This window comes from Paenibacillus sp. WG02 (assembly GCF_055396115.1).
This window is the reverse complement of record NZ_AP036016.1, coordinates 2,969,633-3,200,318: the sequence shown is the minus strand read 5'-3', so window position 1 is coordinate 3,200,318 and position 230,686 is coordinate 2,969,633. Positions and strand designations below refer to the sequence as shown.

Annotated in this window: 180 protein-coding genes, 8 pseudogenes and 1 riboswitch (1 of these 189 only partly in view); of the genes and pseudogenes, 29 read left to right on the top strand and 159 right to left on the bottom strand. The window is 44.5% G+C overall.

Annotated elements, in window-relative coordinates; all coding sequences use genetic code 11:
• From rbsK to ACBP55_RS14040, 21 genes are all read right to left on the bottom strand, one after another.
• Positions 1-157 carry the beginning of a ribokinase gene (gene rbsK / locus ACBP55_RS14140; RefSeq protein WP_464652428.1) on the bottom strand. Its footprint begins 770 nt before the window's first position, so 157 of the gene's 927 nt are visible here — the first part of the coding sequence; it begins with the start codon at positions 155-157; its stop codon lies off the left edge, out of view.
• Entirely contained in the window at positions 147-1,154 is a 1,008-nt protein-coding gene (locus ACBP55_RS14135; RefSeq protein WP_464652426.1) for a LacI family DNA-binding transcriptional regulator, read from the bottom strand. Before ACBP55_RS14135 ends, rbsK begins: the two co-directional genes overlap by 11 nt.
• A gap of 710 nt (positions 1,155-1,864) precedes the next feature.
• Positions 1,865-2,962, bottom strand: coding sequence for an SGNH/GDSL hydrolase family protein (locus ACBP55_RS14130; RefSeq protein ID WP_464652424.1), 1,098 nt, complete (start codon positions 2,960-2,962; stop codon positions 1,865-1,867).
• Positions 2,963-3,262: 300 nt separating this feature from the next.
• Complete coding sequence (locus ACBP55_RS14125; protein WP_464652422.1) at positions 3,263-4,093, bottom strand: amidohydrolase family protein; 831 nt, start codon at positions 4,091-4,093, stop codon at positions 3,263-3,265.
• A 3-nt stretch (positions 4,094-4,096) separates the two neighbouring features.
• Complete coding sequence (locus ACBP55_RS14120; protein WP_464652420.1) at positions 4,097-5,971, bottom strand: ADP-ribosylglycohydrolase family protein; 1,875 nt, start codon at positions 5,969-5,971, stop codon at positions 4,097-4,099.
• Positions 5,972-6,595: 624 nt separating this feature from the next.
• A complete protein-coding gene (locus tag ACBP55_RS14115) occupies positions 6,596-6,745 on the bottom strand; it encodes a hypothetical protein (protein ID WP_464652418.1) in 150 nt (49 codons plus the stop codon).
• A gap of 55 nt (positions 6,746-6,800) precedes the next feature.
• Positions 6,801-8,681: a hypothetical protein gene (locus ACBP55_RS14110; protein WP_464652417.1), complete on the bottom strand. Its 1,881-nt coding sequence runs from the start codon at positions 8,679-8,681 to the stop codon at positions 6,801-6,803.
• A complete protein-coding gene (locus tag ACBP55_RS14105) occupies positions 8,576-8,977 on the bottom strand; it encodes a hypothetical protein (protein WP_464652415.1) in 402 nt (133 codons plus the stop codon). Before ACBP55_RS14105 ends, ACBP55_RS14110 begins: the two co-directional genes overlap by 106 nt.
• Positions 8,978-9,073: 96 nt before the next feature.
• Positions 9,074-10,198 (bottom strand): extracellular solute-binding protein, encoded by a 1,125-nt coding sequence (locus ACBP55_RS14100; protein WP_464652413.1) that lies wholly within the window; start codon positions 10,196-10,198, stop codon positions 9,074-9,076.
• Positions 10,167-10,757: an extracellular solute-binding protein gene (locus ACBP55_RS14095; RefSeq protein ID WP_464652411.1), complete on the bottom strand. Its 591-nt coding sequence runs from the start codon at positions 10,755-10,757 to the stop codon at positions 10,167-10,169. The genes ACBP55_RS14100 and ACBP55_RS14095 overlap by 32 nt, the downstream gene beginning before the upstream one ends.
• Positions 10,758-10,926: 169 nt before the next feature.
• Complete coding sequence (locus ACBP55_RS14090; RefSeq protein WP_464652409.1) at positions 10,927-11,700, bottom strand: carbohydrate ABC transporter permease; 774 nt, start codon at positions 11,698-11,700, stop codon at positions 10,927-10,929.
• 40 nt (positions 11,701-11,740) lie between these two features.
• Positions 11,741-12,703, bottom strand: coding sequence for an ABC transporter permease (locus ACBP55_RS14085; RefSeq protein ID WP_464652407.1), 963 nt, complete (start codon positions 12,701-12,703; stop codon positions 11,741-11,743).
• A 162-nt stretch (positions 12,704-12,865) separates the two neighbouring features.
• Positions 12,866-14,488, bottom strand: coding sequence for a response regulator (locus ACBP55_RS14080; protein WP_464652405.1), 1,623 nt, complete (start codon positions 14,486-14,488; stop codon positions 12,866-12,868).
• A complete protein-coding gene (locus tag ACBP55_RS14075; RefSeq protein WP_464652403.1) occupies positions 14,481-16,214 on the bottom strand; it encodes a sensor histidine kinase in 1,734 nt (577 codons plus the stop codon). The genes ACBP55_RS14080 and ACBP55_RS14075 overlap by 8 nt, the downstream gene beginning before the upstream one ends.
• 391 nt (positions 16,215-16,605) lie before the next feature.
• Entirely contained in the window at positions 16,606-18,318 is a 1,713-nt protein-coding gene (locus ACBP55_RS14070; protein ID WP_464652401.1) for an adenine deaminase C-terminal domain-containing protein, read from the bottom strand.
• Positions 18,319-18,339: 21 nt separating this feature from the next.
• On the bottom strand, positions 18,340-19,401 hold the full coding sequence (locus ACBP55_RS14065; RefSeq protein WP_464652399.1) for an ABC transporter ATP-binding protein: 1,062 nt from the start codon (positions 19,399-19,401) through the stop codon (positions 18,340-18,342).
• 15 nt (positions 19,402-19,416) lie between these two features.
• On the bottom strand, positions 19,417-20,205 hold the full coding sequence (locus ACBP55_RS14060) for an ABC transporter permease (protein ID WP_464652398.1): 789 nt from the start codon (positions 20,203-20,205) through the stop codon (positions 19,417-19,419).
• A 4-nt stretch (positions 20,206-20,209) separates the two neighbouring features.
• Positions 20,210-21,031 carry an ABC transporter permease gene (locus ACBP55_RS14055; RefSeq protein ID WP_029193778.1) on the bottom strand — a complete coding sequence of 274 codons (822 nt, stop codon included), beginning with the start codon at positions 21,029-21,031 and terminating at the stop codon, positions 20,210-20,212.
• Between the two features lie 27 nt (positions 21,032-21,058).
• The gene (locus ACBP55_RS14050; RefSeq protein WP_464652396.1) at positions 21,059-21,991 is read right to left on the bottom strand and encodes a nucleoside hydrolase; all 933 of its coding nucleotides are present in this window, start codon (positions 21,989-21,991) and stop codon (positions 21,059-21,061) included.
• A gap of 69 nt (positions 21,992-22,060) precedes the next feature.
• Positions 22,061-23,170: an ABC transporter substrate-binding protein gene (locus tag ACBP55_RS14045; RefSeq protein ID WP_464652394.1), complete on the bottom strand. Its 1,110-nt coding sequence runs from the start codon at positions 23,168-23,170 to the stop codon at positions 22,061-22,063.
• A gap of 260 nt (positions 23,171-23,430) precedes the next feature.
• Positions 23,431-23,778 carry a DUF2294 domain-containing protein gene (locus tag ACBP55_RS14040; protein WP_173186261.1) on the bottom strand — a complete coding sequence of 116 codons (348 nt, stop codon included), beginning with the start codon at positions 23,776-23,778 and terminating at the stop codon, positions 23,431-23,433.
• Positions 23,779-24,109: 331 nt separating this feature from the next.
• Positions 24,110-24,198, top strand: a riboswitch (cyclic di-GMP riboswitch).
• A 129-nt stretch (positions 24,199-24,327) separates the two neighbouring features.
• Between ACBP55_RS14040 and ACBP55_RS14035 the strand changes: the two genes are divergently transcribed.
• The gene (locus tag ACBP55_RS14035) at positions 24,328-24,690 is read left to right on the top strand and encodes a response regulator (protein WP_464652393.1); all 363 of its coding nucleotides are present in this window, start codon (positions 24,328-24,330) and stop codon (positions 24,688-24,690) included.
• 150 nt (positions 24,691-24,840) lie between these two features.
• Here ACBP55_RS14035 and ACBP55_RS14030 read toward each other — a convergent pair.
• The 25 genes and pseudogenes from ACBP55_RS14030 to galA form a co-directional block, all read right to left on the bottom strand.
• A pseudogene (locus tag ACBP55_RS14030) lies at positions 24,841-25,193 on the bottom strand (winged helix-turn-helix transcriptional regulator).
• A 162-nt stretch (positions 25,194-25,355) separates the two neighbouring features.
• The gene (locus ACBP55_RS14025) at positions 25,356-29,000 is read right to left on the bottom strand and encodes an S-layer homology domain-containing protein (protein ID WP_464652391.1); all 3,645 of its coding nucleotides are present in this window, start codon (positions 28,998-29,000) and stop codon (positions 25,356-25,358) included.
• Between the two features lie 230 nt (positions 29,001-29,230).
• On the bottom strand, positions 29,231-30,307 hold the full coding sequence (bglB, locus tag ACBP55_RS14020) for a beta-galactosidase BglB (RefSeq protein WP_464652389.1): 1,077 nt from the start codon (positions 30,305-30,307) through the stop codon (positions 29,231-29,233).
• Positions 30,308-30,353: 46 nt separating this feature from the next.
• Positions 30,354-32,978: a discoidin domain-containing protein gene (locus tag ACBP55_RS14015; RefSeq protein ID WP_464652387.1), complete on the bottom strand. Its 2,625-nt coding sequence runs from the start codon at positions 32,976-32,978 to the stop codon at positions 30,354-30,356.
• A gap of 50 nt (positions 32,979-33,028) precedes the next feature.
• Positions 33,029-34,819, bottom strand: coding sequence for an alpha-L-fucosidase (locus ACBP55_RS14010; RefSeq protein ID WP_464652385.1), 1,791 nt, complete (start codon positions 34,817-34,819; stop codon positions 33,029-33,031).
• 24 nt (positions 34,820-34,843) lie between these two features.
• Positions 34,844-35,794, bottom strand: coding sequence for an aldo/keto reductase family protein (locus ACBP55_RS14005; RefSeq protein ID WP_464652383.1), 951 nt, complete (start codon positions 35,792-35,794; stop codon positions 34,844-34,846).
• A gap of 165 nt (positions 35,795-35,959) precedes the next feature.
• Complete coding sequence (locus tag ACBP55_RS14000) at positions 35,960-39,367, bottom strand: OmpL47-type beta-barrel domain-containing protein (protein WP_464652381.1); 3,408 nt, start codon at positions 39,365-39,367, stop codon at positions 35,960-35,962.
• A gap of 181 nt (positions 39,368-39,548) precedes the next feature.
• A complete protein-coding gene (locus ACBP55_RS13995) occupies positions 39,549-41,198 on the bottom strand; it encodes a fibronectin type III domain-containing protein (protein WP_464653315.1) in 1,650 nt (549 codons plus the stop codon).
• Positions 41,196-42,365 (bottom strand): annotated as a pseudogene (locus ACBP55_RS13990) (glycosyl hydrolase family 8); the annotation flags it as partial. The pseudogene ACBP55_RS13990 and the gene ACBP55_RS13995, both read right to left, overlap by 3 nt.
• 392 nt (positions 42,366-42,757) lie before the next feature.
• On the bottom strand, positions 42,758-46,315 hold the full coding sequence (locus tag ACBP55_RS13985) for a discoidin domain-containing protein (protein ID WP_464652379.1): 3,558 nt from the start codon (positions 46,313-46,315) through the stop codon (positions 42,758-42,760).
• Between the two features lie 178 nt (positions 46,316-46,493).
• A complete protein-coding gene (locus ACBP55_RS13980) occupies positions 46,494-47,357 on the bottom strand; it encodes an AraC family transcriptional regulator (protein ID WP_464652377.1) in 864 nt (287 codons plus the stop codon).
• Positions 47,358-47,474: 117 nt separating this feature from the next.
• On the bottom strand, positions 47,475-49,121 hold the full coding sequence (locus ACBP55_RS13975; protein ID WP_464652376.1) for an ABC transporter substrate-binding protein: 1,647 nt from the start codon (positions 49,119-49,121) through the stop codon (positions 47,475-47,477).
• A 30-nt stretch (positions 49,122-49,151) separates the two neighbouring features.
• Positions 49,152-50,048 carry a carbohydrate ABC transporter permease gene (locus ACBP55_RS13970; protein ID WP_464652374.1) on the bottom strand — a complete coding sequence of 299 codons (897 nt, stop codon included), beginning with the start codon at positions 50,046-50,048 and terminating at the stop codon, positions 49,152-49,154.
• Positions 50,049-50,066: 18 nt separating this feature from the next.
• Positions 50,067-51,032 (bottom strand): ABC transporter permease, encoded by a 966-nt coding sequence (locus tag ACBP55_RS13965; protein ID WP_464652372.1) that lies wholly within the window; start codon positions 51,030-51,032, stop codon positions 50,067-50,069.
• 169 nt (positions 51,033-51,201) lie between these two features.
• Positions 51,202-53,025 (bottom strand): cache domain-containing sensor histidine kinase, encoded by a 1,824-nt coding sequence (locus ACBP55_RS13960; protein WP_464652370.1) that lies wholly within the window; start codon positions 53,023-53,025, stop codon positions 51,202-51,204.
• Positions 53,025-54,050, bottom strand: a complete 1,026-nt coding sequence (locus ACBP55_RS13955; RefSeq protein WP_464652368.1) for a response regulator transcription factor — start codon at positions 54,048-54,050, stop codon at positions 53,025-53,027. The genes ACBP55_RS13960 and ACBP55_RS13955 overlap by 1 nt, the downstream gene beginning before the upstream one ends.
• A 163-nt stretch (positions 54,051-54,213) precedes the next feature.
• Entirely contained in the window at positions 54,214-55,041 is an 828-nt protein-coding gene (locus ACBP55_RS13950; RefSeq protein WP_464653314.1) for a carbohydrate ABC transporter permease, read from the bottom strand.
• Positions 55,042-55,108: 67 nt separating this feature from the next.
• Positions 55,109-56,066, bottom strand: a pseudogene (locus ACBP55_RS13945) (ABC transporter permease).
• Positions 56,067-56,639: 573 nt separating this feature from the next.
• Positions 56,640-56,951 (bottom strand): sensor histidine kinase, encoded by a 312-nt coding sequence (locus tag ACBP55_RS13940; RefSeq protein WP_464652366.1) that lies wholly within the window; start codon positions 56,949-56,951, stop codon positions 56,640-56,642.
• Positions 56,872-58,455 (bottom strand): cache domain-containing sensor histidine kinase, encoded by a 1,584-nt coding sequence (locus ACBP55_RS13935; protein WP_464652365.1) that lies wholly within the window; start codon positions 58,453-58,455, stop codon positions 56,872-56,874. Before ACBP55_RS13935 ends, ACBP55_RS13940 begins: the two co-directional genes overlap by 80 nt.
• The gene (locus tag ACBP55_RS13930; protein WP_464652363.1) at positions 58,452-59,468 is read right to left on the bottom strand and encodes a response regulator; all 1,017 of its coding nucleotides are present in this window, start codon (positions 59,466-59,468) and stop codon (positions 58,452-58,454) included. The genes ACBP55_RS13935 and ACBP55_RS13930 overlap by 4 nt, the downstream gene beginning before the upstream one ends.
• Before the next feature lie 39 nt (positions 59,469-59,507).
• A complete protein-coding gene (locus ACBP55_RS13925) occupies positions 59,508-61,874 on the bottom strand; it encodes a glycosyl hydrolase family 95 catalytic domain-containing protein (protein ID WP_464652362.1) in 2,367 nt (788 codons plus the stop codon).
• A gap of 144 nt (positions 61,875-62,018) precedes the next feature.
• Positions 62,019-63,578, bottom strand: coding sequence for a type 2 periplasmic-binding domain-containing protein (locus ACBP55_RS13920; protein WP_464652360.1), 1,560 nt, complete (start codon positions 63,576-63,578; stop codon positions 62,019-62,021).
• A 147-nt stretch (positions 63,579-63,725) separates the two neighbouring features.
• Positions 63,726-64,907, bottom strand: a complete 1,182-nt coding sequence (locus tag ACBP55_RS13915) for an alpha/beta hydrolase family protein (protein WP_464652358.1) — start codon at positions 64,905-64,907, stop codon at positions 63,726-63,728.
• A 31-nt stretch (positions 64,908-64,938) separates the two neighbouring features.
• A complete protein-coding gene (gene galA / locus ACBP55_RS13910) occupies positions 64,939-67,311 on the bottom strand; it encodes a beta-galactosidase GalA (RefSeq protein ID WP_464652356.1) in 2,373 nt (790 codons plus the stop codon).
• Positions 67,312-67,451: 140 nt separating this feature from the next.
• Here galA and ACBP55_RS13905 point away from each other — a divergent pair, with 140 nt between their 5' ends.
• Entirely contained in the window at positions 67,452-68,285 is an 834-nt protein-coding gene (locus tag ACBP55_RS13905) for an AraC family transcriptional regulator (RefSeq protein ID WP_464652355.1), read from the top strand.
• A 121-nt stretch (positions 68,286-68,406) separates the two neighbouring features.
• Here ACBP55_RS13905 and ACBP55_RS13900 read toward each other — a convergent pair whose 3' ends face one another.
• From ACBP55_RS13900 to ACBP55_RS13855, 10 genes are all read right to left on the bottom strand, one after another.
• On the bottom strand, positions 68,407-69,546 hold the full coding sequence (locus ACBP55_RS13900; protein ID WP_464652353.1) for an exo-beta-N-acetylmuramidase NamZ family protein: 1,140 nt from the start codon (positions 69,544-69,546) through the stop codon (positions 68,407-68,409).
• A gap of 632 nt (positions 69,547-70,178) precedes the next feature.
• Positions 70,179-70,886: a PIG-L deacetylase family protein gene (locus tag ACBP55_RS13895; RefSeq protein WP_029193765.1), complete on the bottom strand. Its 708-nt coding sequence runs from the start codon at positions 70,884-70,886 to the stop codon at positions 70,179-70,181.
• Positions 70,887-71,855 carry a GNAT family N-acetyltransferase gene (locus ACBP55_RS13890; protein ID WP_464652351.1) on the bottom strand — a complete coding sequence of 323 codons (969 nt, stop codon included), beginning with the start codon at positions 71,853-71,855 and terminating at the stop codon, positions 70,887-70,889. It lies immediately after the preceding gene.
• A gap of 34 nt (positions 71,856-71,889) precedes the next feature.
• Positions 71,890-72,750 (bottom strand): carbohydrate ABC transporter permease, encoded by an 861-nt coding sequence (locus ACBP55_RS13885; RefSeq protein WP_029193763.1) that lies wholly within the window; start codon positions 72,748-72,750, stop codon positions 71,890-71,892.
• 54 nt (positions 72,751-72,804) lie between these two features.
• Positions 72,805-73,710 (bottom strand): carbohydrate ABC transporter permease, encoded by a 906-nt coding sequence (locus ACBP55_RS13880; RefSeq protein WP_029193762.1) that lies wholly within the window; start codon positions 73,708-73,710, stop codon positions 72,805-72,807.
• 90 nt (positions 73,711-73,800) lie between these two features.
• Positions 73,801-75,246: an ABC transporter substrate-binding protein gene (locus ACBP55_RS13875; RefSeq protein WP_464652349.1), complete on the bottom strand. Its 1,446-nt coding sequence runs from the start codon at positions 75,244-75,246 to the stop codon at positions 73,801-73,803.
• Positions 75,247-75,387: 141 nt separating this feature from the next.
• Entirely contained in the window at positions 75,388-76,302 is a 915-nt protein-coding gene (gene murQ / locus ACBP55_RS13870) for an N-acetylmuramic acid 6-phosphate etherase (protein ID WP_464652347.1), read from the bottom strand.
• A gap of 177 nt (positions 76,303-76,479) precedes the next feature.
• Positions 76,480-77,346: a MurR/RpiR family transcriptional regulator gene (locus ACBP55_RS13865; RefSeq protein ID WP_029193759.1), complete on the bottom strand. Its 867-nt coding sequence runs from the start codon at positions 77,344-77,346 to the stop codon at positions 76,480-76,482.
• Positions 77,347-77,868: 522 nt separating this feature from the next.
• On the bottom strand, positions 77,869-79,074 hold the full coding sequence (locus tag ACBP55_RS13860) for an ATP-binding protein (RefSeq protein ID WP_464652345.1): 1,206 nt from the start codon (positions 79,072-79,074) through the stop codon (positions 77,869-77,871).
• Between the two features lie 325 nt (positions 79,075-79,399).
• Complete coding sequence (locus ACBP55_RS13855; RefSeq protein WP_464652343.1) at positions 79,400-79,540, bottom strand: hypothetical protein; 141 nt, start codon at positions 79,538-79,540, stop codon at positions 79,400-79,402.
• A 408-nt stretch (positions 79,541-79,948) separates the two neighbouring features.
• Here ACBP55_RS13855 and glpX point away from each other — a divergent pair, with 408 nt between their 5' ends.
• The 3 genes from glpX (at position 79,949) to ACBP55_RS13840 (ending at position 83,352) form a co-directional block, all read left to right on the top strand.
• On the top strand, positions 79,949-80,914 hold the full coding sequence (gene glpX / locus ACBP55_RS13850) for a class II fructose-bisphosphatase (protein WP_464652341.1): 966 nt from the start codon (positions 79,949-79,951) through the stop codon (positions 80,912-80,914).
• Between the two features lie 285 nt (positions 80,915-81,199).
• Positions 81,200-82,411, top strand: coding sequence for an MFS transporter (locus tag ACBP55_RS13845; RefSeq protein WP_464652339.1), 1,212 nt, complete (start codon positions 81,200-81,202; stop codon positions 82,409-82,411).
• Between the two features lie 101 nt (positions 82,412-82,512).
• On the top strand, positions 82,513-83,352 hold the full coding sequence (locus tag ACBP55_RS13840) for an aldo/keto reductase (protein WP_464652337.1): 840 nt from the start codon (positions 82,513-82,515) through the stop codon (positions 83,350-83,352).
• A gap of 61 nt (positions 83,353-83,413) precedes the next feature.
• Here the strand turns inward: ACBP55_RS13840 and ACBP55_RS13835 are convergent, their stop codons facing one another.
• Positions 83,414-84,070 (bottom strand): YheC/YheD family protein, encoded by a 657-nt coding sequence (locus ACBP55_RS13835; RefSeq protein ID WP_464652335.1) that lies wholly within the window; start codon positions 84,068-84,070, stop codon positions 83,414-83,416.
• A 91-nt stretch (positions 84,071-84,161) separates the two neighbouring features.
• Complete coding sequence (locus tag ACBP55_RS13830; protein ID WP_464652333.1) at positions 84,162-84,719, bottom strand: Hcp family type VI secretion system effector; 558 nt, start codon at positions 84,717-84,719, stop codon at positions 84,162-84,164.
• Positions 84,720-84,850: 131 nt separating this feature from the next.
• On the opposite strand from ACBP55_RS13830, the gene ACBP55_RS13825 reads away from it, so the two are divergent.
• Positions 84,851-86,302 (top strand): MFS transporter, encoded by a 1,452-nt coding sequence (locus tag ACBP55_RS13825; protein ID WP_464652331.1) that lies wholly within the window; start codon positions 84,851-84,853, stop codon positions 86,300-86,302.
• A 460-nt stretch (positions 86,303-86,762) separates the two neighbouring features.
• On the opposite strand, the gene ACBP55_RS13820 is transcribed toward ACBP55_RS13825, so the two are convergent.
• The 6 genes from ACBP55_RS13820 to ACBP55_RS13795 all read right to left on the bottom strand — a co-directional run bounded on the left by ACBP55_RS13820 (position 86,763) and on the right by ACBP55_RS13795 (position 94,336).
• Positions 86,763-87,647, bottom strand: coding sequence for a carbohydrate ABC transporter permease (locus ACBP55_RS13820; protein WP_047671821.1), 885 nt, complete (start codon positions 87,645-87,647; stop codon positions 86,763-86,765).
• A 17-nt stretch (positions 87,648-87,664) separates the two neighbouring features.
• Entirely contained in the window at positions 87,665-88,555 is an 891-nt protein-coding gene (locus tag ACBP55_RS13815) for an ABC transporter permease (protein WP_464652329.1), read from the bottom strand.
• Between the two features lie 70 nt (positions 88,556-88,625).
• A complete protein-coding gene (locus ACBP55_RS13810) occupies positions 88,626-90,344 on the bottom strand; it encodes an extracellular solute-binding protein (protein WP_464652327.1) in 1,719 nt (572 codons plus the stop codon).
• Between the two features lie 160 nt (positions 90,345-90,504).
• Positions 90,505-91,629 carry a response regulator transcription factor gene (locus ACBP55_RS13805; protein ID WP_464652325.1) on the bottom strand — a complete coding sequence of 375 codons (1,125 nt, stop codon included), beginning with the start codon at positions 91,627-91,629 and terminating at the stop codon, positions 90,505-90,507.
• Complete coding sequence (locus ACBP55_RS13800) at positions 91,622-93,382, bottom strand: sensor histidine kinase (RefSeq protein ID WP_464652323.1); 1,761 nt, start codon at positions 93,380-93,382, stop codon at positions 91,622-91,624. The genes ACBP55_RS13805 and ACBP55_RS13800 overlap by 8 nt, the downstream gene beginning before the upstream one ends.
• A 30-nt stretch (positions 93,383-93,412) precedes the next feature.
• Positions 93,413-94,336 (bottom strand): helix-turn-helix transcriptional regulator, encoded by a 924-nt coding sequence (locus ACBP55_RS13795; protein ID WP_464652321.1) that lies wholly within the window; start codon positions 94,334-94,336, stop codon positions 93,413-93,415.
• A gap of 128 nt (positions 94,337-94,464) precedes the next feature.
• Between ACBP55_RS13795 and yicI the strand changes: the two are divergent.
• Positions 94,465-96,787: pseudogene (gene yicI / locus ACBP55_RS13790) on the top strand (alpha-xylosidase).
• Positions 96,788-97,202: 415 nt separating this feature from the next.
• Here the strand turns inward: yicI and ACBP55_RS13785 are convergent.
• The 5 genes from ACBP55_RS13785 to ACBP55_RS13765 form a co-directional block, all read right to left on the bottom strand.
• Positions 97,203-98,771 carry a response regulator gene (locus tag ACBP55_RS13785; RefSeq protein ID WP_464652319.1) on the bottom strand — a complete coding sequence of 523 codons (1,569 nt, stop codon included), beginning with the start codon at positions 98,769-98,771 and terminating at the stop codon, positions 97,203-97,205.
• Positions 98,749-100,704, bottom strand: coding sequence for a histidine kinase (locus tag ACBP55_RS13780; RefSeq protein WP_464652317.1), 1,956 nt, complete (start codon positions 100,702-100,704; stop codon positions 98,749-98,751). Before ACBP55_RS13780 ends, ACBP55_RS13785 begins: the two co-directional genes overlap by 23 nt.
• Before the next feature lie 86 nt (positions 100,705-100,790).
• Positions 100,791-102,479: a type 2 periplasmic-binding domain-containing protein gene (locus tag ACBP55_RS13775; protein ID WP_464652315.1), complete on the bottom strand. Its 1,689-nt coding sequence runs from the start codon at positions 102,477-102,479 to the stop codon at positions 100,791-100,793.
• Between the two features lie 75 nt (positions 102,480-102,554).
• A complete protein-coding gene (locus ACBP55_RS13770; RefSeq protein ID WP_464652313.1) occupies positions 102,555-103,442 on the bottom strand; it encodes a carbohydrate ABC transporter permease in 888 nt (295 codons plus the stop codon).
• Between the two features lie 59 nt (positions 103,443-103,501).
• Complete coding sequence (locus ACBP55_RS13765) at positions 103,502-104,470, bottom strand: ABC transporter permease (protein WP_464652311.1); 969 nt, start codon at positions 104,468-104,470, stop codon at positions 103,502-103,504.
• 194 nt (positions 104,471-104,664) lie between these two features.
• Here ACBP55_RS13765 and ACBP55_RS13760 point away from each other — a divergent pair, with 194 nt between their 5' ends.
• Positions 104,665-105,033, top strand: coding sequence for a hypothetical protein (locus ACBP55_RS13760; RefSeq protein ID WP_464652309.1), 369 nt, complete (start codon positions 104,665-104,667; stop codon positions 105,031-105,033).
• A gap of 82 nt (positions 105,034-105,115) precedes the next feature.
• Positions 105,116-105,706: a S26 family signal peptidase gene (locus tag ACBP55_RS13755; protein ID WP_464652307.1), complete on the top strand. Its 591-nt coding sequence runs from the start codon at positions 105,116-105,118 to the stop codon at positions 105,704-105,706.
• A gap of 351 nt (positions 105,707-106,057) precedes the next feature.
• Here the strand turns inward: ACBP55_RS13755 and ACBP55_RS13750 are convergent, their stop codons facing one another.
• Positions 106,058-106,357: a hypothetical protein gene (locus ACBP55_RS13750; RefSeq protein ID WP_464652305.1), complete on the bottom strand. Its 300-nt coding sequence runs from the start codon at positions 106,355-106,357 to the stop codon at positions 106,058-106,060.
• A 188-nt stretch (positions 106,358-106,545) separates the two neighbouring features.
• Here ACBP55_RS13750 and ACBP55_RS13745 point away from each other — a divergent pair, with 188 nt between their 5' ends.
• Positions 106,546-106,668: a hypothetical protein gene (locus tag ACBP55_RS13745; RefSeq protein ID WP_464650487.1), complete on the top strand. Its 123-nt coding sequence runs from the start codon at positions 106,546-106,548 to the stop codon at positions 106,666-106,668.
• Positions 106,669-106,744: 76 nt separating this feature from the next.
• On the opposite strand, the gene ACBP55_RS13740 is transcribed toward ACBP55_RS13745, so the two are convergent.
• Positions 106,745-107,980, bottom strand: coding sequence for an RNA polymerase sigma factor (locus tag ACBP55_RS13740; protein ID WP_464652303.1), 1,236 nt, complete (start codon positions 107,978-107,980; stop codon positions 106,745-106,747).
• Positions 107,977-108,327: a YciI family protein gene (locus ACBP55_RS13735; RefSeq protein ID WP_171642403.1), complete on the bottom strand. Its 351-nt coding sequence runs from the start codon at positions 108,325-108,327 to the stop codon at positions 107,977-107,979. Before ACBP55_RS13735 ends, ACBP55_RS13740 begins: the two co-directional genes overlap by 4 nt.
• 524 nt (positions 108,328-108,851) lie before the next feature.
• Here ACBP55_RS13735 and ACBP55_RS13730 point away from each other — a divergent pair.
• Entirely contained in the window at positions 108,852-109,715 is an 864-nt protein-coding gene (locus ACBP55_RS13730; protein WP_464652302.1) for an IS110 family transposase, read from the top strand.
• A gap of 368 nt (positions 109,716-110,083) precedes the next feature.
• Here the strand turns inward: ACBP55_RS13730 and poxB are convergent, their stop codons facing one another.
• Positions 110,084-111,805: a ubiquinone-dependent pyruvate dehydrogenase gene (poxB, locus tag ACBP55_RS13725; RefSeq protein WP_464652301.1), complete on the bottom strand. Its 1,722-nt coding sequence runs from the start codon at positions 111,803-111,805 to the stop codon at positions 110,084-110,086.
• A 537-nt stretch (positions 111,806-112,342) separates the two neighbouring features.
• On the opposite strand from poxB, the gene ACBP55_RS13720 reads away from it, so the two are divergent.
• Positions 112,343-112,756: a hypothetical protein gene (locus ACBP55_RS13720; RefSeq protein WP_464652300.1), complete on the top strand. Its 414-nt coding sequence runs from the start codon at positions 112,343-112,345 to the stop codon at positions 112,754-112,756.
• Positions 112,757-112,984: 228 nt separating this feature from the next.
• Here the strand turns inward: ACBP55_RS13720 and ACBP55_RS13715 are convergent, their stop codons facing one another.
• From ACBP55_RS13715 to ACBP55_RS13685, 7 genes are all read right to left on the bottom strand, one after another.
• Positions 112,985-113,251 carry a hypothetical protein gene (locus ACBP55_RS13715; RefSeq protein ID WP_464652297.1) on the bottom strand — a complete coding sequence of 89 codons (267 nt, stop codon included), beginning with the start codon at positions 113,249-113,251 and terminating at the stop codon, positions 112,985-112,987.
• 221 nt (positions 113,252-113,472) lie between these two features.
• Entirely contained in the window at positions 113,473-113,658 is a 186-nt protein-coding gene (locus ACBP55_RS13710; protein WP_464652295.1) for a hypothetical protein, read from the bottom strand.
• A gap of 463 nt (positions 113,659-114,121) precedes the next feature.
• Positions 114,122-114,844, bottom strand: a complete 723-nt coding sequence (locus tag ACBP55_RS13705; RefSeq protein ID WP_464652293.1) for an amino acid ABC transporter ATP-binding protein — start codon at positions 114,842-114,844, stop codon at positions 114,122-114,124.
• A complete protein-coding gene (locus ACBP55_RS13700; RefSeq protein ID WP_464652291.1) occupies positions 114,837-116,336 on the bottom strand; it encodes an ABC transporter substrate-binding protein/permease in 1,500 nt (499 codons plus the stop codon). Before ACBP55_RS13700 ends, ACBP55_RS13705 begins: the two co-directional genes overlap by 8 nt.
• 309 nt (positions 116,337-116,645) lie before the next feature.
• Entirely contained in the window at positions 116,646-117,077 is a 432-nt protein-coding gene (locus tag ACBP55_RS13695; RefSeq protein WP_464652289.1) for a hypothetical protein, read from the bottom strand.
• A 53-nt stretch (positions 117,078-117,130) separates the two neighbouring features.
• Positions 117,131-117,325 (bottom strand): hypothetical protein, encoded by a 195-nt coding sequence (locus ACBP55_RS13690; RefSeq protein WP_464652287.1) that lies wholly within the window; start codon positions 117,323-117,325, stop codon positions 117,131-117,133.
• A complete protein-coding gene (locus ACBP55_RS13685; RefSeq protein WP_464653313.1) occupies positions 117,322-117,741 on the bottom strand; it encodes a DinB family protein in 420 nt (139 codons plus the stop codon). Before ACBP55_RS13685 ends, ACBP55_RS13690 begins: the two co-directional genes overlap by 4 nt.
• A 370-nt stretch (positions 117,742-118,111) precedes the next feature.
• Here ACBP55_RS13685 and ACBP55_RS13680 point away from each other — a divergent pair, with 370 nt between their 5' ends.
• Positions 118,112-119,377, top strand: a complete 1,266-nt coding sequence (locus ACBP55_RS13680) for an IS110 family RNA-guided transposase (protein ID WP_464652285.1) — start codon at positions 118,112-118,114, stop codon at positions 119,375-119,377.
• Between the two features lie 486 nt (positions 119,378-119,863).
• Here ACBP55_RS13680 and ACBP55_RS13675 read toward each other — a convergent pair whose 3' ends face one another.
• Positions 119,864-120,268 carry a hypothetical protein gene (locus tag ACBP55_RS13675; protein WP_464652283.1) on the bottom strand — a complete coding sequence of 135 codons (405 nt, stop codon included), beginning with the start codon at positions 120,266-120,268 and terminating at the stop codon, positions 119,864-119,866.
• A 362-nt stretch (positions 120,269-120,630) separates the two neighbouring features.
• Complete coding sequence (gene pdxR / locus ACBP55_RS13670; protein WP_464652281.1) at positions 120,631-121,908, bottom strand: MocR-like pyridoxine biosynthesis transcription factor PdxR; 1,278 nt, start codon at positions 121,906-121,908, stop codon at positions 120,631-120,633.
• 119 nt (positions 121,909-122,027) lie between these two features.
• On the opposite strand from pdxR, the gene ACBP55_RS13665 reads away from it, so the two are divergent.
• Positions 122,028-122,576: a pyridoxamine 5'-phosphate oxidase family protein gene (locus tag ACBP55_RS13665; protein ID WP_464652280.1), complete on the top strand. Its 549-nt coding sequence runs from the start codon at positions 122,028-122,030 to the stop codon at positions 122,574-122,576.
• Between the two features lie 547 nt (positions 122,577-123,123).
• Here the strand turns inward: ACBP55_RS13665 and ACBP55_RS13660 are convergent.
• Positions 123,124-124,095: a Gfo/Idh/MocA family protein gene (locus ACBP55_RS13660; RefSeq protein WP_464652278.1), complete on the bottom strand. Its 972-nt coding sequence runs from the start codon at positions 124,093-124,095 to the stop codon at positions 123,124-123,126.
• Between the two features lie 220 nt (positions 124,096-124,315).
• Entirely contained in the window at positions 124,316-125,326 is a 1,011-nt protein-coding gene (locus ACBP55_RS13655; RefSeq protein WP_464652276.1) for a LacI family DNA-binding transcriptional regulator, read from the bottom strand.
• A gap of 261 nt (positions 125,327-125,587) precedes the next feature.
• On the opposite strand from ACBP55_RS13655, the gene ACBP55_RS13650 reads away from it, so the two are divergent.
• A complete protein-coding gene (locus ACBP55_RS13650) occupies positions 125,588-127,432 on the top strand; it encodes a carbohydrate-binding protein (protein WP_464652274.1) in 1,845 nt (614 codons plus the stop codon).
• A gap of 480 nt (positions 127,433-127,912) precedes the next feature.
• Here ACBP55_RS13650 and ACBP55_RS13645 read toward each other — a convergent pair whose 3' ends face one another.
• From ACBP55_RS13645 to ACBP55_RS13575, 15 genes are all read right to left on the bottom strand, one after another.
• Complete coding sequence (locus tag ACBP55_RS13645; protein WP_464652273.1) at positions 127,913-129,217, bottom strand: 6-phospho-beta-glucosidase; 1,305 nt, start codon at positions 129,215-129,217, stop codon at positions 127,913-127,915.
• A gap of 29 nt (positions 129,218-129,246) precedes the next feature.
• Positions 129,247-130,197 carry an N-acetylglucosamine kinase gene (locus ACBP55_RS13640; protein ID WP_464652271.1) on the bottom strand — a complete coding sequence of 317 codons (951 nt, stop codon included), beginning with the start codon at positions 130,195-130,197 and terminating at the stop codon, positions 129,247-129,249.
• 29 nt (positions 130,198-130,226) lie between these two features.
• Positions 130,227-131,234 (bottom strand): LacI family DNA-binding transcriptional regulator, encoded by a 1,008-nt coding sequence (locus ACBP55_RS13635; RefSeq protein WP_464652270.1) that lies wholly within the window; start codon positions 131,232-131,234, stop codon positions 130,227-130,229.
• A 4-nt stretch (positions 131,235-131,238) separates the two neighbouring features.
• Positions 131,239-132,618: an ABC transporter substrate-binding protein gene (locus tag ACBP55_RS13630; protein ID WP_464652269.1), complete on the bottom strand. Its 1,380-nt coding sequence runs from the start codon at positions 132,616-132,618 to the stop codon at positions 131,239-131,241.
• A gap of 35 nt (positions 132,619-132,653) precedes the next feature.
• On the bottom strand, positions 132,654-133,502 hold the full coding sequence (locus tag ACBP55_RS13625) for a carbohydrate ABC transporter permease (protein WP_464652267.1): 849 nt from the start codon (positions 133,500-133,502) through the stop codon (positions 132,654-132,656).
• Positions 133,499-134,392 (bottom strand): carbohydrate ABC transporter permease, encoded by an 894-nt coding sequence (locus ACBP55_RS13620; RefSeq protein WP_464652265.1) that lies wholly within the window; start codon positions 134,390-134,392, stop codon positions 133,499-133,501. Before ACBP55_RS13620 ends, ACBP55_RS13625 begins: the two co-directional genes overlap by 4 nt.
• A 288-nt stretch (positions 134,393-134,680) precedes the next feature.
• A complete protein-coding gene (locus ACBP55_RS13615; RefSeq protein ID WP_464652263.1) occupies positions 134,681-137,428 on the bottom strand; it encodes an Ig-like domain-containing protein in 2,748 nt (915 codons plus the stop codon).
• A gap of 17 nt (positions 137,429-137,445) precedes the next feature.
• Positions 137,446-140,655 carry a hypothetical protein gene (locus tag ACBP55_RS13610; RefSeq protein WP_464652262.1) on the bottom strand — a complete coding sequence of 1,070 codons (3,210 nt, stop codon included), beginning with the start codon at positions 140,653-140,655 and terminating at the stop codon, positions 137,446-137,448.
• Complete coding sequence (locus ACBP55_RS13605) at positions 140,582-141,016, bottom strand: hypothetical protein (protein ID WP_464652260.1); 435 nt, start codon at positions 141,014-141,016, stop codon at positions 140,582-140,584. The genes ACBP55_RS13610 and ACBP55_RS13605 overlap by 74 nt, the downstream gene beginning before the upstream one ends.
• A 99-nt stretch (positions 141,017-141,115) precedes the next feature.
• Positions 141,116-142,915 carry a hypothetical protein gene (locus ACBP55_RS13600; RefSeq protein WP_464652259.1) on the bottom strand — a complete coding sequence of 600 codons (1,800 nt, stop codon included), beginning with the start codon at positions 142,913-142,915 and terminating at the stop codon, positions 141,116-141,118.
• Positions 142,916-142,947: 32 nt separating this feature from the next.
• A complete protein-coding gene (locus ACBP55_RS13595) occupies positions 142,948-144,549 on the bottom strand; it encodes an extracellular solute-binding protein (RefSeq protein WP_464652257.1) in 1,602 nt (533 codons plus the stop codon).
• A gap of 49 nt (positions 144,550-144,598) precedes the next feature.
• Positions 144,599-145,291: a carbohydrate ABC transporter permease gene (locus ACBP55_RS13590; protein WP_464652255.1), complete on the bottom strand. Its 693-nt coding sequence runs from the start codon at positions 145,289-145,291 to the stop codon at positions 144,599-144,601.
• Between the two features lie 10 nt (positions 145,292-145,301).
• A complete protein-coding gene (locus tag ACBP55_RS13585) occupies positions 145,302-145,490 on the bottom strand; it encodes a hypothetical protein (RefSeq protein ID WP_464652253.1) in 189 nt (62 codons plus the stop codon).
• Between the two features lie 13 nt (positions 145,491-145,503).
• A complete protein-coding gene (locus ACBP55_RS13580; protein WP_464652251.1) occupies positions 145,504-146,448 on the bottom strand; it encodes an ABC transporter permease in 945 nt (314 codons plus the stop codon).
• Positions 146,449-146,450: 2 nt separating this feature from the next.
• A complete protein-coding gene (locus ACBP55_RS13575) occupies positions 146,451-147,503 on the bottom strand; it encodes a glycoside hydrolase family 88/105 protein (RefSeq protein ID WP_464652249.1) in 1,053 nt (350 codons plus the stop codon).
• 169 nt (positions 147,504-147,672) lie between these two features.
• Here ACBP55_RS13575 and ACBP55_RS13570 point away from each other — a divergent pair, with 169 nt between their 5' ends.
• Positions 147,673-148,539 (top strand): AraC family transcriptional regulator, encoded by an 867-nt coding sequence (locus ACBP55_RS13570; RefSeq protein ID WP_464652248.1) that lies wholly within the window; start codon positions 147,673-147,675, stop codon positions 148,537-148,539.
• Between the two features lie 717 nt (positions 148,540-149,256).
• Here the strand turns inward: ACBP55_RS13570 and ACBP55_RS13565 are convergent.
• From ACBP55_RS13565 to ACBP55_RS13465, 21 genes are all read right to left on the bottom strand, one after another.
• Positions 149,257-151,521, bottom strand: a complete 2,265-nt coding sequence (locus ACBP55_RS13565) for an alpha-mannosidase (RefSeq protein WP_464652246.1) — start codon at positions 151,519-151,521, stop codon at positions 149,257-149,259.
• Between the two features lie 4 nt (positions 151,522-151,525).
• Positions 151,526-152,401, bottom strand: coding sequence for a glycoside hydrolase family 38 N-terminal domain-containing protein (locus tag ACBP55_RS13560; RefSeq protein WP_464652244.1), 876 nt, complete (start codon positions 152,399-152,401; stop codon positions 151,526-151,528).
• Positions 152,402-152,589: 188 nt separating this feature from the next.
• Positions 152,590-154,251, bottom strand: coding sequence for a response regulator transcription factor (locus ACBP55_RS13555; RefSeq protein WP_464652242.1), 1,662 nt, complete (start codon positions 154,249-154,251; stop codon positions 152,590-152,592).
• Positions 154,229-155,755 carry a sensor histidine kinase gene (locus ACBP55_RS13550; RefSeq protein WP_464652240.1) on the bottom strand — a complete coding sequence of 509 codons (1,527 nt, stop codon included), beginning with the start codon at positions 155,753-155,755 and terminating at the stop codon, positions 154,229-154,231. The genes ACBP55_RS13555 and ACBP55_RS13550 overlap by 23 nt, the downstream gene beginning before the upstream one ends.
• A gap of 365 nt (positions 155,756-156,120) precedes the next feature.
• Positions 156,121-156,465, bottom strand: a complete 345-nt coding sequence (locus ACBP55_RS13545; protein ID WP_464652238.1) for an FAD-dependent oxidoreductase — start codon at positions 156,463-156,465, stop codon at positions 156,121-156,123.
• Positions 156,380-157,405, bottom strand: coding sequence for an FAD-dependent oxidoreductase (locus tag ACBP55_RS13540; RefSeq protein WP_464652237.1), 1,026 nt, complete (start codon positions 157,403-157,405; stop codon positions 156,380-156,382). Before ACBP55_RS13540 ends, ACBP55_RS13545 begins: the two co-directional genes overlap by 86 nt.
• Before the next feature lie 23 nt (positions 157,406-157,428).
• The gene (locus ACBP55_RS13535) at positions 157,429-158,208 is read right to left on the bottom strand and encodes a sugar phosphate isomerase/epimerase family protein (RefSeq protein ID WP_464652235.1); all 780 of its coding nucleotides are present in this window, start codon (positions 158,206-158,208) and stop codon (positions 157,429-157,431) included.
• 40 nt (positions 158,209-158,248) lie between these two features.
• Positions 158,249-159,265 carry a Gfo/Idh/MocA family protein gene (locus ACBP55_RS13530; RefSeq protein ID WP_464652234.1) on the bottom strand — a complete coding sequence of 339 codons (1,017 nt, stop codon included), beginning with the start codon at positions 159,263-159,265 and terminating at the stop codon, positions 158,249-158,251.
• A gap of 24 nt (positions 159,266-159,289) precedes the next feature.
• Positions 159,290-160,171, bottom strand: a complete 882-nt coding sequence (locus ACBP55_RS13525) for a carbohydrate ABC transporter permease (protein WP_464652232.1) — start codon at positions 160,169-160,171, stop codon at positions 159,290-159,292.
• 18 nt (positions 160,172-160,189) lie between these two features.
• Positions 160,190-161,086, bottom strand: coding sequence for an ABC transporter permease (locus ACBP55_RS13520; RefSeq protein WP_464652231.1), 897 nt, complete (start codon positions 161,084-161,086; stop codon positions 160,190-160,192).
• 100 nt (positions 161,087-161,186) lie between these two features.
• Positions 161,187-162,872 carry an extracellular solute-binding protein gene (locus ACBP55_RS13515; protein ID WP_464652230.1) on the bottom strand — a complete coding sequence of 562 codons (1,686 nt, stop codon included), beginning with the start codon at positions 162,870-162,872 and terminating at the stop codon, positions 161,187-161,189.
• Positions 162,873-163,082: 210 nt separating this feature from the next.
• Positions 163,083-166,247, bottom strand: a complete 3,165-nt coding sequence (locus ACBP55_RS13510) for an OmpL47-type beta-barrel domain-containing protein (RefSeq protein WP_464652229.1) — start codon at positions 166,245-166,247, stop codon at positions 163,083-163,085.
• Positions 166,248-166,514: 267 nt separating this feature from the next.
• Positions 166,515-166,721, bottom strand: coding sequence for a hypothetical protein (locus tag ACBP55_RS13505; protein ID WP_464652227.1), 207 nt, complete (start codon positions 166,719-166,721; stop codon positions 166,515-166,517).
• Positions 166,672-167,247, bottom strand: a complete 576-nt coding sequence (locus ACBP55_RS13500; RefSeq protein WP_464652225.1) for a GNAT family N-acetyltransferase — start codon at positions 167,245-167,247, stop codon at positions 166,672-166,674. The genes ACBP55_RS13505 and ACBP55_RS13500 overlap by 50 nt, the downstream gene beginning before the upstream one ends.
• 17 nt (positions 167,248-167,264) lie before the next feature.
• Complete coding sequence (locus ACBP55_RS13495; RefSeq protein WP_464652223.1) at positions 167,265-168,617, bottom strand: FAD-dependent oxidoreductase; 1,353 nt, start codon at positions 168,615-168,617, stop codon at positions 167,265-167,267.
• 57 nt (positions 168,618-168,674) lie between these two features.
• A complete protein-coding gene (locus ACBP55_RS13490) occupies positions 168,675-169,496 on the bottom strand; it encodes a carbohydrate ABC transporter permease (protein ID WP_464652221.1) in 822 nt (273 codons plus the stop codon).
• An 18-nt stretch (positions 169,497-169,514) separates the two neighbouring features.
• On the bottom strand, positions 169,515-170,414 hold the full coding sequence (locus tag ACBP55_RS13485) for a carbohydrate ABC transporter permease (protein ID WP_464652219.1): 900 nt from the start codon (positions 170,412-170,414) through the stop codon (positions 169,515-169,517).
• A gap of 179 nt (positions 170,415-170,593) precedes the next feature.
• Entirely contained in the window at positions 170,594-171,943 is a 1,350-nt protein-coding gene (locus ACBP55_RS13480) for an ABC transporter substrate-binding protein (protein ID WP_464652217.1), read from the bottom strand.
• A 118-nt stretch (positions 171,944-172,061) separates the two neighbouring features.
• The gene (locus ACBP55_RS13475; protein WP_464652215.1) at positions 172,062-173,657 is read right to left on the bottom strand and encodes a response regulator; all 1,596 of its coding nucleotides are present in this window, start codon (positions 173,655-173,657) and stop codon (positions 172,062-172,064) included.
• A complete protein-coding gene (locus ACBP55_RS13470) occupies positions 173,654-175,369 on the bottom strand; it encodes a histidine kinase (RefSeq protein ID WP_464652213.1) in 1,716 nt (571 codons plus the stop codon). The genes ACBP55_RS13475 and ACBP55_RS13470 overlap by 4 nt, the downstream gene beginning before the upstream one ends.
• A gap of 209 nt (positions 175,370-175,578) precedes the next feature.
• A complete protein-coding gene (locus tag ACBP55_RS13465) occupies positions 175,579-175,764 on the bottom strand; it encodes a hypothetical protein (RefSeq protein ID WP_464652211.1) in 186 nt (61 codons plus the stop codon).
• A 171-nt stretch (positions 175,765-175,935) separates the two neighbouring features.
• On the opposite strand from ACBP55_RS13465, the gene ACBP55_RS13460 reads away from it, so the two are divergent.
• Positions 175,936-176,451, top strand: coding sequence for a hypothetical protein (locus ACBP55_RS13460; protein ID WP_464652210.1), 516 nt, complete (start codon positions 175,936-175,938; stop codon positions 176,449-176,451).
• Positions 176,452-176,492: 41 nt separating this feature from the next.
• On the opposite strand, the gene ACBP55_RS13455 is transcribed toward ACBP55_RS13460, so the two are convergent.
• The 4 genes from ACBP55_RS13455 to ACBP55_RS13440 form a co-directional block, all read right to left on the bottom strand.
• Entirely contained in the window at positions 176,493-177,263 is a 771-nt protein-coding gene (locus tag ACBP55_RS13455; RefSeq protein WP_171645901.1) for a formate/nitrite transporter family protein, read from the bottom strand.
• A 253-nt stretch (positions 177,264-177,516) separates the two neighbouring features.
• Complete coding sequence (locus ACBP55_RS13450; protein WP_464652208.1) at positions 177,517-177,948, bottom strand: universal stress protein; 432 nt, start codon at positions 177,946-177,948, stop codon at positions 177,517-177,519.
• 126 nt (positions 177,949-178,074) lie between these two features.
• Positions 178,075-178,323 (bottom strand): hypothetical protein, encoded by a 249-nt coding sequence (locus ACBP55_RS13445; protein WP_464652207.1) that lies wholly within the window; start codon positions 178,321-178,323, stop codon positions 178,075-178,077.
• A gap of 142 nt (positions 178,324-178,465) precedes the next feature.
• The gene (locus tag ACBP55_RS13440; protein ID WP_464652205.1) at positions 178,466-178,993 is read right to left on the bottom strand and encodes a hemerythrin domain-containing protein; all 528 of its coding nucleotides are present in this window, start codon (positions 178,991-178,993) and stop codon (positions 178,466-178,468) included.
• A 172-nt stretch (positions 178,994-179,165) separates the two neighbouring features.
• Here ACBP55_RS13440 and ACBP55_RS13435 point away from each other — a divergent pair, with 172 nt between their 5' ends.
• The gene (locus ACBP55_RS13435; RefSeq protein ID WP_464652203.1) at positions 179,166-180,182 is read left to right on the top strand and encodes an acyltransferase family protein; all 1,017 of its coding nucleotides are present in this window, start codon (positions 179,166-179,168) and stop codon (positions 180,180-180,182) included.
• 543 nt (positions 180,183-180,725) lie between these two features.
• Here the strand turns inward: ACBP55_RS13435 and hpf are convergent.
• The 4 genes and pseudogenes from hpf to ACBP55_RS13415 all read right to left on the bottom strand — a co-directional run bounded on the left by hpf (position 180,726) and on the right by ACBP55_RS13415 (position 184,483).
• Positions 180,726-181,268, bottom strand: coding sequence for a ribosome hibernation-promoting factor, HPF/YfiA family (gene hpf, locus ACBP55_RS13430; RefSeq protein WP_464652201.1), 543 nt, complete (start codon positions 181,266-181,268; stop codon positions 180,726-180,728).
• 12 nt (positions 181,269-181,280) lie between these two features.
• Positions 181,281-181,823, bottom strand: a complete 543-nt coding sequence (locus tag ACBP55_RS13425; RefSeq protein ID WP_464652199.1) for a hemerythrin domain-containing protein — start codon at positions 181,821-181,823, stop codon at positions 181,281-181,283.
• A gap of 330 nt (positions 181,824-182,153) precedes the next feature.
• Positions 182,154-183,633: pseudogene (locus ACBP55_RS13420) on the bottom strand (SulP family inorganic anion transporter); the annotation flags it as partial.
• Between the two features lie 523 nt (positions 183,634-184,156).
• Positions 184,157-184,483 carry an ArsR/SmtB family transcription factor gene (locus ACBP55_RS13415; RefSeq protein ID WP_057305576.1) on the bottom strand — a complete coding sequence of 109 codons (327 nt, stop codon included), beginning with the start codon at positions 184,481-184,483 and terminating at the stop codon, positions 184,157-184,159.
• A 187-nt stretch (positions 184,484-184,670) separates the two neighbouring features.
• Between ACBP55_RS13415 and ACBP55_RS13410 the strand changes: the two genes are divergently transcribed.
• A complete protein-coding gene (locus ACBP55_RS13410) occupies positions 184,671-184,874 on the top strand; it encodes a hypothetical protein (protein WP_464652196.1) in 204 nt (67 codons plus the stop codon).
• 99 nt (positions 184,875-184,973) lie between these two features.
• Here ACBP55_RS13410 and pflA read toward each other — a convergent pair whose 3' ends face one another.
• The 4 genes and pseudogenes from pflA to ACBP55_RS13390 all read right to left on the bottom strand — a co-directional run bounded on the left by pflA (position 184,974) and on the right by ACBP55_RS13390 (position 192,053).
• The gene (gene pflA, locus ACBP55_RS13405; protein ID WP_464652195.1) at positions 184,974-185,720 is read right to left on the bottom strand and encodes a pyruvate formate-lyase-activating protein; all 747 of its coding nucleotides are present in this window, start codon (positions 185,718-185,720) and stop codon (positions 184,974-184,976) included.
• Between the two features lie 22 nt (positions 185,721-185,742).
• Positions 185,743-188,000 (bottom strand): annotated as a pseudogene (pflB, locus tag ACBP55_RS13400) (formate C-acetyltransferase).
• A gap of 25 nt (positions 188,001-188,025) precedes the next feature.
• Complete coding sequence (gene adhE / locus ACBP55_RS13395) at positions 188,026-190,632, bottom strand: bifunctional acetaldehyde-CoA/alcohol dehydrogenase (protein ID WP_464652193.1); 2,607 nt, start codon at positions 190,630-190,632, stop codon at positions 188,026-188,028.
• A 272-nt stretch (positions 190,633-190,904) separates the two neighbouring features.
• Positions 190,905-192,053 (bottom strand): MFS transporter, encoded by a 1,149-nt coding sequence (locus ACBP55_RS13390; RefSeq protein ID WP_464652191.1) that lies wholly within the window; start codon positions 192,051-192,053, stop codon positions 190,905-190,907.
• A 286-nt stretch (positions 192,054-192,339) separates the two neighbouring features.
• Between ACBP55_RS13390 and ACBP55_RS13385 the strand changes: the two genes are divergently transcribed.
• Both ACBP55_RS13385 and ACBP55_RS13380 read left to right on the top strand, forming a co-directional pair.
• Positions 192,340-195,057 (top strand): bifunctional diguanylate cyclase/phosphodiesterase, encoded by a 2,718-nt coding sequence (locus tag ACBP55_RS13385; protein WP_464652189.1) that lies wholly within the window; start codon positions 192,340-192,342, stop codon positions 195,055-195,057.
• Positions 195,058-195,158: 101 nt separating this feature from the next.
• Positions 195,159-197,576 (top strand): beta-propeller domain-containing protein, encoded by a 2,418-nt coding sequence (locus ACBP55_RS13380; RefSeq protein ID WP_464652188.1) that lies wholly within the window; start codon positions 195,159-195,161, stop codon positions 197,574-197,576.
• An 80-nt stretch (positions 197,577-197,656) separates the two neighbouring features.
• On the opposite strand, the gene ACBP55_RS13375 is transcribed toward ACBP55_RS13380, so the two are convergent.
• Positions 197,657-198,877: an MFS transporter gene (locus ACBP55_RS13375; RefSeq protein WP_464652186.1), complete on the bottom strand. Its 1,221-nt coding sequence runs from the start codon at positions 198,875-198,877 to the stop codon at positions 197,657-197,659.
• Between the two features lie 416 nt (positions 198,878-199,293).
• Here ACBP55_RS13375 and ACBP55_RS13370 point away from each other — a divergent pair, with 416 nt between their 5' ends.
• The 3 genes from ACBP55_RS13370 to ACBP55_RS13360 all read left to right on the top strand — a co-directional run bounded on the left by ACBP55_RS13370 (position 199,294) and on the right by ACBP55_RS13360 (position 203,032).
• Positions 199,294-200,244, top strand: a complete 951-nt coding sequence (locus ACBP55_RS13370; protein WP_464652185.1) for an ABC transporter permease — start codon at positions 199,294-199,296, stop codon at positions 200,242-200,244.
• Positions 200,245-200,323: 79 nt separating this feature from the next.
• The gene (locus ACBP55_RS13365) at positions 200,324-202,045 is read left to right on the top strand and encodes an extracellular solute-binding protein (protein WP_464652183.1); all 1,722 of its coding nucleotides are present in this window, start codon (positions 200,324-200,326) and stop codon (positions 202,043-202,045) included.
• Between the two features lie 78 nt (positions 202,046-202,123).
• The gene (locus tag ACBP55_RS13360) at positions 202,124-203,032 is read left to right on the top strand and encodes a carbohydrate ABC transporter permease (RefSeq protein ID WP_464652181.1); all 909 of its coding nucleotides are present in this window, start codon (positions 202,124-202,126) and stop codon (positions 203,030-203,032) included.
• A 42-nt stretch (positions 203,033-203,074) separates the two neighbouring features.
• Here ACBP55_RS13360 and ACBP55_RS13355 read toward each other — a convergent pair whose 3' ends face one another.
• From ACBP55_RS13355 to ACBP55_RS13335, 5 genes and pseudogenes are all read right to left on the bottom strand, one after another.
• Positions 203,075-203,242, bottom strand: coding sequence for a hypothetical protein (locus tag ACBP55_RS13355; RefSeq protein WP_464652179.1), 168 nt, complete (start codon positions 203,240-203,242; stop codon positions 203,075-203,077).
• A 29-nt stretch (positions 203,243-203,271) separates the two neighbouring features.
• Positions 203,272-203,475: a hypothetical protein gene (locus tag ACBP55_RS13350; RefSeq protein ID WP_029193721.1), complete on the bottom strand. Its 204-nt coding sequence runs from the start codon at positions 203,473-203,475 to the stop codon at positions 203,272-203,274.
• A 238-nt stretch (positions 203,476-203,713) separates the two neighbouring features.
• Positions 203,714-205,135: an NAD-dependent malic enzyme gene (locus tag ACBP55_RS13345; protein ID WP_464652177.1), complete on the bottom strand. Its 1,422-nt coding sequence runs from the start codon at positions 205,133-205,135 to the stop codon at positions 203,714-203,716.
• A gap of 51 nt (positions 205,136-205,186) precedes the next feature.
• The gene (aspA, locus tag ACBP55_RS13340) at positions 205,187-206,611 is read right to left on the bottom strand and encodes an aspartate ammonia-lyase (RefSeq protein WP_464652175.1); all 1,425 of its coding nucleotides are present in this window, start codon (positions 206,609-206,611) and stop codon (positions 205,187-205,189) included.
• 24 nt (positions 206,612-206,635) lie between these two features.
• Positions 206,636-207,902 (bottom strand): annotated as a pseudogene (locus ACBP55_RS13335) (cation:dicarboxylate symporter family transporter).
• A gap of 265 nt (positions 207,903-208,167) precedes the next feature.
• Between ACBP55_RS13335 and ACBP55_RS13330 the strand changes: the two are divergent.
• Together ACBP55_RS13330 and ACBP55_RS13325 are read left to right on the top strand one after the other, a co-directional pair.
• Entirely contained in the window at positions 208,168-209,439 is a 1,272-nt protein-coding gene (locus ACBP55_RS13330; RefSeq protein ID WP_464652173.1) for an ATP-binding protein, read from the top strand.
• Between the two features lie 4 nt (positions 209,440-209,443).
• Positions 209,444-210,373: a response regulator gene (locus ACBP55_RS13325; RefSeq protein WP_464652171.1), complete on the top strand. Its 930-nt coding sequence runs from the start codon at positions 209,444-209,446 to the stop codon at positions 210,371-210,373.
• Between the two features lie 508 nt (positions 210,374-210,881).
• Here the strand turns inward: ACBP55_RS13325 and ACBP55_RS13320 are convergent.
• From ACBP55_RS13320 to ACBP55_RS13275, 10 genes and pseudogenes are all read right to left on the bottom strand, one after another.
• Positions 210,882-211,832, bottom strand: coding sequence for an aldo/keto reductase (locus ACBP55_RS13320; RefSeq protein ID WP_464652169.1), 951 nt, complete (start codon positions 211,830-211,832; stop codon positions 210,882-210,884).
• Positions 211,833-211,870: 38 nt separating this feature from the next.
• A complete protein-coding gene (locus ACBP55_RS13315; protein ID WP_464652167.1) occupies positions 211,871-212,188 on the bottom strand; it encodes an NIPSNAP family protein in 318 nt (105 codons plus the stop codon).
• Between the two features lie 289 nt (positions 212,189-212,477).
• On the bottom strand, positions 212,478-213,731 hold the full coding sequence (locus ACBP55_RS13310) for an MFS transporter (protein ID WP_464652166.1): 1,254 nt from the start codon (positions 213,729-213,731) through the stop codon (positions 212,478-212,480).
• 124 nt (positions 213,732-213,855) lie between these two features.
• Positions 213,856-214,242, bottom strand: a complete 387-nt coding sequence (locus ACBP55_RS13305) for a hypothetical protein (RefSeq protein ID WP_464652165.1) — start codon at positions 214,240-214,242, stop codon at positions 213,856-213,858.
• 230 nt (positions 214,243-214,472) lie between these two features.
• The gene (locus ACBP55_RS13300; protein ID WP_464652163.1) at positions 214,473-214,745 is read right to left on the bottom strand and encodes a hypothetical protein; all 273 of its coding nucleotides are present in this window, start codon (positions 214,743-214,745) and stop codon (positions 214,473-214,475) included.
• A 326-nt stretch (positions 214,746-215,071) separates the two neighbouring features.
• Positions 215,072-215,980: an SDR family oxidoreductase gene (locus tag ACBP55_RS13295; RefSeq protein ID WP_464652161.1), complete on the bottom strand. Its 909-nt coding sequence runs from the start codon at positions 215,978-215,980 to the stop codon at positions 215,072-215,074.
• A 700-nt stretch (positions 215,981-216,680) separates the two neighbouring features.
• Complete coding sequence (locus ACBP55_RS13290; RefSeq protein ID WP_464653214.1) at positions 216,681-217,541, bottom strand: IS3 family transposase; 861 nt, start codon at positions 217,539-217,541, stop codon at positions 216,681-216,683.
• An 11-nt stretch (positions 217,542-217,552) separates the two neighbouring features.
• A complete protein-coding gene (locus tag ACBP55_RS13285; RefSeq protein WP_464644440.1) occupies positions 217,553-217,870 on the bottom strand; it encodes a transposase in 318 nt (105 codons plus the stop codon).
• A gap of 353 nt (positions 217,871-218,223) precedes the next feature.
• Complete coding sequence (locus ACBP55_RS13280) at positions 218,224-218,391, bottom strand: hypothetical protein (RefSeq protein ID WP_464653589.1); 168 nt, start codon at positions 218,389-218,391, stop codon at positions 218,224-218,226.
• 62 nt (positions 218,392-218,453) lie between these two features.
• A pseudogene (locus ACBP55_RS13275) lies at positions 218,454-218,615 on the bottom strand (S-layer homology domain-containing protein); the annotation flags it as partial.
• 289 nt (positions 218,616-218,904) lie between these two features.
• Between ACBP55_RS13275 and ACBP55_RS13270 the strand changes: the two are divergent.
• Positions 218,905-219,363 carry a C40 family peptidase gene (locus ACBP55_RS13270; protein WP_464652159.1) on the top strand — a complete coding sequence of 153 codons (459 nt, stop codon included), beginning with the start codon at positions 218,905-218,907 and terminating at the stop codon, positions 219,361-219,363.
• Positions 219,364-219,414: 51 nt separating this feature from the next.
• Here the strand turns inward: ACBP55_RS13270 and ACBP55_RS13265 are convergent, their stop codons facing one another.
• The 9 genes from ACBP55_RS13265 to rpmF form a co-directional block, all read right to left on the bottom strand.
• Entirely contained in the window at positions 219,415-220,467 is a 1,053-nt protein-coding gene (locus ACBP55_RS13265) for a Ger(x)C family spore germination protein (RefSeq protein WP_464652157.1), read from the bottom strand.
• Positions 220,454-221,536: a GerAB/ArcD/ProY family transporter gene (locus ACBP55_RS13260; protein WP_464652155.1), complete on the bottom strand. Its 1,083-nt coding sequence runs from the start codon at positions 221,534-221,536 to the stop codon at positions 220,454-220,456. Before ACBP55_RS13260 ends, ACBP55_RS13265 begins: the two co-directional genes overlap by 14 nt.
• Complete coding sequence (locus ACBP55_RS13255; protein WP_464652153.1) at positions 221,533-222,849, bottom strand: spore germination protein; 1,317 nt, start codon at positions 222,847-222,849, stop codon at positions 221,533-221,535. The genes ACBP55_RS13260 and ACBP55_RS13255 overlap by 4 nt, the downstream gene beginning before the upstream one ends.
• A 541-nt stretch (positions 222,850-223,390) precedes the next feature.
• Entirely contained in the window at positions 223,391-224,608 is a 1,218-nt protein-coding gene (locus ACBP55_RS13250) for a M24 family metallopeptidase (RefSeq protein ID WP_464652151.1), read from the bottom strand.
• Positions 224,609-224,649: 41 nt separating this feature from the next.
• Positions 224,650-225,402 (bottom strand): amino acid ABC transporter ATP-binding protein, encoded by a 753-nt coding sequence (locus ACBP55_RS13245; protein ID WP_464652149.1) that lies wholly within the window; start codon positions 225,400-225,402, stop codon positions 224,650-224,652.
• Between the two features lie 14 nt (positions 225,403-225,416).
• Positions 225,417-226,061, bottom strand: a complete 645-nt coding sequence (locus tag ACBP55_RS13240) for an amino acid ABC transporter permease (RefSeq protein ID WP_464652147.1) — start codon at positions 226,059-226,061, stop codon at positions 225,417-225,419.
• Between the two features lie 49 nt (positions 226,062-226,110).
• Positions 226,111-226,980: a transporter substrate-binding domain-containing protein gene (locus ACBP55_RS13235; protein WP_464652146.1), complete on the bottom strand. Its 870-nt coding sequence runs from the start codon at positions 226,978-226,980 to the stop codon at positions 226,111-226,113.
• A gap of 32 nt (positions 226,981-227,012) precedes the next feature.
• The gene (locus ACBP55_RS13230; RefSeq protein WP_464653312.1) at positions 227,013-227,594 is read right to left on the bottom strand and encodes a TetR/AcrR family transcriptional regulator; all 582 of its coding nucleotides are present in this window, start codon (positions 227,592-227,594) and stop codon (positions 227,013-227,015) included.
• Between the two features lie 286 nt (positions 227,595-227,880).
• Positions 227,881-228,057 carry a 50S ribosomal protein L32 gene (rpmF, locus tag ACBP55_RS13225; RefSeq protein ID WP_029193705.1) on the bottom strand — a complete coding sequence of 59 codons (177 nt, stop codon included), beginning with the start codon at positions 228,055-228,057 and terminating at the stop codon, positions 227,881-227,883.
• 588 nt (positions 228,058-228,645) lie between these two features.
• Here rpmF and ACBP55_RS13220 point away from each other — a divergent pair.
• Entirely contained in the window at positions 228,646-228,873 is a 228-nt protein-coding gene (locus ACBP55_RS13220; protein ID WP_464652144.1) for a hypothetical protein, read from the top strand.
• A gap of 99 nt (positions 228,874-228,972) precedes the next feature.
• On the opposite strand, the gene ACBP55_RS13215 is transcribed toward ACBP55_RS13220, so the two are convergent.
• A complete protein-coding gene (locus ACBP55_RS13215) occupies positions 228,973-229,068 on the bottom strand; it encodes a sporulation protein YjcZ (protein ID WP_464652142.1) in 96 nt (31 codons plus the stop codon).
• A gap of 275 nt (positions 229,069-229,343) precedes the next feature.
• Between ACBP55_RS13215 and ACBP55_RS13210 the strand changes: the two genes are divergently transcribed.
• Entirely contained in the window at positions 229,344-229,562 is a 219-nt protein-coding gene (locus ACBP55_RS13210; protein WP_464652140.1) for a hypothetical protein, read from the top strand.
• 531 nt (positions 229,563-230,093) lie between these two features.
• On the opposite strand, the gene yjcZ is transcribed toward ACBP55_RS13210, so the two are convergent.
• The gene (gene yjcZ / locus ACBP55_RS13205; protein ID WP_464652139.1) at positions 230,094-230,213 is read right to left on the bottom strand and encodes a sporulation protein YjcZ; all 120 of its coding nucleotides are present in this window, start codon (positions 230,211-230,213) and stop codon (positions 230,094-230,096) included.
• Positions 230,214-230,686: the final 473 nt, after the last annotated feature.

Below are 230,686 nucleotides of genomic sequence, written 5' to 3'. Positions count from 1 at the left end.
TCGCAGCAGCTACGGCCTGATTCGCGCCTTTACCGCCTGGTATAAAGTGGACATGCTCGCCTGTCAGTGTTTCTCCAACACGCGGAAATCGAGATGTTTCCACTACAATGTCCATATTCAAGCTCCCGATGACCACAATACGGGGTTTATTCATCATTTCTTTTCCTTTCTGTAGAACCTCTAGTTATGAGCGTCACATCAAACAGATGTGTCTGCTCTTCTTGGATGTCGCCTTCGATCTTTTTGATCAGTAGTCTTGTAGATAGCATGCCCATATCGTAAATAGGTTGGGCAACCGTTGTAATTTCCGGTTCGACGATGAGTGTTAAATCGATGCCGTCAAACCCGACCAACGCTACTTGATCCGGTACGCGCAGCCCCAAACGTTGAAGCTTCTTCAGCGCCCCGACAGCCATTGTGTCGTTGCCGGCGAAAATACCGTCGATATCCGGATGACGCTGCATCAAATTCTCTACGGCGGCCATCCCGCCATCTACGCGGAAGTAGCCGGGCTCTACCAGACTCGGCGAGTACCAAGGAAGATGCTTCACGGATTGTTCGTATCCCATGAACCGTTCTCTTCCCGTCACCGTCTCTTGCGGACCATAAATGTGGGCAATCTTCTTGCAGCCCACATCCATCAGATGCTGCACAGCCATCTGAGCTCCTTCCAAATGCTTCGAGCTCACGATGGAGCAGGAAGCATCTCGCGGCGCTCTGTCGAGCATGACAAGCGGAATCTTTTCACTTTTTAGCGCTTCTACATCATCAGAGCGAAGGTTGTAAGAGGCGAACAAAATGCCATCCACATAACGCTGCTTCAGTACCTTAATGTACGTTTGCTCCTTGTCCGCCTGATTATCCGAGTTACACAAGATAACCGTGTACCCATACATCCTTGCCACATCTTCAACAGCTCTGGCCAGTTCAGCAAAGAATGGATTCGTAATATCGGGAAAGATAAGAGCGATCGTCCCTGTTTTCCTTCCCGCCAGCCCTCTCGCTATCGCGTTAGGCTCATACTGCAGCGTCTTAATCGCTTGCTCCACTCTTAGCTTGGTATCTTCGTTAACATACCCATTTTTGTTGAGAAAACGGGAAATAGTTGCTACCGAAACCCCAGCCAATTTCGCGACATCTCTAATCGTTGCCACTTGTTACATCCCACTCCTAATGATGCGAGCAACCTAATTCGCAAACCAATTTAAACCAAGTAGGGAAACGGTTACACATATCCGATATTTTCCTATTTCTCTATTATTATCAGTAATTGCTTAGAAAATTATCACCGGAACTCTTGATGTATGAAACAATGTGTAACCGGTTACATGTTTTCTGTTTTTATTATATCTTCATTTTTAAAAAAGTGTCAAGAAAAAAATAGCTTGGATGGAATATCCCTTAGAGTTGCAAAGCAAACTAGGCATAAGACGTATATGTTAAACATTCACTTGCTAGTTTGTGTAATGTTGTATTTTTTACAACTTTTGGCAAGCTAAATTTAGTTTTCTCGGCATATGTTGCAAAAAATACAACAATTTCAGCCAAAAGTAGCTCTGCAGCAGAGATAGAGCCTAAATTGTTGTACAGCTTACAACAATCCGAGCTTTTCAAGAAGAAATCAAGAAAATTGTTGCACGTTGTACTACATTCTCTCCTAATTCCACATCCCAAAGAGCTGAAATCAATTCAAAGAAATATAAAGTCACTTACTAAAACATTAAGCTACTATCCAAAATCCCACCCAGTCAGCAATATCCATAGATACTAGTTAAATAAGGGTAAGCTTCGTGTTATCCCTAACACCCAAGAATTGCAAGCAATATAAAAAAAAGAACCTCGCGAGTAACATCGCAAGGCTTTATTACTTCAATATCCCGATCAGTCCCAAGTGAAAATTCGTCCCCTTGCATTCCGGGCGGTTTCCATGAACAACCTCCAATTCGATATGGTGAGTTCCCTCCATCAGCTCGTCAGCAATCCAGTAGATTTGAAACCATCCTCCATCTCCGCACCAATCCGGCCTTTCCCGGCAGGTAATGACGGCGTCCGCTCCATCCAGCCGATAGCTGAACTCCGCAGACTTCTTACCGAAATCGAATGCTAATGCTAGCCCCTTTCCTACAAATGAGAAAGAGAGCTTTGCCCCAATGGCCGATGTACTCAGTATCCGATCCACCCTAGGCATAACAGCAGTCGATCGTCTTATCGTCCAAGGTCCTTCCAACTGTACATCTTCATAAGGCAGCAGTTGTACGTTCTCCCAGTGACTTGAATTGAGCGGAGCCTGAAGTGGCTTCTCCTTATCTACTCTTTCTAGGCTTGGTACCGTTATCCGTTCTTCTTCCAAAAAGGAGATCACACTCTGACCGTAGCTTAAGCTGCCTCGGTTGGAAGGATGAAGGCCGTCCGGCAACCATTCGTCCCAGGTCATCCGCCCTTTCTTTACTTCGTTCCATGCATGCAGTCCCATCCAAACCGAACTGATTCCGTAATGTTCTGCCAATTGTTCAAATTCTAGGATCGAAGCAGGTACCTCGCTGCGGGTCATCGCATCGTACATGTCTTGGCAATACGTGTAAACGATCACGAGATTGCTTCGTCCCTCCGCCAAGAGCTTGCGGATCAACCCTTCTCTCGCCCGCATTCTCCTCTCAGAAGGAGTCCCATTGTCATTCACCGCAAATTCGATAAAAACCAGATCACACGCACGATCAATCAAATCGCGGTCTGCCCGGAACACAGCAAGGTCGCTTCCCGTTGCGCCGATAGCTGCATTTTCTACCGCTATGCGAGCATGCGGGAACGATTCAACGAACCAACGCGTGACGGGTTCGGGCCAATTGTGCGCAGCTCTCCCATCCTCCGTAATGGACCCTCCGATAAAACCTATCGTCAATTTCCCTTGCTCGAGTTTATTCCATACCTTTGACAAGCAGTTTCGATGTTGGTTAATGTCCATTCCTCTCACCTTTCTCTCTCTCAATATCGTCAAATCGCCCCTTCCCTTTGCTCTTGGAAATAAGTCGTTTTTTACATACATTCCTTCGTAGATAAAGTTTAATGAACCATCTGGTTTGAAACAATGAACCTTGCTACATTTATTTGAAAAATTCTACGATTTTTTTGAATCTAAACTTTGATTTATGTCGAATAAAACTACTAATTAACGCCTTTTTATGCGATATCTGTATGTGGCGGATTCAATAAATGTAAAAGAGCACCTGCGGTCATTGAAGACCACAAGAGCTCTATATAATGCCTACAATAATTGATAAAATCGCGCTGCATTACCTCCGAAGATAGCTGAATGATCCTCCCTAGACAGGTTGGAGGGCAGCGCGTTCAGCAAAGCCAAATAGACCTCATCATAGCTGCAAGTAGTTAGACATACTGGCCAATCGCTGCCAAACATCACCCGATCTATGCCAAACACTTCGATGACATGATGCACATAAGGAGCCAGATCCATCCAGTTCCAAGCTTGCTGATCGGCTTCTGTTACTAGCCCTGACAGCTTACACATGACATTAGGGAATGCAGCCAGTTCAGCCATTTCCGACTTCCAGGGTTCCAAGATGCGACCAGCAATAAAAGGCTTTGCCGCATGATCGACCACTGCCCGAAGCGTCGGAAGGCTTCGAAGCGCCTCCAATATATAAGGATGATGCCGTGGTCTAAGCTGCAAATCAAGCGGAAAATCATCCTTGACCAGTTGCTCCATATTTTGCATGACTTGCGGTCGAAGAATCCATGAATCCGGCAGATCCTGAAGCATTGGACGAAAGCCAACAAACCCTTTATACCCTCGAAACTTAGCATATTGCTCGCTAAATTGCGGTGAATCCAGATCTAGCCAACCGACCACTCCAGCTATACTTTCATACTCATCATATAAAGAGAGCAAGAATTGCGTTTCCTCCAGCGTCGGCGCGGCTTGCACGACAATCGTGCGTTCGAATTGATATCGACGAAGTGAATCCTGCAGCTGCTCCGGCATATAATCCGCATATAAAATACCCTGCTCAGGAGTCAACCAGCCATAGTCTCCGCGTTCCGTCTTCCAATAATGCTGATGCGCGTCAATTCTCATAGGTCACCCAAACAAAATATCGGTAAAATAATAGTACGGACCAGGTATTGTTGTGTTAAGAAGTGCCACTGGTAAGACATAAACTTCTAGAGGACAACCATTTCTTATAGCCTCTACTTCAATGTCATAGCTTCCTGCAGCTAGTGTTATTTCAATCCTTTGTTCTTCCGGAGCCCGATGATAAGCTGGCATGAATTCCAACGAATCTTTACATTCAATGACGATTTGACCGTTTAGTTTCAATACGATAGGTCCTCTTGCGGCCGCAATAAGACGAATCTTTCGCTCTATCGGGTTGAAGAGCTTCGTTTGAGCGCGGTATAATCCATCGTCATCGCTACCGAGTTCCTTCTTCCAATCCAATTGATTGCCTGAGAAATATACTTCCTTCCCTTCGCTGCTGTTCGGTCCCCAAATCATCCACTTTGAAGCGTTAACCAACGAAAAAGGAACCTTCTGAGCAGCCCATACGGATTGGTCGTGAAATCTCGTCCAAACGAATGCAAGATCATAACTAGACTTAGCGATCGTGGAAGCTCGGATTTCTGTATGCCATTCGATCGATTCATTAGGTTGTAGGCTCACTTCAAGTGAATTCGGCATCTCCCAGTCCTCGGGCAATTCTAACGCAATATTGCCAACAATTGATGTTAACGAACGGTTGGTGAACGTGATATGCAGCTTCTTCTTCTGATTCACTCCGATGGCTGGACCTTCCTGACCAAAATCGATCTCAAGCTCAGCATCCGGACTGTTATGAGTTCCTTGCGGCAGCAAGTAGTGATTAGCCGTTACCTTCCTCGTCCAAAGCTCCATTATTTTCTCTTCCGTTTCGTTCGTTTCTACGGGTTGGTTCAAGGTTGTCGGAAGGTCAGGATGCACCAGTATGTCCGTATCCCAAGCTGCAAGAATTTGTTTGCCCATGCGAATGGTACGTCGTGTTAATTCATCCAAATCCTTGGGTGCTGGAAATCCTTTAATTGGCGGACTAACGACAACCCGATCGCCGACAGGCTTCACCCATTTATCCGGCAAACCTTCTGGACCGAGCAGCATGCCTAATATAGCGCCCAGTGTAGCAGCTGTACAATCGGTATCATAACCGCAATTGACCGCTTTTAAAATCGCATCCTCGAAATCCTCGCCATATAACCAGCCAAGGATCGTAAAAGCAATATTTTGCGGGGCATCCGTAAAGTTATCGTTGCCATGATGCTCCAGAATGAGCGAACGCGCTTCGAGCCAATCCTTCCCTTCCTTATGCCAGTGGAGCAGATCTTTCAATGCATTGGCGGTGCGGCAATTTTCAGGTATATAGGTCATGCCGATCTGAATCAAGCGATCCCGATCCTTTTCATAGAAAATAGCGCTCTCTAGGGCGGCAAAAAACATTTCTCCGTACACCCCTTCTCCGCCGGCATGATCCACAATAGCGTCCTGATATGCATAATGTGCTGCTGTACTAGGCGATCCAGGAGTCACCATGGCCCAGATTTCGGAACGAATGGGTGAACCCATACACTCTTTGAACGGATTGTTGAATGATCCAGCAACGGGTGCAAGAAGACCTCTTCTCAAATTCGTAAGCGCGTAACCATACTCATCAAATGGGAAAAAGATATGCTCCAACCACTCCTGCCCAAGCTCTCGCGCAGTCAATCCCGGACCGTATTGCTCCAAAGCATGCAGCCACACCAATTGTAAGTCCAAATCATCGTTCTCCAAAGGACCGTCCGGCAGCTCCGGATAAAAGGTCAACTCTAGCAGCTCCTTAACGCCCTCTACCGGTGCACCAAGTGTCCCCCCTATATTTTTCCCAAGCCATCCCCCATATACGATGCGATAGTAATCTTGTTCATTCAGAATTCGGATACTCATGATGAAACCTCCCGTAAGTTGTTATTGTGTTCATAACTTCATCATAAGACCGGTTTCTTAAAGGAGCCATGTCCATCGTTATGTTTTCAAAAGAATAAATATTAGCGGATGTCATGGAACGTCGATCAGCTATTTGGACAAAAAACCCCCGGAATCATGCGGGAGTAACTATAATGAAAGCCTCCTCAAGCATGAGAAGCTTTTTTTCATAATAATTTCTATGCTGGGCTAGGGGATAATTGCAGCACATATAAGCAAACAGCAGCTGAGAGCTCCTTTTCAGACGTCTCGCGCCACTTCCGCTCCATTCGAGCCTCCGAGACAGCCTTTTCTGCTTTCTCAGGACGCAAACACGCTAACACCCCTTCTCTCAGCAGCTGAGAGATCCTTTTCAGACGTCTCGCGCCACTTCAAATCCATTCAAGCCTCCGAGACAGCCTTTTCTGCTTTCTCAGGACGCAAACACGCTAACTCGCCTTCTCTCAGCAGCTGAGAGGTCCTTTTCAGACGTCTCGCGCCAAACTCAAAACAAATAAATTCTATCGTGCAAAAAAAGGCACTTCGCTAATAAGCGAAATGCCTTCTGTTACATGCAATACTGCCGAAACACCAAGCTGCTGGGTTTCAAACGTCTTTCTTATCAACGTCCATCTCTCCATTAAGCTGCTTGGCATAATCGCGCATCAAATCAAAATCCGGATTGCAGATTTCCTCCTGCATGCAGGCTTCATCTACATCCTGCGTATTCAAAAGATTCCTATTCTCGTTGTCCATCCTACTCTCTCCTTCCTTCTTGAGAGTAGGTTTTCCATTCTTATACAATTTATCCCTATTCGAAAATGACCGTAACGAGGGTCCCCTCCGGCACGCCGGGATAGCGGATCAGAAGCGTTCGAGTTCCGGGTTCCCAGCTTCGATCTATAACTTCAAGACCATCCGCGATGATAAGATCGGGTTCCTCTGTTAGTTGGAGCCTAGTACTAACGGTTACGCCAGCAGGCGCCTCGGAGACGAACTGGAGCTTCCCATTTACGACGGTTTCCTCGTCGCGGATTCGCGATGAACTGACGATGACGGCTGAAGTCAGATCAGAAGCTGCCTCAAAGTCAAATAGCAGGCTGCCCTTGCCAGGTTCAACAACCGGATTGCTCACAATAGCAAGTCTGGCATCGAAAAGGTCGATATAGCTGCCATGAACAGTGACAGCCTCATCCGTAAGCGACTCCGTCATGACGCGTGTCGCGACATAGGGGCCTCGGCGGATTTGAAGGTAATGCTTTTCACGCAATGGCTCCTCTTCTCCGAGCATGGCTAGTGCACGCTTTACACTTTCGCGGACCCAATTCGCGCCTTCTTCGGTTTCGACCAGTCGGGCTGGATGTACGCGGTGGACAATAACACCGCCTTGACCTACCCGGTACTCCCCATCCTCAGGGCGGCGTCCGATCCCAATCGCCTCGAAGAGGTGATCATCTGGCCGCTCGTAGGCTTTGGCACCTCGGTTCCACCATTCCTTGACACTGTGGTACGGGTCACTGCCATCTCCTACGTAGATCAAGCAGCCTCCATCTCGTATCCACTGCGACAGCACTTGATGAAGACCGGCATGTTCCGGCTTCATAAATTCATAACTAAGCAGCAGCACCCGATAATCATCCAAATACCCCGGGAAATGAAGCAAATTATCCAGCTGCACCGGGCGAAGCGGTATGCCATGTTTAACAAGCGGCAGCGCCAGCCCATAGAAGGCTGACCAATTCAGCATCTCTTCGTGATGCTCGGAAGGGAGAATTAGCGAACTGATGGTGCCGTCGTAACGAAAGTCAGCCTCATCTGACTGCAACTCAATGTCTCCCCGTTGGAACATCGCTGAGTTGGCTAGTAGGAGACCTATGCCATCCGTTTGTTCATCGGAAATAATTTCCTCATGGCGGTGCATATCACGAAGTACATGCATGACGGTCATCAGCTCGGTCGCGTAATCGGGCGGGATCATTTCTTTTCCCTTGCCGTCTTCCTTCGGGTAGGCAACCTCGAACACTCTTCGCGGCCAAGGGCATATCTCGTAATTGTTTACATAAGGATGAAGCAGAGAAGCCACGACTGTATCTTCATAATTGACTTTATAGTCCGACCACGTGTAATTCGGATTATCTTCAATTGGATCATGCAGAAACCACATATCACGGCCTGTACCGCGAACGAGCTCTTGCATGACGCCGTATTCAAGGAATGCCGTTTCGAACGTTCGCTCCTCACGGATGCCTTTGTACACATTGCGCGTACGCGCAGTCCCCGTCCATACTTGAGCAATAAACCCATCGCAAGCTGGCATGTTAACGAGCAGCGCTTCCGGACTCACAATCCGCCACTGCGTGTAATTGATCAAACTATGCGTCGGCACATAAAACCGGATCGCACGCCCATAATGGACTTCCGCATATTCCTTCATCTGCGCACATAAGCGATCTAGCGTACGATAGTACAAATACGCCTTTAACTTGGACGCTCGGTATTGCGCGTCTGGCGACTCATGAGGCGGTATCCACGGCTCCTGATAGAAGATGCGCCATTCCCGCTTGAAGGCTTCCGAATATCCGCCGGCTACCCAAAACTCCGGCTCTTCCAGATGAATGGCTTCGGCCCCACTATCAATTGCCCGCTTAATACCGGCAGCAAGGTACTCGCTGAAGGAAATCGTCGGGACCATATAAGGCACGTCTTTGCCGTGCAGCAGCCGGTCACCGGCGCGATTGGTCTGACTTCGTCCCAATGATCACGGCCATCATACTTTCCGTACAAATAGATTTGGTATTCTCCCCATGACACTCCTGTCATCAAGTGGATGATATAGCCCCGTTCTTTCCACCCCGCGATTCGTTCCTCCAAGTCGTCCGAGATGCCATAAACCATGACAAAGTCGCTGCGCAAATCGTACTTTGCCCCATACGGCCGCGATTCTTGGAAACCCGTCCATTCCTTCCTATCCGATACCGGTCTTGACAAAGGTAATCCCTCCTCTAGGCGTCGCATCTCGGCTGAACGAGAACGGGAGAGTCATGTAGCCTCTCCCGTCGTTCGCCGCCTGTGCGACTTTATGTTTTAGTTAGGCATTTGAAATTTCACAACGTCTTTGCCTTTTAGATTATCATTCGTGAATTTGATCGCTTCGCGATAGCCTGTTTTCACCATCTGCCCACGTAAATCATTAATGATTTTAAGTGCTGCCTCATCAGACTTAGCAAATATCGCTTCTTTCCAGGCATCAGTGGCTTTATCCATGGATGGCTTGAGCGATTCCCATTGAGGGGCTTTCGTAATGACATCCCAAGGATTATAGGCTGTAATGACTTTAATGCCGTTCGGTCGTAAAATTTTCCGCGCTTTCTCTAGAGAGGCCACGCGATTCTGATCGGCCCAGATGTCCCCGTTACCTTTGGAATTCGTGCGGTCTAGACCTGTCAAACTTTCGTAACCGACGCCAATCCCTTCGTTCTTTTTCAGCTTCCCGGTTTTGTCATTCACAAACTTATCAAACCATTCCTTTTTCGCTGTCGGTTTGCCGTTTTGCATATCCCAATGAACGCCTTGAACACCATAGCGAGTAAGCATGAAGCCTTCATCAGAAGCTAGGAAATCCAGCAGGCGCAGGGCCGCATCTACATCCTTTGCTTGCTTCGTAATGACAGTCACATTGTTGCCTTGCACGCCTAGATCAGCCGGACGGTTGGCTTCAGCGCCTGCTCTTTCAAGTGGACCTACTGGCACATAATCGCTGCCCGGGTGAGACTGGACGTAGTCCTTGGAGGCATCAAGAATAGCCGGGTAGTGAACTGCGAGGACGGCAACGCGCCCTTGCTTTACTTTCTCATTCGCGATTGGATCCGTCTGTGTGAACGCTTCGGGATCGAGCAACCCTTGAGAAATCAGCTTCCGATAATATAACGTGTAGTCTTCGTATTGTTTAGTAAAGAAATTATTCTCTAGAGAGCCGTCCCCTTTATCGAGGAAGCCGGAACCCATAAACATCTGATCGCCGATATTAACAGCCCAACCGTTGTGAAAGCCGCCGAGTGGAATGACCGGTTGACCGCTTTCTTTGAGACCCGCATCTTTGATTTTCTTCAAGAAATTGTATAAGTCGTCCTTTGTTTTGACGGACTGCGGGTCGACGCCTACTTTATCTGCAATGTCCTTACGAACATAGAAGCCGTACAGCCAGTCCATGGCATCCTTGTCCGTTGCCAGGGTGATTTTGATATAGCAAATATTTTTTGCCGCTATAGGCGTCAATCGCTTTTTCGTAAAGAGCAGGCGGTACGTTCTCTTTGGCGATTTCTTTGGCTAGGTTGGGATAATTGGCCAACTTGCCGGAGAGATCAACCAATTGACCCTCTTTGGCAGCTTTGACGATGCCATCCAGCTCACCGCCCCATGCCGGTCCCGTATATATATCAGGCAGGTCTTGCGTTGCGAAGATCGTGTTGACTTTCTCCACTTCGCTGCCTTTCGTGTATTCCATTTGAATCGTTACCCCGGTTTTCTCCTTAATCACTTTGGCGACGGCATTCATATCGCTCTCAGAACCACTGGAACCATTCCAGTTGTGCAAAACTTTAAGTGTGACCTCTTTCTTGGTATCCGTTTTGGCTGTAGTACTTGGACTTGTGCTTGAATTTGCGCTTGGGCTTGGAGACGTTTCTTCCTTTTGAGTACAACCTACTAAACCACCAGCAAGCGTTAATGCTAATACAACGGAAGCACCTCTAGACCATTTCTTTTTCATGAGAACCCTCCTTCATTCATATATGATAAGCCCCCCAAAATCGAGGACAGCTAACCCTTAACGGAGCCTAGCAAGACGCCCTTGACAAAGTACTTTTGCAAGAATGGGTATATGCATAAAATCGGGAAGACCGTGATAACCAAGAGTGCCATCCGTAACGATTCCGGCGTTAACCGGCTGGATTCATACTAATCGTTTGTCCTCCTTGCTGCGCTGCCCGCTGCATCGAATTCGAGAGTGCTTCCGCTTCCGTCAGCATTTGCTGCAGCAGTGTTTGAACAGGAACTAGGTTTTTGTTGGATACGTAGTAAGCCCCAGCAAACCAATCATTCCAATGTGCGACACCTATGAACAAACTTATTGTTGCAAGCACTGGACCTGATAAAGGCAGGATAATTTTCAAAAAAATTGTGAAATCGCCGTATCCGTCAATGCGTGCCGATTCGTCCAGCTCTTCCGGTATCCCCTGCAGGAACGTCCGGATGATGACGATATGCATGAAGTTGAATAACATCGGAATGATATACACCCAGAAAGTGTTGATCAGATGCAGCTTTTGCAGTGTGATGAAGTAAGGAATGAATCCCGCGCTGAAGATCGTTGGCAAGAAGATATAGAAGGTGAAAAACGTTCTCCCCGGCAGTGTTTTCTTCGACAATGCGTAAGCCATAAGGGTACACAAAAGCACGTGTAGAAATGTGCCGAGAATCGTGCGCAGAAGTGTAATTTTATAAGCTTGCCAGATGCGAGGGTTATGGAACACTTGCGCATAGTTATCTAAGGTAAACTGCCGAGGCCAGAAATACAGCGCACCCTGCATGGAGTCATTTCCATCGTTTAACGAGTACACAAGAATGTAAATAAACGGGTAGATCATCGAGAAACCGATCAGTGCCAGGATGATATAATTTAGTGTGCTGAATAAGGATATATCGCGCTTCATCTCATCACTTCCTTAGCGTCTTCGTGAGTAAATACATGCTTTAAAAAAGGGACACGTCGCTGTATTTCTTAGCGATTCGGTTGACGACCAGAATCATCACCAGACCGATAATGCTTTGGAACAAACCAACGGCTGCCGCATAACTGAGTCGACCTCCACTAATACCGGAAGTGATGACATGCACATCGAGGACACTCCCGATTCGGGCTGTTGCCGGCCCATTCAAGAGTAGCAATTGTTCGTATCCGGCGCTCATCAAGCCGCCGACGGAGAGAATAAAGAGAATCACGGCAATGTTGCGAATACCCGGGAGCGTGACATGCCACATTTGCCGAAAACGGTTCGCGCCGTCAATCTTTGCCGCTTCGTACAATTGCTGATCAATCCCGGCTATGGCCGCCATATAGATGATGGAATTCCATCCTATGTTTTTCCATACATCAGACCCCAATATCATGGGATAAAACCATGTTGTGTTGTAAAGGAATTGAATGCGTTCCATGCCTAGTGAGGCAAGCAGGTCATTCAACGGTCCGCCGTAAGGAGTTAGGAGGCGCTGCATCAATGTCACGACTACGACCCAAGAAACGAAGTAAGGTAAGTAGGAAAGGGTCTGGACAACCTTTTTGAATTTCACTCTGCGAACTTCATTCAGAAGAATCGCGAGAATAATTGGCATGGGGAAACCGATAAGAAGCTTTGACAAACTGATCACAATGGTGTTCCGGATAAGCTCTGTAGCTTGATAGTAATCGAAGAATTGGCGAAAGTATTTCAAGCCGGCCCAAGGACTTCCTGAGAAGCCGCCGGTGAACGTAAAATTACGAAACGCCACTTGAATTCCGTAGAGGGGAACGTAAGAAAAGATGAAGAACCAAATGATGCCTGGCAGCATGAATAAGTAAAATACTTTATGCTGCCAGATGCGTTTCCACAGCAAACGCTTGAATGACATCGATTTTCGGGTTTGAACTTCGGTCATAGAATTTGTCAATGATTCCATTGTAAGCGTTTTACCTCCTTATTGGACTTATTCATAGGTTCCATTTGATATATTTATTATATCAGCTATGAATTCCCGCTCGGTAGTCCAAATATTTATGATCAGGTATCACTTTCTTTTGAATTTGTCATGTTTTTTGGATTCACACTTCAACTTGAATTTTCACTTCATCTTGAGCCGTTCCCTGAACTGCGTCGGCGTCATCTTGTAGTAATCTTTGAATACCTTTGTAAAATAGCGGTAACTTTGGTATCCGACCTCATCCCCAACTTGAGCGACGGTTAATGCCGTTCCTTCAAGAAGTTCCAAGCTCTTCTCCATGCGAAGCCGAACGAGAGAATCCACGAAGTTATAACCCTTCTCTTGCTTAAATAAGGTGCTGAAATAAGAAGCACTGATCCCCACATATTCAGCGACTTCATGAAGGGAAATATCCCGAGACAGCTTGATCTTCATGTATTCAATGCCTTTAGAGACCGGCGACAGAGAAAGGGCTTCGATAGCGATCGATTGCAGCATAAACTGAATCAATTCTTTCGCCTTCTCGGCAAGCTCAGCATACGTTTCCTGACAACGGATTTCCTCAATAAACATTTCCATGACTTCACTCGTCACAGGAAGTGATTTAACTTCCCTCAGCTGACGAAACAGATTAACGAGCATCTCGCCCACGATGAAGCGTATGGCATCCTCCGATTCCCCGCTGCTGCACAAGCTACGCAGAAATTCAGTAAAGAGTCCATAACCCCCTTGCTCGTCACCATGCTTGAAGGCGATTATGAGTTTTTTTTCAAGCTCAGACGGGTAGAAGCCTTCGCTTTGTCCTTGCGGTGATGGATGATATAGATTGACAGACCCTTTACCCGTGAAAAATTTACGCCTAAGCGCCTTAAACGCTTGTTCATAGGCCTCAGGAACATTGGAAATACCCTCGAACCGTTGACTGCATCCCACTGAAAGCTGAACGCTAAATAACCGCAAATAATTGTTTAAGCCCTCTTGGAAAGCTTGGCCTGCTAGAAGCCCTTTGTTATCGATCTCACTTTCTGGTCCTGCTTCAAGGAGAAAAACGTAACGGTTCGGCGGCAACAGCACAGAATCCACCGCTCCGTACTTGTGAGAAATTTCATCCAAGATATTATGAACGATGAAACGGCATAGTTTCTGATCTTCATCGTTATAATGATCGGTGAACTTAGCGTAATCATCGAATTCCGCGACAAGCATAAGAAATGAGACATTCACGATGTCTAAATGAGCGTCAAATGGATTGAACCACCGCTCTGGAGTGATTACGTTGTCTTTACGTGTCAGCCAGCGCTCATACATTTGCGCTTTTTGGAGTAATGCCTTCTCCTTCTGCATTTGATTCGCATATTGGATTTTCGTCGATTGCAAATGCCGCTCATCCAGTCTTCGCGCAATGACCTCGAATACTTCTGTTAACTGCTCTTTGGTCACGGGCTTCAGTAAATAATCACGCACGTCAAGCTTAATGGCCTGCTGTGCATAATCGAATTCCCCAAAACCGCTAAGAATGACAATTTCCACAGGCTCACCCGGGAGCGATCTGATGCGCTCTGTTAGTTCCAAACCATCCATATAGGGCATCCGGATATCGGTCATCACCACATCCACTTCAGGACGATCCTTCATGATTTCCCATGCTTGCTGTCCATCTTCCACAATCGCAATGACTTCAAAACCATTTTTCTCCCAATTAATAACTTTAGTGAACCACTTGCGTGTTGATAATTCGTCCTCCACAATAAGCAGCTTATACATGTTCAACCTCCTCAAGCACTGGCAGCGTTAATACAACATCCGTCCCTTTCCCCAGCTCCGACTTAATTGACAAGCCATACTCACTGCCGAAATACATCCGAATTCGACTGTTCACATTGTACAATCCGATGCCCTTGCTGGGTGAATGATCACTTAGCAGCGTTTCTGCTTGTGCCTTCGTCATCCCCACACCATTGTCACGAACGGTCACGATGACAGCTTGCTCCGTCAGCTCGCCTATCACGGTCACAGAACCTCTTGCCATCCCCTTCAACCCATGCTGGATCGCATTTTCCAGGAGAGGCTGAAGGATAATTTTCAAGGTATAAAGACTTGGTATCCGCGAATCTATTTGCCATTCGATCGTATGTCGAGCACCGAAACGGATTTCTAGAATCTTTAAATAACAATTGGCGTGATCAATTTCTTGTTCGAAAAGGATGGTGTTACTTCCCTTGGATACCGAAATTCGAAAAAGGTCTGCTAGTGCGACGACCATGCCAATGGCTGTCTGCTTCTCGTCCATATCAATCTCATTCTTGATTGCATCCAATGTATTGTATAGGAAATGAGGATTAATCTGAGCTTGTAAAAAATTGAGCTCCATTTCCCTTCTTTCCAGCTTTTCCACATAGTTTTGGTGAATGAGGTCTCGCAAATTATCGAGCATGTTATCAAAATTTCGATCAAGTTCATCAATCTCATCGCCTTTAACACGGACTCTGCGGCTCGTAGAGAGCACCCCTCTGCCTACCCGGGATACTTTGGCGTGGAGACGTCGGATCCCGCGGGTCAGCTGACGGGTGATAAGCAAGGTTAGAAAAGAGAAAATAATCATGCAAATGATGCTGACTGTCAAAATCGTTTGGCGAATTTCATTCACTTTGGATTGAATCGACGCTTTGGGTACAAGTAGATACATCGTCCAGTCCACATTCTGGAGCTTGCGGTACCACATGACATAGTCGGTTCCTTGCATATGTAGGTTCAGCTCGGACTCTGAGCTTCGATCCGCACTCGTCCGTTCGACGATTTCCTGTGGAAGCGGCTTGCCAAGTTGATCGGTGTCAGGGTTAAACATGATGGTTCCATTACTATCTGCAATGATTAGGCTTCCACTTGCGTCTACTGCTTTGCTGCCCATCGTTTCCTGTACATACGTCACGGAAGGGATCTGGATCGTTAGCTTTATGTAACCAATTTTCTTAAACTCCCCGATGCTGTAAATCGGACGCACCAACGCATAATAATATTTGCCGTCATACTGTTCAAGTATCCAAAACTTCGAGTCCGGTATTTCATTCAAGCCGAGAACCCTTCGAAGCCTATCTACTGGAAAAAGGTATACGCCATCGGACATAACATCCGGTGATGTGGAGAAAAATTCGATGCTCTCGACATCGGTCGCCTGATAGGCTTGGATAAACCGGACGGCACGAGAGATTTCCCGGTTCATGATAATGACGCCTTTTTCCCGGTATACTTCGGGTTCTGAAAGTACGTTTTGAACGGACTCTGACACCGTTAAATTGTCAAGAATGCTTTCATAGAAGCGGATATTGTAGTAAATGCCGTTGTTGGATTGGACTAGGATCTTTTGATAAGAATCAGATACGTACCGGATAATGAGGTCTGACATTTGATTAAGGAAGTAATTCGTTAACCCTACGATTGGAAGTAAAATAGTAACCAAATATACGATCATTAATTTTTTGTGCAGCTTCATGCATGTCTGTCCCCCTTAAGCCTAAGTAAGCGTATCAATCACTTCATTTCCCTAAGGGGACAGATATTTCCTTTATGGTAATAATTAACAAATGGGTTTATTGTGGAATAAGCACCGAAACATTATCGATCTGCACAGTCGCATTATCGTCGTACCATGACTAGATTGACTTGGTATTTGAATTATACATTATATTCACAATATATTATACATGTCATTTAGATCATTTGAACCATCCATAATCGCTTCATTTCGGTCATGGTTCGACATAATAAACTCCTAAACAGAATGGAAGGCTGGGCCTCAGATCCTATGTGATCGATTGTTATCCATGAACGAAAAAAAAGCCAAGCCACAATGGTAATAACCATCCATGACTTAGCTTTCTCAATTAATTGTGTATGATTAAAGGCACAACTTTCCCTTCATTTACATCAATTAAACCAAAATCCGTTATTTTCAATGCTGGACTAACCGGTAAAGAATGCGTACTGATCGACATGATCGGATTATAATGACGGTAGCCTAATGATTCCATAGCCTTGCGCAGCTGCTCAACTTCCTTGGCGACTTGCTCCAAAGGGACTTCGGTCAAAATACCGCCGACAGGCAGCTCAAGACTAGCGATCACCTCGCCATTCTCAACTACGCTAAAGCCCCCTTGATTCTTGATGACCTCATTCACAGCGATCATCATATCGACGGGATTGTGTCCGACAACAAGCATGTTATGGTTATCGTGAGAATAAGTCGTTGCTACGGCTCCTCGTTTGATCGTATCACCGCCGATTAAACCATAAGCGCGATTCCCGTTTTTTCCGTAGCGTTCAAACGTAGCAATGAGTCCATAGCCGCTATCCTGCCAGTTAAGCTTCCCTTGACGAACCTCTACATCGACCTGCTGCTCCTCTGTAAACGTGGATCCATCTTTCACCATCATTGCTCTGCAAGCATACCAGCCATCCGCTATTTCTGTGCTCACTGAGAAATCCGCATCAGTTAACGGCGACATATGAACGCTTTGATAATAGTGGTCGGGAAAAGCGGGTGAATGGACGGTTGGCTCGTAGGGTTCGTTCACATCATAGACCTTGCGGCCATGCTTGTACACTTGGTCGATCGTCAGCTGCTCCAGATCGGATATCAGTTGAAAATCGCCAATTTTACCTGGCGCAATAACGCCGCGATCATACATCCGCATTCTTTTGGCTGGAGAAAGTGTGCTGGCATAAATGGCCTGCTCAGGCTTCATGCCCATGCCGATCGCTTTACGAACAAGGTGATTCAAGTGCCCCCGACGCTCGAAGGAGTCAGCCATCACATCATCGGTAACAAAGCAATAGTGCTCGGATACCTCATGCTCCATCAAATACGCCATCACTTCAGGCGTCATCGATTTTTCTTGAATTTCAATAAACATCCCCGCAGCGATTCGAGCTTCCATCCCCTCGATCGATTGATGTGTATGATCGGAATCTACCCCGCTAAAGATCATTCGATGCAAGTCCAGATCCAATAGTTTCGGGACATGCCCTTCAATAATCAGATGAGGATAATGAGTACGGATATGATGTAAAATGTGGTTCGTTTTGCAATCGGGATCCGTTATCACATCTACGTAGTTCATGATTTCGCCTAAACAAATGATGCGTTCTGAACGAAGCAGCTCGTCCAAATCCTCGATTTCAATCGAGCCTCCGGTCGTTTCCATCGATGTGGCAGGAACTGAGCTCGGGATGGCGTAAAACATGTCCGCCACACAGTGCTGGCTAGCTTTAATGAATTCCTTCACCCCGTCAAGTCCGAAGACGTTGGCGATCTCATGAGGTTCTGGAACAATGGTTGTAACACCGTTGCGAATGAGTCCGTAAGAGAACGTCTCCGGCGTAACCATCGTGCTTTCGATATGCAGATGGATATCAATGAGGCCGGGAATCATATAACGTCCTTGTCCGTCCAAATGCTCGGCCGCCTCGAAGCTATCGGCAGCCCGTTCCCCGATATATAGAAATCTTCCATCCAAGATCGCTGCATTGCCTAGGATGAATGTTTTAAAATAACTATTATAAATTCGTACATTCTCAATCAGTAAATCTACACGCATCTGTCTTCGCCTCCAAGTACATTACTCAACTAGAACTAATTTCTCGCTAGGAAAAAGAAGCCGGACCACTTGACCATTCTGGTATGGAAGCTCCATTTCTTTATTCACTGTGAAATTCCCCAGCTCCGTCTCGACAACGTATTGATAGCTTCTTCCAAGGAAGGTGCTGACCTTGACACGACCAGCCAATCGATTCGCTCCTGCCTCGATTTCATCAGCCTTTCCAATCACGACATCATCCGGGCGAATTGCGCCTTGCTTGCCCAGCTGTTCTCCTTTACTTGCATGCTTCGTAACGGCGAACATATAGTCTTTCACCTTCAACGCAATCTCATCGTTTCCATCGAACCTTGAATCGAAGCTTATAAAATTCGTAAAACCAATAAACCGAGCCACAAACTCCGTTTTTGGATATTTAAATATCGCCGCTGGAGCACCCAGCTGTTCAATGATGCCTTTATTCATAATCGCAACTTGATCGGAGATGGAGAAGCACTCTTCCTGATCATGCGATACATAGACTGTAGTAATTCCAAGCTCCTGCTGAATACGGCGGATTTCCACCCGCATGTTAATGCGCAGATTCGCGTCCAAATTGCTAAGCGGCTCATCGAAGAGCAGCAGTTCCGGCTCGATTACAAGCGCCCTGGCAATAGCAACCCGTTGTCTTTGGCCGCCAGAGAGCTCCTTCGGAAACCGCTTTTCGAAGCCGGACAAGCTTACGATATCCAGGATATTCCGAACCCGCCGATCGATCTCTGCCCCGCTCACTTTCCGAAGACGCAGACCGAAAGCTACATTATCATAAATGGATAAGTGCGGAAACAAAGCATAGCTCTGAAACACGAATCCGAAGTTCCGTTTGTTGACGGGAACGTGCGTATAATCTTTTCCGTTTAGCGAAAATTTGCCCGCCTTTGCCTCTATGAATCCTGCGATTAGCCGCAAAGTCGTCGTTTTCCCGCATCCACTTGGACCAAGCAGCGAGATCAGACTTCCTTTTTCAACGCTGAGGTTGAAGTCCTGCAGAATATATTGCTGGTCATAGGCAACCGATATATTTTCCAGTGATAGCAATGCCATGGGTGAAAGCCTCCGTTATCGTTTGGTGAAATAGGATAAACCCATCAACCGTTCAATGATGAACATAAGTACAGCAGTGAAGAGCATGAGTATGACAGATATCGCGGCAATTGTAGGGTCAAAATGATTCTCCACATACGTCAGCATCTGTATTGGCAGCGTACTGACTCCGGGACCCGTCATAAAGACCGAGATGTCGACATTATTAAATGATTCTAAAAATGCAATAAGAATGGCTGCGATAATACCGGACTTGATGTTCGGCAGGACGACTTTGAAAAAGGTTTTAAGCTGACCGGCGCCAAGACTTAATGCAGCTTCCTCAATCGCAAAATCAAAATTCGATAAGCTAGATGCAATAACGCGGATGATAAAAGGAAGCATAATCACGGTATGTCCAATCAGCAGTGCTGCATAGATCGGCAAGTGATAAGTGACGATAAGGTACTTAAGCATCGTAAACCCAAGCACGATACCTGGAATAAGCACCGGGGAAATAAAAATCGCATTCAGCGCTCCTTTTCCCTTAAACTCAAAACGGCTTAATGCATAAGCCGCTGGGATACCAAGCAGCAGTGCAAACAAATTACCGATCATCGATACGATAACAGAGGTACCCGCGGTCTTCATGAACATCTTGACTTCCAAAATGTTGCGGTACCATTTCAATGAGAATCCTGTCGGCGGGAATTTCAAAACACTCCCTGGCTCAAATGAAGCAAATGCAATAATGACGAGCGGCCCGAGCAAGAACATATAAACAAGAAGCGTAAATAAGGCCAGTCCTCGATTCTTCTCCCGCATACTTCTACCCCTTCGGATTTAATTTAGTAGCCAGTTTGTTCATAAGCGCGATAACCACGAAGGTGATCACGATCATAATCACGGCAATGACGGAGGCGAGATACCAATCGTTCAGAGTAATCGCATTCTGATAGAGGAATGTGGAAATGACCCGCTGCTTGCCTCCGAGCAAAGCCGGTGTCGTATAAGCTGTCAGGCTTCCGACAAAAACAAGGATACTGCCTATAATTAATCCGGGTACGCTAAGCGGCACGATGACCTTGACGAAAGCCGTAAATCGGTTGGCTCCAAGGCTCTCCGCCGCTTTGATCAGATCCGGATCTATATTCTCAAGAACACCGACCAACGTAATAATGATGAGCGGAAGAAACAAATGGAGAAGCCCAATCATCATCGCTGCAGGCGTGTACAAAATATCAAGCGGCTCTTGGATGAGACCAATGGCCATCAAGGCATTATTGAGCAGCCCTTTTTTACCTAAAATAATCATCCAGCTAAACGATCTGACAACCGAGCTTGTAAGCAGCGGAAAAATTGCTAATGCAAGTAAAATCGCCTTTTGTCTCGGACTTTGTTTGGAGATGAAGTAAGCTACTGGAAATCCAAGCAATATACAAAATAATGTGGTTACCAAGCTGACACGCAGCGTTGTCCATACGATTTTGAGAAAATAAGGGTCTTTAAAGAAATTCAAGTACCCTCCAAGCGTAAATGTCCCTTTATCGAAAAAGGTTGAACCTATTGTCAGTAGGATCGGTACCACCATGAAAATCGTCAGGAAAAGCAGTCCCGGTAGCAATAATAAAAATAAGAACTTTTTTTTCATGTAGCTTTACTCCTGTTCCTGGGTTCGCTAAGCACGCAGCGCGTTTATAAAAAGCTGGAGAAATTCGTCAGCCGATACATCCGTACACACATGAACATTCGCCTCTTTGGACAAGCGGTTCTGGAAGTCGCATACGGTTTGTCCGTCGCACAGCTCACTGCGGGTTTCGACATCTACGTAATAATGGCGCGTCGTGACCAGCTGTTTATTCAGAGCCACTCCGACTGCAAGTGGATCATGAAGCGCACAAGCCCGAACCCCATTACGTTCATAGTAACGTTTCATATAATTTGCGGTGCTTTCCTGAACATAACGGGCTATTGGAGAATCACCGAGCTCGCGGATATGATCATCGGTCAGCAGCGCTTTGCGCGTCACATCCAACCCTACAAGGGTTAAGGATGGAAAACCTGCCTGGAGAACAATCTTCGCAGCTTCCGGATCGACATACATGTTGTACTCCGCCGTGGGCGTTACATTGCCGAAGCCTTGAACGACGCCGCCCATCACAATCACTTCCTTGACCTGATGAATCAGATCAGGATGCTTCATAACCGCCAAAGCCAGATTCGTTAGCGGAACTGTCATAACTAAAGTGACTTCTCCGACATGCTCCCGCACTTGGTTTACGATAAAATCGGATGCGTGTCCAGCAGTCGTCTGCATATGAACCGGCAAATCGCTTAAAGCGCCGCCAAGCCCATCATTTCCGTGGACATGATGCTCAAAGTGAGAAGCTCGCATCAATGGCTTATCTGCCCCTTTAACCACAGGAATCTTCTCTTCCATCCCAAGCAGTTGGAGGATCTTGCATGTATTCTTGGTCGCTTGGTCCAGAGAAACGTTGCCATTCACGGTTGTAATTCCGAGCACACCCATATTTCCGCTGCGAACGGCCAACAGAATACCTAACGCATCATCCACACCCGTGTCTACATCTAGGATGACCTTCTTTTTCATGACTAAGCCCCCTTAAGTCCTATTGAAGAAATCAAGGGTATATTGGCACATACCCTTGATTGGTTTTATTTATTGAGCAACTTCCTTGTTAAAACGGGCAATCCATCCCTTTAGATTCTGATTAACGAATTTCATATCCAATTTACGAAGTTTACTCACAACGTCTGCGCCATAGGTAATCCCCGTAGCTTCTTCAGGCGAAAGCTGAAGTGTCGTGTTTACAGGTGAATCTACTTTCGCTTTCGCTGATTTCTCCTGCACTTCCTTGCTCAAATGCCAGTTGATGAAATCCTCAGCCAGCTGCTTATTTTTACTACCTTTAATCACGTTGACCGTGTTCATAACGGCATAAGCTCCTTCTTGCGGGGAGACGAACTTCGTTTCTGGCACAGCCGCTTTCAAATCCTTCACATACATTTCCATGATAGGACCCGCTGCAATTTCCCCTTGCGAGAACATGTTAACGAATTCGGAGGTTTGGCCGTAGTATTTAACGACTCCTTTGTTCAGTTCCTTAACTTTAGCAAAAGCTTGATCTTCGTTAAAAGTCGTGTTGCCCGCAACCACAGATGCTGCATCCAAGACCATTGGGCCTGTTGTAGCCGTGATGTTAGGAAGAGTCAGCTTCTTGGAAAGCTCAGGACTCCAGAGGTCGCTCCATGACTTGATCTCTTTGGTAGTTGCTTTCGGATTGTAGGCAATACCGAGTCGACCTACTGTGTAGGCAGGACCGTAATCTTCACCCAGTGGCGCCTTGGCCAAATCATAGATGTCTTTCAAATTCGGAATGCGGCTGCGATCGATTTTATCGAAAAGTCCCGCTTCAATTCCTTGTTGTGCGTAATAGTCAGATAAATAAATGAGATCCACGCTCGAGCTGCCTTGTTTCACTTTGTTCAAACGTTCTGCGTTATTGCCTATTTCCAGAACAATCTTTGCGTTATGCTCTTTCTCAAACGGCGCGTACACTTCTTTCTTGAAGAAGTCATCCGAAAACCCCCAGGTGGAAATGACTAAAGTTGTAGGTTCCCCTTTGGATGCCGCTGTGGCAGCTGCTGTGGGTGCTGTTGTAGCTCCACTTGTATTGCTCTGGTCTTTCGCAGGCGCTGTGCCGCAACCTGTCAAGGCTAGTCCTACTACAGATAAAGAAATTAAACCACGAACCATTTTTTGTTTCATTATTCATCGTCCTCCCAGTTTTATCATGTATGATTTTAATGCGTGAATCCCCTGTTAAATTTTTACTAGTATTCTTCAAGACCCTATATCTATGCGCGTCTCGATCTAAATGCAATATGAAAAAAAAAAGAAAAGTACCCTTGTTAGAAAGAAGCTTCTAATCAAGAGCACTCTTCATTGTAAACAATGCAAAGTGACATCTATTGGTATACATGTGGTTTCCTCTTAAGATAAATCAAAAGAGAACACCGTCGATCAAACTATTCGGTTTGTTTAAGAATAATATTCGTTATTGCCCATTGCGTCGGCGGATCATAGTCCCTTAATACGGCATCCATGGATAAGCCAAGTTCTTGCTCCAGCCTTTCCCGGATTCTCTTCTTATATATGGAGGACATATAAAAATCGACTTCGTGTTTGAGCGTTGGCGCCTCGCCTTCTAATGCGGTTGAACGCGGTGAGCGGCGATGCTTGGCATGAAAAGTAATAATGTTTTGTTCAATTGAAACCTTCAGCAGTGTTGTCCCAAACCCGAACAGCTCTTTGGATATTTCGTTATAGAGGTGACACAGCTTCTTCTTGTATTCATTAGAATCTAGTTGTGGCATGGAATCACCTTCAAGATTAATTATCAACCCTTATGCATGTAAAATCTATCTTAATAATACATAGGATTTCAGAATTAATCAAGAGAATCGTTCGTCTTTCTCACTAAAAAAGGGCATTATTTAACTACAACTCATCTAAATGATCCAATTTCCCGAATGTCTTACAAATTTTGATGCAAATGTTGGATCTTGCTTACAGGTACTTCATGCTTATCATGCATTTTTCCCTTAGAATGTGTATATTATTCAGGAATGATCACTTCCTTTACCACTAGTACTTTATTACTAGTAACTAGAGTGGTATACTTAAAAAAATAGCAATTCTTCTGTTATACGATAAGAGCAAAGCTAATGAAAATTAGTGACGCAAAGCTACAGGAGCTAAGGCGAATTACTTCGCTATGCTTGCCAGTTACCGAAGGAAGGGATATATCCACGACTCCCCTTATTCTTCTAATATGGGGAGTTTTTCTTATGTAACGAATTATTGTAGCCATCTATAACAGTAAACAGCTAGGTAGAAAGTCCCCCTGAAAGGTGATAATTATAATGGCGAGACTAATGGTTGTAGATGATTCTATGTTTATGCGATTGATGATTAAGAACATCCTCTTAGAACTTGGGCATGAAATTGTAGCGGAAGCATCGAATGGACTTGAGGCAATCTCTCTTTTCTTACAGCATTCTCCTGACATCATTACGTTGGATATTACAATGCCCGAGATGGATGGTATTACTGCTTTAAAGGAAATAAAGAATTACAATAGCGATTCAAAGATCATTATGGTGTCCGCAATGGGGCAACAATCATTTGTTATTGAGGCCATCACCCTTGGCGCTAAAGATTTTATTGTGAAGCCTTTTGATAAAGACAGAGTAGCTGAAGCTGTAAAAAAGGTACTGAATATATAGCTAGTTGGAAGTCGGGTGACTATCCCTTACAATCGATTGAAAACATAAAAAACAAAAAAAATGAGAAAGCAAGAATTCCTTGCCACCTCATTTTTTTGTTTTATGTGCCCCTGTGTGATTTTTTTCTTTGAACGGTTTTTTAGATATCTTTTACAAACTTATTCCAAATCTCTTTAATTCAACAAAAATGCTTTCCAATCTCTTTCCTTTTTCCGTTAACGTATATTCAACGCGAGGAGGTACTTCGGGAAATACTTTCCGTTCCACTACTCTATGTTCTTCTAGCACCTTAAGACGGAGCGAGAGCGTTTTGGGACTAATGCCATCCATAGATTTCAGTAGTTCGCTGAATCGCAGCGTACCTTCGATAAGAAGGTCCCGAATAATTAAAAAGGTCCATTTCGTCCCAATCACATCAAGTGTTTTGCAATGGGACAAGGCACGCCTGGTGTTCCTTTGGTTAATTCGATAGGTTCAACAACGCTCATAGAAAAATCCTCCATTAAAAAACAATCGATTTAGCCAATCATATCACAAAAGTAACTTTTCTTAAGTCCCTTTAGTAAAATACGAGAAAGCCGCTGCTTCTCTTGGATAAACAGAAAAAAGGCAGATTGCTTGACGCAACCTCCCTTTTTATTGCAAATACTTGTATTACCTAGTAATTACTTTGTTGGATCCGGGTATACATCAACCGAGATTGATTTGCCGCTCGCTGTAATCATGGTTACCGTAAATGAAGAAACTTCTACAGGTGATCCATCAATAGCGGATTTAGCTGGTACGTAGACGTATTTGGCGTCTCCGCGAGTAAGTCTGATTCTATCATTTACTGTAGAGAATACCCAGTCGGTAGGGTCTACATCTTTACCAATTAATGCACCGATATCTTTATCATCTTTAGGAAAACGGTATCCTGTTGTTGCGTCTCCATCTAGTGAATATGGAGCATTTGATTTCCCGTTTACGTTGTTTACGCCGGTAGCGTTGTACTCAACATTGATATACCCTGAATTCGGTACAATATTATCATTTGCCCACTTGACATTGCTTATGAAAAATTGAATACCGAATACAGGAGCAACACGGAACACGGAACTATTTTTAAAGCCGTTGTTACCGTACTGATCCAGTAACGTAATGTTGCTGAACGTTTGTTTTTGGTTCAGTTTACCGCTGTCATTAGCCGACCAAACGGTAATTCCCAAAGTAGATTGGGGATTAGTAGGTATGGCTTTCAGTGCCGACAACCATATGATTTTTGCCTTGCCGTTATAAGTAGCTGTCAACGAGCTAACTGTTAACGGATCATCTTTAATGGCAATGTTATCCATGAATGCAACCTTACTTCCGACGTAATTGGATGGTTTAAACACAACAGAAATACTTGTTGTCCCCACATCTTTTCCGCGAATACCGTAACCGTCGGATAAAGTTCCATTTTGTCCATCTTGCTTCGGTTTAATCACAATGGATGAAGCTCGCGTATTGGAAGTAGTCATGGAATTAAGCGTTTGAATCGTATTATTAGGCAGTTGGACAATGTTCCCGCTAGCATCCTTAGCAGTTAGTGTGATTTTGCCGGAGAAATAGTTTTCTAAAGAAACACCTTCTGTAGAATATACGCTAGAGGTTACGGTAGAGCTTGTCGTAGTGATGGTATTAGCTTCCGCACCTTTCAACGTATCCTTAATCTTATCAACTGCATAGATACCATTGGTAAATGGAGTGAGCGTATAAACTAAATTATTTGCCTCTCTGGCTTTAATAAGCTGAGTAGAGCCAACGGCTGTTGACATTAAGGAAGCCGTTCCAGCTGCAACAGCTGCTTCATCCCCTTTGAACAATTGGGCTGTAACCTGATAGGTTCCTTCATTGTTATCACCAGCTCTCGAAATGAAGAAAATATCTCTATCGCGGAAGTAGCCAAAATCTCCAGGACTTTTACCTGAGTCATATCCTTCTACCGTACCATCTACACCTTTGACAATGAAAGATGTTTTGACCGCATCCAAAGTATATTTTGAATCCCTGTAAACGTATACAGCGTCCGTCACTGTGCCGGATGTTCTGTTAAGGGACAATTTCATCGAATAGCCCCGATAATCACGGTCAAAATCATCATTGTATTGGTCTTTGAACTTCAATCTGAAGGCATTCTCAGTTCTTCCATTCACCATCTCAAGCGAAGGAAGCATTTTAGGCTTCGGTACAACCGAAAGATAAACGGTCTTCGGATAGCGTTTAGTAACAATATTCGTGGTGTTGGAAGCCGTTTTTCCGCTTATACCAACCGATGCTTTGACTGTTAATGGCCCTTTATTTTGATCAGTTAACGTTTTTAAATTGGAAACACGAATTGTACCTTTATATGCACCACTCTTCTCGATACCGCCAATTAGTTTGCCAGATGCATCCTTGGCACCAATGGCGACGCTGCCGTTAGCAAAACCATAAACACTGATTTGGTCGGCATTATCTACTACATCATCTGTACTCAGTATGTTCCCGCCTTGGTCTTTGACAACGATTGGAAGATAAAAATCTTCGTCACCGACTGCAACGGTATTCGGGAAGTTGCCTATGCTGATATCATAAGGTGCTTTGGAAACTCCTACTTTCAAGACCTTGGAAGCGGAAACTGATTGTCCTGCTCCAAAACCTGTTAAGGAAAGTGTGACATCCTGTACGCTAAACTGACTAAAAGTAGAGGCAGCTTTTACTTTTAGCTCGGGAACTCCGTCCCCGTTTTCATCAGCAATAAAACCAAATCCTTGAGGAGGAGCAGTTGATGTCGTATCAAGGACTCCCGCACCTGAAGAGAATGCACTGGTGTTTTTCGTCAAAATATCAAGATCCGTAACTTGGAAGCCGTATTGGTCATAGGCTTTGTAAGGAACCGTTACCGAATCTCCGGCTTCCAATTTCGTCTTCCCATTCATATACACAATGTCGCCTAATTCAACTTTGCTAACCGTTTGCGGATCACCGACCGTAAAGACCCTGCTTGTTTGTACGGAATAATCCGGCGCAACGATGTTAACAGTCAATTGCGAATCTCTGCGCAATTTGTTGGTGTAAACAGCATGTGTGACATCAACTGTCAAAGACTGCGAATCACCAGCTGGAACAATGTCTCCATCCGGGCTTGTATAGATGCTGAATATGGCCGCACTAAGGTCTGATACTTCTTTGTACTGATTCGTTGCTTTAAAGGTCAATTTGATTTTACCTTGCGCGATGGTATCAGATGGTGTAGTGAACTCAATTGCAGTGATTTTTTCATTGGTTACAGATACCTCTGCCGTACCTTTATCAATGGTTAATCCACCATCTTTTACCGCTTCAAGCTTAACTGTGTAAATACCTTCCGTCATCTTCGTATCCAGCGTAATGATTACTTCATTCTTGTTCGCATTCCATTTTTGGGCGCCTGTTACAACAGACCCAGTAATGCTGCCACGAAGAATTGAAACGGTTAGCTTGCTGGTGTCAGCAATAACACCGTTTAATTTGACCGAGAGTGTTTTGGCCCCTGTTACTTTAAAATCAGCAACAGATACTTTGGTAACAGCCGGTCCTCCTGCTTGAATTAATTGATAGGCGGCGTAGGCGGCGTTTACAAGCAGCTCGCGCTTAGCTGTCTTCGTGTAATCCGTTGTGCTGGCAATGAGACCAGCCGTAATCGCAGCAGCAACATTCCCTTTTGCCCAGCTGGATACAGTTCCAGTTACTTTGGCTGTTTCGGCTTCATCGGCTTGTAGTTTGAACACGCGTGCAAGTACAGAGGCAACTTGTTCAATGGTTACGATACCCTCCGGATCAAATTGATCCTTTGCAATACCCTCCATATAGCCTGCTTTTGTCGCTGCGCCGATAAATCCAGCCGCCCAATCTGCCGCAGCTAAGTCTTTGTAAATGGAACTTGAAGGCTTATCTTCCTTTAGACCGTTCATCAAGACGATTGTTTTGGCTAATTGTGCACGTGTCACGTCTTTGTCGAGACCTGCTGAACCTGTTGCGTCTGATCCTTCAAAAATTCCTTTTTCTTTTAAAGCGTTAAATTTAGCTTGCGTGTCCAAAGGTGGTGCTGGTGTTGTTGGTGGTGCGGTTGTGGCTTTAGGTGTTGCTGCTGGTGTTGCTGCCGGTGTGACTGTTGGTGTAGCTGCTGGTGTTGCAGTCGGTGTAGTCGTCGCTGCCGGTGTTGTTGTGGTTGTTGGTGCAGTTGCGTCTGCATACGCAAAATCGACGGAAGCAAACATAGAGAAAACCATTGCAGATACTAAGAGTAATGATAGCTTTTTTTTCATAACCATTGGTCTCATTCTTCCTCCATCAATCATTAGATTCGAAAAACAAGTAAAAATGCTAGCTTCCTATCAACCCACTTCAAATGCAAACGCTTACTAAAAAGCTACCCCCTCCTTCCAAACCCTTTGCTAAATCATAGTTTATGGGAGAGTTGTTAACATACTATTTATTTAAGTTCCTATTGAACAAACTTAAGGTCACATAGATATTTTGAAAAAATAGGCAGCTTTTAACTGCCCTCTTGTAATTTGCACGCTTCGACCATTAGCAATAGAGCCATCGATTGACCATAGGGCATCGGGCATTGTTTGATATTTCGGTAATAATCCAGATTATCTTTTAAGCCAGTGCCATACGAAACTCCGCGAACGATACCGTCCTCATCAATTTTGTGCAGTACGCCTTCCAATGCTTTCAATCCAACAGCACGATAGCTTTCATCCAAAAAGCCTCTCCGAACTGCTTTTAAAATTCCGTATGCAAAGGCAGACGAGGCTGAAGTTTCCAAATAGGAATCCGGTTTATCCAATAAGGTATGCCACAGTCCGCTTTCATGTTGAAGTGAAGCAAGAGTCCTAACCTGTCTTTCTAATGATGTGAGTAGATACTCGCTAACTCCCGAAGGTAATGGGGCAATGTCCAAGTAATCGACGAGTCCCGCTGTATACCAAGAATTCCCCCGAGCCCATAAGGCTTGCGCATAATGATGGTGGCCAATAAACGTCCAACCGTGGAAAAACAATCCCGTCTTCACATCGGTTAAATATTTAAGATGTACTAAAAACTGTCGAATGCTTTCCTGAAAGTACTTATCTTCATGCAAAAGGACTCCCATTCTAGCCACGAATAGGACCGTCATATAGAGCGTATCATCCCAAAGCTGGCCTTCATTAAGGTTTCTGGTGACTACGTGCTGAAGGCCACCCTCATCCGTCCTTGGCATTTCGTCCATGACATAAGTAACCCATTCTTTACAAAGCACCACATATCTCGGATTCCCTGTTTCTTCAGCCAAATAGCTTAAAGTCAGCATGGGACACATTGTATTTACGTTTTTGTCAGGCAGCCCTTCCTCTATTCTCTTGTCAAACCACTGGATAAGCTCGTCTCTAATCTCCAACTTGCCTGTTTCTTTGTAATAAGAATATAAAGCAAATAGCCCTACACCTTGCGGCCACTCCCAATTGTCCATAGAAACAATGCCAATAGCGACACTCTCCTGAAAGGCCGGCTTTAAATTTTTCATCTGTCGAATTAGCTTTGTAATAATCGCTTCATACTTTTCACTTGCCGCTGTTTGTATCATAAATGTGTTCACTCCTTCGTTGGATGAATGCTGCTTCTAAATCATACTAGTTCCGGCTCAAGGTGGGGTCCGCCTGAATGTTACGGACTGCTTCGGAACCAAGACGATCCTGCAGTTGCTGAATATACAGACTGCGAGGGCTTACATGTGTTCCAAAGCTTTCCCAATAAGCCTCTTTTCGTTGCCGCCGATCATATGCGCTTGGAAGCAGCGATTTCCCTTGTACACCTACATGTCCGATGGCATAGTTTTGGGCGGTTGGGGGCTGTTGGGAAACAAGTTCATTTCTCGTATTCCAAGTTACATAGTTAGCCCCTGACCATCCATGTCCACTGCCCAGCCAACCACGGTCCTGAATATGGATTCGTCCATTCACATTGTCGTACAAACAGCCCACGGACCACCTATGATGTGGTTCACTGGTGTTATAATCCTTATTCGATTCACTGTCGAGGAACACATTAGGCCCTGCTACTCGCGCGTCAACCGCAAATGCATGTCTCGCCGTTTCGGTATATGTTCGCTGAACCAACGTCAATTCTCCCGTTAGATGAAATGGGTATCGGCGGCCTCCCGTAATCACACTGATAAATTCGTATACCGCACAATCCTGAATCGTTATCCATTTGGTGTCGCGTCCAACTTGCACAAGGGCGTGCTGTAGATGATAGCCGACAATATTCCGTACCCAAGCATTTTTAACATGATCCATATAGATAAAGTTAATGGCATGATTTTCATCGGCCAAATAAGTGAGACTTCCCTCATTGCCGTCAATTCTAGAATCTGTGATACTCTGATCAAATTCAACGTCTATCCTCAAATTCTCCACACCGATCTGTTCGATCCGTTCGGAATCTTCATATTTAACAATGGCTCCCGATCCCCATTGCCTTTCAATCGCATTCGCGATAGGAGCGTCCAAAGTAATATGATTCCCTTCGATTCGAGTGATCACTCTGTCAAACTCCAAATGAAAAGGCGGCCATTGAATCGTTCCCCCTGCGACTGGCCTTGATCGGATTGCGTCCATGCCAATCGCATGAATCCATCGTTCATTCCCGTAACGAAGAACCTTCACCTTGTCGCCGGTCTGAAAGCTCGAAGCATCTTCGACATGGATGCTCCTGGCTCCCGAAGGCACATAGAGATCCGTAACGGACGTTAACGACTCAGGAGATAGGCGGGGACCTGATGCTCCCAGAATATCTATGACATTTCGCTTCTTCGCGCCTGTCGCGTAAATCAAAGTTCCATCTTTGCCTGTTCCTTCGCCACGTAGAACGATTCCGCTTTCACGAATCTGCAGCGATCCATTGATCTTGTAGACTCCCCGCTTCAACAAAACGGTCCCACGAAAGCCTTCGGCAGATTGCGGCAGAGCAGATACCCTATTAATAGCTTCCTGAATATGCTCCGTATTGTCACCGTCTAAAGGTTCTACTAAAATGACTGGCTGTACCTCGGGTATTTTCACGCCGCCTCCGCCATAACCACTGTTGGAGAAATCAAGTATCTGATTTCCTTTGTAATCAGGCACGTATTCCAGCTTCCCTGCCTTGCCGAAATAAACGATTTGGCTTTGGCCTTCCATCGGAAGCTGCGGATTAAGAACTGTAAAATAAAAAGCATCAAAAAAGGCAGGTTTTCCAGCTATTCGTAATTCCACTCGTATTTTGTATAACCCCGATTGCGTCGCATGACCAAGAAATGGATACCTATATTCCGTTTGCGTTTCGATTTCCCGTTCAGGGAGGTTCATGATGACTTCCCCTGTCGATTCATTCACCAATATGGCCTTCACGGACATACGAAGGGCAGGAATAACATGCAAGACCGGATACTTACTGCCTGCTGCCAACAAAGCGGGTTGACCGACTTCCATGACCAGGGATGGATGCGCCAACCGTACTTCCGCCAGCACGTCAGCTGGATCGTAAACGTCGATAAAGCAACTGGTTTCTCTTGTTATGCCATTCAGAGTAACAACACCTTTGATTTGTACGATGCCGCTTTTGTGAGCGGTAAGATCTCCCTGTTCATCTATGGCAACCACATCGGAATGGGTACTTGCCAACGAGGCAATTGCATTCGCCAACTCCGCCTCCGAGCCATCCGTCATGATTCCTTTTAACATGAAGTTAGCCCTGCTGCTCACTTGTAACGAAACGGTATCATCCTGATCATACGCACGAGCGCACGAATCAGAGATAAATACGCGCTCCAACAAAGGCCCATCAGAAATCGACGGCAGGTCATAAATGCCAAAATCAATCAATTGAAAATCACGGTCCGGATCGAATAAATCCACTTCCAGCTTTACATATCTTCCCGTAACTCTTGGAAATAATGCGATATCTGTCGTACCTATTCCACCTCTGGCTGTTTCCCGCCTAAATGCTGTTTCCCAAGTTAAACTGTCCGAGGAATGAAGAATGGTATAACCGCTTATGAAGCCTGATGCTAATTTCAAAACAACCTGATTGAACGAAAAAAGGTCACCCAGATCAACACTCATCCACACGAGGCCGTCTTCCTTCCTATCCGAACCTAGTGGCTGCCAAAACGTGTTCATATCGCCATCTACAGCATACCAGCTGGGTGCATTGGCACTTTCAGAACTACTTGTTACCGATCGATTCAGGGCACGGTTGACTTCCATAACAGCCATTAGAATTAACCTCCAAATTCATTGATCGTGAAGCGATTTTTCAACACCTTTTAAAGACTAACCATCGTAACCTCTTTTAAGTTCATCAGAACGGAACCCTTAATCGTGCACGGCTTCACTGTCAGCTTATATTCACCTTCAACCTTAAAATCAATTTGACCGATCTCATAGGTATCAAAACTATACTCACCGCCTGTAAAATTCACCGTTGCCGCCAGCTTCTCGGGGCCTACTAAGATTTCATAGGAACCTCCGGCAGATTGCTCATTTGCTCCATATACAGCAGTTACCCGGTATGCACCTGATCTCGCCACACGAAATTTCCAACACAAATAATCTTGGGCAGATTTCCATTCCCTAACATTATCCCTACCCTTTTTCCCAGTATCAAATCTCAAGAATTCCCCATGAAGCTCACCGTCGAAAACACCGAAAACGTTAGACACACCTCCGGGAAATAAAACTTGGCGAGGATTGGCGTCTATATCACCCTTGAACTCAACCGCTACCACTGTGCAAATGGGATCAAGCGCTTCTGCCGGCAGTTGGATGATGATATCTCCAGAAGTATTCAATGGCTTATGACCCATGTCCGTTTTCTCCGAATCCGCCAATAAATAAGCACTCTGTATAGCATTGTGAAAGCCAGGAACAATCAATTCCCCGTGAGCAGGCCAATCCCAAACATGTAAATATAACGTTTGTCCTTTGATTGTACAGCGGCCCCATGGCATTTTGCCGATCGGGCTGCCTTGGGTGCCGTAAATACTTTCACCGTTCTGTTTCAACCAACGACCGATTACTTGAAGCAGTTCTAGTGATTTCGGGTCGAATTCTCCTTCACCAGTAGGCCCTACGTTGATGACGTAATTCCCGCCCATGCTGACAACATTAATCATGTCGTGCAGGATGTCTTTTGAACTTCTCCAACTATGATCCGTTTTGTTGTAGCCCCAGGAATGATTTAACGTAGCGATCGACTCCCAGTCCCTTCTCTGTGTCCGAACATGAAGCTGGTTATCTCCCGTATTTTCATAATCTCCGAATCCCTCCCGTCGAACTCGGCGATTCACCAAACAGCCTGGTTGTATACCGTGGACCAAATCCACGAATGTCTTGCCCTGTTCGTCCGTAACTTTATGTCCGCAATCAAACCAGAGGATGCCAACAGGCCCATACTGAGCGAGCAGCTCCTCAATTTGAGGATATGCCTTTTCTTGCAAATACCTCTCATAGCGAGTTGATTTGTCCGGATTATTCACCCATGATTCGAGTGGATCATAGGCGCCAATATTACCCGGGAAATCCAACGTGTTTCCTTGGGAATCAGGGTGATGCCAATCCATGGCATGTGAGTAGTATAAGCAAAAGACAATGTCTTCCTTCTGGCATGCAGAGGCCAATTCCGCAATAGGATCTTGTCCGAAAGGAGAAGCCCGCACAATGTTATAATCACTTATCTTCGAATCATACATAGCAAATCCATCATGATGTTTAGCTGTGAAGATCATATATTTCAAACCAGCGTCCTTCACGGCCTGAACCCACTTTATCGCGTCGAAATGAACCGGGTTGAACTCATCGGCAATTTGCTCATATTCTTTGACAGGAATCTGGGCTCTTAATTGTAGGTGCTCCGCATAAGCAGCGTTCACAGTTTCGCCTTTCCAGACGCCCCCCGGCAGCGAGTATAACCCCCAGTGTATAAACAAACCAACTTTGGCTTCACGCCACCAAGCAATCCGTTTTTCACGGTCCTCATCGATCCGTTCATTTTTCAAACGAATTCTTTGTCCGCTTTCCGCTTCTGCATTGTCCATAAGATGATCCATTGTCGACATTCGCCCCTTCCTCTCTTCATTTGATTAGTCATTTAAAATGTCTTCGATCTCCTTTAGATCTGAATCAGAAAGCCTCACACCCGAAGACTTTACATTTTCTTCCACCTGTTCGGGACGTGAAGCTCCAATAATGCAGCTTGAGACATTGTCCAAGCGCAAAATCCATGCCAATGCCAACTGAGACATACTTAATTCATTGCGCACTGCAATGTGTCCGAGCTTTTCTACCTTGATCAATAGCTCATCTTTCATAAAATTAGCAATCGCGCCATTCTGCGCGGGATCTGCTGCTCGTGAATCCGTCGGTAAAGGCATACCTGGTTTATATTTACCAGTCAGAATGCCTTGAGCCAGAGGCGAAAACACGATTTGACCGATGCCTTCCCTTTCACTTAATGGAACAATCTCCTTTTCTATGCCGCGTCTGAACATATGATATTGGGGTTGATTGGATATGATTGGATTTAAATTCAACGCTTTAGCCAACTGAATGCTGTCTAGAAGCTGATCGGCCTTCCACATGCTAACACCTGTATATAATACTTTTCCCTGTTTAATCAGATCATCCAAAGCACGAAGCGTTTCATCAAGCGGTGTCTCGTCATCGTATCGGTGGCATTGGTACAAATCGATGTAGTCGACGCCGAGCCTTCTTAAGCTTGCATCACATTGCTCTTTAATATGCTTGCGTGACAAACCGCGGTCATTGGGTCCAACTCCCATAGGGATACAAACCTTGGTTGCCAGAACGTAGGATTCCCTAGGATATTTGGACAGTGCCTTGCCGACTACTTGTTCCGCTTCACCATGGTGATAAACGTTGGCCGTGTCAAATAGGTTGATCCCAAGCTCGTAAGCTTTATCGATGATCATCTCGGATTGCTTCGCATCAACGGCACCACCGTAGGTAAGCCAACTGCCCAAGCTTAATTCACTAACTTTCAAACCACTTCCGCCTACACGTCTATATTGCATCTCAAAATCCTCCAAAATCATGATTATATTCCGATGTTACTATCACGGAACCAGCTATTCATTATCCGCACTTATACATCTATGTCTTTTTTTAAGTTTGAAAAGAGAAATAACCGTCCAGTTATTATCTTAATAACCGGACGGCCTATTGCCATTTTTATCGCTTTATTTTGTCTTCAAAGCTGTAATCCATTCGAGCAGCTTCTTCGAAGTCGTTTCGTCGATGAATTTGCCACTTTGCGCTTGAACTAGATTTTCAAGAGCATTTAATGCATGGTTGACGTCTTTGCTCGGTGCCTTCTGGACTAAGTTAACCAATGCCATTAATGCTTTATATATTCCTTCGTTCTTAATCCAGCCTTTTTGCTTGGCAATCGTTAGAGCTTCATCCAAATGGTTGATGTCCATTTTCACTTGAAGTACGAAGGACTGCTCGCTCTTATTGCCCACATTGTCCGTAGCTGTTACGACAACAACGTGGTCGCCGATGGATAGTGTCAATGGTTCAATCGCATATGGTGAAGCAAACGGTAGACCGTCCAGCTTAATCGTTGTATCTTTGACGCCGCTTAAAGGATCTGTTGTCAGGAAGTTCAATTGAAACGTATCCGTCACATAGACAGCCATGGATACAGTCGGCGTGATGACAGGTCCGGTTTTATCCATTTGAATAGTGACTGTTTTCTGAGTTTCTTGATTGCCTGCAGCATCGATGCTGTAGTATTTGAGCTCATTCAAGCCCTCACTATCAATTTGAACTGTATTTCCTTCTGCAAACGGACTGCTGTTTAGACTGTAAAAGGTTTTCGCAACTCCGCTAGCTTCATCCGTTGCCGATAAATGGATTGTTTGTGCTTCTTTATGCCAACCGCTCTGCCCATCATCCGTCGTTACAGGAGGAGTTATATCCAAAATGCGAACCGTTATTGTGGAGACATCTGAATTCTCATATCCATCGTTTACGATGAACGTAAATGTATCTGTGCCGAACGCACCAGGGTTTGGCGTATACGTAAAAGCTCCTGTGGACGGATTCGTAACGACTGCCGTTCCTAATATGCCATTGCTCACGATGCTGTAAATCAGTGGATCACCGTTTGCATCACTCGCAGACAATGTCCCGCTCACAGCGCTATTTTGCGGAGTTGTCAACTCTTTGCTTTCGCTTACTGGCTTCACATTGACGATCTGACCGCCAATATATATTTCATTAATATTATTCCATGTGTCCTTGGAATTGCCTTTACCGTTATACTTCACATATCTGGCATTCTCCAGCGCGAATGGAAAGATCTCTAAACCAGCCGTTTTGCCACTGCTTTTTCCACTGAATACATTCTTCCATGTGATCCCGTCTTCCGATACTTGCAGATCGAACGTGTATCGATCCACGTCCCCCTTCAGGAAGGAGATTACGGCGGAACGGATTGGCTTGATCTCGCCAAGGTCGAATTGGATCCAGTGCGTAATGCCCTTAGCTGCATAACGGGTATTTAGGTCACCATCTATCGCGTTTGCCGGTGGGAAGCTGGCATGGTAACCTGCGCTGGCCGTTACTCCCCTAATAGGGAAAGTGATGAATCGGTCCGGCACATCGCCGTAAATCGGATACCCCGTCATTTGCACCTCGTACTTGGACTGCAAGTACGGGTCCTGCCGGTCCTTCACTGTGATGATCGCAGTTCCGAAAACTTGCTGAGGCTGCGTAATCTCAACAATATGTGTGCTTGTTGCGCTGACAGTGGGAATCACTTTGGTACCTAGTGGCACTGCTGCCGTATACGTATATGTTGATGGAGCAAAATTGGCGATAGATACGCCATTTACCTTGATATCCGTCAGCTTCGGCAAGAGTGCCTCGATCGGCGGTGTGGCACTTTTGGACAGCACCATTTTATCAAGACGAGCACCATCTCCCTGTGACTTAATCGTTAATTGATGAAGGCCGTCTGGGAGAGAGAAGACATTTGCGGCAGATGTCCATCCCCAGTCTGATGGCGCTGTTTGAAGGTCAACTTCTGGTCCTGAATCCAACGATACTTTCAAGCTGCTTTGGCCAGCTCCATTTCGGGATCCGAGCATGTGCAAATACACATTCCCCCCATGGGTAACGTTCAAGCTATAAGTTAACAAGGATGCTGAATCATCAGGGGATTGCATGTAAGCTCCTTTGGAGCAGACATCGCAGACCTCTCTTGTAAAATGTCCCGATCTGCTGGAATAGCTTTCCGCTTCCCACGCTGGTGACAGATCTGCATCAACATTACGTGTCCAGCTCGTGTGGTCCTTCGCCCACATGATACGGGCAAAATAGATCGGACTTGTGAGTACCGTACTCATATAATAGGGATTGGTCAGCAAACGGTAAACAGCCGGATCCGGGTCATACGGCGAGATGTGCAGATACTCGCTCCAAAGATTGGTCAGCGTACAGCTCGTTGGGAGTCCGTCCACTTTACAATAAAAATTTCCGTTTCCTGTAGAAATCACATAACGAATCGTATTCGATAACTTGATCAGTGTATCCTTTGAAACTCCGTATTTCCCTCGGTCATAAGCACGAGTCATGCCCATGATGTCATTGGCTGCGTGAACGCCATCCGCATCTTCCACTTTGCCGAAATAGTCAGCGACATACCACCATTTATACACATCGTGTCCAGCCACTTGATAGGCCTCAAGTTTACTCGTGAACCAATCTATCGAAGCTTTAACAATGCTGTCGTACAGTGCTACCCTTGGCTGATCGTCAGCAAGCAGTTCATGGCTTTCCGCCAAACGCATGAAGCCATTATTGATCATCATTTGCTGGTTCCAAGGAATCGCTGATCCAGGAGCTGCACTACCCGTTGTGCTCCACCGAGGGTCTTCTGGCCAGTATTGACGCAAGGTATCCGGCTTGACAAAATTAGGAATCATGTACGTATCCATCGACTTATCAAGCTCGGCGATGTATTTCTTTGCTCTTTGCAAATAGGTTTCCCCGTACTGTGCAGCATCACCGAATGGAACCGTCTTGTTCCACAAAGACTTGTTTTGTAATATCAGCTTCGCGCTGTAAGCGATGTGCCCAATCACATCACCGTTCTCACTTCCTGAATAGCCTTCTATCAGCAATCCGTCGCTATTCACTTCGCCAACTCTCTTATTTGGCCAAGCCAGCTCCCTCTTTCCATTCCATAGCACTCGGCCCGTATCTGGGTTATTCCGAGCGGACAGCATGATCTCAGAGAATTTAATCATCTGGTCCAAAATGGCCATATCTCCGCTAATTTCATACATATAACCCATAGCCTCAACGTTCTGCCCGCTTGGACCATACACGAAATCATTGCCAATATTACTCACGGGCAGACCGACAGATGAAGACAAGATATATTGCTTAAACGAATTAATCTCTTCTCGTGTGACAGGACCTTCCAGGCTATTAACGACCATAGGAGAACCGGCGGCAGCCGATGCTTTTGGCGTTAAAGGAGCCAAAATACCCGAGCAGATAAGCGTGAGCGCTACGCCCGAGATAAACAGTTTGCGCCATCCCTTTGTCATGTTTGCAGGAATTGCAGCTAACATTATGAACCCTCCTTATTTCCGCGTTTATATTGTAATCGTTTTCATAACTCATCATAATTTTTGTAGAGTAGGCAAGCATACTAGTATTTTAAGCACCTATTCAACAAAATTATGATGCTTAAATGGATTCACTAAAAAAACGACCACATAACCAATTGCGGCTATATGGTCGTTCATCATTTTATTGGTTATACACTTCAATCTCGTTGATTGTCGGTACAGCGCTTGCCGTGTTGACATACAGTCTCAAATATCTGGAAGTAACCGATGAAAAGCTTATCGTTTTGCTCGCGCCAATCGACGTTCCTGAGGTGCCGGCAATATCCGTATAGGTTGTGCCGTCGCTTGAGGACTGGAGCTTATACGACGTTACTCTCTGGTATGTGATTTCCTTGATTACTACCTGATCGTACGTGATGGCAGAGCCAAAATCTACGCTGATCCATTGATTATTCAAGGAACCATTCGAAGCGGACCAGCGGGAGAGATTGGATGGGTCTCCATCAAACGCATACGCTGCAGGATAAGATGCACTCCATGTCGTTGAAGCATTGTATGTTTTACTCAGTGCGAGATTGCCACCTGCCGCCAGAGTCGTTGCACTTGCTGTGTTACTAGCTGCAGATACGTTAGCTGCTGCATCCTTCGCTTTGACCGTATAGCTGTAAGCTGTCGAAGCCGTAAGTCCTGTATCGCTGTAGGAAGTAGTTGTCGAAGATCCAACAAGTGCTGCATCGCGATAAACATCATAGCCCGTTACGCCCACATTGTCTGTGGACGCCGTCCAGCTCAGATTGATTTGGCTGCTTGAAGTTGCCGTTGCAGCCAGATTCGTCGGCGCTGTCGGTGCCGTGGTATCTTGAGCAGCCGACGTCGTTGCGCTGGCTGTATTGCTTGCCGAAGATACGTTACCTGCCGCGTCCTTCGCTTTTACCGTATAGCTGTATGCGGTCGAAGCCGTAAGTCCTGTATCGCTGTAGGAAGTTGTTGTCGAAGATCCAACAAGTGCAGCATCGCGATAAACATCATAGCCCGTTACTCCTACATTGTCTGTGGACGCCGTCCAGCTCAGATTGATTTGGCTGCTTGAAGTTGCCGTTGCAGCCAGATTCGTCGGCGCTGTCGGCGCTGTTGTATCTGCTGCGCTAGATCCGTATACTTCCATCTCGTCGATGTTCGGTATATTGCTAGCTGTGTTTATATACAACCGCAAATATCTAGCATTCACACTTGCAAAGTTAATTGCTTTATTGGCGCCGATTGTCGTTCCTGTTGTTCCGGCAATATCCGTATAGGTTGTGCCGTCACTTGAAGATTGCAGCTTATAGGAAGTCACCCTTGGGAACGAAATCTCTTTAATCACTACCTGATTGTAATTGGTGGCAGCGCCGAAATCGACACTTATCCATTGATTGTTAAAAGAACCGCTCGATGCGGACCAGCGAGTAGTTACACTTCCATCAAACGCATTATCGGCTGTGTAAGATGCGTTCCAAATCGTTGAAGCATTGTAGGTTTTGCCCAATGCGAGATTCGTGGGGGAAGCCGGCGTTGTCGCACTCGCTGTGTTGCTTGCAGCAGATGCGTTGCCTGCCGCATCTTTTGCTTTTACGGTGTAGCTATAAGCCGTTGATGCACTGAGTCCCGTATCGCTGTAGGAAGTTGTCGTAGAAGATCCCACGAGTGTAGCGCCACGATAGACATCATAGCCCGTTACGCCTACATTGTCTGTCGAAGCCGTCCAGCTTAGATCGATTTGGCTGCCCGATACTGCCGATGCCGTCAAATTCGTTGGTGCCGTTGGCGCTTGTGTATCCGGTGTACCAACCACTGGCTTCCACCAGTTGCCTGAAATGAACAGCATGTTTAACAACGTAAAGCTATCGTCGTAATAGCCTGTTTTATGGCTTTTCATAAAGTCCCAACCGCTATTGATCCATGCTTGATTGCTGCTGTTCGATACGGCTGCTGAAATGAAGGGGGAGACGAAAACACCAGCAGGTCCGGTAGCTGAACCCGTCACGGTACCATCCAATTTATATCCATCTTTCACATTGTTAGGATTGCCGCCTGTTTTACCTTTAATCCAGGTAGCTATTTTGTCTACGATTGTTTTACCTCTTGTATCTCCATAGAGCGCGTAATCCATAACTATTCGGAGCGGAACACGAGCCGCATTGTAATTGTACTCGTTCGTTTCAGGAAACTCGCCCAAATAATTTTGGGGAGCTGGCTGGGGAGGATTGCCTACGACAAAGTCGGAAATCAGCCCCGTACTCGGCGAATAGGTAGCGCTGAAACTGCTATAAACACTATACAGATTATTAATGACATTCAGCCAAGTTTGATCACCCGTAACGTCATAAAAGGCTCTTAAATGTGAGAGCATCCAATCCGATGGTCTCGTATTCAAAACGGTTTTACCATCCCAATCGCCAAGGTTCAATCGGTTATTGGTTGTCACGTTACTAGCTTTTAGACCATTCGTAATCATATTTTGAGCTTCTGCCAAGTAATTGATCGTGCCCGCTGACCCCCATTGATAATGGGCAAGAATCAGGGAGTACGCAATATCTATATCCCCATCGGTCGCTGAATCAAAATGTCCTTGCGCGCCGGCAGCATCCGCTACCACCCAACCCATCAGGTTGGCATTTTGTACACTTTTGAAAGCTCTGGCTGTCTTAAAAAGACCGTCATAAATGGTTTTTGCATTCGTATCATAACCTGCCATTAATGCCGTTATCACCATGCCGTAGCCTTGACCTTCGGAGGAGCCTAAGGGAACATACCCGTCTGCACTTCCGGTTATTTCTCCTTTCACATAGTAACCGCCAGGCAAGGAGGACAAGTTGTTTTTCAGATAGCTTGATTTCCATGAGTTATAGTAAGCTGCGACATCTGCATTCATTTGAGTCTGCGTGACATGATCAGGTTTTGTAATCCCAGGATAGTTGACTTGCTGTGGAAAAGGCTTTTGCTCACCTGCCGCATGGGCACTTTGCTCAAGAGCCGGCGAAAGAAAAGGAGCTGTAAAAAGGGTAACGCAAAGCATAGCAATTGACCACTTTTTCAACTTCGTTTTGACCGGTTTTACTTTGATCGCATCCATTCATTTACCTCCTAATTGAATGTTTCCCATCTCCATCAATCTGGAATCTAATCCTAGAATTGAAGCTTACTCATCCAAGCTAAGTCACTGTCCCCTCCTTTTTTTGCATTCATAAATATAAACGTTTTAACTTTTAAAATAAAAGTTTCGTCCGCTCATCCTCATTGTACAATGGTCCGAACATGTTCAAAATTGGTGAAAATAACAATAATTTGCACGAAATTAACTTTATAAAGACCGCATTGCACATAAGGGCAACGCGGTCACTTGAGCGCTGATCACTGGTTATAAACTTCCATTTCATTGATCGTAGGAACGGCACTGGTTGTGCTAATGTACAGCCTCAAATATCTGGCTGTAATCGGAGAGAAGCTGACCGTTTTGCTCGCTCCAATCGTTGTCCCCGATGTTCCGGCAATATCCGTAAAGTTTGTGCCGTCGCTTGAGGACTGAAGCTTATAAGCTGTTACTCTCTGGAACGTGACTTCTTTAATTACGACTTGATTGTACGTGATAGCAGAGCCAAAATCGACGCTTATCCATTGATTATTCAAGGAACCGCTCGAAGCGGACCAGCGCGAGGTAGAGGAAATGTCTCCATCAAACGCATTTGCGGCGGGATAAGATGTACTCCATGTCGTTGAAGCATTGTAGGTTTTGCTTAAAGCAAGATTCCCTGCCGCCAACGTCGTTGCGTTAGCCGTGTTGCTGGCTGCAGATACATTAGCCGCTGCATCCTTCGCTTTGACCGTATAACTGTATGCGGTTGAAGCAGTGAGCCCCGTGTCGCTGTAAGATGTCGTCGTAGACGATCCAACCAACGTTGCGCCACGATAGACATCATATCCCGTTACACCTACATTATCTGTTGAAGCGGTCCAACTCAAATTAATTTGACTGCTGGATGCAGCAGTTGCCGTTAAACTCGTCGGCGCTGTCGGTGCCGTTGTATCTCCACTGGTGCTGTACACTTCAATCTCATCGATTGTTGGTACGGCGCTAGCTGTCGTTACGTAAAGCCGCAAATATCTGGCGTTCACACCGGTAAAGTTAATTGTTTTACTTGCGCCGATCGTTGTTCCAGACGTACCGGCAATATCCGTATAGGTTGTGCCATCGCTCGAGGACTGGAGCTTGTAAGACGTCACCCTTTGGAACGTGATTTCTTTGATCACTACTTGATTGAACGTGGTGGCCGCACCAAAATCGACGCTTACCCATTGGTTATTCAGGGAACCGTTCGATGCCGACCAGCGGGTAGCTGAGCTGCCATCAAACGCATTCGCGGCAGGATAAGAGGTACTCCATGTCGTAGATGCGTTGTATGTTCTACCCAAAGCGAGATTTCCGCCGCCCGCTTGAGTCGTTGCGCTAGCTGTGCTGCTTGCTGCTGACAAGTTAGCTGCAGCATCCACTGCTTTTACCGTATAGCTGTATGCGGTTGAAGCACTGAGTCCCGTATCGCTATACGATGGCGACGTTGAAGATCCAACTAATGTGCCGTCACGGTATACATTATATTCCGTTACAGCCACATTATCTGTGGAAGCGGTCCAACTCAAATCAATTTGACTGTTGGATACTGCCGTTGCGGTCAAGCTCGTCGGCGCTGTAGGCGCTTGGGTATCTGCAGGCGCTTGAGTCGTTGCGCTAGCTGTGTTGCTGGCAGCCGATACGTTAGCTGCAGCATCCTTCGCTTTTACCGTATAGCTGTATGCGGTCGAAGCTGTGAGTCCTGTATCACTGTAAGATGTCGTCGTCGAAGATCCGACCAGCGTGGCGCCACGATAGACATCATAGCCCGTTACGCCCACATCGTCTGTCGAAGCGGTCCAGCTCAAATTAATTTGACTGCTGGATGCCGCAGCTGCGGTTAAATTCGTTGGTGCTGTCGGCGCTGTTGTATCTGCTGCGCTAGTGCCGTATACTTCCATCTCGTCGATGTTCGGTATGTTGCTAGCTGTAGTAATATAAAGCCGTAAATATCTGGAGCTCACATTAGAAAAGTTGATCGTTTTATTAGAACCGATCGTCGTACCTGTCGTGCTGGCAATATCCGTATAGGTGGTTCCGTCCGTCGATGACTGGAGCTTGTAGGACGTCACCCTTGGGAACGAGATTTCTTTGATCACTACCTGATTGTACGTCGTGGCAGTACCGAAATCGACACTAATCCATTGATCGTTAAAAGAACCGCTTGATGCAGACCAGCGAGTCGCAACATCGCCATCGAACGCTTTATCAGCTAAGTAAGTTGTATTCCATATCGTAGAAGCATTGTACGTTTTGAATAAAGCAAGATTGCCTGATGGAGCCATGGTTGTAGCACTAGCTGTGTTGCTAGCTGCAGATAAATTTGCTGCTGCATCCTTCGCTTTTACCGTATAGCTGTAAGCAGTCGAAGCGCTGAGTCCCGTATCCGTGTACGATGTCGTCGTCGAAGATCCGACTAATGTGGCGCCACGATATACGTTATAGCCAGTTACGCCTACATTGTCCGTTGAAGCCGTCCAGCTCAAATTAATTTGACTGCTTGAGGAAGCTGTTGCCGTCAAATTCGTTGGTGTTGTCGGCGCTTGGGTATCACTGCCTGAGTTCCTTTGGTTTTTTACATACATAAGACGGGCGAATGAAGCCATGGTTGTGCTCGTCATATTTGGCATAGTCGCATTGGCCAACGTATAGTAAATATCCGGGCGGAGAGCAGCTAATTGGAGATTTCCGTTTCGAGGATACGTTGTCGGCGCACCATGCCCCGTTCCATCCGTTCCATCGACTCGCCCAGCGTAATCACTCGGCCCTCTCATCATCACGTCGGCATACATGTTGGCAAATGGCGTCATCATTGACGCTGTGATGCCATAACGACCGCTCAGAAACGCTCGATAAAAGCCTGCTACATCCAAACTGCCGTGATTGGAATCTTCGCCTCCCAGCAATGTCGGATTATAACCCCAGTTGTATGCCGTGTTGCCTTTGCTGTCCGTATAGGTTTGCTTGGCTGAATTATCGCTGAAAAACCAATTAAGATTTGTCTGAACAATCCCATCGTATTGTGAAACGAGAGAAGGATTATCACCTTTGATCGCATGGGCTGCTGCCAGATTTTGCAGGCCGTAGGTGATCATCATCTGCTGATTCCATGGGAAAACGCCTCCTGGCATGTAAGGCGATTGCGTCGAGAAGTAGAGTTTATTCCCTCTCGAAAGATCTAGCAGCTTTGGAAAAAGGAATTGGTTGACCACATAATCGGCCTCTGTAATGAAGGTATTTGCCCGTTGTAAATAGGTACCTCCGTGTCCATAGGCATCGCCGATGGGAACTGTTGTATTCCAAATTGCCGGGGTCTGAAGGATAAGTTTGCCGCAATAGGCAAGATGGCCAATAGGGTCGCCGTTCGCAGAGTCAGCAGACGCGGTACCAGTGTTATTTCCCGGCCATATGGGGGCAATCGTATTGGTCCAAGCTGTGCGTTGTCCGTAAGGAGCAGGAAGAATATCGTTACGCTGGGAAAGAAGCACGTCGCAGAAATAGATCATTCGGTCGAGGATCGCCGTGTCATTCGTCAGCTCATACATGAGCCCCATCGCCTTGATGTTCTCTCCGCTTTTTCCTTGTGCATACTCACCTTGCATGGAACCGGTGTTGGGCCAAACGACAGGTTCCACGGTCTGAATATAGGATTTGAAGGAATTAATCTCGTTTTGTGTGATTGGGCCATCGAAGCTGTCAACCACCATAGACCCAGCGGCCAAGGCTCGGGTTCCCGGGAACAATCCAATGACGAAAGCGAAAATAAGTCCAACTAAAAGGAGTTGTTTTTTTAACATTGGCATTATACTACCCTCTTTGCACATCCCCATCGGCTGGAGTATTTGCTGCCATACCTGCACAGAAGTCATCGCAATATCGTTGTTTCGGAGATTTCACACCTCCTTTCATTCAACTCATCCTTATTTTAAAGCGTTTTCATTTCATTGGGAATTCACGCTACTAACTACTTTTTTTGTTAAACTAACTTTGCGATTGCATATGTGAGCTTAGATGGTCGTTTCCTATATATAGGTGACGGAACTCTGAGGGTGACACGCCAACATGCTTTTTAAAGGATGTCGAGAAATGGGAGGCATCGTTAAAGCCGGTCATTTCAGCAACTTCATGAATGGATAGAGACAAGCAAAGAAGCAATTCTTTGGCCTTCTCCAGTCTTCGGTCGTAGATATACCGCATTGGCGGTACTCCGAGGTGTGTTTTAAAAAAGCGGATAAAATAGTTCGGATGAAAATGTGCGGTTTGCGATAACTCATAGATCGTCATCTCTTTGTCCAAGTTCTCATCAATGTATTTGATCGTGTCAACCAATCTGTTGATGGACGAGAACCTGACATCATCATGCGTTTCAATAATGGCATTGTCGATATAGAAGGCAATCATATCAAGCAAGGCTGACTGGACCTTGAGCGAAGTCGTCAGTCCATGAGGACTTCGATTGTCGATCAACTGCCGAAAGCAATTCAGCAGACGAGAGTTATCTTCAACTGTGATGATATTCGGAATCCCCATCGATCTGAAAAGATGATTAAGCCCGATATTGGAAGCGAAATGGCACCAGTACATCGTAAACGGTGGGCCTTTTGTTACGGAGAAGGACTGTAAAACAGTTGCCGGAGCGAAGAACAATTGCCCGGATTGCGGCTGATACAGCTTACCATCTAGTTTGATCCATCCGTCACCTTCGCAAATATAATAAAATTTATTGTATTCAGGAATAAAATTGAACTGCTTCCAGTCGTGGGAACAAACGGAATGCTTAGCGTATATCAATTTCACCCTTAAATCAGATAGCTTATGATACAACAAATGATTGTTTATTTGCATGGCCTTCACTTCCTTTATCGAATAAGATACGCTCCCTTATCATTGTAATTGAGAAAAGCCCCACCTGCCACATGGCAGGCGGAGCGTAATACCCTTCAATTTCCTCAAAGGTTTCTCTTATTTCTTCCTTGCATCGAATGCTTGTTGGTAGATTTGCAAGTATCTCGGCAGCTTCATATTATCCATATTTTTTAAGTACTCATCCCATTTTTTGTCAATATCCATGTCACCGATAATCATTCTCGCCGTTGACTCTTTCCGGTAGTCATCAATTGTTTTGCTGATATTGGCGATTTCATCCGTCTGCTCGTTTGTGAAGCTTAAGCTCGGAATCATTTTTTTAGGATCTGGTTTATAGGGTTCGTACTTGGTCATCGATTCTTTATACAGGATGTCTTCCAGCGGATTTTTCGGATCGGCCGTCTGACCCAAACGCCAATCGTTCGTACGCAGGGAAGGACCCACTTGTCCCCAAGTTGCATTCTTCGCTCCAGGAGAGTTATTGCCTAATAACGTATATTTGGCAGGCTTGCCATTGATGCCAATTTCGTTAGGGGCAGCCACTTTCCATTCCATGTCCGGTCTGCCAAGTATAGCGCGATTGGTGGCTTCCTCTGAATATAGGAAATCAGCTAACCGCATTGCAATCTCCGGATTTTTGGCTTTGTTCGTAATGACATAGGATCCATACGTGATCCCTTGTGGAATGTATTTAGATGCTTGGACTCCATTAGGACCTTTTAACGGAGGTACAGCCACATAATCCTTCCAACGCGTTCCTTCCAGTGTGTTGAAGACTGTCGGATTTTGCGCCGCTACTACCCCCAAGATAACACCATCCGGATTTTCACCCAATTTCCTCAATTGATTCCGATCCTGAGTAATGGATTGCGGATCAACCAAACCTTCTTTAAACAGCTTGTTGATATACTTAAGACCTTCCTTATATTCCGGCTGTGTAAAGGCCGCGTTAATTTTGCCATCTTTCAGGAACTGCAAATTGCGGTCGCTGTCAATAAACGCTTGCAAAAGGAAAGTATCAATGTAAGAGTTGGCAATGTTGGCACCTATAAACGGGATTTCATCTGCCTTTTTATTGCCGTTCGGGTCTTTTTCCTTAAACGCTTTCAGTACTTGATAAAACTCATCTGTCGTTGTTGGCATCTTCATACCAACAGCATCAAGCCACTTCTGATTAATCCACAATTTGGTAGCGTGCGTACAGTGAAAGCACTCGTTGACAGACGGTAGACCATAAATGTTCCCATCGGGTGACGTAGAAAGTTCTTTTGTATACGGGAGTGAAGTAAACATTTTTTTAGATTCAACGCCATATTTGTCGATTAGCTTGTTTAGTGGAATAAACACACCGTCTTTGCCATAAAGCGTCAGCTGAATTTGATCGATATTGAATCCTAGATAAACATCCGGATAGTCGCCGCTAGCCAGAGAGATATTTAGTTTCTGCTTTGGATCGCTAGCGACTTCCCACTCGATGTGAATGTTCGTTTTCTCTTCCAACCATTTGGTAAACTCGTTAGTTGCAAAATTCTCTACTGCCGGATTCGTTCGCGTCAACACTTTGAGTGTTGTTTTCTCTTTGGTGATTGGAAGCACGCCCGGCGGGTTTACCACTTCGTTCTTTGTCGCTTCCGGTTGCTTGGTAGCCTCAGAAGCACTTTTCGTCGTGGTACAACCGCTTAAGACAACGGTTGCACTTAAGAATAAGCATAAAGCGGAGCCCCACAATTTCGTTCTTCGCATTTGTAATTCCTCCCTTTTTAATATGAATGGTTAACCTTTTAAGGAGCCGATCATCATGCCTTTTACAAAATGTCGCTGGATAAAAGGGTAAACAACTAAAACCGGAATTGTAGAAATGACGATCAATGAGTACTTCAGTAGTTCTCTCATTCCTTCTCGTTGAGCCGCACCGACGACATCCGTTATGACTTCCTCATCGAACGTGTTTTTAACTAACACATCACGCAAAATGATTTGGAGCGGAAACAAATCCGGTGATTTCAAATAGAGTAAAGCGGCAAAATACGTATTCCAATGCCCTACCGCGTAGAATAACGAAAGTACAGCAATGATAGGTCCTGATAACGGAGCAACGATTTTTAACAAAAATTTATAATCACTGCACCCGTCCAGATGCGCTGCTTCTAACAGTTCCTCAGGAATCGTCGTTTGAAAATACGTCCTTGCGATAATAACACTCATGACGCTCATGACACCTGGGATAATTAACGCCCAACGGGTATCGATCATGCCTAACTCCTTAATCAGGAGGTAGTTAGGAATTAATCCCCCGCCAAACATCATGGTGAATACGAATAGCGCCATCACCGTATTTCGGATATAAAAGTCTTTACGTGACAACGGGTAAGCCGCAATAAGCGTCATGATCACATTGATCATCGTTCCAACTACAGCATAGTACAACGAATTGGCAAACCCTACCCAGATCCGTTTGTCTTTGAAAACCGCTTCATAACCTTGAAATGAGATATCGACAGGCCATAACCATACTTTCCCAGAAATGACGGCTGATGATGAACTAAAGGAAGCACTGACCACATAGATTAGCGGGTATAAGACTGAAAGTGTAAAGAGGCAAAGCATCGTATAATTCACGATATTAAATACTTGATCGCCTCTAGATTCTTGAATTCGGGTCGACTTCATCTCTCTCTTTGCACCTCTCTACCACAGGCTCGTTTGCCCTAATTTTTTGGCGGCCTTGTTCACCGTGAATAATAGAATCAAATTGACGACAGATGTGAACAATCCAATGGCCGAAGCATAAGAATACTTAATCCCCGTCGAGAGAAGTCCAACCTTATATACATAGGTATCGATAACTTCGGAAGTGCTTAAGTTGAGCGGGTTTTGCATCAATAATACCTTTTCAAACCCAGCATCCATCATATGTCCTACACTCATTATCAATAATATAGTTGCAACCGGTAAAATTCCGGGAATATCCACATGCCACATTCTTTGGAGTTTGCTCGCCCCATCCATCACAGCTGCCTCATGCAGCGAAGGATCAATCGCAGCCAATGCGGCTAAATAAATGATACATCCGTAGCCTACATTTTGCCAAACGCCCGACCACACATAAAGTGACTTAAAGTTATCAGGATTCCCAAAAAAATCTACCTTCTCGAATCCGAGCTGTGCAAGCATCATATTAACAATGCCTGTTTTTGGATCTAGCAGTTGCATGATAATACCGATCATTACGACCATGGAAATGAAGTGGGGCGCGTATGTGATCATCTGCACAGACTTTTTAACGGAAGAACGACCTACATAGTTTAAACAAAGCGCCAGAAAGATAGGAAACGGGAACCCGGCTAGAAGGCCGTAAAAACTAATACCAAGCGTGTTCTTGATAACCTTCCAGAATTCATAGGAGTTAAAAAACGTTTTAAAATGCTTCAGCCCTACCCAATCGCTCCCCCAAAATCCTTTATGAGGCACATAATCCTGAAAGGCAATCACTGCACCGTACATCGGAATGTATTTAAATATTAGAATGTACAGAATTGGCAGCACAGACAACAAGTACAGTTGAGGTACTTTTTTCATGTTGCGGAAAAGCTTACTAGCGATATAAGTTCGCGCTTTCCTGCGTACTTTTGGAATTTCCCTGGCGATCTCCAATCCAAACCTCCTCCTCTCTTTTGTTATCTTTATGATAGTTTCTTGAGAAAGAGCGAGCATACTAGTTTTTTAAGCACCTATTCAACTAAATTATGGTACAAGCCTTCTTTTACACAAAAAAAGAGAAATAAAGATAACGCTGCAGCCCTGCAGCCGTACCATTATTTCTCTAAATCGCAGCAGAATTGGATAACAAGTCCATCTCGCCGTTCTTGCTCGGCATTCGCAGTGTGAGCTTCGCGCCAGGCATAGACTCATTGCCCGAGATGGAGAGCCCGTATTTATCGCCAAATACGATTTGAATACGGCTGTGTACGTTCAACAGGCCGATACCTCCCTCCCGCCCTTCGCGTTCTGGCAAGTGGGTATGCAGCTGCTGAACATTCAGCTTCGCTTGAAGATCCATAAGTCTCTCAGGCGTAATACCAGCGCCATTATCGGTTACCGTCACTACGAAATCATCGTTGTCGATGAATGCATCGATGCTAATCTGATGGTGACTTTCAATCCCCTCGGGGAAAGCATGCTTAAACACATTCTCAACCAACGGCTGCAAAGTAAGCCGCACCATTTTTTTCAATAATAGCTCTGGAGGGATCAGCACCTCAATTTCGAATGTGTAACCTAATCGATAATTCATAATGTTCATAAAGTGCAGCACATGCTTCAATTCATTGGCTACAGTAATTTCCTCCAAGTCGGCTCTTACCGAATAACGCAGCATGTAAGAAAGAGAACGGACAATCTCCTTGATCTCCTGGGAATCCTGGACGACAGCATAACATACAATCGTTTCCAACGTGTTGTACAAAAAGTGTGGATTGATTTGCAGCTGCAAGGCTTGGAATTCGGCTGCTTGCCTTCTAAGCAAATATTCTTTATTCTTCAACTCCTCAGCATAGACTTGCTCCATCAGCTCTTGTAATCTGGTAACCATCATATTGTAGCTAACAAACAGGCGGTCCATCTCGTCTGTCCTTCCACTGAGAGCTACACGTGTCCAATCACCCTTTTCCGTTCGGCGCATCCCGCTTTCCAGTATTTTGATTGGCCGTATGATAGATTGCCCGAACCGGTAGGCAAGAATCAAGGCGATCATTAAGGCAATAGCACAGGTGATTAGGGTCGTTTTTCTAATATTCATGACCGGTGCTCTAAGCTCGTCCAGCGGCAGGGAAGCCACCAGCGTCCAACCCGAATACTCGGATCTACGGTTAAAATGTACACGTTCTATTTCGTCCTTATAATTAAAAATGCGATTTTGATTTTCCTTTAACTTTGACAACAACTTAGTATCCAACTGCGTACCGATCATCTCGGCTTTAGGGTGGTAAACAATTTTGCCGTTGTCGTTAACAATGTAAAAATAGCCGGTCTCTCCTAGGCGGATACCCTTCCATAGCGATGTAAGCTCTTCGATGTTTAACTCAATGCCAAGGATTCCCTTGAATACCTTCGATGTCTGGCGATCGGATATTTTGCGAGTTAAGGCAAGCTTCCCGTCCAAGAAACTCCAGTCCATAATGGTCAATTTTCCGTCGTTTTTCGTAATCTCCTTTAATGATTCCAGGTTGTCCAGTAACAGGGAATGGTTGAAATCGGTTTCTGAGTTATGGTCATAAATGCTCAGTCCATTATATCCAAGCAAATAAACCATGCTAATTTCAGGATTATTGATAAAAAGGGGTTGGATCACCTTTTCTTTAATAGGTCTGATCGACAAAAAGTACGAGACAAAGTTATTGTTGTCCAGGTTCAAAAAATCCTTCACACTCGTCGAAGTCAATATGGACAACGTGGCTCGATCGTACTTCTTCAAATACATATCCGTATGGTTCATTGCGTTATCGACGATTTGCGTCAAAAGCTCGTTGGTTTGCTTATCCACCTCTTTCGAAGACTGCACGTAGAGTACGAAGCCGACAATGGATGAGGAAATGACGATGACAATAACGAAATAAGCGAACATTCTAGCCGCCATGCTGGATCTCATTATTTGATCCCCAGCATACTGCGATATTCAGTGGGCGAGCAGCCCGTCATCTTTTTGAAAATTTTCGTGAAATACGGATAGTTTTGATATCCGATGGTCACACCGACGTCAACAACCTTATAATGAGGGATTTCAAGGAGCCTTTTGGCCATCTCAATCCGTTTTTTCATGCGATATTGAACGAATGTCTCATTCGTCATTTTTTTGAAAATGTAACTGAAATACGTCGGTGCAAGCCCCATCTTCTCAGCTACTTCCTCCAGACTGAGTTCTTCCGAAATGTGATTGTCAATGTAGGCTTTCGCTTCCTCGAACAAACTTTTCTGATTGCCGCCTCGCCAGTGAAATAACTGATTATATAATCCGCCTAATTCCGTTTGCAAATAAGCAATCGCACCTTCTATCGTATTCAGTTGTGCAGGTGAAGGATTGGTCATAAAGGTAACCATACCGTGAGCGTTAAGTTTTTTAACTAAGATTTTCAACCCGTCCGCAATAATCTGCTCTAACTGCTGGGCTTGGATACCTTTGGTCATATCCCCATGCTTCCAGTCCTCTATGAGACTGTTAAGCGCATCCAAATCCGCAGACCAGATCGTCGCTTCGACGCGTTCCAACCACTCTTCCACCTTGAGAAAAGAGATGGGGACAGTCTGATCCTGCTGCAGCAGAAGTTTATTTAGGACAGGGTATAATTCATGTTCTGTAAGCGGTTTCAACAAGTACTCTTTGACTCCATAGGTCAGACACTTTTGTGCGTAGGCAAAATCATCGTAACCCGATATAACCACAATGGGGACATTCACGTTCATGTCCTGAACCTGTTTGCACAATTCAAGTCCATCCATCTTCGGCATCTGTATATCGGTCAGCAGCATATCTGGACGCTGCTTATTGATTTGCGCGAGAGCCTCTACCCCATTCGCCACGACGATAGTGCGAAATAATGGGTTACACTGCCTGACTAACTGGGCCAGACCCATCCGAACCATCGGTTCGTCATCTACAATGAGGATTTGTTTCATCCGAGTGCACTCCCTTTTAAGCTGGGTTTATAAGAATCTTTGAAAACATTTTACCACAGTCCGAATTCATAGGTAATCTTATTTTAGAGTATACGCCTAATCGCCAAACTGTCATTATGTTTAATTACGCTCCTATTTGTTATTTTACACTTCATCCAGTTGTCTACGATTTAATAGATCCAACCATCATTCCTTTGATGAAATGCTTTTGCAAGAACGGATATACCAACAAGATGGGTAACGTTGCAACGACGATAACAGCCATCTTCAGCCCCTCGGGAGAGACCATGAGCTGCAGCTCCGATGTTACATCAGCAGATCCCAGATTGTCTGTAATGACAATTTCGCGTAACCGGACTTGGAGCGTAATTAGCGAACGTTTGTCAATATAATAAAGGGCTTGTGAATACATATTCCAGTTCGAAACGGCATACATAATCCCCATCGTTGCCATAACCGGCTTGGATAGCGGCAGGACGACATTCCAAATCATTCGAAACTCACCACATCCGTCGATACGGGCAGAATCCAGCAATTCACCCGGAAGATGGATAAAAAAAGAGCGCATAACGAACAGATTAAAGGCGCTAATCGCTGAAGGAATCATCAGCACCCAAAGTGTATTAAGCATATGCAGATTTTTCAAAAGCAGGTAATTCGGAATCAGTGGGGCATGAAAAATCATCGTAATCAGCACAAAAAACAGTGCAGGTTTCCGATACAAATATTCTGGACGGGATAGCGGATAGGCTAAGCTTGCCGTAGCGGCCAGATTGATCAGCGTACCGAGTACGGTAATCGTCACACTGTTTCGCAGTGCCATCCAAATGGTTGAATCCTTCAGGATCATATGGTAATTCTCAAGGGTGAATCCGACTGGCCAAATACTGACGGTTCTGCTATTGATAGCCACGGCGTTACTGAAGGATTGAGCGATGACGTGAAGAAGCGGAAGAACCATGGTAAGACTAATCACAAACAGCAAGATCATGTTAAATATCTGAAAAGCCCGCTGACTCGGTGTTGTAATCACACATCTCACCTCCATTTTTTAATTGTTAGTACAGACTCTCGCCCGACGCTTTTTTACTCACGGTATTGCCTATCATGATGAGAACCAAACCAACAAGCGATTTAAAAAGCCCGATGGCCGTGGTGAAGCTGTATTGACGATCGACCAAGCCTGCTCTGTACACATAGGTATCTAGAATTTCTCCATTTTCACTGTTAAGCGGGTTCAAAAACAAGTAGACGCGTTCAAAGCCGAATTCCATAAAATGACCGATGTGCAGCAGCAAAAGTATGGTGATTGTCGGAAGTATCGATGGCAAGGTAATCGAAATGACCTGACGGAACCGCCCCGCTCCATCGATCTCAGACCGCTTCATACAAATCCGGATTGATACCTGCAATCGCAGCCAGATAAATAATCGTTCCCCAACCACTGTCTTTCCATATGCCAGAACCAATCAGAATCGAGCGGATGTAACTGTTCTCGCCCATAAAGTAAATAGACTCTATATGAAACCAGCCTAGCACTTGATTTACCATCCCTGTTGTTGGGGAGAGCAAACCAATCACAATTCCTCCGACAATGACCCACGACAAGAAATGAGGCATATAAATGACGGTTTGCAACAACCGCTTGTACCCATTGAACCGAATTTCATTTAGCAATAAAGCCAGAATGATGGGTACAGGAAAGGCAAAGATAAGGTCATACAGCCCGAGATACAGCGTGTTTTTCAAAATAACCATAAACTCTGGATACGTAAATAAACGTTTGAAATGGATCAAACCTACCCAAGGGCTGCCTGATATCCCCTTAAATATATTGTAATTTTGAAAAGCAATCGAAGAACCGAACAAGGGGATATACTTGAAAATGGCAAAATACAAGAGCCCGGGAATCGAAATCAGATACAAGGGCCAATACTTCTGGATAAATGCCCGCTGAGACCGAGCATTCGCAAACTGGTACTGTGTTTCTCCGGAAATATCCGTTTTCGAAGCCATGTTGTTATTACTCCTTTCCGTTAATCACGTTGATAGGATATGGTCCAATCTTACTATGGCCCGCTGCACGTAAACATGTGATTACTTTGACGCTTCCTGTGTTTTCTTTGGATGAATTTAATTCCAATAGACGAAAAAAGCAGCCTTAATGGCTGCTCCGATTATATAAGACTAGAAATAGCCTTTTACGTCGTAGTTTCCTAGTGCTTATGGGATTTAGTGATGTTTTTCATCGCTAATGAAGTACAATTCCGCCTCGCGTCTACTTTAGTGATGAAAAACATCGTTACCGAACGGGAAACGGACTATTTCGGCTGCACCCCTTCTTGTAAGCATGTTTTTCATCGCTATGGAGACACTTTTCCGCCTTTCGCCTACTTTAGTGATGAAAAACATCGTTACCGAGCGGGAGACGAACTTTTTTGGCTAATCTACTCGGCTTTAGTCTAGGAACGAGTGCGAGACAGCCATTTCTGCCTTCTCAGGACACAAAATACTACTCTCTGCTTCTCACTGCGCTTTAGCACCATTGGCGGCCCATTACATAAGGGGGTAAGCTTCTTTCGTCCCTGTTCAATTTCTCGGCATCCGCATGATCAGCTTCGTTCCATGGCCGATCTCGCTCTCAATCTGTAAACCATACTGCTCACCGAACACCATCTGAATCCGGCGGTGCACGTTAATGATACCGATGCCGCCGATCCCTTTCGTTGAGCCGCTTCCCCCGCTTTCATGATCAGCAAGCCGGTTTTCGCTAAGCTTCTCACGGAGCTCACGCAACCTTGATTCGCTAATCCCCGCTCCATTATCCTCTACACTGATCCAGAACGTCGTAGGGTCTTCGCCAGCTTGAATTCGAATAATAATGCCTGTCCTCCAGACCATCCGGGAAAGCATGCTGCAGCGTATTTTCCACCAAAGGCTGAAGAGTCAGACGAACCATATTGCGAAGCAAATACGCGGGGTCAATGTCCACTTCGATATCGAACTCTCGGCCGATCCGGTGCTTCATCACAACTAGATAATGCATGACATGCTTGAGCTCATTTGCGACTGTGATTTCTTCCAAATGGGTCTGCACCGAATACCGAAGCATATAGGCCAGCGCCTTCACAATCTCAGTGATTTCATGACTATCCTTAATAACTGCGTAACAGACTATCGTTTCTAGCGTGTTATATAAAAAGTGCGGATTAATTTGAAGCTGCAGCGATTGGAACTCGGCTTTCTGGCGTTCGATCCGACTCTCCTGATCCCTTAACTCGGCCTGATACACTTCATCGACGAGCTCCGAAAGTCGGCTGACCATCAGATTATATCGACTGATCAGCTCTACAATCTCATCCCGGTGATTAGGCAGCGGCAGGATGACCCAGTTTCCTTTCTCCGTTTCACGCATCGCACTTTTCAATTTGCGAATCGGACCTGTTATCGACTTGCCGAACCTAATGGCTAACCACAAGGCAAGAATAAGCGTAAAACTACCAACGATAATGGTTGTAGTTCGAATCGTATCCGTAGGTTTGCGCAATTCATCAACAGACATAGACACGACAAGCCGCCAATTACCATAATTGGAATGACGGCTCATAAACATCCGCGATTTCCCTTCAACTTTGGACGTAAATGCATGGGGGCCCGCATCGAGCACTTGCTGCCCTATCGCTTCCGGTATCGCTTCGCCGATCTGTCCTGGATCTGGATGATACACATAGTTGCCATCCCCATCCGTAATGAAGAAATAACCGTCGCTCTCCAAATCGATGCCCTTCCATAGCTCGGAAAGCTCGGATGCCCTCAGTTCAATGGCGAGTAATCCCTTAAGTTCCGTTGAAGAAAGCCCACGAATGCGACGAACGAGCGTCAGTGTCTGATTTTTTAGATCCGGTAAAATACTATGATTCAGAACGCTTAAACTTCCATTCGCCGTCGTATTATTTTTGAAGAAGGCTAACTGCTTCTGGATTTCATCCTTCGTAAACGATCCCGCATTAATCCCATTGTAAACATACATGGCATTCCCGTTGAAGCTAATTAAGAAAATGTCGGCAATTTCTGGATTTCTTATAAAAATAGGCTCGATACCTACTTCTTTGACAAGTTTACGAAGCTCGTAATACGGATATCCAATCTCTCCTTCTGGCAGATCAATAAACCGTTTGACATCGTTATTGCTTAGAAGAGACACCATCGAGCGCTCATAAGCGCGAATATACAGGTCTGTATGATACACTGCATTGCCTACGACTTGTGTCAACTGCTTTTCAACTAACTGTTCCAACTCTCGCGAAGAGGCTCTGTACGAAAAGTACCCCACACTCGTCAAGGAAATCAAGATGACAACCAGATAGGATAGGTACAGCTTTTGGTATAAATTGAAGTTTTTCATTTAATCCCCATGGAGCTGCGGTACTCTGACGGGGACATCCCGTAAATTTTTTTGAACGTTTTTGTAAAATGAGGATAGTCGTCATAACCTACTTCGGATGCGATATCAAATGTTCGCTTATGAGGAATGGACAGCAAATCCCTCGCTTTCTCCATTCTTTTATGCATCCGGTAGCTCACGAACGTTTCGCCCGTCATCTTTCTAAATAGCGTACTGAAATAAGACGGAGTGATGCCGACCAAGTCCGCAACCTCAGATAAGGTAACTTCTACAGACAATCGCGTATCGATGAACACCTTGGCTTCTTCCATAGGATCTTTGTAATTTCCTTGTCTTGAATGTAAAAGTTCCTTCATTAAGGTTCTCATGCGGCACTCAAATGCCAAGAACAGATCCTCTTGCGTAAGTGCACGCAGCGGCTCTTGTAAACCTGACATGATAAATTGCTTCTTCGTTTGAAAATAGGTGTCCAGCAGTAACAGCACTTCATCCAGTAGATGCTTCAACTGATTAACCGTGAAGTGGCAGCAGTGCTTTCTCCACTCCGCCAGGAGCCCGTTTATTTCGTCTGTCTGAAGTGACCAGATACTCCCTTTCATCCGTTCAATCCACTCTACATACCCAGAAACCGATATAAAACCTTGCGATTGCAGCTTAAGAATCTGGTCGAACATGTCGTGTAAATCAGGCGGTGTGACAGGTTTCAATAAATAGTGCTTAACCCCGTAAGACAGATACTTTTGCGCATACTCAAAATCGTTATATCCGGAAATGACTACCTTAAGTAGATGAGGATGACTATCGTGCAGCTTCCGACAAAGCTCTAAGCCGTCCATTTTCGGCATGCGTATATCCGTGATGAGCAGATCAGGTTCCAAAAGTCCGATTCGGTCGATAGCCTCAAGTCCGTTAACCGCCGTTTCTATCGTTTGGAAGGAATGTGCATATTGTTGTGCCATCTTCAACAGGCCGCTGCGAATGATCGGTTCATCATCTACAATCAATAATCTCATGCTTCAAGCCTCCACCTTTCAAACAGCGTGAATTACTCGTCAAGGCCTCAAAATTACAGATAAATGAAGGGGATCCTCCGAAATCAATACATGCCTCAGCTTCGAATGGAACATCAAGGAACTATCTTTAAGACCAACGGCTGCTTCTGGAAAAATAAGATCCGTCTGTTTATTGCCACGCGTAGAGCGCAGCATAATATCAAGCCGGCCCTCAGAGACATCCCATTCCAAGGTACACTCAACACCGCCTCGTGATAATAGCGGACCCGCTTTTCCTTTTTTCCAACGAGTAGGCAGCGCAGGCAATATATGAAGCTCGCCGGGAATTGAAAAGAGCAGCATCTCCTGGATGGCTGACGTCCATCCCATATTCGCATCAATCTGCACGGGTGCCCAATCCATGTCGACACCAATTCCCATACCGCGCCAGTCATTATGCAGCGTGATCAGATTGTTCATGACACAAGAGCGGCTCAATGTCTCTAGACATTCGAGCGCTGAATCGCCTTGGCCCATTCGAGCATAATTATTCGCCATATGCGCTAGCGACCAGCCTGACTGTTCTTTAAGCCCAAGACCCAATCGTTTCTCAATGGATTTGACGAAAGCTTTGAACAGAACAGGATCACTCTCCCGCGTCACCTCGGTTCCTGGAAACACAGGATACACATGTGATTCATGGCGGTGATGATCGTTATCCTCATAGAAAGGATGCATCCATTCTCTAACGGCTCCGTCTTCGGTGATCTGATAGGGTGGAATGCGATCAAGCATATTCTGCCATGTCGGAATATCTTGCGTATACATCCCAGCTGCGTGTGCCCCTTCGATAAGATGAGTCAACAATTCCTTGGCAGTGGCAAAGTCAATCGTCGCATTCATCGTCGTGCCCATCGACATGCCAGGGCCTTTCCAATAATTCCCTGGCGTATTCTCCGGTGAATTAGACGGGGAACTCATCCAATTTCCGTCATCACCCATCGTAAAAAAGTCCTCATAGAACAAAGCAGCTTCACGCATGAATGGCAGCGCCCGATTTCGCAGGAATTCCAAATCTCCGGTATGCAGATAGTAGTCATAATAATGTTGGCTGACCCAGCCCGCTCCCCCGGTCCAATGTATAATGTGCGGTGAGGTATGCTTCAAGAGACCTGAACCCGGCACGCTTGGAGCAGGAATAAAGATGCCTCGACAGCCATACAGCTGTCTGGCATTGACCCGGAAATCCGCCATTTGCTCATCCATGTAATTAAAGACGGCAAGCAGCAGTTCAGTCATGTTGCCCGACAAGGCCTGCCAATAGATCATTTGTAGATTTTCATTCACCATGTGAAACGCCCAAACAGCGTCATAATCACCGCACCACAAGCCGTATAAGTGGCAGGGCTGCCCATCTGCGCGCGAACTGGAGATCAGCAGATATCGCCCATAAGCCCACATTTTCTCCATGAGTGCATCCGGTGTTTCTCCTTGATAGGCTTGCAGCAGCAGCTCTTCGTTGGATAGCTCCCGTCCTTCCGCAGCTAAGTCAAATACCATCCCCCGAAACAAGCGGCTATGCTCAAGTACGTGATCTGAAAGCAGCGTTTCATAGCATGATGAGACTCCTTTTAGCTCCTCATCCAATCTGCGCCATTCATTTGAACGGTCTCCATGGCTAAATAGCTTGATAATAACCAGAATAGAATCCGCAGTTTTCACGGTCAAGCCATCCTGTCCAGCCTCAGTCTGTCCACCCTGGCATATGACGCGGGCCACACCACCGAAATCGCTCCCCTCCGGATGTCGTGCCGCATAAAAGATCCTATCTCCCGTACATGTCATTTCTTCGCTATCGGGAAACACAATTCCTGGCTTCCGATAGTCTCGTTTATCATGAAGCTGCAACCGCAGCCGCGCATCTATGGATTGCGGCCCCCATTTACGGATTTCAACTACGACTGCATCCTCTGTTCGGGATACAAACAACCTCCGTTCGTACCGGGTATCCCCATCTGTCCAGCCTACCGACACTTCGCCAGTCTCCATTTGAAGCGTTCGCTTATAGGAACGAAATGCTTGGCGCAGGGGCATGAAGATCTTCAGATCTCCTAATGGCAGCGGGGAAGCTAGCTTTGGACGATACCCCTGCTCTTTTAGCGCATCTGGCAGCACTTTGTCAGCTTCAGGGGCTTGACCTTCATTCAGCAAACGGCGCACCTCTGGCAATCGATCGCTAACATCCGGCAGCTGCAAGGTTTCTCCGCCCCACCACAAGTCTTCGTGGTTCAGCAGAACCGTCTCTTCGTGAACCCCTCCGTAGACAGCCGCACCAATCTTTCCGTTACCAGAAGGCAGTGCTTCCCGCCATAAAGAACGCCACCAGGAAGCCGGATAGTTCATGGAGATGAGATGTTTCGTGTTCATAGATTCGTAACCTCCTTGTTTTATGTGTACTGGGCTGTCCAAAAAATGAGCGAATAAAGCCTTTTCGTTCCGCCAAGATCAACTCTTGCCCAAAAGGACCTCCCCCTATTGGCGGAAGTCCTTATAGATACGTGTATGAGCAGCTCAACCTCGATTGCTCGAAACAATCACGCCTGAGCCTTTTTTATAACGCTCCGACGCTTCCTTCAGAATTTCATTTCCGCCTTTGCTCTTATATTCTTCAATGACTTTCGGCCAGTCTGATATCGGCTCTTTGCCGTAGATCATTTTGACCATATGGTCGATGACCTGTTTAGGTCCAACGTCATCTCCGAGCGGCGCCAAATCCGGATATCGGGAGAAGGATTCAAGATTGGGTACAAAGCGTACCGATCCAAGACCCTCTTTGGAAACGACAGTATCCAAATACTGCATCATATCGCGGCCTTCTGGTGTCAACTCTTCTCTAGCTTTGTTGTACTTGGCATCATGGACGAACCAGAACATGCCTCGGAATCCATCCTCATCAATCTCCTCTGGCTTGGTTGGCGGCGTAAACTTAACCTTGCCATTCTCCATGGAGTACGTATCACCCTCGATGCCGAAAGAGAAATATTTCTCTGCTTCCGGTGTCGTCATCCATTCAAAGAATTGAATGATTTTAATGGCCTTGTCCTTCGATAACTTGCTATTCAAGTAGTAGGAAGTATTAATGCTGGAATACAGTAAGTGACCTCCTCGATTCTCAGGTCCGCGCGGAGATGGAATAATGTCGATTTTCGCTGCGGGTACGGCCGATTTAACTTTATTACGGTAATTGGACAATCCCGCTGCGTTGGCCGACCACATCCCGACCTTGCCGGCATCGATGTTCTTGCCGTAGTCCGTAGAGGAAATGGAAGCAAAATCCTTCGGAATTAAACCTTCATCGAACATGGTTTTGTACGCTTGAAGTGCTTTTGACATATTCTCTACATCAAAAAATTTCGGTACCACTTGATCTCCCTGCACTTCGAATTGGGACGGAAGAACATCATACGCTCCTAATAGGGTATCCGCATATTTGAAGTTCTCACGCAATTGATAGGGGTTTTCGACACCAAGTTTCTTAAAAGCTCTCATCACATTTAAGAAATCATCAACCGTTTTTGGTGCTGGCAGACCCGTTTGAGCGAGCAGATCAGCTCGAATGAAAGTCGCACGTCTTGATGGATTTGACAACCAAGAAGGAATCCCATAGATTTTTCCGTTGAAGCTCGTTTCTTGCCAAGCCTCTTTCGGTACCGCTTTCATAATATTCGGGGCATATTGTTTGAGCAGGTCATCGAGCGGCATGAACACACCGGCTTCTACGGAGCCAGACATGCCTTTTGTGGTAGCGCCTCCAACATTTTGCACGACATCAGGAATATCGTTGGAGGAAAACATCAAAGACATTTTGGCATCGAAATCTTTGAGTGGAATCATCCGGATGTCTAGATCCGCTTTGGTTAGCTCCTCGAGCTTGTTAACCCACTTTTCTTTATTGACATCCGCTGATTTCTCAGCATATTTATTCCCTGACGTCGTGATCGACATTGAAAATTTTAACGGTTCGTTGACCTTTGCTGTCTCACCTTTCTTTTGTGCAACTTCACTACTGCATCCTGAAATTACGCTGATCGCCAAGACACCGAGCCATACTTTACCCCATATTTGCTTCACGCGCCCACCTCTTTTTCAAAAATTTTACAAGTTTCACTTGGTTATTCCTATCATAATCTTCCCAATAACCAATAGGCATGTATTTTTTTACACTGCTCTTGTGTTTCTTTTGGAAAAGGATAGATTGTGATTTCCCTTCAGCTTTCCTTAGGAAGCAACAAAATAAACAGGCGTACTAACGATACATCCTCGCTCATCTGTGATTTGAATGAAATAAGCCGTCGTATCTTCCGCAAGAATCGCATGAATTTCATTTGTGGAATGGTTGATATCTGCTTCCTTGCTGAACCATTCCACCTCGAACCAATTCGAGGTATTAGAGGCATAGCGTAATTCAGCCTTTACTACGGGAATTTCCGAAGTAAACATGACCTTCACCTTAAGCCCGCTAATTTCTTGCTGCGAAATCTGAGTGAGTGCTGGCCCCCCAAGTGTTATATGATCTGCGAACGTATAAATTTCTTGAGGCTTCCATCCGGCAGCATGGGAATGTCTTAAACCAAATTGAATGCTAAGGCTCGATGGGTTCACACCACGCTGTGAGGCTTGATAAGATTTGCTGAACAAATGAAGCGGAAAATGAGGATCATGGCTCCAGTTCACCCACAGCATCGGGATCGAAATGCGATCGAAATAAGCTGACGGGTCCCACGTTTGCTTCATCTTTTCGGCGACGTCTGTAGGCATCTTAGCAAAACCTTGACCATACTGATTGCTCGCCTCGTATAAATATCCACATCCATACACAGGAATAGCAAAGGAAAAGCGTTCGTCTACTCCGGCCACGAGACTGGTGACGATTCCACCCCAAGAAATCCCGTGAACACCGATCTTAGTCCTGTCAACCGTATCCAAGTAACGCAGGATAGAGTGGGCTAGAATGACATCGGCAACTGCATGATACATCCATTGATCTTCTATAGGAAGCTCATAATCTGCGAATTCTCCTTGTCGGGACGGTCCACTCCAATCGTGTCCAGGCCGCAGACCATCGCTGTTCTTATCGGCATCTATGTGCCCTTCTAGATCCATAGCGATGGCGGCATATCCCCGATCCACCCATATCCGTACCCATTCTTTGAATGCGGTCCCCCCTCCACCGTGCACCAGAACCACACCCGGGACTTTGGCATCCAAGGTTGATTCGGGTACGGCATAATAAGCAAAAACGCGGGTGGGCTTTCCTTGATAAGGGAGCCCTTCATAAAATATCGCCTTGATATCTCCTTCGTCCCTATCAGGAACAGGAAACACGCGCGCTGCTTGATCGAGCGCTTCAAGATTCCATGGCAGAGAATGGTTACTGGCGTGCTGCTTATCGTGATTCATTCGATTTATCTCCTTTACTCCTGCCCAATGATTAACGAGCTTTCAAGGAAAGCTTAGCAGATTGCAGGCCAACCGATGTGCCCGTTAGAACAATGTCTCCAGACATTTCGTTGGCTTGTATCAATACTAGACAATACCCGTTAAAGACCCGTCGACGATTCGCCTTATCCGGTTCATGACTGCTAGGATTCCCATTTCCAACGCCCAAAATGGTTCCAGCCCCCTCCAATGCAAAAACCACTTCATTGTCAGCAATTGGAACAACACGGCCCTGCTCGTCTCGAATCGATACTTTGACTAGGGAGACGTCCATTCCATCTGCATGAATCTCCGTCCGATCCGGCTCCATATGAATGAGGTAAGGCACATCAACGGTTTGAACTTTTTTCACAGCGAATTGAACGCCTTGCTTGTAGGCAATAGCAACGAGTTCACCGGGTTCATAAGGGACTTTCCACTCCAAATGTCCTGCTTTGACCATAGGTTTATTGCCAAGGCTTTGTCCATTCAATGAAAGCTCTACGTGATCACCATTGGTATATACCCATACTTCAATCAACTCGCCGACTTTTCCTCCCCAATTCCAATGCGGCATCAGATGAATCATAGGCTCATCCGTCCAAACGGATTTGAGATAATAATAAACATCCTTCGGGAATCCACACGTGTCCATGATACCAAAATGAGAATTAATACAGGGCCATCTGTACGGAGATGGTTCTCCCCTGTAATCGAAACCTGTCCAAAGGAAAATGCCTGTCAAGAATGGATTCTCCAGAAGGTCGTTCCACGCCTTTTCCACCGTGCAAGACCATGAAGGCATGAACACTCCCTCATAAGCAGGACAATACCCTCTCTCCGTATCAATCTCATAGATTCCACGGGTCGTTGTACTGCTTGCACTCTCACTTCCGATCATGATCCGTGATGTGTAGGCATAGTGATCCGTTACATCTTGATTATTTCTCTGACCATAATTATATCCTACAATTTCCACTTGATCGCTGTAGCCCTCATCATTCCACCCATGATTCATGGCCGCAAGTGTTGGTCGGGTCGAATCTAGTTTGTGAGTCACATTAACAAGTGAACGAAGAATTCGGGCTCCTGTGACCTTCCCTTCCAATATCTCTTCATTCTCCATACACCATATAATAATCGAAGGATGATTGCGATCCCTCACGATCATGCTCTTGAGATCGGCTATTCCATCAGATGAGCTATCCAGCTTGCGGTTCTCATCGATGACCATCAGACCTAGCCGGTCGCAAATATCGAGTAATTCTGGAGTCGGCGGATGATGAGCGCTTCTGTAAGCATTGCAGCCCATTTCTTTCAACAATTGAAGCTTATATTCATTAACTCGGTCTGGTAAAGCAACCCCGACACCTGCGAAGTCTTGATGGTTGCATGTTCCTTTGATGAGAGTCGGCTCCCCATTTAAAATAAAACCGTTTCTCGTAAACTCGATAGTGCGTATTCCGAAGGTCGTTTCATACGTATCGACGAGTTGGTCTCTTGTCCTCACTTCCGTTATCAATTTATATAGGTACGGATGATCCGGTGACCAAAGCTGCGGGTTGGCTACAGATAGCGATTGTTTGATTTCACTTTGATCAAGCCGCGAAACAATTATGTTATCGGAAACAGAAGCGACGATGCCACCCTCAGCATTCACAATTGTCGATTTGAGTTCGCACAACCGATCATTCTCGTACTCGTTGTGCAAGACAGTGCTTATGACAACATCTGCTGCCTGCTCCGTAACTTGAGGTGTCGTCACGTAAGTTCCACAATGCACAACGTGCAGTTTGTTGGTTTTCTGTAACCATATATGTCGGTAAATACCGCCGCCTTCATACCACCAGCCTTCGTACCGTGTGGCGTCCACCTTAACCACAATCACGTTATTTCCTTCATCACCGTAGCGTACAATATCCGAAATATCGTAATGAACTCCGGTATACCCGCTATTGTGTGTACCGATCAGATGTCCATTGAGCCAGACGGTGCTTACGCCCATTACGCCATCGAAATGTATACTAATTTTTCTCCCATAGTCTTGGGAAGGAATCGCGAACATTTTCCGGTAAAAGCCGATCCCAGTAGGCAAATAGCCATGGCTGCCTGGCCGGCTTCCTAAGTTCGGGTCATTCACCACATTCCCTTCCACGACCCAATCATGAGGAATATTGACCCTACTCCAGTCCTTAGGGATGGGGATCTCTCCTGAATCCTTGTCAACGTAGGCGATTTCAAGCCATTCCCCGTCTTCCCGCTTCCCGTTGTCTGTGATACCTCCCGTCTTCCCTGCTTTTACGGCATATTTCATCGCAATGTCACCCTTGTGGAAAAACCAATCCCGATCGAAATTTTCTCTAACTCTTGACGGTTGAAATTCCATGTAGACGCCTCTTTCCGAATTATTATCATTCAGTTATATAATTTTATTGATAATTATAAAACGATAAAATTCGATCAACAATAGTAGGATATTTATGATAATATAACAATATTAATATTCTCAATGAGTGAGTGATCGAGATGAAACATTTTTACTGGAACGTATTAACCGATATCGACTTTAATTTGCCCCTCTATCTCGTCTCAACCGGATACTGGGTTAATCAGCCTCAAGTCATAAGAAAAGCAGGATATAAGGGATATCAATGGATTCAATGTTTTGACGGACAAGGGATGCTTGAGATCGAAGGAAAATCAACCACACTCTCCAAAGGTCAAGGCATGCTGCTCTACCCGGGGGTCCCTCACCGTTATTATCCTATTATTGAGCCTTGGACGGTTCAATGGGTCGAATTTAACGGGAATTTCGCCGAATCTCTCCTTCGCTCTTTTCATTTCCATGAATCCATCGTTCTTTATATTTCTAAACCTGAGATTTTACAGGCAAGAATCAATGAAATTAATCATCTATATAGCATTCGGAAATATTTATCGAGCTACGATGGCTCCCAGCTGCTATACGGCCTATTACTGGAATTATTTCGATACACATCCATATCGGACAACCGTTCCAATCATGATCAATATGAACATTTGAAGCCGGTTATCGACTATATTGCCAATCACTTTGATAAACCCATCACCCTTCAGAATCTGGCAAACCAATTAACAGTAACGCCTCATTATACGTGTGTTTTATTTCAAAATACGTTAGGCACAAGGCCCTTCGAGTACATCAATCGTTTTCGGATCCAAAAAGCCAAAGAGTTTCTTCAGCAATTTCCTGACTTAGAGGTGAAATGCATTTCCGAGAAGGTTGGTTTTGAGAGTCCGAGTTATTTCATTAAACTTTTTAAAAAAAGCGAGGGAATTACGCCAAACACCTTTAGAAAAACGCACACAATCCAGTCTTAGACAAACACATTAAACAGCAAAAAAAGCGTATACTGCCTCATCACGGCACTCTACGCTTTTTGCTGTTTTTCTATTTGATTCCAGACATTTTAAAGTAACTCATTAGTCGCTCTTAAACGCCTTAATACAAATGATACTGCTGTTTCATGTTTGCAAATTCCCGACTTTCGTCCCGAAATTGCTCCAACAGCACCGAAACATCTAATGGATCTTCACGATACACCTTATCCCCGCACAATAAATCAATAAAAGGCCTGGATCCCTCTTTCAGCGGTGGAAGGAACGAAAATTGTTCATAGTTACGCTTAATGGTATACATCAATGTGATCGCTGTCTCCAAAGGACGAATCGTTCGGGTATCCAGCACATGAAGCTGCACACCACTGCAAGACTCCCCCTGAAATTTGGAAAAGGTCGGTTTAAAATAAACCGGACGGAAAACGACCCCAGGCAGTTTCTTGCCGTTCATGTCGTCCGCCAGTTGTTGAGCGTTGATAAACGGAGTTCCTACAATTTCAAAAGGAACTGTTGTCCCTCTTCCTTCAGACAGGTTGGTGCCTTCAAATATACAGGTACCTGGATACAACAATGCTGTTTCAAACCGAGGAATCCCCAAAGAAGGCATCACCCAGTGTTGACCCGTATCAACGAACTGCATCTGCCGCTCCCAGCCCTCAGCACGTATTACATGCAGATCACATTGCCAGTTCATCTGATCGTTAGCCATGGTGGCTACCTCACCGGCAGTCAGACCATAACGCACACAAAGCGGGTAATTGCCAACAAAAGATTGATAGTCCTGCTTTAAAATGTTACCTTCTACCGTCACTCCATCCAGCGGGTTGATCCGGTCCAAAATGACAAACGGCTTGCCTGCTTTCGCACAATCTTCCAGAGCATATAGCATCGTATATATAAATGTGTAGTATCGTGTGCCTACGTCCTGAATATCATAGACGACCATATCAACCTCATCAAGCATTTCCTGGCTCAGGCGCTTAGAATCCTTACGGTACAAGCTATGCACCGGCACCTGTGTGATCGGGTCCAGATACGTTTCTACCAGGGCACCTGCTGCTTGATCTCCACGCACACCGTGTTCCGGTGAAAACAAGGCTGTGAGATTGAAATTCTCATGCAAAATTTGAATGGTGGATACGAAGTCATTGTTTAAGCCGGTAGGGGCCGTGATTAGTCCCAATCGTTTCCCTTTGAATAGATGAGTGTACTGCCCAATGCAATCGATACCGTTTCTGATCATAGCTGCCTCCCACATTTTGTTTGGTTAAAATAAACGGATTACGCGCCCTTGGCAAGTCTGTTTGTCAAAGTTGATGCCTAGCACGTTTCAGCCAAGGTATCACGCTAATCCGTGAAATGTTGTATTTTGTACAACAAAAAGCAAGAAAATCCACATAATTCATGCGATTGTTGCAAAAAATACAACAATTCTAGCCAAAAGTGACTAATTAGCATGAAATACGGCTAAATTGTTGCATACGATACAACATCTTCAGCTTTTCCTTAAGAAACTGAGGAAATTGTTGTACTAAGTACAACTTGCCTTCTACTAGCCCTCCTATTTACTACTTCCTATTCTTACTACTTCTACTTCTACTTACTACTTACTACTTACTACTTATTACTTCCATCACTAACTGCAAATAACTAACTCCTAACTCCAAATTCCTAACTCCCACTTCCCCCACAAACCGGGAAACAAAAAAATAATCATTACCTAAACGAGAGATTATCCATCTAAATCTCCCTTGTGCATGGCAGCAAACTGCAAATCGAAGGTCATACTCGCTTCTACCCAAACGTAATGTTGAGAAAACCTCTAACGAGGCCATTCATGAATGAATAGCCGCATGTAGAGGTTGGTTTTATTTGTTATAATTCAGTTTTGAGCACACGCATATTTTCTTCTGGAATCATGAAGGTTTGTGCATACTCTTTTCTGGCTTCAAGGCCGCGGACTCTCATCAAATGCTTGTAGTATTCCAAATACTTGAACGACTTGCTGCCGGTTACGAACCAGTGCGTGGAGACGGCCTTCACCCATAGATCAAAGGCTTCCTGATCATAGTCGACATAAACATACGGTCGGTAATCTACCGCATCCTCCCAGTTCTCTGCATAATACAATCTCTGTGCAAAATGGGCAGGAAGCTCCCGCTCAAACGTCGGCAAGGCGGCAAAAAAGCGGGCGTCATTGACGATGCGATGCGTTGTCATATGGTCCTTGTGCATGCTGTTCTTCCAATGCGTAATAATGACGTTCGGACGAACTTGACGAATGACGTCAGCTACTCGAAAACGCATTTCTTGGTTATCCTGCAGCTCGCCATCAGGAATGTCGTCGAATACGAACGCTTCCCCGCCAAGCATCTCGGCAAAGGTTTTCGCTTCGTTCACTTTCTGCACGCGATATTCGGCCATATCTTGACCTGCCGGAACGCCGCGTTCGCCTGCTGTCAGCGCCAGGGTCGCAATGCGGTCCCCCTTTAAAAAGTGACTTGCCAATACGCCTCCTGCGGTTAATTCGGCATCACCCACATGGCCACCAATGGCCAGAATCGATAACTTTTGCTCGCTCACTCACACAAACTCCCTTCTCATAACAGAAAATTGTTTGACGGTTGTAAAGCCTGCCTTCTCGTAGATGCGGATAGCCGGATTCGTACTGCCCGTATAGAGCGACATGTAGTCGGTTCCAATCGAGCGAAAAGCCTCACACAGCTTAAAGAATAAAATGCTGCCCAACCCGTGTCCCTCATGATCAGGAAGCACGCCGATTCCGGCGAAATAGCCCCGGCCGTTATCCTGACGAATCACGGGTCCTGCAAATCCGATGACCTTGCCTTTATATGCAGCAATCACTACAGGCACACCATCTGCCGTGCTTTGCCCGATTTCCTTTTGCCATAAAAGATTATTAAATCCTTGGAGCATTTCATCTACGCCGCTATGCTTTTCCGAATTAAACAATTCCACCGTGTAACCCTCAGCGGCTGCTTTATTTTCTTTGGCCTTTACATCCTCCGGGATGGTGAAGCCATCCAGCTTCAAATACATGGCGCACTCTTTGGCACGCTCCACATACCCTGCTCGCAGCAAAAATCTATACAATTTACTCTCAATCGGCACACCTGGCGCATTGTTATGCTCATGCTTTGGAGTCCCCGGTATATACCATGGCAATAGCATCGGGTTAAAAAATAAAACGTCGCCTTGCTTTTTCCCCTGCTGCTGAAAGCGATGCTCCAAAGCGTCTAACATGCCTTGATAAATCTCATCGGTTTTGAAGTCTTCAGCTAGAACGATGCAAGTGATGTACCCAGCCACTTCTCCAAGCGGCAGATCATCACCCGTACACCCGCAGGCAAAGCCTTTAACTTCATTTTGTTCCAATAAAATAAACATATTTTGACTATCGAAATAAGGGTTTTCCGTGAAAATACGCTCAAAACTTTGTTCGTTAAGCTCCTTGTAGCCTTCTTTCACAGCTTCTTCATTCCATAAGTCGATTATCGCCTGACGATATTGTTGATCCCAGGACACTATCATGCTGAAGTGATACCTCCCCAACGCGCGGCTTGAATTAGCCCTTCACCGCACCAACCGTTACACCTTCTAAGAAGTACTTTTGCAAGCTGAAGAAAAGAATAAACATCGGCAGTGCTGAAATGGTAGCACCCGCCATCATCGGCGCAATAAACGTCGTATTGGCGAAGCGGAAGTTTTTCAAACCAACTTGGATCGTCTGCATATCCATCGTATTGGTGACAAGCAGCGGCCAGAAGAACGTATTCCAGCTATCCATAAACGTTAGAATCGCCATTACGGCGAGCACCGTTTTAGACAAAGGCAGAATGATTCTCCAATAAATGGTGAATTGGCTGCACCCTTCGATTTTGGCGCTTTCCATAATCTCGTTCGGGATACTGCTCATAAACTGTTTAGCCAGAAAAATATTATATACAGTAACGATACCCGGCATAATTAATGCGCTGTACGTATTTTGCAATTCAAACACGTTAACAACTAGAATATACAAAGGAACTTGCGTAACTTGGTAAGGAATCATCATGGAGACAAGCAGTACCGCGAACAGCACGCCTCTCCCTTTAAAACGAAGTTTAGAAAATGCATAACCAGCCATGCTGGCAAAAATGACGTTGGACACCATCACGGTAGTCGCCACTATCAACGAGTTCAAAATCCAACGATACGAATACTCGCTGTAATCAAAGAAATATTTGAAGGAAGCGAATGTAAACTTGCTTGGTAAAATAGAGTAGCTCACCGCTCCGGCCTCAACCGGATCAGCAAAGGATGAAATGACCATGAAATAGATCGGAAATATCGTCGCCAAAGCAAAAAGTAGAAGGGCGATAAAAATGATTGAATTACGAATAGTTTTTACTTTAGGTTTTCCTGCATGATTGCTGTATAAAGCCATTTTTTATCCTCCCAACATAGGGATCTTTGAGCGGAGCTCAAAGTCTCTCCGCCCTTAATACTCGACGTCTTTTCCTGCATATTTAAACTGAATAACCGAAATTCCCGCGATAATAAGTGCTAGAATCAATGATTGCGCCGCGGCTTTACCGAATTCAAAATAAGTAAAGGCATTATTGAAAATTAGTAGACCCACCATCGTAGTCGCATTGTTCGGACCGCCTCCGGTCATGAGGTACGCGTTCTGAAACACTTGGAAAGAACCGATAACACCCGTTACCAAAAGAAATAACGTCGCTGGTTTCAAAGAAGGAACCACGATATGCCACAGCTTTTGGAAAAAGTTCGCTCCATCCATTTCCGCTGCCTCGTAATACGTATCATCAATGCCAAGAAGACCTGCCAGATAGATGATGATGCTCGTGCCATGACTGGAGAGCCAGGACATTAGAACTAAAGAAAACATCGCTGTTTTGCTTGATCCGAGCCAGTTCTGATTGGTGAAGCCAAAGAAATGAATCAACTGATTTAAAATTCCGCCTTCCATCGGATCGAAGATCCAAAGCCATACGACGGATAAAGCAACGCCTGAAGCAACTACAGGCAAGTAATAGACACCTTTGAAAAACCCCTGCGTTTTTTTCCTGAGCGGCAGAATCAAAATAGCGATCACCATGGACAAGATCAAGTTAACAGGTACAGTCAGAAGTGTATAGACGACGGTATTGCGCATGGCTTGCCAAAACAAACCGTCTTTCACCGTCGAAACATAATTGTCGAATCCAACATAGGTGGAACCAAGAGGTTTATATTCTTGGAGACTGATGATAAACGCGCTTACGACCGGATATGCGGTGAACATTGCAAAGACGACCAAAGCAACGGCAATAAATGCATATCCCCATGCTCCTTCTCCTCTGATTCTCCTTCTTTTCATCGGTTTAGCGATATGAGTAGCCATTTGTCAAACCCCGTTTCAGAAAACTCGGTTAAAATAGTTCGGATAGCCGTGTAATATGCTTCACGACTATCCGAGGTTTACAACGTATGATTAATCTTTCACAACGCCATCGGCGCCAAATGCAGCAATCGCAGCGGTTTTCACAGCTTCATACATCGCTTCAGGTGTAATTTCACCTGCGATTAGACCTTGGAACTTAGGTACGATAACTTCTGTTTCCAATTTGATCGCTTTAGCACCCAGTTCTGTCGGGATATCCGAACGAGCAGGTGTTGCATTTTTCAACATGTAGTCAACCGCAGCCACGTTCTCGGGGCTTCTGTCAATTTTCATGCTTTCAGCTGCTTTTTTACCGCTTTGCGTAATGTGAGCAGAGAACAGATCACTGTTTGTTGCTGCAGCATTTTTACCGCTAGCTAAGAAGTAAGCCGCTTTTACAACGTTTGCTTTGTGCTCAGCCGTAGGTTCCTTTTTACCGCGGAACGTCATGTAACCGTCAACGACTGTAGCGAATGATGGTTTTGCACCTTGGAAAGTTGGAGCCGGCAAGACAACATAATCAACTGGGATCGAGTCTTTTACAGCGCTTGCATCAGCTGCTTTCAGCTTCGCATTGTTCGTTTTAGCTGAATTTTCAAACACGGCAAGACCTTTACCTGTGATCATCGTTTGACCTGTTAGGAACATGTTCCAACGCTTACCAGCATCAACAGAGCTAAGCTCTTTCGGCATGGAGCCGTCATCAATCAATTGACGAAGATCTTTGAGCAATCCTAGGTAGTTTTTGCTAGTGTACGCATATTTCAAATCTTTATTAAACGCATGAGGCATACCGGCATTTTTCGCCATGATACCCAAGTAGTCAACGGCTGCAACGCCTTTCACAGCGAACACGAAGCCGTAGCGCGTTTTTCCGTTTTCAGTTACGACGCCTTTTTTGACCGCTTGACGGAATTCATCGTACGTCCAACCGCTTGTTTGTACTTTCTTCCAATCGATACCGGCCTTTTCCAAGAACGCTTTATTTCCGCCTAGTGCGTGAACTTCCATATAAGCCGGGAAGCCGTAAAGTCCTTTGCCGTTCTTCATGTATTCAAGCGGAGCTTTCTCATAGTCGTTAATCATCTCAGGAGTTGCCGCATCCGTAATGTCCATGAGCAATCCTTGCTGCAAATACTTAGGGATACCGTCAGAGCCTCCGAATGCAATATCCGGAGGGCTGCCTGCATTCACTTGCGTATCCAATTTCTGTTTCATATCTTCCCAGCTTGCTGGTTCAATTTTGAGCGTCAGGTTCGGATACTGAGCAGTAAAGTCCTTGGACATTTGTTCGAACTGTTTTTGGTAGTTCGGTGAAACTGGCGGCAGCAAAGCCGTGATGGTATCTTTCGCTGTTGAAGCGCCGGCTGTAGCCGCTGGAGTCGTTGTTGTACCTGCTGGTGTACTTGTTGCTTTCGTGCCGGAAGTACCACCGCAAGCTGTTAAAGCCATGGTTAAAGCGACGACGGATGCTAATACGGGCATTTTTCTTTTCATGAGAATTGACCTCCATTTATAGGGATCTTTGAGCGTAGCTCAAAGTCTCTCCGCTTTGGGATCTTTGAGCACATCTCAAAGTCTCTCCGCTTTGGGATCTTTGAGCGTTGCTCAAAGTCTCTCCTTTTGATATTGAGTTAATTACACAACTTTGCTAAAAGTACGTATGGCTGTTTTCAAACGGCCGTCGCATTGCTTCAATGCTTGTTCTGCCTCCACTGCATTCAATCCGGTTTTTATCATCATAATGGCTAGCTTACAATTCATGGAAGCGCTTTCCAAATGGGTAATAGCGCACTCTTCATCTACCCCTGTTGCTGCCCTAATGATACGAACCGAGCGATCATACAATTTGATATTACTTGCTTTCATGTCTACCATGAGGTTGTTATAAGTCTTTCCTAGCTTCACCATCGTACAGGTCGTCAGCATGTTAAGAACCAGCTTCTGTGCTGTCCCCGCTTTCAATCGGGTAGATCCCATAATCGCTTCCGGCCCAACCACTGGCGCAATACACACATCACAGACAGGCTCTAATTTCGAATTTTTGTTATTCACTACGCCGATCGTTGCTGCACCAATGTCCTTTGCTTTTTGCAAACTGGCAATGACGAATTGTGCACTTCCACTGGCCGTAATTCCAATAACAGCATCCTTGTCAGTCACACCGCACCGTTCAATGAGTGCGATCCCCTCCTCCGCGTTATCTTCAAAACCTTCAACTGCCGTTCTTAGTGCCCCATCGCCACCGGCGATATGACCTTGCACCAGCATGGGGTCAATACCAAAAGTAGGAGGACATTCAGAAGCGTCGAGTACACCGAGTCTGCCAGAAGATCCAGCTCCTACGTAGAACATTCTGCCGCCGTTTTTCAGAACATGATGCAAAATATCAACCGCTTTCATAATTTGCGGTATTTCTGCTCCCACTGCAGCGGGAACTTCAGCATCCTGCTCATTCATTAACCGCAGCATTTGTTCCGTTGTACATTCATCCATCATCTGTGTTTTCTCGTTAATCTCTTCCGTAGTCAATCCCGAGAGATACTCATCCATAGCCATCCTCCTATCCTTTTTTATTTAAATTTCTATTTTCATACTAGCGAAAAATTTCATGATGGTCAATAGTTTTTGAAATTTTATTTCTTTTCACAATAAACATTTGATTTTTTATTTTATTTAACAACAAAAAAAGACAACGGCTTAATCTGGCTAAGGCGTTGTCTTTATCTTTTATTTGCGATGCTTGCTGCTGGCTATAATATCGTGCGTTTTAGCTAAATATTTCTTCACTTTCTTGTATTCCGCACTAGCTACGCCAGCAAAAAGAATATCAATGACCGTCAGCATAGCAATTCTCGATCCCATGGCACCGCTTCTGATAGTTACCTCTGGTGTCGAGATGCTCAGGACGATGTTCGCCTGATCTGCTAACTCGCTTTTATTATATTTGGTAATGGCAATAATGCACGCGCCATTCTTCTTGGCTATTTCTAGTGCATCGAGAATTTCTATCGTACTACCTGAATTTGAAATAAAGATGGCTACATCACTTTTATCTAGCATTGTAGCTGCCGTAAGCTGACTGTGCCCGTCCGTGTAGGTATGGCACATCTTGTTGATCCGCGAAAATTTCTGCTCCGCATCGATACCGACCAGACCGGAAGCACCAATTCCGAAAAAAGCAATGCGGTTGCTTTCTCGCAGAACCTTTACAGCACGGGCTATTTCATTTTTATCGATGACACTAAGGGTATCTTCTATAGATTTACTATTATTGCGAGAAATATTAGAGATAATGACGGATAGATCATCCCCTGGTTGTATATCAGTGTACTGGTTCTTCTCATCATCATCCATAGATCCAATTGAGGCTGAAATACTTACAATAAAGTTCCGGTATCCTTTATACCCCATCGTTTTACAGAAACGAAGCACGGATGCGTCACTGGTCTTCGTCAGCCCGGCAAGACTCTTAATCGAAAGATGCGGGATTTCTTCTAAATTCTCCAAAATGTAATCAGCCACCAACTTCTCAACAGGAGTTAGGCTGTCTTTCATATCACGAATCTTTATCAAAATATTATCATTAATTGACATATATATTCCCTGTTCACCCTATTTTCTCTGAGCTAAAATTTTAATCTCATCATACGTTATAATTGCTCAAAAAAACAAGATTAATATCTAAAATTGTATACAATTTTGAATATTAAGTTAAAAATTTATTTTCAAAAATAAAAACTAAAGATAAAATTAAATTTCAATTATTATTGCAGCGTTTCGGAATGCGATGCTATAATAGCAGCGAGATTGTGCTGGATAGGAAGGCTGAATCCATGGATGAATAAAAAATTGAAAATAGCGATTATTGGATCAGGATGAAGCAGGTGTCTTCGGGTTAGCCGGTGCGGACATTCCATCCCAGAAGGAAAGGGCTTCGGCATTTGCTCCATTAATGGCTCAGGCTCTTCTACGGGCGGAATTTTTCCAAGTGGAAAGCGCCTTCAAGTAGGCGGTGTTGGCAGTGAGCTTTCTGGTGATGAGGCTGGGGGGTTCTTTCTAGCCAGAAGAGTACTTCGGTCTGTCTATGACTAATCTACGTTCCGCGCCCATCGTATCTCATAAAGCCTCCAACAAACGTTGCCGCTCATTCGCTCCCATCGCTAAGTGAATAAGGTGAGCCACCAATTTTTTCTGTTCTGGATTTAATCGGGCAAACACTCTTGGCTCTAGTTGACACATTTCCCTGATGACAGATTCCAGCTCTTCTTTTCTGGTAGTGTCCTCAGGATCGTCTTTAAAAATGGGAAATGCCTTGGATTCCGCAAACTCTTCAATCACATGATCCGCGAATAAACCTAAATAAGGCTTCCTTTTTTGCTTTATAAACATGTTGATTTCTTCAATTAAGAATTGAAATGCTTCGCTTCTTCTGCTTGCTCCAAAAGATAACTCCAATTGTCCGCCATTGTCTTCACTATCAAAGTCAAAATGATCAAATCCCTTACTTTGAATATAAACACTATGATAGAATGAATCACCTTTGTTATTAAAAGTTGTCGGCTGCTTATGCTTCTCATCTAAATGTGAATCGAGAAAGTAAAGTTTGGAATATTCATGATTGATTCGATCTTTCCAACGAACATATTTGATTGCAAACTCCGTTTGTGTAGGCTCATGAACGATTTTAAAACCTTCTTTTTCGGCTATCACACTCGAGTAGTCTAAGGAAACGCCATCTATTTTAACATCGAAATGTTTCTCAGCATGAAGTTCCAGGAACCACCCAAATTCCTTACATAAAAAAGTCAACAAATCCTCATAGACAAAGTCTTTCATGATATTATGAAAAGTTACCGTCGTTCCTGCTTCTTCATCTGTTAGGATGTTATTCGTTACCTCATAAGTGTCCAAATTTTTCGAATGAATACGAATGGTATACGTATTTTTAAGAAGGCCGTCCACATAGGTCGTTGTCCATGCTGCATCGGAAGCAAAGTGATGGAAGGTTAATCGACCGATTCCATTTTTTCCATGCATAGCCGAAGTCGTTCTGGCTCGCTTTTGAGGATCAATTTGCTTCTCAGACTCGAAAAATGGCGTAAACTTCCGTTCTAACTCTTTCCTATTTATGCCATACCCATTATCCGCAATGACAATTTGATCTATGCCGCCTAGCACATTTTTATGCAGCTTTATATCTACAACAGTAGCTTTTGCATCAAATCCATTCCAAATATATTCAGAAATGGCTTGCAAATAATCAAACTTACGAAGAGTTTTTTCGATACCTTTTGAGGATATTTCTATTTTGCTTTTGCCCAAAACGATCAACCCCTTCAATGAGTAATTACGCCAATACCTACAAATCTATCATATTCCAAATCTATCATTCCGTATGTCGATTCATGCTTGCTTGATGTATATGTTTTTCGACAAAAAATGAAAATATCGGTCCGATCTTGATTTCCTTTTTGTTACCAATCAAAAAAAGACCTGTAAATTCCAAGTCTTGGGGTACTCTATAAAATTAATAAGGGGGCTGTCCCAAAAAGGACCTCCCCCTATTGGCGGAAGTCCTCATGGATACGTTAAGCAGCGATCTTATCGAAGCAATCCCAATTTCGCGCATTGCCAAGCCCTTAGCTCGCTAATGACCAAGATACGCTTTTTTGACGTTATCCTGCGTTCGCAAATTGTGTGCGGTATCGTGAAACCTAATTTCCCCATGCTCCATCACATACCCGCGATCAGCCACAGATAAAGCCATGGAGGCATTTTGCTCGATCAATAGCGTCGTTAATCCTTGCTACTTGATGATGCGAATCGTCTCGAAAATATCCTTGACCACGATCGGTGCCAAACCCATGGATGGCTCGTCCAAAATAAGCAGCTTAGGCTTCGCCATTTTATTACCCCCTATTTGATTTATGAGTTTATCTTACTGTAAAAGCGCTTTCATGATTCTAGTCAAACTTGCGGAACACTAGCACAATTTTGCTGCGCGGTTAAATGCCTGTAAAATACCGGGCTGCAACAGCCCGGTATTTGTTTATTTTGAAAACATCATGCATAGAAATAATAGTAAGCAAAGACGAAATTGGAGATTAAGCTAAATCTTTTCATCATAAGGATATAGAATGTCCTTCTTTAATATGGGAAAACTAGTGAAATCTAACTAAGGATAGGGAGAGAAACTATGGAACGGGAACTTGCATTGGAGATTGTTCGAGTAACGGAGTTGGCTGCGTTAGCATCAGCTCCTTGGATGGGCAGAGGTGATAAAAATAGTGCGGATGGCGCTGCAACTTCAGCCATGCGTGCTATGTTCGACTCTGTATCGATCAGAGGGACCGTCGTTATTGGAGAAGGTGAAATGGATGAGGCCCCTATGCTCTATATAGGTGAACAAGTTGGAAGTATGAATGGGCCGGAGGTAGACATAGCCGTTGATCCCCTCGAAGGAACCGATATTGTGGCTAAAGGCTTGAATAACGCGCTTTCCGTCATAGCTGTAGCAGGAAAAGGGAATTTGCTGCATGCGCCTGATATGTATATGGAGAAGTTAGCTGTTGGCCCTGCACTAGTTGGTATACTAAGCCTAGACGATCCTATGGAAATAACACTCGCGAAAGCAGCGGAGGTACTGAATAAACAAGTTTGTGATCTTACGGTTATGATTCTAGACCGAGAACGTCATGAATCGCTTGTTAAAACTTTGCGAAAAGTTGGAGTGAGGATTAAATTTCTTTCGGATGGTGACGTCGCTGGCGCGATGGCTCCGGCTTTTCCTGAGGCGGGGATCGATCTTTATGTCGGTTCTGGTGGGGCCCCAGAAGGCGTACTTGCTGCAGCAGCGTTAAAATGTCTAGGTGGAGAGCTGCAAGGTCGCTTGATGCCTGCCGACAGCAGCGAATACGACCGTTGTATTGAAATGGGTATTGAGGATCCTAACAAAATCTTGACGATGGATGATATGGTTGGGACTGAAGATGTTATTTTCGCTGCAACAGGTGTAACACCTGGCGAGTTCTTGGAAGGCGTGCGTTATTTACCGGATCAGCGCGCTGAAACGCATTCCATTGTCATGCGAGCAAAAACCAAAACAATACGCAACATCCGTACTTTACACTATTTGCCGAATAAACCATTGCTGAAGAAATGATCCTCCTTCAAATATAGAGACTGAAACGTGAATGAATAAGACTAGTCCAAACGCTAATCCTTCGATATTGAAGGGCATGGCGTTTTTTTGTTGAGCTGAGTGAGATTGCGGATGTGACTTAGCCGCTTCGAAGGGTACTTTTTAGTACCTATATACCTTAAAAGTCCCTATAGCACTTGAAAGTACGTACTTACCAAAAACACCTCAATGGTTTTATAATAGCACTTGTGACGGCGAAAGCAAAGCTAACAGCCGTTCATAATACATGTAAGTAGGAGGCAAAATATGAATCATTCCATCATACAATCTGCATCACAACATAAAGTGAAGCAAAATTCAGGAACATGGGCGCTTCTTGCCCTTGCCATTAGCGCATTTGGAATCGGAACAACGGAGTTTGTTCCAGTAGGCCTGCTCGCGTCCATCGCAAGTGACTTAAACATTGGCATTACGCTTGCTGGCCTTCTTATTTCTGGTTATGCGATTGGCGTCGCGGTCGGAGCTCCAATTCTCACCGCGCTCACCAATCGGGTGAGCCGGAAATCCTTGCTCATGTCGCTGATGGTTGTTTTCGTCATCGGCAATGCTGTCGCTGCACTTTCACCATCATTTGAAATATTGCTTATTGCACGTTTCATTACCGCATTTTCCCATGGTGTCTTTTTCTCCATTGGAGCGACCATTGCTGTTCAGCTAGTATCACCAGAGAAAAAGGGCAGTGCTATTGCTCTCATGTTCACTGGTCTTACTATCGCCATTGTTACCGGTGTTCCATTGGGGACATTTATCGGGCAAGCCTTCGGCTGGAGAGCAACTTTCTGGGGCGTAGCCTTACTGGGTGTAATTGCGTTCATTTCCAGTGCCGCGCTCATTCCTAAAAATCTCAAGCAATCTCCACCTGCTAAATTTTCAGATATGTTTCGTCTGCTCACCAATGGCCGTTTGGTCCTGGGCTTTCTTATTACGGCATTCGGTTATGGAGGGACATTTGTTGCTTTCACCTATTTAACTCCACTCCTGCACGATGTGACAGGCATAAGTTCAGGCATGATTAACATTATCTTGATCATTTATGGTGTTGCTGTTGCATTCGGTAACTCTGTGGGCGGCAAATTAGCCAATAAGAATCCTTTACGCGCACTATTTTGGATGTTTATTGTTCAAGCAGCCGTTCTAATTCTTTTAACATTCCTTGCTCCATTTAAAGTGGTTGGCGTGATTGGTGTTATTTTAATGGGCTTGCTTGCTTTCATGAATGTGCCTGGCCTTCAATTATATGTCGTCCAGCTAGCTGAAAAGTATGTACCTTCAGCGGTCGATGTTGCATCAGCGATCAATATTGCAGCGTTCAACGTCGGTATTGCTATTGGTTCAATCGTCGGTGGGATTATTATCGACTCTATTGGGCTGATTCATACCCCATGGGTTGGCGCTTTAATGGTTCTCGTTGCCATCCTACTCACAGGTATATCTGCAAAGCTGGAACGTAAATCATAATGGTCATATCGAGCAAACCGTCTTTGAAATCATAATTCAAATCAAATAAACAGAAACCCCGGTGGACATTACTTTTCACCCAATATTAGGAGGATACTCAAATGAAAAACTTACAAGATACAATTCAATTAAACCATGGTAAAGCTTTTCCTTGGCTAGGTCTAGGCGTCTTTCAGGTCGAGGATGGCGATACCGTCATCTCAGCCGTTGAAGAAGCCATTGTCGTTGGCTATCGACATATTGATACAGCAGCTATTTATCAGAACGAAGAAGGTGTTGGAGAAGGGATTCGTCGTGGCTTGAAACGTACAGGCCTTCATCGTGAAGACTTGTTCATCACCTCGAAATTATGGAATGCTGACCAAGGCTACGATAGCGCAATAGTAGCTTATGAGGAAAGCATTAAGAAACTAGGAGTAGAAAAGCTTGATTTATACCTTATCCACTGGCCTGTTGAAAATAAATATCTAGAAAGCTGGAAAGCGCTGGAGTTTCTGTATCACGAAGGCCGTGTCGGGGGTATTGGCGTTAGCAACTTTCACATTCACCACCTTGAAAATCTGCTTAAAGAAGCAACTGTGAAACCGGCTATTAATCAAGTTGAGCGTCATCCGCGACTTGTCCAAAATGAACTTAAATCTTTTTTGGATAACAACGGGATTCAAGCAGTCGCTTGGGCACCTCTGATGCAGGGAGAGATTTTGCATGAGCCCGTCATCCAAGCTATTGCAGATCGCTTGGGAAAATCAGTCGCTCAAATCGTCCTGCGTTGGCAGCTGCAAAGCGGCTGGGCCACGATTCCGAAATCCATTCAAGCAAAACGCATTCAGTCGAATGCAGAAATTTTTGATTTCTCATTAACTGATGCCGATATGGCTGCTATTTCTGCCCTTGACCAGCATCGCCGTGTGGGTCCAGACCCTGATCATTTTGATTTTTAAGTTTAAATGAAATAAGTCAAAAACAACCTGAGACCAATGAAATTGGCTCAGGTTGTTGTCTCTAATGAGGCTTTGTATTCACTTCAAAAATCCATACATTCCCCTTTTTGTCGATGCCGAAATCGTAACCGAGCATGCCAATGCCTGGATAGCGAGATTCGAGCAGCTTTGTGCAGGTTCGGGCCACTCCGCACATCGTGTCAAATTTGGATTTGACCAGCGAAGCAGGGAAAGTCCGCCGCAGCGCATGAGTACCTTTAAGCAACGTGCCGCCTTGGCAAAGGTTTGTGACGAACAGACCTGGGCGCGCCAATCGGCCGACAACGGCGCGGATGTTCCAAGATCGACCCATTTTTTTCAATTTGACGCGATAATCTAGGGGTCTACCGTCAATTGTAGCTAAGTCAATGCCTTGCTGCAGCATAAACGGGCGGTTTTTGCGGATCTGGTTTAACGTGGAAAAGAGCTCTTTCCATGAACGATATATTCTTTTTGTCCCGCTGTTGTGCAGCAAATAACGGTTACCCGTTTTTTTGATTTTTACTACACTGCTTCCCCCGGTTCCAATGATCGGCTTTGCCACGACAAATGCATATTGTCGCAGCATGACTTTCAGGTTCGAAGCGCTAAAGCGGCGCATGTTAGGAATATGCTTGGCAGCTCCGGCATGCCCCAACAAAACGGAGAACTTCGACCATTTATTAGCAACCAGACGCATAAGGGATTCCTCCTTCCGTACAAGGCTTCCTCTATGCTAGAGTATTCCTCTTCCGTCAGAAGGGAAAGGGACAATCAAATAAGTGAATTACTTATTTTTTCACATTCTTCATGAAATCCCAGCCGCCCGTATTCGTATTTGCAGGCTTCCCATCTGGTCCTAAGGCTGTGTATTTAAAGGTAATCGCTCCATAATTCAACTCAATGTTTTCATCTAAATTATTTAAGTTATATTTACTAACGCTAATTCTTTCTAAATCGATGGTTACGATCGGTAACCTTTGTTCGCCATTCTTAACGAATACAAGCTGGCCTTTCTCAATGGTTTTTCCCATGACCATATCCATAAACAAAGGTACGGAAGAAAGATCAAAATTTTTACTGAAAGCTATCGGTTTCCGAACCGCTTTACTTGCACCAGATCCGCTGGTTGAACTGCTGTTTAATGTAGAGCTATTTTCGAATTCGAATGAAACATCTTGAAGCTGAATCCACTTTTCATATCCTTTCGCAACGGATTCACCTGTAATTCCATCTAATTTCAAAAAAACAGTGAAATTACTACTTTCCGCAGCTGCGGGAACAACGCCGAAAGCTAGCACAAACAAGCAAATGGTAAAGAAAACGATCGAATTTCTGATCCGTCTCAAGTCTATCACTCCCCTTCGTTTTTGATACAATATGTATCAATTGACATAAATATATCCGATAATTTTCCTTTTGTAAATGAGGCTAGTCAACCTTTGGGCAACTTAGAAAGTAAGGGATTGAGGACAACTTCATGCATCAATCCAAGACCGATTTTATCGAGCAGATCAGTTTAAATAGGATTATAATGATTAAAAAAGAGAGAAAAGAGAGAAATGATATGTTTAATAAGAACAAGCAGCTTTGGCTAATCACAGCCGTAGGCCTTGGAGTGCTCTTAAATCCGCTGAATACTTCGATGATTTCAGTTGCATTCTCGCGGCTGCAGACCGAGTTTCATGTCACTTATAGTGCCATCTCTTGGCTGATCGCGACTTATTATGTGGCCAGCGCTATTGCTCAACCCATTATGGGTAAAATAAGCGATATCTACGGTCGCAAGCGAATCTTCTTAGTTGGACTTGCTCTCGTTACGGTATCATCCATGCTAGCTCCGCTGTCACCGAGCATAGGCTGGCTTATTGGCTTTCGTGTTATTCAAGCGATAGGAACATCTTCGCTGTACCCAGCGGGAATGGGGATAATTCGCAGCAGCATCACAGATAATCAAGCAAGGGCACTTAGCGTGATGTCGATTTTCTCTTCCACGTCGGCAGCCCTCGGTCCATCGATTGGCGGGTTTTTGATCCAGTATGGGGATTGGCCAGCTATTTTCATAGTTAACTTTCCAGTTATCCTCATTGCTTTTCTGCTTTCTATCAAAATTCTTCCGAAAGACGGCCCGCGCAAGTCGCTCGCCAAAAGCGGACTGGACTTGTGGGGAATTGCCTTTTTTGCAGCACTTATCCTAAGTTGGCTATTTTTCTTTCTTTCCTTCGAAAAGAGGGTCAACTTCTGGTATCTTTTTACAAGCTTGGTGCTGAGTTATTTATTCTTTAAATTTGAATTAAAGCGCACCCAGCCGTTTATTGATGTGATCTTTTTGAAAAAAAATCTCAACGTTTGTTTGGTCTATGTCCAGTTTATTTGTGTCAACATCGTGTTCTACTCAATCATGTTCAGCATTCCTTCTTATTTACAGCAAGTCCGGCAATTCGATGCGCAGCAGGTTGGCATGATGATGCTGGCCTTGTCAGGATTAGGAATTTTCACTACGCCGCTGGTTGGCAGATGGATTGACCATTCCGGCTCCAAAACACCGCTAATCACAGGTTCACTTATCGTTATGGCGGGTTCACTACTCATTTTGTTTATTCATGAAAATTTAGCTTCCTTAGCTATATTTGCAGTCCTATCCGTATTCGGCTTGAGCAGCGGGTTCCAAAATCTCGGATTGCAGACGTCTTTGTATTCCTATGTATCTGCAGCTGAGACAGGGATAGCTTCGGGTTTGTTTATGACCTCCAGATTTATGGGGACGATCCTGTCCTCCAGTTTACTAGGAGCCATTTTTAGCCATGAAATCACCACACAGCGGTTGCACGCTATGGCCATCGTATGCGCAGTAATCAGCTTGGCAACACTCACATTATCGATATTAATGCCAAGAAATTCTATCCGTACCAAAGCAGTTCAAAGCAGATGAGCATCTGATCTAAAATGCCCCACACAAACACAAACACAAATGGCTGTCCCAAAAGTAGATACATCTACTTGAGGACAGCCTTCTTTTTCTGAAAATTGAAAAGACAGCTGAGCTGCAAGGTGATACCTGCCCAACTGTCCTTGTTTTTGTATTCTGCTGCCTTCTTTTGCGGACTTTGGGCAAAGGAATGCCACCTTAACGCTAGTTCGCGGAACGTAGATACGTTATTTCGGGAAATCTGCTCTAGAAATCGAATTAAGGGAACGTGAGGACGCTATTTGAGCGAAATTGAACGTTCCCGTGGCAAAAAACGCAAAATAACGCCTCTACGTTCCGCTTCGCCACGATTTTGCGTGTTTTCGCTCAAATAGCGCCTCCTCGTTCCGCTTCCCCACGATTTCGGGTGTTTCTTCGCTCCTCGTTCCGCTTCCCCAGATTCCGGGTGTTTTCCGCCGTTCCTTTACTCTTTAACAGACCCTAACGTAATCCCATGGATGAAAAATCGTTGGAGAAACGGATAAATGATGAGAACCGGAATCATAGCAATAAAGATTTTAGCCGCGTTCAAGGTCTGATTAGAAAGCTCACTCATCTTCTGAATTTGTTCCGCGGTCATGGTATTGGCATCCACAATAACGACCAATTGCTGAATGTAAGTTTGCAGCGGGTAATGATCCGCATTCGACATCAACACAAGACCATTAAAAAACTCATTCCAATGATAGACGATGCTGAACAAGGTTACGGTTGCCAACACTGGAACCGCCAGCGGAATGAAAATTTTAACAAGCATATACCAAGGCCCCGCACCGTCAACAAGTGCCGCCTCTTCCAATTCCTTAGGCAGATTACGGAAATAGTTAATGACCAGAATCACACTAAAAATCGGGACACTGTTCCCTAGGACAAGCGCCCAAATGTTATTGATCAAGCCTAACGATTTAACCGTTTGATACCAAGGGATTAATCCTCCGTTAAATAACATGGTAAACACCAAAATCCACATCAGCACATTTCTAAACGGTAAGTCCTTCGCATTTTTGGATAAGGGGTAACCCATCAGAATGATGATCACAAAGTTAAGACTCGATCCCAACACGACTCGCTGTATCGAAATCCAAAATGAATTGAAAAATTTACTGTCACCCATGATCTCATGATATGAGTTAAAATTAAACCCCACCGGCCATAAGCCAACTTGCCCCGAGGATGCTGCTGCATTATCACTTAACGAGACAGCAAGGGTATACCATAAAGGAAGAACACATAAAAGAGCGATGCCAACCAGCAGCACGATAAGAAAAAGATCAAATGCTCTGGAGCCTATTGTTGTTTCTTTGACCATATTCATGCTCCTTTATATTAAAAAATACGATAATTTGCAAACTTAGCAGCTAGGAAATAGGAAGTTGTAATTAGAAGAAAACTGATGACTGATTTTAATAGTCCCATTGCCGTTGCCAATCCATACTGGAGATTCAATAAACCTGTCCGATAGACCCATGTGTCAATAATATCTCCGCTTGAATAGACAAGAGGATTATAGAGGTTGAAAATTTGGTCAAATCCAGCATTTAAGACATTGCCCAGGCTGAGCACTGAAAGTAAGATAACCGTTGTTATAATGCCAGGAAGTGTGACATGAACTAATCGCTGCCAGCGAGTGGCACCGTCAATCGCAGCAGCTTCGTATAGCGCAGGATTGATCCCCGTTAAAGCCGCCAAAAAAATAATCGTGTTAAATCCAAATTCCTTCCACACGTCACTTCCCACGATAATAAAAGGAAACCATTCCGCCTTGGCAAAAAACAGAGTCGGGCTTATACCGAATATGCCCAAGATGCTGTTAACAGGTCCTTTATAAGACAATACGTCCAACAAGATACCCGAAAGAATGACCCACGATAGAAAATGCGGTAAATAAACAATCGTTTGTACCCATCTTTTTAAGAACGCAATGCGCAATTCATTCAGTAATAAAGCGAATATAAGCGGTACAATCATATTCGCAATAATCTTCATGACGGCGATAAATAACGTATTAAAAAACACCGTTTTACTATCATTAAGCGTGAACATATACTTGAAATTTTCCAAGCCGACCCATTCGGAATGAAACATGCCTAAACCCGGATTAAAATCTTGAAAAGCAATGACAATCCCGAACATAGGAACGATACTAAACAGCGTCAACCAGATAAATCCAGGAAGAAGCATGAGATAGTAATGTTTGGCAAACCCTTTCGTAACCATCCTACCGATCACTTCCATTCTCTCTATTGTAAGGGAAAGGCGCCAGAGTTCTCTGACGCCTCCATGCTTCTTACTGTTTGATACTCTCATCGATTTCAGCCAGAATTTGATCTCCGCCCTGCTTTTTCCAATCTTGTACGAACTTATCAAAAGAATCCAACGGCGCAGCGCCCATGATAATTTTGAGGAATGTTTCCTTCTCTAATTTATCCAGTGAAGCCCATTTGCTTTCCATGGTTTTCGTCTGTGAGTAGGTCACGCTATAGGTTTTCTTAAACGGCTGCTGCAACGGAGATATCCCTACGAATGTGGAATACATACGCTTCCATGTCCCTAAATCCGCGTTAGGGTCCCAGTACTGAATATCATTCTTGTCATAAGGCTCGAGTTTTACTTTTTTCACTTTTTCAGCATCGGCTTTTAATAATTTATATCCTGGGATATCGAGATCCTCCGGCTTTTTGGTGCCTGCAAGAACCTCTTTCATCATCTTGTAAGTGACATCCATCTCATCCATTGGAGCAAAAACGATACGCAGCGGATAGTTTCCAATTGCCACTTTGACATCGAATTTGGATTCATCACGCAGCAAAAGATTTTCCATTTGAATGGCGGCTTCCGGATGCTCATAACCTTTCCGAACAACCAGATATTGATTGGACGGGTTCCCCATGTGCGGTGTAAATTCACCATTCACATCCAAAGGTGCCGTATACGCTTGCCAATTGGCCTTCGGATTATTCTTAATCGCATCGGCTAATGGACCATATCCGCCAGCCCACCATAGTCCAAAATAAATGCCTGAAGTTCCATTCTTGATCAGTTCCTGCGCATCCTTTCGAATGGTCATTTCCTTATCTATCAAGCCTTTGGCATAGAGATCACGCAGCTTCGAGAGAGCTTGCTTCGTTTCTGGCTGAAGGGAGCCATAGGTTGTTTTACCATCTGCACCTTTTAGCCAAAATCCTGGATAAGAATGATACGAAGAAAAGATAGGGTCGAAACCATAGTTATTATTATTGGGATTGATAAAATCAGCATTCAGTAAACCGCCTAATTGCGGGCCTGTTATGCCAATAGTATCGGCTTTTCCATTCCCGTCTGGATCTTGTTCGACAAAAGCTTTGGCTACTTTTTCTAATTCGTCGATGGTTTTAGGCGGTTGAAGGCCTAATTTGTCCAACCAATCCTTGCGAATCCACATCATATGAACCATATCTGATTCTGTCGTGACGTTAGGAAGTGCATACATCTTCCCATCTACAGTAACCGCTTTAAGTGCAAGCCCTTGCGTCGTTTCAATGATATGTTTGATCGCTGGCGAGGCGTATTTATTATAAACTTCGGTTAGATCCGCGAGTTGACCGCTCTTCACCATCTGTCTGAATTGTGTATCTTTCACAACCAATGCATCCGGCAAATCGTTACTGGCTATGGATAAATTAACTTTCTGGTCGTAATCCTTACCGCTGGCAGCCTGCCAAACAATTTTGGTATCGATATTCAAGTTGTCTTTTATATAACGGGTATACGGGTTGTTTTCAGGGGAGTCTCCCGCAGGCAAACTCTTATCGGATGCATCTACATCTTTACCAATTTTAATCGTAATCGGTTTGGTCGATTTGGCGAATGGACCCGCTTCACTTGGCACGGCTGCTGATTGTGTTGCACCCGTTTGCGCAGGCGTAGCCTCCGCTTTGGGTGATTGCTTCGCAGTCTCTGAACATGCCGATAATACGACTAGCATCCCAGCAAGTAACAGCAGCATACTTTGTTTAGATCTTCTCATATAAAGCCCCTTCTTTCGCTTTTAGAATTTATCTACATCCTAAAAGTATCACGAAACATCACGCTGCTAGGATGGAAAACGGTTACAGATGTAGAGAGGTAAATGACCGAGAATTCGCATGTAATCCCCTTTTTCTCATGAATTCACAGCATTTGACCCACTAATTTTCGGACATTTCTCTACCCATTGCACTTTTCAGCCGATACTCGCTTGGCAACAGGCCTGTTTGCTCTCGAAAGGTGCGGCTAAAATACTTTTCATCCATGTATCCCACGTTCTCAGCAATCCAGAGAATGGTCTTGTTCGTATAAAGCAGATACTCCTTTGCTTTCTCTATGCGTTTGTGGCGTAAATGCTCACTAAAATTAATGCCTACAATTTCTTTAAAGCACTGGCTGAAGTAGCTTCTACTCATGTTAACCCGCTTCGCAATGCTCGAGGCCGTAATCTGCTCTTTCATCTCATCATTTGCGATGTAAACAGCTTTCATTACACATTCTACAACCTCTTGTGAAAAAGAGGGTTTATCAATCGCCTTGCGAATCTTTTCACGAGTAACCATCAACCAATCCTCAACCTCATGCCAACTTTCGAATGCATCAGGCAATTGGATTTCCGCCAAATCAATCGGATGAAATAAAAGATTCCACTTGTCGATTAACGCATATAGCAACCCGATCAGCTTCGTTTGAGGCAAACGCAGCTGCTTCAAATCAAGGACATGAGTCGTAAAGAGGTTATCCTGATAGACCCATTCGTGACCTGACCATTGCTCCTTCACTAGGTTTAAATCTTTTCGAGCTGCCTCCAGTTGGTGATTGTCCCCTTCATAAGCTGCAGAGCCAACGCCATTTGAGGACTCACTATCATAGAAGATATCATGTGGATTTGGTGCATGCTTCTGCTCTTCCTTAATCCGCTTGTGAATCCGCTCCAACACTTCCTCAAAACGCTCCTTTTCAAGCTGAACCTTGGCAATATAATCAATAGCCCCTAGTCTCAGTGCTTCTTGGATATATTCAAAATCCTGATGGAAGGTTAGCACGACGGTATAAATGCTTGGATATTGCTTTCTCACGATTTTCAGTAATTCGATCCCCGACATAACAGGCATCGCCAAATCAGTCAGCAATAAATCTATCGCGTTCGCTGCTATAAATTCCAAGGCTTTCTCGCCGTTACTTGCTTCCCCAACAACTTCCATGTCAAAATCGTGCCAAGGCATGGCTGATATAAGACCTTTGCGAACCAATTTATCATCATCGACAATCATCACTTTAATCATGACGGGTTTTCACCTCCATAATAGGTAAGGAAACAAGTATGGTTGTCCCTTTTCCGATAACACTCTTAATACTCAGGTCCGCCCGATCGCCATATTGGGATTCGAGCATTCGCTTGACATAATTTAACCCAATCCCCATACCGACTTTTTTGTTTTCCGTTTCCGCATTATGCAATAGGTTATGAATCGTTTCTTCCGACATGCCTGAACCGTTATCATGAATCGAGATCTGAATCGCATTCGTTAAACTGACATCTACCTTGATGTACCCATCATCACTTAACCCATGATAAAGTGAATTTTCGACAAGCGGTTGGAGGATAAAACGAGGAACCGGCATGTTCCATACCTCTTCATCGACATTCATCTGGACATCAAACTTAAAATCATAGCGGATTTGCTGTAAAATCAGATATTGCTTTAAGGCTTCTATCTCTTCATGAATGGTTGAGGCCTGTCCCAGCTTGCCTAAATTATAATGCAGCAGCTTATTTAATGAGGATACAAGACGATCGATTTCGCTCTGACCATTCATGACGGCTAACCAATGCACCGTATCCAACGTATTCATCAAAAAATGAGGATTAATTTGATAGAGCAGCTTTTCTACCTCAAGATCCACTCTTCGCTTCTCTTTTATTTCGACTTCGGCAAATAAATTCCAAATTTGTTCTCTCATTTGCCTAAATTGATGCAGTAGAAAATCAAACTCTGGTATTTTTGTTCGTACGGTAACAGTCTGGACTCGGTTTTGTGCCATCAGCTTGATTTCTCTATTAAACCCATTCAAAGGGAGATATACCATCTTCCATAAGAGCCAAGCCATGAGAACACTCATCCCTAGAAAAAGGAGTGAAAACAGCAAGATTTGAACAAACCACTGATTCATTTCTTTGTTGTAATCCGCTTTCGGAATGACCGACACGATACTCCAGCCTTGATTGCTTGCCTGCCTAAACCAATAAAATTCATTATATGTACCAAAGGTTTTTTCTTTAGAAAAGTTGGGGAAGATCGTATCTTTCACAAAGGAATTGGGAAGCTCACTAAACGCAATTCTGCCGTTATTATCTAGGAAAACATGAGAGTTCGTTCCTCCAAATTGATCATTATTCAAAATGTTTTGCGTGAGATGAAACCCCGTTTCAATGTAGACATAGACATCGTCACGTTGAGGTAAATCCACTTTCCTTCGTGCAGATAAAACAAAATTATTATCAAACCGATTGTTGCTTAGATGAGGTCCGTAATACGAAATTCCCGAGTATTCAGCAAGGAGTGGCAGCTTTTCTGGGAAAAAGTTCTCCTTTACGCCCGAATTTTCGAGATCATACGTATGGTCATTTTGAAAATAGTATAAGGTTAAACCAATATTGGGGTTGGTAAAGGTGACTAAGCTTAATTCATCTTTTAATTCACTTATCATTTGCGAGCGTTCGAAAGATTGACTTGCTGGAAGCGATAACATTTGATCCAACTTCTTACCGACACTTCCTGCAAAAGCAAGCTGTTGGGATACATGATTCAAATTGCTTATCGTACTTTCTAAGGAAAGCTCTACTTGCTTTAAATTGCTTTGAATACCGCTCTGAATTTTATTTGTAAGAATGGAATAAATCGCGTAATACGAGATAAGAACGATACTAATAAATGGAATCAATGTACTACATAAGAAAATGATAAAAATCCTCTTTTTCAATGTTAAGTAATCGTATAGAAATGACTTCACATTCTCCAACATCTTAACAAACATCTGCAATCACTCCCCCCGATCAGGCTAGATTCAACTAGAAACAATGATTCGTGAATATCCCCCCGTTCCCTCGCTTGTCCTTAATCTTTTGCGATATTCAGAAGGTGTATGACCAAAATGCGTTTTAAACACGCCGATAAAATAACTCAAGGTATTGAAGCCCACATCAAGCGAAATCTCAGTAATCTTCTTGTTGGTATCCTTTAGAAGGAAAGCCGCTCGCTGCGCCCGCACCTGGTTTAAGTATTCCAGTGGACTTTTTCCTGTAAAACCCTTGAAATATCGGCAGAAATAAGACTCGCTGAAAGAAACGATCGCCGCGAGGTCCTCCAATCGAATCGGACTGCTATAGTTTATTTGCATATATTCAATAATCAGCTTCAATCGATCTATGTGCGTAGGATTGACAGAAGGCGGAAGCTCACGAAAAGCAGGACCTCCCAGCAAAATTAGCTTTGAAATAACCAATTGCAGCAATGCTTTTGTAGAGAGCTCATATAACGGCCTTTCATTAATATTCAAATCGAACACTTGCAACAACAATGCTAAGAGCTCTCTCTCCCCAGCAGTATGATGGGTGATGTGGGCAGGAGTGACAAATTTCTGCTGGATTAGCGGGTTAATATATTTCTCACGGACAAGGTCAAACCGCTCGCCTCCCAATATGTCCGAATGAAACACCACGGCAGTGAAGAAACATTCTTCGTTTACGGATATACGACCAGAATGAAGCTGACCGGAATTCACGAAAATCGCTTCCCCAGCTTCCAATTCATAGTCATCCATAGAAACACGGAATACCGCCTTACCCTTGGTAAGCATGAGAAACTCCAACTCATCATGCCAATGGAGTTCAAGCAATTCTTCCCCTGGCTGGCAGCAGATTTCATACACTCGGATTGGATAAAGCGGATCACCGTGAATGCGGTCCTCTTTTAAATTGGCTTGCTGCATGGTCGTTCCCCCTTTTAAGAATTTCAAATCGTATGTCAAAATACTGATATTAATTAACAATATAACGAAAGGAATGGCGATTTTAAATCAATATAATTATATTACAACACTTTGGAGGGATGATGGCAATGAAATTTTCTAACGGATATTGGATGGCAAAAGAAGGCTACACCGTCCTTAATCCTGTCGATGTCCGCGATGTACATCAAGAAGATAGCAGTCTGACTGTATATGCTGCCGCACGGAAGATTCAGCGAAAAGGGGATACCTTAAATGGCGCGATGCTAACTTGTGAATTGAGCTCGCCCCTTCCCGATATCATCCGTGTACGATGGACACATCATGCAGGCAAGCGTTCACAAGGACCCGCCTTTGAATTGTTCGATAATCCGCAAACTCCTGTTTCTATCGATGACAGCAACGATCATGTGACCATGAAATCCGGCGGATTAAGCGTAAAAGCCAGCAAACATAGTACATGGGGAGCTGAATTCTTCTACGAAGGCCGTCGTTTAACCGGTACCAACAGCAAAGGTGCGGGGCATATTACCACAGCAGACAAAGAGATTTACTTTCGCGAGCAGCTCGAGCTTGGCATTGGTGAGCATATTTACGGATTAGGAGAACGGTTTACAAATGTAGTGAAGAACGGGCAGACCGTAGATATTTGGAACGAAGATGGCGGCACGAGCAGTGAACAAGCCTACAAAAATATACCCTTTTACTTATCCAGTAAAGGATACGGTGTTTTCGTCAATCATCCCGAGCACGTTTCGTTCGAAGTCGGCTCTGAGGTTGTGTCCAAAGTCCAGTTCAGCGTACCTGGCGAAAGTGTGGAGTATTTCATTATTGGCGGCAAAACGCTAAAAGATGTTCTGAATAATTACACGAAGCTTACCGGTAAACCCGCTTTGCCGCCGGCATGGTCGTTCGGTCTGTGGTTAACAACCTCTTTCACAACGGATTATGATGAAGCTACCGTGAACAGTTTCATTGACGGCATGTTTGAACGAGATCTTCCGCTTCATGTGTTCCATTTTGATTGCTTTTGGATGAAGGAATATCAATGGACCAACTTTGAGTGGGATGCCGATATGTTCCCCGATCCGGTAGGTATGTTGGGACGGCTTAAGGACAAGGGACTCAAAATATGTGTCTGGATCAACTCGTACATTGGCCAGAAATCGCCGCTTTTTCAAGAAGGCATGGACAAGGGATATTTGGTCAAAACTTTGGATGATCACGTTTGGCAATGGGATCTCTGGCAGGCCGGCATGGGGCTTGTCGATTTCACCAATCCGGAAGCCACGGAGTGGTACAAAGGTCATTTAAGACGGCTGATCGATATGGGCGTGGATTGCTTCAAAACGGATTTCGGCGAGCGCATCCCGACCGATGTCAAATACCACGACGGTTCGGATCCATTGAAAATGCATAACTACTATACATTCCTATACAACAAGGCCGTATTTGAAGTGCTGGAAGAAAAACTCGGCAAGAACGAGGCCATGTTATTTGCCCGCTCCGCAACGGCCGGAGGGCAGCAATTCCCCGTACACTGGGGCGGCGACTGCTCGGCTAACTACGACTCCATGGCGGAGTCGCTTCGCGGAGGCCTTTCACTCGGTTTATCCGGTTTCGGATTTTGGAGCCATGACATCAGCGGCTTTGAAAAAACAGCACCACCCGATATATATAAGCGCTGGGTAGCTTTTGGCTTGCTGTCTTCCCACAGCCGTCTGCACGGAAATGAATCTTACCGTGTTCCATGGCTGTTTGACGAAGAGGCGGTCGATGTACTCCGACATTTTACAAAGCTAAAAAGCACGCTGATGCCCTATCTGTTTGCAAGTGCTATCCAATCCACGGAAATGGGGATTCCGATGATGCGCGCTATGGTGCTGGATTTTGCATCTGATCCGTCCACTCATCATCTGGATATGCAGTACATGCTAGGTGACAACCTGCTCGTAGCCCCAATCTTTAATGATCAAGGTACGGTGATGTACTATGTTCCCGAAGGTCGCTGGACCGATTTCTTCAGCGGACAAGTTGTTGAAGGCGGTAAATGGCAGAAAGAAACGCATGGCTATATGACGCTGCCATTGCTTGCTAAACCTAATACACTGCTTGCCATAGGGGCAAATGAGCAGAAGCCTGATTATGATTATGCGGATGGCGTATCTCTTCATTTGTTTGAATTGGAGGATGGGTCTGTCGCGGAAACGTCGATTTATGACACGCAAGCTAATCTGCAATTAACCGTAAAAGCAGTCCGAATGAATGAACTGATCGACATCTCTGTTCAAGGCGGAACGAAACCTTTCACCCTTATACTGAGAGGCTTCAATCAAATCTCATCCGTAGAAGGCGCAACTTGGACAAGATCAGACCATCGGCATCGTGCTAACTCCCGACTCCGGCATATCGAATATAGCTGTGAGATTGTAATCATTAGGGGAACAAAAACAAAAAATGAGTTGGCAAGGTTCTTGCCTTCTCATTTTTTGTTTCCTGTCGATTGCATCTGAAAGTCAACCGACCCAATTTTGAGGAACGTCGATTCGTTATTTTGGAAATTCTGCGCATGAAATCGAATTAAGAGGAACGTGAGGATGCTATTTGAGCGAAATTGAACGTTTCGGGGGCAAAAACCGCGAAATAACGCCTCTACGTTCCACTTCGCCACGATTTTGCGTGTTTTTGCTCAAATAACGCCTCCTCGTTCCGCTTCCCTACGATTTCCGGTGTTTCCGTCAAAATAACGCTGTTGCGTTCCCCTTCCTTATGATTTCAGGTTTTTCGTCCAAATTAAATAGGGCTTCAACGTTCCATCAGCAATTTGAAAAGTTCTAGCGTCTTTCAGTCACCCATGCCTCATCACATGCCGTTGATCCCGATACTCCTGTGGACTTACGCCTTCCAACTCTTTGAACACACGGCTAAAATGCTTCGTATTCTCAAAACCTGCCATTTCGCTGATCTCATAAATCTTGTAATCGGTGGATGCGAGCAGTTCCCGCGCTTTATCAATACGCAGCTTTTTCAAATAATGGACAAAGCTTTCGCCAGTAAATTCCTTAAAGGCCTGACTGAAGTAAGAATAATTCAAGGATACATGATTGGAAACCATGGTCATGTTCAAATCCTTCTGATAGTTGTCCTGCATATATTGAACAGCCTTTTTCATTTCTTTATGATCAATGTGAAATGTCTTCATGCTTCGCACATAGTCATTTAGCCGATGCAGCAGACCTTCGACACTATGGAAATAATCGTGGAAATAGTTGAAATTGGAGATGTCCCCGACTTTCTTAAATAGCCGCAGTATTTCAACGGACTCGCCTCCGTAGACGTGGAATACTTTATCAAAAACCTGATCGTTGAAAGATTTGCTAATGCCTTCAAGATACGCCAGATCGAACCGAGCAACTGTCTTCATATCGAGCACTTCGAGCAGAAGCGCCGTCATTTCTTTATTACGATCGGTTCCAAGCATGTTGCCGATCTTTTGTATCGTATCTGCAGGCACGGTGAAATCCCTGCTTTTTTGACGGACAGATTCAAATCGGGCTACACCGGGAGCAGACTGCAGGAACGTATATTTCAGCGCTTGTTGCGCCTCCTCATAAGCTTTATGCAGATTCGTTATTCCGCAAGTAAACTCACTGAGTCCCATACTATAGGAGAAATAACCGGAACCGATAATACGCTCCGACAAATACTGAAACAGCTCCGCATGCTCGGCAACGAGAACGAGCTGGTTCTTCTTATCGAACACATATCCACGCCGCTCGCGGACGTGTTCAGGAGCATTACTTATCTCCGCTTGAATGCGAGCCAAAAACTCAGCATGCCCCATCCCCTCGATTGTCCCCCTATACTGGAGAACACCGAACTGGAAACCATCTTCGATCCAATCCATTTCAATAGTTTGCAATTTACTGCGTAAGTCATCTTCAGCCAAATGGGGTTGCCTGAGCAAATAGCTTAGCTGACTTTCTTTATAAGCTTCCCGCTGATGACTGGAGTTGGTCAACTGTACTGTCATTTGCTCCTTTTGCTTGAGCTCCTTCTCCAGTCGGAGCATGGTGCGGGATAACTCATCACGGACAATCGGCTTCAAGAGGTACTCCTTCACATCGCAGCGAATCGCTTCTTTTGCGTAGTGAAAATCATCATGACCACTAAGGATAACAAGGGTAGGCTTCGATTCTAGCTCTTGTATGCGATTAATCAGCATAATCCCATCCATCACAGGCATACGTATATCCGTAATAACAATGTCGATGGGCTTACTCACTATCACCTCTAAGGCTTCTGCACCATCGCCGGCGAACTCGAACTCATAAGTGTCTGGAAATTCGCGAACGATCATGGCTTTCAAACCAAGACGGATATTTTTCTCATCATCAACGATAAGTACTTTTCTCATCAGCAGACATTCCTCCGGATAAAATTAGATAAGGCAGCGTCATCATCACACGCGTGAATTCACCCTCTAGACTCTGGATCTCAATACCGCACTCATTCCCGTAGTACATCTTAATTCGCTGCGTCACATTGCGTAGTCCAATCCCATTCCCCTCATTTTCCCTCGAGGCTTGAGTGCTGTACTTCATATGGAAGTGAGCATCTTCCATGACGATCTTTTCATGAAGCTCCCCAAGCTTCTGTTCGGACATGCCCGCTCCGTTATCTGTAATCTCAATGATCATCCAGTCTTCCTTTTTGCAGGCTCGAATCATAATGACGACTCCCTGACGTCTTGCCTTGTCTACATTCATCCCGTGCTTGACGGCATTTTCTATAAGAGGCTGAAGAGACATCTTCAGCACTTCCTGCTCCAAATAGCCCTCCGGAATATCGAGTTTCAGTTCCAGCTTGCCGTCATAGCGGATATTCATAATCCCAATATAATTCTGAATATGCTGGATTTCGTCGAGTAAGCGCACATGATCATTCGACCATTTCAGACTGTACCTCATCATAGCGCCAAGAGAAGTTAGCGCATCGGAAATGGTATACTGAGCCTCGACTTCCGCCATCATTTTCAAATTTTCCAACGTATTGTATAGGAAGTGAGCATCGATCTGATTTTTGAGCGAGTTCAGCTCGGCTTCCTTTGTGGCAGCTTGCTTGTTCACGGCTTCTACAAGCAGCTCATTCATCTTCTTAAGCATTTGTCGAAAATGATGGGCAAGCTCGCCAACTTCCCCTCCTGCATCCATATCAATTTGCACATTGAGATCACCTCTGCGGACCTTTTTCATCGAGTCGCGCAGAATGTGCAGTTTTTTCAAAATAAGGGACTGCAAGAAATAGGTGATAACCGACAAGAGCGCAATTAGCACTACAGCAGCTGCGATAAATAAATTACGGGTTTGCTTAATTTGCGTAACTGGGTTTTTCAGTGACACTACATTCAGCAAATGAGCCTCCAATTGATCAATTGGCGTCGACAAGCAGAGATACGGCGTATCACCAACTTTAAACGTAAAGCTGGATTCCTCCTGATGAGGATGGGCTTCCCAATCGTTACGGAGCTGCTCCAAATTCATGCCTTTGAAAAAGTCGCTCCCGGTATCCGTGAAAATCCGTCCCGATCGGTCCACGACAAGCATATGAGACTGTCCGTCCTGAATCGGACTGAACGTTTTCTGAAAAAATTTATCGATGAGCATATCGACTTCAAGAATTCCGACATGCGTATCATTCGGATAATAGATTTCCCTAAGCAGTGAAACATAAGTCGAAGCCGCCTCATTATCGGAGGTCTCACGGGTCATAACGTCCTTCTCATTCTGTAAAATCTCCCACCAAACCGTGCCTTTCTTCGCTAAAACGCTCTTATACCAGGCTCTTCCTGCTATTCGGCTTTCTTTAAAAATAACGGGCCAAATTTCCCTCGTTTTCGGATTATCCGTGAATAAACGCACATTGGTGATATTCGGATTGTTAAACATGAGTCTTTGCAAGTTAGAAAACGTATTCATATTAAAATCAACCAACTCATTAACCTCGAGCTCACGGGCATTATGCAAGTAATCAATCACTTCTCGATCTGCAATGGAGAGCTGCGCTGTACGTCCCACAATTTCAATGTTATTAAGAATGTTGGCCTTCTCGCTCTCTAAGATAAACAGGTTTTTCTTCAGCGTGTCTTGAATGGTATTCTGATAAAAACCATTAAACAAATACCACGAAAACACAATAATAGGAATTAATATGATGACAATATAAGCAACAATTAATTTAACTTGTATGGAAATACGGTTCGTCAGCTGTGTAAACCGAATCTTACCTTTTCGCAGCACGTCTCCCATGGCATTCACATCCAGTTCTTCAAGCACTAGTTCTTTTATCATAATACAAAATGTACCGGAAGAGGGGAATATTTGCAGTGAAAAACCCGAAAACCTGATGATTCTGGTTTTCGGGTTTCATTTCTGGATTACTTTGAGAATTCGGCAATCTTCTTGATGTTGGATTCAAATTCTTTCTGTTGGTAGGTCTGAACCTTATCCAACCCAGCTGCTTTCCGATCCTTCTGATATTTATCAAAAAGCTGATCAAATTCGGCATCTGATTTGGCAAGCAGCAGCTTCGGCAATGTCTTGCCCCAAGTCTGAGAGATTTTACTATTGGCGATACCTTCTTCGGATGTCCCCGTTGGGGTAATGTTATCGTATTGTGAGAAGCTCTTTGTCTTGCCTTTTGTCCAATCCTCAGGCTGTTTGGCTGGTTCAACACTTGGCGGAGCCCATTTTAAATTCATGTTTGTATCCATCAGCATCCAGAATGTATAGGAAGATCCATACTTTTTATCAAATGCAGCTCGATCTTTGTTTAGTAAATCAACAACTTCCGGCTTGAATTGGTCTTTGCCGCCGATTGTATCATAGCTGACACCTTTTTCACCGAGGAATAAGTCTTTGTTACCCTCCTCACTGATCAGATAGCTCAAGAATTTGATGGCTCTTGCTTTATCTTTCACATCCTTAGAGATCAACGTTACTGTCCAACCGGAGATGCCTGGACCTGCTAAGGTTGGTGCATCTTTTTTCGAATTTGCTGGTCCATCGACGGCAATATATGCGGTGTTCGGATCTTTTTGATACAAGGAAATGTTTTGCTTCGCCATATCTGAACGTTGATAAAGCATGGCAAAATAGCGGCCTTGTGCAATTTTCTCTTCCATCTGCGGACGTTTGTCAATGAAGATATCTTTGGCCAATAAGCCTGTTTCATTGGCTTTACGGAATGTTTTGAGCCAGCTTACGTATTCTGGATCGGTCGAACGATCGTATAGCTTGCCATCTTTTTCATAAGGAACAGCAAGGAAGTTCTGTATGTACCCCTCTAGGGAGTAATTTCCAGTATCCGTGAATTCATGCAGCCCAAGCGGAATAAGCGGCTGCCCATTTACATCTGGGAACTTTTCCTTCGCTGCTTTGAGCGCATTCAAGAAACCTTCTTGCGTTCTCATATCTGGCTTGCCGAGTGCCTCGTACATATCTTTGCGAACCAAAAATGTCTGGTTGGATACGAAGTTTTCCCCATACTTCTTGTAGTCCTGCGATGAGGACGAAGCATTCGGATATCCGTAGAACTTCCCGTCTTTTTGCGTGTACCATGAGGTTTTGGCAGGATCCGCTACCTTGAAAAAATAAGGATCGTATTGCTTCGCAAGGTCACCGAGTGGAAGCACCATGTTGCCTTCGATCATTTTCTTCACGGCATCTTCATACCATCCGAGGGTAATGAAGTCAGGTAGTTTGCCAGATGCAATCATCGTGTTAAGCTTCTCGTTCTCATTGCCGGCCGGTACGATGAAGTTCACATTGACGCCTGTTTTCTTCGTGATATATTGAGAGGTTGCATCAACACCCCATTTGTTCGGGAACCAAGAGAAGTTCAAATACCAATCAAACGTAATGGGCTTCGTATCTGATTTCCACCCTGGTTCATCAGCATTGGCGGCTGCTGGAGCAGCGCTTTGTTGCACTGCATCGGCTGCCTTCGTTGGCTGAGGGCTGTTTGAGCTGCTTGAACCCTTATCCGTGGAACATGCGGTAATAGACACAGCTGTAAACAGAGCAAGCAGCGTATTCAATGTTTTTCGAGATTTACTGATCGTCATATACGTTTCCCCTTTTCTGCATCATAATGATATGTTAAATCTCTGTCAAAGAACAGAGTATTCACAAAAATGGTATCAACCTTTAATAGAACCAATCATGAAACCCTTTACAAAATACTTTTGCAAGAACGGGTAAACGATAACGATCGGCAACGTAGTCACGACCATGGTCGCGAGCTTGATGGATTGAGAAGATACGGTTTTGGCAATACTGCCCGTTGTCGCAGCGGCCATTTGGTTCGAGCTCGATTGCGCTACAACGCGATACAGATAGGTTTGAATCGGCTGTAGATCGCTTTGGTTAATATAGATCATCCCAGTGAAGTAGTCATTCCACTGATATACACCATGAAACAATGCAATCGTTGCAACAACAGGCATGGAGACCGGAAGAATGATTTGATAAAAGATTTTGAAATCATTTGCGCCGTCAATCTTTGCCGCTTCCTCCAGCGCATCGGGAATTTCCCGGAAGAATGATAAGAATATGATGAGATCAAAGAAGCTGAACATGGCTGGGATGATGTATACCCAGAAGCTGTCGAGCATGCCTAGATCGCGGATCAGCAAGTAGTAAGGAATTAGCCCTCCACTGAAAAATAAGGTAATGGTACCAATGACCATATAAACGGAACGGCCAATGAGCTCTCTTCGTGAGAACGCGTACGCCACCATCGCTGTGAAGAGTACATGGACAACAGTGCCCACGAGTGTTTTAGCTACGGTGACACCCATGGCTAACATGATACCATCGTTGGCGAATACAGCTTTGTAGCTGTCTAAGCTGAACATCCGCGGCCACCAATAAATTCCCCCTCGCATGGCGTCATTGCCGTCATTCAAGGAATTAACGAGCACGTACCATATGGGATAGAGGGTTGCGAAGCATATAGCGAGCATTAGCAGATTATTAAACTGATCGAACGCGGCCTCTTTGAAGGTTCTGCGTTTCAATGAGAGCATAGCTATAGTACCTCCTTAGAGCTTTTTCGCCTAGAAAAACTGGCATCCGATGTAATTGTTTAAAATAAAGAGGTATTGTTTAAACGTTTGGTAATGAAGTTTGCCGAGAGAAGCAGAACGAGCGAAATCAGTGATTTAATTAACCCGACCGCAGTTGCATAGGAAAACCGGCTTTGCTGAAGACCGACTTGGTACACATATACATCAATTACGTTGCTGGCACTTTCGTTAAGCTGGTTCTTGAGCACCAGAATTTGATCGAAATTCGAGTTGAGAATACCGCTGACGGCGAGAATGAATAAGATGGTGATCGTTCCCTTAATGGACGGCAGCGTAACATAAAACATTTTCTGAAAACGTCCTGCGCCATCGATCGTCGCCGCTTCATACATCTCAGGGGATACGCCTGACATCGCCGCCAGGTATATAATCGCGGACCATCCCAGCTCCTTCCAGATGTCAGAAGTAATGATGATACTCCAGAAATATTGAGCCTCGGCCAAATAACTAATCGGTTCTTCTATGACATTGAGCGCGAGCAGCATCTTATTAATAATGCCCACGTCGGCTAGCCATGTGGCAAGGATGCCGCCAAGAATCACCCATGAGAGAAAGTGCGGTAAATACGATATTGTCTGCACCAGCTTCTTAAATCGCATTGAACGAAGCTCGTTCAAAAAAAGAGCGAAACCAATCGGAAGTGGAAAGCCGATAATTAACTTGAGTAAGCTCATCCCGAGCGTATTCTTAATGACATAGCCCAAATTGTCATCATCCCAAAACGCCCTGAAGTGCTCCAACCCCACCCACGGCGCTGCAGAAATCGACTTAATGATATTAAAATCTTTAAATGCAATGATGATCCCGTACATCGGAACATAGTTGAAAACGATCATCCAGGCGACGCCGACCAGCGCCATAACTTGTAAATAACGTTGTCCGTACAATTTGCGAAGCAGCCTTATAGCTTGGCCTTTAACGGCAGTTGATTTAGGAATCGGAACGGGAATATCCACATCTGCGTTCATCCTGGCTGCACCTCCAATACATTCCACTTTTATGTAAGCACTTTCACTATCATCATTGTATGTGTTTCCTTCATGTGATGTAAGGGTTCAAATTTCAGCTATGGTTACTGTTTTTCAGGTGGTGTTCCGCCTGTCTCCATTCGGTGCTACCATACATTTGTAAACGCTACATTGAAACCATGGAGGTTACGGATATGATGAACGCTAGCGGAACAGGTTTTATTCGTGCTGAGGGCAGACGGCTCATCGATGGAGAAGGCAAGCCCCTGCTGCTCAGAGGTGTCGGTTTGGGCAACTGGCTGCTGGTGTATGTGGTATTCGATCTGCACGGCACTCCGGGAGGACAAACTGGCGCAAATATCGATGATTCCGTGAACGATCATCCCGATCTGTTCACAGATCCCGTTCAGCGGAATCGCACGATTGCTTTGTGGGTTATGCTGGCGGAGAGGTACAAGCATGATGACATCATCGCTGGTACATTAGATAAAAACATACAATTTGATAAATCTCTTCTTGTAGTTGATGAGTCTAATGCATCCATTCAATACCTAAGTGAATAATGATTCACAACAAAATGAAGTTAGACTGTAAGCTGACCCCAACGGGACTTCTTACAGCCTTTGCTTTTAGGGTGGGATTTTTATGAAACGTATTTTGATCGCTTGCCTTCTTCTTGTAATGCTTGCCGCATGCTCAGAAAAAATGATTACTGACAAGATTACCGAAAAATCCATTGCTGAGGTTTCACAAGGGAGCAATACAATCGTTAATCCCTTGAGCGATGCTATGGATCAAGGTAATCACGACTATACAAAAAATGTCGTTGTAGATGTCTCGTACTATAAAACCCAATCTGTGGTAAGAGGAGACATTGTTTACTATGGGGACAATAACGTAGCCAGAGTAATTGCACTTCCAAATGAAAAAATGAAAATAAAAAACGGTCAAATATTCATTAATGGGGGAAAATTAGATACATTCTACGGTTCAGCCCATATTAGGGGGTATGACTATCAAAAGTTTAAGGATAGCAATGGTGATGAACCTGCTAAGCAAAATCTCATAGATGAGATCTTTAAGAAAAATCAAAATGAAATAACCCTCAACAATGACGAAGTATTTGTAATTGGTGACGATTGGTCCAGAAGTAATCCAGCAACTACTTTTCGTAAATTATCTACAAAAGAGTTTCTTGGTAAGGTGATTGGTGTATGCACAAAGTGCAGTCGGTGATCAGAGCATCCGCAATAGAATCCTCAGAATTTTATTGTGTGGATATTGTTTACAAAGAGAGAGCCCCTCTTTTCATGATGAGTTCTTTCCTTGTAATGAAGTTTCTGTAGCTAAATCGAACAGCGAGATATGCCGCCAGTGTGTGATGCGGACAAGATTATTGAGCAGCCATCCGACATCTGCTATGTTAATTGCTACCGATCACCAATATAGATACAATAAAAAAAGGTAACCTATTTGCTCTCGGTTACCCTTATTTTTGCTTTACTTCTTCCTTAGCTTAATAACCCAACTTACCCACTTCATGTCTTCTCCCTTCCACCCCGTCGGGTGTCTTGAGAAAATATAGTCTTAGACTGCCGCTGAAGGATATATGTTGATCGCTGCACCGTTACACAAAATTTGTGTATTTTGCTCCTCTAGTTTAACTCTCAGCTGTTGTAGAGCAGTAAAGTAATTTTCGCTTTGACTGGTAATGGTATATCCTTCAAAAGATAATTCTAGGCAAACCATTTCTGCATCCGCTGGAGACTCTTCGAACAAAACTAACTCTCCACTAACACTTCTTGTTTTATTTATCAAAAGACTAACTATTTTAATTTCATTATTATTGCTAGGTGTATTTTTCACATCAGAACTATTTGAACTCATTTGAGAATCTCCTTGGTTTGTAAGAGTGTTGCATCAGTTAAATAAGTTCTATCAGTAGTTAATTTTTCCTGCTTACGGTATTAGACTCTTCTGCCCGATAGTTTAATCATAAGTGAGCAAAAAACTTTAGAAAATCGGGCTATCTTATGCCTGCTGCGTCGATGATCATAAGCGGGTGCGGATTATCCATGGCACAGCCGTCAACGATGAGTGTTGCTATCGGATCAATCTCACCGAACGAAATCGGCAAAACATCTGGAGTTAATATTGAAATGAAACTTGATGCCGTAACCAGCGTGAAGCCCGTGTGAACATGTCAATCGCATTTTGAGAACAAAACAAAAAAAGGTCTGTCCCTGGATTTGGCATCCATGACGACAGACCTGACTACTCACATTCTCCAGCTTGTTTCTCCAGAAACGCACGAATGGAGGGATCCATGCACAATCCGATGGCGCGGCTATAAGCGGCACGGGCTTGTTCGTACCTCTGCATCCGCTTGAACAAATGGGCGCGCAGGGCCCAATAAGGTTGATAGCTCTTGACCGCATCGGCCGGTACTTCTTCCAGCAGCGCCATCCCGATTTCGGCTCCACGCGCCTCAGCAACGGCTGCCGCCCGGCCGACGATTGCGCCGATCGTTGGCGCGATACGCACGAGCCCCTCGTATAGCAACGCGATCGCTTCCCACTCCGTTCGGCCAGTCCAGGCACGCTGGGCGTGCACGGATTGAATCGCCGCTTCAAGCTGGAACCGCCCAATGCGGTTCCCTTGCGCGGCAACACGCAGGCAATGCTCCGCTTCCTCGATCATCGTGACTGACCAACGAGAATGATCCTGTTCAGTTATCGGAACATAGTCACCTGCCTCATTGCGCCGCACATGGCGGCGTGCTTCGCAGTGCAGCATAAGCGCCATCAATCCCAGCGCTTCTGGTTCCCCCGGCATGAACCGTAAGATCAGTCTTCCCATGAAAATCGCTTCTTCGGCCATTCCTTTCCGGCGTGGATCTACGCCGGCCACATCATCCCAGCCGCTTCCATAGGCTGCATAGACAGCTTCAAGCACAGCTTCAAGGCGCTCAGGCCATTCGTCCTTTCCGGGCAAATCGAAAATAATGTCGTCGCTTTTCAGTTTCGCTTTCGCGCGGGTAAGGCGCTGCCCCATCGTTGCAGGCTTAACAACGAAGGCAGAAGCAATGCGGGCTGCGTCAAGGCCAAGCACGGATTGGAGCATGAGCGGTGTACGCACGACTGGATCAATTTCGGGATGGGCACAAATAAACAGCATCTTGAGCCGTTCATCCGGAAAAGACGCTTCGAGTTCGGCCCATTGCTGCGTATTTTTCGCCATTGCGATCAAAGTCTGCTCCGCACCGGCATGCACTCGGGCATGCCGGGTACCGTCGATCAGTCTGCGCTGCGCAGCAGTAAGCAGCCAGGCCTCGGGATTATCCGGCACTCCGGTCGCAGGCCATGATTCCAGCGCGGCCAGGAAAGCGTCGGCAAGCGCATCCTCCGCTGCGGCTAGGTCACGCCAGCTCACAGCCAGAAAAGCAACCAGACGGCCGTAGGAATCACGGGCCGTCTGTTCAATCAGTTGATGAGCATGCATGGCGCTCATAACGAAACTGGATGCAAGTTAGGGCGAACCTCAACCGAACTGCCGGGACAACGTGCTGCCCATTCCAATGCGGTGTCCAAATCTGGCACGTCGATGATCATCAAACCGCCAAGATGTTCCTTGGTTTCGGTGATCGGGCCATCCTGAACCAGCAATTCACCACCCCTGAGGCTAAGCGTGGTTGCGGTTTCGGGGGCCTCGAGACCTGCACCGTTTACAACAATGCCTGAATCGAGCATCGCTTTGACATAATGGGCCCAGCTTGCGGCATATGCCTCCTTGTGAATCGGATCGTTTCGTTTGGCGAAATCCTCCGTCGTTTCATACATTAGCAGTGTGTAATTCATGGTTATTGCTCCTCTCAACATTCATAATGGGTTGTTTCATGTCTTCACTATAATGACGATCCAGTTCGATGAATTTCTACATCATGAGAAAAATTTTTTTGAATGTCAGATGACGCAACTCAGAATAAAAATTCCAATCCATCCATCGTGCAGAGCTAGGCATTAGTTAATTAGAAAATCAGTTGACCCGCTTTCGCCTGCTACCATTTCGGCTCCGGAGCACACCTTTGTTATAAATTTTTCGTCATCCTATTATGCTAAAATAATACCACATATTGGGACTATCCTGCCCGTTCGTATTATGAGGTCACCAGATCTTTCTGGTAGACCTCATTTTTGTGTGGTCTTATTATAGCGGTAGCCGGGGATCGAACGTTTCTGCCCGTGGGACTTAGATTCCGAGAGCTATTCAGTTCATCCCCCCTACTTGTTCAACCATGGTTAGGCTGGTTGGGACATGAATCCCGTATCACATGCGATAGTGTGGAAGACAAGAAGGTTAGGGGTTTCCGGCGAGTGATGTCATGAATCCAGTCATTGGTGTGGATGTTTCAAAGGGAGAGAGCCATGCACAAGCGCTTTTAGACCGTGGAGTACCTCATGGGAAGATCTTTAGGTTTAATCATGATCTAGAAGGTTTAGCATCTTTTCTAAGTTATATTAGAGGAGTGGAATCGGCAGCAGGGATTCGTCCTGCCATTGTTATGGAAGCAACAGGCCATTATCATAGCCCCGTTGTTCAGTTTCTGGATGAGCACCAGTATTTGAACATCGTCATTAATCCTTTAATCTCACATAACGCCAAGAAAATCAATTTACGACGGTTAAAGACGGATGCCGCAGATGCCCATCTATTAGGGACGCTGTACTATAAAGAAGAGTTTGAACCCTACAAAAAGCGGGGTCAGCATCTCATGAATTTACGCTATCTAACACGTCAACATGAATCTTTAACGGGTATGTATGTCCAAGCAAAACTACAGTTTCAGGCTATTCTAGATCAAGTTTTTCCTGAATATCCTGGCGTTTTTGGTGACCTTTATTCAAAGGTTTCCCTTCGGTCTGAGATCGAGGAAATCGATCGGTTTGATCACGCAAAGAAACTGGTGGCCTTTGCTGGCGTTGATCCAAGTGTTTTTTCTTCAGGTAAGTTTGTTGCGACCCAAAATAAAATCACTAAGCACGGCTCCAGAAGACTTCGTACTGCCCTGTATCAAGCTGTACGGTGTGGTATTCGTAGTAATAGAAATAAAAAATTAAGAGCTTTTTATGATAAGAAACGTGCTGAAGGAAAGCTGTTCAAAGTAGCGATAATTGCTTGTGTGAATAAGCTCATCCACTGGATTTTTGCCATATTAACTACTAAGGAAGCGTTCCGATTAGAGTAAGTAGCAAGAAATAGAAATATATGGAATGTCTTTCCGTGCTTTATGGGACGGTTCTTTCCCATGCACTTTTTTAAGTATACCACTTCATGAATCCGCAATTAATAATTAAATATTGACAAGCTATTAGCTGGAATAGTTTAACGAGCTGCCGATTGCTCAAAGTTCTCTACCTCATTAATCGGACATAGGCACCAAATCGAATAAATTTCGATACATACTAGAGATAATTGCGATGTAACCGGCTGTAATTCTTTTTGTATTAACGTAAGCGTAATAGCCCTCATCTGGCAATCAGATGGGGGCTATTTTAAACTTGCGACTAAGGTAGTGTGACCAGTCAGTTATAGGAGTCCAAGTACTCCTATTTATTACCGAAGGAGATTGGTTTTCGCCAGTTCGATGACTTCGTTGCCTTGCCCGTTCAAAACGGCTTTCAGCATCCACATCGTAAATCCGCGAGCCTGCTCGAGGTTGATTTTCGGCGGCATCGCCAGCTCCTGACGATTGACGACGACGTCCAGCACTACCGGACCGCTGTGTTCGAGGGCTCGGCGAACGGCGCTTTCCAAGTCATTCGGATCCTCGACGCGAATTCCTTCGATTCCCATGGCTTGAGCAAGTGCCGCAAAGTTTGGATTGTCGAGTTCCGTTCCGAATTCTAAAAAGCCAGCTGCTTTCATTTCCAATTCCACGAATCCAAGCGCGCCATTATTAAAGACAACGATCTTGATCGGGAGCTTATGCTGACGAAGGGTCAATAGATCTCCGAGCAGCATAGTGAGTCCCCCGTCCCCAGACAGCGATATGACCTGGCGTCCCGGTTGCGCAACCTGCGCCCCAATCGCCTGGGGCATGGCGTTCGCCATTGTCCCGTGGTTAAACGAGCCAAGTAGCCTTCTTTTTCCATTCATGCTCAAGTATCGGGCAGCCCACACAGTCGGCGTACCAACATCGCAAGTCAAAACGGCATCCTCATCTGCGAGATCGCTGATTACCTTCATGAGGAATTGCGGATGAATAGGAGCTCGACCAGGAGCTGCAAGGTTGTCCAGTTCCTCGCGGACTTTGGCATAATGTGCTGCAAAGTGCTGCAGGTGATCAGGGGAGTGCGGTTCCATTAAAAGGGGTAACAGCATGTCGACCGTCGTCTTTACGTCTCCGCACACTCCGTATGCGAGCGGCGTTCGCCGGCCTAGTCGGGAGGAATCCAAATCAACCTGAAGGATGGTCGCTTCTTGCGGATAAAATTGCCGGTATGGAAAATCGGTACCCAGCATGAGTAGGACATCGCATTCCATCATGGCGTGGTATCCTGATGAATATCCGATGAGACCGGTTAATCCGACGGAATACGGGTTGTCATATTCCAGATATTCTTTTCCTCGCAGCGCTATGACCATCGGGGATTGCAGTTTCTCGCACAGCTTCATGAGCGAAGCATGAGCTCCCGAGCAGCCAGCACCGCACAGCAAGGTGATCCTCTTGCCTTTGTCTAAGTAGTCGGCAAGCGTCTTCAATTCGTCTGTAGAAGGGCAGACAATTGGCCGGGTGGTATGGATGACGCGTTCTGGAACCGGGCTTTCGTCGTATTCGAAAGCGGCTACATCACCAGGAAGAACTAAGACAGACACTCCTGACCTTGCCGTCGCGGTTTGCATCGCCATCGTAACCGCTCGAGGTATTTGCCTCGGTCCGGTTACGACTTCACAAAAGAAGCTGCATTCCTGAAACAACATGTCCGGACGAGTCTCTTGAAAAAAGCCGCTGCCAATTTCACTGCTCGGAATATGAGCGGCAATCGCAAGTACTGGCACCCGGTTTCGATGGCAATCGTACAATCCGTTAATGAGATGTAAATTACCAGGTCCGCTGCTCCCCGCACAAACGGCGATTCCTCCGCTGAGGGTGGCATCCGCGCCAGCCGCGAACGCTGCAACCTCTTCGTGGCGGACATGGATCCATTCTATTTTTCCGGAACGGCGGATCGCATCGAGCAAGGCATTAAGTGAATCGCCGATAATGCCGTAAATTCGCTTCACGCCGGCGTTCAGAAGGGATTCCACGATGGAATCAGCTATCGTTCTTTTCAAGGGAATCTCTCCTTATTGTTTTTATTATTTTGCCATAATATGAGCAGTATATTCTTGATTTCACTACGATCGGGTTTGTTGGGCTTTAATCTTAAATTAAGTAGTCACATTTCAGTAATTTCATTCCTTATTATAGATTATGCTGCCCGATAACGAAATAACGGCTGCTACGCGGCAGCCGTTACTTCGTTATCGGTACTTTATCTAACTTTAACCTATTCGATCCGCTTCGGTTTTCCATAAACCTAATATTTTGTTCAGGCGCGAAGTGAGGTCTTGTACGGATGGAAGAAATCCAACCCTTTTGCTCCCGCACACTCGGTTGAGTTAAATAAATCACCACAGGATGTATAGCAACAACCAGATCTGCGATTCCTCTGATATGTTACTTCACTAAAGTTTCCCGTTAGTTGAAGAGTTATATGTACCGATGTTAGTCCCCCTCTACGTTATATATATTTATAGAGCATGGGTGACTGTTTGATTATTTTTTAAATTGTAGTTGAATTGGAGACATTATCATATGAGGTGACTTTTATGATTAGAAAACCAACAAAACTTTTTATAATTGCTTTTTTACTTATGACCTTTACTGGCTTAACCTATGCAACGGAAAGACAACCGCCTTTAATGAACATAACTACTATTCCTGCTCCTGACGGTAACTGGGTCTACTTGCCAGAGGGTAATGGAGAGTTGGTAATTCATGTAGCTACTACTAATGCTGTAAATGCTTTAAAAGTATGGAGAACTCCAACTGGAACACAACAATTGGAGAAAACTACAATTTGTGAACAAAGAGGTTACATAAGTGACTGGACTTGTGTTTGGAGATATACAAAAGATGATACTATTCATGACCATTTTTTCGTTAACGTGTCATATGAGAATGGGAGTGCTACGGATATTATCAATGTGACTCGTAGGCATACTAAAGACCATCCTCAATAATTATACTCATGCTTCCTAGTAGTCTCGCTCTCATAAGAGTAAAAAAGCACCATCGAATGATGATGCCTTAAAGGATTTGCACCACGAGGTGCTAGGTATAGGGAACTTCTCTTTTATTAAACTATCGTTCGCCATTAGTTCAATAATTGTCTACTGGCTGAAACCAGTCCCAAGAATCGAAGCGTGAATACGGTGTTACGTGAAGTTGTTGACTTCTTGAACTTACCTTCACCAAAGGTATTTTTTCCAATCCTTCCAGTTCTCTTTAATCATTTGAATAATATGCTCCCCTCCAAAGGTAATTGAATTTTCATGAGAGCTAAACATAGATACATCATGACCCATGAATATTTTACTTCCATTATAAAAAGTTTTGGATTGAATATCCCTGTATCCTATTTTAGTCATAATGTCAGTTAGCTTTGCTTGATTAAATCCATTATGAACGATATCTGAAACTATTTTTTCATTTTTATTAAAATCTACGATTAGCAAATGTCCTCCTTCATTTAGAACATCGAATAATCTTGATAACACTAATTCAACATCATTAATATGGAGTAGAACCTGAGCCAAATAATATAGTCAGCATGTAAATCCGATAGACCTTCTTTTTCAAAATCAATGCATAATGTAACGGCATTCTGAATATTAACATCAGAAATTTATTGCTTTATTTGTTTAATCATGTTTTGTGATGTATCCAGAAAAAGCATTTAATTAAAATCGCTTAACAAGTGCATTCCGACAAGACCAGTTGCACACCCAAAATCAATAGCATTCTTACTATTAGCGTCAACTAAATATTCACGAATGGCATCAGATGATACCTTTGCAATTTGAATTCTTTCTGAAGTGTCATAAATATTAGCGATCATTTCAAACTTATCCGTATTTCCCATTATTACCTCTCCAATCTGCCTTAAAAGCCTGAACACCAAGTAAAAACGACTTCGTCGTCCTCTAAGGACAGAGAATGTCGTTTTTATCGGAGACCATTCAGAAATGGATAAGCATGAAACTTATAAATTCTGAATGGTTGAAAATAGGAGTGCCTCCTCAAATCTCGAAGTGTTAAGTACCGCTACCAAACAAGGAAGGAAGAACTCCAGATGTATAGTATTCAACAAGAAAGTCTATTTTCCTTGGAAAAGTTATTAGAACTGTCACCCAAGGATACATATGGCTACCTCTTTGAGACCTTCCATCCGGTGCTTTTGAAACAAACTACCTGCATGAAATGTAACAAATTGCTCAAAGTGAGCTTCAACTGCGACAAATCTTCGTAAACGATCCCTGCAAATCAACGCGAAAAGGCCGCGATTCCGCTCCTAAGCAGAACCACGGCCTAAATATCCTATTGTGCTACAGCACTTTCTCCAGAAACCGCGCCGCGCGTTCGGTTTGCGGCTTCGTGAAAAACCGCTCCGGCTCGGAGCGTTCGAGCAGCCGTCCGCCTTCAAGGAAGTAAATCGTATTCGCCGCTTCGCGGGCGAAATTCATCTCATGGGTGACGATCATCATCGTCATGCCCGAAGAGGCAAGATCGCGGATGACGGCCAACACTTCCTTCACCATCTCCGGATCGAGCGCGGAAGTCGGTTCATCGAACAGCATGATCTCCGGATCCATGGCGAGACTGCGCGCGATCGCCACGCGCTGTTTCTGTCCACCGGACAGCTTGGAAGGGAACTCGTTCGCCTTGTCGGAAAGCCCGACTCGGTCGAGCAGTTGCTGACCTTTGGCGCGCGCCTCGTCTTTGGACAATCCTTTGACTCGCATCGGGGCGAAAGTCAGGTTATCCATGACCGTCATGTGCGGGAAGAGATGAAAATGCTGAAACACCATGCCGATCCGTTGGCGGACGCGGGTGATGTCGGTTTTACGGTCGGTCAAATCGGCTCCATCCACGAGGATCCGCCCGCCCGTCGGCACCTCCAGAAGGTTGAGACAACGGAGAAGAGTCGACTTACCGGAACCCGATGGGCCAATCAAAGCTACCACTTCGCCGTGCTCCACGGTCGTCGAGATGTCTTTTAGCACCTCGAGCTTGCCGTAACTTTTAGTTAAATTTTCGACGTTAATCACTGCGGCGCATCCTCCTTTCGAGTAACCGGGCAAACGATGTCAGAACAAGCACGAGCACGTAGTAGATAGCCCCGACGACGAGCAACGGCTCGAACGCCAGGAACGTGTTCGCTTGCACGACGTTGGACCGTCTCATCAAATCCGCGACCCCGATAACCGAGACGAGGGACGATTCCTTGACGAGAGCTACGCATTCGTTCACGAGAGCCGGCAGGATGTTCTTGACCGCTTGCGGCAGGATGATGCTGCCCATCATCGTCCCGTAAGGAATGCCGAGCGCCAATGCCGCTTCGCGCTGGCCTTTGTCGACGGCCAGAATCCCCCCGCGAATCGTCTCCGACAAGTAGGCCGCCGAGTTCAATCCGAAAGCTAGACCCGCCGCCAGCAGCGATGGAATGTTGTAATGGAACAATTGCGGCGTGGCGTAATAAATCAAAAACAGCTGCAGCAGCAGCGGCGTCCCCCGAAATACGGACGTGTACACGGTCGAAAACCATCTAAGCGGCGCGATTTTCGAGAGCTTGAACAATGACAGGATGCCGCCCCAGACGAATCCGAACAGAGCGGATACGATCGTGAACAGCAAAGTAATGTACACTCCGCGAAGGATATATCCGTAGTAGGGGCGTAGCTTTCCGAAATCCAAACCGCTCTTCGGCTTAGCCGTCTCGGTTTTGGTCCCGAACCATTTGTCGATCATCGTCTGCAACGTGCCGTCGTCTTTCATCTTCTTCAAGACGCCGTTAAATTCCGCGGTTAGTGGAGATCCATGGGGGAACGCGGCGGCATAACCTTCCCCGTTGCCGGCCGCGGGGATCATCGCGAACTTCAAATCCGCGTTCGAACCGGCGTACCCCGCCGCGACGGCGTCTTCGACGATCGCCGCATCGATCCGGTTCGCTTCGAGCGCTTGGATCAGATCGGGAATTTTGTTCAGCTTTACGATTTGGGCGTCCTTCATGTCCGCAACGACTTGCTCCTGCGTCGAACCAAGCTGTACGCCGATTCGCTTGTTTTTGAGCTCGTCCAGCGTGCCGTAGTTTTTATCTTTCATGGAGACGATCGTATTCCGAGCCATGTAATAGCTGTCAGAGAAATCGACGCTTTTCTTCCGTTCGTCCGTCACCGACATGCCCGACATGACGAAATCGACCCGATGGGTTTGCAACGCGGCGATCAAGCCGTCGAAGTCCGAACCAGCGATCGTCAGCTTATAGCCAAGCTTATCCGCGATATACTTCGCGATGTCGACATCGAGTCCGACGATGCCGCCGCTCCCCGTCGCGTCAACGTTCTCGTAGGGCGGATAGTCAGGACTAGTTCCCATCTTAATCGTCTTGCCGGCATCCCCGCCGGACGCGGCATAGGCCGTCGGACCAGAAAAGGAGCTACCGAAGACAAGTACCGTTAGAATCGCGATGAAGGCGAGCGTTGCGTATGCCTTTTTGAACGATTTAAAATGTGCCGTTGTGCTCATAAAGTGGTTGTTCATGATGTCCTCTTTCTATGTTTGATCTGGGTGTCGGATCGTGCATAAATATGCACCTGTACTAATATACCCCAAAGCAACTAGTGCCTCAAGGGAGAAAAATTTCCTGATTTGGGCTGCGGCGCGGTTCGCAGTAAAAACGACTTCGTCGTCCTCTAGGACAGAGGATGTCGTTTTTATCGGAGACCATTCAGAAATGAATAAGAGTGAATCTTATAAATTCTGAATGGTTAAAAAAGACCGTCCAGTAATAATGGACGGTCTTTGCTGCAAGGGAATGTTAATGTCTTACTCGTAAATCGTGTACCCGTTTTACTTGCTAGCAGCAGTCTCTAAGCCCTTAAGATACTTATAAAAGGAGTCATTTGCATCTTTATGTCGACCGTACAACTCAGCAAGATAACCAAATAGAATCACTTCTTGATTCTTTAACAGCCAAGGGGACCCTAACATTTCATTCATGACTTGATCCGCACATTGCTCCGGTTCAAGTCCCTCTGCTTCGTGCTCTTCCCAAAAATCCTTCACAACTTCCTTTAGTTCTTCGGGTTTCGTCTCGATTCGACCAATTACATCAACAAACTGGCCCCCCTCTAGCTTTGGGGCCATATGGAAGTCTATATCAAAAGTTTCGGCACCTTCTGCATTCAAATGCTGCTTATTAATGCCAACCTTTACTATCACTGCAGGGCGAGGCACGCCAGGTACTAACTTAGAATATAAGGCTTTCTTTGGGGAGATCACCAGCTAAGAATAACCCTCCTGGGGTGAATTGCTCTGTACGCCTCGTATAATTTTCATGGATCCACCAGAATATCCATGCTTTGTACAACAATTCGCCCGTCCCCTAACCAGAAAATTTGCGTCATTTGTGGTACGGTTCCCTGCACTTCATCTTCAACTAATCTGCCCGTTAGCTCAACGAAGGGCTGCCTAAGCGGCAGCCCTTCCAATTTTGAACTATAAGTTTCGTTAGTTGAATGAATGATCAATGATACTGTCCTGTTATGTGTTCATTCGAATCTTTCATTAATTTGGAGAGTAGTACAATTTGCCCAGCATGATATCCATAGTGTGCCGCAACCTGAACAAGAAGCCGACTGATTACTCTCGCTTCATAGGTTTCATTTTCTGAAGCATTAACCCGAAGCATTCTGTTCCAGTCCTCCAAGTCATAGCGGATTATGACTTCCCTTTTTAAATCCTGCTCGGACAAAACTGATAATATACTTTCCGATTCAGATCGTGTCCTCAAAAGAAGACTTTTCAATTCATCCTTCGATATGCCACCTTCAGAATTAAATTCTTGAGCGCGTTCCCGAATGAAAGGTTTGTTTCCGATTGCACTTATGAGGTTCTGATACTCGTTTCCCGCTAAATGTAAGCAAAGGTTTCCAATGCTGTTCATAGAATCCTTCATTTTTTTCCAAATCAAATCATCATCAAGTTGGTTTAAGCTCTTAATGATTCGATCGAGACTGCTTGTTCATGTCTTCGAGAACGTTTTTTGTCAGGTCTGGCACACTATTTCCCCTCTGCAATTTAATGAAATACACATATCACTTTTTTAATAATTCGCTTATCTCAGAATGATTCCCTTTAATTATTCTGCCCGTCCTTCGGCGGCTCCGTCGTGTCATGATTGAACTATCGTGTCCCGTTAGAATTCCTGTGGAACGAATAATTTGGACTTTGAATAAAAAAGAGCGCTCCTGTACGATGGGAGTACGTAACGGGTCTACAGCCCTTAAAATCCCACATCAGGAGGTCGCTCTACTATGAAGTTTAAAGCACAAGATAAACAAAATCAACTCATTGAAAACATTACCTCTAATCACCTTGTTGTCGGTGTAGATATCGCTCAGGAGATCCACGTTGCTAGAGCTGTTAATTTCCGTGGTATTGCTTTGGGTAATCCCCTGGAATTTAGTAATGATGAAATCGGCTTCCGATCTCTTGATCGCTGGATCCGAGACTTGCTAGCTTCGTACAAGCTAAGCCAAGTAATCGTCGGTATGGAGCCAACAGGACATTACTGGCTTGCCCTTGCACATTGGCTTAAAGATACCGAGATCGAGGCTGTACTCGTAAATCCTCACCTAGTCAAAAAAAATAAAGAAAACCGCGACAATACACGATCTAAAAGTGACAAAAAGGATGCGCTTGTCATTGCTGACATGGTGAAAAACGGCTACTATTCCCCAGTCCGTTTTCATTCCACAGAATACGAAGAGCTGCGAGTCCTTATGGCAAATCGAGAGACTGTTGTTAAGCGGCTTGTAAGTGCAGTTAATCAAATTCACCGCTGGGTCGACATTGTGTTTCCTGAGCTTAGACAAGTCTTTAAAATCTTAACTTGCAAAGGTGCATTGGAGACTCTTAGGTTGTTTCCTCTCCCCGCCGATCTATCTAGACTAGAACCTAACGATGTGATTGCGGGATGGAAAAAGTCCATGAAACGACACTCTGGTGTCCGTAGAGCTAAGTTGCTCATCGATCTTGCCAAAAAGAGCGTTGGGTCTACCCAGGCAACATATTCTTACAAACTCCATCTTGAGCATCTTCTTGAGGAGTATGACTTAGCAAACACACAGCTGCAGAGAATCGAAACTGAGGCCAAAGCCGTACTTGAACGAATCCCTTATGCAAGTAAAATCCTTGCCATTACTGGCATAAGTGCGATTGCTTTAGCGGGTGTCTTAGGGGAGTCAGGTGATCTCAGTGGTTATATCCACGGAAACACACTGCTGCGTCACGCAGGCCTTAATCTGACCGAGGCAAGCTCTGGGAAATGGAAAGGCCAGATGACCCTCAGTAAACGAGGACGACCACGCCTGCGACACTTCCTCTACCTAATAACGATGTGTATGGTTATGACTAACAAAGAATTCAAGGCTTTGCATCAACATAATGTTCAGGCAAAAAAGCTAAAAAAAATGAAATCCATCATGAAGTTATGTGGAAAGTTGGCTCGACTTTTAGTAGGCCTAGCACGCAGTGAAGAAGCATACAACCCAGTGAAAGTCTTTGCATTGGCAGCTTAAAAACTATGCATTACTAACGCAAGTTGGCGTATTCGCAGGATGACAAAGAAAGCACGGAGTATCGGGATACGTTACGCAAAAGGGCACTGACCCGTTCCGTTAGAAAAACCGACCTCCACCCCTTAGATAGATGTGACGAAGGAATGAGAGGGCTTAGACCCGTTGAGACATGGGAGCGAAAATCGCTAAGGGCCATGTGGAGAATACGTGCAGTATATGGAATTAATTAGGTGCGGATACCCCACCTCTATTCCCGCACGCCTTCTAACGGGTCAACATAACAAATCCTGACTCTTTTCATTCTTCTATCGAATCCAATAGGGATGAAATCCTGCGAATACACGAGCTTACGTGAGGAAATTAAATCATAACGAGGGAGCGTAATGAGTTACCCAATTAACCGGGTTTTTACCACTTTATGGTCTGACAGTTGGCTTACTGTAGTACGAATATGATGTTATCTGATGTGCTATGAAAATGAACCATTCACTCATTAACAAACGCTCTATATCTAACTTGTACCATATCATCTTCCTCATCAAACCTATAAATAACCCAGTATCTTTCGTAATCCGTTTGCATTTCAGCAATCCTGTTATTGTAACAAATTCGGATATCTTCATTCAGTCTGTCCGTTTCGAGGTTATATCTGTCTAATATCTCTATTAAAATTCTAATGAGAACCTCGTCTTTAGCATTTAATATATCAATACTAAAAAGGGCATGGTCTGGAGTCATCATACATGAAAAACCACTTTGTTCGTTTTTACTTATTACCCCAAGTTCTATTTCCGGGTCTAAATTTGTATCAATCTTATATTCTTTAAAATTGCTAATAATATTCATCAGGCTTTCTATGGTTGGAACTGTCACTCTTTGTTCGTAAAGCATATTAATCTCCTTTGATTTGACCTGCATTTATTTTATTGTGTTTTCAATGACCTGCTGTAGAATCCTGCCCGTTAGCGGAGAAAACTGCCGATCCATTGATTTCGACAGCCTTATTGCAAGGATAAAGGCTTTGATTTGCCGTTACCAGTGAACCGCCACCATCTAATTTTCGCCGTTACTTGTGGTATGGTTCTCCGCGCTGTCAATGACAATTCATTATGCATTGCTAGCCGAACCACGCCTCTTTTAACCGAAATATACCCTCAGTAATTTGCCCTTCACTTAACCCTGCAAATCCGAGCATGATATACGAGTCTGGACACTTAGCAGGGTCCATCCAATGAATGCTAGGTGAGTACACTTTAACACCGCTCCTGGGCCGCAAGATCGATCAATTCCAAGCTGTGTCGATTGTACACATCCAGCAGTAAATGCAAGCCCGATTTTTGCCCGATAATACTAACCCGATTCCCCAGAAACTCATGAATAGAACGTATCAATGTTTTATGTCTCGATTGATACAACTTTCTCATTTTGCGGACATGCCCCTCGAAATAACCTTTTTTCATAAACATATACACTGCCGCCTGTATGAGCGGTGAGACCGATTGACTATACGATTGCATTTCTTTCTTGTAAGACTGAGCGAGCAATTCCGGCAATACTATATAACTCAATCTAGCGCCTGGAAGGAATGATTTCGAGAACGTCCCCAAGTAGATGACCCTGTCTCCCGTATCCATAGCCTTCAGCGCCGGAATTGGCTGACCTTGATGACGAAACTCACTGTCGTAGTCATCCTCGACAATGTAACCATTGTTCTCATAAGCCCACTGAAGCAACTTGCCTCTATTCTGTACAGGCATTACGGTTCCTATTGGAAACTGATGAGATGGGGTGACATATACCGTTTTGGCACCACTTTGACGCAACTTATCAACCACTAATCCGTCATTCTCAAGCGGTATGGGGATAATCTCATGCTCATGATTGGCGAACACGACCCTGACCCCGTTATAGCCAGGCTCTTCCAGGGCTACTCGCTTCGAAAGGGACAAAAGCTGGCAGAGCATGCTGATGGACTGTTGTGTCCCTGCACTGAGAAAAACTTGACCTGACGAACACGTGACTCCGCGTGACTGATATAAATACTGGGAGATTTCCCTCCGAAGTCCTGCATGCCCCTGCCGATCACCATATCCGTATACTTCATGAGAACGGTCATCGAGAGAATCAATCAGGCACTTTTTCCATTGCTTGATCGGAAAATGTCCCAACTCGACATCCCCATACTCGAAATTAATCAAGTTCTCTTCGCTCTGCTCATGCGTTCGTCCCTCGATTTCACACGTGAAAATCAACTCTCGCACGCCCCCAGTCAAGGTCAACGTCTCCATTGGTAGCACATATAAACCGCTTCGAAGCCTGCTTTGAATATAACCTTCTGCAAGCAGCTGTTGATATACGATCTCCACTGTGTTTTTACTTATCATCAAATAAGTAGATAACTCCCGAATGGAAGGCAGTCGATCATTTTCACGAATGATACCGGCTTCTATCTGCCCTTTTATGTACGTAAAAAGCTGAAGATAGATGGGGATTTTGCTCTGTTTATCAATCTCCGGAGTTAAACCTATCAAGTTACTCACCATCTGTCCCTAATTATTTCGCTATTTCTGTCACTTTTACACATGACAGATTACACTTAAAATAATAGTATCACAAACCGATGAACATTTTTAGAAGGAGAGGGATTTATTTGTTTCCAATTCGTATGCAGAAACGCGCTTGTACAGATACAGAAAGAATCCAACGTTTTCTTAAACAATCTCGAACAGGTTTTCTAGGCTTATCATCAAAAGACGTCCCCTATGTCGTTCCACTAAATTTCTTGTGGTGGAACGATGCTGTCTATTTTCATGGGGCTGCAGAAGGGAAGAAAGTGACATTCATCGAGCACAATCCCCAGGCCTGTTTCACAATTAGCGAGGAGTATGGGACCATCTCCGATCCGGTACCCGCAAATACAGATACCGCGTATATGAGCGTAATAATCCATGGAACAGTGATTAGAATATCTGATTTGACCGAAGCAACGGAAGCCATGCAGGGAATGCTTGATAAATATGTGCCGGACTATTATGATCAACCGCTCAAAAAAAGTCATCTGGAAAGGTACGTTTCATCCATGGGGAGCAAAACTGCGGTCTTCAAACTAAGCTCAACCTCGGTTTCAGCGAAAGAAAAAGAAATCGACCCCGCGCATATGTTTTATAAAGGCAGGACCATTCAAACCGATCCTACGTAGATGACTATGGAGCTGAAAACTTGCCGTTACTTGTGATACGGTTCACCGTAATGTATCCAAACACAAAGTATCTTTTGACCATAAGATTTACATTAGTATATAAAGACAAAACCACTCCTAACAATGGAGTGGTTTCTTTGGATAGAACTGCTTTTATTCAAGAAATACTTATGCAAACTCATCGAATGCTAATCAGACTCTTCCAACCCATGGATTAAATTGAGTGCAAACTTATCAATTACGCAAGCCTGCCCGTTAGTTCAGCAAACGAAAAAGGAGCAGCCACGAAGCATGCTCCTCAACTATAGTTTCCGTTAGCAAAGCGGTTAAGTTTATCCTGTCGGCAATCGAAATATTTCTTGTGATATCTGACCTGAAAATAGAACTCCTATAAAGTAGGTGAATTTGTGTCGTAAGACTACAATGTTGGGACATTTGTGTATTTTTTGATGACACAAATCCTCCCACATAAAAATAAAAAAGCCTGATTCCTCAGGCATTTCCATTTAAAATTATGTAGGCACATTTGTGTCATTGGACACTTTCCTTATCCAATGCGAACAGGCAATCCCGATTTCGCTGATTTGAGCGCAGCAACAGTCACCTGTTGTGTCTTAAAGGCATCCTCGTAATCCGAAAGAATACGCCCGGTATCCCCTGTTTTCAGCGCATGGATGAAGGCTTCATTTTCTACGAGATAGGGATTAACTGATCTTTTAATTTCAGAGGTTGCATGAGCTTCGATCAATTTCAAACGTTCCGTATCCCACTCCAGCATCCCCTCCTGCGTATAGCAGGTTATACCCACCTTACCCAGTCCATTTGGCAGCACGCACGTATTAGAAATATTAGCAATAACGCCGCTGCTAAATTTCAAAGTCACCGTTCCCACATCGGCTGCCGTTACCCCATCAAATTGCTTGTGCATCACTTGATTGCCATACAAAGCGTAGACTTCGTCAATCTCTCCTACACAATAACGCAGAATGTCGACCAGATGTGTGCTTTGTTCTATGAATTGTCCGCCTGATCTCTCTTGATCTCTCCACCAAGCAACTTGAGGCATATCTCCCATCCAATTGCCTGTAATCATGCCGACATTTTGCTGGCTCAACAATTGTTTCATCTGACTTACTGTATCTGTATAACGAAAATGATAGCCAACGGACGTAATCAGGGGTTTCTTGCGCAATTCGGTTAAAATCTGATAAGGCTGCTCGGCATTCACGCCAAGCGGCTTTTCAACAAAAAAAGGAATGCCTCTTTCAATAAGCTGCATTTCAAACTCCCCGTGCGACATTGGCGGTACAAGAATATATACGGCATCCAAGCGCTCGGCTTCCAGCATCTCACTAACACTTTCATAGCTTGAGGGAATGCTGAATCCCGAAGCAAACTCCTTCGCTTTTGCCTTACTCGTCCCGCAAACCGCTTGGATTTGCACATCTTCCATCTCGGACAAAATTTTTGCGTGCATCTTACTGAACCCGCCAGTACCGATAATGCCAATATGTAACATGATTACAAGCTCCTGTTCTTATCCTATTTTTGCACAACCGTATAGGCCGCCTGCCGCGTCTACCCACGCACTCGCTGCATCGCAAAGTTGCATCTAGGCTGTTTCTCTTATTATAGCATCATACAAAATACAAAGTCAGTGTACGTCCAGCATTCGATTAAAAATAAATAAAAGAGCTATCTCTTCAGTCGTTCGAAGAACTAGCTCTCTTATTTTAGCATCACGATCCTATCCTACACATCGCTGTCGACTCTCGAACAATCAATTCGGGCTGCAAAACGATGGAAGAATTTCTTTTGGACCCTTGAATCAATTTTAGCAAAAGACGTACAGCATGCTGGCCCATTTGCTCCATAGGCTGGCGAATGGTCGTAAGTCTCGGATGTATTTCCGAAGCAAATACTTGGTCATCATAACCGATAACAGAAAGATCACTTGGAATCTTGTACCCTTCGCTCTGAAACGCCTCCATGACACCGAGCGCTAAACCGTCATCCCCCGCAAAAACAGCCGTAGGAATGATCTCATTTTGGATCCATGCCTTAGCAACGTCAAAGCCGGTACGGATACCAAAGTCCGTGTGGGAAATCGTTAAAGGGGACAGTTCGGCTTCTGCTAATGCTTTCTCATAGCCCCGTTTTCTTTCCCTAACACTCAGAAAATGCTCAGGGCCGCTTACATGCGCAATCCGAGTATGGCCTAGATCAAGCAAGTGCTTGGTCGCTTCATAGCCTCCATTGTAATTGTCTACATTCACGGTTAAAGCTCTAGTATTTTCAACATGATTATCTATGATCACAAAAGGAATTTTCTTCTGCTTTAGCTCCATGACATAGCGTTCTTCATCCAGTGGTGAGAGAACGATAATACCATCTACACGATCTTCCTGAAATAAAAAATTTTTCTGTTCGTCCGGTTCATCCTTCGCAGGCGAGAAAACAGATAAGGCGAGAAAATAACCATTATCCTGCAAAGATTCATTCACCGTTTGAACAATACCATCGAAAACAGTATCCTTGAGCGTAACCAATGTAAGCCCGATTAAGCCCGTTGAACCGCGAGCTAGACTTCGTGCTGCCGAATTAGGTCTGTAATCCAGTTCTTTAATGGCTTGCAGTACTTTTTGACGATTGCTCTCCCTCACGGACGCCACATTGTTCAAAACTCTGGACACAGTAACGAGAGAAACACCTGACTTAGCAACGACATCTAAGATGCTTACTTTTTTCATTCCATTTGAACTCCCTAATTATTATAACGTTTATATATAAAAGTATATTCACATACGTGAACAGTGTCAATATTAAGCTGTAAATAACAATTGACAACGATAATCCAAGCATTTAGAATTTATCTTGTAAGTATAAACGTTTATATATTTTGGGGGTGACGCTTTTTGAATGAATAGGAAATATGTCTTCTTCTCTAATTTTGTTAAAGAAGTGCGTTAAGGTTCGGCCGTATGCCCAATATGATTCATAAAGGAGATCCAATGATGAAGATGAGAAAAGTACTTGGTTTAACAGTTGTTACCACGTTCATGTTATCAGTCATGGTTTCTGTAAGCGCACCCATCACTAAAGCAGCTGCTGCCCCCATCGTATTAGGTTATTACACCGTAGATTCCGGGAATGATCTCGATACATATGGCAGCAACCTTACACATGTTTCTACGGATACATTTAATACTGATGTGAATGGCAATCTAATTGGCACAGTTCCAACAGCAGCAGTATCGTACGCAAATTCACATGGACAAGTGCCATATGCCCTTGTGTCCAATTATAACGATGTGGTTCATGATTGGGATAGTTCACTCGCTCATGCTGTACTGACGAACTCGACGGCAAGAAGCAATTTGATTACGAACATGCTGAATCTTGTGAAAAACAATAATTATAAGGGCATTAACATTGATTTTGAAGGCATGTTGGCTACTGAAGGTCCTAATTTTACCAGCTTTGTTCATGATGTTGCAGCTGTCATGCATGCAAATAATTTGCTAACCATGGTTTCAGTGCCAGCCAAAAATGTAGATGACCCCAACGATTCATGGACCTATCCTTTCAACTTTACGGCACTTGGCGCGGATGCTGATTTGCTGCAAATTATGACATATGACGAATATGGCGTTTGGAGCGGTCCAGGCCCGGTTACAAGCAAATCATTTATTACGAATGCGTTAAATTATGCTGTCGCTCATGTGTCTCCTCAAAAACTATTAATGGGAATTCCGGCATATGGAAACGACTGGAATTTGTCTGATGCAACAGGAAACAGCAATCAATTGATCTATTGGAAAAATATACCCCAATTGATTGCCGATATTCACGCAACGCCAGTAAGAGATGCTGCAAGCGGCTCCATGAAATTCACTTATACATTAAATGGTAAAAACCATGAGGTTTGGTATGAAGATTCAACCAGTATTGCTCAAAAAACAAACTATACGATCAGTTATGGATTAGCAGGTGTTTCCGTTTATTGCTTAGGCGAAGAAGATGCTAATTTCTGGAGTGCTATTAACACGGGTTTACAAGCAACAGCAGCAGGTCAAGCCATTCCAGGGAAAATCGAAGCCGAGAGCTTCAAAGCGATGTCTAGTACTTCGACGGAGCCAACTTCTGATGTAGGCGGTGGGCTCGATGTAGGTTGGAATGGCCAAGGCGGTTGGTTGGATTACGCTATTAACGCACAAACTGCTGGCATATACAATGTTGATTTCCGTGTAGCGAGCCCTGTGACTGGTGGCGTTTTCCAAATCAAAGATGCTGCCGGCACCCTGCTGGGTTCTCTCAACATTCCTAAAACAGGTGGTTACCAAACTTGGCAAACAGCCACTACTGCAATTACTTTACCTGCAGGTGCTCAAACCATAAGGATTTCTCTTCTGACCGGAGACCCTAACTTAAATTGGCTTAATTTTACGAAGCAAGGAACAGGGGCAACAGGAGTTGCTTTACCGGCAAAAATTGAAGCGGAAAAATATGATGCCATGTCCGCCACATCCACGGAAACAACAACAGATGTGGGCGGTGGACTAGATGTCGGTTGGAATGGTCAAGGTGGATGGGTCGAGTATAAAGTAAATGTTCAAAACCCTGGTACCTATTCCATGCAATTCCGAGTGGCAAGTCCAGTTAGCGGTGGACAATTCCAAGTAACTTCGAATGGCACAGCTTTAGGAACATTTACCATTCCGAATACAGGCGGTTATCAAACTTGGCAAACGGCTAGTATGACTATTACTTTGCCTTCCGGCAATCAAACCATTCGCATCAAAATGCCAACCGGAGATCCTAACTTGAACTGGGTGAACTTTGTAAAAACGCCTTAATCCATTCTAATCATCAGGGAGGCTGACGCAAAAGGTTAATAACCTAGCGAGCGGCCTCTATTTTGTTTCGGTATGGAGCGAAATCTAACAGGAATTCCTCCAGTTCATTTGGCGTCAATTGCTCTAAACGGTCATCTTTCCATATAAACTAGCTTTTTTATGAAAAAATACCCAAATTAACGGTAGGTTTTCCATGTAGTGCAATTGTGAAAACAGAGGAAGCCTAGAGATGAACGCCTTATGGGACAGCCCCTTTTGGTCGTTATGAATGGGATATACGACAAATAAGCTCGGAAAACGCGCTTATTCTGGAGCACCCGAATAAATAAGCGCGAACTTGCTTACCCCAAAAACAGGCTAGACTCAGAGCTTTTACCTGCTCCTTGTCTAGCCTGTTCTTTGCGCCATGCGGCAGTACTACAACGTGCGCGAATCCGGGGCGCATGTAGAATCTTCCTCATTCATATAAACGTTTATATATTAATTCCGAAAAAATTGAGGCAGAAAAGCTTTATTTTGCTCCAACATTTCTACTAACATGGGTTCCGCAACATTCACTGAAGGAATCAAAGGATGATTAGCTAATGCAAGAAGGGCAAGATCACGATCACCGCTTACTGCAGCTTCGATGGCTAATTGCTCATACGTTTTGACAGCATGAATTAACCCTTTTACAGCAAACGGAACATTAGAAACAGCAATAGGGATAGGCCCCTGCTTCGTAACGACACAGTTGACCTCAATGCAGGCATCCGGTGATAAAAAGTCCAATATATTGCCATTAGGAACATTCAACGTCTGAATATCACGTGTATCGTTATATAATGACTTCATTAAACGAACGGCCGCTTCCGAATAATAAGCGCCTCCGCGTTTCTCCAGCTGTTTAGGCTTCTCCGCTAAATTCGGGTCCTTATACAGCTCAAACAATTCGTCCTCCAGTTGTTTCACGATCTCAGCGCGAGTACCTACTTTCGCAGATGAATCCAGCTGGTCTTGAAGCATCTCCTGCTTGAGGTAGAAATATTTTAAATAATAGGAAGGAATAGCCCCTAATGAACGAATTAAGCTCTCATTCCATTCGGATTGCGGCACATTTTTGGCGGAATAGCCTTGACTGTTACCCAAAAGCTCCTCTAGCTTAGATTGACCATCCACAACGACTTGTGTCACCCAATGCAAATGATTCAAACCAACAAACTCCGCATAGATTTGCTGGGCAGGAACGTCATAAAGCTCCATCAACCATTTATAAACGCCTGTAGGCGCATTACAAAGGCCGATCGCTTTAATTTTGGTGTATGTATTGACGGCTTTTGTTACCATGCCCGCTGGGTTTGTGAAGTTAAGCATCCATGCATCCGGACAAAGTTCTTCCATGTCCTTACAGATATCCAGCAAGGCGGGAATGGTCCGAAACGCTTTGAGCATACCGCCTGGGCCGGTCGTTTCTTGCCCGATGACACCATATTTAAGAGGAATGGTCTCATCCCAAATCCTTGCCTGGAGAAGGCCGACACGCATTTGAGTAGAAACAAAATCAGCTCCCTCTAGCGCTTCCCGGCGATTGATAGTTAGATGTACTTCGATTGGCAGCCCTGATTTCTCGACCATCCGCTGTGCCAATTTCCCGACAATATCGAGCTTATGCTTACCTTCTTGGATATCTACCAGCCAAATTTCGGTTATCGGAAATTCGTTATAATTCAGGATAAGACCTTCGATTAACTCAGGCGTATAAGATGAGCCTCCGCCAATTACAACGACTTTTAAGCGTTTATTCAACTGTGACAACTCCTTTGAGATTATGAATGTTACTGAGACTGCTCGTAAACAGCATCCGTAATCTTCCGTCCATCCTTTTCCATAGCTGATAAAATAGCTCCTACTACAGGTTCCATTGTCAGCACTCGCAAGCTGCAGCCCGGGGCAATCTCGTGCACCTCATCAGCAATGTAAGGGTGAATAAAGCTTCCTTCGCCTTTTGTAATCACACTTCCAGCTAAAACAAGATCGAATGTATCCTCCTGCATACCTAACTTTTCGATCACCGCTCTTGCGGATTGTCCTAATTCCGTACCCTGCCTTTGTAAAATGTTACGGGATACGGTGTCTCCTTTAGCCGCAGCAATAAATAAAAGCTTGGTTAAACTTGAAGGAATCCTTCTATGGTTGTCTAAAGAATGATGGAACATTTGCTCTACCGATGTATAGCCTAATGCTTCAAGGACCAGAGGAGTCAGCAGTGTTGCTTGACTTCGTCCCTCCCAAGCTCGTATGACCGCGCGGAATGCTTCTACGGCAAGCTCGCTCCCCCCGCCAAAATCCCCATACGCATAACCAAAGCCGCCGCATTGCAAGCTTTCTCCAATGGAATTTACACCTGCACAGTTCATGCCATTACCACAGATAACCACAACTCCTGACGGTCTGGTTGTTCCTGCACGTAAAGCAATCATAGTGTCACATACGATGTCATAGCGGGAAAATTGAAGCTTGTGGATCATGGGTCGTAAAATACGGAAATCCGCCTCTCGATCGGCACCTGCTAATCCAAACCAAGCGACGGCTATTTCGTGCGGTTGTAATCCTGCTTGGTTTAGAGCTTGGTTTACAGCTTCTTGAATATTTTGCTCTGCTAAATCAACATTGATCTGATGGTTGCCAGGTCCGCTATTTCCGCTTGCAAGTAATGTCCCTGTTTCATCCGTGATGACAGCAAGGGTTTTACTTCCGCCAGCGTCAACTCCTAGATAGTAATTCATGTATGCCACCTCCTACCCGGAAAACATATTTAATCTCTAATGTATCGGGTTGTAGAATCTCTGATAATCAAATTCGGTTGTAAGAGAACAGACGTATTTCTTTTCAAGCCCTGAATCAATCGCAGCAAAAGCCGCACGGCCTGCTGACCCATTTCAACCATAGGCTGACGAACCGTTGTTAGTAAAGGATGGATTTCCGATGCAAAGACTTGATCGTCAAATCCGATTACAGACACGTCACGAGGAATGTTGTATCCCTCACTTTGAAAAGCTTTCATAACCCCAAGCGCTAAGCCATCATCTCCGGCAAAAACAGCTGTTGGTATCGTACCGCCATTCAGCCATTCCTTGGCAATCGTAAATCCATTGCGAATGCTAAAATCCGTGTTGGACACAATCAATGGGGAAAGACCTGCCTCCTGAAGAGCAGCTTCAAAGCCCCTTCTTCTTTCCCGAACACTGAGGAAATGAATAGGACCCGTTACATGAGCAATGCGGATATGCCCGAGACCAAGCAGATGCTTGGTCGCTTCATACCCACCCTTGTAATTGTCTACATTCACTGTCAAAGCGCTTGTGGCTTCTAGATGGTTATCGATAATAACGAAAGGAATCTTCTTTCGTTTGAGCTCTAGTACATAGTTCTTCTCATTTTGAGGGGAAAGCACGATAATGCCATCCACACGATCCTCTTGGAATAAGAAGTTGTCTTGCCCGTTAGTCTCCCCTTTGGAAGGGGAGGCCACCGACAAAGCCAATAAATAGCCCTGCTCTTCTAAGCTTTCGTTCACGGACTGCACAATACCATCAAACACAGTATCTTGTAATGAATCCAACGTAAGCCCGATCAACCCTGTTTTGCCACGCGCTAAGCTGCGGGCAGCGGAGTTAGGACGATAATCCAGCTCCTTGATTGCTTGCAGCACTTTCAGTCGATTGCTCTCACGGACCGTCGCAGAATGGTTCAATACCTTTGATACGGTAACGAGGGAGACGCCTGACTTCGCGACTACATCTAAAATACTAATTTTTTTCATTTGATTATTTCTTATACTTGGCATTGATTTCAGACAGCAATGCGTTTACCTTTTTGTCAATTTCCGGACTCACATCTTCCACTGTTTTCTTGCCATTATCAAGAGGATCCATTTCGTTATTAACAATATTCAAAATTTCCGTGTAGTTGGCAATCAAGTGATTATAAGATTCGATCCCATATTTAAGTCCGCCGTCGACAACTTTCTTCAAATCCTTAGGATCGATCGCTGGCGCAAACAGATTAAAATATTTTTCAGCCGCTTGTTGGTTGGATGGCGGGGTGCCTCCGCTTAATTCGATTGCTTTTTCTTGAACGCCTTTGTTCAGCTGATACTTAATCCATTCGTAGGCTTCCTTCGGATGCTTGGAATCTTTAAGGATAAGAAGCGGATCGATATACAAGACATCGCGAGCTTTATTGTTATATCCGATTGGAACTGCTGCAACCCCTACTTTAAAGCTGTATTCTTTCACGGATGCCAAAATCCAAGCACCAGCTACGGACATACCTATTTTGCCTGTTGCAAATGGATCTCCGCCATCGCCCGCTACCGCTTTTCTAAACTGGTTGTCAGGCATAACCTTGTCTTTCCATATCAAATCATTGACCCGATTATTCGCTTTGATCACATCTGGCGTGTTGAAATACGCTGCTGTCGGATGACCGCCATTGGTCCAAGTATCATCTGAATATATTTTCGGTCCGAAATAGATCAATCTCATATCCTTCTCGGCCCAGCCCCAATCCAAGCCGTACTCTGCCTTTTGAATATCCGTGTTAGGCTTGGTCAGTTTCTTCCCAATTTCAACCATTTTATCGAAGGTCCATGACTTATCTTCATAATCCGCTGGTGGGTAAGGGATTCCCGCTTTATCAAACATGTCTTTGTTGTAAAGCATGAGGGATACATAGCTATATACCGGAATTCCATAGTTTTTACCGCCGGACTTATAAATGTCTAACACATTGTCCGGCATCCCATAATCAGATGCTTTAAAATGATCCGCTGCCATCAGATCCGTCATATCACGCAGCATTCCTTTATCCAAAAACTCGATGAAGCCAGCCTGCCCGAAATGCGAAGTTACATCTGGTGCGGTCCCTGCGGCGATCATGGATTGAAGCTTAGAATCGAACTCGGCATATGGCGCTTTCGTGATTTTCACCTTGATATTAGGGTGACTAGCTTCAAAATCGGGAACCAGTTTCTCCACATATACTTTGTCAGGAGTGTCCGTAACGAATTGATTAATGGTGACGACTTCACCACTTTTCGCGTCACCCGTTGCATCCTTTGAACTGGTGCAGCCCGTCATTACCAAGGCCGCAGATGAAATCACTACCATTGAACGTTTCCAAGCCCATTTTCCGTTTTTCCCCATACCCTTAACCCTCCTAGTCATATGTAACCAAATATTTATTTCACTCCAGTCAGCACAACACTTTCCACAAAGTACTTTTGTGCTACTGAAAATAAAAACACAACAGGAATCATAGCCAGAATGGCAGCGACCATTACCAAATTCCATGGAATAAGGCGTGTGGCTGAGCCATACATCGCTGACATGCCGATGGTAAGCGTGAATTTGTCGGAAGAACTGAGATACAGCACCTGCCCTAGCAGATCATTCCAACTGCCCATAAAGGAGAAAATCGCTACCGTAGCTAGAACAGGACCGCTTAGCGGCAAAGCGATATTCCACCATTGACGCAGCTCCGAACAGCCATCAATCTTTGCAGCATCAAACAATTCATTCGAGAGCGAAGTAAAAAACTGTCTCATCAAAAAGATCATGTAGGCGGATCCAAAAAAGGCTGGCACCGTGATCGGCAGGAAGGAGTCCATCCATCCCAACTGTTTGAATAAAATAAATTGAGGAATCATCAATACCGGATAAGGCAGCATCATCGTCGCCAGCAAAAAAATAAAAAGCGCATTCTTGGCTTTGGCATCATGACGGGCGAATCCATAGGCAACAAAGGCAGAAGAAATCACCGTACCGAACACGCTTATTAAAGCCACAAACAAGCTGTTGCGGTACCAGAGTGCATAGTCATATTTGCTGAAAAGAGCTTGAAAATTACTCCACGCGATATGCTTCGGAATGATCTCCGGAGGAAACTTCAGCACGTCCGACTGCGATTTCAAAGCTGTAGAGAACATATTAATGGATGGAATCACCATAATCACAGCTATGACAATAAGGAAAAGGAAAACGATTGCACGAAACATTGACCTGGACGAGTTGCTTTTAACTGTGTTCATACGCCATCCCCCGCTTCATAATGCACAAACTTTTTGGAGAATTTCATAATTAAATAAGTAAAGAACATAATGGCGATAAGCAGCAGCCATGCCATCGCAGAGGCGTAACCCATTTTGAAAAATTTGAATCCGTTCTGCCACAAGTAAAACACATAGAACTGTGTAGCATAATGAGGTCCACCCTTCGTCATGACAAAGGCTTGTGTGAACACCTGAAAGGATTCGATAACACCCATAATGAGCTGGAACAAAATAACCGGTGATATCATCGGGATTGTTATATGCCACAGCGATTGCCAGCGACTAACGCCATCGATTTTACCTGCTTCGTAGATAATAGGCGGAACCCCCTGAAGACCTGCAAGAAAAATGACCATTCCAGCCCCAGCGCCCCACATCGTCATGATGATCATGGCCACAAGCGCCCATTTCTCATCCTCCAGCCAACCGGGTCCTGCAACACCTACCAGGCTAAGCACATAATTAAAAATCCCCGTCTTCGAGTTAAATACCCAGAGCCACATCAGCGATAAAGCTACACCCGAAATCATGCTTGGAAAATAGAATACGGTGCGAAAAAATCGTTGGAACGGAAGCTTTTGATTGACCAGTAAGGCTAAAACCAAAGATAGAACAAGCTGCAGCGGAACACTAAACAGAGTGAAGATCAATGTAGCCTTAACACCACGCCAGAAGAGCTCATCATGCAGCATCTTGGCATAGTTACCTAAACCAATCCACTTTGGCGGATGATTAATATCATATTCCGTGAAGCTAAAATACAGAGATGACAAAATGGGGTATAGCGTAAAAACAATGGAGCCAATTAACCAAGGAAAAATGAACAAGTAAAAGGTTTTCCCTCGAAATCTTCGTTGTTTGCGTTTCATTTACATCCCCCTTAATTCTATAAACGTTTATATTTAAAATTTAAAAAAATAAACTACTATCCCCCACAGCTTTTTAAAGATTAATTGGACTTTTTCTCCCTGGTAAATCAGTAAGTATTTCTATGATTATAATATATAAACGTTTATACTTTATGCACTAATATTAAATGGATAAAGCGGAAGTGTCAATTGTTTTTTGTGAATTTCTCTAGGTCAAATCTAACTGAAATTTAAAAAGCTCACGCCCTGCCCTTTTGAATCAGACAGGGCGCCTGAGCTCCTTTTGCATTAGTGAGGAACGACTACAGCAGCAGTTGCAACGGCTGCGTTTCCAGCCTCATCTGTAACCGTATATGTGATCGTATAGATGCGTCCGCTGCCTTTCCCCGAGCGCTCTGCTCGAAGGCTGAACGACGTATCTTGTATACCAAACTCGGCATCTTGAATATCTTCTGACGTATCCCCATCCCCTGAGCCGTTATCAGACTCATTGCTGGTAATAGACGTAAGCACAATAGATGCAATTCCAGATCCTGTACCATCCGCTTGAAGTGTCACCTTGATTGGAATCATTTTATGATTCGGCGGGCGAATGACAGGCTTATCGACGGTAACCTTAAGCGTCGGAGCCACTTTATCAATAAGAGCCACAGCAGCTGTAACTGTCCCCTTGTTGCCATAAGCATCGACATACTCAAACACAAAGCTGCCGTTACTCATGAATGTGTGACTGGTTGAGCCATTATTGTTCGTTATGGTGACGGGCTCGCTAGATGTGATTGTCGCGATTACATCTTTATTGGTTGAAACCGTTGAGCTGTACGACACAGTAACCTTTGGCGGTACTTTAGGAGGCTCAGGAGTCGGTTTCTCCATAAAAATTTGATCAGGGCTTGCTCCTAAAATCGTACTCTCTTTTAACAAGCCCAATCTCAAATCGTTCACCTGAATCTGCGAGGTTACGCCCGGTTTCAGAACGCGAAATACTAGGTTGGTGAGTCCCTTTTTTCTATTCTCGCTTTGAGTAGACCCAGCGCTTGATATGTGAGTTGCCGCGTATAGGATTCGGTGATCGTCGGGCAAGACTACACTTTGGTATCCGGTAGATTGGCCTGCATCCACAAAGATGCTATCCGTTTCATTAATGGCTTTTGCCGTACCTGTGAACATGAGCGGTTTAACTTCCACCAATTGCAGCACTGAGGGATCGTATACGATTTCCGTTTGAACGGAGTAAATGGTTCCATCAGAAAGGCTTGTTCCATTCATCCCTGCTGAAACTAATAAGCTTAACTGGCTATTTAATGCTTCCGGTGCAATGGAGAAAGTCGAAGACATACTTCCACCTAGAACGGCTGCGTTAGCCACGACTTGTGTCGTCCCATATGTCACTGTCAGCGATGTGGTACCCGTCCTGAGGCCCGTCACTTTACCGTTTGCGTCAACAGCAATAACAGCTGGGTCCCCGGATAGGAATAACGACTGCTTGGTAACATCCGTGGAATTACCGTCAGGTCCGATCAAGCTCACTAATGTGTTGTGAGTCGCATTTAGCGCCAATGTGTAGGAATCGGCATCCAGATGCAAAGATGATACCCGAACCGGGATCTTTACATCTTTTGAATCGTACGTTGCTGTAATGACCGTTTGCCCAGCTGTGACGCCGAGCACCGTGCCGGAGCTATCCACCCTCGCGATAGAAGTATCATCGGATACATAGGTTGCGACGGCACTTACATCTTTCACAGTCCCGTCTGAGTAGACGGCCTGAATAACACTTTGACCGGTTTCATTTGCCATGAGATTAAACCCTGCCGGACCCGGCGATACAGATTGAAGTCCGCTTAGGATCGGCATGACCGTTACATCTGCACTCGTACTTTTACCTCCGTAAGTGGCTATCAATACCGAAGCTCCATAATGAATCGCGTTCATGATTCCACTGCTGTCTACCGTTACGACGGTGGGATTACTGGAAGTGAATGAAACCCCCGGATAGCCATTAACAACAAAGGGGCCATTGGAATATACCGCTGTCAGTACAGTTAACTGCTGCTGCCCTTCTAGTAAGGTATATGAGGGCTGATCCAGTTGTACGCGGTTAAGCACGGACAAGGGATCTACACTCACAAGTGTTGAGGCAGCCATTCCTCCAACCCGAGCTGTGATTGTTGCTGTTCCTGCCTTTAACCCGCTTACTAGCCCATTATCATCCACGGCAGCGATCGTCGGGTCGGATGAGCTGTAGTAGGCTTTGGTGTTTAAACTTACCGAATGGTCACTATAGATCCCATTAACTTGAGAGGCATGCGTTGAATTAATGGATAAATGATAGCTTGGCTCCATACTTAAAGCAGAAGGAAGTTGATCGACAAATACATCATCGAACTGAAGAGTTCCTTTTGTCGCCTTATCTATGGAAAAACGGATTAGCGATAACGTATCTGTGTTTACAGTCGTATCTCGAAATGCAAAGCCTGATGCTTTCTGCATGCCATCGATGTAAACATCATATTTCTTTGAAGTTGTATCCAGCGTGAACTGGATATGGTACCACTGTTTCGCGATTAATCCTGTATAAATTGTTGTACTCGTTGCTCCGTTGTAGGCATTGATATTACTGCCAGATAGGGAGAAACTGATCATATTATTGCTAGTTGTCGATCCGTATATATAAGGCGCTGACTTTGTCCCGCTAATTTCATCCGTTCTCACTCGGTAGCTGACTACAACTTTTCCGGACTCCGACAAATTTTTGCGGTCGAGAGTTAAATTGGTTGTTGAGGATGTACTCGTTTTCTCCATCCTGATGCTATGATCGGCCGGCGTCTCATCCGCTACGACTTGAATGGCCCCATCGGCGGACAAGGACGGATTCCAATTGCTCACTCCTGAAAAGTTGCCTACAGTAAAAGAGTTAAAATCTTCGTCCATTCCCACTGGCAACGCAACCGCACTTACGGTACGAAGACCAATGGAGCTGACGATTACGCTTGCAACCAGCATCAAAGATAGGCCAGCATGCTTCCATTTCATGACTTGTCACAACCTTTCTATTGCATGGATTGAGGCAAATAATATCCCAGCTGCCCCAAATCAACAGCATCTACGAGTCCATCGCCATTCATATCCCATTCATAGGGGAATTGGGAAGGCTCTAACGCTTGTACCTTTCCGAATTCTCCCCGAAGCGTTGATAAATCGGTTGTACGGGCAGAACGCCCATCGATCAAGACGCTATTTCCTACTTTATCTACCAACATGGAGTGACCCTCATGAAGCACTAGCTTCATCCCCTCATCTTCAATGGTCAATGCATGCAGCACATCGCTTCGTCCGCTGTATTTAGCCACAGCTTTGGTTGTAAAGCCCGTCGAGCCGATGTTCGGTTCCATTTTGCTGACAAAATACACCCAATCTCCCGCCTGATAATTAGCGGCAAACGTACTGTCCGTAAGCTGCACAGACAGCTTGTCGGAATTTGCAAACTGTACAATGCTGCCGTTGTTGGCTGAGGATCGGACATTGGTTGGGTCCCATAACGCCTTGGTATACAAATCGTCCATAATTTTCCCTGGCGTCGTGACAAACCCTGCACTAAGCGTGTTCTCATCCGCTTTGGACAGCCAAGTCGGCTTTGCCGCCCCGCCGGCAGGCGCATTCTGCGCTTTAAGGACTGGGAATCCGGTAACTCTCGCTGTCCCAGCCACCATTGCTTTGGCGGTAACAGATCCAGTATCCTGCGCCAAGTCAAGAAGCGGTGTGCCGTCCGTGGCGTACAAACCGTTAATACGCACACGGTCTGGCTCGTTCGTACCTGGAACATAGGGACGATCTGGTACGGACATATACGGAAGTCCAATCAATTCGCCAAGAGACAAGAAGCTCTGAGTGGAACCAAATTTCACAGCGAGTACGTTATACAATGACTTGCCGTTGGTTAAATAAATCTGTTTGGTCGTATTGGCCCCGTTCGAGCTGACACCGTTATCCAAACGCATGAAGTAATTGGCCGTTTCGATGTTTGTCGTACTCTGTTTGGTGTCGTCATACTGTAGACTTCCGTCGGCCGCTTTGGCGAACCAACCATTTAAACGGTCAATTTTGGGAAAGCCTGGCTTATCAGGATCGTTGACGCCGGTATCCAGCAGGCTTTCTGTGAAATCCGTGCCCGAAACTGAAATGTTGAGAGGCTGCTTGGAGCCGGTTTTAAAATACGCGGAAACTGCGCCTTTGCGTAGATTGTAGGCTTCCAGTTTCTGCTGTTCTGTGCGATCCCATGGATAGTCTTGTATGGTTTCGTGCATCTGAACAGGTCCGTGAACGGCGATATGCCCTAAGTTGGCGGTGTCGCCGTAAGTTAACGTTGTCGAAGCGAATGATTTGATGAGGAAACGCCCCACATCCGCCTTTAGCGCCTGTCCCCAGTAGGAAAGACCGGAGAAACTACCCATATTAAAGGCAGAGCTTCCACCTTCATTATGACGAGACCCCGCGAAGATCCAACCGTCCGCAGCCAACCTCGTGTTAAAATAACCCGCCATCTCCATGCCATCTTGCTTCACCAATAATTTCAAATCGCTGAAAGCGGTATCGGCATCGGGAATTGCCCCTATAATGCCAGACAAGTCGCTTAAAGATACTCCAGCATAACTGACATCGAATCCATTCACTTCGTAAAAGATGTTATAGCCATCAACGTTTTGGCGGGCTGCCTTACGAACGCCCCCCGTGCTAACTGGAAGGTTCGTACCCTCAATTCCTGCAGCATAATAATCGCGGATTTCTTGTTTCATAGTGGTATCCTGTAAAATGTTCGCCATTTGGATGCCGCCGAGAACAGCCACGAGTGTTTGGTTCATCGACTGCTGTGTATTAAATTGAGATACTCGGATCAGCCAATTCCACATGGATTTGGCTTTCGCTTTGGCGTCATCCATTTGATCTTGTGTGAACAATCCATCGCCGTAACCAATCGCAGTTGCCAAATTGTGCAGTCCGAACGCCGTTGTCGGATAGTCCGCCCCGGTCGTACTGCCGCTAACGCTGTAAGGGACATAGTATTCACCGCTGTTTGCTTTTCCTGCTTGCAATTTACTTACATTGGCGAGATTGTCCACTGCGGTAACCCGATTTTTCAAATAATAAGCAAGACCGTCACTCGCCCGTTTTGCAAGCGTCGCATCACTCTTACCAGTACGGCTCCAATTGTACGCGAGCATTCCTACGGTACCGAAACCCGCTTCTGTACTGCTGTTTTGCTGATCTACGCCGATATACGAGACATTATCGAATGTCACGGATCCTTGCGCATGTTGAATGCGAAGCTCAATTCGAACGTAGTAAACCGGATATGGCGTATCAAAAACGCCGCTGATAACCCCCCACTGTCCATTCGTCGGGGTTCCATAAAAACTTGTGCTGCCTATCTGCACCTTATTTTGATCCAAATAAACCATACGGGCTTCAACGCCTCGACCATCCGCTGCGCTAAAACCGAGATCTGTCTTATATTTGACAGAGAAAATTCGGTAATCGCCGCCAAACTGGCGTGTGCCGTTGGAAGATGCCGATAGCGTATTGCTTAGTAGCGCGACTGTATCGGCAGCGTTCGAAATGATTTGACCACCCTTACCGCTGTAGCCGCCTGAGGCCGAGGGAGTAACAATCGCTGGAGCACCGCTCTCCTGAGGTGTTGCGGTCCAGGATGATGAGGACTCAAAGCCGGCATTCGGCACAGCCGCCGTCCCCTTCGTCGCGTAAGGTATACCGTCGGTGCCCGCCGACGTGTCAACGCGCATCAAACGGATGCCATCCCAAAGCACGGTCCCTTGGCTTTGATCCACGCCTGCTTGCACAACGATTTGTGTCGGCTTTTGTGAAGGAACGGTAACCAAGCCGCGGATTTCCTGCCAGCCCGATGCCGCAGGATCCCCCTTAAACACATAAGGAGTTCCAATCGGCTGGCCAGCAACGTCAAGAAACGTCACTTTGCCGTAAACTCCTTGCCCTTCGGCAGAAGCAACCAATTGATCCGTCTTGTAAAAAGCACTGAAAATCATCAAGCTGTTCGCAGCAACGGACACATTAGCCGGTGTCGAGTAGTCCACGAGCACATCGAGCGGGTTGCTGATGGTCTGCACGAGTGCAGCACTGTCTGTTGTTTGGGTTTGAATTTTAACGAATCCACTACCTTCTAACGCCACAGCTGTATCTTGGTTCCAGGTGACGGAATTGGCAGTGGGTGCAGTCCCCCGATCCATCCGTTATGCTCCATCCGTCCGGCTGACCAGAAGCATCTTGCTCAAAGCCCATATTCCTCGTGATGTTCCCAGCGGTCAAATTGCCCCCCGACACATAAACTTTTTGCGGAAAGTTATCGAACCTTCCGTCAGGTTGTTGATTGCTGATCAAATTTTGCTGAAAAAAATTCAACATCCTTTCGCTTGCATTCACATCAGGAAATACATTGTCTACACGGTCGTAATAAATCGGGGTATCCGCTGTTATCGCTGGTGTATCTGCTAGTGCAGAAACCGCCGGTACAGCCGCATATATGGCCAATACGCCAGCCATTACCACTGAACTCCAACGAAAAGATCGCCGCTTTTGTCTGATATCCATTCCTTACATTCCCTCCTCTGATCATCTCAATACAGCGCTTACAATTATTACTTGAAATTCCCGCTCATCCTCTTTGTGTGGATGAGCGGGCTTTATACATTAAACCGACCAAACGGGTTTATCGCTCTCAATATGAGTTTCTTTATGGCAGCTCGCTCTCTCCATTACTTTCGAGAAAGGAATTACGCCAGCTTGAACCCCAAGCTGCAGCTTCATAAATGCATCGTTATAAGCAACATGGATTCTATCTTTTTTTTCCAATCGAACAGCCGATAAACGAGTTAGAATCTCTTCATCTTCGCAATCTGCTTTCTCTAAAATAAGTCCGAATACGAGATGCGCCTCTTCCAGCGCACTCAGATCGATATCGATCGGCTCCCCCTCATATAACACCACGTCAAGAGAAGTAATGGCGGACTCCTGAGTCACCTCAAGTCTCGGCTGGTAATTTCCAAATTTACATTCGTTCAGGATCAAACCGATTTTCACATGTGAAGTTTGGATCAGCAGAGGCTTACCAAATGCTAGCTCTGGCATCGAAAGACGGTTCAGATTACCTCCGAACTCGAACCGGAATCGCAGCGATGATACTGTCACTCTTCCTTGAATGGGATCAAGTGTAAAATGCTTATCACCATGATCCGAACAGAAATGTGCGATACCTAACACCATGTTGCGGTGCTGCACGTTATGCAGCAAGCTCGAGCTGAAATCATACTGATCATGCAAGCAGCGAAACCGCAGGTAAGAAGCCTGCCCTTTCTCTCCCCAGTAAGCACCCAATGGTCTGCGTTGGTTCCACAGATCACAGTGATTAAACGACCCCAGTGTGTAGTGAGGTGTCATGTACGAAGCGGCCAACAGCTGCGTCTTGCCTTTCACAATCGTCTTTTCTGTAAAAGAGGTCGTACGTTCCTTCTGGAAGTAAGGTAGATACAAATCTGGGATTTGTAATCCGACTCTTGGCCAGAGCGCTCCAATCTCAAGCTCGCTTTCATCCAACATTCTGAGCTTACCGCCTGAAGCCAATTGTAAAAATGAGAGCAATCCATGACCTTGCAAAGTATCGTAGCATCGGCTGTGCGGTGCCGCCCATTGCCCAGTGGGTGCATGGAAATGTTCGGCGACGGAGGCCCATGCCATATCGAGCAGTTCCGTCACTAGCGCGATGCTGTCTTCATCGTGAATATGCTTGCGCATCAGCGACAAATCCTCAATTGTCACAACCGTATAGGTAGGGCTGTTATATTCCGTAAAAGCGCCGTGATAGGTACAATACTCGTGAAAAAGCTTTAGTTTACTCCGTCCATATTGAAATAGCTCTTCGTTTCCGACCATTTCGCCGGCGAGCAATGTCACATAGGTACCCATCACACAAATATTCGTATAGGATGGCATCACGTTACGGCGCATGATGGATACTGCCGCCGCTTCTACCGCTGTCTTCATTCGATCGACTAACGATGCAGGGAGCACGCCTGCATAATCTGCTGCCGCTTGAATCAGTGATTTCCCGCAGAAGTCAGCCCAGTTGCGGTCAGGTGACCCCATTTGTGTAATCGGTTCCTCTATATAGTACGGCCATATGCCATAATAGGGGCTTTCGCGATCGAGCTCCTGATAATCCAGAAGTCGGTCAATGATCGAGGAGGCGAGCTCTACATCTCCTTCCGCTTGACGGTCAAGCAGACATAGGGAGAGGTAAAAGGACTCTCGAATCATATGAACTTCCGCATTTCGAATATTCGTATGGTAATTGTATCCAGGACCCCGCCGTGTTTTGAGCGCAAGCGCAGCCGGATCAAAGTCCCTCAATTGTTTCACGACGATGCTATCTAATTGGTCTCGCACGCCATCTATCTGCATGTCATTGATACTTCCTTTCCAGAAAGAATTCAAAAAGAATCCCCCGAGATTCGGGGGAGACGAGCTTATTTCTTGGAACCCTTCATCGCATCGTTATACTCTTGTGTGACTTTCGTACCATTTTTATCCATGAACGCCTTCAACGATTGATCCCATTCAGCAGAGGAAAGCTGCCCGAAGATGTATTTCACTTTTGCCTTCACTAGTTCCTGATACATATCCGGCGTGCTTTGCTCCGTAGGAGACTGTAAGCCTGCAATCGGGCTAGCCTTCAGGTGTTTGATTAAAATATCGTTTGTAGATATCTCAAGTTGAAGAGTTTCAGGCGTATCGGAATCTTTGGTGTAATTCGTGTTCTCCGGACTTGGCAGCGCCTGAGTTGGCAGGATATATCCGCTTCCTAACTTTTGAAATTTATCTTTGTCCGAAACTTCAGGAATACCGTTGCTGTTCTTTTGAAAGGAAACGCCTTCCAAGCCTAAATTTTGAAACAGGTTATACTTTTGTTGGTTACCCGCTACATAGCCATTTTCCTTGGATGGACCATAGTCGAGCCACTGGAAGATCGTCTTCATTTTGTTGCTGTCTTTCGCTGCGGCTGCACTAATGTAGATCGCGCCTACGTTACCTGGTCCAGACACTACACCGCTTTTACCGTTCGGTCCGACTGGAGGTTCAAAGCTAACAATTTTGGCACCAGGTTGAATTGGCGGCACGCTGGTAGGAAAGTTACGAATCATCGAGACAAAGTCGAACGTAATCCCCGCTTTCCCCTGCTTAAAGAATTTATCCTGAGCCTGATTGGACTTGGAGACGGCAAAGTCAGGATCAATCAAGCCTTCGCTATAGGCCTTTTTTATCCAATCGAGATATGTTTTGTACTCTGGCAATGTTTCATTCATAACGAGTTGGCCGCCTTTGTTTACCCAACCGGAGCCATCTAGACCGAAGCTGTAAAGCAAGTCACTTGAACCCCAGAAATCTTTACCGTTGAAGTCGCCAATACGACCTGTGATTTCGCCAAGCTGCAAGCCGTACGTATTTTTCTTCCCGTCACCATCTGGATCGTTATTCGTGAATGCCTGCATGGTTTTATACAAATCATCCAACGTTTTGGGAACCGGCAGATTCAGCTTAGTCAACCAATCTTGACGCACAATTGGAGCATTGGGAGCGGAAAGCATAGACCGGGCAATCGGAACACCGTAAATTTTGCCGTTATAGCTAACATTATCATAATGAGCTTTTGTATACTTTAGGTTTGAATATTTGGGGATATATTCATCGATCGGAGCGATAGCTCCCTGTTTAATGAGTCGGATGATGTTGGCATCGAAATTTCCGGTGAACACATCCGGCACGGAGCCTGAGGCAACCATCGCATTGAATTTTTCTTGAAAATTCGAGTTCGGGATTGGTGTGAACTGCAGATCCATACGGAATTTGTCATTCAACCATTTAATTCCGGCATTCCCCTCTACATCCGGTACGGAGTTGACGTTCATTGCAAATGTGATTTGGGCTGGTTTTGCAGGTGCGGCAGTACCTGTACTGGTTGCACCACCACTAGTTCCTGTAGTTGCCTTGCCACAGGCGGATAATACTAATGCGCTGCCTAGCAGCAGGCTGCAGCTTACGAAAATCGTTTTTTGTGTCATCTTTTTCATTTTGGACCCTCCATTATCAATGATTGAATGCACTTGCTTTACCCTTCGACTACCCCTTGATTGAACCAATCATAACGCCTTTGACAAAATACTTTTGCAGGAACGGATAAACAATCACAATCGGAACGGTAGCAACGATAACCATTGCCATTTTGATCGGTTCCCCCATTGTTAACAGTTCGCTGCTGACTGCCTGATCGATCATGGACGTATTAAGCTCCGAGGAACTTAATACTAACAACACCTGCCGTAGAAAAACTTGCAACGGCCATTTAGCCGGGTTGTTAATGTACAAAATAGCTGCAAAAAATTCATTCCAATGGCCAACCGCGTAGAATAAAATCATCGTCGCAATAATGGGCATGGAAACGGGAAGCACGATACGAAAGAATGTACCGTATTCCGTACACCCGTCGATGGTGGCCGACTCTTCAAGCGCTTCAGGGATCGTCTGCAAAAACGATTTTACAATGATAACGTTGAAGGCGCTTGCAGCCCCGGGGATAATCAGCGACCATATGCTGTCGAGCAGATGCAAGTTTTTGATCAGAATAAAGGTAGGAATCATCCCTCCGCTGAACAGCATCGTGAAGAATACCATCATTAGCATTCCATTACGGAAGGGCAATTTCTTTTTGGAAAGCGCATAAGCGAATGTGAACGTAACCGCAAGATTGAGTGCAGTACCTACGATCGTAATAAAGCAAGTTACCCCAAGCGCTCGAACTAGATCGCCTTGCACGAAAATATAATTATATGCCGCCAGAGTCCAGCCACGTGGCCACAGTACGATCCCGCCCCTGTTCAGACTCCACGCCATTGGATAGCGATGAAGCGAGCACATTGACAAAAGGAATCAGCATCATGACCGTAACGAGGGCAAGCACCACATAATTGAGACGGTCAAACAGTGTTTCTCCCATTGTTCTTCTGTAATGCATCCTTTCACCTCCTCTAGAAGAGCCCTTCTTCGCCGAGCTTCTTAGTTAGTTTGTTGGCTCCGATAATGAGTATAAGTCCGACCACCGAGTTGAACAACCCGGCTGCTGAAGCAAAACTGAAATTACCCTGCAGAATACCGACCCGATATACATAAGTGGAGAACACATCTCCTACGTCGATGACTAATGGATTTAACATCAAAAATACATGTTCAAAGCCTACATTGAGCAAATGACCTAGTTGAAGAAGCAACATCATGACAATTGTCGCACGGATGGACGGGAGTGTGATGTGCCATAGCTGCCGCCAACGATTGGCTCCGTCCACGACCGCCGCTTCGTATAAGTCTGATGGCACTCCGCTGAGCGCCGCCAAGAAAATGATGGTTCCCCACCCCATTTCCTTCCACACGCTCTGCAGAACGATGGTCATTCGGAAAATTTCCGGCATCATCATCCATTTCTTAGCCGTCCCCCCGAACATCACGACCAATTCGTTAACGAAGCCGTTAGAGGAAAACAACAGGGTGTAAATACCGATGACGATGACCCAGGATAAAAAGTGCGGAAGATAAACGACTGTCTGTACAATCCTTTTGTATAACGCATTTCTCATTTCATTCAAAAGAAGCGCCAGCACGATCGGTGCCGGAAAGAAAAAGACAAGATTTAAAAGATTAATCGTTAACGTATTACGCAGCAATTTTAAAAAGTCATCACTCTGAAATAAATCGATAAAATGCTTAAATCCCACCCATTGGCTGCCAAAAAGGCCTTGAAACGGACTGTAGTCCTGAAAAGCGATCAACACGCCCCACATGGGCAAGTAATGAAAGACAAGAAAATAGACGATACCCGGGAGGGCAAGAATATACAGCCTGCGATATCTGTACATGCTTTGCAGCAAGTGCCTCTTTCGAGGGACTGACCCTGTTGATACGGAAGTTTGTCGATTCACATCTAACCCTCCATTTCCAAGCATTCACTGAGCAGCATCAAAACAAGTCCTTGTCCGTACAAAGTCGGGATAATCGCAATGGTCTGATAAGCGTCCACAGTCGGCATGATTGGCGTTCCGCCGGATACGCCCAACACCTCGCCCTCTTCCGAGATTTTGGATAATACGCCTTGTAAGGCAGTTCTCACAAACTTCCTGTATGACTCGTCGAGTAGACCGGTTCGAATCGCTAGCTGAATCCCGCATGCGATCCCCGCGCTTCCTGATGTTTCTTGATAGAAATCAGTTCGGTCAAGCACCGTATGCCATAAGCCGTTCTCGCTTTGATAAGGCAGTAAGCCATCCATCATGCGTCGATAACGGTTGGTGATTTCGGGCGGGACAACGACGAGCTCCTGTATTTCTTGCAGGATTAACGGAACGGCAACACATACCCAGGCATTCGCTCGTGTCCATCGTGCTGCTGATAGATGATTCTGTTCCGCGCAATTCCAGCCGTGGAACAAGACCCCTGTCTGCTCGTCCTGCAGAAGACGCAGATGCAAACTGACCTGCTCAAGGGCTTCGCCCGCCATCGCTGTGTCCCCGGTGACTTTGGCTAATCTAGCCAGCAAAAGCACCGCCATAAAGATCGTATCTGCCCAAACCTGCTCAGGAAAGCTGGCATTTTCGGTTACGGTATGTTCGAACGCTCCTTCTCGGGTTCGAGGTGCTTCCTCTGCGATCCATTTACCGATCATAGCCGCTTGTTCTAGATATTTATCTTGCTTCGTCTGTTTGTAGAGGCCGGGGAAGGTGGCATATGGCGCCATAGAATTGATAACCCTGTGACGACCTGCCTTCTCTTGATTGCGCTCAACCCACTGAATCAAATAATTCAGAATGTCTGTATGGCCAGTTCTATCGAAATAATGCTGCAGCGCAATGGCTCCAACACCCGGCACCCAGTCCCATTCGTTAATGTTCATCCCCCATTCGGAAGATCTGCATTCCGTCATATATCGATATACGTTCTCAGCTGCTTCTTTGATGGTATCTTTATTGACTATAACCATGATCCCGTTTACACTCCTCTGCCTTACTTATTAGCTTGATTCCTAGTATAGTATGAAAGCGGTATACAATTCACGTGATCAATTGCGCAAAACCATGCGAATATTGCTTTTTTATTTACCTGCATGTAGAATCAATTGTAAGCGCTATACATAAAGGTGGGATTGGGAAATGGAAGAAATATCCTCTCAAACAACAGACTATTTCGTGAACAATAAATTGGTAGAATTGCCTATTCACATGAAATATAAGGAAACTGAAAAAAGCTTCTATATGAACTTTCATTCCCACTCGGGCTATGAAATCTATTTTCTCCATGAAGGCAGCGGTTGCTTTCTTATCGAGGAGAACATTTACCCTCTAGAGGGAAATGATTTAATTTTGATTGGCGCTCAGGAGTCACACAAGAGTTCTCCCAATTTGCAAATGCCGAGCACGCGTACAGTTATCCATTTCTTGCCGGAGCTGCTCGACGCTGAAGTGAAAGCTCGGTTTTTGGAAGTATTTAATTACAGCAACCCTCACCGGCATATTCGATTAAACAGCGATCGGTTGAAGCGCATCCTTTACTTGCAGGAAAGGCTTTATGAGGAGTACACGACACAGCATCACAATGATATCTTGGCTTTGCGCATTTACTTGAACGAGCTGCTGCTTGAAATCCACCGCATGGTCTTTAACGGGTCAACACATGAGTTGGAACCCATAACGAGACATACCATCAGTCCCAAAATTGAGGAAGCAGTGAGGTATTTATCTAAGCATTTTGCCGAGGACATCTCGCTCGAAAAGCTGGCGCAGGATTTATATATCAGTTCCTTCTACTTGTGTCATTTATTTAAAAAGACGATCGGGCTTACGATTACTGATTTCCTCAATCATACGAGAATTCATCACGCCAAACGGCTGCTCTCCAATACGAATATGCCGATCCTAGAAATATCCGAGGCGGTAGGGTTCAACAGCTTCTCCAATTTCGGCCGCTCCTTTAAAAAAGTCGTCGGTGCAACCCCTCGTTCTTTCCGGAAAAGTAAATAAGTGCAGTCTACGCCAGCTTCGTGAATTTAGATGGGGCTATTCGGGCTACCATGGGAAAATCGGGCTTTTTTTGTGAAATTAGCTCCTTACTTGAACGTTAAGAGTCTCTAGGGACTCCTATTTTTACATAAATACGGTGGAAATGAAGAAATAGCAGTCTCTAAAGGCTCTTATCCGATTGCTTTTCTCTCGAATTCACACTTTACTTGACGGATAAGAGTCTCTAGGGACTCTTATTTTTACAAAATACGCTGGAAATGAAGAAATAGCAGTCTCTAAAGACTCTTATCCAACTGCATTTCTCACGAATTGATCCTTTGTGGAAAAATTGGACTATTATTATGAAATCGACTCCATTATGCAACATCTAAGGGAGAGAGGCGAGATTTAGGCAGCAATTGTTGCACGTTCTCATACTCAAGCAGGTTTCTCACCTGTTAAGTTACTCTACCTATGCCCAGTCATGCAAACAGCAGCTGAGAGGTCCTTTTCAGACGTCTCGCGCCACTTTCGCTCCATTCGAGCCTCCAAGCCAAGGTTGCACAAAAGGGTTACCTGCTGCCCGTATCGTTAGGTTCGGGAACAACCAGCCCCTACACTCGAACCCGATGTTGGATTCAATCTCATCTTCCGTCTAACAAACAACCAAATTTTTAAACAAAAGGGCTGTTCCCTCAAGTAGAAACTACTTAAGGGGCAGCCCTATGCTCTCGCACATCATTGCATCCATATTCGAAATGTTTTGATCTCATAAGGCTCTATCTCACAACGAATAGTGCCTTGATCGTTCTTCCCTTCCGGAAAAGGATTTTCAAGTAAATCGGTCTCCTGCCATTGCAAGATAGCTAGATCGCTTGAAACCTCCATACGCCCCCTTGCTCCGGCATACTCATGCAGACGAACGATAAATCCCTCGCCCTCCTCTGCAGGCTTGACGGCATCTATACTTACATTAGGAGCATTAACACTGAAAAGTGAGAAAGCATTCTTCACCGGTTGGCCTTGCATCACCATTAAGGGATTATTCAAATGCCACGCCTCTTGCACGGTATCACCGGCATACCAGTCGCCTTCATGAGGGAAAAGCGCATAGGTAAAAATATGCTCCCCTTGGTCTTGCGTAGGGTCCGGCACCTTTGCCGACTTAATCAGAGTCAGTCTCATTTTGTGATCTTTAATGTCATAGCCGTACTTACAGTCATTCATTAAGCTGACGCCGTATCCCCTTTCGGAAAGATCGGCCCATTGGTGCCCTAACGTTTCAAATCTCGCATAATCCCAGCTTGTGTTCCAATGCGTAGGTCGTCTTACATTCCCGAACTGAATATCAAAAGTTGCCTCGGTTGCCCTTATGTTCACTGGAAAAGCTACCTTTAACAGCTGGCGCTGCTCATGCCAATCCACGAATGTGTGAAAGTCGATCCGCCGACTGTCTGAGTGAAGAACCATCTTCTGAGTCAACTCGGAATCCATGTAGCTCCATGAGAATTGAACGACAGCGCGCAGCGGGCCCATCTCCACAATTCGTATTTGCGTACAAGTATCAACAATCCTTCTTTTTTCCAAGTAATACAGATCGATATCCCAAGCCTCATGCCGGCTTTTCGGTTTATCCTCGAATACCTCGAACACGTTGCCAAGTTCTTTTTCCTTCAACACTTCTCTTTGGGAGCGTTTATCGTATATGTGCGTAAGATGACCATGATCGTTCCATTTTAGGATGTAAAAAGGCGTTTCGATCCCCTGCTCTAAGCTTTGAAAGGGAACTAATCCTTCCATACGGATGGATTCATCAGCCATTTCTTGTGTAATCGCGGCAAAGCCCATAGGTGGCAAGTTTTTCAAATGAACAAGCCAACCTTCCTCCGTGCGCTGGGACAGGCAAACTTCTCCTGTATCCCGAACCCATCTACCCTGACCTGGCGCTTGCGTAAAAGGAATCGAAATGAGATCGTTCCGGCTCCATGAAGCGCTGTTAAATATCGTCCAGGTTTGGTCATTTTGCTGTAAAATAGCGATGCCTGCTTCGTTATTGCTCTGTTCCGCAAGCACCTGAGCCTCGTTGTATTCCACTTTACTGTCCTCATAAACTTCCTTGATCGAGGAGCCGGGAATAATATCGTGAAACTGGTTTCGTAGGATGATTTTCCACCCTTGAGCTAAGTCCGTAGAAGGCACGAAGGAGTCGTTAAGCAATCCGCCCAGAACCTGCATAAATTCGGCATCCCGGTACAGAAGCTCCAGCTTACGGTTCATTCGTTTATTGTAAGCCTGGCTCGTGAAAGTCCCCCGGTGCAGCTCTAGATACAGCTCTCCATCCCAAGTATGTACGTATTGATCCGTATCGCGGATGGTTTCCTCCAGCTCGGCAAAATAGTGATCCGCCCTACCCGTCGTAACTTGAGGAAGTCCCGGTATCTCAGACAATCTTCTGCGCATTTCCAGCATCTCACGATTAACGCCGCCTCCGCCATCTCCGTATCCGTAAGCAAGCAGCAACTTCTGGTTAATTCCTTTATCCCTGTATCCATTCCAAATGCCTTGAATCGACTCAGCGGTAATTCCCCCGTTGTACGTGTAATAAAACGCACCGTTTTCCGCTCGACCCGGATCCGGAGTTGTAATGAAATGAGTGATCACTTCGGAGCCGTCAATGCCGCGCCACAAAAATGTATCATTCGGCATTCGATTATATTGATTCCAGCTGATTTTGGTCGTCATAAACGTGCTGATCCCGCTTTTCCTTAAAATCTGCGGCAGCGACCAGCTGTAGCCAAACACGTCAGGGAGCCATAGATATGTGCAGTTGACCCCAAATTCCTTTTGGAGAAACTGCGTTCCATATAAAATATGCCTGACCAGGGATTCGCCTGAAGAGAGATTGCAGTCCGCTTCGAGCCACATCGCACCCCCGACTTCCCACTGTCCCTCCGCTACTCGATGGCGAATTTGTTCATAGAGCTCCGGATAATCCTCCTTCAAGTATTCATACAGCTGCGGTCTGGGTCTGTAGAAACACGTAGTCCGGATACTGCTCCATTAATCGAAGTACGGTGGAGAAGGAACGCGCCGCTTTCTCCCGAGTATGCTGCAGCCTCCATAACCAAGCAACGTCGATATGCGTATGGCCGATACATTGTACGACGACAGCATGGGTTTTTGGTTCCTTTTGCAACTGTTCACGTAACAAGTCTGCGGCTTCTTTGATCGATTGATAAAAGGAGTCCGACCCCGGCCTCGACCAGTCGATACATAAAAATGTGCGATCAATCATTTTAAGAAGCGTCTGGTATTCGATCCGATTTTCATCCAGTATTTTTATCGTCTGCAGCACCGCTTTGGCCGTAAAATAGAGGTCGTCCGTCAGTTCATCCAGCCAGCAAAGCTCCAAGCGCTGAATGGTGTATGCTAACGGGGATGTGGAAGGGCTATATCCGTTTAATCCAGACCACATGCGAAAGCGTAACGCGACTGACGTTCCCGCAAGCTTTGAATCTAGAAATACTTCTCGATGGTTGTTATCTAATCCCTGATAGGGAGAGCCATTTACGAACAACAGTGACTCGAAACTGCCACTCCCTCCTCTACCGCTTGCCCCCATTTGAAAATACCCCAATACCTTGTTGTCTTTCCACTGCTCAGGAATTTGAACATCGGCAGCCAGCCAAAAGTATTGATCGTACCCCTGCCAACTTTCACCGCACTGTATTGCTTTCCACTCACCGTCCTCTTCCGGATAAAGACCGATTTGCGTATTGATTTCTTCTTTTATTCGAAGCCCCTTCAGCTCCAGCTTATCTCGGTAGCGAAATGGATCTAATTCTTGGAGACGCTTTTCCAACTTCTCAATCGTAAAAAACATACGTTTCCTCCTTACATGATCTCGGCTATCTACAATCTAGTACGAATACTTGTATAATTCTTCCACATGCCGAGGCCCATTCCTGCTGACCGAGCGTATTCGTGTCAAGTGAGTTATTTAAAGGGTGAAGCTTCCATCGCATCCCAGTTATTTCCAGATAAAACCGGTTTGTCCAGCGTTGCTTTCGTTCAATTTACAGATTCGCGGTATTCCTGAGGGGTCATATTCATAGCTTTCTTGAAAAATCGATAAAAATGATGATCAGAAACAAAGCCTACATGCTTCGAAATTTCATGAATTTTATATTTTTTGTCGTGTAACATTGCTTTGGCTTCCATCATTCGAGCTTCAGTAATTAAACTGGATAACCCTTGGCCCGTAGCCTGTTTATAGAGCCGAGAAAGGTAAGATGGATTCAAACCAACCGCTTCTCCGATACATGCCAACGATAGGTCTCCAGACACATTCTGCTTGATGTACCCTTCAACTTTAGCAATATACTCATTTCCTTTGACCGTGCGTTCATTTACTTGATGTTCAAAAAGAATTTCTGCTAAATTCGAAAAATAATCAATGACCTCATCCCAAGAATTGTGTTCTATCTGACTACGTTTATTGATGTCCACTTTATCGTTCATTTCTTTTTGTAGGCCATGACGATTCAATTGAGAAAGAAAAATGGAAAACAGCGAGTAATAGATTTCTATTTTCAAGCTGTCTACATGGGAAGGATAAATATTTATTGTATTCATGAAGTCCAGATAAAGCTCAAAGAATTCCGTCTTACGACCATTTTCCAAATAAGTCTTCAAAAAATCAATTTTTTTAAGATGAAGACGCACTTGCCCGTTGGATACGATTGTATTCAGAGGATCATGGAGGTAAAAGTCATTTTCAATCAACAACAATTCCGAACTCATCCCAAAGCCCTGACTAAATAAGGACTTTAAAGCTTCAAATTTTTCAGCAGTACCGTCCCAACCTACAGGTTCACTTGCTGCAACAAAAGAAATAGGCAAACTAAGCAAATCTTTACAAGTAGACTGAATCGATTCCAACATGCCATGAACAAACAGAATGGTACGTTTCCACGACTCTGCGACATATTCCTCACTTGATTTGTCTTGAATTTGAGGTTGGATCAACCAAACCAATTTACTTCGATCATACACAATGGAAAAAACAGACGACGATACAGACATGTACTCTTCAGCAATGTTTTGAATGGCAAATAGCAATCGCATACGATCGGAAGGACTGATGTCCTGCTTCCAGTTATCGACTCGTCCGAGCACCAATAAAACGGAAGCCTTGGCATCGAGTCTAATCTGCAAATCACTAAATTGCTTTGGCATGGTTTGTAACGAATAAGGATCCCCTTGCAGCAAATCCCAGAGAAACTCTTTCTGCAAAGAAGGCAACGCCCTATAAATCTGTCTTTTGGCCTCCTGAATCAGATGGTCGACTTCGACCTCTTTTTTCAAGCTTACGATTGCCTTTTCAACGGTTTCTAGTAGTTTTTCATCCCCTTCGGTCTTAAGCACATAATCAACACTACCATTACGCATCGCTTCTTGAACAAATGCAAAATCATTGTAGCCGGTAAGAAAAATCACCTTGCAACGAGGCCATTGCAGCATAATTTCCTTCTGTAATTCAAGTCCGCTTTTAAGTGGCATTCTGATATCCGATAATACGATATCCATCTTTGTTTTGGTTAACCTCTCGATGGCCTCGAATGACGAATACGCCCAATAAATCTCTAAATTCAAATCATTTGGTTCACTAAAAAGATCCACTAAGCCGTTCACAATAACAGGTTCGTCGTCAACAATCAATAATCGGTACATCGTTTTCACCCTTTTTGATTGTAAATTTCATTTCAACCCGTAATCCGCCCAATTGTCCTCTTGAAACAGACAAACCGGAGTCGGATCCGAACTTCAATTGAAGTCGTGCATGAACGTTTTGTAAGCCGGTCGTTTCCCCTATGTTATAGGAAGACAGTAAACTCAGGTGTATTTTTTCCAATGCTTCGTCACTGAGTCCCTCCCCATTATCCTCAATGGTGATACAAAGATAGCTGGCATGCTTCAAAATTTTAATTTCCACTATACCGGCATTCAATTTGTGTTCCAAACCATGGTTATAAGCATTTTCAATAATCGGTTGCAGGATCAAACGCGGAAGTTTTAAGTTCTTACAATCTTCGGGCAGATCATCCCATTTGGTTACTATACGGTTGGAAAAACGAATCATTTGAATCTCAACATATGCATTGGCAAGCTTGATTTCCAACTCCAAAGTTACTTCATCTGGAGCATTACGCGTAATAAATTGAAAATAGTCACCCAAATGCTTCGTAAACCGAATCACATTCTCGATATCATGGCTCTTCGCCATTCGATAAAGGACAAAATAACTATTGTATAAGAAATGCGGATTGATTTGCGACTGCAACTGCTTTAACTCCGCCCGTTGCGATCTTATTTTCTGTTCATACACCTCATGAATCATCGATTGAAGCCTGCTCACCATTTCATTAAACTGCTTATATAAGTAATCGAATTCATCATAATTTTTATGCTTTATGCTGATTCCAAGGTTCCCAGTTTCCACCTTTCGAAATGCAAACACCATTTTACGCAAAGGTTGGTGGATTTGCCGATAAATCCAAGCTGAGAATAAAATAATAACTAAAACAGATGAAAATGATAAGATCCAAAACCAATTGCGATATTTATTCAATGGTCCAAGAATCTGTGATTCCGGTACATATACCAAAAAAATCGTATTCAACGAATGCGAACGTTCATAGGTTATTAAATAGTTTTTTCGCTCCATTTCCATATAGCCTTGTCCAATAAATTCCTCTTGAAACGACTTACTCATCATGAATTCTTTCAATTTGGGAACCATTCTCATGTCTGGATCATTTGCAATGAACCAGCTTTGATTTGAATCCAACAAAACAGCTCCACCTTGACTTGTATGGGAAGCTTGCAGAAGCGACTGCTTAATTTCATTTTCCGACAATTCCACCTCACTAGTAAAAATCGGCATTTTATTTGGAGTAATAGGCTTGGGATATAGCTCACTTATTAGCAAACGGTTATGCCAATATATGAACGGGTACATATGATTGTCGGAAAAATGCTCCAGCGCATTTAATTCTTCTAAAGGTAATTCATCACCATAATAATTCGCGTGTATCGTCCTCTCCAGCAGCGGAATATAAACCTTTACGTCTTCCACATAAAGGCTGGAGTTTTTCATGAGCAATAATTTATTTTGTAAACTAAGGATTGCCTTCACACGTTCAAATTCAGTCATCCCTGGAGCTATTGTACTCAAGTTTCTTAAATCCTCATCAAAAGAATACTCTCTATTTAATTTTATCAGACGGTTCATTTCCGACTCGAAAGAATTCAGATAGAAATGGACGCGTGACTTCATAGACATAGAGATCTCTTCTCTTACACTTGCCTCACCATATATGTTCATTATCAAGCTAAGAACGTAAATAGGTACAATAATCATTAGAAATGCAACAATAATTTTCGGGAATATGGAAAATTGTCGAACGCGCCACTCGATTCTTATGGTTGCCACCCCTTTATCCCCGTCAAATCTATAGTGAGCAAAAGAAACAACAGGTTCAGATTGCACCCTGTTGTTTCTTTCATATGCACGGATATTTTGCGTTTGTCAGCTCATTTTCAGCTCACTTCAACCCCGAGTTTCGCTCCTTGTCGTGTTAACGCTTCCTGTACTTTGCCGACATCCAGTTCCCGCGATCTCCTATTATCACGTACGCACAATGCAGCTGCGGCTCCGGCCGCTTGCCCGATGGCTATTGCGATCGGTTGGACGCGGATAGCCGAATGCGCCTCGTGTGTGGCAGAGATCGGCCGTCCAGCAATCAACAAATTTTCTATTTTCTTCGGTATGAGACAGCGGAACGGAATTTCATACCACTCACCGGGATTCAGACTCCTTGATGACAGTACCTTCCCCGTTCGGATTGTGAATATCGACAGGATAGGCGCCACGAGCGATAACATCGTCAAATTTGCAGGCCTGAAGAAGTTCTTCGGCCGTCAACATATATTCGCCGACAACTCTACGCGATTCCCTTACGCCAATTTGAGGGGCTGTTGTTTGAAGATACGCATGTTCGAATCCTTCGATCTTGGTGGTCAAGAACCGGACAAACTCCTGAACCTGCCGGCGTCCCTCGATTTCCGCCTCCGTAAGTTCCCAGGGATTCGTGGCATCCTTCAGAATGATGCGGGTCGAGTTGAAATGGATAACCCCCGTCTGATTAGTGTAAAACCACAACACATTTTCCCGAGGACAATCGATCTCTCCGCGGGCTTTTGCTTCGAGGTATCGCCGTGTGATTTCAATTCTCTCCGGCATACGGCCCACATCGATGTTGGCCATGCGGAAGTTAAGCGTCATCGGCTGGCTCAGGCTGTCAACTTCGCGGCCCTTTTCCACTTGCGCACCGGCGAATGCCGCCAAATCGGCATCTCCCGTCGCGTCTATATACATACGCGCCTTGAGGTCGACAAGCCCCGATTTGTTTGCAACTGTGATGCCTTCGATGACAGCCCCGCTGCTATCCATACGAACGTCACCAAGAAAGGTATGATACAACAGCGTTACGCCGGCATCCAGACAGAGTTGTTCTGCCACCACCTTCAGCGCTTCCGGATCAAACGCAGTCTTCTGCATCGGATGTCCGTACATCCCCATTCTTGTCATGCCATCAATCAGTTCTTGCAAGACGCCGAAAATGATTTGTACTTGTTTGTTATCTCCGGCCCAATAAGACATCCACGGATTGACCATCATGGCCGTACCCGCTCCGCCGAGGAAGCCGTACCGTTCAATCAGGAGCGTCTTCGCGCCTTCTCGTGCGGCAGCGACTGCCGCTGCAATTCCGCTCGGCCCGCCGCCTGCCACAATTACATCGTACTCATACATGGATCGAACCATCTTATTCACTCCCTTATCGTTAATTAAGCAATCCCAAGCGATTTCAAATAGTCGATACTCATTCTTACGCTTTCCAGCGGTGGTCTCTTGCAGATATCTTGTTCGACGATGTAATACTTCACGCCCACCTCAGCAGCAATCGCAAATATCGAAGGATAATCGATAATTCCGTGGCCGACTTCGGCAAACGACCGTTCCGCATCATCGGCCATATCCTTCACGTGAACAAGCGGACAACGGCCTTTGTAGGTCTGTAGGTACGTTTTCGGATCGATACCGCCTTTTTGCACCCAGTATAAATCCAATTCCGCTTGCAACAGATCGGCTTCGACGGCGTTATAAAGGACATCAAGTTTATACTGGTCATCTACTTTTGCGAATTCAAAATCGTGGTTGTGATAGCAATACTGCAGCCCATTTTGCTTGCAGCGTTCGCCAACGGCCCGTATCTTCGCCGCAAAAACGCCGATCTCTTCCTTCGAATTCATCATTTCCATCTTTGACCACGAGGAAATCAGGTAACGGCTTCCGATCGTCAGATTATATACCATTTGCTTGTCAAGCAGCGCAAATATCTCCTTCATATCCATATCAAATTTCAGCCCTATGGTATGGCTAGATGATGCCGTTAAATCGAGGTCATCAAGTACTTTCTTCATTTCTTTGGCTGGAACGTCGCCATATCCGGCAAACTCCACCACTTTGTATCCCATTGCGGCTACTTTATGCAATGTTCCCAAAAAATCCTCCTTTGTTTCTTCGCGCAGCGTATAAAGTTGCAGACCCACAGAAATTCCAGCCATTTCCATTCATCTCCCTACGTTATCGTTCCAATAAGAATTCTCATTCATAAGGCACTGGCAGTTCCCGGTCTGCTGCCGCCGATTTGGCTGTCGTGTCTAGCACAGCGATAATACGTCGGGCCTCCTCGGGCTTCACAATGAGCTCCGCACCCTTTAACAGGTGATCCGCAATGTTTTGATAATAGTTATGCCATTCATCCTTCATAAGAGGAACTTTGCTCTCGACCTTTAAACCGTTTAATTCCGTATATAGCATCAAATAATTCTCGTTGTGATTGCTTATGACCGCACCTTTTGTACCCAAGATGCGGCGGTTCGCTTTACCAGCGCGAGCGATGGAAGATACTTGCACATTAGCGACCGCACCGCCTTCAAACACAATGATGCTTTCCATATGATCTTCATTTGTCACATCATGCCATAGCCGTTTTTGCACAAAACCGCGAATCGACTTTATTTTTCCGGGCACGATACCAAGCAGCCAGTCGATATAATGTGCACCCCAATCGTAGAAAGCGCCCCCCGAGACTACTTTGTCGGATCGCCACCAATATCCGGGGTGTCCGTGACCACCGATGGACATTTCCACTGAAAATATCTCGCCGAGCAAATCTTTTTGAATCAAATCCTGTAAAGTCAAATACCATCCATCCCAACGACGATTATGATAAACGGATAGCATGACACCTTTTTCAATCGCTTTTCGCACAAGTGCTTCAGCATCATCCGTATCAATGCACATCGGTTTTTCCAATATACAGTGTTTGCCGCTTTCCAGCACTTTCATTGCAAGTTCTGCATGTGTATGATGCGGCGTAATGATCGTAATGAGATGGATATCCGGTTGGGCCAGCAATTCCTCTATCGTTTGAAATGTTCGGATATTCGGAAAATCGATTTTTGCCTGATTCAGGCAAGCTTCGTCAATCTCACAAACAGCGGCAAACTCTAACCCAGCCAGATTCATTTGTTCGCCATGCAGTTGTCCCATATTAAACGCTCTACTATATCCGACCACTGCTCCTCGGATGATCGGTGTGTTAGTTATTGCCATCATAATTCCTCCATATGACTTCATTTTCTACTCTTTTACACTCCCTAAAGTAATCCCTTTAACAAAAAATCTTTGCAAGAAAGGGTAAATCAAGAGAATCGGTAGAGCACCCAGGAATATTTGAGCTGCTTTGGCAGTTCGATCTGATACGGCCACTAAAGAGGCTACATCCTGATCCCGTACATTGGCGAGATTATTGTCAATAATTATCGTTTGTAAATAGCTGGATAACGGATATTTTTCTGGAGAGTTCATGAGAACCAAACCATCAAACCATGAATTCCAATGATGTACAATTGTAAATAGAGCGATCGTCGCTAGAGCAGGCAGAGAAAGCGGGACATAAATCTTCCATAAAGCACCCCAATGTCCTGAGCCATCTATAAAAACAGCTTCTTCAAGCTCCTTAGGTAATCCGCGAAAAAAGTTCAATAATAGAATGATATGAAAAACAGCGACACCACCAGGCAGAACCAAAGCCCAAATTGTATCAAGCAACCCCGTAAATTTGATCGTCATATACCAAGGAATCAATCCACCGCTGAACAAGATCGTGAAAACAAAATACCAAACGTAATAGGTGCGGAGTTTAAATACTTTGGTTTCCTTTGATAAAGGATAAGCCATTAAAAGAGTTAATAACATACTGAGCGATGTTCCGAGAATCACTCGTTCAATCGTTACAACAAAAGATCGCAGAAACTCCGGTTTACGCAAAATATATGTATACGATTGAATTGTGAAATCTACAGGCCAGAACTTAACCGAACCAGCTGAAGCTTCGCTGGACGAACTGAACGAAATAGCAAGTACATGAATGAGTGGGAACAAACACAATAGAGCCAGTAAACATAAAAAAGTATAAGTAACAACAAGAAACACTCTCCGTCCTAAAGAAACGGTTTGCATAACGAACTACCTTCTTTCTTAAAAAATCCGATAGTTGGCAAACTGAGAAGCCAACCAATAGGAAACCGAGATCAATACAAAAGAGACCGCAGATTTAAATAAACCAATTGCTGTCGCAGTCCCATAATGGGCATCTAGCATCCCCATCCGATACACGAATGTGTCAATAATATCCCCGCTCTGATAGACTGCCGGACTATACAAATTGAACACTTGATCAAAACCAGCATTCAATACATTTCCTAAACTTAAAGTGGTTAATAAAATAATGATCGGACTAATCCCCGGCAATGTGATATGCAACGTCTGTTTCCAACGATTCGCACCATCCATAAACGCCGCTTCATAAAGTGATGGATTTATGCCGGCTAATGCTGCTAAATAGACGATGGTGCTAAATCCGAACTCCTTCCACACATCAGAAATAACCATAACAAATGGAAACCATTTGATGCTGCCTAGAAAAAATATAGGATCCAATCCGAATAGTTTTAAAAATTGATTGATGATGCCCGATGACGGGGAGAGAATATCGATCAAAATTCCACTGAGAATAATCCATGATAAAAAATGAGGCAAGTAAATCAGCGTTTGAACGCCCTTTTTAATAAATCCCTTATTCACTTCATTCAATAAAAGAGCAATTGTAATCGGCACAATCAGTCCCGCAACAATTTTCATTACAGCAATAAAAACCGTGTTCCAAAGCACCTGAAAGAAATCAGGTAGGTTTAAAATATAAGTGAAATTAGCAAACCCGATCCATTTTGAACCAAATAATCCGTTAGCCGAATTAAAATTTTGAAAAGCAATCACAATTCCGATCATCGGAAAATAACTGAAAATCAAAACTAATACCAGACCTGGTAAAAGCATTAAATGCAGGGGCAATTCACGAAGCATACGTGATGGCATAATCCCGATCCTTTCCTTTTGAATTCTGTGCCATTCAGGAAAAAAAGGGGGAAGATAGCTTTATACTTTACTCTTCTTCCCCGCCTTTACTTACAGCAACCTATTTCTGAGTATCCGCCCAAACGTTTACTTCGTTCGTCATGTCATCTCCGCCAAGTTTCTTCCACTGGGTAACGAAATTATCAAAATCGTCGACAGGTACGACTCCCATAATTATTTTAGTGAATTCTTCGAGCGTCATCTTATCAAGCGTAGACGACTTTTCTTTCATAGTTGGAGTAGGTGCACCATAGAAAGCATTAACCATGAGTAAATTTTCTTTCTTGTACTTATATTCAACTGCGTACGATGAATCCGTTGGTGCTTTTTGTCGCATAGTTGCCCAGTTAATCAGATTTATTCCAGAATCTCCATTCATGAAACCAAGAATTTTATCATACCCAGCCTTTTGCTCCGCGTTTAGCTTCTTTGGATCTTTTGTCTCTAATGCGTCTTTTAGGGCCAAATAGGTATCGGGAATATCTTTAAGAGCTGGCCATGTTTGAACCAATGGGTACTTGAATAGCTCTATTCCATCTTTTGCTACGGAGTACTTCTCAATATCTGCCGTTTTACCCCATTCTTTTTCACAGAAGAGATTGAGTAATTTAATCGCCGCTTCTGGATGCTTCGAACCTTTTTTCACAACAAAATATTTAGAGACAGGAAATGCCACCGTAACTTTAGCAGGCTTATCATCAATGGACGGGATTGCGAATGCCTTCCACTCCATATTCGGATCCTTTGTTTTCCCATCCACAAAAGGATAATAGGGAAACCAATCCGAACCAAACATAATGCCATATTTACCTGCAATAACGGATTCAACAGCTTTACCGCCATCTTTAACCGGAAACTCCTTGTCGATTTGCCCTGCTTTGTACAAGTCACGCAATTTTGCTAAAACGGGTTTTATTTCTGGTTGAATACTGCCTGATACCACTTTACCAGAAGCATCTTTAATCCAAGCTCCTGGATAGGCATGATAACCATTAAAGAAACCTCTCAGGCTGCCCATGTCTTCAAATATTTGTTTATTTGCTCCAATTCCAAGTGTATCATTCTTGCCATTCCCATCCGGATCTTTGGCGAAAAACGCTTCAGAAATCTTAAGTACGTCATCCATTGTTTTGGGTTCTGGTAGATTTAGTTTTTTCAGCCAATCCATACGAATCCACATTACATCTCCCAAACTCCCAGCTGTATAAGGAAGTGCCAGCAGCTTACCCTTGAATGTTGCTGATTTAAGTGCTAGCCCGCCATCTTGATTAATAATTTCCTTCGTGAACGGAGCCGCATATTTCTCATACAGCGCAGTTAAATCTTCTAATTGACCAGATTCCTCCATTTGTTTCAACTGCGTCGTGTTTACGGCAGTAATATCCGCTATTTCACCAGAGGCAATCGAAAGGTTCAATTTTTGCTGGTATTGTGCATCAGGAGCAGTCCAAGTATATTTTATTTTGATACCCAGAGTATTCAGAAATTCCTTCGTCCAAACGTTATTGTCAAGATCTTCACCCGGATTATATTTCACCGAAGCACCAATACTCCGAACCGCAGTCACCTCAATCGGTGGATCATACTTGCCGAATGGATCATCTTTTTTAATCGTTGTTGCTGACTCCGTTGGAGACATTGATGTTTTGCTTGGCTCTGTAGATTTGGTTGTGCTGCACGCAGACGCCAATAAAGCGAAGCTTACGATGGATATCATAACCTTAGATTCTGAGCTTCTTTTCTTCATTTCATTACCCCCGATTGTTATTTATGCAAATCTCTTTGCATGTATTTATTATAAGAAATAGGGGATTTCGTTGGATACTTTCATCTATTTACATCTACTATCATATATCTACTTCTGATAGCAAAAGATTCACTTAACATTAAAAAACTGGAGGAGGGCAGGAATGCCTTCCTCCAGAAATATCCGCATTGCTAAAGAGGCTAATATATCTTAATGATTTCCCGATTGATCATGAGGCACCGTGACGGTTTCGGAAGCAATCGTTTGGTTGCCTGCATTGTCGGCTATCGTATACGTAATCGTGTATATACGTCCCGTTCCGCTACCTGATCTTTCAGCGCGTAAATTAAATGATGTGGCCGCTGTACCGAAATTAGCCCCAATGTCGCCTTGATCGCTATCGGGTTCATTGCTCGTAATGGAGGTTAACTCCACAGAAGCAACGCCTGATCCAGTATCACTCGAATTTAGTAGGGCATGAATGGTCACCATTTTATGATTCGTCGGCCATATCGACGTTTTATCCAATTGAACGTTTAATATTGGCGCCGTTTTGTCAACCTTAAATTCGATGGTTTGGGTCTGTTCTACATTGCCCGCTTGATCCGTGCTGCGATAATTGACCTTATAAACCCCTTCACCAAAGGCAGGAATGGAACCCGCATAGGTGATCCAAGCCCCGTCATTCACCTGGTATTCGGTTTTCGCCACGCCGGATAAATTGTCATATACAGCTAAGCTTATCGTTACATCCGACGTATACCATCCGTTGCTGCCGTTTGGCGCAGCCGGATTTACTGATGCAACGCTTACGGGCGCTGTCTTGTCGAGCTTAACGGTTGTGGTGTGTTGGGCTTCAATATTACCTGCATTGTCTACACTCCAATAGACTAGTGTATGCACTCCCTCCGTTGTCAAAGCAATGTCCGTGCCCGTTCGTTGCGCGCCACCATCTATTGTGTAGTATGTAGCTGCAACGCCTGATCCGCTATCACTGGCATTCAAGCTTACGGTTACATCATGATTTACCCAACTTGTCGGAGCGTTATCTGTTGTCGATGGTGCTGTTTTATCAACCGGAGTCACTTTCACTTTAGCTTCGGCATAAATGGAACTCAGTGGATTCGTGGCACGAATCACCGCTTCTCCAGCCCCCATCGCATTCACATGCCCCTCGGCATCGACAGTCACGACTTGACTGTTCGAGCTGCTCCAAACCAGCGTCTGCTCCGTTGCCTCAGCGGGAGTAAACACAGCTGTGAAGGCATGCGTATCTCCTACCCGCAAATCCAGTGAAGAGGTATCCAGAGCAATTCCTGTCGGAAGGATGGATTCCAGCTTAATGGCATCCGCCCGAAGCGGATGATCGTGGGCGGGGTTCCCGTCCTCGATCATGATATAACTGCCTGTTCCCTTAGGAAACTCGTAAGTACCCAATACCTGCCAAGAACCTTGCAGGGAGAATTGATCCACAACCTTCGTTTCCTGTTTCACTCCGTTGATATAAATCGAATACCAAGCCGCTTTTGTGGTATTCACCGGTGTGGCGGGTGTTCCGGGAAGATACGCTGTTACTCGATAACGCCCGGGCTGGGCTATAGTCGGCGTCCATTTGGCGGATGCGCCCGTCGGATTCGTAATAGCTCTCGATATGCCCCCGTCATAGCTTTTGAGTACGGAAGACGCCACCCATTTATTGGTAGCCACTCCACTAGTTCCATTGACTTCCGTATAGCCTCCCTTATTGTAACCATAGTATAAGGTGATCGGATAGGTAATGGCCGGTGGAATCTCTTCGATAGGAGCTTCCAACCCACCCTTGACATAAAGCGGGTTTTCATCCAAATGTAGTCGCACAAAACCATTCGTCGGCGAATACGTTTGCGTATTTCCCATTAAGTCCGTGACATCAAGGCTGCCATGGGTATAAAGCTTAACGTCGGCTCCTGTAGGAGCGTACATAACCCGAATATCTTCCATTCCTTTATGAAACTTGTGAACATAAATACCAGACGCAACATTCTCCGTGGTTTGGAAATCCGCTCCCGTTAATTCCCGGGTCATAGTTGCGTAGGCTGCAAAGGCCGGCTTCGGTACATAGGCCCCTTTTGCATCGCCGGGATTCCGAATCAATCCGTACGTCCCCTCAAAATCATTGGGAACGGTGGATTTATTTTGCAAATTATAGATATTGATTTTTTGGATCCCATTGGCCAAAGCAGTGACAATCCTTCTAGCCACATAGTTGGCTTGAACATGCTCAGTGAAATTATAGTTAGTAAATCCTGTCTCCGAAAGATTCATGGGAATGGTTTGATTGTTGTTATATTTTTTCATTATATTTCTGTGCCTGTTAATATCAGTAACGATATCCTCAGGATTTTTCGGGTACGCATGAAATGAATATTCACTCAGATAATTCAGCGCACCTTTTTGATAAAGCGATTCTAAGAAGGAGTCCGAACCTTGATCACCGAATACGAATCCGGTAATTTTCACATTGGGAAAATCGTGATGAATTTGTTCGTATGATGCTTTTAACAAATTGAAATAAAAATCCGCTTTTTCGGCCTCCGTGGTAAGTCCCTTTCCAAACGTAGGAATGTCTGGTTCGTTCCAAATCTCCACTTGACCGATCTGAGGATATTGGGCCAATACTTGCTTGCCATAATTAGCAAAAGCCGATCTTGCCTCCAGACTCGTCGGTGCATTTCCCCCATCGTATAAATTATTATATAAAGCTAGAGTGATATAGGGCTTGAGATCATTCGCCTTCACACCCGACATGAAATTTTCAAGGAAGGGCTTATCTTTAAAGTTATAAACCCCCTTCGTCGTATCCTCAATGTACTCCCATCTCAAGGCATCCCTGACATACTTAACTCCCATTTTCTTGGCAATGGGGAGCAGAACTGCCGGGTCTTGAGCAATTAGGTCGGTTCGAGCGGCATGCGTTTGCACGGAAAAATGCGAATCCGCCACCTGACTCAGATCGAAATTCGAAACGACGGCGAACGAGGTTTCTTGAGAGGCAATAACGTTCCCGTTCTGCTTGGCCGTAATAACCAATTTGAACCATCCCTTTTTACCGGGATTAACGGTTAGCAGGACGGATCCACCGCTCACCGCTTGACTTCCGGACTTTACGGTGTTACCCCAATAATCGGAATAAACCCAATCAATCGAGTCCCCATCCGTATTGATTTTGAAGCTCTTGGTGTCATTTTCATAGAAAATGTTTCCTATTGTGTTTTGCTCGATGGTAAGTGCTGCCGCATAAGCCACTTGCTTTCCTGAAATTAGGGTGAACCCGCTGGCTACTAGCAGAGATAGCACAAGAAATGAAGAACATAAACGACCAAGCTTTTGTTTCATAGCATCACTTCTCCCTTCAAATGTAAATCATGTAATTAAAAAAATTTGAAACATGTTCTATACTTGTGATGCCACCTCCATTACTAAATCAATTATCGTAAGCGATTACATTTCAACTTTACTTAACTGGAAAATTATTGTATACGGTCTCTTTTAACTTGTTTAGGGACATTTTTAATTTCTTCTACATCCTACTTCATAGACTTGACTAGCTTGGAAAATATACTTCAAACAAATGTGTAGAAACAAGTCAAAAAAATGGACCTGTTAGACTTCATTGAAGTCCGTCAGGTCCTTTTTAAAAACACCAGGAATTGCGAGAAGATTACCTCCCGTTAGGTTATTATTAATACAGGCACAAATCATCGCTACTCCTGCCCCCGTTGCATTCACATGCCCTTGCGTATCGACAGTCACGACTTGACTATTCGAGTTGCTCCAAACCAGTGAATGACTTAAGACGATTCTTAACATCGTGCCAATCCTCATCAATAATACTGTATACAACATAATCTAATCCATTATACTTTTTCCTAAGGATCCCTTCCTTTTTTGCTCCCAACCGTTCAATAGCTTTTTGTGAACGGCAATTTGTTGACGCAGCGATAATTTCGACACGAACAGCTTCCCATATCTCAAATGCATATTTTAGTAACAAGTATTTACATTCCGTGTTTACCCCCGTTCTCCAAACCTCAGGGGAATACCATGTCCAGCCAACATTTAAATTCTTGTGTACAGGCGATATCCGTAAATATCGAGTCATTCCAACCATTTTGTTTAATTTTTTATCAAAGACAGCGTACGGAAATTCTTCTCCGCTTTCCCTTCCCAAAACCGCTGAATGAATAAAATTCCACATTTCTTCTATGGTTTGAACTTTTGTTGGCAGGTGCTCCCAAATTTCGGGAAATTGTGAGCATTGAAATAATGAATCGGCGTGCTCATATTCAATTGGGATTAATGATAATCTTTTGCCTTCCAATTGAGTGAAATTCATGTCTATTTTCCCTTCCTCTAGATGTTCATTTTATTACACACCACATGTGTTACCTTTACAGGACCTTCTACAAATTGACCTCGGCTTTGCAGAATATAACGTATCTCTTCAGCAGAAACCATACGAACATCACTGAAGCCAGATTTGACGGTTAACGCTGCGGCGGTTCCTGCTGCTTCACCGATCGCACTAATTCCTGACATTACGCGATAAGACGCATGAGCCTCAAATGTACCGCTAATGCAGCGAGAGCTTAATAACAGGTTGCTTAACCCTTTAGCGATGAGACAGCGATAAGGAATATGATAATACCCTGGGCTTGGTAAAATAGTCATATACTCTTGCTGATTTTTATTTCCATCAGGATCATGTACATCCACATCATAAGCACAAGCAGCCACCATATCATCAAACTTGCGTACACGCAAGCAGTCTTCTCCTGTTAACATATAGTCGCCGATAACTCTGCGGCCTTCACGAACCCCAAGCTTCGTAAAAATAGTCTCGATCTTGGCATCCCGAAAAGCAGGATGCTCTTTGATCGCTTCAACCAATTCATATACTTGAACTTTCCCTACTTCAAACGCACGTTCAACTGATCCCGGAATTGTAGGATCAACATCACTCACAGCAGTCGAATTAAATAGGAACGACTTCCCATCTGGATAAGGGAATGCTAACACGCCTTGTCGCATATTGGTGCTATTCGTTTTCTGTTTCATGGCAAGATAATATGGTCTTAGCGTCTCTTCCAGCCAAAAAAAGCAGCCCCAGCTTGTGACATCCTTCACTTTAAACAGAGAGGAATCGAATCCAGTGAGTTTGAAAGTAACCGTCGCCGTCTGCATTTTCCCATCTTTCTCTCGACCCTTTTGAAATTGCGCTCCCGCCAATGCAGACAAATTTCCGTCTGCCGTCCCGTCAAGGAACACGCGGCCATATACACGCGTTTGCTTTGATCCTGCGATAGTCAACGAACGAATATTCCCATCTTCCACCTGTACCGCATCCACCTCGCAGTCCGTCCATACGGTCAGACTTTTCTCTTTTCGAATTAATTGATGATAGATTTCTTTCAATTCCTGTTCGTCATAGCTTGGCACTGTTTCCTCGTCGAAGGTCAAGCCTGTGTTCTGGTAGGCAAGTGGGAATAATTCCTTATGAATACCTGTGTTCACACACTTTCCATGATGATCACGAAATTTACATACTAAGGCAACAGCTGCATGTACCCCAGTCCCGCCAATTTCACTCATCTTTTCAATAAGCAGCACCTTACAGTTTAATCTAGAAGCAGCTATAGCAGCGCAAATACCGCCTACACCTGCCCCTACAATCACAATATCAAAAACGTTAGTGGAATCATTCATTGATATCTCTCCTTCGTTATAACGCCTATAGGGCATTTATTAAATTTTTTATTACGTTTACCCCTTCAGACCGCTGCTGGCAATGCCTTCAACAAAGAATCTTTGGAAGATGGCTACGACGATGATGAGAGGAAGCAATGCCGAAACGGAAGCAGCCATAATCAACGAATAATTTGCACCGTATTCATCTACAAAGCTGGAAAGACCTATCGGAAGTGTGAACAATTCACTCGAACGCAGGAAAATCAACGGATTCTCATATTCGTTCCAGTGCCATGTAAAGGTCAGAATGAGAAGTGTTACGATGGCAGGCTTCGTTAATGGCAAACAAATTTGCCAATAGATCCGGAAGAATCCCGCTCCATCTACTTTTGCCGCTTCTAGAAGCTCATTCGGGATCGTACTGAAAAATTGCCGCATCAGGAACGTTCCGAATACGGTAAAAATTCCCGGTAAAATGACGGCCCAATGGGTGTTCACCAAGCCAATGCGATCGAACAGGATAAACCTAGGGACAAGCAGCACCTGAGCGGGGATGATCATCGTAGCCAAATACATGAGGAAGATAAAGTCTCTTCCCTTAAAGTTCAATTTAGCGAACGCGAACCCAGCCAGTGAGCTGGTAATGATGGAGCCGACAACCGTAAAGAAGGTGATTTTGGCCGAGTTCCAATAAAACAAAGCAAATTTGTATTTGCCGCCCCAAACCTCTTCGTAATTCGAGAAAATAGGATTTTTGGGGATCCAATTGATTGGGTATTTGAATAAATCAGCTTGGATTTTGAAAGACGAAGAAATCATCCAGATAAACGGGATCAAAACCATTACACCCAAAACCAACATGACAAGCGATACGCTTAATTTTCGCAAAGATACCACTACGAACCCACTCCTCCATTAAAAATGCTGCTGCCACTTCTTCTGGCTGCGCCATTGAACCAATGTAATCGAAAATATGATAACGAACAAAACCCAGGACATCGCTGCCGCATAACCCATTTTATAATTCTGGAAGGCAGTGAGATAAATATGATAAGCAATAACCATCGTCGAGTTGACCGGTCCGCCTTGTGTCATCACATTTACCACAGCAAAAACCTGGAAGGTGGAAATAATAAGTGTGATGGCAATCAAAAAGGTAGTTGGCTTCAGCATGGGGACTGTGATATTGAAAAACTGCCTCATCCCTGTGGCCCCGTCAATCGAAGCCGCTTCATATAAATCTTTCGGGATTCCTTGCAGTCCCGCCATGTACAGCACCATCGTGTATCCGATATAAGTCCAAACGACCATAATGATGATTGCCGGCAATGCCCACGCCGTACTCCCCAACCACCCGGGAGGATTGGCAACTCCTAGTGATCTTAGGAATGCATTTATGGGACCATCTTGGGCATTGTAAAGCACGCTCCATACCACAGAAACAGCAACCAAACTGCTGACATAAGGCAGGAAAAATAAAGTTCGTAATAAACCCTTGGCATAGACATGTCGATTAAGCAACACAGCTACAACCAAACCGATCGCCATTGCACTGGGCACCGTTACTCCGGTTAAAATAAAATTATTCTTTAGTGCTTTCCATAAATAAACGTCATTCACTAATTTTTCAAGATTTCCTAGTCCAGCGAAACTCAGCCCAGCAAAGCCCTTTAAGTAATCCCAATCTGCAAAAATCAGCATAAAACTGAAAAGCAGAGGTAGAATGACGAAGAAAAAAACGCCGAGAAAATTCGGCAAAATAAACAAATAACCTGCCAATTGTTCCTTCATGTTATGCTTGGACACTTGTCGCATGATGCCACCTCTTTTAGCTATTTCAACCCATATCCGTATCATAATCAGTAGCGACCTAGAGTGGAATGGTGTGATTTAGGTTGTTACAGCGCTGTTTTTAAGATGTATATAAACAAATCACAAAAGGACCTGGCAGACTTCAATTTGAAGTCCATCAGGTCCCTTTTGTAACACAACATTTATTTTTTCTCAGCCTTAATCGCTTGATCCGCTCTTGTCTTCATATTCTGAATTGCTTTGTCCAAGGGCTGCACACCCATGACATATTTCTCTGTTTCTTCATTAATAATCTTGGTCATTTCCGGTAAAGCGGTGGAAATCGTTTGAACTGGGAATGTATAATCACCTTTGATTAGAGATTTCAGAGAATCCACATTAATCAGGTTTGCTGCGTCTCCGACCATAAGCTCTGCCACCTTATCCACATCGATCTTCTTAGAAGACGGCAAGCGTCCGCCTGGAATCATGAGAAGATTCCCTTCGGTCAGGTACCACGAGATAAATTGAAAGGCTTCGTCTTTGTTCGAAGAAGTATTGTTAATGGACATGAAGTCGTTGAAGCCTGCCGTATTCACTTTGCCACCCTTTTCCAACTGAGGTACCGGTGCAAAAATGGTTTTGAAGTCATGCGGGAAACTTTTGGCGTCCTTCACATTCCTTAGCAAATGTGTACCTCCGAAGATCATCGCCGCTTTACCGGTCAGCAACTCGTTTGGAGGAAGCAGTTTGTTGGCGACGATTTCCGGCCACTTGACCGATAATCCTTTGTCCTGCAGCGCTTTTTGATATTCCAAGCCCTTCTTGACGGCAGGACTATCGAATGTGGACACTCCATCCGCTGTATAATAGGAATCAACTGGCTTATTCTCAAGAATAGCAAAACGCACCATATTATCATCTGGAACCTTGATAAAGCTGCCCTTCTGATCAGGTGTATGCAGCTTCTCGGCAAGGGCCATGTAGTCGTCCCATGTCCATCCTTGAGTCGGAATCTTCTCTCCCGCTTTCTCCAAAGCCGTTTGATTAATCATAACGGAAGATAGCAGCTTCATGGCCGGTAGATAATGCGTTTTCCCTTTGAACGGGACGACATTATCTTTGCCGATGATATCATCCACATTAAGCTTGTATTTGCTAATCAAATCATCCAACGGAAAGGTGACGCCCGCGTTTGCTCGGCGATTGTAATTCGTTTCTCCATAGCTGAAGAAGATGTCCGGAGCATCGGAGTTGCTGATAAGAGCCGTATCCAGCTTCGTGTTACCGCTATCGTCGTTTACATAGCGTGTATACTCCACTTGAATATCAGGATGTGAGCTATTCCACTTCGTGACCACATCCTTGGGTCCGCTCTCTTCAGGAATACCGCCCCACACCTTGAGTTTAACGGCTTTCTTAGGAACTGCGGAGCTTGCTGTGTTCGCCGCAGCGGGAGATGGGCTTGTATGGTTGTCGCTTTTCGCACACCCGGAAAGCATCAAACTAAAGGCCATAGTGAGTGATAATGTGGTATAAATCGATTTCTTCATACTGGTAAAACCCCTCTCTTACTTGTTTTCATTCGATGGAACATCATTAGCATAACAAAGTGATCATTCCTGCGTAATGAAATCATTTAAGATCTTACCTGTCTTGTTTTATCCACTTTTAGTGAATGTAGCGCTTACGATATTCTTGCGGATATATCCCTTCAATCTTTTTGAACAGCTTGGCGAAATAATTAGGGTCCGAATAGCCGATCGCGTCCGAAACTTCATAAATTTTAACATTGGGATCTTTGAGAAGCTCCCTGGCTTTCTTCATTCGTATACGAATCATGTAGTCAATCATCGTTTCGCCGGTTTCTTTCTTGAATAAGGAGCTTAAATACGGTTCCGTAAAATTAACTTCTTTTGCCAAGTCGGACATTTTAAAGGAAGTGCTGTACTTTTCTTCGATCATTCTTTGAACAGCCCTAATTTCGGGTCGAGGCTGATGAACCGTGCTTGCGCGCAAATGCTCAAAGAAGACTGAAATCCAACCAATCAACCACTCGCTTATTTCTTGTATGGACTCAGATGTCCTCACGACATGATGAGGATACTTCCCTTCGAAAGGCATGATCGAGTAAAGGTCTCCTCCTTTATGTTGTAGGAACACCTCGAATAGATGTACAATATGCAGCCAGCGTTCTCTGGCCAGATCAGGATAAGGTCTGGGAATCTTGTCTTCCAAATAGGCATCCGCCATATTCCTTATGGCGTTCTGAAGCGCTTCTTTGTCTTGTCGAGCCATCAAATCGAGAAATTCATCCTGTGATGAAATGGGTGAAGCATGGTAAGCAAACATTTGCTCTCTATAGTGAATGACATGATTCGAGTCACTGTAAAATCTCTCCAAAAGCGCTTCTTCAGCAAACCCGCACGCTTCATGCAGGTCGTATGCTCGTTCAACAGGGGAATAAGTACCGAAATAGACAGGTAATTTGAGATAACGTTGTATACATTCCGTCATCTCCTGAAGCATCGGCTCCGCCCCCATGCCGGATATCATACCGAAACGCCCTCCATCCATTTCCACAATGTGTCCTGCCTTATATTTGCGCATGATTTCCCGAAGTATATTCATCACAGAAAAACGCAGCAACTTTTCACTCTTAAAGCGATTCTCATCTACTACAGACTCGTATCGGTCAATTTTCATCATCGAAATCGTCCATGGAAATGGAGGTAGAAGATTCGCATATTCCTGTGAGAAATCATCCGCTTCCCGCTTCGAGTATTGCATGGTCAAGAGATCGCGCAAATGCTTTTCAATGGTTATTTCTTGATGGTATTGAAACGCAGTACGGTTAAGTTGTAACGATTCCTCCTGCTTCTTGCGCTCATCCTCAATTTCCACTCTGATCTGCTGCAGCTTGGTTTGGAGATCATCAGGCTGCATAGTCAGTTTCAATATATAGTCGGAAGCGCCAAGCTGCAAGGCCCGCCTGACATACCCAAAATCATTGTAGTTGGATAAAATTAAAACTTTGATGTGAGGATATAATTCCTTCACCCGTTCCATCAGTGAGATCCCATCCATATTCGGCATGGAAATGTCAGTAATCAAGAGATCACAGTGCTTTTCAGAAAGAATGGTAAGCGCATCCAATCCATCTACCGCCTCGCCGATCAATTCAAAGCCGAATTCCTCCCAAGGTATAAACGTCTTGAGTCCGAGCCTCACCAAAAATTCATCTTCCACTAATAAAAGCTTCGTCATGCTGGATCCTCCATCCGCTTCCAAGGCAGCTTAATAACCGTCTCCGCTCCAGCATCAATACCATTGTGTATAAATAGCCCAAATGGTTCCCCGAAATGCATGCGAATCCGACTTTGAACATTCTCAAGTCCAATTCCACTATATTTCCCTTGCCTTATGGGATCGGATATCTCAAGAGCGTCACTGGCAAGCTTTCTCTCAGACAGCCCTTGTCCATTATCTGTAATGATGACAAATAATAAATCATCTTCATGATAAGCCGCGATGCGGATGATGAGAGGCATTCGATTCCCATGGATGATGCTGTTTTCCACAATCGGTTGCAGGGTAAATTTAAGAATTCGAACAGACAACAGATTTTCATCGACATCAATCGACAACTCTATATTATCGTTAAAACGAATTTTTTGCAGCGAAAAATAATGTTGTATAAAATCAAGTTCATCTCTCAGTGTGACAACTTCGCTCTCCTGCTTCATGCTGTAGTTCAACATAATGCCAAGGGACGTAATCATATCTCCAACGTTTTTAGCTCCTGAGAATATAGCCAGCCACTTAATAGAATTGAGTGCATTAAACAAGAAATGGGGAGAAATTTGGGCTTGAAGGGCATGAAACCGTGCTTCCTCTTTAAGCTGCTGCTCTTCTCGAAGAGTCGTAACCATTTCCTTCAAGCTCGACAGCATACGGTTGAAATGATGGCTCAGTAGTCCGATTTCATCGTTTCCTCCCGCCAAAGCTGGCTTTTCGAAATTTCCGGATGATGCTTTCCCCATAGCCTGCACGAGCGAGCGAATAGGCTTCATAAAACGAAGGGTAAAGATGACATAGATGAAGAGAAAGCATGCAAATAAAACGATGACACTCCATGTCGTTGTCGAACGCACACTTTTCAACTGCTGCACCCATTGTTCCTGCATGGGGATCCATCGCAATTGCCAGCCGGTTGCTTTTAAGATTTGTGTAAAAGTGGATCGATCCTCTCCCGATTCAGTCTTGTTCCACAACTCATTCTGTCCCCACAGCAAACGGGTTTTATCAGATATCAGGAATTGGGCGGGGGAATCCTCCTCTAAGCTATTAGAGACGAGAAACATTTCTTTGATTGGAAATGCAATAAAGACTAAGCCATACCCCTTTGTCGTCTCCCCCTTAATTAACCGGGCCATGGTAATAAAGCCCCCTTCTTGGTTGCCTTCAAGGCCTTTAACTTTCAAAGAAGGGTTCACGTCCCAAGCTGGAGCACCGTTTTTTTCTCTGGCTTGTTTCACATAATCTGGCATCACTTTAAGTATCGCTTCATCTTGATTGGTCGCATAGATGCTGCCATTAAATCCATAAACCGCAACAATGGCATGGTTGTCCAAAATATAGGAGATCAGGTTGTCCATCTTGCTCTGTAGACCAACTACCTTCTGGTAGGTAGGATAATCATCTAAATCCGACTGCCCCGAACTTCTCAGCAATTGCAAGACATCATAGTCGTTCGTGAGCAAATTCGAAACATTTAACGTCCGATTCAGCATATCGTCGGCTCGATCCGTAACCCGTTTCAGAACCTGGGTTTGCGTGTCGGTCATTTGCCTCATAAAGATTTTGTCCGATTGAACAAAGTAAAGATACATCATAAATAAAATGGGAGCCACAATAAACAATGTAAACGCAAGTAAAAACTTCAGGCGCAAAGAGAAAAATATTTGCCTCTTGTTCATTGTCATTCTCTCTCCCCTTGGAACAAATGTATAATGGCAACCGTCCACTGAACGGTTGCCATTATTACTTATATATTTAGTATTATAACGCCCACACTACTAATATGAATAGGTGTTGTTTTATGTTTAAGCACGGTTACATTTAATTTACTTTGCCTTACATAGGGTTTAGCCCAACAGGAGTTATATAGAATTAAGGGTATGAATCGTTAGTTATTTGATAATGACTCTCCTTCCTTTTCATAGCCTGTTATCTTCTCTCTAACAATAGTCACTTTGCCACCACTGTTCATCAAGGTCGTTTTAACATCACCTATTTTACAATCTTCACAGACCCAACTGTTCTCTAACTTCCTAAACCCATTCGTCGTACCGCATTGTTCGCAAGTAATCATTTATCAACAACTCCTATCATTCATTATGGCTGCTTATAATGTACTACTTATCAAATTCACACTCTATGAGATATGTCACAGATTTGTTCTATTTTCTGTGATCAATCTCACTGACTCGTGCAATGAAAAAGAATACACTTTGTGTAAAACACTACCTAGGAGGTTCAACACATGGGGTACTATTCACATACTTCCGTTAGTAATGAAATTGCCAATTACATGCATTGGCACTGGATGTTGGATAATCAGTTTCGTTTATTCGATAGACTTCATTACGATATCGATCATAAATTGAAGATTCTCAATGGACTTGCAAGTAACATAGAGTCCGAAATAACTTCGGCAATGCGGATACATTTCATCAAAAAAATGATTGAAGAAGTCAGAGGATTATTGGATGAACTTTCTCTTCTTGAAAAAAAAGAGAGGGATATGCTTTTACTTACGTCTGTTCCTTTTGCTAAAATTAATATAGAAACGAACGAAACGTTCGAATCAGAAGTTGAGTATCTTCTTCCCATGTTAAGAATGTTTTATCAAAAGACTCTGCGTATGACCCCATTGCCAAACAAAAAAGAAGCCAAAGAGTTAAGCCGATGCTTAAGGTTAACTATTCAACCAATTGAAAATCACATGGATCGAATAGAAAAAGAATGGTACCCGGCCATATTGGAATGGCTGCAGTAAACATTTGTTGAACTGACTTTAGATACAGATTCCACTACACTCTAGTTAGAATGACGATAAACCAATGCATAAACTCCCGAGACAAATAGAGCCCCTCCGATTAAATTCCCCATGTAAACCGGCACCAGATTTCCCATAAAATCGATCCAGGTTGCCTGGTTTGCAAAAATTGCCGCAGGAATGACAAACATATTGGCAACGACGTGTTGAAACCCGATCGCTACAAAAGCCATTGTTGGGAACCATATACCCATTATTTTACCTGCATCATCATCTGTCCCATAGGCTAACCAGACTGCAAGCCCAACTAACATGTTACAGCCAATACCGGATAAAATAGCTGTGGAGAATGGCTCTGCCGTTTTCGCGTGGACAAGTTTTACTAGTTTAGTCAAATAAACACCATGTTCTGTTAAACCAACTTGATGCCCGAATACATAAGCGATGAACACTGCTCCCAGGAAGTTTCCAACTGTTATTACAGCCCAATTATTTACAAGCTGGTGAAATTTGATCTTTCCGGAAAAGAACGCGGCAGGAACTGCCATCATATTCCCAGTAAGAAGCTCGCCGCCAGCAATGATCGTTAATATCAGACCCAACGGAAAAAAAGCAGCTCCTACTATGCTGCCTACGTCATTCCATGGATCCGGGAATACGCTACTAACCCTGATATACAGCAAAAAGCCCAAAGCAATATAAGCACCACCTAAAAAACCGAGAACGAGCTGCTTCCTATACCCAAACTGTACCTTTTTCACTCCTGCTTCCACAGTGCGTTCCCATATCTGCTCCTGCTTCATAAATCCCATGCTGATTCCCCCTCCACGGCCATTTACTTTAGTTTAGAGCAGCATTGTATAAAAGTATGTGAACTAAATCACATGTAAAGGGGGCCGAAAAAGGACATATCTCCATCAGATTCAAGGATCACATCCTTTTACAAATAGTACAATCGAAAAATCATTATTCGGACGAAAAACACCTGAAATCATGAGGAAGAACAAAAAAATGAGGAGGCAAGAACCTTGCTACCTCATTTTTTTCTGTGTCCCTAAGTGAAATTTATTTGACGACCAGTACAGGGAGCTTTGCATGCTGAACAACATTGTGACTGACACTGCCAAGAACAAATTCACCAATACTATTAAGACCTCTACTGCCAACAATAATAAGATCGGCTTGAATTTCATCTGCATATTTCAGAATTTCTTTCGTAATCGAACCGCTTCTCACTTCAATATGAATATTCGAAAAATCAGCAATTTGTTCTTTGATTTTCCCAATGACTTGCTCGGAGTAATCTAAATAATTGTTTTCAATGACAATTGGCGGTATAACAACGGAAGATCCTAGCACATACGTGGGTAGATTAAAGATATGAATAATATCTAATTTTGAAAAATGATTCAATTTGGCCAACTTCAATGCAGAATCGAGCGCTTTATCTGAAGCTTCGGAGCCATCGTAGGCTACTAATATTTTCGAATATAGCATGTCACATTCACCTCGTTTGTTTGATACCTTCATCATATCTCTTTCTAAGTTAAAACGATGTGAGGAAGATCACAATATTCTTTCTAAAAACCGAAATGGACTTTATAAACCAATTGCGCCGCAATGTCAGTCTGATCTGAGAATCGTACCATGCTCTGAATTTATTAAGCTCGTATGTTCTTCTCCCCTTAAGGGAATGGCCAGAAATTGATGTTCATTCATATACATTTGCATATAGCCTTGGTCTTCGGAAATGCGTATCTTTTCAAGTTTCATTTTTTTCGGAGGTGCTAAAGGGTCGAGTCCTGCCTGATCCTCGATGTGCACCTCAATCTGAGAGCCAAGCCACCGTGATAATTTTTCTTCCCATTTCATATATGTGCCTCCTTCTTTAAGCGGCAGCAGCCCGCATCTACTTTTGGCGATACCTTCACCTGGTAACTATATACCAAGTTCCTTTTCCCACACGATCGGTTAATTGAATGTTCATTGCCATGTTAAATCCTCCTGTTCCGTCTTAAGCTTTTGCTTGAATATTACTTAGCATTTGGTTCGCAACCGGGAAAAACATCTCTTCTTCGGATAGCAGATGCTCCGATAGTACAGAACAAGCGACACTAAGCAGCGAGATCGCCTTTTTCAGCTTTATGCTGTCGGCCCCTTTGCATTGGTCCGCATATTCAAGAAATGAGCGAACAAATCGTTCCGCTTGTTTATGATCCTCTTCCAGAACCCAGGTTGAGGTCAAAAAAGTAGGCTCCATCCCCTGATTCGCATAGCCGGCAAGAAGCGGTAAAACTTCATCTTCCTCCCAATGTTCGTGAGCCTCCAACTGCTGCATGAAGGCTTCCATTTGTTTACTAATCTCTTGAAGTAATCGCTTTGACTCTTCCGAGCCAAGCACGCCGACCATATGACTTGTCATTTCCTGGACATGGTCAAGCTCTTTCTTTAACGCGCTATGTTCGTCCTTTAATCGCTCCAGAATCTGTTGAAGACTAAAAGTACGAGCGTCTTCTAACGACATCCCAAGATCAATAACCATACCTGATTCCTCCTTTTATTGCTGTAATCACATTGTATACCTTTATTTCAGCTTTCTCTGTGAGGAGAATCACAACATTTGTTTCTGTTTCGTGACTTTAATCACTGCGGCAAATTGAAGCTAGGTTTACATTTGAGGAAAAGAAATAGATTCCGTAATGGAGGTAATCGTCGTGGATAGAGAAGACAATGCTGCTTCGAATACGTTTATGTTAAACGCAAAGTTTCTGCTCATTTTGTTTGTGGTCATCGCCAATTGTATAGAGCCGCTGATTCAACAAAGTGCAGCTTTCCATTCCTTATATCTGGGTATTTACACCTTTCATATTCCTATGTTTGTCATGGTGACCGGCTATTTTTCTAAAAACTTCCGTTTGGATGTCCCAGGAATCAAAAGTCTGCAGATGATTTTTTATCATTATCTGATCTTCCAAAGCCTCTACTCTCTGCTCGATTCGCTGGCCTTCCACGCGCCGGGTGTCCGTTATTCTTTTTTCATTCCGTATTCGTTATTGTGGTTTTTATTCAGCCATTTTTGTTGGCGATTGCTCCTTCTGCTCTTTACAAAAATGCAGCATCCCCTTGTGGTCTCTGTCATTCTAGGCATACTCGTCGGATACGCACCTATCACTGGAACGATGCTCAGCTTTTCCAGAACGCTCGTCTTTTTTCCTTTCTTCTTGGTCGGCTATTACTTCCACCTCGATATGATTCCTAAACAGTTCGTTCGCATGAACAAGTGGTTAAGTGTAATTGGCCTTCTGGGTGTCCTGGTCTTTCTGAACGCGATTCCACTTGATCCCAAATGGTTATATAGCAGTTTTACTTTTAGGGAATTGGGTTCCTTTCATTGGTATGCAGGTGGATATCGCTTGGGCGTGTATATGTTGGAAATTATCGCTTCCTTTTGCTTCTTAAGCTTCGTTCCTCGCAAGCAGTCCATCCTTACAGAATGGGGCAAATATACGGTATACGTGTTCTTGCTGCACGCGTTTATAACGAAAACCGCGATTTCGATGGGACTATTCTCGTATGTACACACTTTTGCACAAATGACTCTCGTCTTACTGCTTGCGGTGACAATTACCTGGCTGCTGTTGCAAGAATGGGTACGCCGGTTCAGTCGACCTCTTATCGAACCGGAACTATCTTTTTGGGAGCGATGGATATCCCGAAAACACAGCATTTAAACACTCTACAAAGAATGGGGCTCGAGAATCAGATTCCATGTGTAAAAGAACCTCCATATTCCATTTTTTAGTGGAATTGGAGGCTCTTTTGTGTGTAATCTAGGATATTGAATAAGTAAACTAATATTGCTTATCCTTTCTAATATCGGGGCACCTCGTGAGATAAGACCACAGAACACGCTTATTATCACTAAACGTTACATTCTAGAGGGCATTAGCAAAAAATAAACAAGCTTAGCTTGCTTATGCCATCATAACAGGCGCTATTAAGACAAATAAGCAACTTCAGTTGCATTACTCACTTATGAACCGCGTAAACGGGTCCCAAAGAGGATTTCGTATGTATGGCTATGAGAAAACCTCAATCGAAGCCAATCAGGGATGTGCGACCGCGTTTATAAGGAGTGACTTTGGTCTCCAACCAAAGGTCCCTATATTAGGTTTTATCGCCAATAAGAAAGCGGTTTTCGGGATCCGAAAACTTATACTTTCTTATGTGGTCAAAAAAAAGAGGCATGGCCGAATCACCCATGCCTCTTTCTGTCATGCAGTTGTAATAAGACCAATCGTGCCATCGTTTCGGCGATAAACAAGTTCAGTTTTATTCGAGTCTCTGTTAAAAAACAAGTGGAAGTTATGGTCCAGCAGCATCATTTGAAGAATGGCTTCCTCAACATCTTCTGGTTTATTAGGAACGATTTTAACACGAGCTACTTCTAATGGGGAGTCGATTTCCCTGCTTACAGGCTCAATGCTTCCAAATGCCCGCTCTTTTATCCCGCTTTGATGACGCATTCTATGCTTGATCTTGTCCTTTAACTTTCGTGTTTGTCTTTCTAATTTATCGGCGACAATATCGATCGATGCGTACATATCATCTCGTTTTTCTTCTGCGCGAAGCACAACCCCTTTGCAGGTGATCGTTACTTCTACAACATGAATTTGTTTATGTCCTTGAACGGATAAAGTGACGTGCATGTCACAAGCCTCTTCAAACCAGGATTCCAGTCGTCCCAATTTGCGTTCCACATATTCCTGTAAGGAAGGGGTTACTGTTAAATCTTTTCCATGTAAAATCAGTTTCATTTTGCTCATCTCCTATGAAAAAAAAGATTCCAAATCTGTCAGCACTTTCTCAGTTAAAGGAAAAACAAGTTGTTCTTCCATGGTAAAGTGGTCGTTTAATATTAAACATGCCTGCACGAGATTAGATGCCGCCTCCACCAATCGCTTCTTCACAATGAGAGGTGTTACCTCAATAATAGCTTCTTGAAAGGATTGGATAAATGACATGCCAAGTTGGTGATCTTTTTCCAATACCCAAAAAGAAGGCACGATAGAGGGCGTCGATTGACGATGAAAATAAGTTAACAGGAACGGAAACAATTCCTGCTCCTCCCATTCAGAATGTCGTTCCAGCTCCTCCACAAATTGAGCGGTCTGGTTTCTGAGATCTTGAACAAACTGCATTCCATTCACTGAATCATCCAATAGAGTGACTTCCTTGGCACTTGTTTCAATCGTCCTGAGTTTTTCTCTCAATTCTTCATGCTCTGTCCTTAATCGATCGGTAGCAAAAGCAAGCTCATCCGGGTTTGAAGAAGCAATCCCAGAAATATAGCTTGTGGAATGAATCACCATACAGAGTCCCTCCCAAGGTAAACGTTTCATTCGCTATCTATCTTTAGTATAGCTGCACGAGTAGGTTCTCGCTGTGCGGTACATCACATTAACCGCCGATAAGAGACATTTCAACCTTATCATGTTCTGGGCATGATCAACTTTAATTGCCTTGCGAGCAAACCTCTTGCTCCGGTTTATCATCATATCGAGTAGTCTCCTTTTCTGCAACACTTATTAAATGCAGAAGTGATATTAATCACACGAGCAACATGTAAAAAAAGAGGTAACACGGAATACCCGTGTTACCTCTTTTGATTTAACCGCTCGGGTTCGATAGCTGCTGGCATTCACGGAACGCGAAATGCTTGCACCTATATAGGGAACATTGCCCATTTTCAAGATTAGCACCTTGGGTTTGTAATTGATCTCGTCCATGATGGATTTCTCAAACATATTCGCAACCCCGAAGAACAAAGCACCTTCGACAGTGTAAATACTGATTTGAGGGCAATTATGCTGCTCATTAACCATATAGGCTGATACTCTTTCGTTCTTATCGTAAGGGTCAGGTAAAACCTTTACAGAGATTAGAAGGTCGCTCATATGTTTCACAAAAATGATACCGGACAAGACTAATCCAACCTCAACAGCCGTTGTCAGGTCTATAAAAACAGTAAGTAAGGAAGGTAATAAGTAAAACCAATGACTCAGCAGTTTTGGTTTTTAGCACGTGAGTGAATTCTTTGCGTTCGCTCATATTCCAAGCAACAACCATTAAGATGGGTGCCATACTCGCAAGTGGAATTTTGGATGCGTAGGGAGCAAATAGGAACAAAACCAGCAAGACAATAACACCGTGAATGACCCCAGAAAAGGGAGATTCCGCACCATTCTTAATATTCGTCGCCGTTCTGGCAATCGCCCCTGTTGCAGGAATACCACCAAATAGCGGAGTTATCATATTAGCGATACCTTGCCCAATTAACTCACGGTTGCTATGATGTCTGGTTCCTGACATTCCGTCAGCAACTACAGCTGGAAGTAAGGATTCGATGCCACCTAACATGGCAATTACAAAAGCAGGTTTTATTAAGGATTGAATGTGTTCAATTGAAAGTTCTGGAAAGTGTATGCTAGGCAAGCTATTTGGAATTGCTCCATAAGTAGAACCAATAGTTGCAATCTTGTCAGCATAGAAGATTGATGCTGCAGCAGTAGAAATCAATATTCCCACTAATGAGCCAGGGATTTTAGGGAATAGCTTTGGTGTCAGAATGATAAGCACGAGGCAAATCACAGCAGTTAAGATACTGTACATATTGATTGTTGAGATGTGAATTCCTAATTCTTTCATATTGGAAAGAAATTCTTGATGTTTTTGAAGATTGCTTAATCCAAGGAAATTGGCAATTTGACCTGTAAATATGGTAACGGCAATTCCTGTGGTAAAACCTATTGTTACAGGACGCGGAATAAATTTGATGACGCCACCTAATTTAAAGATCCCCATGAATAACAAAATGACTCCTGCCATAAAGCCTGCGATGAGCAAGTTGTCGTACCCATACTGCATAACAATCGCAAATAGAATGGGTATAAACGCTCCTGTTGGACCGCCAATTTGAAATTTGGAGCCACCAAATAGTGAGATGAGTATCCCTGCAACTATCGTTGTGTATAAACCATATTCAGGTTTTACACCTGATGCAATTGCAAACGCCATCCCTAGTGGAATGGCGACAATACCTACAATTAGACCTGAAATCAAGTCTTTTTGAAATTTTTTTCGAGTATAGCCCTGAAATCTGCCACTAAAAGAGAGCTTCATATCCAATCCCAACATATCTGAATATCTGATTTTTTGAATATATATAAAATCATAAACCTAGAACAATTAGGTGTCAATTTCAATTTTCTTGGTCAACAAATACGGCTTACGCCGCCTATTGGTGAGAGTGTTAATGATGGTTGCGGTTGCGGTTGCGGTTGCGGTCTTAAATCGGGATCAACCGTCATATCTGCTCAATTGAGGTTCTGGATGAATGAATCCTCTATACTCTCGACAGGCCATTTCGCAACAAATCGGCTAAAATTGTTGTACAAACTGCAACTTCAAGTTGCAAAATAGCCTTTTGGCGTGTGAATTGTTGTAGATAATACAACACTGCTAACCACTATAGCCCATTCCCCTCATGAAAGCTGAATGGCTCTAAATGCACCAGGAAAACATAGTACCAAATCATTATGCAGGCATCCACAGTTTGATTCAGCACTAGCAAAATCCATAACTTTTCATGCGAAATAGGGGTAGGCTTCACCTCCCCCTAACTCCCAAAACATATACATGATGATTACTGATTTTTTATATTTTCTAACATTGAAATAGCATTCACGAGATGATTATCAAAAATTTGCTTGGCAACAATAAGCAGGTCTTTAATTAGAGGGTCTGTTAGGGAGTAGATCACAGAGGTTCCGTCTTTACTTCCACGGACAACGTTTTTATTTCTTAATACAGATAACTGTTGTGAAACGGCAGAACCTTCACTTCCTAATATCGTTTGAATCTCATTAACGTTTTTATCGCCCTCGGCTAATACTTCAAGAATTCTTATACGCAATGGGTGTGCTAACGCCTTGAAAAAGTCGGCTTTAAAATGCTGAATTTCTTGAAACATCACGTTCTCTCCTAAATGTTCGGAAATTTGAATATATCTATCATATCATAAATCGAAAAGCATTATTCGATTTGGGTTATAACTTATATCCGATATGAATCTATGCGAGTATATGTGAAATATATCACATACACTCACATAGGCATATTGTATAATAAAATCATAAAACACAGAAGGAGTGATTACTATGACAACCCTGCACAATGAGAATTTAGAAGCATTACGTGATGATTTCTGCTGCGAGTATGGGCAGTTGTTTGCTGTAAGAGTTGGTGGGTTACAAGATCAAGATGAACAAATCACTGGGCAGCAATTCGAACCGCCAACTGAAGAAATGAATGCAATGAAGTATTTGCATCAAGCCGGCCTTCAGGAGGAGTACCTGTTATGACTTTCTCTGCAAAAGAATATAACCAGTAGTGCTGGAATCCCATCCGGCGCTACTGGTTTTTATTTTTCTCATAAACAGAAACAAAACCACCCAAGCAAGTTAATGCTGAAGTGGATTTGTTTGACGTTCGATTTTGCCCATCTCAATGAGATTCCTCGCTCTAGCAACTTCCTGATCTGTTGGTGTAGGACATTGTTCAAGCGGGTACTCTTTCCCCATTTGCTGCCACTTATAGACGCCCATTCTGTGATAAGGCAGCAGCTCCAATTTACTAACATTAGGCAATGAGCCTATGAACTTGCCGAGCTCGTGTAGATCCTTATAGTCATCCGTCCATCCAGGAACAAGCACATGTCGAATCCAGACAGGCTTATTGATCTCATTCAGATGTTCAGCAAAGCGCATGATACGATCATTAGGCTGTGCCGTAAGCGCGACATGCTTATCCGGATTGATCTGCTTCAGATCGAGCAGTACTATATCCGTCACATCCAAAAGCTCCTGCGCATGACTCGGCTCACAAAATCCGTTCGTATCCAGCACGGTATGCAGTCCCCAGCGCCTTTTGCATTCGGCAAACAAACGGGCCAAGAAGGGAGCCTGCAAGGTTGGCTCCCCGCCCGTTACAGTAATTCCACCGCCTGAACGGCGATAGTATTCGAGATAAGGTTCAATCTCATTTAGAATCTCCTCTACGTCCATCTGTTTGCCCGTATTCATTTCCCATGAATCCGGATTATGGCAGTACTTACACTGCAGCGCGCAGCCCTGCATGAAAAGAACAAAGCGGATGCCCGGACCGTCAACAGTGCCGAAGGTGTCGAAGGAATGTATGCGTCCTTTCATCGATTTGCCCCCCTCTCTCTAGTTACATCGAGCCGTGGAAAGTACGATGGATCACATCGAACTGCTGTTCCTTGGTCAGCTTGATAAAGTTCACCGCATAGCCAGAGACACGGATCGTTAATTGTGGATATTGCTCCGGATGCTCCATGGCATCCAACAGCTTTGCACGGTCAAAAACATTAATATTCAGATGATGACCGTAATTGGCCATATAGCCATCGAGCATGGAAACAAGATTCGATATGCGTGACTCCTCTTCCCTGCCAAGTGCCTTCGGTACGATGGAGAACGTGTTGGATATACCGTCGAGGCAATGCTCATAGGGAATCTTTGCAACAGAAGCCAATGAGGCCAATGCACCTTTCCGGTCACGTCCATGCATAGGATTGGCGCCTGGTGCGAAAGGCTCCCCGCTTTGCGCCCATCTGGAGTGCTTCCTGTCTTTTTCCCATAGACGACATTAGAGGTAATGGTCAGAACGGACATCGTTGGCACTGCTCCGCGATACGTCTTATGCTTCCTGATCTTATTCATAAACGTTTCCGTCAATTGAACGGCAATGGCATCTACACGCTCATCATTATTGCCATACTGCGGGTACTCGCCTTCAATTTCAAAATCGACCGCAATCCCGCTTTCATTGCGGATCGGGCGGACCTTCGCATACTTAATCGCGCTCAGTGAGTCAGCCACTACGGATAATCCCGCGATACCCGTTGCCATGGTGCGTACAATTTCACGGTCGTGAAGAGCCATCTCCAGCCGCTCATAACAGTACTTATCATGCATATAGTGAATAACGTTAAGTGTGTTCACATACAACTTCGCGAGCCACTCCATGACGGCATCGAATTTCTCCGCCACTTCTTCATAATTCAGAACCTCGGAGGTCAGTGGAGCTAACCGAGGCCCTACCTGTATCCCAAGCTTCTCATCCACACCGCCGTTAATCGCATAGAGCAGAGCTTTAGCCAGATTGGCGCGTGCGCCGAAGAATTGCATCTGCTTTCCGATGCGCATCGCGGAAACACAGCAAGCAATACCGTAATCATCCCCATAATAAGGCCGCATCAGGTCATCATTCTCATATTGAATCGAACTGGTTTCGGTCGATACTTTGGCACAGTAAGCTTTGAAGCCATCGGGCAGCCTGGTCGACCACAGCACAGTCAGGTTCGGTTCTGGTGCAGGACCTAGATTGTATAAGGTATGCAGAAAGCGGAAGGAATTTTTCGTCACGCGCGCTCTGCCGTCCAATCCCATGCCGCCAATTGATTCTGTAACCCAAGTAGGGTCTCCACTGAAAAGCTCGTTATAGTCGGGGGTACGTAAAAATTTGACGATGCGAAGCTTCATAACAAAATGGTCAACAAGCTCCTGCGCCTCTACTTCCGTCAATGTTCCATTAGATAGATCTCTTTCGAAATAGATATCAAGAAAGCTCGATACGCGCCCAAGGCTCATTGCCGCTCCGTTCTGCTCCTTGATGGCCGCCAAATAAGCGAAGTATAACCATTGCACGGCTTCAGCGGCATTCGTCGCCGGCTTCGCTATATCATATCCATAGGTTTTGGCCATCTGTATTAATTCACCCAAACTGCGGATTTGCTCGGAGAGTTCTTCGCGCAGCCGGATAACATCTTCGGTGATCGCATCCACTTCCATTTGCAGAAGGTCTTTCTTCTTTTCTTCGATCAACCGGTCCACGCCATACAGAGCGACACGTCGGTAATCGCCAATAATGCGGCCACGACCGTAAGCATCAGGGAGCCCCGTAATGATTGCAGCTTTACGCGCTGTTTTCATCTCGGAGGTATAGGCGTCAAATACACCTTGGTTATGTGTTTTGCGAATATCTGTAAACACTTGTATGATTTCTTCCGGCAGCTTAAAGCCATAGGCCTCGCAGGCGTCGATGACCATGCGAATGCCGCCGAAAGGTTGTACGGAACGCTTCAGTGGAGCATCGGTTTGCAATCCGACAATTTTCTCCTTGCTCTGTTCGATATAGCCTGGCGCATGCGATGTAATCGAGGACACCGTCTGGACATCGATATCCAGAACGCCCCCATTCTCCCGTTCTTGGCGGGTCAGCGTGCTAATCGCCTGCCACAGCTCATTTGTTGCTTCTGTAGGACCTGCCAAGAAGGAATGATCTCCTTCGTAAACCGTCATATTTTTATCGATAAAATCTTTTACATCAATGGCCGTTTGCCATTTCCCTTTCACAAACCCATCCCAACAACGATCTGTCTTTAGTTCATCTTCTCGTATTGCCATGATGGTGCCTCCTTAAATTGCCCGATTAGAACTTTCCGTAAAAAGCATTGCGATAAACGTCAGCGAGCTCTGTCACAAGCGGCATTCGAGGATTCGCTGTTGTACATTGATCTTCAAACGCCCGATCCGCCAAGTAATCTACTCGCGTCTCGAATTGTTCCGCATTGAACCCCAAATCCTGAAATTTCTCAGGAATACCCAGGATTTTATTCAGCTTACGGATGGCCTCGATAAGACTGTTTACTCCTTCTTCCGTTGTCTTCGCTGGAAGTCCAAGCATACGCGCGATTTCGGCATAGCGTTGATCCGCTATGAAGTGATCATATTTCGGGAACGAAGTGAACTTCGTAGGCTTTTGGGCATTATAGCGAATCACATGCGGCATCAAAATCGCGTTGGTGCGTCCATGTGCTGTGTGGTACTCGCCGCCCCATTTGTGCGCCAAGCTGTGGTTAATGCCAAGGAAGGCATTCGCAAAGGCCATACCTGCGATCGTTGAAGCATTATGCATTTTCTCACGTGCAATAGGATCTGCTGTGGCAAACGATTTCTCTAGATTTTGGAATACCAATTGGATGGCTTTCATCGCTAAACCATCGGAATAATCATTGGCCATAACGGACACATACGCTTCAATGGCATGGGTTAGGACGTCCATTCCGGTGTCGGCTACCGCAGTCTTCGGCAAGCTGTACACATAATCTGGATCAATAATGGCAACGTCCGGTGTAAGCTCATAATCAGCCAGCGGATATTTGGTATTGCCCTTCTCTTTGTCCGTAATTACGGCGAAAGACGTCACTTCCGAGCCAGTCCCGGAAGTCGTAGGAATCGCTACGAATTTCGCTTTGCGTCCCAGACGCGGATATTTGTATACCCGTTTACGAATATCCATGAATTTTTGCTTTAAGGCATCAAAGCTTGTATCTGGGTATTCATAGAACAACCACATGGCTTTCGCCGCATCCATCGGTGAGCCGCCGCCTAACGCAATAATGCAATCCGGCTGGAAGCTTGCCATCTGTGCCCGGCCGCGTTCCACCGTTTCCACAGATGGATCAGGCTCCACATCCGAGAACACTTCGATATAGACAGGCAGCTGTCGTTTGCGGAGATAATATTCCACACGTTCTACGTAGCCAAGCTTCACCATCATTGGATCCGTAACAATCATTACCCGTGTTATGTCAGGCATTTTTTCTAAATACTGTGTAGCTCCTTTTTCAAAATAAACTTTTGGCGGTATTTTAAACCACTGCATATTAACGGTACGGTAAGCAACGCGCTTTACATTGATCAGATTCACGGCGCTCACGTTAGAGGTTGTGGAGTTATGTCCGTATGAACCGCAGCCTAGTGTTAAGGAAGGCAAGTTTGTATTATAAATGTCTCCAATAGCACCGTGAGTGGAAGGTGAATTGACAATGATACGTCCTGTTTGAAGCTTACCTGCGAATGCCTGGATGACCTCCGCATTCTGAGAATGAATGACAGAGGAATGTCCCATACCGCCAAACTTCACCACTTCCACAGCCCGATCAATGCCTTGCTCAGCATTCTTCACTTTGTAGCATGCGAGCACAGGGCTTAGTTTTTCAGCCGATAATGGATATGCCTCACCCACGCCGGCTAACTCCGCAACTAGTATTTTCGTAGCCGCAGGCACCTTAATACCAGCCATCTCAGCGATTTTCGCAGCAGGTTGACCTACAATTACCGCGTTAACCGCACACTTCTCAGCGTTAATCACCAATTTGGAAACAGCTTCCGTTTCTTCTTTATTTAAGAAGTAACATCCCTGTTCAGTCATCAACTTTCTTGTTTCCGCGTATACCGCTTCCTCAATAATGACCGCTTGTTCCGAGGCGCAAATCATGCCGTTATCAAAGGTTTTTGATAGGATCAAGTCGTTCACAGCCTGCTGCAAATTCGCTGTTTTCTCAATAAAACAAGGCACATTGCCGGGTCCAACACCCAAAGCTGGCTTTCCAGTACTATAAGCTGCCTTCACCATCGAAGACCCTCCCGTTGCCAGAACAAGCGCTACATCCGGATGATTCATTAGCAGTTGGGTAGCTTCCACAGATGGATGCTTTACCCATTGAATGCAATGCTCTGGTGCGCCTGCTTTAACAGCTGCCTCCAGTAATGTCGCTGCAGCCGCGCTGCTAGATTGTTGAGCAGATGGGTGGAAGGCGAATATGATTGGGTTGCGGGTTTTTGTTGCGATTAATGACTTGAACATCGTCGTCGAAGTCGGATTGGTGACGGGCGTCACACCAGCGATAATGCCCACGGGCTCAGCCACCATTCGGTAGTTCTCATACGAGTTTTCCTCAATCACTCCAACTGTCTTGTTATTTTTAATGCTGTGGTAGATATATTCCGTAGCAAATAAATTCTTGGTAATTTTATCTTCGTAAACACCCCGACCGGTTTCCTCTACTGCAAGCTTGGCGAGAACCATGTGCCTATCAATGCCGGCTAATGCCATTTGCTGAATAATTTGGTCAACCTGCATTTGATCCAGTTTCAGAAATTGCTGCTGAGCTGCCTTCGCTCTGGCTACCAGCTCGTTGACTTCGTCTTGAGCAGTAATCTGTTCAATCATCTTCGCTTCTTTTGTTGTCATGGTTCATTCACTCCTTTATATTCTATCCATGTGAAGCCGTTGTCTTGTTGTTCTACCTTAAGAGTAAACTTAATCAAGATCCCTAACTATGACAAAAATCACAAGATGAAGGTTTAGAATGATTAATTCCTTGAACAATTTGTGAATTATTTCACATTCTAATTTATAAGTAAGGCGGCAGTTCTATTTCAATAAAACTTGCCGCCGCCATGCTGCCCTGCCGACCAATACGCCTATAGCCGACAATGCTCAACGTTTTACCCACATTTCATTCAGTGTGAACCAAGAACTTTCTGTTTTCTACGAATCCATATAACAAATCCAAACACGATAACACAAGACATAGATACCCATGAACTGTATAAAAAAACTTGTCTCATCCCGTAAGCTGAGCTCATAATGCCACCCAAGAAGCTGCCGATAATACGGGCGGCTCCAAGGCTGAGCAAGCCGTTGAGCGTTTGACCGCTGGCCTTCCATTCTGAAGGCACTTCACGGTTGATAAACGTTGCAAGCGTAACAGAAAGCACGATGAAAATAACTCCGTGCAGCAGCTGCACCGGTAATATCCATAGTGGATTCCCGATTAAGGTAAACAAGAACCACCGGATGGAGGATGCAAGCGCGGCCACAATCAGAATTGCGGATATAGGGACGCGTTTTAAAATCCAGCCGGAAAACAGAAGAAACGGCAGCTCACTAAGGGAAGAAATCACCATCGACCAGCCTAGCAGCATACTGTCTCCTCCCATCTCCTTGAAGTAGATGGGGAAGAATGCGTAGTAGTAACCCAAGGTGATTTGAACAACAAAGTTGATACCCAAATAAAACATCAGCTTACCATTACGGAAAAGCTCCCGGAATCGTTTGCCAGTGACGTTAGTCTGGCGGCCGGCAGCCGGTGGAAAACGCCAGAGCAAGAGCACTGCGGCGGCCATGGTTCCGGCGTAGACCGGGAACATCGAACCAATGTGCGACTTGGCTGCGATGCCGAAAGCAAGAGACATGACAGCGAAGCCCACTGTACCTCCTAGGCGAATCCAACCAAAACTCCAAGTGGGACGCCTGTCCAATTCTTCCAACGTAATCGCATCGCTGAGTGCAAATATAGACGTCTGAAAAAACGTAAACACACAGATTAACACAAGCAGGTAAATGAAATGATGAGAGAGCGGGAAAAACAAAATGGAAACACCGCTACCTATCAAAAGAAAGCGAAGTACGCTATTCTTCGTCTTGGCTCGGTCACCCAACGCCCCCCAAACCGGTTGGCCAAACATCGCAACCAAGGGCCCAAGGCTGAGAAGCATCCCAATTTGCTCCTGAGAAAATTGAGCGTTATGCAGGTAAACCGGCATAAATGTGCCATAAACAGCGTTTCCCATGTATATAACCACGTAAAACAACAAAAAAGCGTTCATCTTCGTTGTCAGCCCCTTCTTTCCTTTTAGAATCATACATCATTTAGAAAGCAATCTCTTCCATCTCACGAACGAGTAGTCGGCATTATAAACTCTACGATAGTGTAGTGTGCGGTTCAAGAACTATTTTTTTAAGAATTTCGAGATGTGCTACAACATTGGCGGGATCTAGGCAGTTCCTCTTCCATAGAGACTTGCCGCGCTATTCGATATAGCGCCTTCGAGGAAGGAATTTATCATTTTTTGTCGAATTATCTAGGTACTATTAACTACTTCAGGAGATCATATGAAAAAGCAATTTAATGCCCCTAATATAGATCCTAAACCAAGTACTGAAGCTTTCATAGCCCTACAAAATGAAAATGATTACCTCAAAAATACCATTCTCGATATCGTGCAAGGTATTGAAAGTGAGGTCACAGAAAGTTTTTTTGTTCACTTGATACAATATCTGGCTCGCGTTTTAAAATGCTCTTATGTTTTCATTGCTGAAGTTGATCATCCCTTTGTAAAAACAATCACCATGTACAGCAAAGGAGAAATGATAGAGCAATTTGAATACACTTTGGAGCATACACCTTGTGAAAATGTTGTAAATGAAAAGCGTATTTGTTGTTATCAAGAGTATGTACAGCAATTATTTCCTTTGGACTCGGATTTGACCAAATATGATATTCAAAGTTATCTGGGTATTCCTCTTTTACATGTTGATGGTACTGTAATTGGCATCCTTGTTGTGATGAATGATCAGCCGCTTCATGACAGGTCACTTGCAGAAACGATATTAAAAATCTTCTCGTTTCGGGCATCCGCTGAGCTCATACGATTGTTGGAAGAGAGAAAGTTGAAAATAAGCGAGCAGAATTTATTAACCTTAATTCATACGATGCCTGACATTGTTGTTTTTAAAGACGGTAAAGGCAGATGGATCGAAGCGAACAATACGGTTCTCCGACTATTTAATTTAGATCATGATACATATAAAGGTAAAACGAATAGCGATTTCCAAAAAACCAATGAATTTTACCGAGAGATGTTCATTACATGTGAAGGAACGGATCAAGAAGCTTGGGAAGCACGCAAACCGATAACTTTTGAGGAAGAAATTAAACGTCCCAGCGGCGCAGGTATGATGGTTGAATATACCAAAGTGCCCGTTTTTGATCATAAGGGAGACCGGCAATGGCTCATTGTTATTGGTCGCGACATCACGGATCGGAAATTCGTACAAGATAACTTAATAGGCCAAAATGATATTTTGGAAATGATCGCAAAAGGTAAACCCATTGGGGGTATTTTGCATCGAATTATTGAATTAGTCGAACAACAAAGCGGCGCTATTTGCTCGATTCTTTTATTGGAAAAAGAACGCTTGAAACATTGTGCAGCACCAAACCTGCCTGAATCCTATATTCGTGCGATTGATGGCGTGGAAATAGGTCCAGCTGTAGGTTCATGCGGCACGGCCGCTTTCTACAATACCAAAATCATAGTTTCTGATATCGGGAATGACCCTCTATGGGATGACTATCGCGAGATTGCATTCGTCCACGGGCTTAGAGCTTGTTGGTCCGTACCGATAACGGATAAAAAAAATCAGGTGCTTGGCACATTTGCCATGTACTACAAAATTCCGCATGCTCCCCAAACCTATGAGATTAAATTGATTGAACGGGCGGCCTATCTGGTAAGTTTGGTGATTGAACGGGATAAAGCGGAAGCAACCATTCGTCACATGGCTTTTCATGATTCTTTAACCGAACTTCCGAATCGAAAATCGTTTCAACATATGCTCGAAAAAGCCATTGTTGATGCTCAGCAAAACGATCAAATCGTTTCCGTGCTTTATCTGGATTTGGACCATTTCAAAATGATCAACGATTCCATGGGGCACTCCTTGGGAGATGTTCTATTGCAGAATGTTTCGGATCGTTTGAAAGATATGATCATGACTAGAGGCGTTGTCTCACGTCAAGGCGGAGACGAATTTACGATAATGTTACCGGGCACAACCAGACAGGAAACGGAAGATATTGCCAAATCAATTTTGGTTGCTTTGACCACTCCCTTTCGAATTCAAGATCAAGATTTATATATCTCAACGAGTATTGGAATCAGCATGTTTCCTTTGGATGGGAGCACGTTTGAAACATTGATCAAACAGGCAGATATCGCGATGTATCAGGCGAAGAACCAGGGAGAAAATTTATACCAGTTTTATGTAAAAGAGAATGAGTATCCCGCCTCTGAACATGTTGACCTCTACAGAAATTTAAGAAAAGCCTTAGACAACAATGAATTTGTTCTTGTTTATCAACCGCAATATGATATAGCATCGAAAGAATTCATAGGTGTAGAGGCATTAATTAGGTGGAATCATCCCGAGAAGGGTATCATCTCTCCTTTGCAATTTATTCCATTTGCCGAAGAAGTTGGTCTTATTGTTCCTATTGGGAAATGGGTCTTGCATGAGGCTTGCAAACAATGGCGTTTATGGATGGATCATTTTGGACGTACATTTAAAATGTCCGTCAACCTATCCTCGAGGCAGATGTATGAACCGGACTTAATAGAATTGATGACCCAGATTTTGAATGAAACAGGAATGGACCCACATTTCTTGGAAATTGAAGTTACGGAAAGCATCACGATGAACCTTGATCGTGCAACGATGTTGCTTTCCAAATTGAAAGGCATTGGAGTAAGCATTTCTATTGATGATTTTGGTACGGGGTTTAGTTCATTGGCGTATTTGAAGAACTTCCCGATCGACCGCATTAAAATAGACCGAACGTTTATTAAAGACCTTTCAAATGATATAAGCGATCAAAACATCGTGAAAACCATCATCGCCTTGGGTATAAATTTAAATCTAAAAGTAATTGCAGAAGGCGTCGAGTCTGAGGAGCAGCTTACTCTGTTAAGCGACTATGGTTGTCATGAAGCACAGGGATATTTTCTGGGGCTTCCCATGTCTGCGGATAACATTGCTAAGATTATTTAAAATATTTTCAAATCGCTGAAACAATTCAGAAAGCTCATCCGTTAAGTGGGTATAGATAAAAATAATGGAAACCCTCATTAACCAAGAAAAGGATGAAGAAGATGAAGAAAAAAGGTTTGGTCGTCGGCCTTCTGCTATCCGCTACAATCTTAACGTCCGCATTTACTCCATTCTCCATTAACGCCGATCAAGGACCCGTGGTCCGATTTGAGGGCCAACCGATCACGTTCTCGCTGCAGCCTAGATTCATAGACGGTATTCTAATGGCGTCTGTTCGGGATCTTGCAAAGGCTTTAGGTATGGAAGTGACATGGAGTGAAGCAGAAAAGCTTGCGGTAGTTACTGGCAGCGGGTATGAGCTGAAGCTGCCAATGAATTCAGACTTTGCTTACGTGAACGGTAAAGCAAGCACCATTTACGGCAATACGCAAATAGTTAATGATTCTATGTACGTTCCGCTGCGCTTCTTTATGGAAAGTTCAAATCATGTTGTTCGTTGGGATTCGGCTACCAGCTCAGTGAACGTCACGAAGCAGGCTGACAGCTTGCCCGTAGTCGGTACCTATGACCACTTGGTTACACTTTTGACACAGAATGAGGGTAATGGGTCCGCCCAAGTTAGTTTAATAACCAAACAAGCTAAAGCTGAAACCACCTCCGACAAAGCTTCAGCTCCAGCTAGCGCCGGTTCTACTGTTGCGATCCAAGATTCGGCTAGGGCAGCGGCACCAGACTACTCTGGCACGAACGTGCAAGTGCAAGGCGTGGATGAATCCGATGTCGTCAAGACAGATGGAACGTACATCTATACGGTAAACAAGCAGCGCATCGTAGTCACACAGGCTTATCCCGCCGACCAGATGAAAGTGCTGAGCATTCTAGATTTCCCGGGAAATCAAGACACTCACTTCCAGCCAAGTGAAATCTACGTAGACGACAAACATCTGATCGTGCTTGGTAATTCTTATCAGAACTATAAACCGGTCCCTTATAATGGGGCTGGCGGCACCACACAGAAGAAAATGATCATGCCTATGAGATCCCAGGGAACCGCGAAGGTTATGATTTACGACCTCACAGACCGCAGCAGCCTGAAGCTTGTGAAGGAAGCTGAGCTTGAAGGAAACTACGTTTCTTCCCGCAAAATCGGATCATCGCTCTATTTTATCTCCAATAAGTACGTGAACTACTACCAATACCGGGAAATGACGGATAAGGAAGAAGCGAAGACTGGGCTTGCTCCTGCTTATCGGGATTCTTCGGCTGGCGATTCCTTTACCTCTATTCCACTCAATCAGGTCTATTACTTGCCGAAAGCTCTGGAGCCTAACTATGTGCTCATCGGAGGCATTAATCTGAATGAATTGAATCAGACAATGAATGTCACTTCTTACCTCGGCTCAGGGCAGAACGTGTACGCGTCCGAAGAGAACTTATATGTGGCCGTAACGAATTATGAACAGATGCGAATCCAACCCATGAGGATGCCTGCTGGTGATGCTGCTCAAGGCATACGTGTCGGTGAGCCGAACAGAGCCAGCCAGCCTTTTGAACTTCCTAAGCAGGAAACGATTATTTATCAATTCGGGTTGAACGAAGGTAAAGCAGCGTACAAACATACAGGCATGGTGCCGGGACGCTTACTCAATCAATTTTCCATGGATGAGCATAACGGCTACTTCCGGCTTGCTACAACAACAGGCGAAGTGGGACGGACGGATGAGGGGACTTCGAAGAATCATGTCTTCATACTCGATGCGAACCTGAAAGAGAAAGGCAAGATCGAAAACATCGCGCCTGGAGAGCGGATTTACTCCACTCGCTTCATGGGTGACCGGGCTTACATGGTTACTTTCAAAAACACCGATCCGCTATTCGTCATGGATTTAAAGGATCCCGCTGCGCCGAAATTGTTAGGTGCGTTGAAGATTCCTGGATATAGCGATTATCTCCATCCTTATGACGAAAACCACATTATTGGCTTCGGGAAAGATACAATTGAGGTCGACAACAAAAATCCGAATGGACCTCAGTCCATTGCCTATTACCAAGGCATGAAAGTGGCACTGTTCGATGTTACCGATGTGAATAATCCGAAGGAGAAATTTAAGGAGCTGATCGGTGACCGCGGCACGGATTCCGAGCTGCTGCACAATCACCGTGCATTACTCTTTAGCAAGGAAAAAAATCTGCTTTCCTTCCCTGTTAACGTAATGAAAATCGACCCGAATCAGGCGACAACCAATCCGAAGATGCTTGCCAGCGCATACGGCAATTTTGCATTCCAAGGCGCGTATGTCTACAGCCTTGATTTGGAAAAAGGCTTCCAGTTCCGTGGCGGCATTACTCATCTTACTCAGGAAGATCTGCAAAAAGCCGGACAATATGTTCATGCCGGTGACAAGCAGGTCCAACGTGTTCTTTATATCGGCGATACCCTTTACACCATCTCCAACGGATTGATCAAAGCGAACGACCTCAGCACGCTGAAGGAAAAGAACTCGGTGGTCATTCCGTAGTCCTTTTCACGACGAAAAAAGCCCCGGTTCCTCCAAGGATCGGGGCTTTTTCGTTCGAGTAGTTTATTTATTTCCCGCATCTATGTGTCGCTAGTAATAGGTTGCCGGACGTCCATCGATTTTCGTTTGGCAATGAACAACGTCAAGATCCCGCTTGATATTGTTATTATGGCGAGCGTCAGCAAAAATGTGGAGATCCCGAACCAATCGAGACAAGCGCCGGTCGCAAGCAGCGAAATCTGGAACATGACGCGGTCAAGCATTCCTCGAAATGAGAAAAAGCGGCCTTGTGCTTCTTTCGGCACTTTGATTTGAAAAAGGGTAGATACCATCGGAAAGAAAAAAGCGACTGCGCAACCGAACAAAACGTAAGAGCCCAGAACCGCATAGCTGCTCTCGCTGAAGGACATTCCTGCAAAAGATAGTGCAAATAATAACATAAACAACGTTGAGCTGGTTACCAGATTCCGCATGCCGATCACACGCTTTGCGAATAGGCCTGCAATCAAAATGCTGGTGCCTTCTAATGAATAGATCCAGCCCATCAGTTCTGGTTTGTGCTGGATTTGACTAAACTTCAGTACGAGTAAATTAAAGCCGCCCAGAAATAAAGTAATAACACCGCTATTGATAAGTGCAATGAATATTGACGGTTCTGCTCGAATAAGTGGAAACAACTCGGTAAAGCGGATTTTCTCCTGCTTTTTTGCAGCTTCGGCGGAATCCGCAGCACTTGGAATCCTCAACTGTGTAATAAGTATGACGAGAATGACGTAAAAAACAAGCGACAGCGCGTAGACTGTATACAAATTCATCATAGATACCAATATGCCTGCTACAGCAGTGCCGCCTATTCTCGCTATAGTCATCACGTTAAAGTTTATGCTGTTAGCTTTAAGCAGCTCGGAGGCTGGAACGACCGCAGGCAGCGCTGCTTGTACGGTAGGCATATAAACAGTAGCCGCTACTTGCATGATGACGACGGACAACAGCATGATACCGACGGATTGGAACTGTATGGCCGCAAACATGACAATCGGAGCCAGACAGCGGACAAATCCTGAAATAAGCAATATTTTTTTCTTATCATAGCGGTCCGCCCACACCCCCGCTTGCGGCGATATGAGTACACCGAGAAATAAACCGCACATCAGGATCAAGCTCTTGCCCAAATCAGACGGAACGTGGCTTTGCATAAACTGCAAATTGGCAATGACACTAGTCCAAATACCAGCGCCTTGAATGGCTTCTCCTATCATCATGAAAACAAATGTCCGATTCTGAAATAACGAATGATTCATACCTAATCTCCAATCTAAATGCGATGCTCAGAATCTTCCAATTATAGCACGTACGTTCGTTAATCGTCTATGAGAACACGAGAACTATTCAGAACCGGGCCGATACATTTACATTTTCTTATAAAACTTAACGAACAAAATTCACAAAAGTCCATTAAGCTTAGCAAGAAATGATCTTTGGACATCCCACATTAAAGGAGACAGTAATCGCAGCTGCAAGTTCGATTGTGCTTTGAGAAAAACGTTTAGTCTCCAATATGGTATCGGTACCATGTTTATCAAGAATGCGAAGTGATTTACACACCATAGCTGCGTGAAATCTTTGATAAATCATCGATGTTCGGGAATATTTTTTTATTTCACTCTGGTATCGATACCATAAAACATTTATTCAAAAGGCTGGTGATTTTGCTCTCATGATTCCTCCTTCATCGCCCTCCCTTGCAAGAAGTGTTAATCGGCGAATCCTTTGGAAAAAAATCTTATTGCATCGCTATCTGTACCTGATGCTCCTGCCCTGCCTGGCATTCTTTATCGTCTTCTCGTACATTCCGATGGGCGGAGTCATCCTTGCTTTCAAAGAATACAAGTTTAACAAAGGCATCTTGGGCAGTCCCTGGATCGGCTTCGATTACTTCAAGACGTTCTTTCAAGATTATCAAAGTGGGCTATTAATCAAAAACACGTTAATAATCAGTTTTTTGAAGCTTTTTGTGTACTTGCCGTTTCCCATCCTTCTGGCTCTCATGTTTAATGAGTTCCGTACGAAGTGGTTTAAGAATGTGGCCCAAAGCATCTCCTACTTGCCTCATTTCCTTTCTTGGGTCGTTGTCATCGGAATGATGCAGCGGGTGTTGGCGCCAGATACCGGGATGCTTAATCAACTCACCGCCTTCTTCGGAGGTGCCGGGGATACATTTTACATGATGGAATCGAAATACTTTTATCCTATTATGTTTGGCAGCTTCATATGGAAGTCAATCGGCTGGGACTCCATTATTTATCTAGCTGCTATCGCAGGCGTTAATCCCGATATGTATGAAGCTGCCAAGATAGATGGTGCCAGCAAGTGGCGGGAAATATGGCATATCACCTTGCCGTCCATAGCGCCTACCATTGTCACCTTGTTTATCCTGTCGCTCGGAAGCGTCTTATCGGCTGGCTTCGATCAGCTGTACTTGCTGGGAACGCCGGGTAATAGAGCTTTGTCTGACATCCTGGATACTTATATTATCCGAATAGGTTTAACAAGCGGCCAATACGGGTATGCCACCGCAGTCGGGCTGATGCAAGGATTGATCGGTTTCATTCTCGTCATTATCGCCAATAGGCTATCTCGCAGACTTATGGATACTTCTTTGTGGTAACGATACCAGATTGTCCATTGCTTTTGAAAACCGCCGTCAGGCGTTTTCTATAAAAACAAGCGTACAAAGGAGATTGGGAATGTCTAGACAAAAATGGTTGAAATGGGTTGCTGCACCGATGGTCTTGGCTTTTATTCTCACAGGCTGTAATGGTTCCAGCAATGAGAACGTCAGCAAAACAGCAGCAAACAGCACCGCTGCTAACGGCAAACCAGCCACATGGATTGCGGATCGTAAAATCAAAGGGCTTGTCTTCATGGGCACTGACGATTATACGGAAGATATGAACGCCGAGGTCAAGCAGAAGATCAAGGATCTTACCGGTATCGATTTTGAAATTCAAATCATGAAAGCCAATCGTTCGATCGAAGGATTAACTGCTGGTTTAGCTTCAGGTGATCTGCCGGACTTCATCGCCTTCTACCTGAACAACAGTGGACGTCCGGAGATGAAGCTGGTCCTGAAGGCTGCGCGAGATGGCATGTTCACCGATTTGACGCCGTTAATGAAAGACACCAAGGTTTACAGTAAATATTTGCAAAGCGATTATTTGCCAACCGATACGAAAAACAGCGTCATGTTCCGTCCTGAGTTTAAAGGCTCCTCCTACTTTGTTCATATGAACATCCCGCGCGATGGCGGCTATTTGACTCGGAAATACGTAGGCGGTCCGTATATTCGCAAGGATATTGCAGAAGCGCTCAAAATCGATCCAAGCCAGATCAAGACGACAGATCAATTGTATAAACTGGCCCAGCAAATCAAAGAGGGCAATTTCAAGGACAAAAACGGCAAAAACGTGTACCCTATCGGACCTGGTTACTGGGGAACGGGGAATAACAAGGATTACTCCATTCTGTTCAGTGATTTGATGTGGGGATCGGACGATCAACGCATCAATCAGGATGCGAATGGGAACATTCTGCATGAGGCTGAAACGGATTTCGCCATGAAAAAAGTGGAGTACATGCAAAAGCTGTTTAAAGAAAAGCTGATTAATACCGAGATGTTCACGATGGACGAGAGCCGTGCGACAGAAAACGTCCTGAACGGATCGTTCGCCATCATCGGAGATATGCATAATTATCAAGATTTTAACCAAGATGCTCATTACATTCCACTCGGCCCCTTAAATAAGGTAAATGGCCCCTATCAAATGCAAGTGGATTATAAATCCGGTGGTTCCGCATGGGCGATCCCGTCCAAAACTAAAAATCCGCAGGATATCGTGAAATTTGCCGACTTCCTTGCCAGTCGCGAAGGCAAGCTGCTGTGGAGATATGGAATCGAAGGCAGAGATTATACACTAGACGCCAAAGGCAATCCAATTGTGAAACAAAGTGTGCTTGACCTGAAGAAGAGCTCGCCGAACGAGGCGAAGAAGCTCGGATTTGCTGGAGTAGGCAACAACTGGGGCGAGCTGCTGGGTAGCACGGACATCAAAAATGAAGCCGATTTCGGTGAAGCGGAATATGGAGATTCGGTCAGTCCGGCAAACAGTGCAGGCGCCTTGGCCATTGCAAAAATGTGGAATTGGGATGAGAAACGAGCAAACGCCAAAATCGTTGATGGGTATACACCATTGGCATTCATGGGTGAGTTCAAGAACGTAACTGCGCTGCAGGCGGCGCTGGACAATTACAACGTCAATCTGGTGAAAGCCTACTACAGCAAGGACCTGACTGAAGCTAAGAAAATTCTAGATTCTTCGTTGCAGCAGTTGAAAAACGCCGGGGTGGATGAATACCTGAAGCTGCTGTCTGAGAAGAATGCTGATCCGAAGACGAAAATTAAATTTTAGCAGCATGCATATGGAGACAGAGGCGGTTTTGTCCCCTACGGATGAAATCGCCTTTGTCCTCACAATGAGGGAGTGGCCATGGGAACCGAATTCTACAAGCTTAGCAGCGGAGAAAAAACATTAAAGATTGTGAATTTCCTTCTTATTTTTCTACTATGTCTGATGATCATCCTTCCCTTTCTTAACGTATTTGCTTTATCGTTCAACCCGGGTAAAGACGCCGAAAGAGGCGGCATTTTTTTCTGGCCGAGAATCTGGTCGCTTGAAAATTACCATGAAGTGTTTATCTCTTCCAACATCGGCTCGGCTTTTGCCGTCTCGGCATTCCGTACGATACTTGGCACGATCTCAGCTGTATTCCTGACGGCTATGGCCGCCTTTGCAGTGAAATCAAAGACTATGCCTGGCGTTAAATTCTTTACAATGGTTATATTCTTCACCATGTTGTTCAACGGCGGGATCATTCCCTATTACATGCTGCTGAAGTCTGTCCATTTGACCAATAACATTTGGGTCTACATCATTCCGAGTCTTTACAGCGCTTGGAATTTGATCATAATGCGGTCGTTTTTCCAACAAATTCACCCAAGTCTGGAGGAGTCAGCACGCATCGACGGCTATCATGATTTTGCGATTTTCATGCGGGTTATTATGCCACTGAGCAAGCCAGTCGTAGCTGTCGTCACGCTGTTTAACGCGGTCAACCATTGGAACGATTGGTTTACTGGAGCGTTCTTTGTCCGAGATGCTGCTTTGCGGCCTTTATCCACAATTCTGCAGGAAATGCTGGCTTCGGCTGAAGCTATGCGAGATACGCTCAATCAGGCGGCGGGCACGAACTACGAGCTGCTGGATAAAATCCAGGTGACCGGAAATTCCTTGAAAATGGCCACCATTATAATCGTAGTAACTCCTATCGTGCTTATTTACCCGTTTGTTCAGAGATATTTCGCCAAAGGCGTAATGATTGGATCATTGAAGGAGTAAGTCACTGGAAGGCGGCTATGCGGTATTCTTTCAGCCGGATCCTCATACCCCCTTCCACGGATATGGATTACCCGATAGAAAACGACGAACATCATCATCCAGCTTGATTTCCTTGGGTCGTTGGGTTATTTCCTTCTGATCTTTTGTTAGTTTCTCCGACATCGTTCCGTCATAGGAAATGGGATGCGTTTTGTCTTTTTCCACTTTCACAAAATTCACCGCCTTAATTTTTTGAAATTTCATTTCACATAACATTGAGGTGGTGGAGATATAATGAATGTTGATTTGCTGCGGGAATATAGTCTGCCACCCACTAGGACACCTTTTTCATCGTAGCTCTCAATAAGTCCGCCGCCTATCCATTTCCATTCGGTCAAAACCATCACGTATTGTCCAAAGAGAATAGCGTTATCGAATTCGCTGTCTTGTTGAAGCGTTTTCATGAAATCCTCCTAATGGCTCGGATGCCAAGGTAACGGGCTCTCCTTTCCTAAAAATGATTATGCTTTAGTATATTCCGGGTATTCCAGCTTATTAGCAACACACCCGTCTTTTTCGATAAAAAGACGAACGGTTTCGAAGCCGTTACAGGCAAAACAAAGGAGCTTGCCACGGCAAGCCCCTTTGTCGGTTAATCTAGAGAATATCGAATTGTCTTTATCTTTTGTATCCTTTACACGCCTAATTGGATTCTCTCATGCTTTTTCGGGCAACCCCGGTACGGTAAGCCGCTTCAATAACTGCCTCTCTTACCTTTTCAACCACTTTCTGGTTAAATACACTAGGAATAATATAGGTTTCGTTCAATTCTTCATCCGTTACGACTGATGCAATCGCTTGTGCAGCCGCAAGCTTCATAGCCTCATTGATTTCGCTTGCCCTGCAATCCAGTGCGCCACGGAAAATGCCGGGGAAGCAAAGCACGTTGTTGATTTGATTTGGTTTATCAGACCTTCCAGTAGCCATGACCCTAACGTAAGGTTTGGCCTGCTCCGGATCGATCTCTGGAATCGGGTTGGCCATCGCAAAGACGATCGGATCTTTCGCCATGGACTGGACATCCTCCACCTTTAAAATATTCGGAGCCGAAACGCCGATAAAAACATCCGCATTCTTGATAACTTCGGACAAGCTGCCGACTTCCAACTTCGGATTCGTCATCTTAGCAAACTCCGTCCAATGAAGGTTGTCGTATTGAGCATCCCGATGAATGGCGCCATAGCGGTCCACGCCGATCAAATTATGCACACCGGCGGCGAGCAGCATTTTAGAACAAGCGATGCCCGCTGCGCCGATACCGTTCACAACGACCTTAATATCCGACATTTGCTTGCCGGTTATTTTGAGCGCATTTAACAAGCCTGCCAGAAGGACGACAGCCGTTCCGTGTTGGTCATCGTGAAACACCGGTATATCTAATTCTTTCTTCAAACGCTCCTCAATTTCGAAGCAGCGCGGTGATGAAATGTCCTCCAAATTAATGCCTCCGAATGCCGGAGCCATTGCTTTTACGATGCTTACAATTTCATCAGGGTCTTTCGTATCCAAGCAAATAGGAAATGCGTCCACACCTGCGAATTCTTTGAACAGCATAGCCTTGCCTTCCATCACCGGCATGGCCGCCATCGGTCCGATGTCGCCAAGCCCAAGGACGGCTGTTCCGTCCGACACCACCGCGATCATATTCCGTTTGATCGTTAATGAGTAGGCCTTGCTCGGCTGTTCCGCAATCGCTGTGCAGACTTTGGCGACACCCGGGGTGTATACCCGTGACAAATCGTCACGGTTTTTTACTGGAATTTTGGAGGCAATCTCGATTTTCCCTCCCAAGTGCACGAGGAAAGTACGGTCCGACACGTGAATCACCTTGACACCGCTTAGCTTCTGAAGCGATTCATCGATCTGTTGGCTATGAGCTTGATCTAATACATTGACGGTTATATCGCGGACAGTGTGGGTACGGCCAGAGGAGATAACATCAATCCCTACAATATCACCGTTTGTCCCTTCAATGACTGCGGCGATATCGCCGAACGAGGTTAGTTCTTTATCGATTTGTAGCCGAAATATCATATAAGTACTGGCACTGCTTGACACTGACATTTTTTTGCACACACTCCCTATAATTTTGTTAAACAGTTTCCGCAGTTCCTCTTAGTTCTTGTTCAATAACTCCGCTCCTGCGATACCCGGATTCGTCATTTCATAAGGATCGAGAATAATCTCGAGCTCCTCTTCCGTTAAGACATTATATAGAAGGCACAGCTCCCGAACCGGACGACCTGTTAGAATCGCTTCACGTGCGATCCTCGCTACGACTTCATAGCCCAGATGCGGGTTGAGCGCGGTAATGACCCCAACACTTTTCTCCACATACTCCTTGCAGCGCTCTACGTTCGCTTCGATTTCTTCCAAACAATGCACACGGAAAACTTTGAAAACTTGATTCATCATACTGAGCGATTGAAGCAAATTGAACACAAGCACTGGCTCCATTACGTTAAGCTCGAGCTGCCCCGCCTCAGAGGCAAGGCAGATCGTATGGTCATTTCCGATAACCTGGAAAGCTACCTGATTGACGACTTCCGCCATGACCGGATTGACTTTGCCTGGCATAATGGACGAACCGGGTTGGCGTGCAGGCAGATTCAGCTCTCCAAGCCCAGCACGCGGTCCGGATGCGAGCAATCGTAAGTCGTTAGCAATCTTCGACATGTTGATCATGCAAACTTTCAATGCAGCAGACACCTCGGTATAGGCATCTGTATTCTGAGTTGCGTCCACCAGGTGATCCGCATTGGTAAGTGGCAGCCCGCTGAGCTCAGCGAGCAATTCAACGACCCGCTTAATATAGCGGGGATCGGCATTCAGGCCGGTTCCGACGGCTGTAGCACCCATATTGACTTCGTACAAGTGGTCGCGGGTCTGCTTGATCCTCTTGATATCGCGTTCCAGCACCCGGCTGTAAGCCTCAAATTCCTGCCCGAGGCGGATCGGCACGCCGTCCTGGAGATGAGTCCGCCCCATTTTGATAACCCCGTCGAATTGCACGGCTTTTTTGCGAAACGCGGTGAGCATCTCATCCATCGTCACGAGCAGCTTTTCAATTAATGAAAGTGTTGCAATATGAATCGCCGTCGGAAAAGCATCGTTGGTAGACTGGGCCATATTCACATGCGAGTTCGGACTTACTTTGAAATAATCGCCCTTGATTCCCCCGAGAATCTCGATTGCCCGGTTGGCGATGACCTCATTGGTATTCATATTGATGGACGTACCTGCTCCGCCTTGTATCGGATCGACGATAAATTGATCATGCCATTTACCATCCATTATTTCTTGTGCTGCTTGCACAACGGCATGCCCAATCTGCGGATTCAACTGCCTGATCTCCATGTTCGCTGCAGCAGCCGCGTGTTTCACAGTCGCCATTGCACGTATCAATTCTTCGTGAATGCGGTAGCCAGTAATCGGAAAATTTTCTACTGCGCGCATGGTTTGAATGCCGTAATAGGCGTCAGAAGGCACTTCCTTTGAACCTAGAAAATCTTTTTCCATTCTTTGTTGAGCTGTTGTCATGGTTGTTTCCCCCTCGAAATTTTCTTACGCAGCCTTCTTGACCGACTCTAAATATTGCTTTCCTTTGCTCTTATCGTACTGACCTTCCCATTTGGCCATGACCACTGCGGCCATAGAATTACCAATTACGTTAACTACTGTACGGGCCATATCCAGAATACGGTCAATACCTGCGATAAAAGCAAGACCTTCGAGCGGAATCCCGACAGATCCAAGGGTAGCAAGCAGGACGACGAATGAAGCGCCTGGCACACCAGCAATTCCCTTGGAAGTGAGCATCAAGACAAGCATCAACATGATTTGAGAGCTAATCGACATATGGATCCCATACATTTGTGCGATAAATAATGCAGCTATCGCTTGATATAACGTGGAGCCATCCAAATTAAACGAATATCCTATTGGAACGACGAAGGATGTAATCGCCTTCGGTACGCCGAACTTCTCCATTTTTTCCATCATTTTTGGAAGTGCTGTTTCGGAGCTTGCTGTAGAGTAAGCCAGAATGAGTTCATCTTTTAAAATGCGGATAATTGCCCATAGGCTGGTACCGCAAAGCTTAGCAATCAAACCAAACACGATAACTACAAATAGGAACATGCCGACATATACAGCAATCACCAATTTCCCCAAAGGAAGCAAAGAGCCGACACCGAATTTGGATACGGTTACACCAATCAACCCGAAGACACCGATCGGCGCAAATTTCATAATTTGGTTCGTCACCCAGAACATCGATTCTGCAACGCCCTGGAAAAAAGATAAAACCGGCTTTCCTTTATCGCCAATCGCGGCAACGCCAAGGCCAAACAATACGGAGAAGAAAATGATGGCCAGCATGTCACCGGCTGCTAATGATTGGAAGATGTTATTCGGAACGATATTGACAAAGGTGTCGGCAAAGCTGTGACTGGTCACAGTTTTCGTCGCTTCGACATATTTCGTTATATCTGATTTAGCTAGTCCAGCCATATCGACTCCAGCTTCCGGGATGGAAGATATTCGCTATGACCAAGCCGAAAATAATAGCAATCGTCGTCACGATTTCAAAGTAAAGAAGCGTTTTCCCTCCAAGTCTTCCAAGCTTTTTGATGTCTCCAACTCCGGCTACTCCGACAATAAGAGAGGAAACGACAATGGGAACGACGATCATTTTAATCAAACGAATGAAAATATCTCCCGCCGGTTTTAAATAACTTTCGATGTTTGGATTACCATAAAAAATAGCCCCGACAATAATCCCTAATAGTAGTCCAAATAAGATTTGAAAAGCCAAACCAAATTTTTTCATCATTATTCCCCTTTTCATAAAAATGTAAAGCGCTTTCTTTTGTGTGAAACTTAAAACGCCTTGAATGAGTTTATTGTACGGGGAATCTACAGCAATCTATATGAATCTACATGTTGATCAAAAATTCTTTGGTCCATCCTTCGTCGAATGGTTCATCTCATTTTTGGAATAATGAAGAATAAGGCGTATCTATGTCCATGGAGGAATCATACAAATGATGTCGAAAAACTGTTAAGCTGTTAAAAAAGGAGGCTGGAAAACTGCATTGAAAGACAAATGGCTCCTTTTAATACTGATGGTCATATCGGTTTCGATTGCTGGCGAATTGAATTTTTACCCGTTTCATACTGATTTTCGGGTAAGCTTGGGCACCCCTGCCTTTTTTCTTTTCCTACTCTGGATCCGTTTTCCCTCGCCGCTTATCTCCGGATTACTTGTCGGCAGCTCGGTTACGATCTTTCGCATGGGACTTGAGTTGGCACTCGAACCGCACTCAAACTGGGGCGCTGCTTTTCAGCATCATTACCCGGTATTCTTTTACTATTTGACCTATGCGATTGCCTACGCGGCATTTCGAATGAACCGTCGTCATGACCGGCCGCTTCTGGTCGGAGCGCTTGGTGTGGCGTGTGAAATCGCTGCGACGTTGTCAGAGCTTTTGCTGCGTTATTCGGCAATAGAGCAAACGACCACTTTCGCAACCTGGAATCAGATTGTTCTCATTGCTTTTTTTCGAAGTTTTTTCGTGCTTGGTTTTTTCAATTTGGTCAAGTTGAGGCAGTCGAAAACGGCTGAAGAGCAGAAGCGTAAAGAAAACGAGAAGATGCTCCTGCTTATTTCTGAGCTTTACGAGGAAACCATTCAATTGAAGAAAACGCTGTACAACGCGGAAATTATCGCCCGTGACAGCTACGAGCTGTATCAATCGTTAAATGATGCTCAGCCTGTATCTCATGAGGCTCTAGCACAAAAGGCTCTCCAGATTGCCGGGCAGGTTCATGAGATCAAAAAGGACAATCAACGCATTTATGCGGGTCTATCCGGCTTGATATCGCACGATAGCGAATATATGCCGATGGAAGAACTGGCCGATATCGTCCTGCGCTCTAATCAGAAGTATGCCCAATCACTTGGCAAGAAGATCGATTTCACGCTGCAAATGGAGGGTAACTTTCCTTTGTGTCATGTGTACACAACATTGTCTTTGCTCAATAACTTGGTTGCCAATGCTGTTGAAGCACTTGAGGAAATGGGCAATATTCGAATAGGGATTATACGTAAAAAAGACGTTATCGTTTTCAGTGTTATCGATAATGGTCCGGGCATTAAGCCAAAGTATCGGGAGAAAATCTTTATGCCCGGCTTTACGACCAAATTCGATCAAGCTGGCAATCCATCGACGGGTATTGGTTTGGTTTATGTGAAGCAGGAAACAGAGCGACTGCTCGGAACCGTCCAAGTTCAAGCCAATAGCGAAGGCGCAGGCACTATTTTCACCGTCACATTGCCGATTAGTCAAATAGGAAAGGAAGAGTAGCGCCATGCGTTTTTTTATTATCGATGACGATCCGGCTATCCGTTCCATGCTGGAACAAATTATCGAGGATGAGGATTTAGGAAGTGTGGTAGGCGAAGTTCCTGACGGGGCAGATGTTGATCTCACTTTGCTCGAACTCAAGCAAGTAGATATTGTGCTAATCGATTTATTAATGCCAGTTCGCGACGGCATAGAGACTGTTCGTAAGCTATCCGGAAGCTTCGAAGGGAAAATCATTATGATTTCTCAAATAGAGTCGAAGGAAATGATCGTCAAAGCCTATGCCTGCGGAATTGAATATTATATCACCAAGCCCATAAATCGTTTGGAAGTAATCGCTGTTATTCGCAAGGTTTCAGAATTGCTGCGCATGCACCAATCCCTTCGAAATATCCAAAAATCTCTCAGTGCTGTCGGCTTTAGCGGCGCATTAACGGAGAAAGAGCAGCCTTCCCATGAAAAAAATATCATCACTTGTGGAAATTATATGTTATCGGACCTCGGACTGATAGGCGAAGCTGGCAGCAAAGACTTACTAGAGATGCTCGAATATTTGTACCGTTATGAGGCGGATCATCCACAGGAGCAGGGCTTTCCGCAGCTTCATGACATATACCATCATATCGCTTTTAAAAAATTAGGCCCCTCCGCTTCCGCTATCGACTTGAAAAAAGAGATCAAAGCGGCTGAACAACGGGTGCGGCGAGCCATAAACCAAGCGCTAACCCACTTGGCATCCCTAGGATTAATTGATTATTCGAATCCCAAGTTCGAGCAGTACTCTACAAAGTTTTTTGACCTGAGTGATATTCGTAAAAAAATGAAAGAACTGGAAAATGAGGATTCTTCTGCTTTCGGCTTGATCCGGCAAAACACAAAGAAGTTTATTCAGGTACTTTATTTAGAATCAAGAAAGTTAATGCAAAGTATGTAACCCACTAGACGTAAATGTTTCAAACATTCGCTTGATCATCCGCATCTTGTTGCATTTTATACAACATTTTGCAAGCTAATCCACGTTTTCCACGGAATTGTTGCAGAAATTACAACATTTTTAGCCAAAAGTAGCCATATTGACTTTTAAAAGGCCGAATTGTTGTACACAATACAACATCCTTTAGCTTACTCAGTAGAAATCGAGGAACTTGTTGTACACCGTACAACAATTCCCTAATTCAATTCACTAATTCGCATTATCAACGCGCTTGAATCCCAGGCACGCGTTGTACGAATAGCCGGCGGCGTCAACGTGGACGTACCTGCGAGCAGATCGCTTGAATAAATGATAGGGATGAACTGTTGTATACTCAACAGCATTGAATATTATTGCCTACAAAGGAGAATATTATATATACTCTAGAGATAAGTTAGCAAAAGCATAATAAAAACCGGAACCCCTTATTTCCTTGGAGTTCCGGTCTTTTATAGAAAAAAGTATCTAGCTATTCAACAGCTATTTTTCGTATTTCCGCAAGTGTAGCCTCATCTAACGTCAGACCGATGGCCGGCAGCACGCTTAAGATATGACTCGGCTTGCGAACGCCAACAAGCGCGCTGGTCAAAGCCGGATGGGCGAGATCATACGCGATGGCAAGTTGAGGCATGGTAATGCCGTATCGGCTCGCGATAACTTTCAGCTTCTCGACGCGGTCTACGTTTTTCCTCAAACCCTCTCCGGTATGTGCAGCGTTGCGGGAGCGCCAATCGTCATCTGTGAATTTGGTATCATACGTATAATTTCCTGATAGGAGACCTGAGGTTAACGGGCTGTAGGCGACGACACCGATTCCTTGTTCCAGACAAAACGGCAAGATCTCTTTCTCAACGGCAGGCCTCAGGATGGAATACGGCGGCTGAAGAGAATCAACATGTCTTACAGAAAGCGAAGCTTCCAATAACGAAACATTGTAATTGCTTACGCCTACATAACGTACTTTGCCATCTTGCACGAGCTTATCCATGGCGCGCATAGTCTCTTCCGCAGGAGCATTCGCATCCGTATCCGGCCAGTGCATTTGATACAAATCAATATAATCGGTACCAAGACGACGCAGCGATTCTTCCGCTTCGCGAAGGATGGAGTCGTAGGTTCCGTTCTTGGAAATGTGTTTATTTTCGTCCCAAACCAGACCACACTTGGTCGCCAGCACTACTTTATCGCGATCACCCTTCAACGCTTTCCCGATAACTTCCTCTGAATGGCCCAGACCATAGACGGCCGCTGTATCAAAGAAATTGATCCCGTTGTACAAAGCAACGCGCACGCTTTCGGCTGACAGCTCATCGTCTTGGTTGCCCCAAGCGCTGGCCCAGCCTCCTCCTCCGATCGCCCAAGAGCCGAAACCAATAACTGAAATTTCAGGGCCATTCTTGCCAAGTTTACGATATTCCATGCGTATAACTCCTCCTGCTTCCACACCAAATTTTCTATCTATACATTAAAATATTCCGCGCGTTTCATAAATATTTGCTCGACACGTTCAACAATTTTTCCATCCAGCTCGGATCTTTGTTTCACTTCGTTCCATTCCTTGTCCTGCGAGAAAGTTTCCCACTGTCTTGTCCGTTCTTCCATGCTTTCATATTTCATCGTGTAATACAGCTTGGGTTCTGCCTCCAAATCCTCCCAGAAATCACACACCTGCATGCCGAGTCTGGCAAAAATACCAAGTGTATGAGCGGAAAAACGCTCTCGAATCGCATCGATTCTTCCGGGAAGTATCGTATAAATTCTCAATTCGTAAATCATTCGTCATTCACCTCCGACATCTACCATTTTCAATTATAGTTAATCATCCCTAACATGAGAAGAAGTGAATAATTTTAAACTTAGTTACTTTAAGTTAACTGTAGGGCAAATAAGGACAATCCAACTGATACTCTAAGTTGAACTGCCCTTAATTGAACTAGCTTTCTATCATTGGTTGCAAAGAGTACGAAAAGTTATATTGGGATTCATAATAAAATAAGCCTATAGCTCACATAAGAGTGAATTATTTCCCGAAAAATAATTTATTATAAATTTTACAATTCATGCGTCAAGACTGTCCTTGCAGTCTCCGATCCAGCATGCCCTGCACGAACCATGTATAAACGGCGTACCCCGCCAGTATGGCAATTCCCGTAAGAATGAAGGGCAGCGAATAATGATTTCCAGCCAAAATATAGCCTGCCCAGTAAGAGGCGATCGTGTTTCCTATGCTGCGCGATACCGTCCGCATGACCGCGAACAAGTTGCGGTCTTCTTCGGCGACAGCCGACATACATTCGCTGTCCATCAAGTTGTTTAACATCGTGAAGCCTGTCCCGCGAATGAGCAGCAGTATCGCAAATACGGAGGCTGGCATGGCGAGCGCCATCAACGCCACGACAAACATGTTATACAGAAACAGGAATACAAACGTCTTGCGGCTGCCCCATCTCTCTACAACGTACGGCATAACGATCGAGCCGATAAAAAAGAAAAATCCAGACAGCGCGAGCAAACCGGAAATATTACCGTCATCCATCTGAAATCGGAATTTGAGAATGACGTTTAGGAACGGGCTAAGCATCCCGAATGTAAAGCCGGAGTTGAATATAAGCAGCGAAAGCAGCAGCAGAAAATACATCACATGCCCTCTCTTCGGCCGTTCCGAAGACTTCGCTGGTTGAACCCCGCTGACCTCTGTTTGCTTCCGTCTACTCCCCCTTGCATGAGTAGACGGAAGCAGCAATCCCCGTAATATGCCTGAGAGCGCCAAGCATCCGCTGGCAACGAAAAATGCAAACTGGTACATCGTAGTTTGCCCGGGCAGCCAATCCGGCAGATAGCCGCCGAGCCATGTGCCGAAGCCGGTGAATAATGTAAATACGGCGAAAAGCAATGAGTACGCACTCGTCTCTTCTTTCTTGCTGCGACAATATTGGAAGATTAACTGGATCTCGGAGTTCACGATCGCTGTAATGCCGAGCGACCAGATGAGCTGCGCAGCGGTAATCGTGCCAATGCTGGTTCCAAAACCGAAGAGCACGAGCGACAGGAACGCCAGGAGCATGCCGGTTACGAGCATCGTTTTGCGTCCAACACTCTTCACGATGAAACCTGCCAGCAAGCTGGCCAGGCCAATAGTAAGCGCCCCCAGCGACGTAATTCTACCGATGTCACCTTTCGAGAAGCCGAGGTCCAAGAGATGTAAATTCAGGATGAGGCCGAAGATGCCTACTCCAATGCCAAACAAGCTTTCGGTCGCGATGAACCGCTTCACGCCGGGAGATAAATCACGAACTAAATTTACGGTATACGTCCACATGGATGCACCTTTCCTCTTGCTGTAGTATGTGCTTTATCTTACATGGCGGCGGCATCCGGTTCAATCTATTTCTCTTGAACGAGCCCAAAAGTAAAATTATTCCATATATTTAAGCGTACTGATTTTAGTCGTATTGCCATACTAGTTGACCTTTCCTCAATTTTGCTGCATAAATTATTTGTCCTGTATGATAATGTACCTCTCTCACCATCGCTATCATTAGGTTTAGAGCAGTTGTCTCATTATTTACTTGGCTATATGTAAGTGGTGGCAAATTGAGAAATGGTTGAGACAACAACAAGTCAGGATTTAATTTGAGGTGTTCAAGATATTGAATGAGTATGTTAAACGCTTCCTTAATCATATTCAAAGCTTGTTCTTTTGACAGTTCAAGTCCTCTTTCAAATTCTTTATCTTCATCTGACAGTTGTTCAATCGCTTGAAGAGTCCATTTCTTTTCAGACCTAAACTTAACTAACATGCTCTCAATTACTTCAAAGGCGATATCCATTAGAACACCTCTATTTTACTAGAATAATGTACAGTTACTTAACCCTTGTTCCTATTAGCTGAGTAGTCTTTCCAAATAATAACATAATATATTGATTTCGACAGCCATCTCGGACTTCCTGTTTGTATGCTTGGCTCAACACCTGGCAAAAGTAAAAAAACAAGGAGCAGCTAGGGAAAACTGCTCCTTTTGTAATATATTGTGAAATGGTCTGCGCTGTCCATCTTCCCTTAGCGCCACCTATCTCCGCGATCCTTCACGTAATGTGCAAACACAAAGCGCCAAGGAATGGCGAAAGGAACAATCACGACCAGCAAGCAGGCTGAGGCTGTCGCCCAAGTTGACTCGTCCATTTGACCGGATGACCACAGTGGGAGCGCAACGACGATCAGCCAGATCGACTTCCACACCAATTCCCACAGAAGTAAAGGCAGCATCTGCAGCGGATACCGAAGCCCCAGGACTGATAGAGCCGAAAAGGCGGTCAACATGCATTGGACCACTCCCTCCATCAGTTCCCACGGCTTTTCGTGGTGGATGACTCCAGGCCATACCTCGATACCGAGCCCCACGATGATAAGAAGGTAAAGCGCCCTCAGCAAATAAGGATCCCTCCTTTCCTAAGTACGTAATGAACCCTTGTCCACATGAAGAAGCAAAAGGAGCTGCAGCTGCAGCCCCTTCATCTTTTATATGCACTTGTTCAACAAATCTAGTGTTTTGTTCAGATTCCCTTGTCCTTAGACGCTATTGGAGATATTCAGTATTGTACTTCATATTCATTTTTGTTAGTTTGGTCCTCTATCCTAATGTTTCATTTTGCTTATAATCATGAGTAACGGATCAAACCTCCATTTACATGCATCACTTGACCTGTGACATACATGGATTCATTTGCTGCAAGGTATACGAACGCTGGTGCTACCTCGAAAGGTTGTGCTGCACGTCCGAACGGACTGTCAGTTCCTAGCGCAGCTACATGTTCCTTGGAGTAGGTACTGACATTGAGCGGCGTCCATGACGGACCAGGAGCGACCGCATTGACCCGAATACATTTCTCAGCCAAAGACAGAGCCATACTGCGAGTAAAACTGACTATTGCACCTTTAGTTGCAGAGTAATCTATGACGTCCTTGTCACCTTCGTAGGCGACCCTTGAAGTTGTATTGATGATGGCGCTGCCTTTTACCAAATAAGGTAGAGCCGCTTTAGTTAAATAAAACAAGGGGAATATATTGGTTCGAAAAGTGTTTTCGAGTTGATCATTGGAAATGTCCATGATACTGCTTGTAAAAGGTTGAACGGCAGCATTATTGATTAAGATGTCCAGTCTATTATAATGCCTAAGCGTTTCAGCTATTATATCTGGCGAACTGGCTGGATCGCGAAGATCTCGTGCCAGAAGCAGACAGCGAGTGCCGAATTGCTCAACATACTTTTTGGTTTCTTCCGCATCAATATGTTCATTTAAATATACTATAGCCAGGTCGGCTCCTTCTTTAGCATAAGCGGCTGCAATTGCACGTCCAAAGCCGCTATCCCCTCCAGTAATGATCGCAACCTTCCCTTTCAGTTTGCCGCTACCGACATACCCAGGGTAATCAAAAATAGGACGCGGCACCATAAGGTATTCCAGACCAGGGACTTGATCTTGATGCTGTGGCGGAAATGCAATAGGCTCCTGTACAAACTTGGTTTGATAACCAAGGAAGGGGTACACAGGATAGGAGGATTGCATGGTTTACCACCTCCGAAAATATGCATTTGTTTGTGCGAATAAGCCACATCTAAATCTATTCATGAGGTTTTTGAAATATGTTTATTTACAATCCATTTCTGGACCTTGTTCATATCAACTTTATGTATCAAGCATTCAGAAAACTATCAGTTAACGCTAATCCTATCTTCAAGTTAATACGTTTATATTAATGCTATGGAAAGACACAACAACAATTCTTTTTAAAAGAGGAGTGATCATTATGATAAGGATGTGCAGGTGACCGTCAACGAGAACCGTCCTCCACGACCTACTTGAAAGGAACGAGTTCGATCTCGGCGAATGCCATTACAAAGGGCGATCTCGTCCTCGTACTGGGGATGACCAGCGGAACGACCATCGATGCCACTCAGGTCATCGTAACCCCGACTACTGACAAATCGGCGACTTCCTCAGAGGTGTCCCCTTCGAGAAAGTTAAAACGACCATTACAAAGCAGGTCGGTCAGATCCCGGAGAACTGGAGTGAGGGATCAGGGACGATCCAGTAAAGCAACGAGGCTGACTCAAAAGGTTAATAACCTAGCGAGCAGTATCTTTTTTGTTTCGATATGGAGCGAAATCTAACAGGAATTCCTCCAGTTAATTTGGCGTTAACTGTTCTAAACGGTCATCTAACTGGAAAACTGCTCTTCTGTCAAGAAAGTGGACACTCCTAATTTTCAGGCAGTGCGTCTATAGTACTGCTGCTCAAAGCGAAGAGGGGACACATAGCCTAGCGTACTGTTGGATCTTTTTCGGTTGTAAAATAACTCTAGGTAACGATACAACTTCTCATAGGCTTCCTGCTTTGTTTTGAATGTCGGGGTGCAGTAAATAAGTTCGCGCTTTAAAATGCTATGAAATGCCTCGATACAGGCATTATCATAGCAGTTCCCTTTACGACTCATGCTAGCTCTCATTCGATAGGTTTTGAGCTGTTTACGGTAGTCACTGGACGCGTACTGAGCGCCACGATCAGAATGATGAATAAGCCCCTCCTTGGGCTTCTTAGCGTGATAAGCTTGTTTTAATGCGTCTAGCACGAGGTCTGTCGTCATGCTGTCGCTGAGCTTCCAACCTACAATCTGCTTTGTGTACAGATCCATTACGCTTGCTAAGTACAGTTTTCCTTCACGACAGGGAATGTAGGTAATGTCAGCTACCCATTTTTCATTGGGTTTTGTCGCTGAAAAGTCTTGCTCGAGTACATTTGGAGCGATGGGTTCATTGTGTTTCGAATCCGTTGTTGTTACTCTGAATTTCTTTGACATACAAGAGCGAAGGCCTTGTTCACGCATGATCTTGCCGACAGTACGCTCAGATACCCGCAATTCTTCCTTTTTAAGTTCATTCCATATCCTTGGACTTCCGTACCGCTGATCAGAGTCCTTAAAGTGAAACTTAATCCGCTCTGTTAGCATCTCTTTGTGTTTTTGCTGTTCGGATGGTGCTGCCGTACGCCATTTGTAATAGCCGCTCCTGGATACTTTAAGCACGCTGCACATCTTCTCCACTGGAAACTCAGAGCGATGATCTTCAATGAATTGAAACCTTAATTCTTTGGTTTGCTGAAGATGTGCACCGCCTTTTTTACGATAGCCAATTCCTCTTCTACATCAGCTAAACGGCGGTCTTTCTGATTCAGTTCACGTTCTTTTTCTTTCAATAGTTGCTCGAGTTCTCGAACCCGTTCACTTTGATTGACGGATTCGTTTTTAAACTCGCGGTATTTTGCTTTCCAAGCATGTAGCGTTTTGGCAGGTATGTCCAGTTCGAGTGCGATCTCCTCTACAGACTTTGTCTGCTCTTGCAAATACTTTGCTGTTTGACGTCTAAATTCTTCATTAAATGACCTCCGCTGCCCACTCATGTGAACACCTCCTAGTTATGATTATTATCTAATTCTCTTAGTGAGGTGTCCACTTCTTATTCTAGGTGCAAACCTCCCTCTAATTTTTGGGAGAATCGCTATTCCTCGAGAAAACATCAGAAATAACGGGAGATTTTCCATGTAAACTAGCTTTTTATGAAAAAATGCCCAAATTAACGGTAGGTTTTCCATGTAGTACAACAGTAAAATCAGTGGCAGCCCTAAAGATGAACGCCTTATGGGACGGCCCCGTTCTGTTTGTTTATTAAGATGTAGTTATTGGTTTGCTTAATCAGGATACCTACTAGATAAATGTTCTTAACTCCGGACTAATAGTATTCAGGCCCACTTATTTAAGGGGTTGTTGTTGGAATAACAGACGGCGCTGTTGTCGGTGTTGGTGTTGCTGTAGGCGTTGCTGTTGGTGTTGGTGTTGGTGTTCGTGTTCGTGTTGGTGTTGTTGTCGGCGTTGTTGTGTTGCTGTCGGCGTTGTTATTGGTGTTGCTGTTGGTGTCCCACAAGAAGGAATGGTAATATAACCTGCGTCTGCTAATGATTTGATGATTTTAATAACTTCGGCTCTTGTCAGTACTTTGTAAGGTTGAAAAGATCCATCCGGATACCCATCAATCAACCCTAAACGATTTGCCCATTGACGTTCTGTGCAAACCATTCCACTCGGAACATCTTTAAACTGGGTGCCCGTAGATGTGTTGACTGTGTTCCCTGGGGGAGAGGTTGCCAATGTTCTGTATTTATCTATTATGATTTGTATGAAAGAGAAAAAATAAAGATGGAAATACTAGGAACGCGCTTGTGCTCATACGTTTTTCTTCCTTGTCCCCTGTGGAACTGGGTTGTCAATAAGATATATCTCAGGCGGTTCTCAGCGAATTCTAATAAAGCCAGTCGAAACGTTGTCCCGTGTACTTCACCAGACATGTTGGTAAATTTCAGGAGTTTAATCATGTGGTATAGTGATCACAGCTCAACAAAACACAGGCCATCGTGCCAACCAAAAGGAGGATACACCCATGAATAAAGCCTATAAAACTATTGCGACTTTTGCTCTGAGTTTATCCGTCTTCATAGGCGGCGCCATGGCGATACCAACAGCAACTCACGCGGCTTCGATTTCGGATAATATCATTTCAACTGGTGAACACTATTTGCATACGCCGTATAAATTCGGTTCGGCTACAGGAAACACTCGTACATTTGACTGTTCTTCATTCACGCAATTCGTTTATCAAAAGTACGGGATCAACCTACCGCGTTCTTCAAATGCACAATCGCATGTAGGTAAGTTCGTACCCCGGAATCAACTGCAGCCCGGCGATCTGGTTTTCTTTTATTCGCCGATTCACCACGTAGGGATTTACATGGGTAACGGTAAAGTCCTTCATACCTACGGTAGTCCTGGCGTAACGATCTCGGATATGAATAGCGGTTGGTGGAGTAACCATTATGCTATGGCACGTCGAGTACTTTAAGAAATTTCAAAAAACGTCACTCTTAACTGGGTGACGTTTCTTCGTTATCCATTATTCTATAATTGCTTTGACCTGAAAATTCACATTTAATTTAGGATAATATTCTTCTCTCCAGTCTTTAAGTTCTTGATAAGAAATTTGATGACGAAAATATTGGCCAAACCCGAAAATATCTGTATGGCTTTCTTGGGCTTGCTCAAACAAATGGTAAAACCGCTTTTCTATGAGCTTTTCGAGTTCTTTTTGTATCTCATTTTTCGTCATGCCTTCTTTTCTTTCTAGAATTTCTATTTTTAAGTTTAAATCGCTTGACACCAGTGGCATACTACTTTTCATTGACGTTTTATTTTGGATTGAGCTGCTAGTTACCATGATACTAGCAAAGCCCAGACTCTCTATCTTTCCATTTGCACTATGGTTTTGAAACAAATTAATTAATTGACTTTCATTCGGGCTGATTCTTCCGGTCATTTTTCCATTTTTCAAAACAGCAGAACCCTCATAGTTTAATACTGTATCCTGTCCAGAACTAACGACCGGAATGGCTATATCTTTCGTATATGAAGTTAAACTTCGATAAACTTCCCAAATGCTGATGCTTGAGACCTCCGGTGCCCAGCCAGCCCCTTTTTTAAAATAGTCATAAATAGAGGTTGCATTGACACCCAGTTTATCGTTAATGTTGGATAACGATTTCTCGATATTATCATCTGTAATAGCTAACAACGCTCTTGACGGTATTTCCTTTGATGTCATTAAAAACTTAATAATTTCACTCAATTGCTCTTTGTTTTTTGCTAAATTGTTTTGGATGATAATTAATCGTATGTGTGAGTAATCTACGGCTTTTTCAGAATGCATCCGCATTTGCCCAAGAACACTTGAAACCGAATCGCCCTTTACGGTTACAATTCTTGATTTTTTGCTTTCTTTTTTCGACATGGAAATTTGCAGTGTTAATTTATATTCTTCATCATTTCCCTTGGAAATGCCGATGGTCAGTGGAAGAGCCCGCTGATCTATTTCTTTGATATCCCAACACCCGCAGAGAAAGGATAAAGACATAAATACAAAAAGAACTTTAAATCGATTAATTTTTTTCATACCCCGCCATTCCTCTCTTGCTAAAGGCACCATAGATAAAAATGGTAAATGGAATGATAATCATCGAATAAACTTGTGCACCGGTACTCCAAAGGAAGCATTTTTCAATCCAGTCATGGTTTGGAACAAATAATGCGGAAATAAACGCGATAAGAGAGAAAGCGATGATCCAATGGGTAGCTTTGGTTCTATGCCATTTGAATAATCTCAGCATGATTTGTCCAATCATCCAAATCAAAAGGGCATTAAACATGATCGTGAACCCGACCAATGATAGACCTAAGAACATTGTCTGCCGGTTGAACACAAACCATCTAATATCAACTGAGTCCATTGCCTCTAAGATTGGCAGAGGAAATGTAGAGACCGTTTCTTGTCCAAATATGAAAAGCGGTACATACACAGAAGTTAGAATAAAGAGAATTACACAAGCCCACGCCACAACAAGTTGGCCAAACGTCATATTGGTTTCGGAAGGCACGAATCCCAAAAACAAAAACGACGATAATCCCAAAAGATATAAAAATTTGATATCCACTAAGAAATTGATAGATGACTGCCAAATTGGAAAAGCGTTTTGAAAATCAAAATTTATCATAGAGGAAATACTGTTAAACATCACTAAAGGAATAACGAGCAAGAAAATAAACACCGAAGAACGTAAAATCGTACCCCAACCTTTTATAGCTGTATAAGCCGAAATGAAAATAAGTAGCACCAATATTGACCAATAAGGTGTCCGAGTCAAAAAAATCGAAGTTAAGACTTCGGTATGGAATCGAAGATCAAAAGCAACCAGAGCAGTCAGATTGATAACAAATGGAATAAGAAATAAGTAAGCAGCCCATCTTCCCATTTTTAAATAAATATCGATAATATCCTTTTGCGGAAAATAATTTAACCCCTTCATGTAGATCCAAATTAATATCAGCTGCAGCAAACCTTGAGAAAGAACCACTTCCCAATGGCCAGATTGTGTTAACAAATAGATGAGATAGGGATAGTGCAAATAGCCGACGCTGAAATAAGTGATAATAAAAACTAATCCAATCTGTACCCTTCGAGTCACTTTGTGTCTCCTTTTCCTTCAATGCGAAACGTTGTATACGGAATACCATTTGATGTCAAGCTCGCCAAATATATGCCTATAAGAGTTAAACCCGTAAATAAGCCAAGAATACCGTAAACAGATGCTAAGATGAGAATTGGGTATTTTAGCAAACGAATATACATGGAATTTTGCACGCCTACAAGTGTTGAACCTGCAATCACAATAGCGGTGATCACAATGACTAATAAATTAGAGACTAGTTTCGCTTCAACAATCGCCTGCCCCAGTATGATTCCTCCAACCATTGTAACGGTAGGGCCTACACTTTTAGGGAGTCTCACAATCGCTTCTAGGATTAAATCAACTAATACGACCATTGTCATGGTTTCAAGTAAGGCTGAAAGTGGAATGCCCTCTCTGCTTTCTGCGATAAACAAGGCGAAATCTAGCTTTAATACTTCGGGGTTAACTGACACTAAGGCAACATATAAAGCGGGAAGTATAATCGTGGTCAGAGCTCCTATTACCCTTAAGATTCGAAGCAATAGTGCCAGAACAAATGGGTAATTGCGATCGTTTGCAATACTGAACATATCCCAAAGCAGATGAGGAAAAACAAGCGCGAAGGGATAATTGTCTAAAAAAAGCACGACTCGGTTGTTTTTTAACGAATGGATGGCTTGAAGCGGAATTTCAGTTGCGAACAGATTACTGACAAGATTCAATTTACGTTGACCAAATTGCTTATTCAGGTCATCAATCGTATCAATATCAGATTCAATTTGTATTAACTGTAAGTTAAGTTTTTCAATAAGAGCACTTGGAGCTCTTCCTTTAATATATAGCATTGACAGCTTTCGCTTTTCTAGCTCTCCAACTTGATAAGAACAATGACATAGACGTTCGGTGTTCAACCTTTTTCGGATCATCCCCACATTCATATGAATATCCTCTCCAAACGCGTTCATGGATGATAGAAGGGGACTCTCATTTTTAGGCTCTTCAATACTTCTAACCAGGTTGCGTAAGATAGGTTCCACTACGGCGTTACAATTGCCATTCTCTGAAAAGATCACTAACTTGCCTTCTAGAACGGCTTTTTTGATATGATCTGTATCAACATCCAACTGATCACTAAGATTTATGAAAAGTTCTTTAACTGAAGTTGACGATTCCGCCACTTCTCGAACATATAAAATTGATTTGGTAATATCAATAAGGGTATTAAATCCAACTAGATAAATGGTCATTTCATCAATTATCACTTCTTTAATTAACAAATCATCATGACCTGCGAACAAGGACTTAATTTCCTGTACGGAATCACCCATTAACATACTCCCTAAAATTAGATGTTTATCATATTTATAACGGCTACTGGATATTATATACTGCTCAAAATCTGCGTTTTTATTCGGTGAGTAAGGGGAATTTGGAGAGAGTATTCAACTTTAATGGGTTCAGTGCAGTAAACATCATCATAAAATGCAAAAAGTGTATCGAACCCCGATTAAAGCCTATATAATTCCAACAATTATCTGAAAAAAAGTAGGCTGCCTCAGCAGCCTACTTTTTTCAAGTACCATTATGATCCACGTAGCATCAATGATGATGATTAGGATAATCATAAACAAAAAAACGCTCTCTTTCTTCCGGAGTTTGGCGTGGATAGTCAAATACGATGCAGCAATTATCCCAGTTATGATTATAAAAATAGTGAGTCCAACCAACTTAGTACCTTATTTCATATAAACAAAATGGATTCCGTTCAAATCATAGTATGACGAATTGAACATCAGAATATGATTATCCATTTTATCTTTTTAAAACCATCCAAATCAAGAAAAACAAAGCTCTTACGGTTCTTATTGGTTAAAGCGAAATAAGATCTGTAGTAAGCCGATTAAGCCGCTCACAGCCATTATCTGTGACAAGGACCATATCCTCAATCATGATCGAGCCTAAACCATGGCCATAGTATGGCGTCTCCAAACAAATCACCATGCCTGGACGAAACACTGTTTCCTCGGATGGACTAATGAAAGGCGCTTCTTCTGCGGCGAGGCTTAGACCTGCGCTGTGGCCAAGATGGCCGCGGTTGTAATTCGTAAGTCCTGAGGAGCGAATCTGATTCATGCCCTCCTCAAAGGCTGTCTTCATCGTCATCCCTGGCTCAATGATCTGCAGAAGACGGTCGTGTCCTACCCTTAGTGCGTCGTAAATTCGCTTCACCATATCCGAAGGAGGACCCAGCACGAAGGTGCGGGCGATATCGGAGCCATATCCGGCCACTTCTACACCCACGTCAAATTTAATCAAATCCCCCAGCTCACTTGGACGTGTGTCAAATACATGCGCAGGAGCAAAATTGGATCCTACGGAAACCATATGAAACCGTGCGGTCGAACCACCCGGATATCTCATCAAGGCCTTGCGGAAGTTTTCAACGATCTCCGCGGCGGAGATGCCTACCTCAATTTCACGTATCGTGGAAATGATGCCCTCCTCCGCATAATAGCACGCCTTGCGCAGCTGTTCGATCTCCCACGGGGTTTTTATCGCACGCAGCTTGGTAAATATCGAGCTCGCTTCCACCAACTCGGATATTTCGGGGCAGGCTTTCCTTAACGCCAAGACAGACGGGTATCGCATCGAGCTTAGCTCAACAGCGACTTTCCCTTTGGAAGCTCCATGCTCTGCGAGCACCTGACCCAGCACGCCGAACATTTCCTCTGCTTGGGGGGAGACCGGCCGCTTTCCTTGGAACTTGGTACCGATCAGACCCATCGGGTCATCAACATCCACCCAGGTGGGATATGTTCGTACTACATACTCTGGAAGATGGTTCGCGACACCCGCCGCTTCAAAATCATTCATGATCAAGATCGTCTTACGCGCAGGATCCCGAAACAGGACAACGAGGGCAACTTCGCTCATGCGCAGAGTATACATGAATGCACTTTGGTAACCGGAAAGGTAATAAAAGTTTTCACAGCTGGAGGAAACTAGAGCGTCGATCTGTTCGTTCTCCATGATCAATCTGGCTCGCTCTGAAATGGTTGTTAAATGATCTTGATCAATGTGGACCATGGGTCTCAACTCCTTCGGATTAGGCGGTCCTATCTCCGTATTTAAACAGGCTCCTGAGCCATCTGCCGCAAAAATTTGCGCGCCCGCTCGGTTTGCGGCTGGACAAAAAATTGCTCCGGGGCACCTTCCTCCTGAATGACGCCTTCGCTCATAAAGATAACCCGATTTGCCACCTCTTGCGCAAATTTCATTTCATGTGTGACCACAATCATCGTCATTCCCTCGTTTGCCAGCTGCCTCATCACCGACAAAACTTCGCCGGTTAATTCCGGATCAAGTGCCGAGGTCGGCTCGTCGAACAACATAATTTGCGGCTGCATCGCCAGTGCACGGGCAATCGCAACACGCTGCTGCTGACCGCCGGAGAGCCGCGAAGGATATTCATGCTTCTTCTCAGCCAAGCCCACTTTATCGAGTAATGACTCGGCCAGCTCGATCGCCTGCTGCTTAGGCATGTTTTTCACGGTCACTGGAGCCGTGATCACATTTTCCAAGACGGTCAAGTGCGGAAATAGATTAAAAGATTGAAAAACCATACCGGTTAAGTTGCGAAGCTCCCGGATGGCTTTTTTCCTCGTCGGTGCATTCATCGAGTCATCCCACAGGATGTTGTCCACTCGAATCGATCCCGCATTTGGCTCTTCAAGACCGTTCAGGCATCGAAGCAGTGTGCTTTTTCCTGAACCACTAGGACCTAAGAGGACCACAATTTCTTGTTGATTAATGCGGAGATTAATATCCTGCAGAACAGTCAAAGCATCGAATCGTTTACTAAGATGGTTTACTTCTATCAAGCCCACTCACACCCTTAATAAGCCTTTGATAATTTCTTCTCGATTCGGTTAAGAATATGAGAGAAGGACATGCTCATTATCCAGTACATGAGAGCAATGGAAATGTAAAAAGGCATAGCAACATAATATTGCGCAATCAGCAGTTGGGCCGAGCGCAGCAGCTCCGTTACTGTCACAATGGAAACGAGCGAAGTCTCTTTCAGCATGCCTATAAATGTATTGCCCATAGGGGGAATCGCCACTCTGGCTGCTTGCGGAAGAATAATCTTGCGCATCGTTTGCCAAGGGGACATGTTAAGGGATAACGCGGCTTCCGTCTGACCCTTAGGCACCGACAGGATCGCGCCCCGAAATGTCTCGGATAAATAGGCGCCGATATTGATGCTAAGCGAAATATAGGCCGCTGTGAGCGGCCCAAATGTAATACCGTAATCAGGTAAACCATAATAAATAATAAAAATTTGTACAATAATCGGGGTTCCGCGGATGATGGACACATACCCTCTGGCCAAATTGCAGATCAACCGATTTCCTTTTAACCGGGCGATGGCAACGAGCAAAGCGATAAAAAATCCAAAGAACATCGAGACGATTGTGATAAGCAGGGTATAATATGCGCCTTTGAAAAGAAAGCCTAAGTTATCTAAAACGAGTTCCATTCATGCTGGCCTCCTAAAAATGTGAGACTCCCCGAGATCGTCTAATTACTTAAAAATTCGGATCGACACCGAACCATTTTTGGTGAATTTGCTTCAACGTTCCGTCCGTTTTCATCTCGCTCAAGGCTTTATTGATGGCTTCCACCAGCTCCGGATTGTTTTTGCGGGTAGCTATTCCTGCGAAATCTTCCTTGATCGGCGCACCGACCGCTTTAATATTAAACTTGTTTTTATCTACAAGTGGCTTCAGGGCAAAGATATTGTTGATGGTCGCGTCAATTCTTCCAACATTCAGGTCCATCAAGGATGAAATGACATCGTTGTACGTGGCGATTTCAAAATTGCCGACCTTCGGCATAGCCACATCACGCAAATATTTCTCATCATTCGTACCAAGACCGACACCGATTTTCTTGCCTTTGAAATCCTCAAGCGCCTTGATCGTGCTGTTATCGTTCTTGACTATGACATTAACCGAGTTTTTAATATAAGGATTGGAGAAATCCATTGTTTTCTTGCGGTCTTCAGTAATGGTCACTTGGCTTATCAATACATCGTATTTATCTTTTTGCAAACCTTCAATTAATCCAGAAAATTCACCAGTAATGAAATCGGCCTGTACACCAAGCTTCTTCGCGACGTTCTTAGCGATGTCGGCATCGTAGCCGTCTACTTCTTTCTTATCATTCAAAAAGTTGTAGGGAGCGTAGGTACCCATCAAACCGACTTTGATTTTGCCGTTTTTCTTGATTTGCTCCAGCAGATTTGCTGAAGCCGGAGACACAGCTGGTGTGTTTTTAGAATCTGTTGCGGGACTTGCCGCTGGCTGTTGTGTTGTTTTTCCGCACCCGACTAACGCTAGACCGACGATAGTAAGTAACGATGCTGCTTTGAATAATGGTTTAACCTTGAATGTCATTATGATACACCCCTATTTGATATTTTATTTGTTTAACCTAACAATCCCCGGAATTCGAACCGTGCTGTTTCCTCAGCTATTTCTGAGGACTTGTATGCCGATTTGTAATCAACATCGTGCATAGGTCCGAACAACCACTTGGTAAGGACGCCTGTAATTAAAGAGACGAGTATGTTTACACGAAGAGAAACATCCGTGAAATGCGGAAGCATGTCCAGCTCGATGGCTCGGTTTACATTGTTCTTGAAGGCTTCTTCGAATGCGATCCATGTTCCCGAAACAGCTTCCCGGATCAAGGGATCTGCGCCTTGACCTTTGATAAGTAAAATAGCCATCAAATTCCGGTTATGATCAGCGAACTCGAACAAATCCGTCAACAATCTTGCAGACGAGCTGATCATATCATCTACAGAGCCTGCATGCTTGCGATAGCCTTGTTCAATCACTTGTGTTAGCTTCTCTTTACCGTTCTCGATCAAGCGGACCGCAAGCTGCTCTTTGCCTTCAAAATACCAGTAAAACGTTCCCTGCGACACGCCGGCTGCTTTGACAACGTCGGAAATCTTCGTATTATGATACCCTTTGCGCGCAAATAGCTCTAGTGCTGAATTCATCAGAACCTGCTCACGCTGCTGTTCTTCATTCATTAACGATGCCAGTTTCATGAGCTCCTTCCCATTAACTGACGAGTCAGTTAAGTTAATTCCGATGGGTTTACTATAGTATAACAAACACCTATAGTCAAGTCATAAATGTATTCTCTATCTAGGAGCAAGCTCAAAAAGACTACAACCACCATTTCCTCCTACGGTGAATGCAGTCTTCTTTATATTATGTACTAATACAAAAATGACACTCTAATTTTTAGAAATTAGAGTGTCATTTAAGATGCAATTCATATTATTGAGCTTTTACAATCTCTCTACCCTTATATGAACCGCAGTTTTTGCAAACATGATGTGCCATTTTTAATTCTGCACATTGTTCACACTTCACCATTCCTGGCACAGCCAGTTTAAAGTGAGTACGGCGCTTATCGCGACGTGTTTTGGACGTTCTCCTTTGAGGAACAGCCATATTCAAAACACCTCCTGTTACTTTCATAAATCAACAAGAGATATCATAGCTTTCTTGATATACTTTGTCAATGTTAAATAGAATTTTATGTAAGCATGTATCAAAGGACATCCGTTGGATTGTAAAAAAACATGAGAAAAAACGGCCCGTATTCGCATCTATTTCGTGATAGGGCCGTTTTTGATATTCTCGAAATTCTGTGTGTTGGATGAAGAGAATTTAAATAACAAAAGCTGTTGTGATGATTACCAAAAGAATAAAAAGAACCAAAATAATTGCTACGTTGTGGCTCCATCCATAACCTACTCCGCTCATATAATTCATTCCCTTCCGATTGATTTTTAACTACGTTATAAATATACGCAAGGTACATATTGCTTGCTTGGACGTTTGTCATTGGGTGGCAAATACCGAGGAAAATCTCATAAGTCTCGATATTTTTCCATCCTCTTTGATCCGTAAGGCGATGCGCGGCTTCTTCTTCAGCTTGTGCCCATTTATTAGCCCATTTAGATTAGGCAAGCATCCTCATTGCTCCTTCACACATACGTTGTTATTGTTAACTGAGATTTAGGAGGAGATTATTAAATGGCATACGTAAATCCTTATCAACAACACCAAATGTATACACACCATCATGGGGGCCATCACCCTATGCATCATCATCCAATGTACCACCATGGATATCAGGAAGGGTATCATCACGGGTATATGCACGGATACTACCATGCACATGGCCATCATTACGGACAAATGCCTGGGCATCGTGAACCCTTGAACGCAACTAACGCGTTTATTCCAACGGAGTTAGATTAACATCATTTGAAAAGAACAACGAGAAAGACGGCCCGTGATCTCTGTTCGCGATTGGGCCGTTTTTGTTTTACTAGATTTTTTGTGTTGGATGAAGGAAATTTAAATGACAAAAGCTGTTGTGATAATTACCAAAAGAATAAAAAGAACCAAAACAATTGCTACTGTGTGGCTAAGACCATGACCTACTCCGCTCATATAATTCATTCCCTTCCGATTGATTTTTAACTACGTTATAAATATACGCAAGGTACATAGTGCTTGCTTGGACGTACGTCAATGGGAGGTAAATGCCGAGGGAAAGCGCATAGGTCTCGGAACATTTATCCATCCTCTTTGAAATGTAAGGCGGAGCTCGGCTTCTTTCTCAGCTTATGCCCATTTATCCGGTCATTTAGATTAGGCAAGCATCCTTATTGCTCATTCACACATACGTTGTTATTGTTAACTGAGATTTAGGAGGAGATTATTAAATGGCATATGTAAATCCTTATCATCAACAACACCACATGCATGGGGGCCATCACCCTATGCATCATCATCCAATGTACCACCATGGCTATCAGGAAGGGTATCATCAAGGGTATATGCATGGATATTACCATGCTCATGGCCACCAGTATGGACACATGCCTGGGCATCGGGAACCCGTGAACGCAACGAACACATTTATTCCAACGGAGTTAGATTAACATCATTTGAAAAGAATAACGAGAAAGACGGCCCGTATTCGCTGTTCGCGATTGGGCCGTTTTTGTTTTACTAGATTTTTGTGTTGGATGAAGGAAATTTAAATAACAAAAGCTGTTGTGATAATTACCAAAAGAATAAAAAGAACCAAAACAATTGCTACTGTGTGGCTAAGACCATAACCTACTCCGCTCATGTAATTCATTCCCTTCCAGTGATTTTTTACTACGTTATAATTATACGCACGGTACATAGTGCTTGCTTGGACGTACGTCATTGGGAGGTAAATACCGAGGGAAATATATCCGACCATTTAGATTAGGCAAGCATCCTCATTGCTCATTCACATGCTCATGGCCACCATTATGGACACATGCCTGGGCATCGGGAACCCGTGAACGCAACGAACGCATTTATTCCAATGGAGTTAGATTAACCATAATTTCCTATACAACGAGAAAAACGGCCAGTGATCGCTGTTCGCGATTGGGCCGTTTTTGTTTACTAGATTTTTTGTGTTGGATGAAGAGAATTTAAATGACAAAAGCTGTTGTGATGATAACCAAAAGAATAAAAAGAACCAAGACAATTGCTACGGTGCTACCCATTCCATAACCTACACCACAACCTGCTCCATAACCAACTGCTCCCATGTGTACTCATTCCCTTCAAGTGATTTTTCACTTACGGTATAAATATATGCTCGGTACAGAATGCTTGATTGGACGTATGACATTGTGAGGCAAACAAGAATGGATGGATTACTTGTCGAAAAGTTGCGGACAAAATTCGCCCATGCGGTTAGGAAGAAATGGGTTTCGAAATGGGTTTCGAAATGGGTTTCGACCTAGTGCGAAACCATCAATTTGACCGTATATTGATATTGCCATCTGCGGCATAACTCATTCTTTACCTCGTTTTAAACACCTCATCTTTATGGTGAGGTGTTTATTTTATTTGCCAAGAAGATCTCTTTCAAAATATTATAAATCTTAGAGCGCACTTTAAGTCAAAAGAGGCGGACGAGGATTGCCAATCATTCCGCTAATCAAATCGATGATCTATTTCTGAACAACGAAAAAAACGGCCCGTATTCGCATCTATTTCACGATCGGGCCGTCTTTTT

What these genes read in the sequence shown, in the direction of transcription:
- ACBP55_RS13865 (WP_029193759.1), bottom strand. Translation starts at nt 77,346, where the DNA reads ATGTCAATTAATGATAATATTTTGATAAAGATTCGTGATATGAAAGAC.
- ACBP55_RS13760 (WP_464652309.1), top strand. Translation starts at nt 104,665, where the DNA reads ATGATGAACGCTAGCGGAACAGGTTTTATTCGTGCTGAGGGCAGACGG.
- ACBP55_RS13530 (WP_464652234.1), bottom strand. Translation starts at nt 159,265, where the DNA reads ATGATGGCAATAACTAACACACCGATCATCCGAGGAGCAGTGGTCGGA.
- ACBP55_RS13975 (WP_464652376.1), bottom strand. Translation starts at nt 49,121, where the DNA reads ATGCGAAGAACGAAATTGTGGGGCTCCGCTTTATGCTTATTCTTAAGT.
- ACBP55_RS13630 (WP_464652269.1), bottom strand. Translation starts at nt 132,618, where the DNA reads ATGGGGAAAAACGGAAAATGGGCTTGGAAACGTTCAATGGTAGTGATT.
- ACBP55_RS13345 (WP_464652177.1), bottom strand. Translation starts at nt 205,135, where the DNA reads ATGTCAGTGTCAAGCAGTGCCAGTACTTATATGATATTTCGGCTACAA.
- ACBP55_RS13325 (WP_464652171.1), top strand. Translation starts at nt 209,444, where the DNA reads ATGCGTTTTTTTATTATCGATGACGATCCGGCTATCCGTTCCATGCTG.
- ACBP55_RS13375 (WP_464652186.1), bottom strand. Translation starts at nt 198,877, where the DNA reads ATGAATCATTCGTTATTTCAGAATCGGACATTTGTTTTCATGATGATA.
- ACBP55_RS13610 (WP_464652262.1), bottom strand. Translation starts at nt 140,655, where the DNA reads ATGGATCGGGGGACTGCACCCACTGCCAATTCCGTCACCTGGAACCAA.
- ACBP55_RS13465 (WP_464652211.1), bottom strand. Translation starts at nt 175,764, where the DNA reads ATGATTACTTGCGAACAATGCGGTACGACGAATGGGTTTAGGAAGTTA.
- ACBP55_RS13535 (WP_464652235.1), bottom strand. Translation starts at nt 158,208, where the DNA reads ATGGCTGGAATTTCTGTGGGTCTGCAACTTTATACGCTGCGCGAAGAA.
- ACBP55_RS13780 (WP_464652317.1), bottom strand. Translation starts at nt 100,704, where the DNA reads ATGATAAAAGAACTAGTGCTTGAAGAACTGGATGTGAATGCCATGGGA.
- ACBP55_RS13380 (WP_464652188.1), top strand. Translation starts at nt 195,159, where the DNA reads ATGAAGAAAAAAGGTTTGGTCGTCGGCCTTCTGCTATCCGCTACAATC.
- ACBP55_RS13825 (WP_464652331.1), top strand. Translation starts at nt 84,851, where the DNA reads ATGCATCAATCCAAGACCGATTTTATCGAGCAGATCAGTTTAAATAGG.
- ACBP55_RS13350 (WP_029193721.1), bottom strand. Translation starts at nt 203,475, where the DNA reads ATGAAAACGCTTCAACAAGACAGCGAATTCGATAACGCTATTCTCTTT.
- ACBP55_RS13810 (WP_464652327.1), bottom strand. Translation starts at nt 90,344, where the DNA reads ATGAGAAGATCTAAACAAAGTATGCTGCTGTTACTTGCTGGGATGCTA.
- ACBP55_RS13305 (WP_464652165.1), bottom strand. Translation starts at nt 214,242, where the DNA reads ATGGATATCGCCTTTGAAGTAATTGAGAGCATGTTAGTTAAGTTTAGG.
- galA (WP_464652356.1), bottom strand. Translation starts at nt 67,311, where the DNA reads ATGGAATTTCAACCGTCAAGAGTTAGAGAAAATTTCGATCGGGATTGG.
- ACBP55_RS13540 (WP_464652237.1), bottom strand. Translation starts at nt 157,405, where the DNA reads ATGGTTCGATCCATGTATGAGTACGATGTAATTGTGGCAGGCGGCGGG.
- ACBP55_RS13655 (WP_464652276.1), bottom strand. Translation starts at nt 125,326, where the DNA reads ATGAAAAAAGTAAGCATCTTAGATGTCGTTGCTAAGTCAGGTGTTTCT.
- ACBP55_RS13230 (WP_464653312.1), bottom strand. Translation starts at nt 227,594, where the DNA reads ATGAATTCAGCACTAGAGCTATTTGCGCGCAAAGGGTATCATAATACG.
- ACBP55_RS14010 (WP_464652385.1), bottom strand. Translation starts at nt 34,819, where the DNA reads ATGTCGACAATGGATCATCTTATGGACAATGCAGAAGCGGAAAGCGGA.
- ACBP55_RS13710 (WP_464652295.1), bottom strand. Translation starts at nt 113,658, where the DNA reads ATGGGAAATACGGATAAGTTTGAAATGATCGCTAATATTTATGACACT.
- ACBP55_RS14000 (WP_464652381.1), bottom strand. Translation starts at nt 39,367, where the DNA reads ATGTTAGCTGCAATTCCTGCAAACATGACAAAGGGATGGCGCAAACTG.
- ACBP55_RS14130 (WP_464652424.1), bottom strand. Translation starts at nt 2,962, where the DNA reads ATGGACATTAACCAACATCGAAACTGCTTGTCAAAGGTATGGAATAAA.
- ACBP55_RS13735 (WP_171642403.1), bottom strand. Translation starts at nt 108,327, where the DNA reads ATGAATTACACACTGCTAATGTATGAAACGACGGAGGATTTCGCCAAA.
- ACBP55_RS13415 (WP_057305576.1), bottom strand. Translation starts at nt 184,483, where the DNA reads ATGTTTCAAGAAATTCAGCATTTTAAAGCCGACTTTTTCAAGGCGTTA.
- ACBP55_RS13515 (WP_464652230.1), bottom strand. Translation starts at nt 162,872, where the DNA reads ATGAAGAAAAGAAGCTCAGAATCTAAGGTTATGATATCCATCGTAAGC.
- ACBP55_RS13460 (WP_464652210.1), top strand. Translation starts at nt 175,936, where the DNA reads ATGGGGTACTATTCACATACTTCCGTTAGTAATGAAATTGCCAATTAC.
- ACBP55_RS14005 (WP_464652383.1), bottom strand. Translation starts at nt 35,794, where the DNA reads ATGCAATATAGACGTGTAGGCGGAAGTGGTTTGAAAGTTAGTGAATTA.
- ACBP55_RS13985 (WP_464652379.1), bottom strand. Translation starts at nt 46,315, where the DNA reads ATGCCAATGTTAAAAAAACAACTCCTTTTAGTTGGACTTATTTTCGCT.
- ACBP55_RS13385 (WP_464652189.1), top strand. Translation starts at nt 192,340, where the DNA reads ATGAAAAAGCAATTTAATGCCCCTAATATAGATCCTAAACCAAGTACT.
- ACBP55_RS13960 (WP_464652370.1), bottom strand. Translation starts at nt 53,025, where the DNA reads ATGAGATCCAGCATGGCGGCTAGAATGTTCGCTTATTTCGTTATTGTC.
- ACBP55_RS13970 (WP_464652374.1), bottom strand. Translation starts at nt 50,048, where the DNA reads ATGAAGTCGACCCGAATTCAAGAATCTAGAGGCGATCAAGTATTTAAT.
- ACBP55_RS13250 (WP_464652151.1), bottom strand. Translation starts at nt 224,608, where the DNA reads ATGGTCCACATTGATCAAGATCATTTAACAACCATTTCAGAGCGAGCC.
- ACBP55_RS13935 (WP_464652365.1), bottom strand. Translation starts at nt 58,455, where the DNA reads ATGAAAAACTTCAATTTATACCAAAAGCTGTACCTATCCTATCTGGTT.
- ACBP55_RS13650 (WP_464652274.1), top strand. Translation starts at nt 125,588, where the DNA reads ATGATGAAGATGAGAAAAGTACTTGGTTTAACAGTTGTTACCACGTTC.
- ACBP55_RS13440 (WP_464652205.1), bottom strand. Translation starts at nt 178,993, where the DNA reads ATGGTTATTGATCTTGGGATGTCGTTAGAAGACGCTCGTACTTTTAGT.
- ACBP55_RS13520 (WP_464652231.1), bottom strand. Translation starts at nt 161,086, where the DNA reads ATGCCATCACGTATGCTTCGTGAATTGCCCCTGCATTTAATGCTTTTA.
- ACBP55_RS13750 (WP_464652305.1), bottom strand. Translation starts at nt 106,357, where the DNA reads ATGAGTTCAAATAGTTCTGATGTGAAAAATACACCTAGCAATAATAAT.
- ACBP55_RS14065 (WP_464652399.1), bottom strand. Translation starts at nt 19,401, where the DNA reads ATGGCATTGCTATCACTGGAAAATATATCGGTTGCCTATGACCAGCAA.
- ACBP55_RS13755 (WP_464652307.1), top strand. Translation starts at nt 105,116, where the DNA reads ATGAAACGTATTTTGATCGCTTGCCTTCTTCTTGTAATGCTTGCCGCA.
- ACBP55_RS13700 (WP_464652291.1), bottom strand. Translation starts at nt 116,336, where the DNA reads ATGAACAACCACTTTATGAGCACAACGGCACATTTTAAATCGTTCAAA.
- ACBP55_RS13555 (WP_464652242.1), bottom strand. Translation starts at nt 154,251, where the DNA reads ATGTACCGATTATTGATTGTTGACGACGAACCTGTTATTGTGAACGGC.
- ACBP55_RS13980 (WP_464652377.1), bottom strand. Translation starts at nt 47,357, where the DNA reads ATGCAAATAAACAATCATTTGTTGTATCATAAGCTATCTGATTTAAGG.
- ACBP55_RS13765 (WP_464652311.1), bottom strand. Translation starts at nt 104,470, where the DNA reads ATGAACGCAGATGTGGATATTCCCGTTCCGATTCCTAAATCAACTGCC.
- ACBP55_RS14110 (WP_464652417.1), bottom strand. Translation starts at nt 8,681, where the DNA reads ATGGTCCCGACGATTTCCTTCAGCGAGTACCTTGCTGCCGGTATTAAG.
- hpf (WP_464652201.1), bottom strand. Translation starts at nt 181,268, where the DNA reads ATGAAACTGATTTTACATGGAAAAGATTTAACAGTAACCCCTTCCTTA.
- ACBP55_RS14050 (WP_464652396.1), bottom strand. Translation starts at nt 21,991, where the DNA reads ATGAAAAAGAAGGTCATCCTAGATGTAGACACGGGTGTGGATGATGCG.
- ACBP55_RS14080 (WP_464652405.1), bottom strand. Translation starts at nt 14,488, where the DNA reads ATGTATAAGCTGCTTATTGTGGAGGACGAATTATCAACACGCAAGTGG.
- ACBP55_RS13845 (WP_464652339.1), top strand. Translation starts at nt 81,200, where the DNA reads ATGAATCATTCCATCATACAATCTGCATCACAACATAAAGTGAAGCAA.
- ACBP55_RS13940 (WP_464652366.1), bottom strand. Translation starts at nt 56,951, where the DNA reads ATGGTCTGGAGGACAGGCATTATTATTCGAATTCAAGCTGGCGAAGAC.
- ACBP55_RS13505 (WP_464652227.1), bottom strand. Translation starts at nt 166,721, where the DNA reads ATGTTAAGAATCGTCTTAAGTCATTCACTGGTTTGGAGCAACTCGAAT.
- ACBP55_RS14120 (WP_464652420.1), bottom strand. Translation starts at nt 5,971, where the DNA reads ATGAGTATCCGAATTCTGAATGAACAAGATTACTATCGCATCGTATAT.
- ACBP55_RS14100 (WP_464652413.1), bottom strand. Translation starts at nt 10,198, where the DNA reads ATGGACTGGCTGTACGGCTTCTATGTTCGTAAGGACATTGCAGATAAA.
- ACBP55_RS13640 (WP_464652271.1), bottom strand. Translation starts at nt 130,197, where the DNA reads ATGAATTACTATCTAGGAGTTGACGCTGGCGGAAGTAAAACCCTTGCT.
- ACBP55_RS13315 (WP_464652167.1), bottom strand. Translation starts at nt 212,188, where the DNA reads ATGATTTACGAATTGAGAATTTATACGATACTTCCCGGAAGAATCGAT.
- ACBP55_RS13915 (WP_464652358.1), bottom strand. Translation starts at nt 64,907, where the DNA reads ATGAATCACGATAAGCAGCACGCCAGTAACCATTCTCTGCCATGGAAT.
- ACBP55_RS13500 (WP_464652225.1), bottom strand. Translation starts at nt 167,247, where the DNA reads ATGAATTTCACTCAATTGGAAGGCAAAAGATTATCATTAATCCCAATT.
- ACBP55_RS13370 (WP_464652185.1), top strand. Translation starts at nt 199,294, where the DNA reads ATGATTCCTCCTTCATCGCCCTCCCTTGCAAGAAGTGTTAATCGGCGA.
- ACBP55_RS13840 (WP_464652337.1), top strand. Translation starts at nt 82,513, where the DNA reads ATGAAAAACTTACAAGATACAATTCAATTAAACCATGGTAAAGCTTTT.
- ACBP55_RS13525 (WP_464652232.1), bottom strand. Translation starts at nt 160,171, where the DNA reads ATGCAAACCGTTTCTTTAGGACGGAGAGTGTTTCTTGTTGTTACTTAT.
- ACBP55_RS13480 (WP_464652217.1), bottom strand. Translation starts at nt 171,943, where the DNA reads ATGAAGAAATCGATTTATACCACATTATCACTCACTATGGCCTTTAGT.
- ACBP55_RS13470 (WP_464652213.1), bottom strand. Translation starts at nt 175,369, where the DNA reads ATGAACAAGAGGCAAATATTTTTCTCTTTGCGCCTGAAGTTTTTACTT.
- ACBP55_RS13720 (WP_464652300.1), top strand. Translation starts at nt 112,343, where the DNA reads ATGATTAGAAAACCAACAAAACTTTTTATAATTGCTTTTTTACTTATG.
- ACBP55_RS13595 (WP_464652257.1), bottom strand. Translation starts at nt 144,549, where the DNA reads ATGAAAAAGATGACACAAAAAACGATTTTCGTAAGCTGCAGCCTGCTG.
- ACBP55_RS14055 (WP_029193778.1), bottom strand. Translation starts at nt 21,031, where the DNA reads ATGAAAAAAAAGTTCTTATTTTTATTATTGCTACCGGGACTGCTTTTC.
- ACBP55_RS13310 (WP_464652166.1), bottom strand. Translation starts at nt 213,731, where the DNA reads ATGTGGACGTATACCGTAAATTTAGTTCGTGATTTATCTCCCGGCGTG.
- ACBP55_RS13805 (WP_464652325.1), bottom strand. Translation starts at nt 91,629, where the DNA reads ATGATTAAAGTGATGATTGTCGATGATGATAAATTGGTTCGCAAAGGT.
- ACBP55_RS13885 (WP_029193763.1), bottom strand. Translation starts at nt 72,750, where the DNA reads ATGGCTTTATACAGCAATCATGCAGGAAAACCTAAAGTAAAAACTATT.
- ACBP55_RS13510 (WP_464652229.1), bottom strand. Translation starts at nt 166,247, where the DNA reads ATGAAACAAAAGCTTGGTCGTTTATGTTCTTCATTTCTTGTGCTATCT.
- ACBP55_RS13265 (WP_464652157.1), bottom strand. Translation starts at nt 220,467, where the DNA reads ATGAAAAAAATTAATCGATTTAAAGTTCTTTTTGTATTTATGTCTTTA.
- ACBP55_RS13270 (WP_464652159.1), top strand. Translation starts at nt 218,905, where the DNA reads ATGAATAAAGCCTATAAAACTATTGCGACTTTTGCTCTGAGTTTATCC.
- ACBP55_RS13235 (WP_464652146.1), bottom strand. Translation starts at nt 226,980, where the DNA reads ATGACATTCAAGGTTAAACCATTATTCAAAGCAGCATCGTTACTTACT.
- ACBP55_RS13955 (WP_464652368.1), bottom strand. Translation starts at nt 54,050, where the DNA reads ATGAAACAAATCCTCATTGTAGATGACGAACCGATGGTTCGGATGGGT.
- ACBP55_RS13785 (WP_464652319.1), bottom strand. Translation starts at nt 98,771, where the DNA reads ATGAGAAAAGTACTTATCGTTGATGATGAGAAAAATATCCGTCTTGGT.
- ACBP55_RS14090 (WP_464652409.1), bottom strand. Translation starts at nt 11,700, where the DNA reads ATGAAGCGCGATATATCCTTATTCAGCACACTAAATTATATCATCCTG.
- ACBP55_RS13240 (WP_464652147.1), bottom strand. Translation starts at nt 226,061, where the DNA reads ATGGAACTCGTTTTAGATAACTTAGGCTTTCTTTTCAAAGGCGCATAT.
- ACBP55_RS13445 (WP_464652207.1), bottom strand. Translation starts at nt 178,323, where the DNA reads ATGAAATGGGAAGAAAAATTATCACGGTGGCTTGGCTCTCAGATTGAG.
- ACBP55_RS13620 (WP_464652265.1), bottom strand. Translation starts at nt 134,392, where the DNA reads ATGAAACGCAAACAACGAAGATTTCGAGGGAAAACCTTTTACTTGTTC.
- ACBP55_RS13485 (WP_464652219.1), bottom strand. Translation starts at nt 170,414, where the DNA reads ATGCGACAAGTGTCCAAGCATAACATGAAGGAACAATTGGCAGGTTAT.
- ACBP55_RS13425 (WP_464652199.1), bottom strand. Translation starts at nt 181,823, where the DNA reads ATGGTGATTCATTCCACAAGCTATATTTCTGGGATTGCTTCTTCAAAC.
- ACBP55_RS14085 (WP_464652407.1), bottom strand. Translation starts at nt 12,703, where the DNA reads ATGGAATCATTGACAAATTCTATGACCGAAGTTCAAACCCGAAAATCG.
- ACBP55_RS13905 (WP_464652355.1), top strand. Translation starts at nt 67,452, where the DNA reads ATGAAACATTTTTACTGGAACGTATTAACCGATATCGACTTTAATTTG.
- ACBP55_RS13450 (WP_464652208.1), bottom strand. Translation starts at nt 177,948, where the DNA reads ATGCTATATTCGAAAATATTAGTAGCCTACGATGGCTCCGAAGCTTCA.
- ACBP55_RS14095 (WP_464652411.1), bottom strand. Translation starts at nt 10,757, where the DNA reads ATGAAAAAGAAATGGTCTAGAGGTGCTTCCGTTGTATTAGCATTAACG.
- ACBP55_RS14040 (WP_173186261.1), bottom strand. Translation starts at nt 23,778, where the DNA reads ATGCCACAACTAGATTCTAATGAATACAAGAAGAAGCTGTGTCACCTC.
- ACBP55_RS13635 (WP_464652270.1), bottom strand. Translation starts at nt 131,234, where the DNA reads ATGAAAAAAATTAGTATTTTAGATGTAGTCGCGAAGTCAGGCGTCTCC.
- ACBP55_RS13295 (WP_464652161.1), bottom strand. Translation starts at nt 215,980, where the DNA reads ATGCAATCCTCCTATCCTGTGTACCCCTTCCTTGGTTATCAAACCAAG.
- ACBP55_RS13255 (WP_464652153.1), bottom strand. Translation starts at nt 222,849, where the DNA reads ATGGGTGATTCCGTACAGGAAATTAAGTCCTTGTTCGCAGGTCATGAT.
- ACBP55_RS13605 (WP_464652260.1), bottom strand. Translation starts at nt 141,016, where the DNA reads ATGGATATCAGACAAAAGCGGCGATCTTTTCGTTGGAGTTCAGTGGTA.
- ACBP55_RS13815 (WP_464652329.1), bottom strand. Translation starts at nt 88,555, where the DNA reads ATGGTTACGAAAGGGTTTGCCAAACATTACTATCTCATGCTTCTTCCT.
- ACBP55_RS13575 (WP_464652249.1), bottom strand. Translation starts at nt 147,503, where the DNA reads ATGGTTATAGTCAATAAAGATACCATCAAAGAAGCAGCTGAGAACGTA.
- ACBP55_RS13820 (WP_047671821.1), bottom strand. Translation starts at nt 87,647, where the DNA reads ATGGTCAAAGAAACAACAATAGGCTCCAGAGCATTTGATCTTTTTCTT.
- ACBP55_RS13475 (WP_464652215.1), bottom strand. Translation starts at nt 173,657, where the DNA reads ATGACGAAGCTTTTATTAGTGGAAGATGAATTTTTGGTGAGGCTCGGA.
- ACBP55_RS14025 (WP_464652391.1), bottom strand. Translation starts at nt 29,000, where the DNA reads ATGAAAAAAAAGCTATCATTACTCTTAGTATCTGCAATGGTTTTCTCT.
- ACBP55_RS13675 (WP_464652283.1), bottom strand. Translation starts at nt 120,268, where the DNA reads ATGCTTTACGAACAAAGAGTGACAGTTCCAACCATAGAAAGCCTGATG.
- ACBP55_RS13495 (WP_464652223.1), bottom strand. Translation starts at nt 168,617, where the DNA reads ATGAATGATTCCACTAACGTTTTTGATATTGTGATTGTAGGGGCAGGT.
- ACBP55_RS13875 (WP_464652349.1), bottom strand. Translation starts at nt 75,246, where the DNA reads ATGAAAAGAAAAATGCCCGTATTAGCATCCGTCGTCGCTTTAACCATG.
- ACBP55_RS13835 (WP_464652335.1), bottom strand. Translation starts at nt 84,070, where the DNA reads ATGCGTCTGGTTGCTAATAAATGGTCGAAGTTCTCCGTTTTGTTGGGG.
- glpX (WP_464652341.1), top strand. Translation starts at nt 79,949, where the DNA reads ATGGAACGGGAACTTGCATTGGAGATTGTTCGAGTAACGGAGTTGGCT.
- ACBP55_RS13545 (WP_464652238.1), bottom strand. Translation starts at nt 156,465, where the DNA reads ATGTTATCGCTCGTGGCGCCTATCCTGTCGATATTCACAATCCGAACG.
- ACBP55_RS13365 (WP_464652183.1), top strand. Translation starts at nt 200,324, where the DNA reads ATGTCTAGACAAAAATGGTTGAAATGGGTTGCTGCACCGATGGTCTTG.
- ACBP55_RS14060 (WP_464652398.1), bottom strand. Translation starts at nt 20,205, where the DNA reads ATGCGGGAGAAGAATCGAGGACTGGCCTTATTTACGCTTCTTGTTTAT.
- ACBP55_RS13220 (WP_464652144.1), top strand. Translation starts at nt 228,646, where the DNA reads ATGGCATACGTAAATCCTTATCAACAACACCAAATGTATACACACCAT.
- ACBP55_RS13390 (WP_464652191.1), bottom strand. Translation starts at nt 192,053, where the DNA reads ATGAACGCTTTTTTGTTGTTTTACGTGGTTATATACATGGGAAACGCT.
- bglB (WP_464652389.1), bottom strand. Translation starts at nt 30,307, where the DNA reads ATGATACAAACAGCGGCAAGTGAAAAGTATGAAGCGATTATTACAAAG.
- ACBP55_RS14115 (WP_464652418.1), bottom strand. Translation starts at nt 6,745, where the DNA reads ATGGACAACGAGAATAGGAATCTTTTGAATACGCAGGATGTAGATGAA.
- ACBP55_RS13320 (WP_464652169.1), bottom strand. Translation starts at nt 211,832, where the DNA reads ATGGAATATCGTAAACTTGGCAAGAATGGCCCTGAAATTTCAGTTATT.
- ACBP55_RS13730 (WP_464652302.1), top strand. Translation starts at nt 108,852, where the DNA reads ATGAATCCAGTCATTGGTGTGGATGTTTCAAAGGGAGAGAGCCATGCA.
- aspA (WP_464652175.1), bottom strand. Translation starts at nt 206,611, where the DNA reads ATGACAACAGCTCAACAAAGAATGGAAAAAGATTTTCTAGGTTCAAAG.
- ACBP55_RS13880 (WP_029193762.1), bottom strand. Translation starts at nt 73,710, where the DNA reads ATGGCTACTCATATCGCTAAACCGATGAAAAGAAGGAGAATCAGAGGA.
- ACBP55_RS13685 (WP_464653313.1), bottom strand. Translation starts at nt 117,741, where the DNA reads ATGAACAGCATTGGAAACCTTTGCTTACATTTAGCGGGAAACGAGTAT.
- yjcZ (WP_464652139.1), bottom strand. Translation starts at nt 230,213, where the DNA reads ATGGGAGCAGTTGGTTATGGAGCAGGTTGTGGTGTAGGTTATGGAATG.
- adhE (WP_464652193.1), bottom strand. Translation starts at nt 190,632, where the DNA reads ATGACAACAAAAGAAGCGAAGATGATTGAACAGATTACTGCTCAAGAC.
- ACBP55_RS13410 (WP_464652196.1), top strand. Translation starts at nt 184,671, where the DNA reads ATGACAACCCTGCACAATGAGAATTTAGAAGCATTACGTGATGATTTC.
- ACBP55_RS13775 (WP_464652315.1), bottom strand. Translation starts at nt 102,479, where the DNA reads ATGACGATCAGTAAATCTCGAAAAACATTGAATACGCTGCTTGCTCTG.
- ACBP55_RS14125 (WP_464652422.1), bottom strand. Translation starts at nt 4,093, where the DNA reads ATGAGAATTGACGCGCATCAGCATTATTGGAAGACGGAACGCGGAGAC.
- ACBP55_RS13900 (WP_464652353.1), bottom strand. Translation starts at nt 69,546, where the DNA reads ATGATCAGAAACGGTATCGATTGCATTGGGCAGTACACTCATCTATTC.
- ACBP55_RS13800 (WP_464652323.1), bottom strand. Translation starts at nt 93,382, where the DNA reads ATGTTTGTTAAGATGTTGGAGAATGTGAAGTCATTTCTATACGATTAC.
- ACBP55_RS13625 (WP_464652267.1), bottom strand. Translation starts at nt 133,502, where the DNA reads ATGAACACAGTTAAAAGCAACTCGTCCAGGTCAATGTTTCGTGCAATC.
- ACBP55_RS13360 (WP_464652181.1), top strand. Translation starts at nt 202,124, where the DNA reads ATGGGAACCGAATTCTACAAGCTTAGCAGCGGAGAAAAAACATTAAAG.
- ACBP55_RS14035 (WP_464652393.1), top strand. Translation starts at nt 24,328, where the DNA reads ATGGCGAGACTAATGGTTGTAGATGATTCTATGTTTATGCGATTGATG.
- ACBP55_RS13930 (WP_464652363.1), bottom strand. Translation starts at nt 59,468, where the DNA reads ATGAGATTATTGATTGTAGATGATGAACCGATCATTCGCAGCGGCCTG.
- ACBP55_RS14070 (WP_464652401.1), bottom strand. Translation starts at nt 18,318, where the DNA reads ATGCGTGTAGATTTACTGATTGAGAATGTACGAATTTATAATAGTTAT.
- ACBP55_RS13285 (WP_464644440.1), bottom strand. Translation starts at nt 217,870, where the DNA reads ATGAGTGGGCAGCGGAGGTCATTTAATGAAGAATTTAGACGTCAAACA.
- ACBP55_RS13570 (WP_464652248.1), top strand. Translation starts at nt 147,673, where the DNA reads ATGGAAGAAATATCCTCTCAAACAACAGACTATTTCGTGAACAATAAA.
- ACBP55_RS13770 (WP_464652313.1), bottom strand. Translation starts at nt 103,442, where the DNA reads ATGCTCTCATTGAAACGCAGAACCTTCAAAGAGGCCGCGTTCGATCAG.
- ACBP55_RS13455 (WP_171645901.1), bottom strand. Translation starts at nt 177,263, where the DNA reads ATGGGATTTATGAAGCAGGAGCAGATATGGGAACGCACTGTGGAAGCA.
- pflA (WP_464652195.1), bottom strand. Translation starts at nt 185,720, where the DNA reads ATGAAAGGACGCATACATTCCTTCGACACCTTCGGCACTGTTGACGGT.
- ACBP55_RS13950 (WP_464653314.1), bottom strand. Translation starts at nt 55,041, where the DNA reads ATGATCTTGCTGTTTGTGATTAGTCTTACCATGGTTCTTCCGCTTCTT.
- ACBP55_RS13585 (WP_464652253.1), bottom strand. Translation starts at nt 145,490, where the DNA reads ATGCATTACAGAAGAACAATGGGAGAAACACTGTTTGACCGTCTCAAT.
- ACBP55_RS14045 (WP_464652394.1), bottom strand. Translation starts at nt 23,170, where the DNA reads ATGAAACAAAAAATGGTTCGTGGTTTAATTTCTTTATCTGTAGTAGGA.
- murQ (WP_464652347.1), bottom strand. Translation starts at nt 76,302, where the DNA reads ATGGATGAGTATCTCTCGGGATTGACTACGGAAGAGATTAACGAGAAA.
- ACBP55_RS13745 (WP_464650487.1), top strand. Translation starts at nt 106,546, where the DNA reads ATGGCACAGCCGTCAACGATGAGTGTTGCTATCGGATCAATCTCACCG.
- ACBP55_RS13615 (WP_464652263.1), bottom strand. Translation starts at nt 137,428, where the DNA reads ATGAAATGGAAGCATGCTGGCCTATCTTTGATGCTGGTTGCAAGCGTA.
- ACBP55_RS13925 (WP_464652362.1), bottom strand. Translation starts at nt 61,874, where the DNA reads ATGAACACGAAACATCTCATCTCCATGAACTATCCGGCTTCCTGGTGG.
- ACBP55_RS13740 (WP_464652303.1), bottom strand. Translation starts at nt 107,980, where the DNA reads ATGAGCGCCATGCATGCTCATCAACTGATTGAACAGACGGCCCGTGAT.
- ACBP55_RS13560 (WP_464652244.1), bottom strand. Translation starts at nt 152,401, where the DNA reads ATGTTTTTTACGATTGAGAAGTTGGAAAAGCGTCTCCAAGAATTAGAT.
- ACBP55_RS13660 (WP_464652278.1), bottom strand. Translation starts at nt 124,095, where the DNA reads ATGTTACATATTGGCATTATCGGTACTGGCGGGTTCAGTAAGATGCAC.
- ACBP55_RS13890 (WP_464652351.1), bottom strand. Translation starts at nt 71,855, where the DNA reads ATGATAGTGTCCTGGGATCAACAATATCGTCAGGCGATAATCGACTTA.
- ACBP55_RS14015 (WP_464652387.1), bottom strand. Translation starts at nt 32,978, where the DNA reads ATGGCTGTTATGGAAGTCAACCGTGCCCTGAATCGATCGGTAACAAGT.
- ACBP55_RS14075 (WP_464652403.1), bottom strand. Translation starts at nt 16,214, where the DNA reads ATGAAGCTGCACAAAAAATTAATGATCGTATATTTGGTTACTATTTTA.
- ACBP55_RS13210 (WP_464652140.1), top strand. Translation starts at nt 229,344, where the DNA reads ATGGCATATGTAAATCCTTATCATCAACAACACCACATGCATGGGGGC.
- ACBP55_RS13215 (WP_464652142.1), bottom strand. Translation starts at nt 229,068, where the DNA reads ATGAGCGGAGTAGGTCATGGTCTTAGCCACACAGTAGCAATTGTTTTG.
- ACBP55_RS13795 (WP_464652321.1), bottom strand. Translation starts at nt 94,336, where the DNA reads ATGCAGCAAGCCAATTTAAAAGAGGACCGCATTCACGGTGATCCGCTT.
- rpmF (WP_029193705.1), bottom strand. Translation starts at nt 228,057, where the DNA reads ATGGCTGTTCCTCAAAGGAGAACGTCCAAAACACGTCGCGATAAGCGC.
- ACBP55_RS13680 (WP_464652285.1), top strand. Translation starts at nt 118,112, where the DNA reads ATGAAGTTTAAAGCACAAGATAAACAAAATCAACTCATTGAAAACATT.